Origin of the sequence: Aquitalea aquatilis, from assembly GCF_005155025.1 — a bacterium.
Classification (GTDB): Bacteria; Pseudomonadota; Gammaproteobacteria; order Burkholderiales; family Chromobacteriaceae; genus Aquitalea; species Aquitalea aquatilis.
The window spans coordinates 400,010-630,695 of sequence record NZ_CP039731.1; the positions used below are offsets into that span (position 1 = coordinate 400,010).

A 230,686-nucleotide genomic window follows, 5' to 3' on the forward strand; every position below is an offset into this window, starting at 1 on the left:
ATGATGCCCACCCGGTTCATCTCGGCAATCACTTCGCGGCCAAAGCCGGACAGCCCGCCATCGCGCTCGTAGCAGCCGGTGCCCACCAGGTTTTGCGTGTTGTAGCACAGCTGCACCACGCGCACGCCCATGTCGGCAAAGGCTTCGATATAACCCAGATTGTCTTCAAAGGCGTGGGCGTTCTGGAAGCCCAGGATGATGCCGGTCTTGCCCTCGGCCTTGGCACGGCGCACGTCGTCGGTGGTTCGTACCAGAGTGAGGATGTCGCTGTAATCGCGAATCTGCTTTTTCATCTCGGCGATATTGCCCACCGTGTCCTGGAAACCTTCCCAGACCGACACGGTACAGTTGGCCGCCGACAGGCCGCCACGGCGCATGTCGTCGAATACCTCGCGGCTCCATTTGGCAATGATCAGCCCGTCAATCACCAGCGCGTCCTGATGTAGCGTTGTCATACACATACTCCCCAACAGCAATGGTTGAACCAGTTGCGGTGCCGGACCACCCGGCGCGCCGCCAGTAAAGGGTGACCAGCAGCCGTCAGCAAGGACGACCGCTGGCCTGGGCTCAGGCCAGAATCAGGCTGGGCCGGGGCGTGGCCAACTGGGCAAACAGCGGATGCTCGCCACGGGCTTCCAGCTGGCACACGGCAAAGCCGTAGGGCTGGGCGGCACGGCGCAGCAGCCGCCACACGTAGTCGGCAAAGCTGCGGCGGAACAGCACAAACACGCCGTCGTCATCCAGCCGCAGTATCTGCACGGTGGCCTTGCCCAGCACGGTGCTGACCATATGCCCCAGCGGGATGGATTCGAAGTCATACACCCCCAGGTGGCGCAGCACGGTGATGTGCTCGCCCCCCCCCAGCCAGGCCAGGGTCAGGCCGCCGCTGGAGTCCACCGTCTGGGCAAACAGCTGTTGCGCGGCAAAGCCGGCATCCAGCTGCGCAGTCCAGTCGGCCAGGCGCTGACGGTGGCTGACCAGCAGCCATTCGTCCGGCGAGGTCCACAGCAGCACGCCTTGCGGGCCCTGGCTGATGGCACCGGCCCGCAAGGGCAGCGCCAGGCCGGTGACTTGCTGCACCAGTTGGGCAAAGCCGGCCTCGGCGGTATCGCCACGCAGCACGGCATAGCCCAGGTGCGGCAGTTCGTTACACCAGATGCGGCCATCGGCACGGCGCGGTTGCGCCTCGGCAGCCAGCTTGAAGTGTTGGAGCGGCGACTCCATGAATGGTTGGAAACCTTGCTCAGGCATGTTGACGCACCCCTTCCTTGTCCACGAACACCGACGACACCACCTGCGCCGGCACACTCTTGCCATGCGCCCAGACGAACACGGTGTCGCCCTCGCGCTTGCTGCCATCCTTCAGTACGGCCATGGCAATGGAGCGGCCGAGGAAGGCACTGTGATAACTGGAAGTGACATGGCCCTGCATGGCTGCCGGCACCGTGTCATCGGTATTGCTGAGAATCTGTGCGCCTTCGGCCAGCACCACTTGCGGGTCCAGCGGCAGCAGGCCCACCAGCTGCTTGCGGCCATCACCGGCGGTGTGCGAGCGCAGCAGCGAACGCTTGCCGAGGAAGCTGAACGGCTTTTTCATGCCCACCGCCCAGCTCATGGCCAGATCGTTCGGGCTCATCGAACCGTCGGTGTCCTGACCGACGATGATGAAGCCCTTCTCCGCCCGCAGTACGTGCATGGTTTCGGTGCCGTAGGGGGTGATGTCGAACTCGGCACCCGCCTTCATCACCTCTTCCCACATGTAGCGGCCATAGTTGGCATCGACGTTGATTTCATAAGCCAGCTCACCGGAGAAGCTGATGCGGAACACCCGTGCCGGCAGGCCGGCCACGGTGCCAGTGCGGCCATCCATGAACTTGAAAGCGTCCTTGGCGAAGTCGATGTCGCTACACAGCTTTTGCAGCACCTGGCGGCTGTTCGGCCCCACCACGGCCACGGTGGCCCAGTGGTCGGTGGTGGTGGTGAAGCGCACTTTCAGCTCCGGCCATTCGGTCTGGTGCCAGCGCTCCAGCCAGCTGTAGACACGTGCCGCGCCGCCAGTGGTGGTGGTCATGTGGAAGTGGTCGTCGGCCAGGCAGGCAGTCACGCCGTCGTCCATCACCATGCCGTTTTCGTCCAGCATCAGGCCGTAGCGGCACTTGCCGGGATCGAGCTTGCTCCAGGCATTGCTGTAGATACGGTTGAGGAATTCACGTGCGTCCGGGCCCTTGACGTCGATCTTGCCCAGGGTGGAGGCATCCATCACGCCGACACTATTACGGGTGGCCAGGCATTCGCGGTTCACTGCGGCGTGCAGGTCCTCGCCCGGCTTGGGGAAGTACCAGGGGCGCAGCCACTGGCCCACCACTTCGTACTCGGCCTTGCGCGCATCATGGCTGGCATGCATGGCGGTATAGCGGCGCACATCGAAGGTTTCGCCCACATGCGGGCCGGCCAGTGCGCCAAAGGTCACCGGGGTGTAGGACGGCCGATAGGTGGTGGTGCCCACTTCGGCGATGGGTTTGCCCAGCGCTTCGGCGGCAATGGCAAAGCCGTTGATATTGGACAGCTTGCCCTGATCCGTACCAAAGCCCAGCGCGGTATAGCGCTTGACGTGTTCGATGGAGCGGTAGTTTTCACGAATGGCCGTGTGGATGTCGGCAGCCGCCACATCATTCTGGTAATCGACAAAAGCCTTGGCACCGTGGCCTTCCGGCTTACCATCCGGCAGGCGGAAGATGGCACGCGGCGCGGCCACTTCTTCATTGGCCACCGCCGGGGCATTGCCGCTGCTGCCACGGCCCTTGCCCAGCAATAGTGCAGCCACGGCGGCGTGGGTCTGGCCCAGTGCCTCGGACAATTCCCAGCGGCCGGTAATGGCACCGACGCAGGCGATATTGTCGCGACCTTCATCCGGGCAGACAAAAGACAGCTGCTGCTGATTCCACACCGGTCGGCCACCGTTGTGGCAGAACAGATGCACGGTGGAGGTGAGGCCGCCGGAGGACAGCACGGTATCCACATTCAGGCGCGGGCCGGAGCCAATCACCTGATTGTTGCGGCCATCCAGCTTCACCAGCTGCGCGCCGCTGACGCTCTTGTCGCCCAGCACCTTGGCAATGCCATGGCCCAGCAGCAGCTCGACACCAGCACTCTTCAGTGCCTGCTGCCGCCATGCTGCTGCGCCGCTGTGACGGGCATCGGCCAGCGTCACCTTGACGCCGGACAGCGCCAGGTCCAGCGCGGCTTCGTAGGCGGCATCGTTCTGGGTTTGCACCAGCACTTCGCGCCCCACCGCCACACCGTAGCGATTCAGATAGCTATGACCTGCCGCTACCGTCATCACGCCGGGTACATCGTTGTAACCAAACACCAGCGGGCGTTCGATGGCGCCACTGGCCAGAATCACCTGATGGGCGCGGATCTTGTGCAGACGCTGGCGCGGCAGCGCGGCATTGCGCTCGGTCAGCGGCAGGTGGTCTTGCAACAGCTCCACCGCCTGCACCAGATTCAGATCATGCAGGGCAAAGGCGGTGGTGCGCGGCAGCACGCTGACATTGGGCAGGCTGGCCAGCTCGGCCAGACGCTGGCCCACCCAGTCCATGCCGGACAGGCCATCGATGCGGCTGCGGCGTTCGGTGAGCAGCCAGCCGCCCATTTCCGCCTGCTCGTCCACCAGCAGGGTTTTCAGCCCGGCACGGCCCGCCAGCGTGGCGGCCCACAGACCGGCAGCACCGCCGCCCACCACCAGCACATCAATATGATGGTGCAGGTGGTCGTAGCTTTCCGGATCGGGCAAGACCGGGGCATGGCCGTAACCTGCCGCCTTGCGGATGTATTTTTCGTAGATGGGCCAGGCTTTCACCGGCTCCATGAAGGTCTTGTAGTAGAAGCCCGGCGGCATGAAGCGGCCAAACTTGCCCAGCAGGCCCTTGAGATCGAAATCCAGCGAGGGGTAGCCGGTGGTGCTGCCCGCCAGCAGGCCCTGGTATAGCTCAACCTGGGTAGCCTTGAGGTCGGGCACGGTGTGCGCGCCGGTTTCCAGCTGGATCAGCGCATTGGGTTCTTCGGCACCAAAGCCGACAATGCCGCGCGGCCGGCCGTATTTGAAGCTGCGGCCGATCAGGCGCACGCCATTGGCCAGCAGCGCCGAGGCCAGGGTATCGCCGGAAAATGCCCGGTACTGCACATTGTCAAACTGGAAGCTGACCGGTTTCTGGCGATTGATACGCTCGCCCGGGCGGTGGATGCGGTAGCCGCTCATGCTTGCTCCTTCAGATACAGTGCCTTGCCGTCGGCCAGTGTCCAGGAACCGGCAATTTCATACGTGACGGTATGACGCTTGACCGCGAACACCTTGCGACAGCCGGCGACATGCTGCCATTGCTCCCAGTGCCAGCCACGCGGGTTCTTGCGGTGGAACACATAGTCACCCCAGGTGGCATCGTCGGCCTCTTCCGGCACTGCCGGGCGGGCGATATAGGCTTCACCGGCGTAGCTGAACTCTTCTTCTTCCCTTGCCTCTTGGCAGTACGGGCAGGTAATCACCAACATAAGCCTCTCCCTAGTGAGCCACGGCGGCTGCGCCGTGCTCGTCGATCAGATGTCCGGTGGCAAAACGGTCCAGCGAGAAGGCCCGGTTCAGCGGGTGCGGATCGTCATGGGCGATGGTGTGGGCAAACACATTGCCCGAACCCGGCGTGGCCTTGAAGCCGCCGGTACCCCAGCCACAGTTGAAATACAGGCCCTGGATGCGGGTTTTGCTGATGATGGGGCAGGCATCCGGCGACACATCCACAATGCCGCCCCACTGGCGGTTCATGCGCACGCGAGAGAAGGACGGGAACATCTCGATGATGGCAGCGGCGGTGTGCTCGATCACATGCGGGCTGCCGCGCTGGCCGTAGCCCAGATAGCTGTCGATACCGGCACCGATCACCAGCTCGCCCTTGTCGGACTGGCTGACATAGCCGTGCACGGCATTGGACATCACCACGGTGTCGATGCAGGGCTTCATCGATTCCGACACAAAAGCCTGCAGCGGGTGGCTTTCCAGCGGCAGGCGCAGCCCGGCCATCTTGGCCAGCACCGAAGAATTACCCGCAGCCACACAGCCGACACGGTCGGCCATGATGTCGCCACGGCTGGTATTTACGCCCTTGATGCGCCCACCTTCGATGATCAGGCCGGTGACTTCGCACTGCTCGATGATGTCCACGCCCAGTTCGGACGCGCCACGGGCAAAGCCCCAGGCCACAGCGTCATGGCGCGCGACACCGCCACGCGGCTGGAAGCTGGCCCCCATGATGGGGTAGCGCGCACGGTTGCTGATGTCGATCAGCGGCACCATGTCCTTGATTTCCTGCGGCGTCATCACCACCGCATCCACGCCATTGAGCAGGTTGGCATTGGCGCGGCGTTCGATGTCGCGCATGTCCTGCAGGGTGTGGCCCACGTTCATCACGCCGCGCTGGCTGAACATCACGTTGAAGTTGAGGTCCTGCGACAGGCCCTCCCACAATTTCAGGCCGTGTTCATACAAGTGCGCCGCCTCGTCCCACAGATAATTGGAACGGATGATGGTGGTATTGCGTGCGGTATTGCCGCCGCCCAGATAGCCTTTTTCCAGCACGGCCACATTCTTGATGCCATGCTCCTTGGCCAGATAGTAGGCCGTGGCCAGGCCATGGCCACCACCGCCGACGATGATCACGTCGTACTGCTTCTTTGGCTGCGGGCTTTTCCAGGCCGGCTGCCAGCTTTCATGATGCTTGAGCCCGTTCTTGATCAGGCTCCACAAGGAGTATCGGTTTGCCATCTGCGGCTCCAGCGGGGTGGATGTATTCGGACAAGGCCCATTCTCCCGGCGCAGCCCACGCCCCGTTTGGCTGAAAAGGACAAGCACTTGCCCACAGCCGACACCGCGCACCATGTCTGAAATCGACGCAAATCCGGCGCTTGCAAGCCAGCACCGTGGCAAGACAGGCCTTAGGGTTAGCGCACACACCGCAGGCAACACGCCTGTACTACAAGGGAAGACCAGCCATGATTGCCACCACCCCGTCTTATGTCTTGAGCTTTACCTGCCACAGCGCCTCCGGTCAGGTGGCCCGCTTCTCCGCCCTGCTGGAGACACAGGGCTGTTATATCGACGAGCTGGCGGTATTCGACGACCCCAGCAGCCAGCGCTTTTTCGTGCGCTGCGTATTCCACCCGCAAGCGGAAAGTTTCGACCAGTCGCGGTTGGCGGCGGGCATGGCCGAAATGAACCAGCACTATCAGGATTTGCGCTGGCAGCTGCACGACCGCCGCGAGCGGGCGCGGGTGATGATCATGGTGTCCAAGCTGGACCACTGCCTGAACGACCTGCTGTACCGGCAGAAAATGGGCGATCTGGAGATGACCGTTACCGCCATTGTTTCCAACCACCGCGAGCTGGCCCCGATTGCCGAGGCCTACGGCCTGCCCTTTCACCACCTGCCGGTCAGCCCGGCCAACAAGGCCGAGCAGGAAGCCGCCGTGCTGGCACTGATCAAGGAAACCGGCTCCGAGCTGGTGATTCTGGCGCGCTACATGCAAGTGCTATCCAGCGAAACCAGCGCCCTGCTGGCGGGGCGCGCCATCAACATCCACCACTCCTTCCTGCCCGGTTTCAAGGGCGCGCGGCCCTATTGGCAGGCCCACGAACGCGGGGTCAAGCTGATTGGCGCCACCGCGCATTACATTACCGACGATCTGGATGAAGGCCCCATCATCGAGCAGGTGGTAGACCGGGTAGACCATGCCTGCACCGCGGAAGACCTGCAGGCCACCGGCCGCGACATGGAATGCCAGGCGCTGGCCCGCGCCGTACGCTACCACCTGGAACGGCGGGTGTTTCTGAATGACAACCGCACGGTGGTGTTGCGCTAGGTGCAGCCGTGGCAAGACATGGGCCGGTGTCACAGGCAGGGCTGCACCGGCATGCTTGCCGGCAAGTTGACACCCAGGCGCTGAACTGCCAACCTTCCCGGCCCAATTTATGAGCCATTGCCCACCATGAAAATCACCGAAAACAGCGCCGTCACCCTGCGCATGAAAGTGACCGACAGCCAAGGCCAGGTTTACGACGATGGCAAGCACCCCGTCTCCTACCTGCACGGCGATTACGACAATCTGTTCGCCAAGCTGGAAGCCGCACTGGAAGGCCAGGAAGCCGGCTTTCAAACCGCACTGGAACTGGCCACCGAAGACACCTTCGGCGAGCGCGACGAAGCCCTGGTCACCACCATGCCCAAGGCCGACTTCCCGCCCGGCATCAAGGTAGGCGGCCAGATCCAGCGCATCGGCCCGGATGGCGAGCCGCGCTACTACTTTGTCACCAAGATCAAAGGCCCCACCGTGTTGCTGGACGGCAACCACCCGCTGTGCGGCAAGACCCTGCGCTTTGCCATCACCGTGCTGAATGTACGGGCGGCCACTGCCGAGGAAATTGCTCACCAGCATGTACATGGCGAGCACGGGCATCAGCACTGATTTTTCCCTTGCCTGACTGTCAAAGCCCTCCCGCTACGGGAGGGCTTTGTTTATGCCACGCCGCGGCAGACAGGATAGTGCGCTGACTGAACACGATGCCGCATAGTCGGCCACCATGCGGCAATCCGTCGACTTCCCACCACACCGCCCCCCTCCTTGCCATACGCCGCAGCGGCAAGGCGCATCATCATCCGCGAGCGCGGACTCCCTCCAGCGCCAATCCTTCGAACACCGCATAAAAATCAAAGACAAAGACAACTCTCGGGACTTGCCCCGCCGTCGATGAGGTTTCCCTTGCTGCGCGGGTATGAGCGGAGAGATAGCTGGACGACGTGCAAGGACACGGACAACACATCCACCGCGGCTTGCGCTGACGGGAATGGGTTTCGCCAGGGCGATGCTTGCGGTAGCGAATAGTGATGAGGCGGGGTGCCGGACTCAGGCCAAGGAATTATGTCAACGTGTTAGCATGACTGCTGTCGGCCAGAAGCGGTCATTCCACTTGCGGCTTACTTGGTGTAATCTTCTATTCAGCATATAATTTTATTTGTTTTTATTCCATCCGTAAAATGTAAACTCTGCCTTGTAAATACAGGTTTCTGTCTGATTTTGGCGTCCTGCTTCTGGGCACTTAACGACAGTTGACGTTTTAAAATTTCATGGTACTAGTGGTGCCTGCTTTACGTTATGTAAACATCAATAAAGGAGTGTCGCCGTGGCATCAATGGGCACAAAAGAAAGAGCGCAGCAATACTTTGAGCGATTGGTAAAATCGCCAAACCCAAAAGCTGAACTTGAAAAAATATACTCTGATCTTAATAAGTTGGTATTTTCAAGTTCTAGAAATCCAATAGATCGCAACACCAAGATAAAGATACTAGATGAGCTTGAGAGGCTTGTTAGGCGCACGCCCGGCTTAGAAAGTATCAATGAGTCTTTAACATATGACTCAATTAGAAAAAGCACCACGGCATCAGACAATAGCGACATACTCGATGTTATTAGTGCCATGAAAAAGCGAGTTGGGTAATGCAAATTAGCACTAGTGATGTAATAGCGACTCTGAGCCTGCTTGTCTCTATTGGGGCTGTGATTTTTGCGAAATCCTCTAGCCAGAAAACCAACCAGATTGCGCAAGAAAACCTGAATCTGCAGCATGGCATTGTTGAGTTGGAAATAAGTCAGTCTATAGAAAATGCCAAAACAAAAATTAATGATATATCAATGACAATGGCTCCTTTTGTCTCAAAGGAAAAGCTCAATAAAATATCCGAAGAGGAATCTGAATTGCTTGGACTTTATCGAAAAAGTCTCAATGCTGCTACACAGACCTTAATTAACTATTATGACTCTGCCTGTTCAAAATATGCCGACGGAAAAGTTGACAAGGTGCGATTCAAAAAGACTTACAAAGTCGAAATCCGCCAATTGGTTGAAAGTGATGATTTGAAAGAATATTTTGACCCGCTCACATCTTCATATAAGCCAGTTTTGAACGTATATTCTGAGTGGGAGCATTTGGAGTGAGTCCTTAAAGGCTTGCTTCTGTTATATAGCCTCACGCCCTTTGCGTTAATGTCCGCAAAGGGTCGAAACCAGCCACTCACCAAGACGTTATACATTGGGTGGCGCATCCAGTTTATTTATTCACCGGCCTAAAATCCACTCATAATTGCCAGTATGAATGGAATGAACTCATAAACAGGTAAGGCAAGAGGTACGCCAAAAATGAAGAAAAATCTATAACTTGAATGACTTACGATCGCTGACAACAAAGACACAACAATCGTGCTACGCCACAAAACAGAAAAGAAATGATATTTGTCATTATTGATAAAATATCCAGCCACCTGCTGGCAGTCATTACTCTTGGGTGCGCAATAAAGTTGAGCTTTACCACAATAATAGGCTGCAAAGATAGAAAACCCAACTTGAGCTGCTGCCAAACATAGCAACAATTTCAATGATTGATCTTCTGTCAGCCGCATCTTAACCACCTTTAGTAGTGGTTATGCGAGTAGTGGGTCGCATAACAATTAGTATTGCCGTTAGACATTTCACACCTCATTTTCATATTTTACAAGTAATTCCCACGCTAACGTCCGTATGGCAATCTGCTGGATCCCCACGCAGGTACTGAACGGTCTTTTGTGGTTTTGGGAAGGGGTTAAAGATTACAAAGCCACAAAGGGCAAGTGGCAGCTCTGGGTCGAAACCAGAAATTCCATTTCCCATATTGGCTTTGCCATACGAAGTCACCACATCCCACGGCCTTTCCTGCCGAACCGATGCCACCCATGGGCCCCGTCAAGCATACTGACGGGTGACCGGGGCGAGGTCTTAAGCGCCTGCCCTGTCTGAGCGATTTGACGTTAGCAAATCGCGAGTTCAGGCGCGCCTCGCACCGGTCGGGTCCCGGAGGGCAGCCACAGGCCATGCTTGCCGGGGTGGCCTTGGAGGTGAAGGAGGGATTGGCCAGGCAATCCCTCCTTCCCGTTTGCCGCGCGGAAGCGGCATGTAAATCATCATCCGCGCAGCGATTCACACCCGATGCACACCAGCTTAAAACCAACTGCAAAATCAACTTCGCGGGTCTCGCCCCGCCCGCGAGGCCCTTTCTTTTGCTTCGTCACTTCGTCAAAAGCAAGGACCCAAAGAAAAGGCGACCCGCAGCGCGTCGAATTCCCGCCACAGCCATGCCGCCCAGGGCGCGGCCGGAACTTGCGGCGCGCTAACGTCGCGCCGCTGCGGACAGCCGACCGCTTAACACCCTGTGCGGCACGTCTGGGGCGGCTCGCGCAGACGGGACCGGTTACTGTCCGTAAAGGTTTTAATAAGAAAAATCAGAGAAATTAGCGGGAAATATTGGATAAACCAGATGACACCAGTGACCATGAAAGAAACCACCGCACCGATGCCACCCATGGGCCCCATCAAGCATGCCGACAGGTGGCCGGGGCGAGGTCTTAAGCGCCTGCCCTGTTTGAGCGATTTGACGTTAGCAAATCGCGAGTTCAGGCGCGCCTCGCTCCGGTCGGTATCTGGCGGGCAGCCGCAGGCCATGCTTGCCGGGGTGGCCTGGGAGGTGAAGGAGGGATTGGCCAGGCAATCCCTCCTTCCCGGCCGCCGCGCGGAAGCGGCACCCAAAACCATCACCCGCGCAGCGGATCTCTACCCACCAGCATCAAGCAACCAGCAGCAGGCCACCACCCTCCCCCATGTCGCCACAATCCGCCCCCGTGTCGGCTTTTGACACGCAGCCAGCACTGCTTGATGGCTAAATCAATGCCATCATCGGCAATCGCCTACCCAGAACACAAGGAAGACACCGTGCAAGATGGCATCCTGAAAAGCTATATCGGCGGCCGCTACCTGGATAATCCAGCGCTGCCGCTCGCCGACAACTTCAACCCGGCCACCGGCACCCTGCTGTGCCAGGTACAGCAGGCTGGCGCGGCCGAGGCCGAACAGGCGGTCAAGAGCGCCGAAGCCGGCTTTGCCGTGTGGAGCGAAATGACCGGGGCCGAGCGTGGCCGCATCATGAACAAGGCCGTGGGCATTTTGCGTGCGCGCAACCGTGAGCTGGCCGAGCTGGAAGTACGCGATAACGGCAAGCCGATTCAGGAGGCCGAAGCCGTCGATGTGCTGTCCGGTGCGGACTGCATCGAATACTTCGCCGGCATGGCTGCTGGTATTCACGGTGAGCATTTCCAGCTCAAGGGGGCATTTGCCTACACCCGGCGCGAGCCGCTGGGCGTGTGCCTGGGCATTGGTGCGTGGAACTATCCCATCCAGATCGCCTGCTGGAAATCCGCCCCGGCGCTGGCCTGTGGCAATGCCATGATCTACAAGCCGTCGGGCATGACGCCGATGAGCGCTGCCTTGCTGGCGGAAATCTACAGCGAAGCCGGCGTGCCGGATGGCGTGTTCAACGTGATCCAGGGCAGCTCGGCGGTAGCGCGGCAGCTGATTGCCGACGAGCGGGTGGCCAAGGTGTCGATCACCGGCTCGGTGGATACCGGCAAGGCCATCATGAAAGACGCGGCCAGCACGCTCAAGCGCGTCACCATGGAGCTGGGTGGCAAGTCGCCGCTGATCATCTTTGACGATGCCGACATCGAACAGGCAGTGTCCGCCGCCATGCTGGCCAACTTCTACACCCAGGGCGAAATCTGCACCAACGGCACTCGCGTGTTCGTGGCGCGCAGCATCCACGCCGCCTTCATGCAGCGGCTGAAGGAGCGCACCGCGCTGTTGAAGATTGGCGACCCGATGCACCCGGACACCCAAGTCGGCGCGCAGGTATCGCCCAGCCATGCACAAAGCGTGCTCAAGTACATCGACATCGGCCAGTCTGAAGGCGCGGTGCTGGCCGCCGGTGGCCAGCGCGTGATCGTGCCGGGTTGTGAAGCCGGCTGGTTCATCGCCCCGACGATTTTCGACCAGTGCCGCGACGATATGCGTATTGTCAGCGAGGAAATCTTTGGCCCGGTGATGTCGGTACTGGTATTCGACGACGAGGCCGAAGTCATCCAGCGGGCCAATGCCACCCGGCTGGGGCTGGCGGCGGGGGTGTTCACCCGCGACCTGGCGCGCGCCCACCGCGTGGTGGCCAAGCTGCAGGCCGGGGTGTGCTGGATCAACAACTACAACATCACGCCGATTGAAATGCCCTTCGGTGGCTACAAGGAATCGGGCCTGGGCTATGAAAACAGCCTCACCGCCATCGACTGCTACACCCAGCGCAAGAGCGTGTATGTGGAGCTGACCGGGGTGGCCAGTCCTTACGCCTGAGCGCTGCCAACAGAACCCCTGTTGCAGCGTTGCGCCGCCTTGCCGTACTGCTTGTACTGTCTGCGTCGGCGCGCCTTGCACCAGGGGCTCTGCCTTATTTTGTCAGCCGCGCCAAGCGGCTCACCCTGTCATCCACACGATAACGGCAGACCTCACGGCCTGCCCTTGTCTTGTCTGAACCATCCGTCGCAAGGAGCACCCATGTCGCAACAGTTCGATTACATCATCGTCGGGGCCGGTTCTGCCGGTTGTGTGCTGGCTGCCCGCCTCACCGAAGATGCCGATGTCAGCGTGCTGCTGCTGGAAGCCGGCGGCCCGGACTGGCGGCTGGACTGGCGCACCCAGATGCCGGCGGCGCTGGCCTATCCGCTGCAGGGCACCACCTATAACTGGGCCTACACCACATTGCCGGAACCGCATATGGGCAATCGCATCATGACCCAGGGCCGGGGCATGGGGCTGGGCGGCTCGTCCTTGATCAACGGCATGGTGTACATCCGTGGCAATGCGCTGGACTTCGACGGCTGGGCGGAAAACAGCGGGCTGGAAAACTGGAGCTATCTGGACTGCCTGCCCTATTTTCGCAAGGCAGAAAGCTACGACAAGGGGGCGAACGATTTCCATGGTGATGACGGCCCGCTGCATGTCACCACCCCGCGCGCGGACAACAATCCGCTGTACCACGCCTTTATCGCGGCTGGCGAGCAGGCCGGCTACCCGCGCACCGATGACCTCAACGGCTACCGTCAGGAAGGTTTCGGGCCGATGGACCGTACCACCACCCCCTCCGGTCGCCGCTGCAGCACCTCGCTGGCCTATCTGGATCAGGCGCGCACGCGCGCCAATCTCACGGTGAAAACCCGTGCGCTGGCCGACCAGATCCAGTTTGCCGGCAACCGCGCGGTGGGCGTGAGTTATCTGCAGGGCGGCAGCCTGCAACAGGCCGAAGCACGGCGCGAAGTCATCGTCTGCAACGGCGCGATTGCCAGCCCGCAGCTGTTGCAGCGCTCCGGTGTGGGCCATGCCGATCAGCTCAAGCAGCACGGCATCAGCAGCGTGGTACACCTGCCCGGCGTGGGCGAAAACCTGCAAGACCATCTGGAAATGTATCTGCAATACCACTGCACCAAGCCGGTTTCCATTTACCCGGCGCTGCAGTGGTGGAACAAGCCGCCCATCGGCCTGGAGTGGTATCTGAACGGTACCGGCCTGGGCGCAACCAACCATTTCGAAGCCGGTGGCTTCATCCGCAGCAGTACCGAGTTTGCCTGGCCCAACCTGCAATACCATTTCATTCCGCTGGCGATGAATTACGACGGCAGCAATCCGGTGAAGGCACACGGCTTCCAGTGCCATGTCGGCTCCATGCGCTCGCCCAGCACCGGTTTCGTGCGGCTGGCCAGCCGCGACCCGCGCGTCAAACCGCTGCTGCAGTTCAACTACATGGCGCATGCGGTGGACTGGCAGGAATTCCGCGCCGGTGTGCGGCTGACACGCGAGATCATCGCCCAGCAGGCCTTTGATGAATTCCGTGGCGAAGAAATCAAACCCGGCATGAAGATACAAAGCGATGCCGAAATCGACGCCTTCATCCGTGAACATGCCGAAACCGCACTGCACCCCTCCTGCACCTGCAAGATGGGCTATGACGACATGGCAGTGGTGGACCGGGACGGGCTGGTGCACGGCGTGGACGGCTTGCGCGTGGTGGATGCCTCCATCATGCCGCGTGTCACCACCGGCAATCTCAATGCACCGGTGATCATGATGGCGGAAAAGCTGGCCGATGCCATTCGTGGCCGCAGGCCTTTGCTGCGCTCGCAAGCCGCCTATTTCACTGCGGGCAAACAGCCGGTGCGGCTGATGGGGACGGCGGATTTCCCCTGGCCCAGCACAGCCGCCACACCGGCGCACTGAGCCAGGGTCGCAGGCAGGGCAAGCGCGTGGTTTGCCCAGACCATCCCACACGCCACAGTCGCTGCAGCTTGACTGTGGCGCTGCGCTTTCTACAATGCCTTGCAGCAGCTGCGCCGCAGCCGCATGCATGGAGAAGAAAATGCACACCGTGAAGCCGCGTAATCCCTACGCCTGCTCACCCTTGCTGAAAAAGGGGGGAGCCCACCGCAACAGCCGTTCCGGCCTGCGCCAGAACGCCCGTCAGGCCATGCTGGCCGAACTGGATGAGCTGGACTGGACCAAACAACACACCGCCCTGCAAACGGCAGAATCCCGCCGGGAAGACGATGAACCCGGCAGTTTTTCTTGCCACCTCCCCATGAAAAAGGCCGCTTTCCAGCGGCCTTTGCCTTGTTGCACTGCCGCCTGATTACACGGTAAAGCGTCCCGCCAGCGCACTAAGCTGTTCCGACAAACTTTGCAACTGCCCCACCGTCTCAGCCGTCCCCTTCATCGCCCGGCTGTTTTCTTCCGACATCTGCGCCACCTGCTCCACATTTTTTGCCAGCACCTGACTGGTATTGCTCTGTTCGCTCAAGGCCATCTGGATATCGGCCACCACCAGTTGCACCTGGTCGACCTGCTGCTGGATGGTGATGATGGCCGAGCCGGCATCGCTGGCATGTTGCTGGCCGCTTTGCACGGTTTGCATGCCGGCATGCATGCTGCCGGCGGCATGCCGTGCCGTACCCTGAATCTGCTGCACGATGCCGGCAATTTCCCTGGTGGACTGCGCGGTACGCTCGGCCAGCTTGCGCACTTCATCAGCCACCACGGCAAAGCCACGCCCTTGCTCACCGGCACGCGCCGCCTCGATGGCCGCATTGAGCGCCAGCAGATTGGTCTGATCGGCCACGTCGCGAATCACATCGACAATGCTGACAATGGACTCGGACTGCTTGCTCAGGCTCTGGATGGTGTCGGACACGGTGGAGATTTCGCGCACGATGCTATCCATGCTGCGCCCCGCGCCCTGGATCACCGAGGCACCGGAGCCAGACTCCTGCACCGCGCTACGCGACAGCTCATGCGCCTCAACCGAACGCTCGGCACTCACCGCCAGGCTGGTGCTCAACTCCTCCACTGCCGCGGCCATGCTGGAAGCCGCTTCGGACTGACGGTCGCTGCTATGGGCGACCTGACTGGCACCATCCGCCACGTGGCGAGCCGCGCCATCCAGTTGCAAGGAAGTCTGCACCAATTGCTGCACCGTCTCGCGCAGCTGGTTGCGCATTTGCCGGATGGCGGCCAGCAAGCTGGAATCGTCCTTGCCTTGCAGGTCGATACGCGTATCCAGCCGACCGGTGGCAATCTGCTCCACCACACTCTGCACATAAAACGGCTCGCCCCCCAGTTGGGCGGTAATTGACAGATACAGTGCGATAAACAGATAAGTAGACAGCAAGAAGGCAAAAGCGGCGCAAGCCAGATAAACATCGCGCTGCCATTGTATGCGCTGGATACGGGCGTCCAGCAGGCTGCCCAGTTGCTGCAAGGCGGCCTGCTGAAAGTGATTGGCGGCATCCAGCGAGGCCGCCTGCAAGGCAGTGCCGGCCTGGGCCTGGCCGGCAATCGCCTTGTCCAGTGCGGCGGCATTGAGGGCCGACTGGGCCGCCAGCTTCTCATCTGCACCGGCAAAGCCGGTTTTGACCCCGGCGTTATAGGCCACGGCCTTGGACAGGTCGTGTTGCAGGTTTTGCAGGCTGTCGCGAATCAGAGGTGACAGGCCGACCGCCTGATCCCGCGCAGTAGCCGTCAGCGGCTGCCCCCTGGCTGCCAGTAACAGGGCGTTAGCCTGGGTGCTGCGGTTCAGCCAGTTGGGCCATTGCACCGTTACCGCATCCATCAGATAAAAAGTATCGATATCCGGGTCCAGTGTCAGATTGGACTGATCGCTGGCCATGCTGATCAGCTCCAGCAAGCTGCCCGCTGCCGCCTGGTAATTGGCCAGTTCCGGCGCACCTTTCAGTTTTTGCCACGCGCCCTCCAGCGCAGCCCAGCTCTTATCCAGTCCCAGTTGGCCATTGAGCGCCTGATGCGTCTGCTGCAGCGTGCTCCATTGTGTCTCCAGTCCGGCAGAAAGCGCGGCCTTGTCGCCAGCAGCGGCCCGCTGTGCCTGTTCCTGCTGCAAAGCCAGCAGCAGGTTCATCGCCGGCTTCAGGTACTGCACGCCGATCACTTCCTTGCTGGAGAAATCGACATTGTCCTGATTGCTGCGGTACAGGCCATAGGTGAGATAAACCAGTGCGATGGCAAAGACAGCCCCGATCACGGCAAAGCGCGTGGGGTAACTCAAACGCTGCATCCAGCGCGCGACAAGACGGAACATGGACAACTCCTCTGGAATATTGGCCTTGCCCTGTGTCTTTTATCTGCTGGGCAAGCCCTTCATTTATAGGCAGAAAATTTCTGTCCCACCCTGTCTAGGGCCTGTTAACACGATGTTTTCTGCGGCGCAGGCCCTGAAAGCTTGTCAATGCAAGGCGGAGGATGCAGCGCTTGGTGGCCCCAAGCGCAAATCCGACAACGCAGCAGTGGCAAGCTGGTCGGGCCTGCCCTGCGGGGCGGATGTTGAGCGGCGCACTGCCTTGTCAAACCGCGCTGGCAGGGAATGCCCTGCGGCGCGCAGTTTTTCGCGCATTGCATCCCCTCAACATCCGCCGCCGTGAAAAAAATAGCGTTAACAGGCCCTAGCCCATGGTTTCGCCGAGCTTCTTCACAGAGTGATGCTCTTGATGTCGATGATGACAATCCTTGATTAAAGATGTATTATTTTTACATCTTTAATGAGTTGCAATATTTGCCCGGCAAATCACTGCGCGCCAATAAAGATGTATTTTAAAAACATCATAAGGAACTGCCATGCTCGACGCATCCACCCGCCAGCAAGTCAAAGCCACTGCCCCCATCCTGAAACAACACGGCGTGCTGCTGACCAGCCACTTTTACCAACGCATGTTTCAGCACAACCCGGAACTGAAAAACATCTTCAACCAGGGCCATCAACATGCTGGCCAGCAGCAACAGGCCCTCGCCATGGCCGTGGCGGCCTATGCCGAGCACATCGATGCCCCCGAGGTACTACTGCCGGTACTGGAGCGCGTGGCACACAAGCACACCAGCCTGGGGATACGCGCCGAGCACTACCCGATTGTCGGCAAGCACCTGCTGGCGTCCATCCGCGAGGTACTGGGCGAGGAAGCCGCCCCGGACAGCCTGCTGGACGCCTGGGGAGCGGCCTACCAGCAACTGGCCGAGCTATTGATCAATCTGGAAAACAGCCTGTACCAGCGTGCAGCTACCCAGGCCGGTGGCTGGAGCGGCTGGCGGCCATTCCGGGTGGTGAACAAACAGGTGGAAAGTGCGGAAATCACCTCTTTCTATCTGCAGCCAGCCGATGGCGGTGCCTTGCCGGACTTCCAGCCCGGTCAGTATGTATCGGTCCAGCGCTATATCCCGGAATGGGGGCTGTGCCAGCCACGCCAGTACAGCCTGTCCGATGCCCCGGGCAAAGGCTGGCTGCGCATTTCGGTCAAGCGTGAAGAAGCACAGGGTGATGCACCTGCAGGCAAGGTGTCCGGCCAGTTGCATGCAGCGCTGGCGGAAGGAGACATCCTGCAGGTTTCACCGCCGTTCGGTGACTTCGTGCTGCATCAGGATCGCGCGACCCCGGTGGTGCTGATCAGTGCCGGTGTCGGCCAGACCCCGCTGCTGTCCATGCTCAGGCATCTGCTGGAAAGCGGCAGCCAGCGCCCCATTCGCTACCTGCACGCCGCCCGTCACGGCCAGGTCCATGCCATGAAACAGGAAGTGGGCCAACTGGCGGCCCAGCATCCGGTACTGGCCAGCACGGTGTTTTATGAATGCCCGCAAGACACCGACCAGTTGGGCCAGGACTACCAGCGCGCCGGCCGCATCGATGCCGAGGCCATCCGTGAGCATGCCCTGCTGGCGGATGCCGACTACTACCTGTGCGGCCCGCAGGCCTTCATGCAACAGCAGCGCTCACAGCTGCGCGCCAGCGGTGTGGCAGCAACCCGCATCCACATGGAGGTATTCGGCTCCAACGCCATGGCCAGCGACTGATTGCCTGCTGCACGTGGTTTGCCGCAGCGCATTGTGAGGGTGGGCCGTGCGGAGTATCCTGCGCGGCACCGCCTTTACCCTTCTAGCCCATGCAACTGAACCGTTTTACCGATCTGGCATTGCGCGTGTTGATGTACCTGACACATCGCGATCGCGAACAGGCCGTTACCATCAGCGAAATCGCCGAGCGCTTTGCAATATCGCGCAACCATCTGGTCAAGGTGGTGCATTTCATGGGACAGCAAGGCTGGCTGCTGACCAGTCGTGGCAAGGGCGGAGGCCTGGCACTGGCCCAGCCACCGGAGCATTACCAGCTGGGTGGCATCATCCGCATTCTGGAGGGCAATACCGCCCTGATCGACTGTGCCACGCCCCCTTGCGCATTGCGCCAGGATTGCCGTCTCAAGTCGGCGCTGGATGTCGGCCTACAAGCCTTTTTCACCGTGCTGGATGGTTATACCCTGCGCGATATCGTCGCCAGCCCCACCGGCGAGGCGATTATCCGGCTGCATCGGCAGCAAAAACCCTTCCCCTTGCCGGACAACGCCACGGAAGGTTGATCCAAGCACGGCAAACTGTTGTAAAAAACCATCACTTTTCAAACAAAAAGCCCGCAGCAAGCGGGCTTTTTTTCGCGGTTTTTTTCAGGGTTTTCCCTTGGAAAAAACAGCACTGCGGGTGTCAAATCGTCTTGGAATAACGCGCCTTGGTTTCACGCTCGCGCAAGTGGCGGTCGAACAGCATGGCGATATTGCGGATCAGGAAGCGGCCTTTCGGCTCCACCATCAGGAAATCACCGTCAAAAGTCAGCAAGCCCAGCTTGTGATATTCGCGGATGGCCGGCAGTTCCTCAGCAAAATATTCAGCGAAATTGATGCCATGCACCTGCTCGATGGCCTCCACCGACAGCGAGAAGCGGCACATCAGCGCCTGGATGATGCCACGGCGCAGGATGTCGTCCTGATCCAGCACCATGCCGCGCATCACCGGCAAACGGCCCTCATCCAGCGCGGCGTAATAGCTGTCCAGGTCCTTCTCATTCTGGCTGTAACAGGGGCCGACCTTGCCGATGGACGAGACACCAAGACCGATCATGTCGCAGTCGGCATGGGTGGAATAGCCCTGGAAATTGCGCTGCAGGCGGGCCTGGCGCAAGGCGATGGCCAGGTCGTCTTCCGGCTTGGCAAAGTGGTCCATACCGATAAATACATAGCCGGCATCCGCCAGGCTTTTTACCGCATCCTGCAGGATATCCAGCTTGGTGCTGGCCGTCGGCAGATCCGCTTCGTTGATGCGCCGCTGCGGCATGAACACCGTGGGCAAATGAGCATAGTTGTACAGCGCCAGCCGGTCCGGACTGATGGCAATCACCTTGTCCAGCGTGGCTTTCAGCGATGCGCGCGTCTGCAGCGGCAGGCCGTAGATCAGGTCGACACTGACCGACTTGAAACCCGCTTCGCGGGCGGCATCGATCACTTCCAGCGTCTCGGCTTCGCTCTGCACGCGATTAACCGCCTGCTGCACCTGCGGGTCGAAATCCTGGATGCCCACGCTCATGCGGTTAAAGCCCAGACCTGCCAGATGGTGCACGGTCTCGCGACCCACCTTGCGCGGATCGATCTCGATGGAATATTCTCCCTCCGGCAAAAATTCGAAGTGAGTGCGCAGCATGCCCATCAGCCGGTCCAGCTGTTCATCGGACAGGAAGGTGGGCGTACCACCACCAAAATGCAGCTGGATCAGCTTTTCGCGACAGCCCAGTGAGGCGGCCACCAGCTTGATCTCTTTTTCCAGATAGTCGAGGTAGCGATCAGCGCGGCTTTTGTCTTTGGTGATGATCTTGTTGCAGCCGCAGTAGTAACATACCGTGTTGCAGAACGGTATATGAACGTACAATGATATTGCGTTCTGATGCATGCCAAGGTGGCGTTGCTTCAGCCAGTGTTTATAGTCCTTCTCGCCAAACGCCGGCGTAAAGCGGTCGGCCGTCGGGTAAGAAGTGTATCTTGGGCCAGAGCCATCAAGACGTTCGATCAACGCTCGGTCGAACTCACAGTGGGTGGGCGAAAACGGATGGGTGGTGTGCATGTCGTCGGGTATTGATAGTCAAACGTCAGGTGGACTGGTAAATTTGCGGAAAACGTGTGAATTCCGCTTTGACAAGGGTCAAGCTTCTTTACAGGGTTGTACAAAACACTCGATGTCTGACCAAAACCAACACACTATTCACGCACTGAAGGTGTCCTGCTCCAACTGCAGCCTGCGCGAACTCTGCCTGCCCATCGGGTTGAACCGCGACGAAATGACGCAGCTGGACGCCGTGATCCGTCAGAGCCGCCGCCTCAAGCGCGGCGAGTACCTGTTCCGCAGCGGCGAGGGCTTCAAGTCCCTGTTCGCAGTGCGTACTGGTTTCTTCAAAACCAGCGTCGCCAGCCAGGACGGTCGCGAACAGGTCACCGGCTTTTTGATGTCCGGCGAACTGATGGGCCTCGATGGCATTTCTTCCAATGTGCATGGCTGCGACGCCATCGCCCTGGAAGACAGCGAAGTCTGCGAGCTGCCCTTCAATCGCATGGAAAGCCTGGGGCGCGATATTCCCAGCCTGCAGCACCACTTTTTCCGGCTGATGAGCCGCGAAATCGTGCGCGATCAGAACGTCATGCTGCTCCTGGGCAATATGAAAGCGGAAGAACGCCTGGCGGCCTTCCTGCTCAACCTGTCGCAGCGTCTGTCCACACGCGGCTTTGCTGCCAATGACTTCATCCTACGCATGAGCCGTGAGGAAATCGGCAGCTTCCTCGGCCTGAAACTGGAAACGGTCAGCCGTACGCTGTCCAAGTTCCAGCAGCAGGGCTGGCTGAGTGTCGATCACAAGCACATCCAGCTGATCAAGGCCGACGCACTGAAAGACCTGATTGCCGGCTGCACCCACGCCAACGGCGTCTGAAGCAGCAGCCAACCAGAAACACCGCAGCCCTGCTTGCCGGCAGCCTGCGGTGTTTTTGCATCTTGCGCATTACTGGCACGGCCGACCATTCGTCTGAAGACCTAGTCCGGTCGGCTAAGCCGCCCGCCCTGCCCTACCAGCGCCCCACCAGCATGCCTGCGGCCAGCATCTCGCCCCGCTCCATGGCCTGCTCCCGATGCTGCGGCAATATCTCGCCCTGCGCCAGCAAGGGCGGCAAGACTTCCTTCCAGCCATAACCGCAGGCAATGCGGCGCATGGCCTGGATCGCTCCCAGACCATCCGTACCTGCCGACACCAGCATCAGATAGGGCAGACCCTCGGTCTTCCCCTGTGCCGGGTAATAGGTGCGATCAAAAAAATCCTTCACTTTACCCGCCATATAGCCAAAGTTCTCCGGCGTTGCCAGCACGATGGCATCAGCAGCCAGCAAATCATCCAGTCCTGCCTCCGCGGCTGGCAGGCGGCTGATGTGGAGTTCTGCGCACAGCGGCAACAGCGGCTGACAGAAGGCATCGATCAATTGCAAGGTGTGGCCAGTCTGGCTGGCGTAGATAATCAACAACCGTTTCATGGAGCGGGCCTGCCATCAATAGTGGCCAGCAAGGCCTGTAATCGGTCCTGCTGCGGCCAGCCCGGCGGCACCACAAAGCCGCGAGCCACTTCCTCCCAGTAACCATCCCCCACCGGCAGCAATTCGGCCACCAGCTGTGGTACCGCCGCCTGCAACAGCTCTTGGCGCAGGCTATCCTGCTCACGCACCATGCCCTGCTCTACCCGCGCCGGGGCCAGCCAGCCCAGCCGCGATAGCCATATCCAGCGCCCTCCGCTGGAAAAGCTTGGCCAGGGCTGCTGCAAAGGACTGATCCAGCCTTGCAGTTGCTCCGGCGCCAATGGCGCAGCCGGGACAGCTGGCGTACCGGCATAGAAGAACCAGCCGGCCAGCCGCGCGGCACTGGCACAGCCGGCAAAACCGGGCGGCAAGACACGGGCCGCCGCAGGATGACGGGCCAGTTGCAGTTGTTCCTGTAATTTGGCGGCCTTGAGCGGCCAGGCGTCGCGCAGGCTGGGACCGACCAGAGTGTCCGCGCCATGTCCCAGCTGCAGATAGAATTTGCTGGCGGTTTCCACGTGCAGTGGCACACCATCCAGCCGGATCAGGAAATCGAATTCGCCGATGGTGCGGCCACCGGCCTCACGCACCGGCACATTGGCCGCCACCAGTTCGATATGCGGAGCCAGCTGGAACCAGAAAGCCAGCAGGCGTTCGGCATAGTGGCCAAGCCGCTGGCAAGGCTGTTGCGCCAGCCAGTGTGAGAGCGGTGCCGGATTTTCCTCCAGCTCCGCCAGCAAGGCATGGCCCTGTGGGCCCAGCAACTGCGCGGGCGACAGATTGCGGCCACTATCCCAGGGCGCAGGAGAGGTCAGCAGAAAAGCCAGATCACGCAGCGCCGGCTGCGTGTAAGGGAGATGAAAGCCGCGCTCAGGCCTCGCCGTCGTGCTCATGGCCATCTGCCACGCGCTGGATCTGTTTCATCAGGCCACGCAGGATATCGACCTCGTCACGCAACATGCCGGAGCGATTGAATAGCGCACGCATGCGGCGCATCAGGCGTTCGCTGTTGCGGCGACGGTAATAGCCGATGGCACCCATGGTCTGGTCCAGATGCTGGCAGAAGCCTTCCACCTCGCCGAGGCTGGCGGTTTCGCTCTCCGGCCGCAGGTACTCCACATCGACCTCGGTATGGCTGAACAGCTCGTAGGTCATCACCTGCACTGCCATCGCCAGATTGAGCGAGAAGTAATCCGGATTACCCGGAATGGTCACCAGGCGGTTGCACTGTTCAACTTCCTCGATAGACAGACCGAAGGTTTCATTACCGAACACCAGCGCCACCTGTTCGCCGTCACGCGCCCGTGCCACCAGCTCCGGCGTGGTTTCACGCGGGGTGGACAGCGGGGTGGTCAGCTCGCGGCGGCGGCTGGTCAGTGCACAGGCCACGGTGACATCGCTCAGGGCCTCGGCCAGGCTGGACACCACGGTTGCACTCTCCAGCACATCCACCGCACCGGAAGCCAGGGCATTGGCTTCATCACTGGGAAACACCTTGGGCTCCACCAGATACAGCCGGGTCAGGCCCATGGTTTTCATGGCCCGGGCAGCCGAGCCGATATTGCCCGGATGGTTGGGCCGGGCCAACACCACACGAATGTTTTTCAGAAAATCAGGTACTTGGGGTTTATTCATCAGCGGTTTCACATTAAAATAGCGGGCATATCAAAAAGCCCGCGCACTCGCGTCGGCTTTTTTTGTTCCTTAACCCAGATTGTTACCGTCAGATGTCGAGCCGTGTTGGCTGACATCTGCTATCCGTTCTAGAGGCCGTCAATGCATCCGATGCTCAATATCGCGGTTAAAGCCGCTCGCCGTGCTGGCAGTGTTGTCCAGCGCGCGTCGCTTAACCTCGATACCATTCGCGTAGAAAAGAAAAAGCACAATGACTTTGTGACCGATGTGGACCGCGCTGCCGAGCAGGCCATCGTCGACATGATTCTTGAGGCGTACCCCAAGCACGCCATTCTAGCAGAAGAGTCCGGCGCGAAAGGCGTGGGCTCCTCCGAATTCGAGTGGATCATCGACCCCATCGACGGCACCACCAACTTCCTGCACGGCCATCAGCAATACGCCATTTCCATCGCCCTGGCACACAAGGGTCAGATACAGCAGGCCGTGGTGTACGACCCCAGCCGTAACGACCTGTTCACCGCCAGCCGTGGCGTGGGTGCCTTCCTGAATGACCGCCGTATCCGTGTGTCCAAGCGCTTCATGATGAATGAATGCGTGATCGCCACCGGCTTCCCGGTTTCCGACCAAAGCTATATCGACCAGTACCTGGGCATGCTCAAGGATGTGCTGGGCAAGACTGCCGGCGTCCGTCGCGAAGGCGCAGCCTCGCTCGACCTGTGTAATGTAGCCTGCGGCCGTGTTGATGGTTTCTGGGAACTGAACCTGAAGCCGTGGGACATCGCTGCCGGCAGCCTGATCGTGCAAGAGGCAGGTGGCATTGTGACCGACCTGACCGGCGAACAGGAATGGCTGGAATCCGGCGACATCGTGGCCGCCAACCCCAAGGTGCTGGCCCAGTTGCTGGCCACCATTGCGCCGCACCTGAACAAGTAATCAGGCAGTTGCACAGCATGACAACGGCAGCCCGCGGGCTGCCGTTTTTTATTGTCCGCTCGCCGGTCGCTATTCGTGCATCACCACCTCGACGGCTGGAGCAGCGGCAGCAGCCTGGCGCGGCTTGAGCAGCAGCAACAAGGGCAGCATGGCCAGAAAGCTGTAAGTAATCAGCCAGTACACATCGACAATCGACACCATCAGCGCCTGACGCTGCAACTCGGCCGCCAACTGCACGGCGGCAGTGCTGTCCAAGCTGGTTTTGCCCATGCGCGCCAGATAGTCGCTCAGCCACGGGTTATACAGATTGAACTGCCCCACCATGGCATTCCAGGCCGACTGCTCACCGCGCGAATAGGCCGTGCTGACAATGGCAATGCCCACCGAGGAACCCATGGTGCGCAACAGGCTGAACAGCCCCGCAGCCTCGGCCGACAAGCGTGCCGGCAAGGTGGACATGGCCATGGCCGATAGCGGCACATAGATCATGCCCAGGCCAAAGCCTTGCAGCAGCACCGGCCAGGCAAACCAGAATGGGCTGGTATCCAGATTGTAGTGAGTACAGACCCAGGTGCCGCAGGCACCGATCAGCAAACCGCTGCCAATCAGATAGCGTGAATCCACCCTGCCGATCAGCCGGCCCACGATCATCATGCTGACCAGACTGGCGATGCCGCGCGGCGCCATGATCAGGCCGGTATCCATGGTGGGATAGTGAAACAGCCCTTCCAGCATGATGGGCTGGATCACCATGGCCCCGTACATGGACAGGCCCAGCGCGGCGATGACGATGCTGGCCGCGACAAAGTTGCGGTCCTTGAACATGTGCAGGTCGAATAGCGGGTGCGCCTCGCTGGACAGCCCACGCCAGATGAAGCCCACCGCGCCCACTATCGCCAGCAAGGCTGCGGTGACAATACCGCCACTGGAGAACCAGTCATCGCCGTTACCCCGGTCCAGCACATACTGGATGCCGCCAATGGCCAGCGAAATCATCATCAGGCCCAGCCAGTCTATGCCACGCTCACGCCGTGGCGTATCCGGCACCTGCCGCGCCAGCAACAAGGACAGCAGCCCCACCGGCAGATTGATGAAGAAGGTCCAGCGCCAGTCGAACATATCGGTCAGCCAGCCGCCCAGCGTTGGCCCGGCAATCGGCCCCACCATCACCCCCATACCCCAGATCGCCATGGCCTTGCCGCGCTGTTCGCGCGGGTAATTGTCTACCATGATCGCTTGCGACAAGGGCACCAGTGCTGCACCAAACACCCCTTGCAGCAGGCGAAAGGCCACCAGTTGCCCCAGGTTCAGCGCCACGCCACACAGCATGGAGGCCAGCACAAAACCGCTGATCGACAATAGCAAATAGCGCCGCCGGCCCAGCCGGTCGGTCAGAAAGCCGGTAAGCGGCATGCAGATGGCGGAAGCCACCAGATAGCTGGTCAGCACCCAGCTGATCTGGTCCGATGTCGCCCCCAGCTCGCCCTGCATCTGCGGCAGGGCGACGTTGACGATGGTGGTATCCAGCACCTGCATCACCGTGGCGGCCATCACCGCCACCGTCACCAAGAGCCGCTTGCTCACGCAGCCGTTTCCTGTGCCTGTTCGGCAGCATGGCGGATTTGTGCCAGCACCTTGATGCAGGTTTGCAATTCCTGCGGGTCCAGCCCATCCAGCAATTCGGCCTTGAGCGCATCAGCCACCTGCAGCAGCTCACCGGACAGCTGCTGCGCCTTGGGCGTCAGGCAAATCCGCTTGGCGCGACGGTCCTGCTCATCCTGCTGGCGGACAATCCAGCCATCGGCCTGCAACACGTCAAGCAATCGCACCAGCGAGGCCGGTTCGATGCCAACACGGGCCGCCAGCTCGTTCTGCAGCAAGGGCTCGCCCGCCCGCCCCAGCTTGAGCAGTACCTGCCAGGTGGCCTGGGAAAAACCATAAGGCCGCAGCCGCTGGTCCAGCAGCGCCCGCCAGGCCTTGGGTACCGCACCCAGCAACTCGGCCACTTCCTGATGCGACTGACTCATGCTCTGCTCCATCAAATAATTAGTCAGCTAATTATATTGACGCAAATAATAAGCAGCAATCGACTTTCCCAGGCCAACCCGCAGGCGGACAAAGCGGCATGCGGCCTTGGCAAGATGACAGGCATCATTGTCCATCTGCTATCCTGACAGTTGAATCAGCTCGCGGAGCCCTGCATGTCCTCTCATTTCCTGCGCATGGCCCTTGGCCTCCTGCTCTGCCTGCCGCCACTGGTGCAGGCCGCAGGCCCGGATTGCAGCCGCAGTTACACCCTGGCACTGCACGAGCACGGCTTGCTGTATAACGCCAGCAGCCGCAGCGGCATCGACAAGGACGTGGCCGACGAACTGATACGCCGCAGCGGCTGCCACGTGGAGATCAGCCTGCTGCCACGCTCACGCATCTGGAAACTGCTGGAAACCGGCAACCTGGACTTCAGCCTGTCCGGCATCACCAACGATGAACGAGAAAAGTTTGCAGCTTTTGCCTGGTATTTCGCCGACAAATACAGCCTGATCGTGCGCAAGGATGCCGCCGTGCAGAATCTGGCCGATTTTCAAACCCGCAACGACCTCAAACTGGGGGGGATTCTCAGCTTTCGCTACAGTGACACCATCAACCAGCTGGTAGACTCGCTCGATCATGAGGGGCGGCTGATCGGCAGCTACGACTACGATGCCCTGTACCAGAACCTGCGGCAGGGACGCACGCAGGCCATCATCATCGAGCCGTTTGATTATTCTGATCTGGACAAATACCAGGTGAGCAAGCTGGTGCGCATCATGGAAACCAACGACCAGCCCACCCCGCACGGGCTGATCATGTCGCGCAAGACCATTTCGCCGGAACAACAGGAACGCTGGCGCGAAATCATCAACAGCATGCGCCGCGATGGCAGCATGCTGAAGATATTCCGCAAGTATTTCAGCCGCGACGAAGCGCAGCAGATGATGAATTTCTGATCAGCCAGCGGGCTTCACTTGGTGGCCGCCAGCAGGTCCAGCCGGTCGGTACAGACGCTGTCCACGCCCCAGGCCATGATTTCACGCGCACGGGCCACCTCGTTCACCGTGTAGCACAGCAACTGGTAACCGGCAGCCTTGATGGCGATGGCCTGCTCCCGTGTCAGGGTGCTGTGATCGCAATGCAGGGCGATGCAGTCCATCTCCTGCAACATGGCCTGCCAGTTGGCCGGCACCTCCTCCACCAGCCAGGCGCGTGGCAGAGCCGGTACCGCATGCTGCGCAGCGCGCAAGGCATCAGCGCTGAACGATGACAATAGCGGCGGCACCGCTGCACCAGCCCACAAGCGTGCGGCCTCCTGCGCAACCAGCCGGCCGGTTTCTTCCTCGCGCCCGGGGCAGGGTTTGATTTCCACGTTCAGCAACATGCCCTGCGCCTGACAATACGCTGCCACATTGGCGAACGTGGGCAGTGCCTCTCCGGCAAAAGCCGCACCTTTCCATGCACCGGCATCAAGCTGCGCCAGGCTGGCCATGTCCAGCTCGGCAGCCAGGCCATGACCATTGCTGGTGCGGTCGACCGTATCGTCATGCAACAGGAAGCAGACATTGTCCGCCGACAGCTTCACATCGCATTCGGCAGCACGGTAGCCATAGGCAATGCCAGCACGAAAACCGGCCAGGGTATTTTCCGGGGCCATGGCCCCACCTCCCCGGTGTGCCACCACGGCAGGATAAGGCCAGGGGCTTGGCAGCTGCAGCTGGGACATCGATTCTCTCCATCAAGACGCTTGTAATAGTTGGACAGGCAGCGTTGGCCCGCGCCGATATGGCCTGACATAAACACGGCAGGCAGCAGATCACACCACCGCAGCATGCGCCATCTTGCATTAAAGCGGCAAAAAGCGCGCATTATCCGTCGCCGATGTGACGCATGCATGACAAAATCCGACCTGCACGGCAAGTCGGGTCTTAACACATGAGTCGGTGCCCATACAGGCGCTTACTGGTAGCTCAGGCTATCAGCCTTGCCCCAGAACACCCGGTAGGCAAAGGCGGTATAAGCGATGATGCAAGGCAGCACCAGCAAGGCACCCCACAGGATGATCCACAAGGCCTCCGGATCGCTGGCGGCCTGCCAGATATCCATGCGCCCGATCACCACCTGCGGAAACACACTATAGGCCAGCCCCCAGAACGCCAGCAGCACAATGCCCACCGTGGCCGCAAAGGGCAGCCAGCAGTAGCGATCATTGCCAACAGCCTGGCGGCGCGCCAGCCGTGGCAGGATGATCAGCTGCAGGGCAAACAAGGCGACGGTTCCCAGCGGCAAGGGCAGCAGCAGGAATAACTGCGGCAGGGCAAACCATTTGGCGGCAATCGCCGGATTCACCAGCGGCGTCACCCCCGACACCAGCAACACCGCCAGGGCAGCGCCCGCCACACTATGGCGCGCCCAGCCTATGGCCTGAGCCTGCAAGCGGCCATCGGTTTTCATGATCAGCCAGCATGCCCCCAGCAAGGCGTAGGCCGCGGTCAGCCCGGCACCCACCAGCAAGGCAAACAGCCAGGGCAGCACGCCCTCGGCAAAACCGGTCAGGTAACGCCCCAGCATTACCCCCTGCGCCAGCGCCGCCAGCAGCGAGCCCAAGGCAAAGATGGCATTCCACCATGGGCGGTGCGGGTCACGCGCCTTGACGCGAAAGTCGAAAGCCACCCCACGCAGGATCAAGCCCACCAGCATCAGCAGTACCGGCACATACAGCGCACCAAACACCACGCCATGCGCCATGGGGAAGGCCACCAGCAACAGGCCCGCTCCCAGCACCAGCCAGGTTTCGTTGGCATCCCAGAACGGTCCGATGCTAGCCACCATACGGTCCTTGCCGGCATCGTCCGCCAGCGGCAGCAGCAGCCCCACGCCCAGGTCAAAGCCATCCAGCACCACATAAACCAGCATGGCCAAGCCCATCAGTCCGGCGAAGATCACCGGCAGCCAGTACGCAGCGTTCATGCCTGCACCTCCTTCAGCGTCACCGCCACATGGCCGGCCGCTTTCTTTGCCAGATGGAACAGCACCGAGACATAAGCCAGCAGCAGGCCGGCATACAGTGCGAGATAAGTCAGCAGCGAGCCGGCCACCATGCCGGTAGTGGCCTGCCCCGCCGCCTGCGCCGTGGTCAGCACACCGGTCACCAACCAGGGCTGGCGGCCAATCTCGGTGACATACCAGCCTGCCAGCGTGGCCACCCAGCCGGCAAAGGTCATGCCCACCAGCCAGCATAGCAGGCGCCGGTCCAGCTGCGCCGTGGCCTTGTTCCGCCGCAGCTGCCAGGCGCTAAACCAGGCAGTCAGCAGCATCAGCCCACCCACGCCCACCATCACGCGAAAACTCCAGAACACCTTGGCCACCGGCGGGTGCTGGGCAAATTCGTTCAGCCCGCGGATTTCGCCGTCCGGATCATGCTTGATGATCAGGCTGGCCAAACGCGGAATACCCAGCGCGTAGTCATTGCTCTGCGTTGCGGCATTGGGCAGGGCAAACAGCAGCAAGGGCGCGCCGCGCTCGGTATGCCACACCCCTTCGATGGCAGCCAGCTTGGCCGGCTGGTGCTCCATGGTATTCAGGCCGTGCGCGTCCCCCGCCAGGATTTGCAGCGGAATCAATAGCGCCGCCAGCCAGACACCGGTCTTCAGTGCCACAGCATTACCCGCGCTGCGGTCGGCCTTCAGTTGGCGATACGCCGACAGCCCGGCCACCAGAAAGGCCACGGTCAGGCCGGAGGCCAGCAGCATGTGGCTCAGCCGGTAAGGCATGGACGGATTGAAGATCACCTGCAGCCAGTCGGTCACATGAGCGCGGCCATCCTTCATCACGAAACCGGCCGGGGTTTGCATCCAGGAATTGAGCGCGATGATCCAGAAGGCCGACAGGCTGTTACCAAACGCCACCAGCAGCGTGGCAAAGGTATGCACCCGTTCCGACACCCGTGGCCGGCCAAACAGCATGATGCCGAGAAAGCCCGCCTCCAGGAAAAACGCGGTCAGGATTTCATAAGCCAGCAGCGGGCCGGCGATATTGCCCACCGTCTGCATATAGCCCGGCCAGTTGGTGCCGAACTGAAAGCTCATGGTGACGCCGCTGACCACGCCCAGCGCGAAGGACAGCGCGAAGATCTTCACCCAGAAGCCGTAGGCATCCATCCACGCCTGACGCCCCGTGCGCAGATAGCGCAGCTTGAAGAACAACAACACCCAGGCCAGCGCGATATTGATGCTGGGAAACAGAATGTGAAAGCTGATATTGGCGGCAAACTGGCTACGCGCCAGCGCCAGGGCATCCAGTTCCATGATTACTCCCGCTCCGTGTCGCGGCTGGTCAGCTTGCTCAGCGACTGGGTAAACTGCAGCACTTTCTGTACCTGCGAGCCCAGTTTCATCAGCCGCTGCAGGGTTTCCACATCCATGTGCTGGATGTCGGAAAACCAGGTGGTGACCAGCTCGATCAACTGGTACATCTCGCCCATGCGCGCCTGGGCATGGCGGTCGGCCTCGCTGCCGGCAGTCTCCATCATTGCCCCGCGCAACATGGTGAGGGTGGGTTCCACTTCGCGCTTCTTGCGCTCCTCGGCCAGGGTTTTGAAGATGGCCCACACATCATCCGGCGTGGAGAAGTATTCGCGCCGGTCACCCGGATAGTGCTGCAGCTTCACCAGCCGCCACGACTCCAACTCTTTCAGACCCATGCTGACATTGGAACGGGAAAAACTCAGGCGCTCGGCGATCTCGTCGGCATTGAGCGGCTTTTCGGAAACAAACAACAGGGCATAAATCTGACCGACGGTGCGATTGATGCCCCAGCGGCTGCCCATCTCGCCGAAATGCGAGACAAAGGACTGGACTAAAGGGGTGGCATTCATGGCTTCCTTAATTTTCAGTAATTTCTGAAACTTTGATAAAGATCATACTTTCGCCACTTGATACGCGTCAATGCACAGTTTGCTTGATTAAAAGACTTGCCAATCAGCACAGACCAAAGCAGCAACAGCACACTACCAGCACCACTGCCGACGACTGCCGCCTGACACCCGGCCCCTGCTACGGTAAAATCGCCCTTTCATGTCAGCGCCCCGCCATCGCGGGGCGTTGTCATCTGCACCCGATACCGACAAGAGCACCACGCCCATGAGCACGCCCCAGCACACTCCGATGATGGTCCAGTATTTTTCCCTGAAAAGTCAGCATGCCGACAAGCTGCTGTTCTACCGCATGGGCGATTTTTACGAGCTGTTCTACGAGGATGCAGAAAAGGCGGCGCGCCTGCTGGACATCACGCTGACCACACGCGGGGCCAGCGGCGGCAACCCGATCAAGATGGCCGGAGTGCCTTACCATGCGGCCGAAGGCTACCTGGCGCGGCTGGTGAAAATGGGCGAGTCGGTAGCCATTGCCGAGCAGATCGGCGACCCGGCGCTGGCCAAGGGTCCGGTGGAACGCAAGGTGGTACGCATCGTCACCCCCGGCACCCTCACCGACGCTGCCCTGCTGGACGACAAGCGCGACAATCTGGTGCTGGCGGTAAACATGTACAAGGGCACGCTGGGCCTGGCCTGGCTGTCGATGGCCAGTGGTGAATTCAAGATCATGCAAACCAGCGTGGAAGAATTCGCCAGCGAACTGGAACGGTTGAAACCAGCCGAGCTGGTGCTGCCGGACGACAGCGGCCTCAATATCTTCGAGCAGGTCAATTGCCCACGCAAAAAGCTGCCGCCCTGGCAGTTCGACACCGAATCCGCCCAACTGGCGCTGACCCGCCACTTTGGCACGCACGATCTGGCCGGTTTCGGCGCGGACACCCTGCCAGTGGCGGTGGGTGCAGCCGGTGCGCTGCTGGAATACGTCAAATCCACCCAGAGCGTGAATCCGGCACATATTTCCCAGTTGGCGGTGGAAGATGCCGGCGAGCTGATCCGCATGGATGCCGCCACCCGCCGCAATCTGGAACTCACCGAAACCATACGCGGCGAACCCTCGCCCACGCTGGCCTCCTTGCTCGACACCTGCGCCACCAGCATGGGTAGCCGTCTGCTGCGTCACTGGCTGCACCACCCCATCCGCCAGCATGCCAAGCTGCAACGGCGGTTGGAATCGGTGCGCGCCCTGCTGCCGCTGCATCAGGATGTGCACGGCCAGCTGCGCGAAGTAGCCGACATCGAACGCATCACCGCCCGCATCGCCCTGCGCAGCGCCCGCCCGCGCGATCTGGCGGCGCTGCGCGATTCGCTCAAGGCCCTGGTGGGTGCCAAGCAGCTGGCTAGCAGCCTGGATGCCCCGCTACTGGGCGAACTGGCGCGGCTGCTGCCGGATAATTCGCCGGTGGAAAGCCTGCTGGCAACCAGCATCCTGCCAGAACCGGCCACCTTTCTGCGCGATGGCGGGGTCATCAATCATGGCCTGAATGCGGATCTGGACGAACTGCGTGCCATCCAGACCGACTGCGGCGATTTCCTGCTGGCACTGGAAGCCCGCGAAAAGGAACGCACCGGCATCACCACCCTCAAGGTGGAATTCAACCGCGTGCACGGCTTCTATATCGAAGTCTCGCGAGCACAAGGCGACAAGGTGCCGGACGACTACCGCCGCCGCCAGACCCTGAAAAATGCCGAACGCTACATCACGCCGGAACTGAAAGAATTCGAAGACAAGGCCCTGTCGGCACAGGACCGCTCGCTGGCACTGGAAAAACAGCTGTACGAACAATTGCTGGACCAGCTGGCACCGCATATTCCCGACCTCAAGCTGATCGCCCAGGCCGTTGCCGGGCTGGACGTGCTGGCCGCCTTTGCCGAGCGCGCCAGCAGCAATAACTATGTCGAGCCGCAATTTGTCAGCGACACCCGACTGGAAATCATCGCGGGACGTCACCCTGTGGTGGAAGCCGAAGTGGAACGCTTCATCGCCAACGACACCCGCCTCAGCGACGAGCGCAAGCTGTTGCTGATCACCGGCCCGAACATGGGTGGTAAATCCACCTATATGCGCCAGAACGCGCTGATCACCCTGCTGGCCCACATCGGCAGCTTCGTGCCGGCAGAGCGCGCCATCATCGGCCAGATCGACCGCATCTTCACCCGCATCGGCGCCTCGGATGACCTGGCTGGCGGCCGCTCCACCTTCATGGTGGAGATGACCGAAACGGCGAATATCTTAAACAATGCCAGCGCGCAGTCGCTGGTGCTGATGGATGAAGTCGGCCGGGGTACTTCCACCTTCGACGGCCTGGCCCTGGCCTGGGCCATCGCCAAGGCACTGATCGAGAAAAGCCGCGCCTACACCCTGTTCGCCACCCACTATTTCGAGCTCACCACCCTGGCTGATCAATACCCGGCCGTCGCCAATGTGCACCTGTCTGCCGTCGAGCACAAAGACCGCATCGTCTTCATGCATCATGTGGACGAAGGCCCGGCCAGCCAGAGTTACGGCCTGGCGGTGGCCCAGTTGGCCGGGGTGCCGCCCAAGGTCATCCGCGAGGCCAGACGCTATCTGGTCGAGCTGGAAAACCAGTCGGCAGCCCGGGTCCAGCCCGACCTGTTCAGCGCACCACCGGCCCTGGCAGACACCGTGGAAAGCGAGCCGAATCCGGCGCTGGACATGCTGCAAGACATCAACCCGGACGAGCTGACCCCGCGCCAGGCACTCGACTTTCTCTATCAAGTGAAAAAAGTGCTGAATTGATACAGCAAAATGACAAGCATCATCTATGATGAAAAAATCATGACACGCAGAGAACAGGAGTAAGCACTATGTCGTCGCAGAGCACTGCCAGCAACCCGGGGTTTGTTCGCCTGTTTGGACACACTGGAGATGATGGCAGCATCACCCTTCAAGCCATCCGCGAGCGCGCCAGCAAGCAACTGGCCAGATTTGCCAGCCTGGCGGAAGAACAACTGGTGGAACGTCAGATCAGCATGCCACCAGCCATCAGTCTGGTAAGTTGCCCGGCGTGCAGCCTTACCCTGGAAAACAACCATCCCCAATCCGATGAAATCCTTAGCTGGCTGACTGACAACGCCAAGCTGTCCAGTCAGTTCAAAGAAGTAGAAGTGCTGTTCGAACTTGTACGTGCCGCTGAAGCCGCAGGTGAAATCTTCCCCGAGACATCCTGCTTTCATATTGGCCTGACCAGTGCCGGTCCCATTGCGTACTTCGAGGACCATTCGTGCAGTCCTTACCAGCAATAGTTTTGGCTTTCCGCCTTAGCCGTTCAGGGGAGACATCCGTCTCCCCTGGCTGCTTTTCAGCTCCACACCGGCCCTAGCCGGCCACAGAATTTACAGCGCATCAAAGAGAAAATTCGCTAGTAATCATCAGACTCTCCATCCGGCCTGCCCTTCTACCATCAAGGTATCTCACACCTTTGGAGCAAGAACATGCCGCTGACCGAATCCCCCCTCCAGCCTGCACAGGCCCTGCCGGCCCCCACCCTGAGCGACAATTTGCGCCTGCAAGCCAAAACCCTGCTGGGCAGCCTGGGACGGCAAGCCCGCCTCGAACTACTCACCCGCGGCATACACATCCCGCCCGCCATCTGCCTGGGCAGTGACTCGCACGGACAAGTGCAGCTACTCAGCCCACATCCGCAGGCTCGACAAATTCGCCTGTGGCTGAAAAACAGCCATTACCTGGGCGAACTGTTCCTGGAGCTAAGCAGCCTGTTCGAACTGTTGCAGGCCTGTAGCACAGAGCGTCCCGCCGCCGCACAGCGCCGCTTCTGCCTCGGTCTGACTTCGGCCGGCCCGCTGGCCTACTTCGAGGACTACCCTCAGCCGGCCACCGCCTCACACCCTCATTGAGCCCGGCCACACACATGAGAAAGGGAAGCATCGGCTTCCCTTTCTCAGTTTTGCCCGGCAGCCCGCCGGGGAGGTCGCGCCTGCCGCCGTGCCAGCGCGTGGACAAAGCGCATTTCTTCCGGGTAGGGATAGAAATCCTCCATATAACCATCGCGGATGCGCTGCTGGCGTTGCTGCCAGAATGCCGGCGTCAGCAAGTCGCGGTGATAATGCAGAAAGGTCTTGCGCACCAGCGGGTCGCCCAGCAGAAAGGTGGCGAACTCCTCGGGGAAGACATCGTTGCGCGCCACCGGGTACCAGACCTCGCCGGACATCTCCATTTCCGGGTTGGGCGCTTCCGGTATCTGGCGAAAATGGCAATCGGTCAGGTATTCGATTTCATCGTAGTCATAGAAGATTACCCGGCCGTAACGGGTGACACCGAAGTTCTTGAACAACATGTCTCCGGGGAAGATATTGGCGGCAGCCAGCTCCTTGATGGCCAGGCCGTAATCACGGATCACCCGCTCTTTTTCCTGCTCATCGCAGTTCATCAGATAGATGTTCAGCGGCTTCATGCGCCGCTCGATATACAGGTGGCGGATGATAATGCTGTCCTCCCCCTCCTCCATCATCGACGGCGCCAGGCTGCGCAGCTCTTCGAGCAGTTCGGCGGTAAAGCGCTGGCGTGGAAAGGCGACATTGGAGAACTCCAGCGTGTCCGACATGCGCCCTACCCGGTCGTGCCGCTTCACCAGCCGGTATTTCTGCTTCACCGTGTCGCGGTCTATTTCCTTGGGGCCGCCAAACACGTCCTTGATCAGCTTGAACACATAGGGATAGGACGGCAGCGTGAACACCAGCATCACCAGCCCGCGGATACCGGGGGCAATGATGAACTGGTCATTGGAATGCTGCAGATGCTGCATGAAATCGCGGTAGAAGGTGTTCTTGCCCTGCTTCTGCAAACCCAGCATGGTGTAAAGCTCGGCCTTGGTCTTGCCCGGCAGCATGCCGCGCAGAAACTGCACATAGCCGGAGGGGACTTCCATATCCACCAGAAAGTAGGCGCGGCTGAAGGAAAACAGCACGCCGATACGCCATGGCTCCAGCAATACGGTATCCAGATACAGGCCGCCGCCCGCGTCGTGCAATATCGGGATGGCAAAGGGATAGCTCAGCCCGCCATTGATCACCTTGCCAAAAATATAGGCGGTCTTGTTGCGATAAAAGGGTGAGGACAACACCTGTATCTGCAGATTGGCCTCGGCATGTGGCCAGGCTCCGGCAAAGAAGTCATTGGCATACTGCAAGACCAGCGCCAGATCGCGGCGCAGACGGACAAAGGGGCGGTTCCAGCCCATGTCGGCAATGATCTGCCGCATCACCCGGCGCAAGCTGCTGCTGGCCGGATAGTAACTGCGATAGGACGGCGGGTCGGACTCGATATATTCAGTGGAAATGGCCGGGCGGATGAAGATGAAATCGTTGTTGAAATAATCCCGGTGCAGCATGCGGGTGAACACCGAGTTGAAAAAGGTCTCCGCCAGTTCCGGCTGCTTGTGATTGGTCAGCAGGCCGATGAAATACAGCTTGGCCTGCTGCCATATTTCATCGTCCAGCAGATCGGCATGAAACTCCCCGTGCAGGCGCGCGACTGTTTCCACCACCCGCTCATCGTAAAACTGGATGCGATCACGAATGGCCTGCTGCACACCCTGCCAGTCGCCGCGCTCGAACAAGGCCTTGGCCTGGCGGTTGCAGTCGCGAAACAGGCGGTAGTGCTTGTCAAAACCATCGATCAGAGCCTGAGCGATATCACGCGCTACCGGATTGTAATACTCGGGAATCTGCATGCTCTGGCCTCGGTGTTGCCACGCCACCCATCACGGCAAACGACAGGCAGTCATGGCTTGTTTCTGCGGGCAAAGCGGAATGAGGGCTGCGGCCCCGCCTTGCTGCCTGCGGCTGTGCTCTTGCGGGCGGGGGCAGCGCTGCCCTGCCCCAGACGTTCAGCATGCGACAGCGCCGGCAAATCTTCAAGATTCACACTGATGCTGCGCAGCTCCCCCGGTTGCAGCCCATCCAGCTGCCAGGGGCCAATCGCCGCCCGCACCAGGCGCAACGTGGGCAGCCCCACCTTGGCCGTCATGCGGCGCACCTGGCGATTCTTGCCTTCACTGATGATGATTTCCAGCCAGCAGTCCGGCACCGTCTTGCGAAAACGTACCGGCGGCTTGCGTTCCCACAGCGCCGGCGGCTCGATCTGCCGCGCCTGTGCCGGCCGGGTGACAAAATCGCCCAGATCAACCCCCGCGCGCAATGCCTCCAGCTGTGCCTCGCTCACCTGTCCCTCCACTTGCACCCAATAGGTCTTGGGCAGTTTCCAGCGCGGGTCGCTGATACGGTGCTGCAAGGCGCCTTCGCCGGTCAGCAGCAGCAAACCTTCGCTATCGGTATCCAGCCGGCCAGCCGGGTAGACACCGGGAAGCGCGATATGGTCTTTCAGCGTGGGATGCCGCTCGTGCTGGGAAAACTGGCAGATAACACCATAAGGCTTGTTGAACAGGATGAGCTGGGACATTTTCTGGCAAACCGTAGAACGAGTGATGCGCCGGATGATAGCAAGGACTGTGTACTGCGGTCATGCCAGAACAAGTCGGGCAGGCCACTGCAACAAACTATTCGCATCGCTGTCTGTTGCAGTGGCTATGCTGTGGAGTGCAGCTCACAGCACCCGTGCGGAAAATTCACATTCGAACAGTTGTTTATCTTGTCGAAATGGCAAAGTTCGGATACTTACAAACAGTGCGCAGATTTGAGGGGTATAATTCACTTCCGAAAAGTCACCCGCAAGTCCAGGGGCCACGCTGCCACGCACAGGCTGCCTGGCGCAGTCCGGCAAAACGCCCGCCTGATGCAGTGCCTTTCCACGCGCCTAGCGGAACATCCCCCAGTATGCGAAAGCCGCCTTGCGTAGTTGTTCTGACGTCAAAATAATCATTGGAGATAGAGTATGCCCACAAAGCAGCCGACCATCATCTACACCCTGACCGACGAAGCACCGGCGCTGGCCACCAGCGCCTTCCTGCCGGTCGTTCGTACCTTTACCGGCGCTGCCGGCATCAACATCGAAACGGCAGATATCTCGGTTGCTGCCCGCGTACTGGCCGAATTCCCCGAATACCTGACTGAAGAACAAAAAGTACCGGATACGCTGAGTACCCTGGGCAAGCTGACCCAGGACCCGGACACCAACATTATCAAGTTGCCGAACATCAGTGCTTCGGTTTCGCAGCTGATCTCCTGCATCAAGGAACTGCAATCCAAGGGCTATGCCCTGCCCGACTACCCGGAACTGCCCAGCAGCGACGCCGACCATGCCCTCAAGACCCGCTACGCCAAGTGTCTGGGCTCGGCTGTCAACCCGGTACTGCGCGAAGGCAACTCCGACCGCCGCGCCCCGCTGGCCGTGAAAAACTACGCCAAGAAGCACCCGCACTCCATGGGCGAATGGAAGCAATGGTCGCAAACCCATGTTTCCCACATGCACCATGGCGACTTCTACCATGGCGAAAAGTCCATGACGCTGGACAAGGCGCGTGACGTGAAGATGGAGCTGACCACCAACAGTGGCAAGACCATCGCCCTCAAGCCCAAGCTGGCCCTGCAGGCTGGCGAAATCATCGATTCCATGTTCATGAGCAAGAAGGCGCTGTGCGACTTCTACGAACAGGAAATGGAAGACTGCCGCGAATCCGGCATCCTGTTCTCGCTGCACGTGAAAGCCACCATGATGAAGGTGTCCCACCCCATCGTGTTTGGCCACTGCGTCAAGATCTACTACAAGGATGCTTTCGAAAAACACGGCAAGCTGTTCGAAGAGCTGGGCGTCAACGTCAACAACGGCATGGCCAACCTCTACGAAAAGATCGAGACCCTGCCGGCCACCAAGCGCGAAGAAATCATCCGCGACCTGCACGCCTGCCAGGAACACCGTCCGCGTCTGGCCATGGTGGACTCCGCCAAGGGCATTACCAACTTCCACTCGCCCAACGACGTGATTGTCGATGCCTCCATGCCGGCCATGATCCGTGGCGGTGGCAAGATGTGGGGTGCCGATGGCAAGCCGGCTGACTGCAAGGCCGTGATGCCGGAATCCACCTTTGCCCGCATTTATCAGGAGATGATCAACTTCTGCAAATGGCACGGCAACTTCGACCCGCGCACCATGGGCACCGTGCCTAACGTTGGCCTGATGGCGCAGAAGGCCGAAGAGTACGGTTCGCACGACAAGACCTTCGAAATCGCCGAAGACGGCGTAGCCAACATCGTCGACCTGGCGACCGGCGAAATCCTGCTGAGCCAGAACGTGGAAGCTGGCGACATCTGGCGCATGTGCCAGGTGAAGGATGCCCCGATCTGCGACTGGGTGAAGCTGGCCGTTACCCGCGCCCGCAACTCCGGCATGCCGGCAGTGTTCTGGCTCGACCCGTACCGCCCGCACGAAAACGAGCTGATCAAGAAAGTGGAAACCTATCTGCAGGACTACGACACCAGCGACCTGGAAATCCACATCATGTCCCAGGTCCGCGCCATGCGCTTCACCCTGGAACGTGTCGCCCGTGGCCTGGACACCATCTCGGTGACCGGCAACATCCTGCGCGACTACCTGACCGACCTGTTCCCCATCATGGAACTGGGCACCTCGGCCAAGATGCTGTCCATCGTGCCGCTGATGGCCGGTGGCGGCATGTACGAAACCGGTGCCGGCGGTTCGGCACCGAAGCATGTACAACAGCTGCTGGAAGAAAACCACCTGCGCTGGGACTCGCTGGGTGAATTCCTGGCGCTGGCGGTATCGCTGGAAGAACTGGGCATCAAGACCGGCAACAACAAGGCCAAGATCCTGGCCAAGACGCTGGACGCCGCCACCGGCAAGCTGCTGGACAACGACAAGTCGCCGTCGCGCCGCACCGGTGAGCTGGACAACCGTGGCAGCCAGTTCTACCTGGCCAGCTACTGGGCCGAAGCACTGGCCGAGCAAACCGAAGATGCCGAACTGCAAGCCCAGTTCGCCCCGCTGGCCAAGCAGCTGGCAGGCAGCGAGCAGCAAATCATCGACGAGCTGAAAGCCGTACAGGGCCAGCCGGCCGACATCGGCGGCTACTACCTGCCGGATACTGCCAAGTGCCAGGCCGTGATGTGCCCGAGCGCCACTTTCAATAGCGCACTGCAAGCCGTACAGGCCTAAGCCTTGCCCGGCCCATGCCGGCCGGCAGCAAACCACCAAGCGCCAGGATCCGTCCTGGCGCTTTTTTTATCCGCCCCTCCCCCGCCAACGATTTTCCAAAAAATTTGTCTGAATAATCCTCTGCAACAGCCCCGCCACAGTCTAGGCTGAGTGAGTGGAGAAACACTGCGGTCAGTCGCAGCCCGTTACCCAGTTACCAGGAGAGAACAACAATGAGTGAATCCCATATCAAGGTTCCCGCAGCAGGACAGAAAATCATCCCGGGGCAAGCCATCCCCGACCACCCCATCATTCCCTTCATCGAAGGCGATGGTATCGGCATCGACATCACCCCGGTCATGATCAAGGTGATCGATGCTGCGGTGGCAAAAGCCTATGGCGGAGCCAAGAAAATCCACTGGATGGAAGTGTATGCCGGCGAGAAATCGACTCGCCTGTATGGGCCGGATGAATGGCTGCCCAAAGAAACCTTCGACGCGCTGAAAGAATACGCGGTGTCGATCAAGGGCCCGATGACCACCCCGGTAGGTGGTGGCATCCGCTCGCTCAATGTAGCCCTGCGCCAGGAGCTTGACCTCTACCAGTGCGTACGCCCGGTGCAGTACTTCCAGGGCGTGCCCTCACCGCTCAAGCAACCCGAGCTGGTCAATATGGTGATCTTCCGCGAGAACACCGAAGACATCTATGCCGGCATCGAATGGCAAGCCGGCTCCGATGCCGTCAAGAAAGTGATCGCCTTCCTGCAAAACGAAATGGGCGTGAAGAAAATCCGCTTCCCGGACAGCTCCGGCATCGGCATCAAGCCGATCTCGGTCGAGGGAACGGAGCGCCTGGTGCGCGCGGCCCTCAAATACACCATAGACAATGACCGCAGCAGCCTGACCATCGTCCACAAGGGCAATATCATGAAGTTCACCGAAGGCAACTTCCGTGATACCGCCTATGCGCTGGCTCGCCGCGAATTCGGAGCCGAACTGATCGCCGGCGGCCCGTGGTGCAAGTTCAACAATCCCCAGACCGGCCGCGAGATCATCGTCAAGGACGCCATTGCCGATGCCTTCCTGCAGCAAATCCTGCTGCGCCCGGCAGAATACGACGTAATCGCCACTACCAATCTCAACGGCGACTACATCTCCGATGCACTGGCCGCGCAGGTCGGCGGCATCGGCATCGCACCGGGCGCCAATATCTCGGACAAGTACGCCTGCTTCGAGGCCACCCACGGCACGGCGCCCAAATACGCCGGTCTGGACAAGGTCAACCCTGGCTCGCTCATCCTGTCGGCCGAAATGATGCTGCGCCACCTAGGCTGGACCGCCGCCGCCGACTTGGTGATCAAATCCATGGAAGCCGCCATTGCCGACAAACAGGTTACTTACGACTTCGCCCGGCTGATGGAAGGTGCCACCGAGGTCTCCTGCTCCGGCTTTGGCGACGCCATGATCGCCCGCATGTAAGCCATCGACAGGTTTAGCCCGCCACCAGGCCCGCTCATCGCGGGCCTTGCGTGTTTCAGCCATCCACCAGGGCGCGCGCCGCGTCCAGAACCAGCGTTTTTGCCGCATCCACCCGCTTGCCTGCACGCCAGGCCATCATCACCTCCCAATGCCACGCGGGCAGCTCCGGCAGACACAGCCTGACCAGGGTGCCGTCCTGCAGATCAGCCTTGATCGACAGTTCCGGCATGAAAGAGACAAAACGATGGCGCAATACCAGCTCACGCGCCGCCGATGCCGGCTGTACCGCATGAATCGGGCTGGGCAGCTGCCGCACCATGCGGATTTGCTGGATCAGGCTCTCGCACTCATCCCCCCAGAACTGCGGGGCAATGCGATGGCGGGCAATATCAGCCAGCGCCAAGGGCGTGCGGCAGTCCGCCAGCGGGTGATGGGCAGCCACAACCGCGACAATCGGCGAACGCCACAGCAGCTCCATCTGAATGCCGGCCATCGCCGGACATTTCAGTACAAAGCCCACCTCCACCTGCCCGGTCAGCAGGTCTTGCATGATCTGCTGCGAGTGGTCGGTACCGCAGCGTATCTCCATCGGCGCATCCGCCAGCTTCATCAGCAAAGGTCCGAAAACCGGTGAGGTCAGCGATGGCAGGCAGGATAGCCGGATACGCGGCACGCTCGGTGTGCCCTGCATGGTTTCCAGCCCTTGCCGGTAGGCCGCAACCGACTGGCGTGCAGCAACAAGGAAAGCCTGGCAGGCATTGGTGGCCACCGCACCACGCCGATGCCGGGTAAACAGGCGGACATCCCACTGCTGCTCCAGCAGGCTGATACGCTGGCTGACCTGTGGCTGCGACCAGCCACGCTTGGCTGCTGCCTGGCTGAAACTGCCCAGCTCAGCCACATCCAGCAATAACTCCAGATCAGACAAAGCGACAGACATAAAAAGATTGCATATGAAATATTAGTAGAAGTCGACTTACATAATAGCAGGCCGCCTCCCTAAAATGCTGTACGGATGAGGAGAACACATGGCTTCGGCACAACGGGCACGCAAACTGGGCAAGGCATTTATCCTGCTGGACAACCTGCTGGTGATATTCGGTTTCTTCATGGTTTTCCCGCTGATCAGCCTGCATTTTGTTGACCAGTTAGGCTGGAGCGCCACGATCGTCGGCCTGGCACTGGCACTGCGCCAGTTCATGCAGCAGGGGCTGGGCCTGTTTGGTGGCTCGCTGGCCGACCGCTACGGTGCCAAGCCCTTGATTGTCTGCGGCATGCTGATGCGCGCCGCCGGCTTTGCCTGCATGGCACTGGCGCATGCTCCGTGGCTGCTGTTTGTCTCCTGCCTGCTCTCCGGGCTGGGTGGGACCCTGTTCGATCCACCGCGCACGGCGCTGGTGGCCAAACTGGTACGTCCCAGAGAGCGGCCACATTTTTATGCCATCCTGATGATGCAGGACAGCGCTGGTGCGGTGGCTGCGGCCCTGCTGGGCTCCTGGCTGCTGCAATTCGACTTCCGCTGGGTTGGCCTGGCAGGAACCGGCATGTTCGTGCTGGCCGCCGTGGTCAACGCCCTGCTGCTACCGCCGTACCGGGTCGCTACGGGCAAGACGTCCCCCTGGCACTCCATGCGTATCGTCTTGCACGATCGCAGCTATATGCGCTTTGTACTGACCTTGAGCGGCTATTACATGCTCGCGGTACAAGTCATGCTGCTGGTCCCGGTGACCATCAAACAGCTGACCGGCAATTATCAGGCCGTAGGCTGGATGTATATGCTGGAAACCTGCTTGTCACTCAGCCTGCTTTATCCGCTGGCACGCTGGGGAGAACGCTATCTGCGCCGCGAACAGCGCATGCTGATCGGCCTGGGACTGATGAGCCTTAGTCTGGCCATCATGAGCAGCGTGCAACATCCGCTGGCAGCCTTTGTCATTCTGGCCGTGTTTTTTCTGGGGTCCATCATCATGGAGCCGGCACGGGAAACCTATATCGCCGGGCTGGCCAAGGCACAGGCTCGAGCCAGCTATCTGGGCTGCAGCCGACTCGGGCTGGCTTTGGGTGGGGCAGTGGGCTATGTTGGAGGAGGGTGGCTGCTGGACATGTCTCGCCAATGGCAGCTGCCGGCGCTGCCTTGGCTGTGCCTGGCGATGATTGGTGCCATCACCTTGCTGGCACTATGGGGGCAGTTGCTGCGCACCCCTGCCAGCACGCGCTATGCCAGCAATACCATTTGATCAAAAAACAAAACCCGCCGGTTGGCGGGGTTTTGTTTGAAGCTGTCGGGACGTTGACCGGTTAGATCAGCGTACCTGGCAATCCTGGCGCATCCTCTGCCTGATCAGGCAGCCTGGATGTTCGACGCTTGCTTGCCTTTCGGGCCGCTAACGATGTCAAAGCTTACACGTTGACCCTCTTTCAGAGTCTTGAAGCCTTGCATATTGATGGCGGAGAAATGGGCAAACAGGTCTTCACCACCCTCATCCGGGGTAATAAAGCCAAAGCCTTTAGCGTCGTTGAACCACTTAACGGTACCAATTGACATGTTACTTCCTTGATTGACTATGGCTGGTGAGGCCGACCAACTTAAAGCCTGCTGCCCATTCCGGCTTATCCGGGAATGCCAAACAGCTAAGCCAAGCACCTGAACAGCATTTCTACGCAACCATCGTGATAGCGTCAAGTCCAAAAGGAATTCGCACTCGCCCCTTGAAAAAAAGTCAGGGGGAACCAAAATTGAAGTAAACCGCGGTTTAACTGAAAGTCGACATGTCCACGCAGTTCAGCAACGACGCCGTCAAAGAGGTGTCACGGGTGAGGACCACCCCTCCCCCAATGTATAAGGTATTGTTATTGAACGATGATTTCACCCCAATGGAATTTGTGGTGGAAGTGTTGCAGCAGTTGTTCCACATGAACAGGGAAAAGGCTACCCAGGTCATGTTGCAAGTCCATACGCAAGGTCACGGCGTGTGTGGCGTTTATACCAAAGACGTGGCTGCCACCAAGGTTGAACAGGTGTCGCAATTTGCCAAAGCACACCAGCATCCGCTTCAGTGCGTAATGGAGGAAAACTGATGATTGCCCAGGAGCTTGAAGTAAGCCTGCATATGGCGTTCATGGACGCCAGGCGCAAGCGCCACGAGTTCATCAGCGTGGAGCATTTGCTGCTTGCCATGATCGACAATCCCTCCGCCGCCGATGTTTTGCGCGCCTGCGGGGCCAATCTCGACCAGCTGAAAAAACAGCTGGGCGACTTCATCGACGAACACACCCCCACCGTTCCCGGGGAAACCGAGGTCGAAACCCAACCCACGCTGGGCTTCCAGCGGGTGATTCAACGCGCCATCCTGCATGTGCAATCTTCCGGCAAGAAGGAAGTGACTGGCGCCAACATTCTGGTGGCCATCTTCGGCGAAAAAGACTCGCATGCCGTTTATTACCTGCATCAGCAGGGAATTTCGCGCCTAGATGTGGTCAATTTCATCTCGCACGGCATTACCAAACAGCGCTCGCCGCAACACCCGCCCGAGCCACGTGAGCAGCACAACGAATCCGAGGGCGAAGAGCAATCTACCGGCCCGGGCGGCGCGCTGGAAAACTACACGCTCAACCTTAACCAGCAGGCACGCGATGGCAAGATCGATCCACTGATCGGCCGTGAGCTGGAACTGGAACGTACCGTGCAAATCCTCTGCCGCCGCCGCAAGAACAACCCCTTGCTGGTGGGTGAAGCTGGCGTGGGCAAGACGGCGATTGCCGAAGGGCTGGCACGGCGCATCGTCAACAACGAAGTGCCGGATGTACTGTCCAAGGCCACCGTGTATGCGCTGGACATGGGTGCGCTGCTGGCTGGCACCAAATACCGTGGCGATTTCGAGCAACGCCTCAAGGCCGTCATCAAGCAGCTGACCGAAGACGAACACGCCATTCTGTTCATCGACGAGATTCACACCCTGATCGGTGCCGGCGCAGCTTCCGGCGGGACTCTGGATGCCTCCAACCTGCTGAAGCCGGCGCTATCCAATGGCAGCCTGCGCTGCATTGGTGCCACGACCTATAACGAATACCGTGGCATTTTCGAAAAGGACAACGCCCTGTCGCGACGCTTCCAGAAGATTGACGTGGCTGAACCGACAGTGGAACAGACCGTGGAAATCCTCAAGGGGCTGAAATCGCGCTTCGAGGCCCATCATGGCGTGAAGTACACCCAGGCAGCGCTGTCCACCGCGGCCGAACTGTCCGCGCGCTATATCAACGACCGTCACCTGCCGGACAAGGCCATTGACGTGATCGACGAAGCAGGTGCTGCACAAAAAATCCTGCCCAAGTCGCGGCAGAAAAAGGTGATCAACAAGTCCGAGATCGAAGAGATCGTGGCCAAGATCGCCCGTATTCCGCCCAAGACCGTCTCTAGCGATGACCGGAATGTGCTGAAAAACCTGGAGCGCGATTTGCGCAACGTGGTGTTCGGCCAGGACAAGGCCATTGAAAGCCTGGCTACCGCCATCAAGATGACCCGCTCTGGCCTGGGTAATCCGCAAAAGCCCATCGGTTCCTTCCTGTTCTCCGGCCCGACCGGGGTGGGCAAGACCGAGGTCGCCAAGCAGCTGGCCTATGTGCTGGGCGTAGAGCTGATCCGCTTCGACATGTCCGAGTATATGGAGCGACATGCGGTCAGCCGCCTGATTGGCGCACCTCCCGGCTATGTCGGCTTCGAACAGGGCGGTCAGTTGACCGAAGCCATCAGCAAACACCCGTATGCCGTACTGCTGCTGGATGAGATCGAAAAAGCGCATCCCGACATCTACAACGTGCTGTTGCAGGTGATGGACCATGGCACCCTGACCGATAACAACGGTCGCAAGGCAGACTTCCGCAATGTGGTGATCATCATGACCACCAATGCCGGTGCCGAAGCCATGTCCAAGCCGACACTGGGCTTTACCCAGTCCAAGGAAGCCGGTGATGAAATGGCCGACATCAAGCGCCTGTTCAGCCCGGAATTCCGCAACCGGCTGGACGCCACGATCTCCTTCAAGACGCTGGATGAGCAGATCATCATGCAGGTGGTGGACAAGTTCCTGATGCAGCTGGAGCACCAGCTCAGCGACAAGAAGGTGGAAATCCACTTTACCGACGCGCTGCGCGCCTTCCTGGCCAAACGTGGCTTTGACCCGCTGATGGGCGCTCGCCCGATGGCACGGCTGATTCAGGACACCATCCGCAAGGCACTGGCCGACGAGCTGCTGTTTGGCCGCCTGGCCAATGGCGGAGAAGTGACAGTGACGGTCAATGAGCAGGATGTGGTTGAGCTGCAATTCGACCCAGAAACACTGGCCGCCGAACCAGCCTGAGCCATCCCGCCATCACCACAACGCCCGCATCGTCTGCGGGCGTTTTTTTTGCTGACGACCTCCCGGCTCAGCCACGCGGATGGTGCTGGGCATGCAGCTGCTTTAGCCGTTCGCGCGCCACATGGGTATAAATCTGCGTGGTGGAAATATCAGAATGACCCAGCAGCAGCTGCACCACACGCAGATCGGCACCATGATTGACCAGATGGGTGGCGAAGGCATGCCGCAACATATGCGGACCGATGGGTGGCAAGCCCTGCTGTCGGGCATAGCCGGCAATCAGATGCCAGGCCATCTGCCGCGTCATGCCGGCCTTGCGCTGGGTGACAAACACCGCATCGCACTGCGCGCCCGCCAGTAACAATGGCCGCGCCTCGCGAAAATAACGCTCCAGCCACTCCAGCGCCACCTCACCCAAGGGCACCATGCGCTCCTTGTTACCCTTGCCACGGGTAATGATCAGCCCGGTAATCATGTCCAGCTGCTGCAGGGTCAGCCCAACCAGCTCGGATACCCGCAGACCGGTGGCATACAGCACCTCCAGCATGGCCCGATCACGCAAACCCAGTGGCACATCCACATCAGCAGCTTGTAGCAGCTGCTCCACCTGCCCCTCGGACAAGGCCTTGGGCAAGCGCTGCCCCAGCTTGGGACTGCCCAGATGCGTGGTCGGATCGTCAGCACGATGGCCACTGGCCAGCAGAAACTGGTAGTAGCGCCGCAGACAGGACAGCTGGCGGGCACGGGTGGCCGGCTTTTCGGTATCAACAGCCATCAGCAAGGCACGCTGGATGAGCGCCTGGTCCGCCATGTCCAGCTCCGCACCCAGCGCCTGCAACTGCCTCTGCAGCTTGAGCAGGTCGCGGCGGTAAGCCGCCAGCGTATTGGCTGACAGTCCGTCGGTCAGCCACAGGTGATCCAGAAACCGGTCTATGCTTTCGCTACTCATGCCCTTCCCTCACCTTGTCCTGGCGGCAGACGCAAAAAAGCGCAAGGCAGCTGCCTTGCGCTTTTATCATACCTGACGGTATCAGGATCAGCCTTGCTTGCGAGCCGGCAGTTTTTCCTTGATACGTGCAGACTTGCCGGTACGGCCGCGCAGGTAGTACAGCTTGGCGCGACGTACATCACCACGGCGCTTCACTTCTACGGAAGCCACCAGCGGGGAGTAGGACTGGAAAGTACGCTCAACACCTTCACCGGCGGACATCTTGCGCACGATGAAAGAGCTGTTCAGACCACGGTTACGCTTGGCGATAACAACACCTTCGTAAGCCTGCAGACGTTCGCGGTTACCTTCCTTTACCTTGACATGAACCACAACGGTATCGCCAGGAGCGAATTCCGGGATGGTTTTGCCCAGGCGGGCGATTTCTTCTTGCTCGAGTTTCTGGATCAGATCCATGTTTTACTCCGGTTTTTTGAGGATATCTTGTTCCTGCTGGTACTCTGCCAGCAGCCGAGATTCCTGTTTTGTCAAAGAGCGGCCTTGCAACAGATCCGGGCGACGTTTCCACGTCCTTCCCAGCGCCTGCTTCAACCGCCATTTAGCAATCAGTGCATGATTTCCGGACATAAGCACATCCGGCACCCGCATGCCCTGATAGTCTTCGGGTCGGGTATAGTGCGGACAATCAAGGAGTCCGTTCACAAATGAATCTTCATAAGCAGACTGGGCATCGTTGAGCACGCCAGGAAGCAGTCGAATGACCGCATCCATCAGCACCATGGCTGGCAGTTCACCACCGGACAACACGTAGTCGCCAATGGAAACCTCCTCATCCACCTGGCGCTCGATCAAGCGCTCATCCACCCCTTCGTAACGGCCACACAATACAATGAGACCAGGACGCTGGGATAGCTCCACCGCCTTCTCGTGCGATAAGGCACGACCCTGCGGTGACAGGTAAATGACATGACTCTCTTCGACACCTGCTGCCTGCTGCCGCGCCTTGGCTGCCGTAATGGCAGCTTCCAGCGGTTCGATCAGCATCAGCATGCCAGGCCCACCACCATAGGGACGGTCGTCCACACGGCGATAGTTGTCATGGGTGAAATCGCGTGGATTCCATTTCTGGAAATCCCAAATGCCCAAATCAAGCGCCCGCTGGCTTACGCCAAAGCGGGCGATGGCATCGAACATTTCCGGAAACAGCGTGATGGCATCGATATGCATCAGTAGTCGAGGCCCCAGTCCACTGAAATACTGGCCTCAGCCAGATTTACATTCAGCACAAACTGGCCGACAAAGGGAATCAGCCGCTGGCCGTGTTCACCTTCAACTACCAATACATCGTTGGCACCGGTTTCCATCAATTCGGTTACCTTGCCAAGCACCACGCCTTGCCGGTTGACGACAGACAGGCCGATCAGATCGGACCAGTAATATTCGCCTTCACCGGCTTCCGGCAATTCACTACGGGGAACAGCAACTTGCAGGCCGCGTAGGGCTTCCGCCCCGTCACGATCGTCAACGCCTTGCAGCTTGGCGGATAAACCCTTGGGTTGCACTGCCCCGTTTTCAAATGTGTACGGCTTCCAGCTGTCATCCTTGCCCAGCCACCAGACCGGGTAGTCAAACAGACCGTCAGCGTATTCGGTATCGGCCTGGACTTTCACCCAGCCCTTGATACCGAAGGCGCCACGCACAAACCCCATCAAGACGAGATCTTCTTTGCGCATGCGCCTTAGTCCGTTAGTTGAGTCAACGAACGATTAGGCAGCAACCTTCTGCTCTTTCAGCAGCTTGGCTACGGCGTCGGTAACCTGAGCGCCAACGCCGATCCAGTAGTTCAGACGATCGGAAGTCAGGCGCACGCGCTCTTCCTTCTCGTTAGCTACCGGGTTGTAGAAGCCAACGCGCTCGATGAAGCGACCGTCACGACGGTTACGGGAATCGGTCACCACGATGTTGTAGAACGGACGGTTCTTGGCGCCGCCACGTGCCAGACGAATCACTACCATTGTCGATTGTCCTTAGATAAAAACGGTATCGTAGAAAAGCCCACGATTCTATGGCACTTTTCCCTTATCTTGCAAGCGCTTAATACGCTTGCGGCCCGGCGTGGCCCATATCAGCAGGCAGGACGCCCCTGTTTGACGGATAAAAACCACACACCAGGGCGGTATGGGCGACCATCGGCCGCCCAAGCTGGGTTACAGGATTTTGGTGACGATGGTCAGCGCCCGGTCTTCCGGGTGGGTTTCCACGGTAAAGCCCAGCTTGTGCATCAGCTTGAGCATGCCCTTGTTGCCGGCCAGCACTTCGCCGCGCATGACCTTCAGCCCCTGCTCGCGGGCAGCATCAAACAAGGCATTCATCAGAATGTAGCCAATACCCTTGCCCTGCCACTTGTCGGCCACTTCCAGTGCGAACTCGCAGCCTTCGTTGTCCGGGTCGGTAATGAAACGCGCCACCGCCTGCTGCTCCTCGCCCTTTTCCGTCTCGCAAGTCATGGCCAGTGCCATCTCACGGTCGTAATCCAGCTGAGTGAAGCGCACCAGCATGGTCTGCGACAGCTGCTTGATACTGGACATATAGCGGTTGTAACGGCTTTCGTCGGACAGGGTCCGCACGAACTCCTGCTGCATTTCGGCATCTTCCGGCCGTACCGGGCGGATGGTGACCGGCATGCCATCGTTCAGCGTGGCACTGCGTACCATGTGCATGGGGTAAGGCATGATGGCCATGTGGCCGTAGCGCTTCACATCAGGCTTGAGCGGCTCGACGATAATGCGGGCATCCAGGGCAATGACGCCCTTCTCATCGGCCACCAGCGGATTGATATCCATCTCGCGCAGCTCGGGTAGCTCGCACACCATTTCTGACACATGCAGCAGTACGTCCACCAGTTCGTCCATGTCCACGGCCGGCAGGTTCTTGAAGGTGCCCAGCAACTGGCCGATGCGGGTCTTGCGTATCATGCTGCCCACCAGATACTGGTTGAGCGGCGGCAGCGACAAGGCGCGGTCATGCATGACTTCTACCGCGATACCGCCGGCACCAAAAGTAATCACCGGGCCAAACGAACTGTCATGCGTCACCCCGACCATCACCTCGCGGGCAAAGCGCCGCTTGCGCATGGGCTGTACCGAGATCCCATCGATACGTGCCTGCGGCATGGCCTGACGCGCGCGCTCCAGAATGCCCTGAAACGCTGCGCGCAAGGTGGCTTCGTTGCTGATGTTCAGCTCCACGCCGCCCACATCGGACTTGTAGATGATGTCCGGCGAGTCGATCTTCAGCACCACCGGATAGTGGATCTGTTCGGCCAATGCCACCGCTTCATCTTCGGTACGCGCCAGCAAGGTCGGGTTAACCGGGATGCGGAAGGCCGCCAGCACTTCCTTGGATTCCCGCTCGGAGAGCACGGTGCGCCCTTCTGCCATGGCACCGGCGATGGCGGCGCGGGCGCGACTGAGATCCGGAGCCTCGCGTTTGCCCTCCAGCGGGCTGGGGGTCTGCAGCAGCAACTGTTGGTTGTGATGGTAGGAGGCGAGGTTGCGGAACACCTCGATACCATATTCCGGCGCGCGGAAATGGGCACATTTGGCTTTGGAGAACAGGTCGCGGCTTTCTGACACCTTGGCATCGCCCAGCCAGGACAGGAACATCGGCTTGCTGGATTCGCGCTGCAGGCCAATCATCAGCTGCGCCGTGGTCAGGTGGTCCGTACCTGCCTGCGGGGTGAAGATCACCAGCACCCCGTCGACATTGGGGTCATCGATACAGGCTTTCACCGCCGTGCGAAAACGCACCGGGCTGGCATCGCCGATCAAATCAATAGGGTTGCCATGCGACCAGTTGCGCGGCAAGGCATTGTTGAGCAGCTCCATGGTGGTGTCGCTCAGCTTGGCCAGCTCCACCCCGTTGGTATAAGCACTGTCGGCTGCCAGCACACCGGGGCCAATGCCGTTGGTCACGATGGCCAAGCGCTTGCCGCCAACACGGAAATTGGCCGCCAGCACCTTGGCAGCGGTAAACAATTGGGCAATGGACGACACCCGCAGCACACCGGCACGCGACAGCGCCGCGTCGAATACATCGCCACTCTCGATCAGATTGCTCGAATGTGTCACCCCGGTGACATCATCCTGATAGCGGCCAGACTTGATCACCACCACCGGCTTGGTACGGGCGGCCGCACGCAGCGCGCTCATGAAGCGGCGTGCATGATGAATGTGGTGAACATGCAACAGAATGCCCTGGGTGAAGTTATCCGCCACCAGGTAATCCAGAATCTCACCAAAATCGACATCCAGCGCCTCGCCCACCGAAATCACGCTGGAAAAACCGATGCCTTTGCTATCAGCCCAGTCCAGCATGGCGGTACACAAGGCAGACGACTGCGACACCAGCGCCATATTGCCCGGGCGCACCTTGCTGGTGTAGTTGGTGGCATTGAAACCAGCCACCGGTCGCATCAAGCCCAGCACATTCGGCCCCAGCACCCGGATGCCGTAATGGCGGGCAATGGAGACCGATTCATTGAGAATCTCCCGCTCCAGCTGTTCGCTGTCGGAAAACTCCTTGGCCAGCAACACCGCCTTGATGCCCTTCTTGCCACAATCCTTGATGATGGCCGGCAGGGTGCGGATAGCCGTACATATCACGGCCATGTCGATGGCCGGTTCGATCAGTCGCACCGAAGGAACGGCCGGAATGCCACCGACTACTTTGTGATTGAGGTTGACCGGAAACAGCTTGCCTTGAAAATTGCCTGCCAACAGGTTGGCAAACACGGCCTGACCGATGGACCCCGGGGTATCGCTGGCACCGACAACCGCGACATTACGCGGCGAAAAGAGCGAAGTAAGGTAGTGAGGCCTCATGGCAGCGGTTCCAGTTCTGTTGAATCAAGCAATAAAGCATCGTCAAGCGGCCTTGCCGGGTAGGGTGGCAGCCAGCGGGCGAAATACCGTTGTGGCACAGCAGCTTGCGTTAACAAGGCAGCCATTATTTTCCAATCATGTTGCGACAGTATTGTGCAATGCACAATAAGGAGTAACGATAATACAAACCCCCGTCGCAAACTGCTGCACAGGGCAGCCCCTATTCAGGAACTGGCTAGCCACGCTCAGCAGCCACTCATCCTGCCGCAAACATCACTATGTCATGTTGACTTCAGGCAAGCAGGCTACAAATGAATTTTATAGCAAAGACCAACAGCAACTGACGGACACAAGGCGGCTTTACTGGTGGTAATCGCACTGCAATATTGCTAACCTTGCCTGCTTGGCAACCCACAGGCGTTGCATCGCAACATATTCATTCAGCCCACCTGCTGCACGCTGGCGGGCAGGAGTCAGCTCATCATGACGAAGCGCGTCGTCACCCTTGCCCACTACTACACTCAGCCAGAAATCCAGCAGATGGCTGACAAGGTGGGAGACAGCCTGGAGCTGTCCTTGTATGCCAAAGAAGCCAATGCCGACATTATCGTATTTGCCGGCGTCCGCTTCATGGCTGAAACCGCCAAAATCCTCAATCCGCAGGCCGAAGTCATCCTGCCCGATGCCGGCTCGACCTGTTCGCTGGTGACCCAGACCGATGTCACGGCACTCAAGGCCTGGCGCGAAAGCCATCCCGATCACGTCCATGTGTCGTACATCAACTCCAGTGCCGAACACAAAGCCTTGTCGGACTGGATTGTTACCAGCCGCAATGTGGACGACATCATTGCCCACCTGTATGCCGAAGGCAAAAAGGTTATCTTTTCGCCGGATCGCAATATGGGCGGTTATCTGAACGACCAGTACGGCTACGACATGCCGCTGTGGTCTGCCGTGTGCGAAGTGCACGACAAGTTCAACGAAGCCGCACTGGACGAAGCCTTTGCCGCCGCCAGCGGTGAAAAATACCTGATCGCCCACCCGGAAAGCCCGCTGCCTGTACTGAAGAAGGCCGATTATGTCGGCTCCACCTCGGGCATGCTGAACTGGGTGAAAGCCTTCAAGGGTGATAGCAAGGCCGTCATTTTCGTCGCCACCGAAGACGGCATTCTGTACAACATGGGGCTGGCGCGTCCCGATCTCGATCTGCGCCAGGCGCCGATCTACGCTGGCTGCCAGTGCAACTCCTGTCCCTACATGAAGATGAATACCATTGAGGCAGTCAAACGCGCCCAACAAGGCGAGGGCCTGCGCATCGACTATCTGACAAGCGCACAGATGGATGCCGCCCGCATCCCCATCGAGCGCATGCTGGATTTCAGCCAGCGCTACTACGCCTGATCATGCAAACCCGCTACGGCGGGTTTTTCTTTGTCTGTCATGCCGCTACGGTTTTCCACAGCGCCACGGCAGCGATACAATCAGGCGTCCAACCTGGAAGCACAGCATGAAGTTCCTGATCAGCAATGATGACGGCTATTTTTCCCCAGGGATCCGTACCCTGGCTGAAACCCTGTCCCGTCATGGAGAGGTTGTCGTCGTGGCCCCCGAGCGAGACCGCAGCGGGGCCAGCAATTCGCTGACACTGGACAGACCGCTCACCGTACGCCAGGCCGCCAACGGCTTTCACTATGTCAATGGCACACCCACCGACTGTGTGCATCTGGCGGTAACCGGCCTGCTGGACTTCCGCCCCGACATGATTTTCAGTGGCATCAACCACGGCCCCAATATGGGCGACGACACTATCTATTCCGGCACAGTCGCCGCAGCCACCGAAGGCTTCCTGCTCGGCATTCCCTCGGTTGCCATCTCCTTGGCCGGCTACAGCGGCCAGCACTTTGCCAGCGCCGCCCTGGTGGTCGACCAACTGGTAAGGCGCTGTAAAGAGCAAGCTTTTGCCCAGCCGGTGCTACTCAATGTCAATGTCCCGGATGTACCACCAGAGGAGCTGCAAACCATGCAGGTCACCCGGCTGGGACGCCGCCATCATGCCGAACCGGTAATCAAAGCAAAGAATCCGCGCGGAGAGACGATATACTGGGTGGGACCTGTCGGCAGCGCACAAGATGCCGGCCCAGGCACCGACTTCGCCGCCATCGCGGGCAAACACGTGTCTCTTACCCCGCTGATGCTCGACCTAACCGCTTTCGGCCAACTGGACGGAATCAACACATGGCTTCATCCGTGACACAAGACAGTCAGGCTTATGGCATGCTGTCCGATCGAACCCGCAAGCGCATGGTAGAACGCTTGCGCCAGGCTGGCGTACAGGACGAGCGCGTGCTCAATGCCATGTCCGAAGTCCCACGCCACCTGTTCGTCGATCAGGCTCTGGCCACCCGCGCCTATGACGATGTGTCCCTCCCCATCGGCCACGGCCAGACCATCTCGCAGCCACATACCGTGGCCCGGATGACCGAAATCCTGCTGGCCGGGCGCAAGCCGGGGAAAATACTGGAAATCGGTACCGGCTGCGGCTATCAGACCGCAGTACTGTTGAAGACCGGAGCCGAGGTCTATTCCATTGAACGACTTGGCGTCCTGCTGGACAAAGCAAGACGCAATCTGCGGGCAGCCAAGCTGGTGCACGCCCGGCTGGTGCACGGTGATGGCCATTTCGGACTGGCAGAAGCGGCTCCGTTCGAAGGCATCATCATGACCGCCGCTGCACGCAACATTCCGGAAGCACTGGTAGAACAAATGGCGGAAGGCGGGCGTCTGATCATGCCCGTTGGCGAAACTGAACAGCATTTGTGGTTGCTGGAGAAGACTGCGCAAGGCTTGCAAAAGACCCGGCTAGACCCGGTGAAGTTTGTCCCATTATTGCCCGGCCGTAACTAACTCTTGCAAAAACGCCACATATAACCCATCAAATGGTTTACAAAACCCAACTAACTGACATATAAAATCTCCAGGCATGCATAAACAGCATTCAAAGCGTTGGCTTGCGGCGTCATTGACAGCCGCCGTTCTTACCGGTTGCAGCAGCATGGCGCAACAAGCAGCGCCGGTAGAATCCGCCCGCCCGACCCAGGTCGCCGCAGGTACAACCATCAGCAAATCTGCTCCCGCGCCGGTCGCGGAAGTAGCGGTAGCCAGCCCCTATCAGAGCAGTGGCAGCCTGGCTGCCAAACCGATGCTGTCTGGCGCTGGCGAAAAGACCCACGTGGTACAACCAGGTGAAAACCTGTTCCGTATCTCGCTGAACAACGGACTGAAATTCAAGGATGTCGCTGCATGGAATAATCTGCAGGACACCAATATCAAGGTCGGTCAGGTTTTGCGGCTGACGCCACCGGACTCAGCCGGCAGTGTGGCACCGCAAACTGCGGTCAAAACACCGGAAACTGTAGTGCAGCAAAGTTCGCGTAATACAGCTGTAGTAGAAAATGGCAATCCGGCAGCAGGTGGCAAGAACTATCCCAAAGCACTCAAACTGCCCTACTCGGAAGACGCAGCGCGTAGCCTGGCACAACAGAGCGAAGGCAGTTCCGGCAAAAAAAATGCCATCAGCAAGAACAACAGCACTTCAGCTCCGGTAGCACAAGCCGATAAAAAGGACAGTAGCTCCCCAGCGGCAGTATCGGAAAATAAGAACAAAATAGAAGAAAAATCCCAGGCCGCAGTAGGCGAAGACGCAGTCGCCTGGATCTGGCCGACTGAAGGCAAGGTCATCCGCACCTACTCGGACAGCAATAAAGGGCTGGATATCAGTGGCCGCACAGGTCAGGCCGTCATCGCAGCCGGCGATGGCAAAGTGGTATACAGCGGAAATGGCTTGAGGGGCTACGGCAAGCTCATCATCATCAAACACAACAAAACATTCTTGTCGGCTTACGCACATAACAGCCAGTTACTGGTGAAGGAGGGGCAAAGTGTCAAGAAAGGGCAGAAGATTGCCGAAATGGGCAATACCGATGCCGACCAGGTAAAACTGCATTTCGAGATCCGCCGTTTCGGGAAACCGGTAGATCCGATGCAGTACCTAGACAACAAATCCTGAGCAGGGGTATTTCCCCCTGCAAGGAACCACCGTAGCGGGGGGAATGATGAGTCAAGACAGCGATATCCTTGAAGAAGAGGAAGTTCTTGAAGAAGAGGCCGCAGAAGAAGCAGCTGCCGAAGCAGATGCCGAAGAAGCGGCTGAGCGTCAAAGTGTTACCGAAGAGGTAGCAGATGTCACCCAGATCTATCTGAACGACATCGGCAACAATGCCTTGCTGACACCGGCCCAGGAGCTGGCGCTGGCTCGACGTGTAGTGGCTGGCGAGTTTGAAGCCCGGCAGAAGATGATCGAGCACAATCTGCGCCTGGTGGTAAACATCGCCAAGCACTACATCAACCGCGGCCTTGCCCTGCTCGATCTGATCGAAGAAGGCAATATCGGTCTGATGCACGCACTGGAAAAGTTCGACCCGGAACGCGGTTTCCGCTTCTCCACCTACGCAACCTGGTGGATCCGGCAGAGCATCGAGCGCGCCATCATGAACCAGTCGCGCACCATCCGCCTGCCGGTGCATGTCATCAAGGAGCTCAACGTCTATCTGCGCGCTTCGCGCCATCTGGAAAGCCAGATCGGCCGGGAACCGACGCTGGACGAAATCGCCCACTTGGTCGGCAAACCGGTTGAAGATGTGCGCAAGGTGATGAACCTGAATGAGCGCATGGCCTCGCTGGATGCACCGCTGGATATCGATCCCATGCTGTCGATTGGCGAATCGATCCCGGACGAGCAGCATGAAGAGCCGGAAATCCAGTTGCATAACAGCCAGCTGGAAATGTTTGTCAAAGACTGGCTGTCTCAGTTGAACGAGAAACAGTGCATGGTGATTGAACGCCGCTATGGCCTGAATGGCCATGAGATCTGCACGCTGGAAGAACTGGCCGCCGCCTTGAACCTGACCCGTGAGCGTGTGCGGCAGATTCAGATCGAAGGGCTGGAGCAATTGCGCCGCATCCTGCGCCGCAAGGGCATTTCCCGCGACTTCCTGCTGTAAGTCCGCCACGCGGCACATCAGCATGCTTCAGCCCCGCCCCCAGGCGGGGCTGTTTCATTGGCGCCCCGGCCGGAAGGCTTTGACCCGTCGTAGCCACTGCTTGGCCTGTTGCTGCCGCGCGGGCTGCCGATAACGCATGGCAGCATATTCTTTCAGCAAGGCCTTGAGCTGGCGGTAATCAGGCTCAGACAAGCGGCGAGCCTTGTTCAATATATCCAGCGGACCATCACTGTCCACCACCACGATCTTCATGCTGGCAAGAGCCTGTACCAACCGCTGCCGTCCCTGCTGCAAGGGTGAACCCGAGCGCTGCCGACGCCACAGTAGCAACAAGGGCAGACAGGCCAGTCCGCCGCCTATCAGCACCGCCCGCAATACTGCGCCACTGTCGACCTGCTCACCCAGCCCTAGCCAGCGATACAGATTAAGCTGCTTGCCGGCATCATAGCCCACTACCCATTGCTGCCAGGCAAAGCCGGCAGCCTGCCAGTTTTGCTGCACGCGCAGCAACCAGGAGGGCATGCTGCGCCCCAGCCCGGGCAGCTGCGGCTGCATGGCGGGGATGCTCTGGCTGACGCCCTGTACCACCCGGTCAGGCGCTACCGCCGCCGTTGGGTCTACCCGCAGCCATTCGCCAGTCTCTGCCAGCCAGACTTCCACCCAGGCATGCGCATCGGATGACTTGACCTGCCAGAACTGCCCCACCGGATTGAACTGTCCCCCTTGGTAGCCCGTGACAATGCGTGCGGGCATCCCGGCTGAGCGCGCCATGAAAGCCAGTGCCGAAGCATAGTGCTCACAGAACCCCTTTCGACTGGAGAACATGAATTGATCAATCCCGTCCTCGCTGTTGAGCAACGGCGGCTGCAAAGTGTAGGAAAAGCCGCCCAAGCGGAAATATTGCAAGGCGGCGCGGACAAAGCCGGCTCCGTCTCCGCCCTGTGCACGCCACTGCAAGGCCAGTTGGCGGCTGGCTGGATTACCCGGTGGCAGATGGCGGTAGAAATCCTGATCAGCCGGGCTGAGCACGGTACGGTAATGGGCGGCCAGCAGGCTTTGTGCCTGAAAGCGGAATAGCTCGTCGCCATCACGCGCCAGCTTGAAGAGATTACCCGGCTCCAGCGTACCGCCAGCAGGAGCCGCCACCGTGTACTCCAGCAGCGGCAGGCGCGATTTGGCGGGCTTGCCCGTCAGGCTGTAAGACACGTAGTGGCCACCCTGCCACTGCACGGTCTCACTGCCCAGGCCACGGACATTCTGCCAGCGCCGCCCATCAAAATCATCAAAGATCATGATGCGCCAATACATTTCGCTGACAGCGGGAGCCGGCCCGGCAAACACCACTGAAAATGCCGGCTCCTGCTGCTGCACCAACTGGCTGATACTACCCGGCTCCATGCTGTCGGACAGTCCGGTGCTGGCGACATGCTGGTCGTGTGGCATGCTCCACAACGGCCCGGGCAAACGCGGCATCACCACAAACAGAACCAGCATCAATGGCAGTGCTAATGCCAGCGCCTGCATGGCACTGCGCAGGCTGCCTTTCACCATTTCCCCGGACAGGATCAGCATGGCCCAGGTCAGCGCCAGCAGGCTGATGGCCAGCCATACCGCAGCAAGCGGCGACTGATCAAACAACAAGGGCATGGCAGCCAGGAAGAAGCCCAGTGCCAGCAGCACCTGCCAGTCGCGCTGCTGACGCGACTCGAAACTCTTGAAGCCCAGCAGCAAGATCAGCAAGGCGGCACCACCTTCGCGTCCCACCAGCGTGTTCAGGCTCAGCCATAGCCCGCCCACCGCCAGCAGCAGCAAAGGTAGCAGCAGATAGAGCGAGGGCATGGCCGCCTGCCGGCGCAGCAATACAGCCCGCAAAGCCAGCATGCACAGCACCAGCAGGGGCAACCACACAGGCAAGAACAGCAGCAGTGGCAAGATGACCAGTGCTAGGGCCAGCAATACGGCCATTTCACCTTGTCGCAAGAGTGATTTGATCATGAGGGCCGCTTGAACTCCGCCAATGCTGCCAGCGCCAGCTCACGCTGCTGTGGCTGCGGTTCGATCACCACTCCCGGCAAATGCAGACGGTAATGCTGGCCGGCTTTTTCACATTGCTGCACCCGCCAGCACAAACGGGACAGCCGGCTCTCCATATCAACGGCTGCCGGATAATCCTGCCAGGCCAGCTGGCGTATCGACTGGCCTCTGGGTTGGCTGGCAAAGCGTTTGCTCACCAGCACATCACGCCGTGCCAGCACGCTCCAGGCAATCTGCCGCGGCGTATCTCCCTGCCGGTATTCGGCCAGGTGCGAAAAATCTTCTTCATCATCCCCGCTCTGCCGGCCACTGCCTTGCTCACTATGCAGATCATTACGCTCCCGATCCGGCATAGGTAGAGGATAGGCCAGTACATGGCCATCCGGTCGCAGCCAGGCAAACGCCCGCATCAGACCGAATGGTGCAGTGCTCCACAACTGCAAAGCCGGGTAGCCATGACGCCCACGGCGAGCCAGCAACAAGGGCAGCGCCAGCGACTGGCTGCTGCTGGCAGCCAGCAGACAGGACAAGGGTTCGCCGCCCTGCCCGGCGCGCAATTGCAAGCGGCGAGCCAGCGCAGAATCATTGTCCAGCTGTATCCGGCAATCAGCACTCTGCCCGACAAATACCCCCTCGCCGGGCAGCACTGTCCAATTCAGCCCGGACAACTGCCGGTAAGCCATCAGCACGGCAACCAGCATCAGGCCGATGATCCAGAACGCCAGGGCATAGGCCAGACTGACCGCATAATTGAGCGCCCCCACCCATACCGCCAGCGCCACCACCAACAGCAGCAAGCCAAAGCGCGTAGGCAGCAGATAGATACGCCTCTGCCCCAGCCGTCCACCATGCTCCAATGGCAGGCGGCTCAGCAGCCAGCGCTGCAGCGCCTTACGGAATGGCAACATGATCCAGCAGCTTGTTCAGGCTACCCAGCGCATCACCGCTCAAACCCAGCCGGTGGCCGGCCACATGGGGAAAGATTGCCTTCACATCTTCCGGCAATACATGATCGCGCCCTTCCAGCAAAGCCCAGGCCCTGGCCGCAGCCAGCAGCGCCAGACCAGCGCGCGGGCTAAGCCCGGTCAGATAGCTGCGCTCCTGCCGGGTCGCCTGCAACAAGGCCAGCACGTAATCGGCCAGATCGGGAGTCACGGTCAGCGCGGCCGCCTTTTTTTGCAACAACAGCAAGTCTGTTGCCGTCAGGCCGGCACTGATATCGGCCAGCAAGCTACGCCGGTCCTGCCCCAGCAACAGGGCACGTTCGGCCTCTGGCGGTGGATAACCCAGCGAAATGCGCATCAGAAAGCGGTCCAGTTGCGACTCGGGCAGGGGGAAAGTGCCCAGCTGTTCGGACGGGTTCTGCGTGGCGATGACGAAAAACGGCGTGGGCAGCGGATGGCTTTCGCCATCGATGGAAACCTGGTGTTCCTCCATGGCTTCCAGCAAGGCGGACTGCACCTTGGGCGAGGCACGGTTGATTTCATCCGCCAGCAGCAACTGACTGAACACCGGCCCCTGATGGAAGCGGAAGCTGCCGGTTTCACGCTGATAGATGTTGACGCCGAGGATGTCGGCCGGCAGCAGGTCACTGGTGAACTGCACCCGCTGGTAATGCAGGCCCAGCACGGCGGCCAGCCCATGCGCCAGCGTGGTTTTACCCACCCCGGGCAAATCTTCGATAAGCAGGTGACCACGGGCGATCAGGCAGGCCAGCGCCAGCCGGATGGCACGTGGCTTGCCCAGAATTAGTGTGTTCAGTTGACGATAGGCAAGGCTGAGTGATTGCATTTGGACCCGGTTGCGCGCAGTATTTATCGAAAAGACATAAAGATAAAACTCGCGTCCATTGTACGCAAACAATCGTACGCAACAAGGAAACGCTCGTGTTCACTTGGCTAAAAAACCGTCTACAGAGAAATGGACTCACTGCCTACATCACCCATCCCGTCTGCCTGCAGCACAATATGGGGGTAGGCCACCCGGAATGCCCGGAGCGGCTGATTGCCATCAGGGATCAACTGATGGCCGCGCAAATCTACGACAGCCTGCATGAAGTCGAAGCACCGGCAGTGACCGAGCAGCAACTGGCCCGTGTCCATCCGCCACGCTACGTGGAATATATCGAAGCTTGTTCACCAAGCGTCGGCACCTTCCGCATGGACCCGGACACCGCCATGGCACCCGGCACCCTATCGGCAGCGCGCCACGCTGCCGGCGCGGTGATCAAGGCCGTGGAACTGGTGTGCGAAGACAAGGCACCCAATGCCTTCTGCGCCATTCGTCCGCCGGGCCACCATGCCGAGCACGACAAGGCCATGGGCTTCTGCTTTTTCAACAATATTGCCGTCGGCATCGCCCATGCGCTGTCCACCTACAAGTTTGAACGGGTGGCGGTGATCGACTTCGACGTGCATCACGGCAATGGCACCGAAGACATCTTCCGCGACGACCCGCGGGTGATGATGGTGTCCATCTTCCAGCACCCCTTCTACCCCTACTGTGGCGACAATCCGGTGGGAGCGAACATGGTGAACGTGCCGCTCAAGGCCGGCAGTACCGGTCGCGAGTTCCGCGAAGTGGTGGAAAACGTCTGGCTGCCCAGTCTGCACGACTTCAAGCCGCAGATGATCTTCATCTCTGCCGGTTTTGATGCCCACCGCGAGGACGACATGGGCTCGCTTGGTCTGGTGGAAGCCGACTACGAGTGGGTAACCCGCCATCTGATGCAGATTGCCGACCAGTACGCCGATGGCCGCATCGTATCGGTGCTGGAAGGCGGCTACGACCTGTCCTCGCTGGCGCGCAGCGTGACAGCCCACGTCAAGGTGCTGTCGGACGGTTAACCCCCATCTGGCAGAAAAAAGAAAAAGCCACCAATACGGTGGCTTTTTGTTTGGCTGGATAACACATTAACTGCCGTTCTTCTCCGTCTTGCCTGCTTTCTCGCCGATCCTGCCTTCCTGACCGGTCAGCAGCTTGATCAGATTGGACTTGTGACGATGAATCACCAGGATGGCAATGATGATGCAAGTACCGAAATACGGCGAAGCCGGGCCGGTGATGAAATAGGCATACACCGGCACCATCACGCAGGCGACAATGGCGGATAGCGAAGAAATCTTCACCACAAAGGCCATGAACAGCCAGGTGGCGATGGCCGCCAGCGCCAGCCAGACATTGAAACCGAACAAGACCCCCACGGCAGTGGCGACGCCCTTGCCGCCCTTGAAGCCGAAGAATACCGGCCACATATGGCCGATCAGCACGGCCAGCGCCGACATGGCAATGGCTTGCTCGCCCAGGCCGTAGCGTGGACCAAACCAGGCCGTCAGTGCCACGGCCACCCAGCCCTTGGCCCCGTCACCCAGCAGGGTGAGTACGGCGGCAATCTTCTTGCCGGAACGCAGGACATTGGTGGCGCCGGGGTTGCCGGAACCATAGCTGCGCGGGTCTGCCATGCCCATGGCTTTGCTTACGATGACGGCAAAGGACAGGGAGCCCAGCAGGTAGGCCGCAACAACGAAGGCAAAAGCTGTCGTGGTCATGGTGTATCCATTAGAATAGAAGGCTTCGGATTTTACGGTATCGGGCGACAAAGCCCAACTCCCGGCATACAGATGGATATCATTTTCCTGCGCGAAGTGCGCGCTGACACCATTATCGGTGTTTATGAGTGGGAGCGGAAAAATCCGCAGACCATCGAAATCGACCTGGAAATCGGCATTCCCAGCGAGGTGCCCTGTCACAGCGACAATATCGGCGACACCATCCACTACGGCGTGGTGGTGGAGCGCTTGCGCAAAGCCCTGTCCGAGCAGCACTTCCTGCTGCTGGAAGCGCTGGCCGAATACATCGCCAAGGTGATCCGCGAAGACTTTGGTGCACCCTGGGTACAGGTGTCGGTGACCAAGCTGGGCATTCTGCCCGGCGTGCGCCGCGTAGGCGTATTGATCGAGCGCGGCCACCGCCCGCGCTGAGGCTGGCTCGCCCCGGTATGGGGTGTTGCAACAGATTGACGTTAACGTAACTGTCATGCACCATGCAAGGACCATTTCCGAGGTCCGTCGCATGAGCCAGATCAGCGTTGCAGAATTCCAGTCCTTGATCGACAGCGAGCTGCCGCTGGTCAAGCTGTTCGGCATGCGTACTGAAGCCATCGGCCATGGCCGCGCCCGCCTGCGCATGCACTTCAACCCCGACTTGATCCGCCCCGGCGGCACAATTGCCGGCCCGGCGCTGATGGCTCTGGCCGATGCCACCCTCTACGCCGTGGTGCTGGGCATGATAGGCAAGGTGGAGCTGGCAGTCACCACCAGCCTGAATATCAACTTCCTGCGCAAACCACCGCAGGCAGATGTGATTGCCGAAGGCCGCATCCTCAAGCTGGGCAAACGGCTGGCAGTAGGCGAAGTACTGTTGTACTCGGAGGGCAATGACGAGCCAGTTGCCCATGTCACCGGCACCTACTCCATCCCGCCCCACCCTGCGATCAAATAAAACAGCCCCCTGCCGACGACTGTCATGCAGGGGGCTGATACAACTGGCCACCAAGGCCTGTTGGCTATTCTTCCTGATTGCGCATGAAATCCGCCGTGTTGTAGAAGGCTTCCAGCAGCTTGGCCTTGAGCCAGTCTTCCACCAGCAGTTCATTCACTGCCTGAGTCATGCACTGCATCCACTGGTCACGCATGGGACCATCCACCGCAAACGGCATGTGGCGCATACGCAGGCGCGGATGGCCAAATTTTTCCATGTACAGCCCCGGGCCACCCAGCCAGCCGGACAGGAACATGAACAGCTTCTCGCGTGAGCCGGCCAGATCAGCCGGATGCATATCGCGCAATACCTTGACCGAAGGGTCGCTATCCATGATGTCGTAGAAGCGATTGGTGAGCCAGCGCACCACACCTTCGCCCCCCATCAGCTGATAAGGCGTCATATCCTGCATGCTCACCCCTTCACCGGCAGTACCAGCGACGCGGCCAGACGGGCGCGTTCGCGGGCGGTTTCCACATGATCGGCCTGAGCCACGGCCACACCCATGCGGCGGCGGATAAAGCTTTCCGGCTTGCCAAACAGGCGCAGATCCGCCCCCGGCACGGCCAGCGCATCGGCCACGCCCTCGAAGGCAATACCCTGCTCTTCCATGCCACCATAGATCACGGCCGAAGCACCGGTGCTGCGCAGCGTGGCATCCACCGGCAGGCCCAGAATGGCACGGGCATGCAGTTCGAACTCGGAGAAACGTTGGGTCGCCAGCGTTACCAGCCCGGTATCGTGCGGGCGCGGGCTGACTTCGGAGAACCACACCTGATCGCCCTTGACGAACAATTCCACACCAAACAGGCCACGGCCACCCAGCGCATCGGTCACGGCCTTGGCCATTTCACGGGCGCGCAGCAAGGCCAGCTCATTCATCGGCTGCGGCTGCCAGCTTTCCACATAATCACCGTTTCTTTGCAGATGGCCGATGGGCTCACAGAAATGGGTCGCGATGCCACCAGCTCCATCGCTGGCACGTACCGTCAGCAAGGTGATTTCGTAATCGAAATCGATGAAGCCTTCCACAATGACCCGCCCCTTGTCGACGCGACCGGCACTGACGGCATATTCCCATGCCTTGGCCACATCATCCGGGCCACGCAGCAGCGATTGGCCCTTGCCACTGGACGACATCACCGGCTTCACCAGGCAGGGGTAGCCGATACCGGCATCAATGGCCTGTTGCAACTCATCCAGCGAGGAGGCAAAGGCAAACGGCGAAGTGGGCAGGCCCAGCTCGTCTGCCGCCAGGCAGCGGATACCCTCACGGTTCATGGTGAGGTTGGTGGCACGGGCGGTGGGGATCACCTCGGCCAGACCATCCGCCTCGATGCGCAGCAGCTCTTCGGTGGCGATGGCTTCGATTTCCGGCACGATCAGATGCGGGCGCCGCTGCTCCACCAGGGCACGCAGCGCGGCGGCATCCGCCATGTCGATCACATGACTGCTGTGCGCCACCTGCATGGCCGGCGCGTCCGCATAGCGGTCCACCGCGATGGTTTCCACGCCCAGGCGCTGCAGCGCGATGACAACTTCCTTGCCCAGTTCGCCACTGCCCAGCAGCATGACACGCAGCGCGCTGGCGCTGAGCGGGGTTCCGATACGCATGGTCCGTCTCCAGAATGTATAGTCCAGGCGCGCATTTTATCATCTGTCGCCCGGCTACCGCTGTTCTGGATCAATCCCCCTGAAAACGGAAGGCAATGGCCGGCGTACGACCGCTGATGATTTCCGCCAGCGCCCGGCCGCTACCCGCGCCTTCCGTCCAGCCCAGCGTGCCATGCCCGGTATTGAGATAGAGATTGGCATAGCGGCTGCGGCCAATCAGCGGCACATTGCCCGGCGTGGCCGGCCGCAGGCCGCTCCAGAACTCAGCCGCGTCCCAGTCGGCCACATCCGGCATCAGCGCCTGTCCACGCTTGAGCAGGGCCTGACAGCGCACCGCATTCAGGCTGCTGGAATAACCCGCCAGCTCGGCCGTGCCGGCAATGCGCAGACGCGAGCCCAGCCGGGAGATCACCACCTTGTAGGCTTCGTCGGTAATGCTGGTGGTTGGCGCGCTGGCCGGGTCGCGCAGCGGCAAGGTGGCGGAATAGCCTTTCCATGGGTAGATCGGCAGGCGGATGCCCAGAGGTGCCGCCAGCAGCGGTGAATAGCTGCCCAGCGCCAGCACGTAGGCATCGGCAGTCACCCGGCTGTAGTTGCCTGCCGGCAGGTTGACGGAGACGCCGCTGATGCGCCCGCCGGCGGTTTCCAGCGCGTTGATGCGGGTATTGAAGCGAAACTCCACCCCGGCACGCGCGGCATGTTCGGCCATGGCACAGCTATACAGATGCACATCGCCCGATTCGTCCGATGGGCAGTAGCTGGCCCCGGCCAGCGCTGGGGCGATGCCAGCCAGCGCCGGTTCGATGCGCGCCAGTTGTTCGCGACTGATGATGTGCTTGTCCATGCCCAGCGCCTGCATCTGGCTGGCGACATGGGCCGCTTCATCCAGCTGCTGCTGGGTATGAAACAAGGACACGATGCCACGGGTCTGCTGCTGGTAGTCCAGCCCCAGTTCGGCGCGCAGCAGCTGCAGAGTCTCGCGACTATAGCGCCCCAGGGCCAGCATCTGCCGCATATTGTGCTCGGCCCGGCTGCCACGGCACTCCAGCAGAAATTGCCAGCACCAGCGCCATTGCGTCGGGTCCAGCCGCATGCGAAACAACAGCGGCGCATCATCCCGCAACAGCCACTTGATGATTTGCCACGGTGCCGACGGATTGGCCCAGGGTTCGGACTGGCTGACCGAAATCTGCCCGCCATTGGCAAAGCTGGTTTCCCGCGCCGGCCCGCACGCGCGATCCAGCACCACCACCTCATGCCCTGCCCGGGCCAGAAACCAGGCGGTGGACACCCCCACCACGCCAGACCCCAGCACTGCTACCTTCATGTCGACTCCAGCAGACGTGACAACGGGCAAGACGCGCCTGCCCGTTTGGCTAACTCGATTGAGACCCCGGATACTACGCCGCAGCGTAGGCCGGCTCAATGGGATGGCTGCTACTTTTTTGCCGCGTGCTGGTAAACGGTTTTGCCCTTGAGGTGAAAATAATCCGAGGCAAAATAGAAATTTTCCGAATGGCCGACAAACAGCAGGCCGTCCGGCTTCAGCAATGGGGCAAATTTTTTCAGCACCGCAAACTGGGTGTCGCGATCAAAGTAGATCATCACATTGCGGCAGAAAATGGCGTCGAACTGCTTGCGCAGCGCCCAGTTGTTCTCGATCAGGTTCAGCCGCTGGAAAGTGATCATATTGCGTAATACTGGCTTGGCCTGATAGTTGCCATCCGGCAGTTTGTCGAAATACTTCTGCGCATGGCCGGGCGGCAGACGGGCGATCTTGTCGTCGGAATAAATGCCCTTGCGACCGGTTTCCAGCACGCTGGTGTCCAGGTCGGTCGCCACAATGCTGATGCTGGGCTTGTTGGCCAGCGGAAAGGCTTCCAGCGCGGTGATGGCCAGCGAATAAGGCTCCTCGCCGGTAGACGAGGCGGCACACCAGATGGACAGCTCGCTGGCGCCTGCTGCGCCCCGCTGTTTCAGATGCTCGGCCAGAATGGGGAAATGATGTTCTTCGCGGAAGAAGAAGGTCAGATTGGTGGTAAGCGCGTTGACGAACTGCTCAAACTCGCGCTTGCCGGACACCGACTCCAGAAAATCCACATAGGCAGCAAAACTGGCCAGCTTCAACTCGCGAATACGCCGCACCAGCCGCCCGTACACCATGTCTTTCTTGGACGGATTGAGCGAAATGCCGGCTTCCTTGTAGATCAGTTTGCGGATGCGTTCGAAATCGGCATCGCTGAAACTGAACTCGCGATTGAATTCCACCTTGGGCAATACCAGCGGCGGCAATTTATTCATCTTGATTTTCCCCGATACAAAAAAACCCGGAACAGAGTCCGGGTTTTCATTCTACTCCTGTTTGCATTCGCTCCGGTTTACACCGAGAAGGACGAACCGCAACCACAAGTCGTGGTGGCGTTCGGATTGCGAATGACAAACTGGGAGCCTTCCAGGCTTTCCTGATAATCGATCTCGGCACCCACCAGATACTGGTAGCTCATCGGGTCGACCAGGAAAGTGACACCGTCTCTCTCTATAGCGGTATCGTCCTCATTGGCGATTTCGTCAAATGTAAAACCGTACTGAAAACCGGAGCAGCCACCACCGGTCACGAATACGCGCAGTTTCAGATCAGGATTGCCCTCTTCCGCGATCAGGTCCAGCACCTTGTTGCAAGCGCTGTCGGTAAAGTTGATCGGGCACGGCATTTCGGTAGTAGCAGACATGGTTCACCTCGCAAATCGATTTCGGCCTTGCGGCCATTCACCTACTATTTTAGTCGGATATCGGGGCGAATGGCCAACATTCAATGGCCGAGTGCATCAAGGCAGCAACGGCACGATGTCCAGACCGGCATTTTCCGGCTGGCCGAACATCAGGTTCATGGTCTGCACCGCCTGGCCGGATGCGCCTTTCACCAGATTGTCCTCCACCACCAGGATGATCAGCAGATCACCATTACCCGGCCGATGTACCGCGAGGCGCGCGGTATTGGAGCCCCGTACGCTGCGCGTTTCCGGGTGGCTGCCGGCCGGCAGCACATCGACAAAGGGTTCGCCGGCATAGCGCTGCTCGAACAGCGCCTGGAAATCAGTCGCCATGGCTTCCGGCTTGATGCGGGCATAGATGGTGGAATGGATGCCACGAATCATCGGCGTCAGGTGCGGCACGAAAGTCAGCTTGACCGGCGCACCATGAATGGCAGACAGACCCTGCTCGATCTCCGGCGAATGACGATGGCCCTTCACCGCATAGGCCTTGAAATTGTCACCGGCTTCAGCCAGCAGCGCGCCAACTTCGGCCTTGCGCCCGGCACCGGACACGCCGGACTTGCAGTCGGCAATCAGGGTCTGGGTATCGATCAGTTGCTTGCCGCCCTCCAGCAGCGGCAGCAGGCCGAGCTGGACCGAGGTGGGATAGCAGCCGGCCATGCCCACCAGACGTGCCTGGCGGATGGCTTCGCGGTTGACTTCCGGCAGGCCGTAAACGGCTTCGGCCAGCAGGTCGGTACAGCTGTGCTCCATGGCATACCATTGCTGGAATACCGCCGGGTCTTTCAGGCGGAAATCAGCCGCCAGGTCGATGACCTTGACGCCGGCCGCCAGCAACTCGCGCGCCTGAGCCATGGCCACACCGTGCGGGGTGGCGAAAAACACCACATCGCACTGTGCCAGCGGGGTGTCGTCCGGAGTGGAAAACGCCACGTCCACGCGACCACGCAGGCTGGGGAACATCTCGGCCACTTTCATGCCCGCTTCCTTGCGCGAGGTAACGGCCACGACTTCGGCACCGGGATGACCGGCCAGAAGACGCAACAGTTCGACACCGGTATACCCCGTGCCGCCGACGATGCCCACCTTGATCATGCTGTACTTCCTTGTATAAATAAACGTCGCAAAAGCGACAGTCTAAGGACTAGCCTTGCGCGATGCAACATCGTTCTGGCGCATACATCAGCCGGGCGCACTCACAAGCGGAACTGCGCCACCATGGCTTGCAGATCGGATGACAACCGGTGCAGCTGGGCGACGGTCTGCATCGCGCCCTGTACCGCCTGATCGGTTTCCATGGTGGCACGGTTGGCCTGCTCCGCTGCCCGTGCCATTTCGGTGGTGGCCACCGACTGTTCGCGGGTGGAATCGGCAATATCGTGAATCGAACCCACTACCTGGGCAATCTGGCCCTGAATGCCCGACATATCCTGTGCCACGCTGCGCGAAGCCTCGACGCCGCTAGCAACAGAGCGCTGCGTCTCGCTCATGTCGTTCAGTGCGGTACGGATGTCACCATGGGTGGCGTCGATCAACTGGCCGATTTCCACCGTCGCCTTGGCCGTGCGCTCGGCCAGCTTGCGCACCTCATCCGCCACCACGGCAAAGCCACGACCAGCCTCACCGGCACGTGCCGCTTCGATGGCGGCATTCAGTGCCAGCAGATTGGTCTGATCGGCAATATCGCGAATCACGCCGATGATGGTATTCATCTGGCCGGAGCGATCACCCAGCGCATTCAGTGCACCGCCCAGACGGCCCACTTCCTGGGCGATATGGGCAATATCATCCGCCAGTTGGCCAACGGCCTGGGCCGAGTGCTGCGAGGTGGCACCAGTCTGGCTCGCCACTTGCTCGGCCATGCTGGCATTGTCGGCAATGTGATTGATGCTGACGGTAATCTGTTCGATGGTGGCGGCGGCGGCGCTGGACACCTCGGACTGCCGCTCCGACTGCTGGCCTACGGTGTGCGTCACCTGTTTCAGGCTGTCCAGCTCGCTATTGAGCGACAAGGCATGTTCGCGCACATCGATGAACATGCGCCGCAAGCTGGCGACAAAACGGTTGAAGGCTTCGGCAGTCTGGCCAATCTCATCCTGCTGTTCAACATGCAGCTGATGCGTCAGATCGGCATGACCACTGGAAATCTCCAGCAAGGCATCACGCAAACGCACCAGACCACGCAGCAGCCGGGTCAGTACCAGTTGGGCCAGCACAATGGCAAGCACGCTGCACAACAAGCCCGCCACGACCAGCGTGATCAGCAAGCCCTGTAAAGGTGCCAGGATGGCAGCCTTGTCGACCACGCTGCCCAGCACCCAGTCCGAGCCGGGCACCGGTGTCAGCTGCAGGAATACCGCACGGCCACCGATCTCGATTTCTTCGCTCTTGCTGCTATCCGTCGCCTGCTGCAGCAAGGCAGCATCCAGCCCTGGCATCACCTCGGCCACCGGTTTGAGCGTGCTGTCCGCAGCCGGGTGCGCCACAATCCTGCCGCCCCTGGTCGCCAGGAAAGCATAGCCGTCACCACGCAGCCTGATGCCCTGCACCAGGCTGATGATCCCTTCCAGCGAAATATCCCCGCCCACCACGCCCTGTAGCTGCTGATTGCGCAGCAAGGGATAAGCCACGGTCACACCGAGCTTCTTGGTGCTGGCAAAGACATACGGCTCGGTGACGATACCACCACCGGCGGCGGCGGCCTGCTTATACCAGGGGCGCGCTGTCGGGTCATAACCGTCCGGCGCTTTCTTGTCCGCCTGCTGGTAAACCATGCGCTTGTCGGCATAGCCGGCAAACAGCTGGTCGAACCGCCCTGCCGTCTTGCCCTGCTGCAATTGCGGCAGCACATCGCCCGTGCTCACCAGCAAGCTGGCCGTTGCCTCCACCGCATCCTTGCGCTGGGCCAGCCAGTTGCCCAGTGCACTGCGATTACCGAGCATGGCCGCGTCCAGTTCGTGACGCACCCCTTCAATGATTTCCGTGCGCATGCGCTGATAGGACAGCACCGACAATACCGTTACCACGACCACCAGCAAGCTGGCGACAAAGGTCAGCAAGCGTTGTTTCAAAGACATCTGGTTTTCCTGTTGATCAACTTGTTGGCAGGTAACATGGGGCCCCTGCCAACTTGGCCGGCAGCAACAGCCAGGCCATGAAAAGGCGGCCACCTTACACCGAGACACGGTAAGGGTAAACCTGTTAAACCCTGCGGCATTTTCTTTGTAAACTAATTAATTTAAATGACACTTTAAAGACATTAATATGAATATGGTCTTATCTGTCAGGAAAAACAGTGGGAAACAGGAGTAGAGCAACAGGAGAACAGCCGACGGGAGAGGCCACTAGCCCCAAGCGGGAAGATGGGGACGGTGAAAATAGAAAAAGCCGCCCGAGGGCGGCTTTTCTGAAAACAGTAAACCTTGCGATTAACGCTTGGAGAACTGCTTGGCACGGCGAGCTTTACGCAGGCCGACCTTCTTACGTTCAACTTCACGAGCATCGCGGGTAACATAACCTGCAGCCGACAGAGCCGGTTTCAGGATAGTGTCGAAGTCGATCAGAGCGCGGGTGATACCGTGACGGATCGCACCTGCCTGGCCGGTTTCACCACCACCAACAACATTAACTTTAATGTCGAAGGATTCGAGGTTTTCGGTCAGAACCAGCGGCTGGCGGATAACCATGCGACCGGTTTCGCGGGCAAAGTATTCGTCAACCGGCTTGCCGTTAACGATGATCTGACCGCTACCCTTTTGCATGAACACGCGAGCAACGGAGCTCTTGCGACGGCCGGTGCCGTAGTAGTATTTACCGTTCATTCTCTATGCCTTAAAAACGAAATTCCAGCACTTTGGGCTGCTGGGCAGTGTGCGGATGTTCGGTACCAGCGTACACCTTGAGCTTCTTGATCATGGCGTAACCCAGCGGACCCTTCGGCAGCATGCCTTTTACGGCTTTTTCCAGAACGCGCTCCGGGAACTGGTTTTGCAGTTCGGTGAAGTTGCGTTCGTAGATACCACCAGGATAGCCGGAGTGACGGTAGTACTTCTTGTCCAGCGCTTTGTTACCAGTAACACGCAGTTTGTCAACGTTGACTACGACAATGTAGTCACCAGTATCAACGTGCGGAGTGTATTCCGGCTTGTGCTTGCCACGCAGGCGGTGAGCGATTTCGGCGGCGAGGCGACCCAGCACCTTGTCTTCGGCGTCGACCACGAACCACTCGCGCTTAACCTCATGCGGCTTGGCAGAAAAGGTCTTCATGGAACTCTTCCATCGTAATTCTTGAAAGTTACGGATTCTAATGCAGCGCCCTTCCCACTGTCAAACCATTGTGCGACAAAGAAAATGACGAGGACTAAACCAGGGCAAAAACCGCTCGTTTTTGCCACAGTTGTTGCGAAAACAGGCAAACGGGCGATTTTCCACTATCCAGGGCTGGACAGCGATCATAAAGCAAAAAAAAAGGCGCAATCCATTCTGATTGCGCCAAGTTCCACCTAAAAGAAGGAGGATGGAGGAGACAACACCAAAACGCACACATTGCATGCCACGTCCTGATGCAGCTTTCATTATCTGCACCGTCTCCCGGTTTGGCAAGACTTTTTTGTGCACCGCACTAAAATATGCTGCGCATTGTGCAACAGCAAGGCAATCCATTGTTATCAAAAGGAAAAAGCCCACTGCAAGCGGGCTTTACACTTGTGAAGCACAACAGAAAAGCTGCTTTTCAGTGCATATTTCTCTGAAAATGAACTGCAAAACCAGTGCTGATGCTGCATTGCAATATGCAGCATGTCCCAGCCGTTTTACAGCCGGATCGCCGTTGCCAGCGCCAGCTCCATCATCTCGCGGAAGGTGGTTTGCCGCTCTTCGGCGCTGGCTGCTTCACCCGTGGGGATGATGTCGGAAACGGTGAGAATACCCAGCGCACGGGCACCATACTGGGCCGCCACACTATAAATGCCAGCCAGCTCCATCTCGATGACCTGCACATTCATTTTTTCCAGCACCTCCAGCATATTGGGCTCGACGCCGTAGAACAGATCGGCCGAAAACACATTGCCCACGGTGACCTTGCGCCCCTGCTCGGCAGCCACGTCCATGGCGGTGCGCAGCAGTTCGTAGTCGGCGATGGCGGCAAAGTCGTGCTGGTTGAAGCGCATGCGGTTGACCTTGCTGTCGGTACTGGCCCCCATGGCGATGTACAGCTCGCGCAGCTGGGTACGGGCGGTAACGGCACCGCAGGAGCCAATACGGATGATGTTTTTCACCCCGTAGTGCTGGATCAGCTCGGTGGTGTAGATGCTGGCGGAGGGAATGCCCATGCCATGCGCCATGACCGACAGCCGCTTGCCCTGGTAGCTGCCGGTATAGCCCAGCATATTGCGCACGCTGGTGACCTCGCGGACGTCCTGCAGAAAGGTTTCGGCAATCATCTTGGCGCGCAGCGGGTCGCCCGGCATCAGCACGGTTTCGGCGAAATCACCCGGCTGGGCGTTGATATGCGGTGTGGTCATGATGGTTTTCCTTATGGGATAGGTTCAGTTCAGAAATGAGGTGCCGTAGTCCATGGCGGGCAGGCCCAGATGCGCAGCCACGCTCTGACCGATATCGGCAAAGCTGCCACGCTCGCCGATGGAGCCGGGCTTGACGCCATGGCCGTAGCACAACACCGGGATATGCTCGCGGGTGTGATCCGAGCCGGGCCAGGTAGGGTCGCAGCCGTGGTCGGCCGACAGGATCAGGATATCGCCCGGTTGCAAGGCGGCCATGACCTCCGGCAGACGGTGGTCGAACTGCTCCAGTGCAGCGGCGTAGCCGGCCACATCGCGACGATGGCCGTAGCTGGAATCAAAATCGACGAAGTTGGCCATGATGATGGCGCGCTCCTGCGTGTCACGCATGGCGGCCAGCGTGGCATCCCAGATCTGGTCGAAGCCGGTAGCCTTGTGCTGTTCGGTGATGCCTACATGGGCGTAGATGTCAGCAATCTTGCCGATGGACACCACCTGGCCGCCAGCATCGGCCAGCTTTTGCAGCACGGTGGCGGCTGGCGGCGGCACAGCCAGGTCCTTGCGGTTGCCGGTGCGGGCAAACTGGCCGCGCCCTTCCCCCAGAAACGGCCGCGCAATCACCCGGCCGATATTGTAGGGCTCCAGTGCTTCCCGCGTAATCCGGCACAGCTGATAGAGCCGCTCCAGGCCAAAGCTTTCTTCGTGGCAGGCGATCTGGAATACCGAATCGGCCGAGGTATAGAAGATAGGCTTGCCGCTGCGCATGTGTTCTTCACCCAGACGATCGAGAATTTCCGTGCCGGAGGCGTGGCAATTGCCCAGATAGCCCGGCAGGCCGGCCTTGGCCACGATGTCGTCCAGCAGGGCCTGCGGGAAGCTGTTGTCCTTGTCGTGGAAATAGCCCCAGTCGAACAGCACCGGCACCCCGGCGATCTCCCAGTGACCGGACGGCGTATCCTTGCCGCTGGACAGTTCGCGGGCATAGCCATAAGCGGCAACAGGTGCGGCCTGCTCCATGCCGGCAGGGAAATAGCCAGAGGACAGCTGACAGGCATGGCCCAGCCCCATTTTCGACAGGTTGGGCAGGCACAGCGGGCCGCTGCGGCCCTTGTCGGCACGGCCAGCAGCAGCTTCCATGGCGATATGGCCCAGGGTATTGCTGCCGGCATCGCCGAATTGCGGTGCATCGGCAGCAGCACCGATGCCGAGTGAATCAAGTATCAGGATGATGGCGCGTTGCATGATGTGGTCTCCTGCGCTCAGCGGCGGTGGATGGTCTGATAGACCAGCGGCAAGGCCGCTGGTGCTGCCTCGCTCAGGCTAATGGCACTGCTGATGCGGCGGGCGGCTTCGTCGGCTCCGCGCTCATCAGCAGCATGAATCAACAACAAGGGCTGATCGGCGGCCACCCACTGCCCCAGTTCGACAAACTGCGTCAGGCCGACCCGGTAGTCCAACTGGTCGCTGGCCAGGCGGCGGCCGCCACCCAGCGCACACACCGCCATGCCCAGGGCCCGGGTGTCCATGGCGGCGACAAAGCCGCTGCGCTCAGCATAGACCGGGCGCAGCACCGGTGCTGCCGGCAGATAACGCTGATGGTGCTCGACAAAATCTGCCGGCCCACCCAACTCGGCCACCATGCGCGCAAAGATCTCTGCAGCGCGGCCAGAGTCCAGCGCCTGCTCCAGTCGCTGGCGCGCATCATCTTCGCTGGTGGCCAGCCCACCGGCCAACAGCATTTCACTGCACAAGGCCATGGTGATGGCGTGCAGCCGCGGATTACGCTGCTCGCCCTTCAGATAGCCTACCGCCTCGGCGGTTTCCAGACTGTTACCTGCCGCTGAGGCCAGCGGCTGACTCATGTCGGTAATCAGTGCACTGGTGCGCACTCCCGCGCCATTGCCCACCTGCACGATGCGTTCGGCCAGCGCGATGGAGGCTTCCATGCTGGGCATGAAAGCGCCGCTACCGGCCTTGACGTCCATCACCAGCACATCCAGCCCGGCGGCCAGCTTTTTCGACAGGATGGAGGCGGTAATCAGCGCGATGGATTCCACCGTGGCGGTGATGTCGCGCGTGGCATAGAAACGGCGGTCGGCCGGGGCCAGATCGCCGGTCTGGCCGATGATGGCCACGCCGACCTCACGCACCACCTGACGCAGACGCTCTGGTGTGGGAAAGGGGTTGTAGCCTGGAATGGCCGACAGCTTGTCCAGCGTGCCGCCGGTATGGCCCAGGCCGCGGCCGGAAATCATCGGCACAAAACCGCCACAGGCGGCAATCAGCGGGCCCAGCATCAACGACACCACGTCGCCGACACCGCCGGTGGAATGCTTGTCCAGCACCGGGCCGGGCAAGTTCAGGTCGGCCCAGTGCAGGCAGCGGCCCGAGTCGCGCATGGCCAGTGCCAGCGCGACGTTTTCTTCCAGCTCCATGCCGCGGAAATACACGGCCATGGCCAAGGCGGCTATTTGGCTGTCGGCCACGCTGTCATCGGTAATGCCAGCCACAAACTGCTGAATTTCCTCGGCCGACAGCGTCTGGCCATCGCGTTTCCTGCGAATGACTTCTTGTGGCAAAAACATGCTGTTCTCCTGCGGCGACGCTGCTGCATCTGCGGCAGCGGCCGCAAAAAATGATGGCCGAAGACAGGCTTCGGCCCTGGTATGGCAAGCGATATGCCGCTAGCCCTGCCGCTTGCTTCAATAGCCGCTGGCAGGCGCGCTGCGCATACCGGCGATTTCCGCCTGCAAGCTGGCCAGCAGGCTGGACGCACCAAAACGGAAGTGCTCTGCCGTCACCCACGACTCGCCCAGCAGGTGTTCGGCCAGGTCGATGTATTCAGCTGCATCGGCGGCACTGCGCACGCCACCCGCCGCCTTGAAGCCACAATGGCCGCCAGTGGCGCGGATGGCTGCCAGCATGATGCCGGCGGCTTCCAGTGTGGCATTGACGGCCACTTTGCCGGTGGAGGTCTTGATGAAGTCGGCCCCGGCTTCGATGGCGATCAGGCTGGCCTGACGGATCAGTGCCGATTCGTGCAGCACGCCGCTTTCGATGATGACTTTCAGCACTTTGTCACCACAGGCGTCCTTGCAGGCTGCCACCAGCTCGGCCCCGACTGCGGCATTGCCGGCCATCAGGGCACGGTAGGGAAACACCACGTCCACTTCATCGGCCCCGGCAGCAATGGCGGCTTCAGTTTCGGCAACGGCGGCCGCGATATCAGCGCCGCCGGCGGGAAAGTTGGTCACCGTGGCCACTTTGACCTGCGACAGGCCCAGCTCATCCAGCGTGCGACGCGTCAGCGCGACAAAGCGCGGAAACACGCACAGCGCCGCCACAGTACCGGCACTGCTGCGAGCCTGCTGGCACAGGGCGATCACCTTGGCATCGGTATCGTCATCGTTCAGGGTGGTAAGGTCCATCATGGACAGGGCGCGACGCGCGGCAGTAATGAGTTCTGACATGGGATTCCTGCTGGGTTGTCATCTGCATGCCAGGCAATGGCCAGCGGCCATGCCCGCAGATTCAAGGGACAGATTATGGAAATATCTTTAGCTGAAAGCAATCAGGAATAACAGGAAGTGCCCAGCCCGGACAATGGGCTCAATGATCAGTCACGCAGCAGAGAACAACCACGCCTAGTCGCCCATGTGCTGCAGATAGTGTTGCAGACGTTGCTGCAGATAGGGGACGGCGGCGCGGTGGCCAAGGTACTCGGCAGGCGTCATCCAGCGCCAACACTGGCCTTCGTCACCAAAGCGGATGGCCGCGACCTGCTCCGCACGGAGCTGGCCCACCATGAAAAAGCTGACGACACCGGACTGGTGCCAGCTGGGGTAGCTACGCTGCCAGAGCAGTTGCTCCGGCTGTAGCAGGATGCCGAATTCTTCTGCGGTTTCACGCTGCAGACAGGCAAACGGACTTTCCTGCCCTTCGCGGCCGCCACCGGGGAAATCCCAACAGGCGGCAAACGGCAGGCCGGGTTTGTCGTCACGCAGATACACCAGCAGGCTGTCCTGATAAAACAGCGCCGCCTTGGCTCCGCAAAACGGCTCACTCATGGCCAGCCCTTACACGCGCCGCGCGTCGGTGACGCCGGGCAGCTCCATCATGCGCGCCAGTACCCGGCTGATGTCCTGTACCTGGCGTACTTCCACGGTAAAGCGCATTTTGGCGCGCATATCGCGCGACAGGGTGTGCACGGCAATCAGGTTGAGCTTTTCCCGTGACAGCACATCGGAAATGTCGCGCAGCAGACCACCGCGATCCAGCGATACCACTTCGATATCAATCGGGAACACGCTGCTTTTCTGCTCGCCCCACCCCGCTGAAATCAGCCGTTCCGGCACATCGGCCGACAGGCGCTTGAGCGTGAGGCAGTTGGTGCGGTGAATGGAGATGCCCCGGCCCTTGGTGACAAAGCCAACCACGGCATCCGGCGGTGCCGGCTTGCAGCACTTGGCCAGCACCGTCATCAGGTTGTCCACCCCTTCGATCAGGATGCCGCCTGCGTCATGGCCGCCCCGACTGGCGCGGATGATGCTTTCCGGCTCCACATCGGCCGGCGGCGGCGGGGCAAAGCTGAGAATGGCATTGGCCACGGAGCGCACGGTAAGCTCGCCATGCCCCATGGCACCGTACAGCTCGTCCATCTTGGCATAGCCCAGTTTCTCCGCCAGCGCGCCCAGATTGGGCTGGAGATGCGGATGGCGCGCCAGTTCGCGCTCGAACAATTGCTTGCCGGTTTCGCGCACGGTATCGGCATTCTGCATGCGGATGTACTGGCGGATCTTGGAAATGGCACGGTGGCTCTTGACCCAGCCGTCGTGCAGCCAGTTGACCGACGGCCCGCCTTCCTTGGCCGTGAGGACTTCCACTCGCTGGCCGTTTTGCAAGGGTGTGGACAGGGGCACGATCTGCCCTTCCACCTTGGCACCACGGCAGCGGTTGCCCAGGCCGGAGTGAATGGCATAGGCGAAATCGATGGGAGTGGCACCGTGCGGCAGCGCCAGCACCCGGCCTTGCGGGGTCAGCACATAAATGGTGTCGGAGAACAGCTCGGTCTTGAAGGCTTCGGCCAGCCCTTCGCGGTCCGACATTTCCTCGCGCCAGTCCAGCAGTTGGCGCAGCCAGGAGATTTTTTCCTCGTACTGCGCATCGCCCTTGCCGCCTTCCTTGTAGCGCCAGTGCGCGGCCACGCCGAACTCGGCATGTTCGTGCATTTCGAAGGTGCGGATCTGCACTTCCAGCGCCTTGTCTTCCGGGCCGATCACCGCGGTGTGCAGGCTGCGGTAATTATTGGCCTTGGGGTGGGAGATGTAGTCGTCGAACTCGCCGGGAATGGGCTGCCACATGCCGTGGATGATGCCCAGCGCGGTATAGCAGTCCGGCAGCTTGTCCACCAGGATGCGCACGGCACGGATGTCGTACAGCTCGGAAAAGTCGAGCTTTTTCTTCTTCATCTTTTTCCAGATAGAGAAGATATGCTTGGGCCGCCCCGCCACCTCGGCCTTGACTCCAGCCGCTTTCAGCTCGCCACGCAGGGTATCCAGCACGCGGCCGATATAGTCGATACGCTCCAGCCGGCGCTCGTCCAGCAGCTTGGCGATTTTCTTGTAGCTGTCGGGCTCGGTATGGCGAAAGCCCAGGTCTTCCAGTTCCCACTTGATCTGCCACACCCCCAGGCGGTTGGCCAGTGGGGCAAACAGGTCGAGTGTTTCGGTAGCGATGGCGCGCCGTACTGCCTCGTCATGCACATGGGGCAGGTAGTGCATGGTCTGGGTGCGCCAGGCCAGCTTGATCAGCACTACGCGAATATCCGCCACCATGGCCAGCAGCATCTTGCGCATGGTTTCCGCCTGGCGGGCGCGCTCTTCCGGGGTTTCCAGCTTGTCGATGCGCGCCAGTTCGGTAATGCGACGCACGCCGCCCACGCCATCCACCAGCACGGTCACGGTCTGGCCGAAGTTTTCCGTCATCCATTCCTGCCATTCAGCGCGCTGGTCCGGCACGGCAAACAGCAGGGTGGCGACGATGGCATCGGTCAGCAGATTGAGGTCCGCCACAATGGCTGCGGCGGATACGGCATGGCTGAACAGGTCTTCACCGGTACTGGCCAGCGCCTTGCCACGGTAGAGCTCGCGGGCGGCCGCGAAGGCGCGGCTCAACAGGGCGGACTCAGCCTCGGGCAGGCTGGCGGACAACAGTTCCAGCCACCGCGTCGGGTCGGCAGCATCGGCCAGGGTATCGGCCATCGAACGTACTACGGAAACCATATTTCACACCTGGGCAGCAATGCTGCACAAAAAATGGATGCCAACTTCCGTCGGTCAGGCCAGCAGACGTTGCAACAGTCGCTTCACCGGTGCGGGCAAGCCCGCCTCCAGCGCCTGCTGCAAGGGTATCCACTGTCCGGCGGATTCCTGCACTCCGGTGGCAGCCAGCGTATCCAGCCGCGCCGGCACCGGGGTAATGATCAAGCGGTAATGGGTAAATACATGCTCCAGCTCGGGCCAGGAGGGCAGCACATCACCACTGCCCTGCTGGGCAAACCAGGCCTCCAGCGCCATGCTGTCGGCAAACTCCGGCAGCGACAACAGCCCGCCCCAGATGCCGGAAGGCGGCCGCCGCTCCAGCCAGATACGGTCTCCATGCTGCGCCAGCAACATGACGGTGTGGCGGGTGGGCACCGCCTTTTTCGGGCGCGGCGTCGGCAGCTCGTGGGTGCGGCCCTGGCGGGCAGCCACACAGCCATCCACCATCGGGCAAACCGTACAGGCCGGCTTGCGGCCGCATACGGTGGCGCCCAGGTCCATCAGGCCCTGGGTATAGGCTGTCATCTGGTCGCTGTCGGCAGGCAGCAGGGATTCGGCCAAGGCCCACAGCTGCTTTTCAACCGCTTTTTCGCCGGGGAAACCGGCAATGCCGAAGCAGCGCGCAAGCACTCTTTTGACATTGCCGTCCAGAATGGTTTCGCGCTGACCGAAAGCGAAGGACGCAATGGCTGCGGCGGTGGAGCGCCCCACACCTGGCAGGTGCTGCAAGGCCTCGCGCTGCGCCGGAAAATGGCCGCCAAATTCATCCATCACCATCACGGCCGCCTTATGCAAATTGCGCGCCCGGCTGTAATAGCCAAGCCCGCTCCACAAGGCCAGCACCTCGTCCACCGAAGCGGCCGCCAGCGACGCCACATCGGGGAAGCGCTGCAGAAAGCGAGCGTAGTACTCCAGCACCGCCGTGACCTGCGTCTGCTGCAACATGATTTCCGACAGCCACACCCGATAGGGGTCGCTCACCTGCCAGGGCAGATCGTGACGGCCATGCTGTTTCTGCCAGGCCACCAGGCGGGTGGCAAATGAATCCTGCAACATGCGGACCCGCGTTTATGCAAAAGGGAACCGGACATGCTACCTCAAAGGCGAGGAGGCACCAAGCAGTGTCGCGGCAAATAAGGTAAAATGAAAGATTGCTTATTAAGGATGTACCCATGGCCACTTTCCGTTCACGCCAGCGCGCCAGTCTGCGCCGCGATATCAGCAGCAGCGAAACCAACTCCGCTCAGCCTGCCGCTGGCAACGCCGCAGCATCAGCCGACGGCGCGGCCAAGGGGCCCATCATCCAGAAAAAAGCGCCATCTGCCGACGGCCCGCGCGATCCTTATTCTGCGCGCCGTCCGGCCGGCGGCCAGCCGCCACGCCAGGGCGAACGCCAGTTCCAGCAACGCGATGGTGACCGCAAGCCATACAACCGCGACGACCGCGAGCGCAAGCCCTACCCGCCGCGTGACGGCGAAAAGCGTTTCGAACCGCGTGATGGCGAACGCAAGCCGTACAGCCGCGACGACCGTGAGCGCAAACCCTACCCGCCGCGTGACGGCGAAAAGCGTTTCGAACCGCGTGATGGCGAACGCAAGCCGTTCAACCGCGATGACCGTGAGCGCAAGCCCTACCCGCCGCGTGACGGCGAAAAGCGTTTTGAACCGCGCGATGGCGAACGCAAGCCGTACAACCGTGACGACCGTGAGCGCAAGCCCTACCCGCCGCGTGACGGCGAAAAGCGCTTCGAACCGCGCGATGGCGAACGCAAGCCGTACAACTGCGATGACCGCGAGCGCAAGCCCTATCCGCCGCGTGATGGAGAAAAGCGTTTTGAACCGCGCGATGGTGAACGCAAGCCGTTCAACCGTGATGACCGTGAGCGCAAGCCCTACCCGCCGCGTGACGGTGAAAAGCGCTTCGAACCGCGTGATGGCGAACGCAAGCCGTACAACCGTGACGACCGAGAGCGCAAGCCCTATCCACCGCGTGAACGCGATGCTTCGGCACCGCGCAGCCTGCACCCGACCGACAGCCGTGGCGATCTGCACGAATCGCGCCGCCCGGAAGGCGAGCGCAGCTATCAGCGTGATCGCGGCCCGTCCGGCCGCAAACCGCTGAACAGCCAGCCGGATCGCCAGATCGAACACAAGCCCCATGCACCGCGTCATGTGGAACGCGATGTGCCTGCAGCGACCACGCCGACTATTCCGGCAGCGGTAGAGCAAGGCCCACGCAAGCTGTTTTCCAAACCGGCCGAGCGCAATCCGCAGCCAGCCGCACGTGATGACAGCTTCCGCCGTGAAGAAGCCCCGCGCCGTTTTGAACGCGCAGAGCAACACAGTCCGCGCAGCTACGACAAGGCACCCGTCGAGCGGGAAAACCGTTTCCGCAGCGACGATGCGGCCCCGCAGGAACAGGCACCGCGCAAGCTGTTCTCCAAACCGGCCGCACAGCACCAGGACAGCCCGCTCGAACAGGCCGCGCGCCCGAGCGAGCGCAATGATGCCGCCAGCTACTACGACCCGGAAATCCTGCCGGCACCGAGCGCCGAGCGGGAAAACCGCTTCCGTCGTGATGACACCGCACCAGCCGCCGCACCGCGCCGCTTCGAACGCGAAGACAAGCCGCGTGCCGAAGGCAGCCAGCGCAAACTGTTCAGCAAGCCATCCGACAGCCCGCGTGACAACAGCTTCCGCCGTGAAGACAGCCGCGAGCAGGCCCCGCGCCGTGATGCACGCGACGAACGTGGCAGCTGGAGTGATCGACCGAGCAGCCTGAAGCCATTCGACAATAATCGCCGCATGGAGCGCGACCCGCGCGCACCGCGCCAGCACGACAGCCGCCAGCATGGCGACAGCGCCAAACCGGCCTGGAGCGGCAAGCCCGCAGAGCAGTCGGTCTACGCTCTGTCCGGCCTGCGTCACAATCAGCTGGCCTTGTTCTCGCCCTGCCCGCGCGGCCTGGAAATGACCCTGGTCGCCGAGCTCAATGCGCTGGGCGCCAGCAATGTCAGCAAGGTAGACGGCGGCGTAGCATTCAATGGCGACGCCGACATCATGATGAAGGCCAACCTGCACAGCCGTACCGCCAGCCGCGTACTGCTGAAACTGGCCGAAGGCGGCTACCAGCAGGAAAGCGACATCTACCAGCTGGCCATGCAGATCGACTGGCCGCGCTGGTTCGACGTATCGCGCAGCATCAAGGTGAAAACCGACGCCATCGGCGCACAATTGCGCAGCCTGGATTTTGTTTCGCTCAAGGTGAAAGATGCCGTGTGCGACCGCTTCCGTCAGGCCAATGCCGGCCGTCCCAATGTGGACACCCGCGAACCTGACATGCGCATCCACACCTTCCTTACCCGCGACCATGCCACCATCTATCTGGACACCAGCGGCGAGCCGCTGTTCAAGCGCGGCTGGCGCGAGGAAACCGGCGAAGCACCGCTGCGGGAAAACCTGGCCGCCGGCATCTTGCTGATTGCCGGTTACGATGGCAGCCAGCCCTTGCTGGACCCGATGTGTGGCAGCGGCACCTTCCTGGTGGAAGCCGCCGACATCGCCCTCAAGCGTGCGCCGGGCCGCAAACGCCGCTTCGGCTTCCAGCGCCTGCGCGAATTCGATGCCCTGTCCTGGGAAGCCCTGCTGAGCGAAGCCCGCGCGGCCGAGCTGCCGGTGCGCGATCTGGCCATCAAGGGCAGCGACCGCGCCCGCAACATGCTACCCATTGCCCGTGCCAACCTGCAACGCGCCGGCCTGGTCGATGCCATCGAACTGCAGGCACAGGACATTCTGGAAGCACGCCCGTTTGCCGACAGCGGCTTTATCGTCACCAACCCGCCCTATGGCGTGCGCATGGATGAGCAGGACGCGCTGGCCGAGCTATACCCGCAGCTGGGCGACTGGCTGAAAGCGTATTTTGCCGGCTGGACCGCCCACTTCTTCAGCGGCGACCTGCGCCTGTCCGACATGATTCACCTGTCGGTCAAACGCCGCACTCCGCTGTTCAACGGCTCGCTGCCCTGCCGCCTGTTTGCCATTCCCATGGTGGCCGGCAGCGCCCGCCGCGAAAAACCGGCGGCAGATGCAGATAACGCTGCCGATGAAGGGAACGCTGCCGAGTAATCCCCTGCGGCATGCGTGATAAACAAGGCCCGGCATTGCCGGGCCTTGTTTATCTTCCTGTATTTACCGTGTAACCGGTTTTACAGCGCCAGATCACGCATCCTGGCGTGCTGCTTCGGCATGCCACTGGACAAGATACCCGCCAAACACAATAAGACAGATACCTAGCAGCTCGAATGCGCGAGGCATGTGCGCATCAAGCGCATAACCGTAGGCCAGAGCAAAAATGGTCTCCAGACAAAGCACTCTCCCGGCCACGATGCTGGAAATATGGCGTGACGACACATTCCACAGCCACATTGCCAGATAAGACACAAAGACACCCAAAAACACGACACCAAGCGTGAAGGCGATTAATCTGTCGGCAGAATAGGCTTTGAACACCGATATATCATACCCAGCAAATACCAGAGCACATAGCGAAAACAGAATGCTTTGCCATAATGCGCAAATACCCAACAACCCAGCCCAGCGCAATGAAGAAATACCAATATTCGACTTAAGAAAGCTGGCATTGGCAATGCAATATATTGTAAGCAACGACAAAGCAATCAACGAAAAACCGATACCGCGAACATGGTCGCCATCAAGCGACAGGCCTGATGAATTATTCACATTCAAATAATTAATCAATATAATTCCAAAAACAATCAATCCCATACCAGGCAGCAAACCGAGCAGCGACTGTCTCTTGTCTTGAAACGCAGCAAGCAGGATAACAGATACGGGTAACAATCCAATAATCAGCGCAGGATAGACGAAGCCACTATATTTGATACCCAAGGTCAAAAAAAGATAATAGCCCACATTGCCACAGAATGAGATTGCATTTCCCGCCATGAAAATGGGCAAGGAGATTTTTACATTACCCAAACCCAATAGCAGTAAAATAACAATCGAAGTAATGCCATATATTGCATAACGAAAAACGGTGATCAACTCCGAGGGAAAATCATGCAGGGCATACGGAACAATAAAAGCCGCTCCCCACAAGGCATTTGCGCCAACACCTAGCGCCACATAAAAATTCGCATTCATATCACGGGCCATGGCACAAACTCCAAAAATAGAATGGCAGAATACCCATCTCAAAATTAATAAAAACGCAACTTTGAAATATTACGATCACCACCCCATTCCAATTATCCCAACGACCACTTAATTGCAATAGCATTTTTCCCAAAAACAAACTATCAAGAAAATAGCTGTCACTACAGACAGAACACCACTACCACCAACACCTCGACACCACCATGCAAACATCTTTCATTTCCGCCACGGTCTTGCTGATTCTGATTACCGATCCGCTGGGGAATATCCCGCTGTTCATCAGCGCGCTCAAACAAGTCAAACCGGAACGGCGTAAAAAGGTGGTCTATCGCGAATGCCTGATCGCTTTTCTGGTCTTGCTGACCTTCATGTTCTTTGGCCGCAATTTTCTGGACGTGATGCACCTGACTGATCAGTCGATGCAGGTAGCTGGCGGGGTGATCCTGTTTCTGATTGCGCTGAAGATGATTTTCCCCAGCGAGGGCGGTAGCGTGTTCGGCAGCGACAAGATGCATGGCGAGCCCTTCATCGTGCCGATTGCCATTCCGCTGATTGCCGGCCCCTCGGCCATGGCCACGGTGTTGCTGATGTCCACCCGCGAGCCGGCGCGCATGCTGGAGTGGATAGGCGCACTCACCATCTGCATGCTGGTTACTACCGTGGTGTTCCTGTTTTCCGGGCGGCTGCAAAAACTGCTGGGCGAGCAAGCGATTACCGCGCTGGAACGGTTGATGGGCCTGGTGCTGACGGCCATTTCCATTGAGATGCTGCTCAGCGGCGTCGCTTCCTATATCCGCCAGTTCCACTGAGCCTGAGCGGCTAGCGGGCCTTCCATATTTGATCCGCCTGCTCCGCATCGGCAGACGACAGCTGGCCGGGCAGGCTGGGACTGAAGGCCACCGTTTTCAGGCGCTCCAGACGCTCCGCCTGCTCTTCCGGTGTCGCCAGCTGTATCTGCTTGAGTTGCTGCAGTTGCTGGCGCAAATTAGCCACCGCACGATAGGCGCTTTCCTTGTCCGAACGCAGCGTGCGCAGCTCTTCCTGCATTTGCTCCAGCTTGTGCTGCAGCTCGTCCACTGTTTCCTGGGCTTGCCGGTGCAGCTGTTGCGCCTGAGCGGCCTCTTGCTCCGACTGCGTCAGTCGGCTGCGCAAGGCATCCACTTCCTGTTGCAATGCCGGCACCCGCTCATCCTGCAACGCTAGCAGCGGGAGCGGCGTTGCAGCGCTCTGCGCTTGCTCGCGCATCTGGTGCAAAGCCTGCTCAGCCTCCGCCCAACCTTGGCGCGCGTCATCCAGCTGTTGCTGCAGCTGCAGTACCCGCTCATCCTGCAGCACGTCGCGCACGCCCCCCGTAAGCGGACTCACGTTGGGCTGCTGTTGCTGTGCATTGAGCCCCAGCACCTTGCTCAAATGCTGCCGCAGCGCATCCAGCTCCTGTGCCTGTTGCTCACATAACAAGGCCAGATCGTGTTGCTCGGCCAGCCATTCTTGCCGGTCATTCTCCCAGGCTGCCTGTGCCGACTGCAGATACTGATTGGCCAACTGTCGCGCCTGTTGCCAGGTGCGGTCGAGGACAAGCCCGGCAATCTCCTTGAATTCGGCAGGCAGATCCTGCGGCAGCGGGGCCATATGGGCGCGCTGGCTCATCCGCCATTCCATGAACACCTGGCTGGTAACATTCATATCCACCCCTGCCAGCCTGCTGACTTCATCCAGTAGCGGAAAGCATTGCTGGTCGTTTTGCTGGTACAGCAGAGAAGCAAGGCTCTGGATACGTTCACGTACATCCGCAGGAATGCATGCTGCCTGACTCATGAAATTTTCCTTTTTTTTGACAACACATCTGGCTCACCTGCAGTGGCGCACGCTGCGGCATGTAAAGCACACTCGTCGGCCACGGCCCGGTGAACATCGCCAGTTCATCGCCTGGATGAATACTGGACGCTGGGGTGTTCATCTTGCCATTTGAATAAACAATTGAGAATAACAGCAATAAATATCCGTAGCGAACAACCGCAACTGCCAAGTAGTGCTGCACCCGGCCGGAATCTGCCGCTCACTTAGAACAGCCAGCAAAAACCCTGCTGCTGCGTTGCAACCTCCTAGCCCTACCCTTGTGCTGTCTGCGTCGGTGGGCCTTGTATCAGGGACGCGATGCTATGTTGTTAGCCGCTCCTGGCACACCAGCTTAGGGATATCAGCAATTAGCCTATAACCAATCGCTTGCTAGGATTCGACCTATAACAGGACCCCATAGAGTCCGACACAATGCTCGATATCCGACTATCTGCGAACAAGAGACCAGACATGCAAGCCAGAACACCGCTTTACTCACGCCTGTACTTTCAGGTGTTGGTTGCCATTACCATCGGCGTCTTGATGGGTGCCTTCTATCCGGAGGCCGCCGCCAAGATGAAACCGCTGGGCGACGCCTTCATCAAGCTGATCAAGATGATGATTGCGCCCATCATTTTCTCTACCGTGGTGGTGGGGATTGCCAAGATGGGCGACATGAAGGAAGTGGGCCGTGTCGGCATCAAGGCACTGCTGTACTTTGAAGTGGTCACCACGCTGGCGCTGGTGATCGGCCTGGTGGTGGTGAACCTGCTGCAGCCGGGTGCCGGCCTGAACGTGGACCCGCACACGCTGGACGCCAAATCGGTAGCCAAGTTTGCCGCTGGTGCCAAGGACATGAACACCGTGGACTTCATGCTGCACATCATCCCGGATACCGTGGTGGGCGCATTTGCGACTGGTGAAATCCTGCAGGTGCTGCTGTTCTCGGTATTGCTGGGCCTGGCGCTGACCCGCATGGGCAGCAGCGGCAAAACCGTGATTGCCATGCTGGACGAGTTTTCCCACGCCCTGTTCGGCGTGATCAACATGCTGATGAAGCTGGCCCCTATCGGTGCTTTTGGTGCCATGGCCTTTACCATCGGCAAGTATGGCGTGGGCTCGCTCAAGCAGCTGGGCTTTTTGATGGCCTGTGTCTACCTGACCTGCTTTGCCTTCGTCTTCATCGTGCTGGGTGCCATTGCCCGCTTCAACGGCTTCAGCATTTTCAAATTCCTCGCCTTCATCAAGGAAGAAATCGTGCTGGTGCTGGGTACTTCGTCTTCCGAATCCGCCCTGCCGGGCATGATGAAGAAGATGGAACACCTGGGCTGCGCCAAACCGGTAGTGGGCATGGTGATTCCCACCGGCTATTCCTTCAACCTGGACGGTACTTCCATCTACCTGACCATGGCCGCCATCTTCATTGCCCAGGCCACCAATGTGCAGCTGAGCCTGGGTGAAGAGCTGGGCATCATCGGCGTATTGCTGCTCACCTCCAAGGGCGCGGCGGCAGTAACCGGCGGCGGCTTCATCACCCTGGCCGCCACCCTGGCCACCCTGGGCGGCAAGCTGCCGGTGGAAGGCCTGGCACTGCTGATCGGCGTGGACCGCTTCATGTCCGAAGCCCGCGCCATCACCAACCTGATCGGCAACGGCGTGGCCACTGTGGTAGTGGCCAAGTGGGAAAAAGCACTGGATACCGAGCGCATGCAGCGTGTGCTGAACGGTGAAGTGCTGCCCGAGGTGGAAGCCGTACCGGCCAAGCACTAAGACCCTCTAAGCCAACCCCCTTTCAGTCAGTCTTACAGCCCGTCACCTGACGGGCTATTTTTTTGCTCTGCAAAAAATTCCACCAGATGATCGACGAATACCCGCACCTTGCCCGGCACATGCCGGCGTACCGGATACACCGCCGACACATCCAGACACACCCATTGGTAGTCCGGCAGGATGACTTGCAGCCGCCCATCGGCCAGCGCCTGCTGCAACAGGAATTCCGGCTGACGGATGATGCCCATGCCCTGAATGGCGGCATTGGTGAGGATGTCGCCATTATTGGCGCGCAAACCGCCCTTCACCTTGACCCGGCCGCTGCTGCCATCCGGCGCTTGGTACTCCCACAGCGTGGGCTGGCTGGTCAGGGTGTACAGCAGGCAATCGTGCCCGGCCAGCTCGTCCGGGTGCTGCGGCACCCCGCGCCGCAATAGATAGTCGGGCGCTGCGCACAGCCGGTCGCGCACTTTGGCCAGCGGCCGCGCAATCAGCGAGGAATCCGCCAGATTGGACACACGAATGGCCAGGTCAAAGCCCTCTTCCACCAGGTCGACCTTGCGGTCGTTCAGCGACAGCTCCACTTCCACCTGCGGATGCTGGCGCTGGAAACCGGCAATGGCACTACCCAGAAAGCGCATGCCGAACGACACCGGTGCGGTTACCCGTAACCGGCCGCTGGCCTTGCTGGCCCCTTGCGACAGCAGTGCATCCAGATCCTCCAGCTCGGCCAGCAGCGCCCCGCCCTGTGCCAGATAGGTTTCGCCCGCTTCGGTCAGTGACAGCCGGCGCGTGGTGCGATGCATCAGCCGCACGCCCAGCCGTGTTTCCAGTGCCGACACCAGCTTGGTCACCATGGCGCGCGACAGGTCGAGCCGGTCTGCCGCAGCGGCAAAGCTGCCTTGTTCGGCGACGGTGACAAAGGCGCGGATTTCAGAAAACCTGTCCATATAATTTCTCACCAGTAAACAATATCTTCATTTATAGCATATTTATTCAATCGAACGCCCATGGTCAAATACTCCCACAGCACACGCCCAGCCAATGATGGCCAGCGGCGCACCCTTACAGGAGCCTTACCATGCATACCACCTCTCCCGCTTTGTCCGCCCTCATCCTGCGCGTTTCGCTGGGCCTGATGTATCTGGCACATGGTGCCACCAAGCTGTTCGTGTTCGGCCCGGCCGGCACCGCCCAGTTTTTCTCCAGCCTGGGCCTGCCCGGCTTCGTTGGCTACCTGTCGATGGCGGCTGAACTGGCAGGCGGCCTGCTGCTGATTGTCGGCTTCAAGGCTCGCTGGATCGCACTGGCACTGGTGCCGCTGCTGGCCGGTACCATCGTTTTGGTACACGGTGCCAATGGCTGGATGTTCACCAACCAGGGCGGCGGCTGGGAATACTCTGCTTTCCTGATCACCAGCTCGCTGGCCCTGTTCCTGCTGGGCGACAAACCGGCCGGCCAGCAACAAGCCTGATCCATCCGCCAACAAACAGGGGGCGATGCGCCAGACACGGCGCATCGCCCCTTTTTACTTGTCCTTATCCCAGACCATGAAGCCTTGCCGCCACTCCGCATCCGGCTATGCTGGAGTGGCTGTGCTCTGGGCGAACAGCACTCCCCCGCCTGCCCGCCACACTGTGGCAAAGCTGCAGCAACAGCAGATGATTTTGTTGACGGCCATCAAGCCACTTTCACATTAAGACTGTAGCTAAATTACAATATTGGCATGATAACAACGTTGCAATCTACCTACACAACACTGCGAAAAAACAGGTTTATTCCTGCAATAACAATATTCTTGCGTACTACGGGCTGAATAGGCACTTGCCTTTGACGCTAAGTTGCGGCTTAATCCTGCCCCAACAATCGCTCGTAATAAAATAACTGTTGCAATCAACTCCTGAGGAGTTTCACATGGGCTCTCCCGCGCCACGACTGGACATTCTGGCCCCCCTTTCCGGGTGGCTGGTTGCCCTGGACACCGTCCCCGATCCGGTATTCGCCGGAAAAATGGTGGGTGACGGCATTTCCCTGGACCCGACTTCCTGCTCGCTGCTGGCCCCGGTCAGCGGCACTGTCAGCAATATCCACTCCGCTCACCACGCCCTGACCATTACCTCGGACAACGGCGTCGAGGTGCTGGTCCATATCGGCATCGACACGGTCATGCTCAAGGGAGAAGGCTTTGTACCGCTGGTGGAACAAGGCCAGCAGGTCAAGGCGGGACAGCCGCTGATTGATTTCAATCTGGACCTGGTTGCCCGCCGCGCGCAAAGCCTGCTCACCCAGATCATCATCACCAATGGCGAAGTGGTAGAAAAACTCACCTGTGCCAGCGGTCTGGTCGAGGCCGGCAAAAGCATCATCATGACGCTGGAGCTGCAAGGCGCAGCCGAAGCAGCCCAGCAGGCCGAAGGTGAAACCCTCAGTTCCGACAGCATTACCATCAGCAACCCGGCCGGCCTGCATGCCCGCCCGGCTGCGGTATTCGCCAGCGCGGCCAAGCGCTTTGCCGCAGACATCCAGCTGCAACTGGGCGACAAGCGAGCCAATGCCAAATCGGTGGTCGGCATCATGGGCCTGGCTACGGTAAACGGTGATCAGGTACAGGTCGTGGCCACCGGCAGCGATGCCGCCGCCGCCATTGCCGAACTGTCGCAGCTGCTGCTGGACCGTTGCGGCGAAAGCCTGGACGAAGCCCCGGCAGCCAGCGCCACGGTAGCCACCCAGCCGGTGCAGCAGGACAGCGCCGGCGTGCTGGCTGGCGTGGGTGCCTCGCCCGGCATCGCCATTGGCCGCATCTTCCACCATCGCCTGCAGGAATTCGACGTGGTCGAAGCCGGTGCCGCCGGCGTGGTGGAACAGCAAAACTTCACCCGCGCCACCGAAGAGGCCGCCGAGCAGATCGAGGCCATCAAGTCGCAGCTGCAAGACCAGGCCAAGCGCGCCATCCTGTCCATGCACCAGGAGCTGCTGCAAGACCCGGACCTGCTGGCCCTGACCTACACCAGCCTGGCCGATGGCAAGTCCGCCGCCTGGGCCTGGCGCGCGGCATTCAGCGCCTATTCCGCCCGTCTGGAAGCACAGGACAATGCCCTGCTGCGTGAACGCGCCAACGACATCCGCGACGTGGGCCGCCGCGTGCTGGCCTTGCTGGCCGGCGTGAAACAGAGCGAGCTGGATGTTCCCGCTGGCTCCATCCTGATTGCCGAAGACCTGGCCCCGTCCGACACCGCCGCGCTGGACCCAAGCAAAGTACTGGGCTTCTGCACCCGTACTGGCGGAGCAACCAGCCATGTGGCCATTCTGGCCCGTTCGCTGGGCATTCCTGCCATCTGCGGTATTTCCCAGGCCGCGCTGGCACTGCAAGATGGCCGTGAGGTGATTCTGGACGGCAGCGCCGGCACTCTGAATATTGCCCCTACGGCAGCCGAAAAAGCGGAAGCCGAAGCCGCCATCGCCCGTCTGGCCGAGCGTCGCGCCGCCGAACAGGCCATGTCGCAGCAACCGGGTCAAACCAGCGATGGCAGCCGTATCGAAGTCGTCGCCAATATCCGCAACGCCGCTGATGCGCGCGAAGCCGTCAAGGCCGGTGCCGAAGGCGTCGGCCTGCTGCGCTCGGAATTCCTGTTCGACAACCGCGACACCGCACCATCGGAAGCTGAGCAGGCTGCCGAGTACTGCGCGGTGGCGCGCGAACTGGGCAGTGAGCGCCCGCTGGTGGTGCGCACGCTGGACGTGGGTGGCGACAAGCCGCTGTCCTATCTGCCACTGCCCAAGGAAGACAACCCCTTCCTCGGCCTGCGCGGCATCCGTGTCAGCCTGGATCGCCCCGATCTGCTGCGCACCCAGCTGCGTGCCATTCTGCAAGCCGCGCCGCTGACCCGCCTGCACATCATGTTCCCCATGGTGGCGTCGCTGGACGAGCTGCGCGCCGCCAAGGCGATTCTGGCGGAAGAACAAGCCGCCAGCGGTCACACCAACGTCAAGGTGGGCATCATGGTGGAAGTACCGTCTGCCGCCATTCTGGCTGGGCGCTTTGCGCCGGAAGTGGACTTCTTCTCCATCGGCACCAACGACCTCACCCAGTACGTACTGGCGATGGACCGTGGCCACCCGCAACTGGCCAAACAGGCCGACGCGCTGCATCCGGGCGTGCTGGCCATGATTGCCATGACTTGCGACGGCGCGCGCGCCCACGGCAAGTGGGTGGGCGTCTGCGGTGGCCTGGCCTCGGATGAACGTGCCGCACCGGTACTGGTAGGCCTCGGCGTGTCTGAGCTGTCGGTCAGCACGCCGTCAGTGGCGACGGTCAAGGCCACGCTGGCGCGCTGGAGCATGGACGAATGCCGTGCACTGGCACAACAGGTGCTGGCGCTCTCCACCGTGGCAGAAGTGCGCAGCCATCTGGTGCAACAGGCGCGTTAAGCGCAATGAAACCTGCCGTCCGGCTTGTCCGGACGGTGCTGGCTCCCGCCGCCCGGCGGCTGGGGGCATTACGCAGGAATCACTATCATGTTTGATCAATCCTTTGCTTTTCTGCAGAAAATCGGCAAAGCGCTGATGCTACCGGTAGCCGTATTGCCGGTGGCAGGCCTGCTGCTGGGTATTGGCGCCACCGATTTCCACACCCAGAGCACCGTGCTGCTGGCCATCCTGTCGCTGATGAAAAACGCCGGCGACGTCATCTTCGGTAATCTGCCACTGATCTTTGCCGTGGGTGTGGCACTGGGCTTTACCGAAAATGACGGCGTGGCCGCCATTGCTGCCACCATCGGCTTCCTGGTGATGACCACCACGCTGGGGGTAATGGCCGGGCTGATGGGCGTGAAACCCGACACCATCATGGGCATGCCCTCCATCCAGACCGGCGTGTTCGGCGGCATTCTGGCCGGTGGTCTGGCTGCCTATATGTTCAACAAGTACTACCGGATCAATCTGCCACAGTATCTGGGCTTTTTTGCCGGCAAGCGCTTTGTGCCCATCGTCACTGCCGTGGCGGCCATCGTGCTGGGTGCGGCGCTGTCCTTTGTCTGGCCTCCCATTGGCGGCGCGATCAAGAGCTTCTCGCAGTGGGCCGCCGTCAGCGATCCGCGCACGGCTGCCACCGTCTATGGTTTCGTCGAGCGTCTGCTGATTCCGTTTGGCCTGCACCACATCTGGAACGTGCCCTTCTTCTTTGAAATGGGCGACTTCGTCGATGCCAGCGGCAAGCACATCCACGGCGACATCAACCGCTTCTTTGCCGGTGACCCGACCGCAGGCGTGCTGTCTGGCGCCTTCCTGTTCAAGATGTTCGGCCTGCCGGCTGCTGCCATTGCCATCTGGCACACGGCCAAGCCGGAAAACCGGGTAAAAGTAGGCGGCATCATGGTTTCCGCCGCCCTCACCTCTTTCCTGACCGGTATTACCGAACCCATCGAATTTGCCTTCCTGTTCGTGGCTCCGGTGCTGTATTTCATCCATGCCTGCCTGGCGGCATCGGCGCAGTTCGTCGCCAATACGCTGGACATGCACATGGGCTTTACCTTCTCGCAAGGTGGCATCGACTTCCTGATGTTCAACCTGATCGGCAACAAGTCGCATCACGCCTGGTATGTGTTCATCCTCGGCCCGATCTACGCCGTCATCTATTACAGCGTGTTCCGCTTCGTCATCCTCAAGTTCAACCTGAAAACCCCAGGTCGCGAAGATGAGAGCGGCGAAGCACAGGCCGCCGTCAGCGAAGACCAGCGTGCACGCGCACTGGTGCTGGCCTTTGGGGGGCGCAGCAACATCACCAATCTGGACGCCTGCATCACCCGTCTGCGCATTGCAGTGAAGAACCCGGCGCAGGTGGACCAGGCCAAACTCAAGTCCATGGGCGCATCCGGTGTGGTGCAGGTGGGTAGCGGCATTCAGGCCATTTTCGGACCGCAATCGGAAAACCTGAAAACCGATATGGAGATTTACCTGAAAACCGCTGGTGACGATGCCGAACTGCCGGCCGCCACAACCAGTGCCAGCCCTGCCGCAGCTGTCAGCGCAGCTGCTGCGCCGGCCACCGTGGCCGCCGATCCGCAAGTGGCCGCCACTGCGGCAGCCGTGCTGGCCGCACTGGGTGGCCGTGGCAATGTGCAAAAGGTGGAAGCCATCGCCCACACCCGCCTGCGTGTCGAGCTGAAACAGGCTGCAGCCTTTGATCAGGCAGCGGCACAGCAAGCCGGCGTGGTGGCCTGCGTGCAGACCCAGCCGGGCGTATGGCATCTGGTGGTTGGCGACCAGGCCACCGTACTGGCGCAGGCGCTGCAAGGCTGATTCGCTTATCTGCAACACAAAAGGGCTGCCAGTGGCAGCCCTTTTTCATGCTGCGCCGATGGCGCAGAAAGTGAACGCTTACAAGGCGAACAGCTGGCGCAGATGCAGCGCAACGCCGGATTCGACATTGCTGGCCACCGTGGCCGCCTGCGGCAGCTGCGAGGCCAGCCGCGGGTGGGCATTGGCCATCACCCGTGGATGACCGGCCGTCTGCAGCAGCTCGATATCGTTCTGCCCATCGCCAAACGCCAGACAGTCGGCCGGGCTGATACCCAGTTCGTCCAGCACCAGCCGCAAGGCATGGCCTTTGGACACGCCCGGGGCCATCACTTCCAGACAGTTGTCGGCCGAGAAGGTGATGTAGGCCGAATCCCCCAGCGCAGCATGCAACTTGGCCTCCACCGTCAGCAAATGGGCGTGGTCGGCGATATACAGCACCTTGCCGACACCGGCCCCATCATGCTGATGCAGCACCTCGATCTGGTAATGCAGGCCGGAATCGGCATGCAGGTCGAGCAGATACTGGTAGGGCTGATCAATCAGCCAGGCATCGTCCAGATAGAAATTGAGTATGGTGCCGGCGGCAAATTCCGGCTGAGCAATGCGACGGACGATGGCGGGGTCGAGGTTGGCGCTGTGGATCAGCCGGTTTTGCGCATCATGCACGCGGGCACCGTTGGAGCTGATCAGATAGGCGGAAATCCCCAGCGCATCGCGTATGCCCTTCACATCCAGATAATGGCGGCCAGTGGCCAGGGCAAAACGCAGGCCTTGTGCCTCCAGCTGTTGCAGGGTTTGCGCGGTGAGCACGTTGACGGCGTGGTGTTCATCCAGCAGGGTGCCGTCCAGGTCGGAGGCGATGAAACGGTACACGGCAAAACTCCGCTTGTAGTGGGAGCTCGCCATTTTACACCTGCCACCATGTAGCCGCAGGACTACACCAAGCGCGCCGTACCAATGCAAAAAAGCCAAGCGGTAAGCTTGGCTTTTTTTGTATTCTGGTGGCCAGTCGCGGAATCGAACCACGGACACGCGGATTTTCAATCCGCTGCTCTACCAACTGAGCTAACTGGCCGTCTGACAGCTGCGGTGATGTTGGTGGCCAGTCGCGGAATCGAACCACGGACACGCGGATTTTCAATCCGCTGCTCTACCAACTGAGCTAACTGGCCATCACTGCTACGCTTTCGCGTCATCAGAGCCACGCATTTAATCAGATCCGGCTGGTTGCGTCAAGATTTTTTTCAAAAACAGCACAAATAGCGCCGATTTTACCTTGCCTGCCCTGTACGCAAAAAAGCCGGCTCAGGGCCGGCCGGATCACGCTCACTACACTGCATCCGCCTGCTGCGCCGGATGAGCCACAGCAAAGGCAGGCAAGGCAGCCAGGGCGGCATCCACCCGCACGATATGCGGGAAAACTGCCAGATCCACACCGAAACGCCGTGCGGCAAACACCTGTGGCACCAGGCAGACATCCAGCAGGCCGGGCTGCTCAGCGCAGGCATAGCTGGCCGGCCGTGCGGCTAGTTGCTGCTCCAGTGCAGTAAAACCAGTGGCAATCCAGTGGCGTATCCATTGGTTTTTCTGCGCCTCGTCCTGGCCCAGTTCGGCCTCCAGATACTTGAGGACGCGGGCATTGTGCAGCGGGTGGATATCGGCGCAGATGCTGAGCGCCAGTGCACGCACGCGGGCACGCTCCATCAGCCCGGCAGGTAGCAGCGCCAGAGTATCCGGATAGGCTTCGTCCAGATATTCGCAGATGGCCAGCGACTGGGTCAGCAGCTGGCCATTATCCAGCAGCGCCGGCACCAGGCCTTGCGGGTTAAGCGCCAGATAGGCCGGATCGCGCTGCTCGCCTTTGAGCAGATTGACCGGCTGCTGGCGATAGGCCAGGTCCTTCAGGTTAAGCGCAATACGTACCCGATAGGCCGCGCTGGAGCGGTAGTAGCCATACAGCACACGCTCAGTCATGCGCGATCACTTTCTGATCGATACGGCCGAAAATGGATTGGCCTGCGGCATCCAGCATTTCGATACGCACATGGTCCCCCACCTGCATGAAGGGCGTGCGCGCCCCGCCCGCTTCGATGATCTCGATCATGCGCTGCTCGGCCAGGCAGCAGCTGCCCGTGGTGCGGTCGTGATTGGAAATGGTGCCGGAACCGACAATGGAGCCTGCCACCAGCTCACGCGTCTTAGCGACGTGCGCCACCAGCTGGGCAAAGCTGAACTGCATTTCCACGCCACACTGCGGCTGGCCGTACAGCGCGCCGTTGTATTCCACCCGTAGTGGCAGATGCACCTTGCTGTCCTGCCAGGCCGCGCCCAGCTCGTCCGGCGTCACCGCCACCGGCGAGAAAGCCGTGGCCGGCTTGCTCTGGAAGAAGCCAAAGCCCTTGGCCAGTTCAGCCGGAATCAGGTTGCGCAGGGTGACATCGTTCACCAGCATCAGCAGGCGGATATGGCTGGCACACTGTGCGGCAGTCGCGCCCAGCGGCACGTCATCGGTAATCACCGCCACTTCGCCCTCGAAATCCAGCCCCCAGCTGACATCGGCCAGCGGAATAGCCGCCTGCGGCGGCAGGAAGGCATCCGAGCCGCCCTGATACATCAGCGGGTCGTGGTAAAAACTGGCCGGCACTTCGGCGCCACGCGCCTTGCGCACCAGCTCCACGTGATTGAGATAGGCGCTGCCATCGGCCCACTGGTAGGCACGGGGCAAGGGGCTGTGGCAGGCGGCCTGGTCAAAGGCGACCGCACCGTTGACCGGCCCCTGGTTCAGTGCGGCATAGACTTCCTGCAAGGCCGGCTCACAGCGCTTCCAGTCATCCAGCGCAGCCTGCAGGCTGGCGGCGATATGCGGTACGGCGATGGCGCGGGCGAGGTCGCGACTGACGACCATCAGCTGGCCATCGCGGGTGTGATTGCGGTAGGTGGCAAGTTTCATTGGTGTGTGCTTTCTGTTGTCAGGCCGCCTAACAGCGGCCTGTCATCGCATGAAGGGGCTCAGACTTTGGGCTTCCAGCTATCGACATAGCCGGCCCACTCTACCGCTGGCAGGCCGGGGGCCTGCTCCAGCGCGCTGCGGGTGTCTATCATCACCGCCACTTCGTCGGTGAATTTCTTGGGCTCGCTCATGGCCTTGGCAAAAGCCTTGGGATGCGGGCCATGGGTAAAGCCGGCCGGGTGGAAGGTGAGCATGCCGGGCTTGATATTGTCGCGGCTGAAAAAGTCGCCGGCGTGATAGAAGATGACTTCGTCGTAGTCGTCGTTGTTGTGATAGAACGGCACTTTCAACGCGCCAGGATCGGACTCGATGGGACGCGGCACAAAGGTGCAGACCACAAAACCATCCGCCACAAAAGTGCTGTGCGCCGACGGCGGCAGATGATAGCGATGGCTCATCAGCGGCCGGATGTCGCGCCAGTTGATGCGGGCCACGGCAATATTGCCGTGCCAGCCGATGGCATCCAGCGGGTTGAACGGGTAGGTCACCGTGGATAGCGCATTCAGGCGCTTGATCACCACCTGCCATTCATCCTCGGTCTGCTGCGCCTTGAAGGCATCGTCAATGGCCGGCACATCCAGCATGGCCTCATCGAAAATGGCATGCGGCCCCACCAGCCCCTTGTCCGGCAACTGGTAAGCACCATTGCTGGCTTCGATCAGCAGCATGGTGGTGGTGTCGGCCGGCTCGATGCGCCAGCTGGTGGAACGCGGAATCAGGATGTAATCGCCATCGCGATAGCTCAGATGGCCGTAGTCGCAAAACAGCTCGCCGCTGCCAGCATGGATAAACAGCAGGTCGTCACCATCGCCATTGCGAAACAACTGGGTCATCGCCTGGCTGCAAGTCCAGATACGGAACTGGCACTGGCTGTTATGCAAGACCAGCGGCGCGCTCCACGGGGCGGCCGTTTCTTTGGGCAGTTCGTTCAGGTCAAAGGCGCGTGGCTTGAGCGGCCCTTCCCAGGCCGACCAGCCGGTGGGCGGGTGCTTGTGATGCAGATGGGTAGCCGGGCCGAAAAAGCCGCTACGCCCGACTTCACGTTCATAAATGCCCTCGGCCGGCAGATCGGCATGAGCCTGACGGGAAATTGTCCCTTCCCGGTGCGGGAAACTTATCCATTTGCGCATGGGCCATTCCTTGGCCTGTGGCGCAACAAGCGCCGCAGGCTATCGATTTAGCGGGGCGGCGCGCAGTACAAGGCTGTGCGCCGCACAGTCACTGTCCGGTTCAGTCGGCCTTCAGCACGCCACGGCGGATCTGGTCTTCCTCGATGGATTCAAACAGAGCGCGGAAGTTGCCCTCGCCAAACCCTTCATTGCCCTTGCGCTGGATGATTTCGAAGAAAATCGGCCCGATGACGGTTTCGGTAAAGATCTGCAGCAGGATGCCCGCCCCCTCTACCGGTGCGCCATCGATCAGGATGCTGTTCTTGCGCAGGCGGGCCAGGTCTTCACCATGGCCGGCGACACGGCTATCCACCTTGTCGTAATAGGTGTCCGGCGTATCCAGGAAGCGAGTGCCGGCAGCTTTCAGCGTTTCCACCGTCTGGTAGATGTCACGGGTGGTCAGCGCGATGTGCTGGATGCCTTCGCCATGGTATTCGCGCAGGAATTCCTCGATCTGGCTCTTGTCGTCGGACGATTCGTTGATGGGAATGCGGATCTTGCCGCAGGGGCTGGTCATGGCCTTGGACACCAGGCCGGTCAGCTTGCCTTCGATATCGAAGTAGCGGATTTCGCGGAAATTACCGATGCCTTCGTAGAAACCAGCCCATTTCGCCATATTGCCGCGGAAAACATTGTGGGTGAGGTGGTCGATTTCATACAGGCCGACACCAGCCGGGTGCTGCTCCACACTGTCCAGCGGCAGGAAATCGACATCATAAATATTGTGCGACGGGCCATAGCGGTCGACAAAGTACAGGGCCGAACCACCAATCCCCTCCACCGCCGGAATATTCAGCTCCATCATGCCGATGGGCCGCACATAGGGCTTGGCACCGTGGGCCAGCGCATATTCATAGGCTTTGGCGGCGTCCTTGACACGCCAGGCCATGGCACAGGCCGATGGGCCGTGCACCTTGCCAAACTCATTGGCCGGCTGGGACGGTTCGCCATTCAGGATGAAATTGATGTCGCCCTGACGGTACAGGCTGACATTCTTGCTGCGATGGCGGGCGACTTCGATAAAGCCCAGCGACAGGAACAGCTGGCGCAGCTCGGCAATGCCTTGCGCAGTGGGGGCGGTGTACTCGACAAACTCGAAACCGTCGGTCGCCAGCGGGTTTTGCAGCAGTGCTTCCATTTTCATCATTTCTCCTCTTTATCCATTGGCAGCGCAGACCTGGATCGCAAGCCGGGCGCCATGACTGATGTGCAATACGGCAAGGGTCACAACCGGCCAGGCACGGCAGCATGAGTCAATGCGGGGGACAATGGACAAAGCGGAGGGGTGGACAGCGTATTGGCAGGTCAGCAGGCAGCCACCGCAGGGCGGCGACGCACGCAACAGACCAGCCGCAACAGGCCAGATGTGGCAGAGGGTACCGGTGGGATGGACCATGCCGTGCGACAGCCAGCGCGGTCGCCTTTCCCCGGCGGCACGATTGTGTGTGTCTCACCGAGGCTCTCCTCTATCTTTGCCGACATTATCCAGTGATCTCGCGCCACCGTGTAAAATGTCAGGGTTAGGCTATTTATTCTAGGGAAAATGCCTGGCAATTTTCTTGCAAACATTCCCCAGACAAACAATAACTAGAAATATAATTTCAAAAAATTCAAATCAGAGGAGTTTACATGCCAAGTCTTACGCTAGATAAGACAGACTTGCGCATCCTGTCGGAGCTGCAGCTCAATGGCAGGTTGACCAATGTGGAGCTTGCGGAAAGAGTCGCCCTCTCTCCCTCACCTTGCCTGAGACGTCTCAAGCAACTGGAGGAGTCCGGCGTCATCCGCCAATATGTCGCCTTGCTCGATCCGGCCAAAATCGGCCTGGGTTTGCAAGCCTACGTCCGTGTCGTGCTGGAGAAGCGTGGCAATACTCATGTGCAAAGTTTCATTGATGCTGTCCAGCGTTGGCCGGAAGTCATCAATTGCTTTGCAATGACCGGGGAAATGGACTATCTGCTGCAAGTTTATTTTGAAGATCTGGAACATTTCTCGCGCTTTGTCATGGATGAGCTGCTACAACAGCAAGGCGTGGAAGATGTGAAATCCAGCTTTGTCCTGAAAGAGATCAAGCGCACGACTTCGCTACCGCTCAGCCAGCTCAGAAGTCTGTGAGCCGGAATGCCTGCCTGAGTCGCTGCGCCATCCGATATATCCTGGAGGAATAAGCAAAGGCCCCGGTATGACCGTGATCAAACGACTGCACCGCCTGCTCCTTGCTGTTGCAATAATGTTGCACAGCACGGCATGGGCGTTTTCAGTCACTTTCATTTCGCCGGGGCACCATGACGAAGCGTATTGGCTCAGTGCAACGCGCGCCATGCAGGCGGCTGCACAGCAACTGGATATTCAGCTGGAGGTGCTATACGCCGAACGCGATCCATTGCAGATGGTCAACTTGACCCGCGCTGTCACCCAGCGCCGGCACAAACCGGACTACCTGCTGCTGGTCAACGAAAAACTGACCGGCCCGGCCATGCTCTCGCTGGCTGATCAGGCCGGCATCCCCTGCTTTCTCAGCTTCAACCAACTCACGCCGACCCAGTTACAAAACAGCGGTCAGCCACGGCAAAGACTGAAGCACTGGCTGGGCTCGCTGGCTCCGGACAATGCCAAGGCCGGTGCGCTCACCATGCAAGAGCTGCTGGCACAGGGCCGCCGGCACTTTCCCGCCGGGACACCACTGCATGTGCTGATGATGGCCGGCGATCACGCTACCCCGGCCTCGACCGAGCGCGTCGCCGCTGCCCAGCGCGTACTGGCGGCACATCCGGAAGCCAGGCTGACGCAGCTGGTCTATGGCGAATGGGAGCGCCAGCGTGCCATGCAGCAGGGACTATGGCTGCTGCAGCGCTATCCGCAGATCAATCTGGTGTGGGCCGCCAATGACGAAATGGCCTTTGGCCTGGAAGAAGCCATCCGTCGCGGCGGCAAGCAGGCCGGCCGCGAAGTGCTGCTCAGCGCCATCAACAACTCGCAGCAAGCCATGCACGAACGCCAGCAAGGCCGGCTCAGCGCGCTGGCAGCCGGCCACTTCATGACCGGAGCCTGGAGTCTGGTGCTACTGTACGACTATCAGCACGGCCACGACTTTGCCGACGAAGGCCTGCTGCTACAAGCTGCCGTGTTCAGCGCCATTTCCGCCACACAGGCCCTGCGCTTTCAGCAGCGCTTTGCCGATAATGATTTCAGCAGCATCCGTTTCAAGCAGTTCAGCAAAGTGGCCAACCCGGCCCTGCGGCACTACAACTTTCGCTTCAGCACGGTGCTGGACTAGGGTCTGTTCATGTTCGGTATTCGGTGATGCAGACCCAGGAAGCTGGGCAATGCCAGCTTGCGCTGCACACGGCTTTGCCAAACCCTGCTGGCAGGGATTACCCTGCGGCCTGCGGTGTTCCGCGCATCACCTCCCCTCAACCACCGCCGCCGTGAAAAAATAGCGTTAACAGGCCTTAGGAGCTGGCACATGCCGACCCGCAGACTCACCCGCCAGCTGATCTGGCAGCTGCTGCTGTATACCTTGCTGTTCGGAGCGGTGGTGACCGGCCTGAAAGCTGCGCTGGTATGGCACAACGGCCAGCAGCAGATGGATGCCATACCGGCCACGGTATCGCGCCTCTACCTGCCGCTGTTGAGCCAGAGCGCCTGGGATGTGGACATCCCGGCCATCCAGCTGCAGTTACGGCTGATCGCCCAGATCCCCGGCGTACAGAGCGTGGCGCTGCGCACCGAGCTGGGCCAGTCCTTGCGCTATGACAACCCAGAACAGCAGGGGCAGGACAATAGCGGCCAGTACCAGTTGCCCCTGCGCTCGCCACACAGCACGGAGGCGATTGGCAACCTGCAGCTGACGGTATCCCGCCAGCACATCTACAGCGCCATGCGCCAGGAAGTGGCCAGCGCGACCCTGGCTTTCCTGCTGGGCTCCTTCGGCCTGGCCCTGCTGCTGTGGCTGCTGTTCAACCGCCGCCTGGTACGCCCGCTACAAGGCATGGCAGAAATCGTGCGCAACTATCAACCAGGCATGCAGCTGCCACCGCTACTTCCCGGCCAGCAGCATGGCCAGATCGACAATGAACTGAGCGAACTGGCCCAGGCTTTCCGCAGCATGAGCAACAATATCAGCCACCACCTGCAGGCACGCCAGCGCATCGAAAACGAACTGGCCAGCCATCGCGATCAGTTGGCCGGCCTGGTGACAGAGCGCACAGGCGAACTGAATCAGCTGCTCAATTTTCAGCAGCTGATTGCCGGCATTTCCACCCGCTTCATCAATATCCCGCTGCATGACATCGATCAGGCTACCCGGATGGCGCTGGGCGAGATCGGTCACTTCATGCAGGTGGAGCGCTGTTATCTGATCAGCTTTGCCGATGACTGGCTGGTCAATACCGTGCACGAATGGTGTGCCTCCGGCATCCAGCCCACCACCCACTTGCTGCAAGGCCAGAGCATGCTGCGCCGCCGCTGGGCCTGCCAGCAATTGCAAGACCATGGCCTGCTGTCGCTGGACACCCTGGACGCACTGCCGGACAACGCCATGCTGGAACGCCAGGAACTGGAAGAACACCGGATACAAAGCCTGTTCATGCTGCGCATCGATCACATGGGCCGCCCGGTAGGCCTGTTCGGCTGCGACATGGTCAGCAGCCCGCGTCACTGGCAGGGCAAGGAGCAGCAACAGGCCCGCCTGCTGGGCGAAACACTGGCCAATACCATCATCCGCCGCCAGCAGTTGCAAGCACTCAGCCAGACCCAACAGCAGCTGCGCGCCGCCAATGCCGATCTGGCCCGCATGGCCTTTAGCGACGGGCTGACCGGCATCGCCAACCGACGCTATTTCGACGAACAGCTCGGCCTGTGCTTCAATGCGGCCCGCAGCGAAGGCCAGGCGCTGAGCGTATTACAGATCGATATCGATTATTTCAAGCAATTCAATGACAGCTACGGGCATCTGGCGGGCGATCAGTGTCTGCGCCAGGTGGCGCAATGCATACAGCTACACCTGCCCGCAGCGGCCAATCTGGCAGCCCGGGTCGGGGGAGAGGAATTCGCGGTCCTGCTGCCGGGCTACCTGGCCACGGCAGCTGTCGCACTGGCAGAAGCCATTCGCCTGGCGGTCTGGCAACTGGCCATTGCCCATCGTCAGAGCAGTGCCGGCGACCGGGTCACCATCAGTATCGGCGTGGCCAGTCTGGAGGTGCCGCCACAGTCGGAACACCAGCTGATGCGCAACGCTGACCAAGCGCTCTACCTGGCCAAACACCGTGGTCGCAACCGGGTGGAAATGGCCAATACCAAAAACTGAGCGCAGCACCCAAGCGCACCTACCACGACTTGCAACCATGAAAAAAGCCCGGCGATGCCGGGCTTGTTCATGACAGGGCTGCGCGCTTTACAAACCCAGCCGTTGCCATACGGTGGACACCAGGCCAGCCTGGTTCAAGGTATAGAAATGCAGGCCGGGCGCGCCATTGGCCAGCAGGCGGTCGCACAATTCGGTCACCACATCCAGGCCCAGGGCGCGGATGGAGGCCGTGTCGTCATAGTAGGACTGCATGCGCTGACGCAGCCAGCGCGGCACTTCGGCCCCGCACATATCGGAAAAACGGCACAGCTGGCCAAAATTGGCGATCGGCATGATGCCCGGCACGATGGGAATATCCACCCCGCGTGCCTGCGCTTCGTCGACGAAGCGGAAGTAGGCATCGGCATTGAAGAAGTACTGGGTCATGGCCGAATTGGCACCGGCCTTGACCTTGCGCACGAAATTGTTCAGGTCATCCTCGGCCGACTTAGACTGGGGATGGAATTCCGGGTAGGCCGCCACTTCGATATGGAAATGGTCGCCGTGCTCGCTGCGAATGAACTCCACCAGCTCGTTGGCATAGCGGAATTCGCCAGCAGCTACCATGCCGGAAGGCATGTCACCGCGCAGCGCCACAATGTGGCGGATACCGTGGTTACGGTATTCGTTGAGAATCGCGCTGATGTTTTCCCGGGTCGAACCAATACACGACAGGTGTGGCGCGGCAGCATGGCCTTCGCTGCGGATTTCCAGCACGGTGGACAGGGTGCCATCGCGGGTGGTGCCGCCAGCACCAAAGGTCACCGAGAAGAATTGCGGCTTGAACTGCGCCAGTTGCTGGCGGGTGGTACGCAGCTTGGCCACGCCTTCTGGGGTCTTGGGCGGGAAAAACTCAAAGCTGAAGGTTTTTTTCTGTTCACTCATGATCGTCTCTGTCCCTGCTCGTGGCGGCAGGCTTGTCTGCTGCGGCTACACCGGCGCACTGACGCCAGCGGATAAAAAAACGGACAGGTGCATTCTACCCTGCCCTGTCCGTTCGCCTTACTTGCCCGTATCAATAACGATAGTGCGCCGGCTTATAAGGGCCCTGCTTGGGCACGCTGATGTAGGCGGCCTGCTCATCCGACAGCTCGGTCAGATTGGCACCGATGCGTTTCAGATGCAGGCGGGCCACTTTTTCGTCCAGATGCTTGGGCAGCACATACACTTCCTTGCCGTACTTTTCACCGTGCTGGAAGATTTCCATCTGCGCCAGCACCTGGTTGGTGAAGGAGTTGGACATCACGAAGCTGGGGTGACCGGTGGCGCAGCCCAGGTTCACCAGACGGCCTTCGGCCAGCAGGATGATGCGCTTGGCCGGTTCATTGCCTTGGGCCGGGAAGATGATGTGGTCTACCTGCGGCTTGATATTGTCCCACTGGTATTGGCGCAGGCTGGCGACTTCGATTTCGCTGTCGAAGTGGCCGATATTGCACACGATGGCGTTGTTGCGCATGCGAACCATGTGCTCGTGGGTAATGACCGACACATTACCGGTGGTGGTGACAAAGATGTCGCCCTGGTCGGCCACATCATCCATGCGTACCACGCGGTAGCCTTCCATGGCAGCTTGCAGCGCGCAGATCGGGTCCACTTCGGTTACCCATACCGTGGCACCCAGGCCACGCAGGCTCTGGGCGCAGCCCTTGCCCACATCGCCATAACCCAGCACCACGGCGACCTTGCCGGCGATCATCACGTCGGTGGCACGCTTGATGCCATCCACCAGCGATTCGCGGCAGCCATACAGATTGTCGAACTTGGACTTGGTGACCGAGTCGTTCACATTGAATGCCGGGAAAGGCAGACGGCCTTCCTTTTGCATCTGGTACAGGCGATGCACACCGGTGGTGGTTTCTTCGGTCACGCCCTGGATGTGCGGCAGACGCTTGGAGTACCAGTGCGGATCCACTTCCAGATAACGGGCAATGGCGGCAAACAACGCGGTTTCTTCTTCATTGGCCGGGTGGCTGATCACGCTGCGATCCTGTTCGGCCTTGCTGCCCAGCATCAGCAACAAGGTGGCGTCGCCGCCATCGTCCAGAATCATGTTGGCTTCCTGACCGGCCGGCCATTCGAAGATCTTGTGCGAGAACTCCCAGTACTCGTCCAGGCTCTCGCCCTTGAAGGCAAACACCGGGATATTGGCAGCGGCAATGGCGGCGGCGGCGTGGTCCTGGGTGGAGAAGATATTGCAGGAAGCCCAGCGTACATCGGCACCCAGTTCAACCAGGGTTTCGATCAGCACGCCAGTCTGGATGGTCATGTGCAGCGAACCGGCAATGCGCGCGCCACGCAGCGGCTTCTGGTGCGCGAACTCTTCGCGCAGCGCCATCAGTCCGGGCATTTCGGTTTCGGCAATCGCCAGTTCCTTGCGCCCCCAGGCGGCAAGGTTGATGTCGGCTACATGGAAATCGGTGAATTCAGCCATCGTGCAAAGTCCTTTTACACGCCGGCCAGAACGCGGCTCACCCGCTATTCCGGCTTCGGCACGGAGTTTAGTCAGGTGAGCGCCGTTTGCAAGAAGCCCGAGCCTGGGGATTGACCTCGCAGCGCTCCTCGGGAGTGCCGTAATTATACCTAGAGACGTAAAAATGTGAATGAAACTTCTCTGACAAGGGTTACACTGGAATATTGCCGACGGCATAGTCACATTGCATAGAGAAGCACATGTCTTTTGTTTTCACTACCATTTCAGCGACTGCCGGCCTGGCTGCACTGAGTGCGGCCACCATCGGCATCCTGGCTTGGGAACGACGCCAGGTCACAGGGGCCAGCTGGCTGGCCTGGCTGATGCTGGCGGTGACGGTATGGGCTGGCGGTGCCATGCTGGAATTGTCATCATCCTTGCTGCGCGAGAAAATTTTCTGGTCCAAGGTGGAATACCTGGGCACGCTCACGGCGCCAGCGCTGTTTTTCCTGCTGGCGGCAGATTACAACCAGCTGGACAAGGCACTCCGCCTGCGCAGCATCGCCATGCTATTCGTCATCCCCTTGCTCAGTTTTGGCCTGGCAATCAGCAATGAGCAGCACGGCTTGATCTGGAGCAGTTTTCAGGTCTCACCATCGGGTCACAACCTGCTTATCTTCAATCATGGCCCGCTGTTCTGGCTGCTGGTTGCCGGCTTTTCCTACCTGATGATGCTACTGGGCTCCTTGCTATTACTGCGGACCCTGCACTTTTACCCACCCCACTACCGCGGCCAGTCGCTGATCCTGATGCTGGGGGCCATCATCCCCTGGGTCGGCAATCTGCTCTATCTGTCGGGCAACATCCCGCTACGTGGGCTGGACCCTACACCCTTGTGCTTTGCCATCACCGGTATGGTGTTTGCCTTTGACCTGCTCTATCTGCGCATGCTGTATGTCGTACCCATTGCTCGCGGCAATGCCTTCAACGCCATGGGTGACGGCATCCTGGTGATTGACCCCAACAAGACGATTCTCGACATCAACCCGGCGGCCGCCAATCTGTTTGGCAAGCCGGCGGCGGTGCTATGTGGTCAGCCGCTGCAGCTTGCCGCACTGGTCGCGGTCGCCGATCAGGATGGTGCCCATCAAGTGGAACTGAACGGCCCCGGTTCACGCTCCATTCTGGAAGTCCGGGCATTTCCCATCAGAGAGTCGGGTGTCACCCTCGGTGGCCGCCTGCTGGTACTGCGCGATATCTCACGCCAGCGTCTGGCCGAGGAGGCCTTGCATCAGGCCTATATGCAGCTGAAAACGCGTATCGACGAAATCGAGACCCTGCAAGACACCCTGCGCGAACAGGCCCTGCACGACCCGCTGACCGGCCTCTACAACAGACGCTATCTTGAGGAAACGCTAGGCCGGGAAATCAGCCGGGCCGAGCGGGAACAACAGCCACTGACTTTTGCCCTGATTGACCTGGACAATTTCAAAGGCGTCAACGACCGCTTCGGCCACATGGCCGGCGACCAGGTACTGTGCGCACTAGCCGACCTGCTGCGCCGCCATTGCCGTCAGGCTGATATCGTTTGCCGGCTGGGCGGCGAGGAATTTATCGTGGTATTGCCCGCGGCCGACCAGCGTAATGGCTGGATGCGCCTTGAACTGCTGCGCCGCCGTTTTTCCGATTTACGCTACAAGGTGGAAGGAGTGGAATTTTCTTCTACCTTCTCTTGTGGCATTGCCTGCTACCCCAGTGATGGCAATAGTTTTTCCAAGCTTTACCAGCTGGCCGACATGGCCTTGTACGATGCCAAGGCACAGGGCAAGAACCAAGTCAGGCTGCATGGCAATCCCCTGCAGGAAACCACGGGCATTCCGCTGCTACAGGCACAGATGGTGAGCAAGTAGCAATAAAAAAACCGGGAACGCGTCCCGGTTTTTCATGGTACATCTGCGGCCTTACTTGACGATACGCAAGCTGGGCCTGCCGCTGGGGCGGGGCACTGCCGGCTCATCCGTCTTGCCGTCTTCCGGCTCGGACTCACTGGCCACCACAGGAGCCAGCGCCGGCGCCTCGGGCGTACTACCCAACTCAACCTCGAAGCCCATGCCTTCGCCGGTTTCCCGGGCAAAAATCGACATCACATTGCCGACAGGCACCCAGATATCCCGTGATACTCCGGCAAAACGTGCGGAAAAAGACACCCATTCATTGTCGATGCGCAGATTCTGGGTGGCCCCAGCTGCAATATTCAACACGATTTCGTTGTTCTTCACGTACTCGCGCGGGACATCGGCGTGCTCGTCCACCCACACCACCAGAAACGGCGTATGGCCATTATCCGTACACCATTCATACAGGGCACGGATCATGTAAGGCTTGGTGCTGGCGCTCATGGTCATCCCTTACTTGCGCATGGCCTTTTCGGACGGGGTCAGCGAGTCAATGAAAGACTGGCGCTGGAAAATGCGTTCCGCGTACTTGAGGATGGGCGCAGCATGTTTGCCCAGGTCGATGTTGTAATGCTCCAGACGCCACATCAGCGGGGCAATGGCCACATCGATCATGGAGAAGTCATCACCCAGCATGAACTTTTGCTTGGCAAAAACCGGGGCGATGGTGGTCAGGCCGTCACGGATGGCTTCACGCGCCTTGGTCGCTTCCTTGCCGGTAGCGCCGGCTTCCAGCACTTTCACATTGCAGAACAGCTCGTTCTCGAAACGGTGCAGGAACAGACGGGCACGAGCGCGCATGACCGGATCAGCCGGCATCAGCTGCGGATGCGGGAAACGCTCGTCGATGTATTCGTTGATGATATTGGATTCGTGCAGGATCAGGTCGCGCTCTACCAGTACCGGCACTTCGTTGTAGGGATTCATCACAGCCAGGTCTTCCGGCTTGTTGTGAATGTCCACATCGATGATCTCGAAATCCATTCCCTTTTCATACAACACGATACGGCAACGTTGGCTGAAGGGGCAGGTAATTCCAGAATAAAGAGTCATCATGGCTAGCGGATATCCTTGACAGAGGCAATCATTTTCGATCGAAGCCGTGATTTTACCATTTTCAGGCAGGCAATTTCCACAACTACATCGCAAAGCCATGATTACAAAAGAAAAAAGGCGGAAAATTCCGCCTTTTTCATCATGCTACAGCAGTGCTTAATGCACGTCTTTCCAGTATTCCTTCTTCAGGAAGTAGGTCAGCGGCAATAGCAGCAGGCCGAGGAACATCAGCACGACATAACCAATCTGGTGACGCTTGACTTGTGTCGGCTCGCCGATGAAGACCAGGTAGTTGGTCAGGTCAGCCATACGCTTGTCAAACTCCACGGTATTGGCCTTGCCGTTTTCCAGCTTGGTCAGGCTACCTGCCTTGACCAGTTCGAGCTTGCGCTCTTCATGGCCAGCGGCGTTCTTCTCGGTCTTCAGCACCTGCTCGCCCTGCATTTCCCATAGCACGTGCGGCATGCCCACCTTGTCAAACATCAGGTTGTTCCAACCAGTAGGACGAGTCGGATCGCGATAGAAGCCGCGCAGATAGGCGTACAGGTAGTCGGCACCACGCGAACGCGCAATCAGCGACAGGTCCGGCGGAGCAGCACCCAGCCATACCTTGGCATCTTTCTTGTCCATGTTGACATTCATCTGGTCGCCGATCTTGGCACCATCCGGCAGCAAGTTGGCCTTGATCTGCTCTTCGGACAGGCCGATATCTTCCAGACGCTTGTAACGCATGGCACTGGCCGAGTGGCAGGACAGGCAGTAGTTGCTGAACAACTGTGCACCGCGCTGCAGACTTTCGGTGTCCTGAATGTCGATCGGGGCCTTTTCCAGCGTCGGGCCTTCATTGGCCAGAACGGTGCCGCTTACCGGCAACACCAGCGCCATGGCAGCGATCAGGTGGCGGATTTTGCTTTTCATATGTCCTTTCCCCTTGCTTACACGTTGGTGCCGAACAGATAGGCCGCGATGATCGTCACAGCCACCAGCACCAGGAACTGCAACTGGCGCTTGCCATTGGTCTCCGTCACGCGGGTCGGTACCGGTACCGAGCCGACATCGTTCTTGGTATAGAACGGCATACCCAGGAAGAAGGCAAAGTAGACGAAGGACAGAATTTGCGAAATCAGGGTACGACCAGCCGTCGGCGGCATGGCGCCCAGCATGCCCAGACCGATAAAGGCGATGATGAACAAGACCAGCATGAACTTGAACTTCGGACCGCGATAACGGATGGACTTGATCGGCGAACGATCCAGCCACGGCAGGAAGGCAATCACCACCACCGCAGCGCCCATGCCGATCACACCCCAAACCTGGGTACCCAGGAAGGACGGAATGGCACGCAGAATGGCGTAGAACGGGGTGAAGTACCATACCGGGGCGATATGCGGCGGGGTCTTCAGCGGGTCAGCCTGATCGAAGTTCGGATGCTCAAGGAAGTAGCCACCCATTTCCGGCAGGAAGAACACGATGGCGGAGAACACAATCAGGAACACAGCCACACCGAATACATCTTTCACGGTGTAGTAGGGATGGAAAGGAATGCCATCCAGCGGGATGCCCTTTTCGTCCTTCAGTTTCTTGATTTCAACGCCGTCAGGGTTGTTGGAACCCACTTCGTGCAGGGCAATCAGGTGAGCCACGACCAGTGCCAGCAGGACCAGCGGCACAGCGATCACGTGCAGGGCGAAGAAGCGGTTCAGCGTGGCATCAGATACCACGAAGTCACCACGAATCCACACCGACAGATCCGGGCCGATGACCGGAATGGAGCCGAACAGGTTCACAATCACCTGCGCACCCCAGAAGGACATCTGGCCCCAAGGCAGCAGATAACCCATGAAGGCCTCAGCCATCAGGCACAGGAAGATCAGGCAACCAAACACCCACACCAGTTCGCGCGGCTGCTTGTAGGAGCCGTAGATCAGGCCACGGAACATGTGCAGGTAAACCACCACGAAGAACATGGAGGCACCGGTGGAGTGCATGTAGCGGATGATCCAGCCACCTGCCACATCACGCATGATGTATTCCACCGAAGCGAACGCCACCGGAATGCCAGCACCGTTGAGGGTGCCATCCGGCTTGTAGTTCATGGTGAGGAAGATACCGGTCACGATCTGGATAACCAGCACCAGCATGGCCAGCGAGCCGAAGAAATACCAGAAATTGAAGTTCTTCGGTGCGTAGTACTCAGTAACGTGCTCTTTCAGCATCGACGACAGCGGGAAGCGGTCGTCAATCCAGTTCAGCAGCTTTTGTCCTTTGCTCATTTTTCCCCCTAAGCTTATTTGTCGTCGCCAATCAGCAGGCGGGTATCGGACAGATACTTATGCGGCGGGATTTCCAGGTTCTTTGGAGCCGGAACACCCTTGAATACGCGGGCAGCCAGGTCGAACTTGGAACCATGACACGGGCAGTAGAAGCCACCCAGCCATTCCGGGCCAAGATCGGCAGGTGCCAGATCAGGACGGAAGGTCGGCGAACAGCCCAGATGGGTACAGATACCCACGGCCACCAGCAGCTCAGGCTTGATGGAGCGGCCTTCGTTCTGGCAGTACTTGGGTTGTTGCTCTACTTCGGACTTGGGGTCCGCCAGCTTGGGGTCGTTCTTGGGCAGGTCAGCAATCTGCTGCTTGGTACGGGACAACAGCCATACCGGTTTGCCGCGCCACTCGACGTTGATCTTCTGGCCCGGCTCCAGCTTGCTGATATCCACCTCAACCGGTGCACCAGCCGCCTTTGCCCGTTCAGACGGGAAGAAACTCATCAGAAACGGCGTTGCCACCCCGGCAACGGCCACACCCCCAACAGCGCTGGTTGCTACCGTCAGAAACCGACGGCGCCCCGTATCGACTTGTTGTTCACTCATTACAGTCATCCTCAAACGTGGAAACCGAGCTCAAACTTCAAACCAGACGATTTTACCTGATTACCAGTAGGGACATGAAGCGCCTATGCAAATAAATTGAGCCCGGTTGGGTAGATTTGTCTAAACCGGATTGAAAAGATCGACAAATTCAACAGTTATGCCGGGTAAATGAGAAACCTTCTCGCCCAGTGCCTGTACGCCGTAGCGCTCTGTTACATGATGTCCGGCGGCGATGAAAGCCACGCCATACTCCTCGGCCAGATGGAAACATTGCTCCGAGACCTCGCCCGTGACAAAGGCATCAACCCCGAGCCGGATGGCCTCTTGAAAGAAGGACTGCGCCCCACCGGTACACCAGGCCAGCCGGCGTACTGGCCGCTCAGCCGGGCCCAGCAGCATCGCTTGCCGGCCCAGGCTAACGGAAATTTCCTCAGCCAGTTGCGCTGCAGTCGCGGCAGCCGGCCACCGGCCATGCCATAGCAAGCCCTGCTCACCGGCCTGGCCCTCGGCCTGCCAACCCAGCCGTCTGGCCAGGGTGGCGTTATTGCCCAACTCCAGATGCCCGTCCAGCGGTAAGTGATAAGCAATCAGGCTGATGTCATGCTGCAACAGTTTGGCCACTCGCGCACGCTTCATGCCAATCAGCCGGGCGTCTTCGCCCTTCCAGAAATAACCATGATGCACCAGAATGGCATCCGCCCGGCGGGCAATCGCCACATCAATCAGTGCTTGTGAGGCGGTCACACCCGTGATGATGTGCCGCACCTCTGCCCTGCCCTCGATTTGTAAACCATTGGGCGCGTAGTCCTGGTAGCGCCATGGCTCCAGCCATTCATCCATGCTGGCAAGCAGCTGCTGTAATTGCATCATGCATCCTTGCGAAATAGGCTGCTGCCTATTGTGCCAGAGAAGTCGGTCGCTCCCACCCTCGCACAGAAAAACAAAAAACCCCGCACAAGTGCGGGGTTTTTAGATTCAGCGAGGGCTGAAGCAGCTTACATCATGCCACCCATGCCACCCATGCCACCCATATCCGGCATGCCGCCAGCAGCCGGCTTGTCTTCCGGCAGTTCTGCGATCATGCAATCGGTAGTCAGCATCAGGCCAGCAACGGAAGCAGCGTGTTGCAGAGCAGAGCGGGTTACCTTGGCCGGATCCAGCACGCCCATTTCCAGCATGTCGCCGTATTCGCCGGTAGCTGCGTTGTAACCGAAGTTACCCTTGCCTTCCAGCACCTTGTTCACCACAACAGACGGCTCGTCGCCAGCGTTCTTGACGATCTGACGCAGCGGGGCTTCGATGGCCTTCAGTACGATCTTCACACCAGCGTCCTGATCGACGTTGTCGGTCTTCAGGCTGTCCAGAGTGGAGCGGGCACGCAGCAGAGCTACGCCACCACCAGCCACAACGCCTTCTTCTACAGCGGCGCGGGTAGCGTGCAGCGCGTCTTCAACGCGGGCCTTCTTCTCTTTCATTTCCACTTCAGTAGCGGCACCAACCTTGATCACGGCAACACCGCCGGCCAGTTTGGCCACGCGCTCTTGCAGTTTTTCGCGGTCGTAATCAGAAGAAGCTTCTTCGATCTGGCGACGGATCTCACCAACGCGAGCCTGGATGGCCTCAGCCTGACCAGCGCCGTCGATGATGATGGTGTTTTCCTTGCCCACTTCGATACGCTTGGCTTGGCCCAGCATGTCCAGAGTAGCCTTTTCCAGGGTCAGACCCAGCTCTTCGGCAATCACGGTACCGCCGGTCAGGATGGCGATATCCTGCAGCATGGCCTTGCGACGGTCGCCAAAGCCCGGAGCCTTGACTGCAACCACCTTCAGGATGCCACGAATGGTGTTGACCACCAGGGTAGCCAGCGCTTCGCCTTCAACATCTTCAGCGATGATCAGCAGCGGACGGCCGGACTTGGCTACTTGCTCCAGTACCGGCAGCAGGTCGCGTATATTGGAAACCTTCTTGTCGAACAGCAGAACAAACGGATTGTCCAGAGCGGCAATCTGCTTTTCCTGGTTGTTGATGAAGTACGGGGACAGGTAGCCGCGGTCAAACTGCATGCCTTCCACCACGTCCAGCTCGTTGTTCAGGCTCTTGCCGTCTTCAACGGTGATCACGCCTTCCTTGCCCACTTTTTCCATGGCGGTAGCGATGATTTCACCGATATCGGAATCGGAGTTGGCGGAGATGGAGCCAACCTGAGCGATTTCCTTGGTGGTGGCACACGGCTTGGCGATCTTGGCGATTTCACCAACCAGGGAGATCACAGCCTTGTCGATACCACGCTTCAGATCCATCGGGTTCATGCCGGCAGCAACGTACTTCATGCCTTCCTGCACGATAGCCTGAGCCAGTACGGTCGCAGTGGTGGTACCGTCGCCGGCCACGTCGGAAGTCTTGGAAGCCACTTCCTTCACCATCTGTGCGCCCATGTTTTCGAACTTGTCTTTCAGTTCGATTTCCTTGGCAACGGAAACGCCGTCCTTGGTGATGGTCGGCGCGCCAAAGGAGCGGTCCAGCACCACGTTGCGGCCTTTCGGGCCCAGAGTCACCTTGACAGCGTCAGCCAGAATATTGACGCCAATTACCATCTTGGCACGAGCGGAATCACCAAACTTTACGTCTTTTGCAGCCATTCTCAAATCTCCAGAATTCTATAGGGTCGTTTGAAGTCGGTATGGGTCGGAATTACTCGACGATGCCCATTACATCTTCCTCGCGCATCACGAGGACTTCATCACCGTCAACCTTGACGGACTGACCGGAGTACTTGCCGAAAATCACTTTATCGCCAACTTTCAGCTCCAGCGGACGGCGCTCGCCATTGTCCAGAACCTTGCCGTTACCGACAGCCAGCACCTCACCCATGTCGGGCTTTTCAGCGGCGGCCCCCGGCAGAACGATGCCGGAAGCAGTCTTTTCTTCAGCCTCAAGGCGCTTGATAACAACACGATCGTGCAGCGGACGAATTGCCATTGATCTCTCCTAAATACAAAGTGGCTGTTGAATGCAATGTGTACTGCCAGGATGGCAGCGCGGGGCAGGCTTTAGCACTCACCCCTGACGAGTGCTAATAATAGGGACGGGGTCGGGATGTTTCAAGAGGGGGACCGGCAAAAACTTGCCAGCCCCCCTGCTAACATCAGCTGAAAGTTCAGCGAGAGGAGTCGTCGCGCCGCAACACCATCCAGCGCGGAGTCTGGAAGCGGACGATCATGCGGTACAGACGAAGATAGGCCAGCACAAACAGCAAGGTCAGCAGCATCAGTAACCAGGTGCGATTCCAGAACAGCATGGCCGGCACCACCGAAAAAGAAGCGAGCACCCACAGATACGGTGAAGTCATGCTGTTGCGCTGGGTCAGATGACGGGCCTCTTTCGAGCCTACCATCCACAGCACCATGCGCTTATATATCATTTGATGCAGGTGCAAGGCATCTGGATAGCCCACCGCCCGGCCCTGCAAAAACTTGCGTCGATAAATAGAGAAAACCGTCTCGAATACCGGGTAAATCACACACAACAAGGGAAACCACGGCGACACGGCTGGATTACGCGCCACCAGCAGTACAGAAAGTTCAGCGATCATGAAGCCAATCAGATAAGCACCACCATCCCCGGCAAAAATCAACCCACGTGGAAAATTCCAGAATAAAAAGCCCAGAATGGCTCCCACCATGGCAAAACACACGCTCATCAACACAATGTCTTGCACCTTGAAGCAGACATAGGCGATGGCAAGAAAAATGAACACTGCCACCATACCCGATAGCCCGTTATAGCCGTCGATGATGTTAACGGCATGAGCCACTCCGCCCACGGCCACCATGGTCAATAGCAAGGATAGCCACCAGTAAGAAGCCAACAAATGATCCACACCCGGAATGGATAAGCGGGCCAGCCCGGCACCCAGCAGAAAATAGCCCAGCGCGGCCGCGACAAAAGTCGCCAGCAGACGTGGCAAGGGGCCGATTTTCTTGGTGAGGTCCTCAATGAAACCGGCCGCAAATGCCGGGAAAGCCGACAGCAACAACAGCAATACCCATACCGATGTATTCAGATAGCCTGACAGTGCGCAGCCAGCAATCAGGCCCAGCATGATGGGCAGGCCACCAATGCGCGGCACCGGCATGGCATGAAATTTCTGTACACCAGTGATATCTCCATCAGTGGAAAATCGAGCGTGCAGGTGAGCATAGCGGATCAACAGCAACGCCGAAAAAAATGAGACGAGCAACGCAAGCAAGAAAATCTGCAACATGGGGCATCAAGGCCTGAATGGAGATAAAAGCGGAATATACGGCTCAATGCAGTAAAGTCTCAAGGCTACGCGACGAGCAGATAACGATTCTGTCATATACTGTGGGCCTTGCCAGTGCAAAGTTGGCATGTACCAATTGTAAGCGACTTTACCATGGCCCTGTGCCAAGCAATAAACACTTAACTTTACTTGGAATTATCTTAACCTTACTTGGAATTATTACATGATATTGGTTACTGGCGGTGCCGGCTTCATCGGAGCCAACTTTGTTCTCGACTGGCTCAGCCAGCAAGACGAACCAGTCATCAACATTGACAAGCTGACTTACGCTGGCAATCTGCAAACCCTGTCCAGCCTGGAAAACGACCCGCGCCACCTGTTTGTACAGGGCGATATTGGCGACCGAGAGCTGGTCTGCCGACTGCTACAGCAGCACCAAGTTCGTGCAGTGATCAATTTCGCAGCGGAAAGCCATGTCGACCGTTCCATCCACGGCCCAGGTGACTTCATCCAGACCAATGTAGTGGGTACCTTCAACCTACTGGAGGCAGTGCGAGCTTACTGGAACACACTGGAAGGCGAAGCCAAGGCGACTTTCCGCTTCCTGCACGTATCCACTGACGAGGTGTACGGTACGCTGTCAGATAGCGATGCCCCCTTCAGCGAAACCAACCGCTACGAACCCAACAGCCCCTACTCGGCCAGCAAGGCTGCATCGGACCACCTGGTACGCGCCTGGCACCACACTTACGGCCTGCCAGTACTCACCACCAACTGCAGCAACAACTACGGCCCTTATCACTTCCCGGAAAAACTGATTCCGCTGGTCATCCTGAATGCGCTGGCCGGTAAGCCCTTGCCCATTTACGGTGATGGCCAGCAAATCCGCGACTGGCTGTATGTGAAAGACCATTGCAGCGCCATCCGCACCGTGCTGGCGCAAGGTCGCCTGGGTGAAACCTATAATGTTGGCGGCTGGAATGAAAAAGCCAATCTGGATGTAGTCAACAGCATCTGCAGCATTCTGGATGAACTGCGGCCCAAAACAGATGGCCGTGGCTACGCCGCGCAAATCACCTACGTCCAGGATCGTCCCGGCCATGATCGTCGCTACGCTATCGACGCGCGTAAGCTGCAACAGGAACTGGGCTGGAAACCGGCGGAAACGTTTGAAAGCGGCATCCGCAAAACCGTGCAGTGGTATCTGGACAATCAGGACTGGGTCGGCAATGTCACCAGCGGCAATTATCGCCAATGGCTGGAACAACATTACGGGAACAAGGCATGAGCCGCATCCTGATTACCGGCAGCAACGGCCAAGTCGGCTTCGAGCTACAACGCTCTCTGGCCATGCTGGGCGAGTGCATCTGCCTGAACCGCCAGCAGCTGGATCTGGCTAATACTGCACAGATTGCCAGCGTGCTGGATCACTACCAACCAGACATCATCGTCAATCCTGCCGCCTATACCGCGGTGGACAAGGCCGAAAGTGAAGCAGAACTGGCGCACCGCATCAATACCGCAGCGCCAGCAGCCATGGCAGAGTGGGCTGCTCGACACCATGTCCTGCTGCTGCACTATTCCACCGACTATGTATTTGATGGCAACAAGGTCGATAGCTATAAGGAAGACGATGCGACCAACCCACAGTCAGTCTATGGTTTGAGCAAATGGCAGGGCGAACAGGCCATCCGTGCCTGTGGTGCAAACCACATCATCCTGCGCACCAGTTGGGTGGTCGGTGCACATGGCAACAATTTCCTCAAAACCATCATGCGCCTGGCGCGCGAACGCGACAGCCTGAATGTGGTGGCCGACCAGATTGGCGCGCCCACACCCGCTGCGTTGATTGCCGACGTCAGCGCGCATATCATCAAACAGTGGCAAGCCAGCCAGGACAAGAAGCTGCTCGGCACCTATCACCTGGCCAGCAGCGGCAATACCAGCTGGCATGGTTATTCCGAACTCCTGCTTGCACTGGCGGAACGTTACGGTGTCGCACTGCAACTGAAGCCGGAAAACCTGCATGACATTCCGTCTTCAGCCTACCCCACGCCCGCAAAGCGCCCCAGCAACTCCAGACTGAATTGCAGTAAAATCGAACAAAATTTTGGCTTAACAATGCCAACATGGCAGTCCGGTGTGGAACAGGTGTTCCAGCAAATCTTCAATTCCTGATGCAGGACACATGCAGATGAAACGTAAAGGCATCATCCTGGCGGGGGGGAGTGGCACCCGCCTGTACCCCGCCACGCTGGCAGTTAGCAAACAACTGCTCCCCATCTACGACAAGCCGATGATCTACTACCCGCTCAGCACACTGATGCTGGCCGGGATTCGCGACATCCTGATCATCTCCACCCCGCAGGACACCCCGCGCTTTGAGCAGTTGCTGGGTGATGGTAGCCAGTGGGGCATCAGCCTGCAGTACGCGGTACAACCCAGTCCGGATGGCCTCGCACAGGCCTTCATCATTGGCGAAGACTTCCTGGCAGGCGCACCTTCGGCACTGGTACTGGGTGACAATATCTTCCACGGCCATGACTTCCGCAAACTGCTGAAAGCAGCCAACGCCAAAGAGCAAGGTGCCAGCGTGTTTGCCTACCATGTGCAAGACCCGGAACGCTACGGCGTGGTGGAATTCGACACCGAAGGCAAAGCCCTCTCCATCGAGGAAAAGCCGGCACAGCCCAAATCCAACTACGCCGTTACCGGCCTGTACTTCTACGACAATCAGGTCATCAACATTGCCAAATCCATTCGCCCCTCACCGCGCGGCGAGCTAGAGATCACCGATGTCAACAACCACTACCTGCAACAAGGGCAACTGGACGTGCAAACAATGGGGCGCGGCTACGCTTGGCTGGACACCGGCACCCACGAATCCATGCTGGAAGCCAGCCAGTTCATTGCCACAGTGGAAAACCGTCAGGGCCTGAAAGTGGCCTGCCTGGAGGAAATTGCCTACGTGCAGCACTGGATTGATGCAACTCAGCTGGAAATGCTAGCACAGCCGCTGAAAAAGAATGCCTACGGACAATATTTGCTGCAGCTGCTGAAGTAAGAAAGCTACCTATTTCATGAACATCATTGATACCGCTATCCCGGACGTCAAAATCATTGAGCCTGCCGTATTTGGTGACGACCGTGGATTTTTCTTCGAAAGTTTCAACCAGAAGCGCTTTGAAGAAGCCATTGGCCACAAAGTTGAATTTGTCCAGGACAACCACAGCCGCTCCAGCAAGGGCGTGCTGCGCGGATTGCACTACCAGATGCCACCGTTTGCACAAGGCAAGCTGGTGCGCTGCACGCTGGGCGAGGTTTACGATGTTGCAGTGGATATCCGCCGCAGCTCGCCCACCTTTGGCCAATGGGTAGGCGTAGTGCTGTCGGCAGATAACAAGCGCCAGCTGTGGATTCCCGAAGGCTTTGCCCATGGATTTTTAACACTATCTGAACATTCCGAATTTCAATATAAAACAACAAATTATTATTCGCCAAATCATGAAAAATCAATTACCTGGAATGACAATATTTTAAATATAATCTGGCCCACTTTTAAAGTAAAAAGACTATTCCTATCAGAGAAAGATCAGAACGCTTACCCATTTTCAACCTTATTAAACCAAGCCAATCTATAAATACAAAAAACAATGGCATTAATTACAGACAACACAGAATCAATAACAAACGCCAAGGCAATAAAGATATATGAAAAAAAAAATTCCAAGTCATATCTACTATGCAATAAGTGCCTGGGCATCAAAAATCATTACCGCATCAACACAGCTACTTTGTATCCGGCACATTACCAGCACCCTAGGATTTGAACAATACTCAACCTTTGCATTACTATCTGCCCTATTACCCTGGGCATTATTATCTGACTTTGGAACATCCAGCAGTTTACAAAACACCATTTCCGAACGAAAAGCCAAAAACAAAAAGAACAATAAATTGATTTTTTTCTCACTCGCATCAACACCACTACTTAGTATCATTACTATTGTTATTGCATTTACAATAAGCAGAGAGATAGGATCAATTTATTTAAGATCTGTAACAACAATTAATTTAACCGAAAAAAATACTTTATTCTTTACTACATGTCTGATTTATATCCTATCTAATCTTAGCACTATTTCATACCGAGTATGGCTAGCAAATGATAGAGGTTGGATTTCCAATATTATCCCAGCCATATCCTCGGCGCTTGGGCTCATGCTTCTAATGAGCATCGACATCGGAAAACGGGAAAATCCAATTCTAATTGTAACATTACTATTAAATGGACCAAGCACCTTCTTAACACTATGCTTTTTTGCATATACCGCAAAAATAAATAAAATAAACAAATTTAAAATACTTGACTTTCGAAATTTAATTTACATTAAATTTTTACTGAAGCATGGATGGAGTTTTTGGATATTCTCTATCATAGCTACGCTAACAGCTCAATCTGACTACCTAGTCATTTCACAAAAATTATCACAAGAGAGTATCTCTACATATTCCATATTTCAAAAATTGTTCACCTTTATTTTTTTTATATATGCAGCAGTTATGCAAGGACTATGGCCAACATGTACAGAGCTTTACACCCAAAAAAAATATCTACAAATGCATACCATTGCAAGAAGGTACATAAAAATTGGAGTTACTCTCCTAACAGCATACACATTAATACTGATCATACTTGAAAAAGAAATAACAGCTATTTTCTCTATAAAAAATTCGCCCCAAACAATAACAATAATTCTATTTGGAATGTGCTTTTTAATTAAAATCTGTTCAGATACTTATGCAATGCTACTCCAAAGCATGAATAATGCAAAACTACTGTGGTACACCCTATCTTCTCAAGCAATAATAAGCATTATTTTGCAATGGACTCTTTCCCAGCACTATCAAATAAATGGAGTATTAGTTGCAATCATTATATCCAGCATGCTAACAACTTTTCTCGGAAATAAATTAATGTTCGACTCCGCCTTAAAAATCACTCACAGAAATAATGAAAAAAGGAATTGAAAAATGAAAGTTCTTCACTTCTACAAAACGTATTACCCTGATACATTTGGCGGTGTTGAGCAATTTATATACCAACTCGCTGAAGGAATGAAATCACTCGGAGTCGAATCAGAAGTATTAGCGCTTAGTCCAAAAGGGGGATCAAGAGGTAATAAATACGCCAATCATGTTTACCACAATTCAAAGCAAGATTTATTTATAGCATCAACTGGTTTTTCACTATCAGCCTTTTCTGACTTCAAAGAATTGGCCGCGAAAGCTGACATAATTAACTATCACTTCCCTTGGCCATTTATGGATATAGTTCACTTCGCAAGCCAAACAAAAAAACCAACCGTCCTTACTTATCACTCTGACATTGTAAAGCAAAAATTTCTTTATCCAATCTATAAACCACTAATGTATAAATTCTTATCCAACATAGACCGCATTGTTGCCTCATCGCAAAACTACCTTAATAGCAGTCAAGTTTTAAATGAATTTAATAATAAGACAACCATCATTCCAATTGGAATAAATAAGGAAAACTACTTAAAGGCAAGTGACATCAAAAGAAAATATTGGAAAGATAAAGTTGGTGAAAATTTTTTCTTATTCACAGGAGCACTCCGCTATTACAAAGGATTACACACTCTACTAGAGGCACTAAAGGATCTTGACTTTCCGCTTGTTATAGTTGGTTCAGGACCATTAGAAAAAGAACTAAAATACATTGCCTCCATGAACAATTTAAAAAACACCTACTTCGCAGGTGCAGTGGCTGATGAAGACAAAATAGCACTATTAGAATTATCAGGCTATTTTGTTTTTCCATCTCATTTACGCTCAGAGGCATTTGGCATATCTCTACTTGAAGCAGCAATGTACGGGAAACCACTAATTTCTTGTGAGATACAAACTGGAACTACATTTATCAATATTGATAAAGAAACAGGCATTACCATCCCACCTGACTCGCCACAAGCGCTTCGAAATGCAATGATCACACTAAAGGAAGACAAGAAGCTCGCTATGTGCTATGGGAATGCAGCTAAAAAAAGATACAATTCACTTTTTACATCCCAAAAAATGGCCGCTTCATATTTTGATTTATATAATCAATTATTGGTGTGAATCGCCCCGGCTTCTCTAGATACTCTTGAGCCGTTGGAAATATTGCTTCTCAAACTCTACCGGCGATAGCCCGTTTGCGGAACCATGCCAGCGTTTCGGGTTGTAGAACATCTCGATGTAATCGAAGATGTCCCGCCGGGCTTCCTCCCTGTCGTGATAGGTTTTTCGCTTGATACGCTCACGCTTCAACAGCTGGAAGAAGCTCTCCGCCACAGCATTGTCGTGGCAGTTCCCGCGCCGACTCATGCTGGGTACCAAGCGATGGGCCTTCAAAAAATCCTGCCAGTCGTAACTACTGAACTGGCTCCCCTGGTCGGAATGCACCAGCACTTCCTGCTTGGGCTGACGTCGCCATACCGCCATCAACAGGGCATTCAGCACCAGCTCTCTATCGATACGTGACTGCATCGACCAGCCAATCACCTGCCGTGAGAACAGGTCCAGCACCACCGCTAGGTACAACCACCCCTCATGCGTGCGGATATAAGTGATGTCGGTCACCCAAGCTTTATTCGGTTCATTCACGGTGAACTGGCGTTGCAGGTGGTTAGGTGCCACCACTGCCGGGCGGCCACTGTAATGCCCAGGACGTCGATGGTAGCCAGTCTGCGAACGTAAGCCCTCCTGCGACGTTCCCCCAGTATTGAGTAGCACGTGACTTTAGAGTCCAATCAACCCCACATGGAGATTGGACATGAAGAAACGATTCACCGAAGAACAGATCATCGGCTTCCTGCGCGAAGCGGAAGCCGGCATGCCCGTTGCACAGTTGTGTCGCAAATACGCTTTCTCGGAAGCCAGCTATTACCTCTGGCGCAACAAATTCGGCGGAATGAATGTCTCCGAGGCCAAGCGCCTCAAGGAGCTGGAAACCGAGAATGCGCGCCTGAAGAAACTCCTGGCCGAGACCATGCTCGAGAGCGAGATTGCCAAAGAGGCCCTGCGAAAAAAGTGGTAAGCGCACCGTCACGGCGGGAGCTGGTGCGCCATCTGGTGGGCAAAGGACTCAGCGAGCGCAAATCGCTGCGCCTGGCCGGCATGAGCCCCAGTTCATTCCGCTACCAGCCCGCCACCGACCGTAATGTCGCCTTGAAAGCGCAGATCATCGCGCTCGCGCAACGGCACCGTCGCTACGGTGCTGGCATGATCTATTTGAAGCTGCGGCAAAGCGGCATGGTGGTCAATCACAAGCGGGTAGACCAGCTTTATGCTGAGGCAGGTCTGCAAATTCGCCGGCGTAAGCGCAAGAAAATTCCCGTGGCCGACCGTCACCCACTGGCTCGCCCTTTGGCGGCCAATCAGGTTTGGTCGATGGACTTTGTGTTCGACCGGACGGCGGAGGGGCGTGTCATCAAGAATCTGACGGTGGTCGATGATGCCACGCATGAGGCAGTCGCCATTGTTCCGGAACGGGCGATGGGAGGTCTGCATCTGACGCGCGTCCTCGACCAACTAGCGAAGACACGTGGCTTGCCCAAAGCCATCCGGACCGATAACGGCAAGGAATTCTGCAGCCGAGCAATGTTGACCTGGGCACACACCCGTGGGGTTCAGCTCTTTCTCATCGAGCCGGGCAAGCCCAATCAGAACGCTTACATCGAGTCCTTTAACGGGCGTTTCCGGGATGAGTGCCTGAACGAATACTGGTTCACCAGCCTGCGCCATGCTCAGGTCGTCATCGAAGCCTGGCGTAGGGAATACAACAACGAAAGGCCCAAGAAAGCGCTTGGCGGTTTGACGCCGGCTGCCTATGCCGAATCACTTGCAGAGAAATCAGGTAAATTAAGCCCGGACTCTAAAGCCCTCTGCTACTGAAAGTGGGGGGACGTCGGCCACTTGCTAGATAGAGTCAGGAAATGTACATATCGTCTTATTCGTAAATACCGTATCTAAGTAGTGATTAACCATCATAAATTAGTATCTACGGAATACAGAAAAGACAATACCAATCCAAGGAAGCTTGAATCCCTTCATCATATTCTTCACCATGGCCATGCAGGTGACCTGATGAAGGGAACAATACTCATATAGACAATTACAAATTCCGATTAGATAGAATCATGACATCTCACATACAACTTAGCTTGAGATTCACAAGTATATTTCCTTGAATGCGCTGCAAAGCGGTCAACACTATTCAAAGCCATTTTTGTCTTTGTCGCCAATTCGAGAACATTACCGATATCAAATCTCAACACATTGTTGTATTTCTCCAATTTGAAAAGTTCGTCAAATGCGAAAGAAGAAGAACAAAGCACTCGTGGAGAAACGTCCAAACAAATAGAGGCTATACCTGAGCCATCTTGCCCATTCTCTACATAAGGAAGCCAGACAGCATCCACACTAGCAGCTAAATTAATAAAATCTTCTGTCGAATACTCGCCCATAAAATAAACACGATTCTGCAATTTTTTTTCGACAATTAATTCCTGCAAATCATTTAAATATCCATCCACTGGGCAGTTATGCATAATAGTCTGAGGATGTTGACGCCCAAATATTAATAACTTAAAATTATCCGGCAAATGTATTAATGTATTTATTGCCATCGTATGGCCTTTATATTCATTAATAAAACCAAACATACCAATAACAACATCAGCCTTATCTAGTTCAAGATTTTTTTTAATTAATCTCAAACAATTTTCATCTTGAACAAAATTATCAGAAATAATTTTCAATGGATGTACATCTACATTTGAATAACCAAATATACTTGAAATTTGCTCTTTAGCTCGCATTGTATGTACAATTAACTTGACCCCTCTCTTTATAGCAAGCTTAATTAAATCATTATTCATTTGTATATGTAAATTCGACGCTTTATACGTTAAATATTTTTTTAGCGCCACTTTAAAATTGAGGCGAGTCAATGCTTTAATAGCTTGCCGCTGCTGAGTGACGTCAGCAATAAGCCTAGGGCTATGCAATGTAACACTAACAGAACTATTCGCAGAGATTAATCGACTAAATCTAGAGCGTATATCCATTGGTGTACTACCATACAATCCAGGCTCCAATTGGATGTTAACTCCATCCAACTCCTTAATTCTACTGCACAACTTATCAATGCACTCATTTGCAATCTTTCTTACACTTGGCGTTACTGATTGTAGTAACTTTAAATCCAACTCTAATGGCACCACTTCATACCCGAGATTAGAAATTGAATCAACAAGAATTTTTGAAAAATATGCGTTTCCACAGCTATCAGAAAAACTAGACACAATTCCTATTTTTTTCATGACCTTGCACTTTCATAGTTTTCCATAAACCAATTAACTGTACTAGAAATCCCGTCCGTTAGATTTTTTGAAGATTGAAAGCCTAAAGATGAGAGCAAATTGACATCGACAGTACGGCATTTTATTCCTACAGGAGCACTTGAATTCCAATTAATCCTTAGGCCGCAACCATAAGCATCAACAATAGCATCAGCAACATCACCCATGTTCGAAGCAACGCCAGAAGCAATATTAATATGTCCTGAATAACTTTTCATACAATGAACAGCTGCAGTTGCCGCATCTTCACTGTACAAATAATCTCGAACCGTAGAAGGACTTCCCCAAACATCAAGTACTTTAGTTCCATCCTTTATTGCTGAAAATCCTTTCATAATAAGTGATGGAATGACGTGGCCATTTTGTATGTCAAATTTATCATTCTCACCATATAAGTTGGTGAATATTCCATAACAATAATCAATCCCATAGCTCTCTTTCAAGAACTGTAGGTACACTAATGCGTGCCGTTTAGCAAACGCATAGCCATACTCTCCTGGGTGTGGTTCCCCCCTCATAAATACATCCTCCTTAAGAGGTAGTTCTGCAAAAGGATAGGGATATGCGGCCACTGTTCCTGCATAAAATATTTTCTTGATCAAATATTTTTGACAGGAAGAAAATACATTCATTGCAATTAATGTATTGTTATGCAACGACATTAGCTGATTATTTAAATTTCCTTGCAATCCAAAAACCAAAGATGCAAGATGAAATACATAATCTGGCTTGTTAACTTTAAACCATGCATCAACAGATGCACAATTCAAACAATCCATTTCAAATCTGCTTGGAGTGAATATATTACAATATCCATTCCTTTCTAAAACTTTTTTCAGAGCAGTGCCAAGTACACCACCAGCGCCAATCACTACAATTCTATCATTTAAGTTCATCATTTTTCCTAAAATGAAAACCCATTCTCATTACGCTTTAAATCTTCATTTACCATAATTCGACAAAGATCCTCTAAAGTTGTACGAGGACTCCATCCAAATTTGTTATTTGCTTTTTCGTATGAGCCAATCAAAATATCCACTTCTGCTGGACGATGAAATTTCTTATTTACCCTCACAAGAACCTTTTTACTAATAGTATCGAATCCAACTTCATCTTCACCGAATCCGTTATACTCAATATTTATTCCAACAGCTTTAAAAGCCATAGTGACAAAATCTCGAACTGTTTCTGTTCTATTCGTAGCCAAAATAAAGGTATCTGCTGTATCTTGTTGCATCATTAACCACATTCCTTCAACATACTCTTTGGCATATCCCCAATCGCGCTTAGCATCTAAATTTCCAAGCTCAAGAACATCTAAGAGTCCTAATTTTATTTTTGCAACTGTATCTGTAATTTTTCTGGTAACAAACTCTCTACCACGCAAAGGGGACTCATGGTTAAATAATATTCCACTACATGCAAAAATATTATAACTCTCACGATAATTTACAGTAATCCAATGCGCATAAAGCTTGGCAACACCGTAAGGACTTCTAGGATAGAATGGTGTAGTCTCTCTCTGTGGAATCTCTTGGACAAGACCAAACAATTCAGATGTTGATGCCTGATAGAACTTTATTTTTGGATTTACTATTCGTATCGCCTCCAGAATATTTGTAACTCCAATTGCAGTAATTTCTGCAGTGGTAACTGGCTGATCAAAAGACACTCCTACAAAACTTTGCGCTGCAAGATTATATATCTCGTTAGGTTTTGATTTCTGCAAAAGTCTAATTATTGATGATAGATCAGTCAAATCGAACTCAACAAGATTCAAATTAATATGATTTGTTATGTTCAATTCATCTAAACGCCAAAAATTAACTGAACTAGTTCTCCGGTATGTGCCATAAACTATGTAACCTTTATCCAAGAGCAACTCAGCCAAATATGCACCATCCTGCCCGGTCACGCCCGTAACTACAGCAACTTTCATATCATATCCTTTCAAATATTGGTAATTTCAATTAATTGACCATGTTCAATTCTAAATATTCTGTTGCAGATACTGGATACTAAATCCTTATCATGGGATGCCAAAACTAACAATGCAGAGTTTCCCACCATATCATTTAAACGTTCTGACGCTTTTTTATTAAAACCCTCATCACCAACAGATAACCATTCATCCATTAGAATTATTTCTGGCTGCAAAATGGAAAAAATTGAAAATGCAAGCCTAAGTAACATTCCACTAGAATATGCTCGGATAGGAATATTTAGAAACTCTCCGAGTTCACTGAATTCAGAAATTTCATCAATTTTCATTTTCAAATCTCGAGGTTTAATTCCGAATAGAACGCCTCTGATATAAATATTTTCTACTCCCGTTGCTTCACTATCTAATCCCAGTGCTAAATCGAGGAGAGAGGCGACAGAGCCAAAGACAGAAAGAGACCCATGAGTAGGCGCATACACACCAGCAAGGCACCGCAGTAAAGTTGACTTACCGGCACCATTATGTCCAATCAACCCAACCTTATCACCCGAATAAAATGTAAATGAAGCATTTTTAATCGCAGAGACGATTGTGCGTCCAGAGTGACTATTTTTGACCCCCCCACCAATGGTCGACGTAATCACTTTTCGGATCGACCTATTACTTGAGCTGTATATAGGAAAATCAATACATAAATTATTTGCAACAACAATTTTCTTCTTCATTTTCACATCCAGTATGCAATACTATTTGCATTTTTCCTCAAAACAACAGATGAAACGAGAAAGAGAACAATAGTAAACGCTGAAGCAAATATGTATGTATACAATGGCGGCACCGAACCCAAAATGGGGTCCCTTATAATAGATATATAAGCCGCCAACGGATTGAAATCAGAAACCCACTGATGATTGCTACCAAGCATATTAGGCTTCCACATTATAGGAGTTACATAAAATGCTGCAAACAAAAAATTTTGCACCAACATTGTAACGTCTCTAAATCTCGCGCAAACAATGGCCAATAACAAAGATAATGAGAACAACCCAACAAGAAGAATGACAAGGCCAAGCAATGTACGGAAAAACAAGACACCACTCCAGCGATCAAAAACGACCAATACAATAAAAACAATTATTATATTATGCAATAAGACAATAAAATTTCTAAATAAAACACGTAAAATGTATACTGTAAATGGCAATTTTATCTGCTTGATAATATATTCAAACTGAGAAAATGCAGTACATGCTTCAGATATTTGCGATGAAATAAATATCCAAAATACATGAGCAATTGAAAAAAAAGGCAAATACTCAGCTGTATTAAGTTTAAATATTGTCGACCATAACAAACCTAGGACGAGAACAGTAAAACCAGTGCTCAATGTCAGCCAAAGCGGGCCAATTGCTGTTCTTCTATATCGCTGACGGATATCATTCCACCCCAAAAATAACCAAAAATCTCTATTTTTGAATGAATGCATCAATTCATTAATCATTAACAAGCCTTATAAATTACATTTCCGCACTTTCAAGAATGAAATTCTGCTTTACAAATCAAATATGAACACTCAACATCTTCCATATATATCATCATAACGTACAATATCATCCTCACCTAAATACTCACCACTTTGCACTTCAATAAGAACTAAATCAATTACTCCGGGATTAGTCAGGCGGTGCTTGTGCCCTGCAGGTATATAAGTAGATTCATTGGTTGAAACAAACAACTCCAGCTCACCATTTATAATCTGTGCAGCACCACGCACAACAATCCAATGTTCACTGCGATGGTGATGCATTTGTAGACTCAAGCTTTGACCAGGCTTGACGATGATCCGTTTAATTTTAAACCGATCTCCATCTTCCAACACAGTATAGGTTCCCCATGGTCGATGAACCGTTCTATGGATTTTATATGCTTGGTGGTTGCGCTTCTTGAGATTGTTGTAAAGTTGCTTCACACCCTGTACATGGTTTTTATCGGCAACTAGAACTGCATCAGGGGTGTCAACAATGACCAAATCATGTACTCCTACAGCCCCCACCAACCTGTCTTCACTGCGTATATAGCAACCGCTGACATCATGCAGAACGGTCTCACCCTCGATGGTATTACCGGAGGCATCCTGCTCTCCCAACTCGCCCATGGCAGTCCAAGAACCGATATCGCTCCAGCCAATATCGCATGGTACAACGGCAACGGATGCAGACTTTTCCATCACGGCGTAATCGATTGAGATGTCTGGCACGGTGGCAAAGGTATTTTTATCAAGATCCAATTGCGTATAGCCTGCGCCTTCAATCTCTCGAGACTGTAATAGACAAGCTTCTACTGCAGACATCACATCCGGGCAGTGTGCTTTCATCTCTTGGATCAAAGTGCCCGCACTGAAGCAGAACATTCCAGAATTCCATAAGTATTTTCCGGATGAAACATACTCCTGTGCACATTCGATTGATGGTTTCTCGACAAATCGCAATACAGTATTTCCTTGTGCTTCGATATAGCCATAACCGGTTTCAGGTTGCCTTGGCTGTATACCAAAAGTGACAAGCTTGCCTTGCAAAGCTAACTCCGCTGCTGTTTTTACGGCGGTGGCAAATGCAGACGGTTTGCTGATGAGATGATCCGCAGCCAAGACCAACATCAAGGCATCATTTCCATGGCGCTTCTGAACATACAAAGCGGCAGAGGCGGCAGCAGCAGCGGTATTGCGCCCAAATGGTTCTAGAATAAAGCTCAGACCTTTATTTTCAGCATTGACCTCAGCGTAGTTGTCTTCCGTTTTAAATAGTAGCTCTCGATTGGTCACGGTCAATACTTCCGCAACCTCGGCAATACTGGCTCCTCTCAAAAACGCCTTTTGCAACAGCGTCTGACCATCAGCCAAGGCGATAAATGGCTTTGGATGTTGCTCACGGGACACTGGCCACAAGCGTGATCCTGCACCACCACACAGAATTGTAGGAATCAATACAAACGACATTTTTGACCTTAATATTGAATTCAATTAAAGAATTAACATTGCACACAAAAGCAACGATTAAATTATGGATTTATATCTGCCATAAATAAATTTTGCTGAAATTAACTCTCAGTCAAAATTAGTATTCACGCATAGCGATTTAAGCGAGCTTCATATTTATTTAAAAACCATTAAGATAAATTAGATACAATTGTAATGATATTACTGTTTAACTAATATTCAGCCAACACACTTAACTCTTACACCAACCACTTTACGCATTGACGGTGGTGCAGATCAAGAGGCCTCAAGTGACCTGTTTTTCTAAAAGTACATCTTACACGACCTATATATTTGGGAAGCTGAACACATAGGGCGACATGAATAGTATCCATGTTCGCACATTGTAACAGCTGCGCTGCTACCCGCCACCAACGATACACATGTAAAGAAGCCCGCCAATCGGCGGGCTTCTTTACACAAAGCAACGGCTGGTCCGTGCCTACCACACCTGCAGGTAGCTCAGCATGCCTTCCGCTGCCTGACGGCCTTCGAACACGGCACGGACTACCAAGTCGGCACCGCGTACCTGGTCACCACCGGCGAAGATCTTGGCGTGGCTGGTCTGGTACTTGAACTTGGACTTTTCCGAGGCGATGGTGCGGCCGTTGGGCTGGCTGCTGATGCCGGCGCGTTCAAACCAGCTGGCGGCTTCTACCTGGAAGCCGAAGGCGATGATGACGTGGTCGCACTCGATGCGCTCTTCGCTGCCGGGTACGATTTCGGCATTGCGGCGGCCACGGGCATCCGGCTCACCCAGGCGGGTTTCGGCCAGAATCACCGCCAGCGCGCCATTGGGCAGTTGTTCGATGCCCACTGGCTGGCTGTTCCAGCGGAATTCCACACCCTCTTCCTTGGCATTGGCCACTTCGCGCTTGGAGCCCGGCATATTGGCTTCGTCACGGCGGTAGGCGCAGGTCACGCGCTTGGCACCCTGACGGATGGCGGTGCGGTTGCAGTCCATGGCGGTGTCGCCACCACCCAGTACCACCACACGCTTGCCGGCCATGGAAACGGCGGCTTCGCCTGCCGGCAGGCTTTCCATGCACTGGCGCACGTTGTTGACCAGGTAGGGCAGCGCTTCCAGCACACCCGGCAGATCTTCACCGGCAAAGCCACCCTTCATGTACTTGTAGGCTCCCATGCCCATGAACACGGCGTCGTACTGTTCCAGCAGGGCTTCGATTTCGATGTCCTTGCCGATTTCGGTATTCAGCACGAATTCTACGCCCATGCCTTGCATGATTTCGCGACGGCGCTGAACAACGGCTTTTTCCAGCTTGAATTCGGGAATGCCAAAGGTGAGCAGGCCGCCGATTTCTTCGTAGCGGTCGTACACCACCGGCTTCACGCCGTTGCGTACCAATACGTCGGCACAGGCGAGGCCAGCCGGGCCGGCACCGATCACGGCGACTTTCTTGTCGCTCCAGATCACCTTGGACATGTCTGGACGCCAGCCGGCTTTATAGGCTTCGTCAGTGATGTATTTTTCGATGCTGCCGATGGTAACCGCACCAAAGCCGCCCTGATTCAGGGTACACGCACCTTCGCACAGACGGTCTTGCGGGCAGACGCGGCCACAGATTTCCGGCAGGCTGTTGGTCTTGTGCGACATTTCGGCCGCTTCAAACAGCTTGCCTTCGTCCACCAGCTTCAGCCAGTTGGGAATGTAGTTGTGTACCGGGCATTCCCATTCGCAATAGGGGTTGCCACAGGACAGACAGCGCCCGGCCTGTTCGGCTGCATCCACCTGGTGCAGCGGCTGGTAGATTTCCTTGAACTCAATCTTGCGCACCGCAGCTTCGACTTTTTCGCCGGGGTTGCGGGAGAGCTTCATGAACTGAAAAACATCACCTGACATCGTTTTCTCCCTGTTGGGGAGTGGGGAGTCAGGAGTAGGGAGTAACCCCGGCCCGACCAGCCCACTTAATCTTTCAATTTGTTTCGCAAACTGCTGATCAATGCAGAAAGCAGCTTTCCGGTTTTGTTGAGTGCCGGGATTCCTGAATGTTGCTGTGGGAGATAGCCAAGGCGGACTGCCAATTCCAGCTGTGTATCCATCTCACTGAGTGAGCCACGCGCCACAACCAGAAAATGGACATAGTCTCTGGTGGTACTGCGTGCGGCCCCTTCAGCAATATTGGAGGGAATAGACACTGCTGCGCGCCTAAGCTGGGCTGTCAGGCCGAACTTTTCTTCGGCAGGAAAGCTGGCGGTCAATTGATAAATCAACTGTGCCAAATTCATGCTTTCCTGCCAGGCGTGTAGCTGCTTGTGCGGCTTGTCCACTCCCTACTCCCTATTCACTACTCCCGGCTCACCTCAATCCTTGAGCAGGCTGTCCAGCGTGGCGGCCTTCGGCTTCACCAGCCAGAAGTAGTCCACGTAGTCGTCGAAGTTCTGCAGCATGGCGCGGCCGGTTTCGGAGCCGGTCAGCTCGACATGCTTGGCAATCTTCTCCAGCAGGAAGGCACGGTACATGCCCATTGCTTCGCCGTTGATCAGGTGAATGTCGACCAGTTCATTGTTGTAGCGGTAGGCAAAGCGCTCGCCCGGGTCGTAGACGAAGGCGAAGCCACCGGTCATGCCGGCACCGAAGTTGTAGCCGGTTTCGCCCAGTACGATGACAGTACCGCCAGTCATGTATTCGCAGCAGTGGTCGCCAGCGCCTTCGATGACGGCCAGCGCGCCGGAGTTACGCACCCCGAAACGCTCGCCGGCCACACCAGCGGCAAACAGCTGGCCACCGGTGGCGCCGTACAGGCAGGTGTTACCGATGATGATGGCTTCGCCGCTTTCATACACCGCATTCTTCGGCGGGTAGATGGTAACGCGACCACCCGCCATGCCCTTGCCGACGTAGTCGTTGGCATCGCCTTCCAGCTCCAGGTGCAAGCCCGAGGCGTTCCACACGCCAAAGCTCTGACCAGCGCTGCCGTTGAACTTGACCTTGAGGCAGCCAAACGGCAGGCCTGCCGCACCATGTACGCGGGCAATTTCGCCGGACAGGCGGGCACCGATGGAGCGATGGATGTTCTCGATCGGGTAGGACAGTTCCAGCATCTGCTTGTTATGGATGGCAGGCAGGGCGTCAACCAGGATCTGTTCAGCCAGCTCGCCCTTGTCAAAGGACGGGTTGCTGTCGCTGATGCAGAAGCGCGGCACATCGTCCGGCACTGTGCCTTGCGACAACAGCGGCGACAGATCGAGCTTGTTCTGCTTGGCGGTTTCGCCTTCCAGCAGCTCCATCAGGTCCATGCGGCCGATCAGCTCTTCCATGCTGCGCACGCCCAGCTTGGCCATCCATTCGCGGGTTTCTCGGGCAATGAACAGGAAGTAGTTCATCACCATTTCCGGCAGGCCAAGGAAGTACTTGGAGCGCAGCTTGATTTCCTGGGTGGCTACGCCGGTGGCGCAGTTGTTCAGGTGGCAGATACGCAGGTATTTGCAGCCCAGTGCCACCATCGGGCCGGTACCGAAGCCGAAGCTTTCTGCACCAAGGATGGCGGCCTTGATCACGTCCAGGCCGGTTTTCAGGCCACCGTCGGTCTGTACCCGTACCCGGCCACGCAAGCCGTTGGCACGCAGCACTTGCTGGGCTTCAGACAGGCCCAGCTCCCACGGCGAGCCGGCGTATTTCACCGAAGTCAGCGGCGAGGCACCAGTACCACCGTCGTAACCGGAGATGGTGATCAGGTCGGCATAGGCCTTGGCCACGCCGGCAGCAATGGTGCCCACGCCCGGCTCGGCCACCAGCTTCACCGACACCAGCGCGGTCGGGTTGACCTGCTTCAGGTCGAAGATCAGCTGTGCCAGGTCTTCGATGGAGTAGATGTCGTGATGCGGCGGCGGCGAAATCAGGCTGATGCCTTCCTTGGCGTGACGCAGGCGGGCAATCAGGCCGGTGACCTTGTCGCCCGGCAGCTGGCCGCCTTCGCCCGGCTTGGCGCCCTGGGCTACCTTGATCTGCAGCACTTCGGCATTCACCAGGTAATGCGGGGTGACGCCAAAGCGGCCAGAGGCCACTTGCTTGATCTTGGACATGCGCTCGGTGCCATAGCGCGAAGCATCTTCGCCACCCTCACCGGAGTTGGAGCGGCCACCCAGACGGTTCATCGCAGTCGCCAGTGCCTCGTGGGCTTCCGGCGATAGCGCGCCGAGCGACATGCCGGCAGAGTCGAAACGCTTGAGAATGGCTTCGATCGGCTCGACTTCGTCGACGGAGATCGGCTGCTCGGCCAGCTTCACCTTCATCAGGTCGCGCAGCATGGACACCGGACGGGTGTTCACCGTGTCGGCGTATTGCTGGTAGGTCTGGTAGTCGTCGTTTTGTACCGCTTTTTGCAGCAGCTGCACCACGTCCGGGTTGTAAGCGTGGTACTCCTCGCCGTGCACATACTTGAGCAAGCCACCCTGCGAAATCTGGCGCATCGGGTTGAAGGCGAAGCGCAGCAGCTGTTGCTGGTCGTCTTCGAAGTCCTCGAAGCTGGCACCGGACACGCGCGATACCGTGCCCTTCAGGCAGAGATCCACCACATCCTTGTGAATGCCGACGGCTTCAAACAGCTGGGCGCCACGGTAGGAGGCGATGGTGGAAATACCCATCTTGGACAACACTTTCAGCAGGCCCTTGTTGATGCCCTTGCGGTAGTGCTGCAGCGCTTCGTTGATCTTGCAGTTGACCACGCCGCTGTTCACCAGATCGATAATGCTCTGGTAAGCCAGGTAAGGATAAACCGCAGTGGCACCATAACCGATGACACAGGCCATCTGGTGCGCGTCACGCACGGTACCGGTTTCCAGCAGGATGTTGGTCTTGCAGCGCAGGCCGCTTTCGATCAGCGCATGGTGTACCGCACCGGTGGCAAACAAGGCATGAATCGGCAGGCGGCCCTGGGTGATGATGCGGTCGGACAGCACCACGATCACCGTGCCTTCGTTGACGGCTTCGATCACGTACTGGCACAGCTTTTCGATGGCTTGCTGCAGCGAGCCTTCGCTCGGGTCGTAGCACAGATCGAACGTGGTGGCCTTCAGATAGGTTTCCGGCCGGGTGGTCACGCGCACGAATTTTTCATGCGACAGCACCGGCGAGCGCACTTCCAGCCGCTTGGCGTGTTCGGCACTCTCTTCAAACATATTGCGCTCGGGGCCAAACACGCTGTTGAGCGACATCACCACGGCTTCACGGATGGGGTCGATCGGCGGGTTGGTCACCTGGGCAAACTGCTGACGCAGGTAGTCGAAGGGCGAACGGACTTTCTGGCTCAATACCGCCATCGGGGTATCGTCGCCCATGGAGCCCACGGCTTCCTGGCCGTCTTCGGCCAGCACGCGCAGGATCTGGTCGCGCTCTTCATAGCTGAAGTTGTACAGCTTCTGCAGGCGGGTCAGCTCTTCCTTGCCCATGGCTTCGATGCCGGCATCGTCTTCGATCGACAGTTCCAGATACTTGGCGCTGTCCTTGATCCATTGACGATAGGGCTTGGCGCTCTTGAGCATGGCGTCGATATCTTCCGGCATCAGCAGCTCGCCGGTGGCCAGGTCGGCGGCAAACAGCTGGCCCGGCTTTACCCGGCCCTTGCGCACCACGTCTTCCGGCTTGTAGTCCCACACGCCCACTTCCGAGGCGATGGTCAGGATATTGTCGCGGGTCAGTACCCAGCGTGCCGGGCGCAGGCCATTGCGGTCCAGCATACAGGCGGCGTAGCGGCCATCGGTCAGCACGATGCCAGCCGGGCCATCCCATGGCTCCATGTGCATGGAGTTGTATTCGTAGAAGGCGCGCAGATCCTTGTCGGTGGAATCCACGTTCTGCCAGGCCGGCGGCACCAAGAGGCGCAACGCGCGGAACAGCGGAATGCCGCCCATCAGCAGGCCTTCCAGCATATTGTCCAGGCTCATCGAGTCCGAACCGTCGGTCTGGACTATCGGGCGCACGGCGTCCATGTCCAGGTGCGGCGAGGCCATGATGCGCTCGCGGGCCCGCGCCCAGTAGCGGTTGCCCTGCACGGTGTTGATTTCACCGTTGTGCGCCAGGAAACGGAAGGGCTGCGCCAGCTTCCATTGCGGCCAGGTATTGGTAGAGAAGCGCTGGTGGAATACCGCCAGGCTGGACTCGAAACGCGGGTCGTTCAGGTCCAGGAAGAACTTAGGCAGGTTTTCCGGTGTCACCAGACCCTTATAGGACAGGGTGTGCGGCGACAGCGTGGGCAGGTAAAAGGCCGGGTCGTCCACCTTGTTGGCTTTTTCAGCCTGGCGACGGCCCATGTACAGGCGGCGCTGGAAGGTGAGTTCGTCCATCCCGAAGGGACAGTTGACGAATACCTGCGAAATAGCCGGCAGGCTGGCCAGTGCGGCTTCGCCACAGGCGCTGACATCGGTGGGAACCACACGGAAACCGGCCACTTCCAGTTGCTGGGCTTCCAAGAACTCCTTCAGCCGGCGCAGGCTGCGCGCGCCGATTTCACTGTCAGGGTGGTGGAATACCAGACCGGCGGCGTACACTGCCTTGAGCGCGATATCGGCCTCGGCGGCCACTTCGCGCAAAAAGCCATCCGGTTTGCGGAACAACAGGCCACAGCCATCACCCGATTTGCCGTCTGCCGCCACCGCTCCACGGTGGGTCAGTTTGGCCAGCGAGGAGATGGCGGTTTCCACCAGCCAGTGACTGGGTTTGTCGTCCAGCTGGGTGATGAGGCCGAAGCCACAGCTGTCCTGCTCGAAATCCGGGTGGTACAGGGTACCCTGCAACCAGCGCTGTCTGTCCATTGCTTTGTCCTGCTTATAATTGTGAATCGAATGAATTGATTCTAAGGGCAACTTGCTTGACCTTGCAACCAGTTATTGCCGCATTTTCCGCAGCGCAATAACTGTTTTAATTCAATGACTTGATAGAAATTTTCTGAAAAAAAATCAGGGAAAACCCGCAAAACTGGCATATTTTTCTTCCATTTTTGTGACGCCCATATTCATATTTACGACTTTCCCCGTCGTGCGCAGCCCTTATCCAAAACCGGGGGAAATACCTTGTTTTGAATATTGTCTGACAACATTCACGAGGCAATATGCGTAGCGATGCCACTACACCGGCAACACAGGATTTCGTCCGCAAGCTGGCCGACCAGGCCTTCTCGCGTTCGGCTGGCGCGCCGCTGATTGCCGGCAATAGTGTGCAACTGCTGTATGACAGCAGCGATAACTTTCCGGCCTGGAAACAGGCGATTGCCGCTGCGGAAGATTCGGTATTCATTGAAATGTACATCGTGGCCAACGACCGTTTTGGCCGCGAGATTCGCCAGTTGCTGATGGACAAGGCCACGGCCGGCATCAAGGTATGTCTGCTATACGACTGGCTGGGCTGCTGGAAACCCAGCCTGGGCGGTTTTTTCCGGCCACTGCTCGCGGCCGGTGCCGCCGTGCGCGCCTATAACCCCCCTACTCTGACCGGTGGGCTCAGCCTGCTGGGACGCAATCATCGCAAGCTGATCGTGGTAGACCGCCACACCGCGTTTATCTCCGGCCTGTGCATCAGTTCCAGCTGGGAAGGCCAGCCGGATGCCGGCATCGCCCCCTGGCGTGATACCGGACTGGCGCTGCGCGGCCCGCTGGTGGCCGAGGCGCTGGCCGCGTTTGCCGATAGCTGGGCCAGTTGCGGCACCGCGCTGCCTGATGTCTGGCAACAGCCACCCGGCCCGCAAGCAGAGGCCGGTGCGATTGCCGCCCGGCTGATTGCCACCACTCCGTCCACGGCCCACATGATGCGGCTGGACATGCTGATTGCCAGCTTTGCCCGCCGCACGCTGTGGCTGACCGATGCCTACTTCATGGGCACCAGCACTTATCTGTCAGCCCTGAAGCAAGCGGCACTGGATGGTGTTGACGTGCGCCTGCTGGTGCCACGCTCCAGTGACATCCGCTGGATCGCCACCGTCTCGCGCACCATGTACCGGCCGCTGCTGGAATCTGGCGTCAGGGTGTTCGAGTGGAACGGCTCGATGATTCACGCCAAGACCGCAGTCGCCGACGGCCGCTGGGCGCGTATCGGCTCCACCAATCTGAATATCTCCAGCTGGCTGGCCAACCGGGAAATCGACGTCGCCATCGAAGATGAAACGGTAGCCGGCGAACTGGCCGCACGCTTTCTGCAGGATCTGGAGCAGTCCACCGAAGTGGTACTCAGCGGCCACAAGCGCACGCCGGTACTGACCCACCCGCGCCAGCGCCAGCCGCCATCTTTCCTGTTTCCGGCGGCCAGCCATGCCGCCCGCAGCAGTGCCAGCGCCGCCGCGCGCCAGGCAGCACGGATTGGCGATGCGCTGGGTGCGGTGGTGCGTGGCACCCGCAGCATCGACACCAGCGAGGCTGCCGCATTTCTCACCATTGGCCTGGCCTTGCTGGCGCTGGCGCTGCTGGTGGTGCTGTTCCCCTGGATGGTGGCCGGGCCGCTGGCCTTCCTGCTGCTGGTCAGCGGCGCGGCCATCGTTCTCAAGGCGCTGGGGCTGTACCGCCGCCGTAATGAAAAAAAACAACAGTTGGCCGCGACAAAAAATAATCTCAAACCGCCAGCCCCACCTACTGGCTAATGTGCCTTAAAACAACCCTTTAACTGCCGAAAATCCAACGCAAAGCCTTGTCCGACAAGGCTTTGCGCTGGATATTTGATCAAACTTGCAGAATATTTTCATCCACTGATATTGCCTTGCAACACAAGCACGGTAAAAGGTCTACAATGCGCGCTTTCTTGGGATGTTCTCCAAGCCGGCCGACGTGAAGGACGCATGATCATCGTGCTCCCTAAGGAAGCCGGGGATCTGCGGCCACTCCACGTCAGCCTGCAGGACTCACCCCGGACTTCCGTGCGCACCGCGGCGCAAAGCGCCCCGTTTTTACGCGCCTCAAGGCCAGCCTTGACCTGCCGTCAGTCAGACGGCGACAAGGCCTGCGCCCCAACGCGCACCGAGTGACACTGCAGCAAGCTGCGGGCCGACAGGCGTTACAGGTGCACGGTATTGTCTTTGCCCACGGCAAAGGCTGCCTTCCTGAACGGCCATCCCCGGCTGTGGTGTCCGAGTTTTGACCGACAAGGACTCAGGTATGCGTTTTCACTTTCCCATCGTCATCATCGACGAGGACTTCCGCTCGGAAAACACCAGCGGCTCCGGCATCCGCGAACTGGCAGCAGCCATGGAGGCCGAAGGCATGAGCGTGATCGGTTACACCAGCTATGGTGACCTCACCTCTTTCGCCCAACAGCAAAGCCGGGCAGCCGGTTTCATCCTGTCCATCGACGACGAAGAATTCCAGACCGACGACGCCTCGGAAAACGCCCTGGGACAGCTGTACAGCTTCGTGGCGGAAATCCGCCGGCGCAACCCGGACATTCCGGTGTACCTGTACGGCGAAACCCGCACGGCGCGCCACATTCCCAACGACATCCTGCGTGAACTGCATGGCTTCATCCACATGCACGAGGACACGCCGGAATTCGTGGCCCGCCACATCATCCGCGAATCCAAGAGCTATCTGGACAGCCTGGCCCCGCCGTTTTTCCGCGCGCTGGTGGACTACGCCCACGATGGCTCCTACTCCTGGCACTGCCCCGGCCACTCCGGCGGCGTCGCCTTCCTGAAGAGCCCGGTGGGCCAGATGTTCCACCAGTTCTTTGGCGAAAACATGCTGCGCGCCGATGTGTGCAATGCCGTGGACGAGCTGGGCCAGCTGCTGGACCACACCGGCCCGATTGCCGCCTCCGAACGCAATGCGGCACGCATCTTCAATGCCGACCATCTGTTCTTTGTCACCAACGGCACCTCGACTTCCAACAAGATCGTCTGGCACAGCTGCGTGGCCGCCGGCGACATCGTGCTGGTGGACCGCAACTGCCACAAGTCCAACCTGCACGCCATCATGATGACCGGTGCCATTCCGGTCTTCCTGATGCCCACGCGCAACCACTACGGCATCATCGGCCCGATTCCGAAGTCGGAATTCCAGCTGGACAACATCAAGAAAAAGATTCTGGCCAACCCCTTCGCCCGCGAAGCGCTGGAAAAGAATCCCAAGCTCAAGCCGCGCATCCTCACCATCACCCAATCCACCTACGATGGCATTCTGTACAACGTGGAAGAGATCAAGGGCATTCTGGATGGCGAAGTGGACACGCTGCACTTTGACGAAGCCTGGCTGCCGCACGCCAGCTTCCACGACTTCTATGGCGATTTCCACGCCATTGGCGAAGGCCGTCCGCGTTGCAAGGACAGTCTGATCTTCTCCACCCAGTCCACCCACAAGTTGCTGGCCGGCATCAGCCAGGCCTCGCAGATTCTGGTGCAGGACCCGCAAAACCGTCAGCTGGATACCGCCTGGTTCAACGAGGCTTATCTGATGCACACCTCCACCAGCCCGCAATATTCCATTATTGCCAGCTGCGACGTGGCGGCCGCCATGATGGAACAGCCGGGCGGCCAGGCACTGGTGGAAGAGTCGCTGGTAGAAGCACTGGATTTCCGCCGCGCCATGCGCAAGGTGGACGAGGAATACGGCAACGACTGGTGGTTCAGCGTATGGGGCCCGGACGAGCTGTCCGACGACGGCATCTGCGACCCGGTGGACTGGGAACTGAAACCGGGCGCGCACTGGCACGGTTTTGCCGGCATCGAAGAAGGCTTCAACCTGCTGGACCCGATCAAGGCCACCGTATTGACGCCGGGCCTGGATGTGGACGGCAGCTTCGAAGAGATGGGCATTCCGGCCGCCATCGTCACCAAGTACCTGACCGAACACGGCGTGGTGGTGGAAAAGACCGGCCTGTACAGCTTCTTCATCATGTTCACCATCGGCATCACCAAGGGCCGCTGGAACACGCTGATTTCGCTGCTGCAGCAGTTCAAGGACGATTTCGACAAGAACCAGCCGCTGTGGCGCGCCATGCCGGACTTTGTCGCCCGCTACCCGCAGTACGAACGCGTGGGTCTGCAGGACCTGTGCCAGCGCATTCACGCGCTGTACACCAAGCACGACATCGCCCGCCTGACCACCGAGATCTATCTGTCCGAGATGGAACCGGCCATGCGCCCGGCCGATGCCTTTGCCAAGATGGCCCACCGCGAGATCGAACGCGTGCCGGTAGACCAGCTGGAAGGCCGCGTCACCGCCGTGCTGCTGACGCCATATCCGCCGGGCATCCCGCTGCTGATTCCGGGCGAGCGCTTCAACAAGACCATTGTTGACTATCTGCGCTTTGCCCAGGCCTTCAACCGCGAACTGCCGGGCTTCGAAACCGACGTGCACGGTCTGGTGGCCACCGAAGTGGAAGGCCGCAAGGTCTACTGCGTGGACTGCGTCAAGTAAGCCGCACGCAGCGCTCCATGCCAACAGCCGCAGGCTCTGTCCTGCGGCTTTTTTTGCGTGCTACGGCCAGTTGCTGGCCAAGCCTCGCACTGGAAGTACAAGGAGTACGGCAAGGCAGCGCAACGCTGGAATGGGGGGCGTGGGTCTAGTGGTGGCACAAGCTGTTGCGCCCGGTCGCCTTAGCCTGATACAGCGCAACATCGGCACGCGAATAGATCTGGGCCAGGTCATCACCGGGCCGCCACATGGTGAGTCCGGCCGAGCAGGTATAAGCAAAGCCCGGTTGCTCGGCCAGCGGCCGCGACACCTCCACCGCAGCCAGCATGGCGCGCAAGGACAGCTCGGCCTCGGACTGGCGGTAGCCAGGCAACAGCAACAGAAACTCCTCGCCGCCCAGCCGGCCAAAGCCGTCGTGCGGCCGCAGCATCGGCTGGATGCGCTGCACAAAGTCGATGATGACGCGGTCCCCTGCCGGATGGCCCAGCCGGTCGTTGATCTGCTTGAAATGGTCGAGATCGACAATCGCCACCGCCAGCTGCGAGCCAGTCGCCTCGGCCCTGCTCAGCAACTGGGCAAACTGCTGCATGATGAAGGAGCGGTTGCAAATGCTGGTCAGCGAATCGGTCTGCGCCGCCCGCTGTGCCAAATCACGCGCCTGGCGCAACTCGCGCTCTGACACTTTCAGTTCGCTCATGTCGGTGGCCACGCACATCATGCTGCCATCCGGCTGCATCGCCTCGGTCATCCAGATCCAGCGGCCATCGGTCAGGTCGGCCTCGAAGGCGCGATACGGCTGCTTGCCACGGCGCGAGCGCGCCGACACCAGCCAGGCTTCGAAATCATGGGTATAGATCAGTGCACCGATGCAGCGCTGATAATTGCGCCGCATCAGCTCCGACCAGCTAAGCGTTTCGTCCGGTGCCACATCATAAGCCTGACAAAACGCCGCATTGGCGTAACACAATCGGTCATGGCGATCAAACAGCGCCAACAGCACCGGCGAATCATGCAGCGCCGCCTGTAGCCTGCCGGCCATGGAGTCTTGTTCTTGTAAGGACATCCGCTGGTTTCCCGCCTGTTTTGTCATTGGCCGTCAGCGTGCTCTCACCTTCACGCTGGCGTACCGGTCGGCAATGCCGACACTCTGTTTAAAGATATTTAAAGATAGTGGCCAACTCTTAATACAGCTAATGATTTCTCCCTGAGCCTCTGCATTCTGCCGAGCGCTGGCAAGCCCAGTCAAAGCCCACGGCCATGGCAGTCAACTTGCCTTTTCCCCAGCCCGTAAGCTGAAGTCCCGCCCGGTACGGGCGCAGGAGAACAAGGAGAAGGCAATGCAACAATATGACTATATCGTGGTGGGCGGCGGCTCGGCGGGCTGCACCATCACCTGCCGGCTGGTCGAAGCCGGCAAGCGGGTTCTACTGCTGGAGGATGGCCCGCCCGACAACAGCCCCTTCATCCACATGCCGGCCACCTTCATCAAGGTCATCGGCAGCGAGCGCAGCGTGATCTACCACAGCGAGCCGCAGGCCAGCGCCGCCGGCCGCCGCATGCATGTGCCACAAGGCCGCACCCTGGGCGGCGGCAGCTCGATCAATGCCATGGTGTATATCCGTGGCAGCGCCGCTGACTACGACGACTGGGTCGCCCAAGGCTGCAGCGGCTGGGGGTGGGAGCAGGTACTCCCAGCGTTCAAGAAAGCCGAAAACCATATGCGTCTGTCCGGCCCCTATCATGGCACTGACGGGCCGCTGCACGTCAGCGATACCCGCTACCGCCACCCGCTGAGCCTGGCCTTTGTCAAGGCGGCACAGGAGTGCGGCCTGCCTTATAACGATGATTTCAACGGGCCGCACCAGCAAGGCAGCGGCTTTTTCCATACCACCACCTTCAATGGCCAGCGTGGCAGCACGGCGGCGACCTATCTGGCCGCCGTGCGGCAGCGCGACAATCTGCAAGTGCGTACCGGCTGCTATGTGGAAAAACTGCTATGGCAAGACAAGCGCGCCAGCGGCGTGCAATGGCGTACTGCCGATGGCCAACGCCACGAGGCCCACGCCCAGGCCGAAGTCATCCTGTGCGCCGGAGCGCTGTCCACCCCCAAGATTCTGCTGCTGTCCGGCATTGGCCCGGCCGCGCAGCTGCGTGAACAAGGCATAGCCGTGCTACATGACGCGCCGGAAGTCGGCCAGAATTATCAGGATCACCTGGAGGTATCGGTGTATGGCCGCTGCCGCGAACCGATCAGCCTGCTGGGGCAGGAACGCGGTTTCAAGGCCTTGCGCAATGGCTTGCAGTGGCAGCTGCTGCGCAGCGGGCTGCTCACCTCCAATGTGGTGGAAAGCGGCGGTTTTGCCTGCACCGACGGCGGCAGCCGGCCAGACATCCAGTTTCACGTATTGCCGGTGCTGGTGGGCGATGTGGAACGCGAACCGCTGCCCGGCCACGGCATCTCGATCAACCCCTGCCTGCTGCGGCCCAAATCACGCGGCGCAGTCAGCCTGAGCAGCGCCGATGCCCGTGCCCCGCTGCGCTTTGTCAGCGGGGCACTCAGCCACGAAGACGATGTGGCCGGCCTGCTGCGCGGGGTCAAGCTGGCGCGACGCATCCTGCGGGCACCCTCGCTGCAGCAGGTCATCAGCGAGGAGCTGCTGCCCTCGCCCGCCGCACAGACCAGTGATGCACTGCTGATCGAGCACATCCGCAGCCATGCCAAGACCGTCTACCACCCGGTGGGTACTTGCCGCATGGGCGGCGATGCCGCTGCCGTGGTCAACCCGCGGCTACAGGTCAATGGCGTGGAGGGCCTGCGCATCTGCGACGCGTCCATCATGCCCAGCATCATTTCCGGCAATACCAATGCGCCGGTCATCATGATTGCCGAGCGCTGCGCCGACTTCATCCTGCAAGCCTGAGCCCGCTGCCGCAAGGCAACGGGCTGCAGATTATTGACAAACCCCTCTCGCTTTTCGAAAGGAAAGCGAGGCTCCCTTCTTCAATAGTTAGGGCAAGGGCGGGGGGATTGGGAGTAAATTGGAAGGCTGCGGAATCAATAAGTTAGCAGAAAGGCCCGGCTTCGCCGGGTCCAGTGAAATCGCACCAGTTTACTTTGTCAGCAGCCTGAAGCCCGCTGCCGCAAGGCAACGGGCTTGTGCTTTTTAACCCGAAGCAATCAGAAGGGCAGCACCAGCTTGGCCCACAGCGAACTGCCCTCTGGCCGGTTGCGCACGGCAAACTCCTTGAGCAGCCTCACTTCCAGCCCCGCCTTGCCCAATTGCACCCGCGCGGCCGGGCCGATGGCAAAAGCTTGGCCACGGAAACCATCGCCATTCACCACCTGGCCATGCTGGGTGTCGTCGGTAGTCTGCTTGACGAAATAGCCATTCAGCCCCAGCCGCCAGTCCGGGCTGACGGCATAGCTGAGTGCATAGTCAAAGTGAAACAGCTGGCCTGACTGATAGTCAGTGGCGCGGTTTTTGCTGTTGAAGGTGTAGGTGATCTTGGCCGAAGCCTCCCAGCCACTGGCCGGCAGCCAGGACAAGGCCAGCACCGGGCGCAGCGAATAATAGTTATTGCCCAGATTGAGCATGCTGTGCTGGTCGTAGCTGCCGGTGGGCAGCGAGATATCCAGTGCCAGCACGCTATGCAATGGCCCCTCATCCCCCCACGCCAGCAGCGGCCCAACCACACTGTCCCCCAGCCCGCTGCGGCTGGCATGTTGCCCACCGGCATCCAGACTGAGCGTGGGCAGGGCGGTGAGTACAAAGCCACCCAGTCGCCCACCCCATAGCTGGCTATCCGACATATACAGCAGCCGGGGCACCAGCACATCGGCAGTCAGGCCGAAACCCGGTACTGAAGACTCTCCCGCCCCATTATTGAACTGGCTGGCGTGATAGTGGTTGTAGTAGAACACGCCATACCAGCCGGCCGGCGGCAAGGCTCCGGCCAGAAAGCCTTCGGCCCCGACGCCGATGGTATCGGCACCAGACTGGGTGGCCTGCGCCGGAGAGGACAGCAGTACGCCAGCCAGCAGGGTAACTGCCAGCAGCGGCATGGATTGTTTGATTCGCATGATGATTGACCTCGATGGCCGCAGCAGGGGCCTGCCCTGCCCGGCGAAATGGGAAGGTACAGCAGGGTTTAGCGGGTAGCGGCATCGCTGCTGCACAAGGCGGCAGCGGACAGCACACGACGCGGCGCGGTTTCACGCAGGCCCAGCGACAGCAAGGCCGGTAGCAGCGCGGCCACCATGGCAATCCACATCACCACGGGCAGGCCGTAGCGGTCGGCGGCCATGCCGGCTGCAGTCGGGGCGACAAAACCGCCCACCAGTTCCCCCACGCCCATGATCATGCCCAGCGCCGTGGCAATGACGGTGGGTGACACGGTTTCGGCCGGAATGGTGGCCATGAACAGGGTGAAACAGCCCAGCCCGGTATAGGTGAGAAACACCAGCAGCAGCAGGGTGGTGAAGTCGTTTACCTGTAACAACACCAGCGGGCAGCAGGCGGCGATCAGCGAAAACAGCACCATGGCTGGCTTGCGGCCGATACGGTCGGAAATGGCCGGCACCAGCGCGCCCCACACCACCCAGGCCACGCCCAGGCTGCTCATCACCGCGCCCATGCTGGCAGGGGTCAGCCCCTTTACCTGCACCAGGAAGGTGGGCGTAAAGGAGATCAGGATGATGAACCAGGTGATATAGCTGCAGGCAATCAGCACGCACAGCAGGATATTGCGATGGCCCAATAGCTGCGCCATGCCCTGTACTGGCAAGCTGTGGCGCACGGTCAGCGCGGCGGACGAGGCATGCGGAGCCCGCTCGCTGACATGACGCCAGATCAGCCAGGCAATCAGCAGACCGGGGATGCAGGACAGGTAAAACGCCGTGCGCCAGCCATAAGCCGTGGCCAACGCAATCAATAGCGGCGGTCCGATCACCGCACCGAGCAAGCCGGGGGCCGAGCCATTGACGATGCCCATATTGAAGCCACGGCGCGCCGGGGTAGAGGCCTCGGCCAACATGGACTGGGCAATCGGCAGCACCGGCCCTTCAGCCACGCCCATCAGCGCCCGGAACAACAGCAGGCTGACAAAGCCGCCAACCAGCCCGGAGGCCGCCGAAAACAGCGAAAACGCCAGCACCGCCAGCAGCAGCATGGGTTTGCGTGCCTGCAAGCGGTCGGACAAGGCCCCCAGTCCCACGCCGGACAAGGACCAGGTCAGCGCCAGGGCCGAGGCCAGCATGCCCAGCTGGGCATTGTCCAGATGCAGTTCGGCGGCGATGAAGGGGAACAGGAAGGATAGCGCCAGCCGGTCGAAAAACACGAAACCGAAACTGAGCGCCAGAATGCCCAGCAGCTTGTTTTCATAGGAGAGTCGCATGCTGGTGCCCTCCCCTGGTGACTGGCTGGCGGATACGCGCCAGCAAAATGGCGAATGGCATGACTAAGTCTCCTCTTTATTGTGATGAACACGACGGCCTGTTGCGACCGTGAGGACACTGTAGCCACTGCCCGAACGCCATCCTTGCCTGAGCCGGACGCCGCCGTTATCCGCAGCAGACATGGCGCGGGCAGGCGGCCATCAGGCTGCGGGTATGGTCGGGTCTAGCGCGGGCCGGACTGGGCGCGGCCTTGCAGGCGGGTATGGCTGGGCGTTTCGCCAAAACGCTGTTTGTAGCTGCGGCAGAAATGGGCGATGTGATTGAAGCCCCAGCGGAAGGCCAGCTCGCTCACTGACAAGTGGCGCAGCGCCGGGTCTTGCAGATCGATGCGGCAACGCTCCAGTCGCCGCCCCCACAGATAGCGGCTGACCGACAGGCCTTCCTGCTCGAAAATGCGTGCCAGCTGGCGGGCAGACAGCCCCAGCGCGCGGCTGATGCGCTCACCGTCCAGCTCGTCTTCGGTCAGGTGCTGCTCGATATAGGCCTTGGCGCGCCACAGGCTGCACAGGGTGGATTTGCCGGCCAGCGCCTGGCCGCACTGCACGGCCCACAAGGAATGCAGCCATTCCAGTAGCTGGCTGGCCTGATGCTCGCGTGCAGCCGCCTGTGCCTGTACTCCTTCAGCCAGCAACTGGCGTACCGCCTGCGGCCCCCAGCCGGCAATACCGACACTGTGATCTATCTTGACCAGCCCCTTCCCCTGCCAGCTGCCCACCTGCTGCTCGAACAGCTGGCGCGGGATATCCAGCACCGCCATTTCCATCTGGTCGGGAAAGCCATGGCCATAGGGCTGGGCGGTGTCATACAACACCACATCACCCGGCACATGCAGCGCGCAGTCCACCCCCTGATGGCTGAAACCACGCCCCTGCAGCATCAGGCAGGCAAAGATGCTGTCGCGGCCATCATGGCGGATGCTGTGGCCGCTGCGGGCCACGGCATGGGCATTGGCCTGAATGGTGGCCATGCGGAACAGGCCGAAGTCCTGATAGCGCAGGCTGGCGTCCAGCTCCTGTTCTGGCTGACGCTGGCACTCCACATCAATCAGCAGCTGCCCTACTTGTTCGCGCCAGAAATCCACCCGTTCGCTGCGGCTGACTGCACGGGTGGAAATGCTGACATCCGTCAGCGCGCGGGCCGTCATCGGCAGCTCCCGGCAGACAGCGAACAAGGTGCAGGACAGCACATGGCAGGCGGCCACGCAGGCCGGCCAGCGCGGCGGGTAATGGTGTTCATGGTTTCTCCTCCGGGTGGCCCTCTTGCGCGGGGCCGTACAGCCGGCGGTGTCATCACCACTCGGCCTGGCCAGACACGGAAATGGCCCGTGCCTGACATTGCTCCATATTATTAACATGTTAAGCAAAGTCAAGACCGGCCATCAGCCAGCCACAGGCTTACCAGCCGTTTTCCAGCACCAGATGCCCCGGAGCGCTCAGCCGGCTCAGGCGAAAGCCCATTTTCATCAGTTGGCGGTGGGTATCCTCCACCATGGCTGGATTACCACAGATCATGAAACGTGAGCGTTCCACCGTCAGTGGCAGGCCGGCGGCCTCCGCCAGTTCGCCACTAGCCAGCAAGGCCGGAATGCGCTGCTGCAACATGCCGGGCTCAGCCTGACGCGTCACCACCGGCAGATACTGCAGCCGCTCGCCCCACTCCGCCCACAAGGGATGCTGGCGCAAGGCGGCGATTTCTTCGCGATAGGCCAGCTCGCCGGCATCGCGCACGCAATGCACCAGCACGATATGGGCAAAGCGCTGCCACACTTCCGGCTGCTGCAGAATGGACAGATAGGGAGCCAGGCCGGTGCCGGTGGCCAGCAGCCACAGGTCTTCGCCGTCCGGCAGGCGGTCTACCGTGAAAAAGCCATTTGCCTTGTTGTCCAGCAGCACTTCATCGCCGGGCTGCAAGCGGGCCAGGCGTGAGGTGAACAGTCCATCCGGCACCACGATGGAGAAGAATTCCAGATGCTCGTCCCAGTTGGCCGAGCACATGGAATAAGCACGCCACACCATGCCGCCGTTTTCCAGCGGCAGGCCGAGCCGGGCAAACTGGCCGGGCGCAAAGCGCCAGGATTCCGGGCGACTCAGGCGGAAGCTAAGCAGCTTGTCGTGCCAGTGCTTGATCGAAAGGATGGGCTGACGGGTGAATTTCTCTGCGGCAGGGGCGCTCATGGCAAATACCTGATTAATTTACTCGGGTAATTTAGCGCAAAGGGCTGGCAGCGGCAAGCCGCACACGGCTTGCCGCCATAAGCGGTTTATCCTGCCAGCCGCTTAATCGGCCAAGGCCTGGGCCAGATCCGCCAGAATGTCTTCGATGTCTTCCACGCCGATGGACAGGCGCAGCCCGCCCTCGCGGATACCCAGTGCGGCCTTCTGCTCTGGTGGCATGCCGCCGTGCGACATGGTGTAGCTGTGATTGACCAGTGACTCCACCCCGCCCAGCGATTCGGCCAGGGCAAACAGCTGCAGCTTGCTGGCGACACGGCTGGCTTCGGCGCGGCTGTCTTCCTTCAGCCAGATGGTGATGATGCCGCCAAAACGGCGCATCTGCTGCTTGGCAATCGCATGGCCGGGATGGTCGGCAAAGCCGGGGAAGAACACCTTTTCCACCTTGGGATGGCCCTGCAAGAAAGCCGCCACTTGCTCGGCATTGTCGCAGTGGCGATCCATGCGCAGATGCAGGGTCTTGATGCCGCGCAGGGTGAGGAAGCAATCCTGTGGCCCCGGCACGCCGCCGGCCGAGTTCTGGATGAACTTGATGTCGGTAAACAGCTGCTCGTCATTAACCGCCACCAGCCCCAGCAGCACATCAGAATGGCCGCCCAGATATTTGGTGGCCGAATGCACCACGATGTCGGCCCCCAGATCGAGCGGGTTTTGCAGATAAGGGGTGGCAAAGGTGCTGTCCACTGCCACCTTGGTGCCATGCTGATGGGCAATGGCCGACAGCGCGCTGATATCCACCAGATTCAGCAAGGGGTTGGTGGGCGATTCCAGCCACAGCAGCTTGGTGCGTTCGCTGATGATGCCGGCCAGATTGGCGGCGTCAGTCAGGTCGGCAAAGGTCACGGTGATGCCGGCCGGCTCCATCACCTTGGTCAGCAGACGGTAGGCACCGCCGTACAGGTCGGCCACGGCAATGACTTCATCACCCGGCTTCAGCGTGGCACGCAGCACGGCATCAACGGCGGCCATGCCGCTGGCAAAGGCCAGACCATGCTTGGCGTTTTCCAGGCTGGCCAGGCAGCTTTCCAGCGCGGCGCGGGTGGGGGTGCCGGTACGGGCATAGGCAAAGGGCAGTTGCTCGCCGATTTCGGCAAACTCGAACACCGAGGTCTGGTAGATCGGCGGCATTACCGCGCGGCTGTGCTGGCTGCTGTCATGGCCGGAGTGGATGGTCTTGGTGGCAAATTTCATGATGTATTCCTGATTTTTCGCTGCTGCAGCCCACCGCCAGCGAGTTGAATAGCCCCGGAGGGCACACCATACCGCTGGCATGAGCAAAAGCACGATCACTGCAAAACCCGGCAGCTTGCCGGCATTTTCTTGATTATTCCCAATAATCCGCCGCAATTTTCTTTACAGCGCCATCGATTGGGGCTATTTTTCGCCGTTTCAGATTCAAACGGCTGTACGAATGAAGCTAGAACGCGCTTTTGACATTCTCTTTCACCAACTGGAAACCCTGCCGCGCGCAGATTGCCTGTCTGCCAAAACCGGCAAGCAATGGCAGTCGCTCAGCAGCGCCGACGTGATGGAGGCGGTCAATGCCGTCAGCCTGGGCCTGCTGCAACTGGGCATGGTACGCGGCGACAAGGTCGCCATCGCCGCCGACAACTGCCCGGCCTGGACCATCGTCGATCTCGCCCTGCAACAGATCGGGGCCATCAGTGTACCGCTCTACCCCACCTGCACGCTGGATGATGCACGCTATATCCTGGCTCATGCCGAGGTCAAGCTGGCCTTCGTCGGCAGCGCTGCCCTGCACAAAAAACTGTCGCAGGCGCTGGATGGACGCAGCTGCCCGCTATACGCACTGAGTCCGCTGGCCGGGCTACCCACCTGGACCGAGCTGCGCGAGGCCGGCCGCCATGGCGACCTGCGCCAGCTGGCTGCACTGCGCAACAGCATCCAGGCCGATGAGGTGTTCACCATCATCTACACCTCGGGCACCACCGGCCGCGCCAAGGGTGTGATGCTGTCGCACCGCAATGTGGTCAGCACCGTCATTGCCACCGCCGAGCACACCCGCCTGCCGCCTGGTCAATGCCGGGCGCTGAGTTTTCTGCCGCTGTCGCACATCTTCGAGCGCGCCGGCGTGTTGTACTACCTGCTCACCGGCACCGGCGTGTATTTTGCCAGCGTCGACAGCCTGTCCACCAGCCTGAGCGAAGTGCGCCCGCATACTTTCAGCGCGGTGCCGCGCGTGCTGGAAAAAGTGCATGAAAAACTGGTGGGCAAAGCCAAGGAACTGTCTGGCTGGCGTCGCCGCCTCTACCTGTGGGCGATTAGCCGTGCCGAAGCCTATCAGCCGGATCAGCCGCCACGCGGCTTGGCTGCACTGCAACACGCGATTGCCGACCGGCTGGTCTACCGCAAGTGGCGTGCCGCCATGGGTGGCGAGCTGCGCTGGGTGAATGTCGGCTCGGCGGCGCTGCAGCCACGGCTGGCGCGCCTGCTGTGGGCCAGCGGCATCGCGGTGGCCGAAGGCTATGGCATGAGCGAAACCGCGCCGGTGATCAGCGCCAATCCCTTTGCTGCAAAAGATGTGCGCATCGGCAGCGTGGGCATCCCGCTCCAGGGCGTGGAGCTGAAACTGGCCACCGATGGTGAAATCCTGGTGCGCGGGCCAAATGTCATGGTGGGCTATTACAAGGAGCCGGCACTCACCGCCGAAACCTTGCAAGACGGCTGGCTGCATACCGGTGATATCGGCGTGCTGGAGCAGGGTTATCTGCGCATTACCGACCGCAAGAAGGAAATGTTCAAGACCAGCAACGGCAAATACATCGCCCCACAATTGCTGGAAAACAAGCTGAAGGAATCCGCCTTCATCGATCAGATCATGGTGGTGGGCGACGGACAGAAATTCGCTGCGGCGCTGATCGTGCCACTGTATGAACGGCTGCAGGAATGGTGCCAGGAACATGGCATCGCTTACACTACCAATAGCGAGATGCGCCTGCATCCGCGCATCGTCGAGCTGATCGAGCGCGAAGTGAAACGCTTCAACCGTCACTTTGGCAGTTGGGAGCACATCAAGAAGTTTTCCCTGCTGGACAAGCCCTGGTGCGTGGACGCCGGTGAACTGGCCCCCACACTCAAGCTGCGGCGCAAGGTGATCAGCGAACGCTGCCGCGCCCTGATCGACAATATGTACCGCCACGCCTGAGCGCCGCGCCTGCTAGCGCGCCGGCCCCGGCTGGCGCCCAACACGCAGGAGCTTTCATGATTGCCGCGATTGACCACATTGTGCTGACCACCGCCCACCTGGATGAGTGCATCGCTTTTTATTGCGATGCGCTGGGCATGACGCTGGAGCGCTTCATCGGTGGTACGCCGCCAGTAGAACGGCTGGCACTGCGCTTTGGCCGGCAAAAGATCAATATCCACGTGCGGGGCAAGGAGTTCGAGCCCAAGGCTCACCTGCCCACGCCCGGCTCGCTTGATCTGTGCTTTGTTGCCGAGCTGCCGCTGACCGAGGTCATCCAGCAGCTGCAAGCTAGGCAGATTGCCATTGTCGAAGGCCCGGTGCAGCGTACCGGTGCCACGGGCAAGATCAACTCGGTCTATGTTCGCGACCCCGATCACAATCTGATCGAAATTTCCGAATACCTGTCCTAGCTCGGCCCTTACGGGCAGTGGCTCAACGCTGGTGCGCCAGCTCCAGCTTGCGCTCCACCCGCTTCTGCAGGCGCTCGAAGCTGGCACTCATCATCCAGTACAACGCAGCCGCGCCCAGGTAGAGCGGCAAGGGCTGGAAAGTCTGGGCAATCACTTCCTTGGTGGCCAGCATCAGCTCGGTGACGGTAATCACCGATACCAGCGAGGTGTCCTTGATCAGGCTGATCAGGGAGTTGGACAGGCTGGGCACCGACAGGCGCAGCGCTTGCGGCGCCACGATGTAGCGCATGGTCTGCCACCAGCTCAGGCCCAGCGACAGGCCGGCATCCCACTGGCCACGCTCCACCCCGGCAATACCGCCGCGCAGGCTTTCCGACAAATAAGCCGCCACATTCAGCGTCAGCGCCAGCACGCCGGCAGGCACCGGCTCCAGTTCGATGCCGATGCCAGGCAAGCCATAATAAATCACGAAAATCTGCACCAGCAGCGGCGTGCCGCGCATGGCGCTGACGTAAAAAGCCACCAGCTGCGACAGCACCGGCACCTTGCCCACCCGCAGCAAGGCCACGACAAAGCCCAGCAGCAAACCCAGCACCATGGCCACCACCGCAAACATCAGCGTATACAGCGCGCCCTTGAGCATCACCGGCAAGGCGGCCTCGATCAGTCCTGCCCATTCCATGCATTCATCCCCGTTCAGAAACACCTGCGCCCCTGACCGGCAGGGGCGCAGCAATCAGCACATTCTAATGGTACTGACGGTAAAACACGATGCCCGCAAAGGGCCAGACCAGCTTACTTGGCAGCGGTCGGTGCCTTGGACACGTCGATACCAAACCACTTGGCCGAAATCTTCTTGAAGCTGCCGTCGGCCTTCATGTCATTCAGCGCCTTGTCCACCGCCTGCTTGAACTTGGGGTTGTTCTTGGCAAACGGAATGCCCATGGTGGTGATGTCACCCACCGGATGGCCTGCCTTCAAGGGCAGCTTGGCTTGCTTGATGGCAAAAGGAATCAGCAGGCTGTCGTTGAGTGCAGCGTCGATACGGCCGGTAGCCAGGTCCTGCAGGTTTTCCGGAGCCGACGGATACACCTTCACCTCGATGCCATTCACCGCCTTGACCATGTCGGCATAGTTGCTGCCCTGGCCCACGCCTACCTTCTTGCCTTTCAGATCATCCAGCGACTTGAACACGCGGCTCTCGTTCTTGCGCACGATCAGCTGGGCGCTGGAATAGGTATAAGGCTGGGAAAAATCGAAGGTTTCCTTGCGCTTGTCGGTAATGCCCACCTGGTTTACCACCACGTCAAACTTGCCAGCTTGCAGGCCGGCCAAGAGGCCACTCCACTCGCCCGTGGTGAACTCCGGCTTTACCTTCAGGCGCTTGGCCACTTCGGCAGCCACTTCCACGTCAAAGCCGGTGAGCTGTTGATTGGCATCCTTGAAGGTGAAGGGCGGATAAGTCCCTTCCACGGCGATTTTCAGCGTACCGCGCTGTTTGACGGTGTCGAGCAGGTCAGCAGCCATGGCGTGGCCAGCACAGGCGGCGATAAGGGTAGCCAGCAGAATCTTTTTCATATCAAAATAACCCTGAGTTATTTTAAACAAACAATTTAATCAAAGACGGAATATATCAATACTCGCGCCGGCAAGCCAGCAACTTCTGCATCAGCATACTCCAGCCTCAGCGCACAAACAGCCACACGGTCAGCAAGCTGCCCACCACCACCACAAAACCGCGCAACTGACGCTCCGGCAGGCGGTGCATCAGCCAGCCGCCGACCACCCCACCGGCAATACCACCTGCGCCCAGCGCCAGCACCGCCGACCAGTTGATCAGCGGCGAAAAGGCAAAGATCGCCACGGCCGAGGCATTCATGGTCATGGCCAATGCATTCTTGGTGGCCGTGGCCATCCGCACCTGCTGGCCGGCAATGGTCAGCGCTGCCAGCATCAGAAAACCAATGCCACCACCAAAATACCCCCCATACACGGCAATCGCCCCCTGAATCAGCAACAGCAAGGGCGTAGGCAGATGACGTGGCGCGGCATCCGCCCCCGCCACCGGTTTGCGGCGAAAGCTGCCCCAGGCAAACACCAAGGTGGCAAACAATACCAGCCAGGGCACCAGCCGGGTAAAGATGCTCACCGGCGTCGACAGCAATAGCATCGCGCCCAGCACGCCGCCAATCAGGCTAACCACAAACAGCTGCCGAAACGGCACCGGCCCGACTCCGCCCACCAGCTTGCGCCCGGCCAGCGCCGAGGTGATCTGGCTGGGAAACAGCGCGATGGTGCTGCTCATATTGGCCGCCAGCGGATTCAGCCCGGCCAGCAGCAAGGCGGGAAAGGTAATGAAAGAACCGCCACCAGCCAGTGCATTCTGAATACCTGCATACAAGCCTGCAGCGGCAATCAGCGCCAGCAGGGGGAGTGGCAGGGACAAGGTAGACATAAACAGCTCCGCAGGAAATCGGCGACACGCCAGCCGCCATTCTGCCTTGGATACCAAAGAAAAACACTCGGGTTTCCCCGCGCGGGCAACCACTGGGAGCGCAGCATACCAAAAGCAGCTAACAACATAGCGTGGCATCCCTGGGGCGAGGCGCGCCGACGCAGACAGTAGCAGTAGTACGGCAAGCAGGCGCAACGCAACAGCAGGTTTTTTGTTAGCGGCCCCGAGCAGACTGGCCGCCAGCCAGCGGCCCTGTTAGGCTGTCGGCATAAGCCGACAAGGCCGCCAGCATCCACTGCTGCAGGGAGACAACATGAAGCTGATCAAAGGAGCCGCCGCCATCCTGGCGCTGGCCGTAGCAGGATGGTGCGGCATTGCCCCGGGCATTGTCGGCATGCGTACCGAAGACAAGATGCGCAGCGACTTTGCCGCGCTGGGCAACAGCAGCGCCGGGTCATTGCTCAGCCTGCAGCAGTTTGACCGCGGCTGGTTCAGTTCCAGTGCCCGCGCCCAGCTGAAATTGCCGCTGGGCGGCCAGCAGCAAGTGTTCCAGCTCGACTACCACATCAACCAGTTTCCCCTGCCCTTCGTGCGCTGGTCGCGCACCGATACCACCATCACCCCGCTGGATGCCCAGGGCCAGGCCGGCCAGCCACTGCCGCTGCAGCTTTACACCATCCGCGCCACCGATGGCAGCAGCACCAGCCACCTTTCCGGGCAGGACATCACCCTGGGCGGCCCGGCCGGCTCGCTGACCTTCAGCATCAACGGCACCACCCGCACCCAACAGGGCCAGCCCATCAGCTACGACCTGACCCTGCCCAGCATCAACTACCGTGCCGCCGCCTCGACGGCTGGCGGCATCACCCTGAGCATGGCCAATCTCAAGCTCAATGGCAGCCTGGCTGCATTCAGCACACTGGATGAGCCATGGGCCTCGCAACTGACACAGCAATTCGACAGCACCAGCCTGCAGAGCGACAGCATGCCACTGGCCCAGCTTGGCCCCGCCCATCTGGATATTGCCGTACAGGACAAGGCCGGCAATGTCGATGTCAGCTATCGCACCCACCTGTCCAGCCTCAAGCTGACACCGCCTGGACTACCGCCCATCCAGCAGGACAATATCGATGCCGATTTCAGCTACAACAATCTGCACAAACAGACGCTGACCGCCTGGCAAACCGAAGCGCTGGCATTGAACAACCGCGCCGACCTGCGCGCCAACCCGGCCGCCATGCATCAGGCATCAATGGCACTGGTCTACAAATACATGGGCGGCTTCCTGGCCCAATCACCCAATTTCAAGCTGGACCGCCTGTCCTTCCACATGCCGCAGGGCAGCTTCAAGGCCAATTTCGCCATCAGTTTCGATGGCTCGGGGGTCAAACCGGCCGACATCACCCAGGCGTGGCTGGCAACACAAGGGCCGCGTCGTAGCACCCTGCAAGCCGGCATGACTGTAGAACGCAGCCTGCTCGACGGTCTGCTACCCCGTAGCGGTGGCCCGGGACAAACCGCCCAGGCACGGGCCAGTGCCGATGCCATGCTTGCGCAATGGCAAGCACAGGGGCTGATCAAGGACGATGGCAAATTCATCAGCAGCAGCCTGCAGATCGACAGCAGCGGCATCAAGGCCAATGGCCAGCCACTGAGCCTGCCTGCAGCCATGGCCGGCATGAGCGGAGCGCCGGCCCAAGCCGCTCCCGCCACGCCCATCACACAGGCCCCAGCAGCCACACCCGCCCCGGCAGCCGCTCCAACCATTGCGCCGGCCCCGCCGCTGGCACCGCCTCCCGGCCAAACCGTCCACACCGCTCCGGCAGGCGCCAACATCAACCCTGCACCAGCCGAAGCCGCCGCACCAGCAACCACCAGCCAGGCCGCACCGGCCAAACCGGCCCCAGTCCACCATGCCCTGCCCGGCCCGCAGCGCGACCTCAGACACTGCCTGAGCCTGCCCAGCGACCGCGCCATCATGCGCTGCGCCGAGGGTTAAGCCAGCCTCACTCCGCACCAAGCAAAACGCCCCTGGGATTGACTATCCAGGGGCGTTTCACATGCGGCAGCGGCAAAACCTGCAGCCTAGCTGCCTGGCACGCTAACGTACCTCATGGCAGGCCACAAATATGCACGCTTGGCTGCACTCATTTCTCAAGACGACACCGCAACTCAGCCTGAAGTGTCGGCCACAGCTCACGTACCAAGCCAATCAGCAGCGCCAGAATCAGCCCGGCAAACACACTCATGATCAAATACTGTGACTTCTTGCCACTGGTGGCCGGCGAAGCCGCTTTGGCCAATGCAGCAATCTGTACGTCGTGCTCGACCTGAGGACGAATCAGCATGATGCGCTTTTGCAGCACATCGATAAGAACTGTATCAAAGTAATAATTGCGTAGCAGCTTCCATTGCTCGGGACTGAAATGCTTGGCCGACGTGGTTTGACCATTGTCATTCGGCAGGGATGGCAACTCGACAGTGGAGGCCTGGGCACCATCGCCTTGTGCATAGACAAACTGTACATCGTGCCAAGCCATCGCTTGCAACTGTCGCCGTGTTGATTCATCCAGAGTAGCCAAGCCTCCCGGGATCAACTGTGCTAGCTGCACCTGATTACGCTCCTGCTCAGCCTGAACCATTGCCAACTGCCCGCGCATTTGCGACCACTGCCGGGAGAATGGCGTCAGTCCCTGCTCCAGCACCAACTCCTTGCCAACACGTACGGCAGTATTAGCCAAGCGCACAGCCTTAGCCGCATCGGGAGATTCCGCCTTGATTTCGAGGCTGCCATCCTTACCCACGGTAGCATTAACCGTACCGATATCTTTTGCTGGCTCTAGCTGCTTTGCAACACGCTTCATCACCTCATCTCCTTGCAGAGTAGATGCAATTAATGCGGTAGACGTTGGCCCATTATTAGCTACCCCACTCGGAGTAATCAGCATGATTGCAGAGGCTTGAAAGCGCTCAGGCAAGCGCGACATGACAAGTATTACCAGCAAAGCACCACACAAGGGGAGCGCTACCAGGATTTTCCAATATTTTCGGCAAAACAATATGACATCAACTAACCCAATTTCTACTTCATCTTGATTTGATTTCAAAGAAAACCCCTCAAATATGATTAAATAATTCAACGCCGATAATGCACAATAATGCCGAAATCTTTTACATTTTCCAGCAGAAATAATACGTCAAACAACGTGAGTAGCACTAAATTATTCGTCGGCAATATCTATCTAGCAAACATCGCAGACTACTCTCTGTACCACAAAATTAATTCACCCAAATTATTCATTAAGCATGAGCCGACATATCCAGTACCTGTAATGAATTTAAAACAGCCCGTAGACACAAAGTCCACGGGCTGCTAGTCGAACTGAATAAAATCAGATGGCCGCTTTTGCTGGTCAGACGTTGAACAGGAAGTTCATCACGTCACCATCCTGCACCACGTACTCCTTGCCTTCCGAGCGCATCTTGCCAGCTTCCTTGGCCTTGGCTTCGCCACCCAAGGTGATGAAGTCGTTGTAGGCAATGGTCTGGGCGCGGATGAAGCCACGTTCGAAGTCGGTGTGGATCACACCGGCGGCCTGCGGGGCGGTGTCGCCCACGTGGATGGTCCAGGCGCGTACTTCCTTCACCCCGGCGGTAAAGTAGGTTTGCAGGCCCAGCAGCGTGTAGCCGGCACGGATCAGGCGGTCCAGACCTGGCTCTTCCAGGCCCATTTCGGCCAGGAATTCAGCTTTGTCAGCGTCTTCCAGATCGGCAATTTCGCTTTCGATGGCGGCACACAGTGCCACCACCGGCGCGCCTTCGCGCTCGCCCAGTGCCTGCAGCTTGTCCAGGTAGGCATTGTTCTTGAAGCCGTCTTCAGACACGTTGGCTACATACATAGCCGGCTTGATGGTGAGCAGGCACAAGGGTTTGATGATGGTGACTTCTTCATCGGACAGCTTGAGCGAGCGCACCGGCAGGCCCTGGTCCAGATGCGGCATCAGTTTTTCCAGCACGGCGATCAGCGCGCGCGCGTCCTTGTCGCCGGACTTGGCTTTCTTGCCTTCGCGCTGCATGGCTTTTTCGACCGAGGACAGGTCGGCCAGGGCCAGTTCGGTGCCGATGGTTTCGATGTCGGCAATCGGATCGACCTTGCCGGCCACGTGCACGATATTGTCGTCGTCAAAACAGCGCACTACGTTGACGATGGCGTCGGTTTCGCGGATGTTGGCCAGGAACTGGTTGCCCAGGCCTTCGCCCTTGGACGCGCCCGCTACCAGGCCGGCGATGTCGACGAATTCGACGATGGCCGGCTGGATTTTTTGCGGGTTGATGATCTTGGCCAGTTCAGCCAGACGCGGATCCGGCACTTCCACGATGCCCACGTTCGGCTCGATGGTGCAGAAGGGATAGTTGGCGGCTTCGATGCCGGCCTTGGTCAGCGCATTAAACAGGGTGGACTTGCCAACATTGGGCAGGCCAACAATACCGCACTTCAGACTCATGTCAGCATTCCTTGAAATCGGTTCACAATCAGGCGGGCCGTTTGCGCCGGCCCGGTTCATTACTTGGCTGCAGTATGCAGCTCTTTCATGGCCATCGCCATATTGCCGGCAATGGCCAGCGGCAGATAATTCAGTGATTTGAGCACAGCGTCATCAATGGCGCCTTGCTCTTCTGCGCGCGGCTTTTTCAGCACGAAATTGGCTACTTCATTGCGGTCGCCCGGATGGCCGATGCCCAGGCGCAGGCGCCAGAAAGCCGGCGAACTCAACCGTGCGGCGATGTCTTTCAGGCCGTTGTGGCCGCCATGGCCGCCGCCCTGCTTGAGACGGGCCGTGCCCGGTGGCAAGTCCAGCTCGTCATGCACCACCAGGATCTGGTCGGGCAGAATCTTGTAAAAATGTGCCAGCGCCAGCACGGCCTGACCGGACAGGTTCATGAAGGTCAGCGGCTTGAGCAGCCAGATATCCTGGCCTTCGATCTGGACGCGGGCAATATCACCGTGGAACTTGCCCTCGGTACGCCAGTTGCCCTTGTATTTCCAGCACAGCTCGTCCAACAGCCAGAAGCCGGCATTGTGACGGGTCTTTTCGTAATCCGGGCCGGGATTGCCCAGACCGACAATCATGCGAATGGCAGACATGATCGAGAATTCCAATAAAAAGGCTCGCTGCGGGCGGGTAGCCTCACAACGAGCCCTTGTCAAACAAGCACTAATGCTTAGGCGTTGGCCAGAGCAATGGCTGCGTCTTCGCCACGAACCAGGGCGGCGATTTCAACACCGGCCGGCAGTTTCAGGTCGGACAGGTGTACAGCTTCGCCTACCTTGATGGCAGACAGGTCAACGTCAATGAACTTCGGCAGGTCGCCCGGCAGTGCGCGAACTTCCACTTCATTGATGATGTGGCTGATCTTGGCGCCTTGCAGCTTAACGGCGTCCGACTGGTCGGCGTTAATGAAGTGCAGTTGAATCTTTACGTGTACTTTTTGGCTCAGGTCAACACGTTGGAAATCAATGTGCATCACTTGCTGTTTGTACGGGTGGTTCTGGAAGTCACGCAGGATGACAGCTTGCTTCTGGCCGTCGATAACCAGATCCAGAATCGCAGAGTGGAAAGCTTCTTCCTTCAGTGCGTAGAATACGGTGTTGTGGTCCAGAACGATGGACTCAGCAGCACCATTGCCGTATACCACGGCCGGCAGTTTGCCAGCGTGACGCAGGCGGCGGCTCGCACCAGTACCCATCTCTTCGCGCTTGGCGGCGATCAATTCATAAGCCATGTAAAGCTCCAGTATTTCAAGTTAAAGGCACCAGCCCCGCCGCGACCAGCGGGCCTGATGTTACGGCAGGCAGGCGCCCGACGAAACCAGTTCCTCATTGAAGAGGTAGGACACCGATTCCTCGTTGTTGATGCGTCGCAGCGTCTCGGCCAGCAGGCCGGCGATGCTGGCAACCCGGATGTTCGGGCAGGCCAGGGCCTGTGCAGTCAACGGAATGGTGTCAGTGACAACGACCATGTCGATGTCGGAATTCTTGATGCGATCCACGGCCTGGCCGGAGAAAATCGCATGGGTCGCATAAGCCAGTACACGCTGGGCACCGCGCTCTTTCAGAGCGGAAGCGGCCTTGCACAGGGTATTGGCGGTGTCGATCATGTCATCCACGATCAGACAGGTACGGCCGGATACATCACCGATGATGTTCATCACCTCGGCCACATTGGCCTTGGGACGACGCTTGTCGATGATGGCGAGGTCAGTATTCAGTGCCTTGGCCATGGCACGGGCACGTACCACACCACCCACGTCCGGGCTGACCACGATCAGATCGTCAATGCGCTGGGCACGGATGTCTTTCAGCAGCACCGGGGTAGCGTAGACGTTGTCCACCGGGATGTCGAAGAAACCCTGGATCTGGTCCGCGTGCAGATCGACGGTGAGTACACGGTCGATACCGGCGCTGGTCAGCATGTTGGCGACCAGCTTGGCGGAGATCGGTACGCGCGCCGAGCGCGGACGACGGTCCTGACGGGCGTAGCCAAAATAAGGAATGGCTGCGGTAATCCGGCCGGCAGAAGCACGCTTCAGCGCGTCAGCCATGGTCAGGATTTCCATCAGATTGTCATTGGTGGGGGCACAGGTGGACTGCAGGATGAACACGTCGCGACCACGGACATTCTCCAGCAGTTCAACGGCGACTTCGCCATCGCTGAACTTGCCGACATCGGCGCGGCCGAGGGAGATATCCAGATGCTTGACCACGTTTTGAGCGAGTTCCGGGTTAGCGGTCCCGGTAAATACCATCAAACTGTCGTATGACGCCATGATTCCATTTGCCTTAGCAGGATAAAGAAAAAGCGTGTAAGGGATTCTTACACGCTTTTTTCATGCTCTCTCTATTGAGAGAAAGTCTTGGCTGGGGAGGTAGGGATCGAACCTACGAATGCCGGAATCAAAATCCGGTGCCTTACCACTTGGCGACTCCCCAATAAACTTTCATTCAATGTCCAGCAAGGGGTGGCTATTCAGCCCTTTTGCAACAAATCCCTTATATTTTACGGACATTGCCTGATAAACTTTATCGGCTTCTTCCTCTGACTGGCACTCCAGAAACACACATGCTCCTGAACCAGTCATCAGCGGCGAACCATATTTTTTCAACTCGCTCAGTACTTCATTCACCGCCGGGTACATCTCTGAAACAACTTGCTGCAGCGCGTTTCGTCGTTGCTGCGTTGTTTCGAGGATTCGCATTATGCTGATGGTGCCTTCCTCTGTCAACACCCTTCCGGCAAAATTCTGAAAGATTTTTGCTGTCGGCACATGAACACCGGGGTGAATGACCACGTACCACGCGGGTTTCAGATTGATTTCATTCAGTTTTTCGCCAATCCCGGTCGCCAGCGCATTTTTGCCAAAAATGAACACAGGAACGTCCGCTCCCAGCGACAAACCCAGCTCCATTAATTTTTCACGTGAAAAATTTGTTTGCCACAGCCAGTTCAACGCCAATAAAACCGTAGCGGCGTCGGAACTGCCACCGCCCAAACCACCGCCCATGGGGATGCGCTTGGTCAAACGGATGGTAGCGCCAAGGCTGCAGCCGCTTGCTTGCTGCAACAAACGGGCCGCTCGTACCGTCAGGTCCTGCTCCGGTGCCACGCCATCAATCGGGTTGAGCAAGACAATCTGGCCATCGTCGCGCACGGCCAGCTCCACCGTGTCGCTGTAGTCGATGAAGCGGAATACCGTTTCCAGCAAATGATAACCATCGGCGCGTTTGCCGACGATGTGCAGCAGCAGGTTGAGTTTGGCCGGCGCGGGATAACTGTGAAATTGTGGGGACATGCGGGAATTCATCCGGAAATAAAACGGAAAAGACGATTAACAGCTAGCGCCAGTTTTGCGGCAACAAACGCAAGGTAAGTTTGTCGCGCTGCATTTCTACCCGTTTGGGATAGAGGCCGGGGGCATCGGCATCACTGACGAAGCGTATGGTCCAGCCCTGCTGGTCGAGGCTGCCATCGCTGGCAAACTGATAGGGAGCATCCGGTGCTGGCAGACCGCGTATCCACCACACCAGATTGCCCAGCGGCAAGGTCCAGCCCAGCACATCGTGGGTCAGGTCCTCGACATTGGAGGCCTGCCAGCTTTTGCCATCGACCAGCAAGGTGACACCGGTGCCATCACGCCGCAATTGCGCCACCGTGCTGCCCAGCGGGCTGTTTACCGATAACTGGTCGGCTTCCAGCTGGTGCGCCCAGTCAAACTGGCCGACCGAACCCTTGCCATCCATATTGATGGAAATGCGGCCGCTTACGGTAAAGGGGCGGTCCTGCGTGGCGGCACTGGCCGTACCAGCCGGGCGGAATACCGTTTCCGTGGCACAGCCCGCCAACAGCAGGCTGCCGGCCAGCAGGGCCAGAGCGAGCCGACTCTTCATGGCAGGCGGAAACGCTTGAGCGCATCCTGCAGCGCCTCATTGCCCGGATCGCGCACCAGGGCACGGTTCCACACTTTCAGGGCTTCCTGCTTGCGCCCCAGTTTCCACATCACCTCTCCCATATGGGCGGCGACTTCGCTGTCCTGCATCGCCGCGTAGGAGCGTTCCAGGTATTTCAGTGCGGCTTCGCTGCGGCCCAGCTTGAACAATACCCAGCCCATGCTGTCCAGGATCATTGGATTGTCCGGGTCGGCCTTGAGTGCTTTCTCGATATAGCCGAGTGCCTCTTGATGGCGGCTGCTGCGATTGGCCAGGGTATAGCCCAGGGCATTGAGCGCCTGCGGATCGTCCGGTTTTTCCTTGAGCAGGGCTTTGAGGTCGCGCTCGGCATCCCCCAGATTGCCCAACTGGTCGGCAACCAGTGCCCGGTCGTATAGCAGCTCGGGTGAGCGCGGCCAGCTTTCCAGCGCCTGAGTCAGAATGCGGTAGGACAGATCGTAACGCTTGGCATTGCGTGCCATTTCGGCCTGCTGCATGGCCACCTGCACTTTTTCCTGCTCGCCCTCACCCAGCGGTGCCAGCCGCTGCAGCGCTTGGTCCAGCTTGCCATCGGCAGCATCCAGTGCGGCCAGCCGGCCTTGTGCGGGCAGGTATTGCTGCCCCTTGCCCACGCTTTCATACCAGCGATATGCAGCGCTCTTGTCCTGGCGGTCTTCGGCAACCTGACCCAGGGTGAAGCGAATGAAGTCGGTTTCCGGGTGTTTCTGCTGCAGGGCGGCACTCAGGCGCTGGTCGGCAGCATCAAGGTCGCGCAATTGATAAGCCAGCAGACCGGTGGCGTAGAGCAGCTCCGGATTGTCAGGGTTTTGCTTGAGCAGGGCTTCGAAAGCGCTGCGTGCTTCGGCAAAGCGCTTGGCCCCCACCAGCAGGCGCGGATACGCCGTGCGCAGCTCCAGCCCGGCATCGGGGCGGCGCTGCAGCTCGTGCTGCAGGAAGTCGATGGCCTGGTCCAGCCTGATGCGGCGCAGCCGGTCGGTCTGCCAGGCTACGGGCAGGTCCCATTTGGGGGCGATCTGCGCCAGCCGGTCGAACTCGCGCTGGATGGTGGCATCATCATTGATCTCGGCCGCCACGGCGATGACGGCGAAACGGGCTTCCGGCAGGTCGGGATAGCGACTGGCCAGACGATTGACCATCGCTGATGCCGCCTGCTTGTCAGACTGGCGGGCCGTCAACCGCGCCAGTTGCACGAAGATGTCCGGTGCCCGCTGCGGCTCACGCTTGAGCAGGTCTTCGACCAGCGGCTCGCTTTCGGCCAGCTTGCCGGAACGCAACATGGTGATGAACAGCTGCTCGCGCGGGACTTGCGAACTGGGGTCCAGCTCCATCCACAAGGCTAGCGAATCGGATGCTTCTTTCAATTGACCGGCGAACAGGGAGAACTCGGCAGCGCGCTGAGCCAGCCGTGGGTCTTTGGTCTGGCGGGCCAGATCGAGATAGGTCACCGCAGACGAGCCGGCCGCGCCGCGCTGGGCGGCAATTTCGCTGGCCAGTACGCCATAGACGATTTGCGGGGTCAGTTCCTGCTTGGGCAGCTTGGCATTGTCATCGGCGCTGGCTGCCGGTTCGTCGTCAGCCGCTTCTGCATTGCTTTGGGCCGGCGCACTGGAGTGCAAGGGGGATTTCAAGGTGGTGCAGGCTGACAACAGCAGCACCAGCAACAAGGAAATAGGTCGATTCAGCGGTTTCATTCGCATGGAGTCTGTGCCGGTTGAACGCGTAGAATAGCACGCTCGGTTATTTGATCTAGTCAATCTTGTCCTGAAAGCAAAAGCAGCATGCCTGAATTGCCTGAAGTCGAAACGACCCGCCGTGGTGTGGCACCCTATCTTGACGGTGCCACGCTGCAAGGTGCCATCGTACGTGACGGTCGCCTGCGCTGGCCGGTGCCGCCACAACTGGATGCCATTCTTTCCGGTTTGACAGTACGCGCAGTCACGCGTCGTGCCAAGTACCTGATCATCCATTTCGATAGTGGTTCCCTGCTGATCCATCTGGGCATGTCCGGCAGCCTGCGCTATGTTCCGGCCACCACCCCGGTACAGAAGCATGATCATATCGACCTGAAGCTGGGCAGCCATGTGCTGCGCTATCGCGACCCGCGCCGCTTCGGCGCCATGCTGTGGCATGTGGGACCGCTGGAGTTTCATCCCCTGTTACAGGCACTGGGACCCGAGCCGCTGACAGACGACTTCAACGGTGATGTGCTGCACGCCACCATCAGCAAGCGCAGCGCGGCCATCAAGCTGGTCATCATGGATAATCACGTGGTGGTTGGCGTGGGCAATATCTACGCCAACGAGTCGCTGTTCCATGCCGGCATCCATCCCACCCGGGCCGCATGCGAGCTGAGCCGGGCCGACTGTCAGGCCCTGGCAACGGAAATCAAGCGGGTACTGGCGCTGGCAATCGAGGCCGGCGGCAGCACGCTGCGCGACTTCGTCAACACCGAGGGCAAGTCTGGCTACTTCCAGCAGGACTACTATGTTTACGACCGGCAGGAGCAAGCTTGTCGCATCTGCAGCAGCCCGATTCGTCAGATACGGCAAGGTCAAAGGAGTTCCTACTATTGTCCGCTGTGCCAGCCATGCTAGAGTGGCTGGTCATTCAACCCCGCACATGAAGCGCCGCGCACCTTGAAGTCTACCGCCACTACGTCTTACCTCACCCGTGCCAGCCGTTTGCTGCGCCTGGTCTGTCACATTGCCTTGGGCATTTTCATCGTTGCCACCCGCTATCCGCGCCTGGCCCAGGCCGAGCGCGCCGTCGTCACGCGCCGCTGGTCGGGTCATCTGCTGAAAATACTCGGTATCAGTGTGCGCGTTGAAGGTGTGAATCCGGGCTTTTACCCACCCAATACCCTGCTGGTGGCCAACCATGTGTCCTGGCTGGATATCTTCGTGCTGAGTAGCTGCACAGTGTCGCGCTTTGTCGCCAAGCGTGAAATCCGCTCTTGGCCGTTGATAGGCTGGGTGGTGAATGCTGGCGGTACGCTGTTTATCGACCGCAGCAATCGCCGCGATGCCAGCCGCGTCAACCAGTTGCTGGCCGATGCGCTGGGCAAGGGTAGTTGCATGGCGGTGTTTCCGGAGGCCACCACCTCGGAAGGCACCGGCATCCTGCCGTTCAAGGCCTCGCTGTTCGAAGCCGCCCTGCCCTCGCGCAGTACCGTGCAGCCGGTGTCGATGCGCTACCAGCTGCCCGATGGCAGCCTGACCACCGCCCCGGCCTACGCCGGTGATACCACCTTCTGGCAAAGCATCAAGCGGATACTGGCGCAGCCGGCCATGGAAGTTGCGCTGACTTACGGCCAGCCGCTGAAAGCGGGCGAAGGCGAGCTGACCACCCGCTTCGCCCTGTCGGAGCGCGCTTTCCGTGAAGTCAGCCTGGGCCTCAAGCTGCCACTTCCCGATATGCCGGACACGGCAGCGAAAAAGTCTGTCGATCCTCAAGCCGAAGTGCAGTAAGGCTGCCGCCCCACAAGCAGCCGCTGTCGATGGACAGGATGTCTTCGGTCACATGCAGGCCCAGTGCCGACCAGTGGCCGCAAATGATGGGCGTGTGGCTGCTGCGCCGGCCCTTGGCCTCGAACCAGGGAATCAGGTTGGCCGGCGCACCGTCCCGCTCGCCCTTGTAGGCCAGATCGATTTCCCCTTCCCGGGTGATGAAACGCATGCGCGTCATGGCATTGACGATGACGCGCAGCCGCTCGGCGCCTTTCAGGTCGTCAGCCCAGCGGGTGGGCTTGTTGCCATACAGCCGTGACAGGAAGTCGCGGTAGTAAGGGCCAGACAAGCCGTCCTCCACTTCTTCAGCCAAGCGCAATGCCTTGTCTATGCTCCACTCTGGCAACAGGCCGGCATGCACCATGGCATAGCCTTGCTCGGCAATCATCAGTGGCTGACAGCGCAGCCAGTCCAGCAATACCTTGCCGTCAGCCGCATTCAGGATGTCATCCACCGTATCACTGCGGTGCAGCTTGCCAAAGCCTTCGGACACCGCCAGCAGATGCAGGTCGTGATTACCCAGCACGATCTGCACCCGGTCTTGCTGCTGGAATACCCAGCGAAGCACCTGCAAGGATTCCGGACCTCGGTTGACCAGGTCACCAGTCAGCCACAGCGTATCCTTGCCGGGGTTGAATTCGATTTGTCGCAGCAGTTGCTGAAAGGGGCCGAAACAGCCCTGGATATCGCCAATTGCGTATGTCGCCATCTTCACCTCTGACAATGCGGCAGCTCGTGCCGGCCCGACCGCGGATAGTCTCATGATACCCCATGCTACAATGCACGGCCTTGGTTACCACGATGCTACGCCGCCCGGAAGCCGCTCTGGCTTTCTCGCGTCCAGCTTCACCGCCGGAACTCCGTCCATGTCCGCACCTCAGCTCAATCCGCCGCAGCGCGAAGCCATTCATCACCTTGACGGCCCCTTGCTGGTGCTGGCGGGGGCTGGGTCGGGCAAGACGCGCGTGATTACCTACAAGATCACCCACCTGATCCGTCACGGCAACATCCCCGCCCGCCATATCGCCGCCATCACCTTTACCAACAAGGCGGCACGCGAAATGCTGGAACGGGTGGGCAAGCTGCTCTCCACACAGGAAATCCGTGGCATTACCGTGTCCACTTTCCATTCGCTGGGCATGCAGATCCTGCGCCAGGAAGCGCCGCATCTCGGCTACAAACCGCAGTTTTCCATTCTGGATGCCTTCGATTCCGGCAAGATCATCGCCGACATCCTGAAAACCACGCACAAGGACGAAGTGCGCAAGGTACAAAGCCAGATTTCACTATGGAAGAACGACCTGAAAGGCCCGGACCAGATGCTGGTAGAAGCACAGGGCGAATGGGAAAGCATCTGCGCCCGCACTTATCTGGCCTATCAGGACACGCTGACTGCCTACCAGGCGGTGGATTTTGACGACCTCATCCGCCTGCCGGTGCAGCTGTTCAAGACCCACCCAGATGTCCTGCTCAAATGGCAGGGCAAGCTGCGCTATCTGCTGATCGACGAATATCAGGACACCAATACCTGCCAGTACCTGATGGTGAAGCTGCTGGCCGGGGTGCGCGGCCAATTCACTGCCGTGGGTGACGACGACCAGTCCATCTACGCCTGGCGCGGAGCCAATATGGAAAACCTGCGTCTGCTGCAGCAGGATTTCCCGCAGCTGAAAATCATCAAGCTGGAACAGAATTACCGCTCCACTGCCCGGATTCTACGTGCCGCCAACTCAGTCATTTCCAATAACCCCAAGCTGTTTGAAAAACAGCTGTGGAGCGAACTGGGCCTGGGCGAGCCGATTCATGTGGTGCAATGCAAGGACGAGGAGCACGAAGCGGAAATCGTGGTGCAGCGCCTGCTGGCCCACAAATTCGAATACCGCACCGAATTCAAGGACTACGCCATCCTGTACCGGGGCAACTATCAGGCGCGCATTTTCGAACAGGCCTTGCGTAACCAGCGCATCCCCTACCAGATGGCGGGTGGTCAGAGCTTTTTCGACAAGCCGGAAATCAAGGATGTGTTGTCCTATCTGCGCCTGATCACCAATCCGGACGACGACCCGGCCTTTATCCGCGCCGTGACCACTCCCAAACGCGGCGTAGGCACCGGCACTCTGGAGAAGCTGGGCGGCTGGGCCGGCCAGTGCAGCAAGAGCCTGTTTGCCAGCGCCTTCGAACCCGGCTTTCGCGTGCAGGTACAAACCGCGCAGCTGGAACCGCTCAGTCAGTTCTGCGACTTCATCAATCGTCTGCAATACCGTGCCACCCGCGAGCCGGCCGGCGAGCTGGCCATGGAACTGGTCAAGGCCATCAACTACGAAGCCTGGCTGTACGACAGCGAAGACAGCCCGCGCATTGCCGAAACCAAATGGAAAAACGTGCTGGAACTGGTTGCCTGGCTGGCACGCAAGGGGGAGGCCGACGGCAAGAACCTGATCGAACTGTCGCAGACCATTGCCCTCATCACCATGCTGGAAGGGCGTGACGAAGGAGAGGTCGACGCCATCAAGATGTCCACCCTGCACGCCTCCAAGGGCCTGGAATACCCGTATGTGTTCCTGGTAGGTACCGAGGAAGGCATTCTGCCGCATAGTGAATCAGTGGATAACGGCATGGTGGAAGAGGAAAGGCGGCTGATGTACGTGGGCATTACCCGTGCCCAGCGCATGCTCACCCTCACCTATTGCGTAAAGCGCCGCCGCGCCGGCGAGTGGCAGTTTGTCGAGCCATCGCGCTTTATTGCCGAGATCGATGGCGGCGATCTGCGCCACTTTGGCCGCCCAGGTGCCGAACCCATCGTCAGCAAAAGCGAAGGCAAGTCCAAGCTAGCCAGCCTCTCCGCCATGCTGGCCGAAAAAACCAAGCCAGCCGATAGCTGATTCCCCGGAGAAAGGCATAAAAAAACGCGCTGCAAGCAGCGCGTTTTTCGTTGGCAGAGACTTCTGCTTACTTGGCGTTATTCACCATGTATTCGACGGCAGCGCGGAATTCCGCATCGCTGCCACCAAAACCACCCTTGGGCGGCATGGCGTTCAGGCCCTTGGTGGCAATCTTCACCACTTCGTCCATACCTACTTTGGTACGCTCAGCCCAGGCAGCCTTGTCGCCAAACTTCGGCGCACCGGCCACGCCAGCAGCGTGACAGTTGGTGCAGACGGTTTCATAGATTTTCTTGCCCACCACAGCCGGATCAGCCGGTGCACCTGCGCCACCAACCGGCGGTTCGGTGAACTTGGCACCACCCGCATTGCCCATATAGGCCACGGCACGCTTCACTTCGTCGTCGGTCAGGTCAGCAGCGCCACCCTTGGCCGGCATGGCATTGAAGCCTTGCAGTGCATGTTGCGTCAGCGTATCCCAGCCCTTGGCAATACGCGCACCCCAGGCACCAGCATCACCAAACTTGGGCGAACCAGCCAGGCCCTGGCCGTGACAGGAAATGCAAATCGCCTTGAATACCTGCTCGCCATTACGCATGCCCGGAGGGGCGTCGCTGGCTTTCGATTCGCCAACCGGCTTCAGGCGAGCGGCAACAGCCTCCTTGGTCATGACCTCGGCATCAACGTTGTAACCACCAGTCGCCAGCTTGGCCAGCAACCAGATCGCCACTACCAAACCCACAACGACGCCAATCAGGACCTTGATGATCTGACCGGGAGCCATTCCGTTCTCATTACTCATTCGAGCCTCGCCTGAAAAAAATGACAATTAAGATGGGAGGGATTATACGGTAAGCCGTGAAGCAAGGCAAAAACCATACACTGGACTCGGACATGCCCTTTGCGCTATGATCCGCCCTGCTTTATAGCAATATCACAGCGCACCCGTAGCTCAGTTGGATAGAGTGTCAGTTTCCGAAGCTGAAGGTCACAGGTTCGATCCCTGTCGGGTGCGCCAACAAATTCAATCACTTAGAGTGATCAAACTCTAAGTCATCACACTAAAAATACCTCAGGGAGACTTCCTGGGGGACGCCTAGCATTTCCCGACCAGCCGTCCATACCTCATCCCCCCAAAGTGACCCTGCTCCTTCATTGACATCGGCACGCCCAAATTCTTCTCATTTTCTTTCGGAATGTGTTGTGGCGATAACAACCTGATGCAATACCTGCACCGCTCTCAACGCACAGCTCACTTTCCGCAAAAGCGTGAATATCAGGTGCTGACAACGATTTCAGAGTAGATACTTTCTGAAAATCTCCCACTCACTCTTTCTCGGGACGACTTCGGGACGGCTTTTCAACACACTGTGCTGCGACCTTGGGCAGTCATGTCCCTACTGATTTAAATCAGTCTCTGTTTTTTTCAGCTAGCCTGACTTGAATCGCCCCCTGCGCCCTAGACACCTCATGGGCCTCGCACAGCGTACTCCCAAGCCGCTTAGCAGACAGAACGATTAGATTAAGAGGTTAAGGTAAAAATCATGTCCATATGCATTGGACAGCGCGGGATCGTAGAGCTGCATCAGCAACTTCAGTACCGCAGGATAATAAAGGGCGATTGGCTCCTGACACCTCAAGAGCCAAATCGGGTCAATCAGATTACTCGCCGATCTGGCTTTGCAGATAGTTGGCCAGGCTGACATCGCGGATCAGGCTGAGCTGGGTTTCCAGCCAGTCTATGGTTTCTTCGCAGTGTTCCAGCAGCTCTTGCAGCAGTTCACGGCTGACATAATCCTGCCTCTCTTCACAATGGGCGATGCCGGCTAGCAGTTGCGGGCGCTGTACGTCGGTTTCATAGCGCAGGTCGCTACGCAGACATTCCTCGACGGTTTCACCGATGTGCAGTTTGCCCAGATCCTGCAGATTGGGCAGGCCTTCCAGAAACAGGATGCGCTCGATCAGCTCGTCAGCCTCTTTCATCACCCGAATCGATTGCTTGTACTGGTAGTCGTTGAGGCGTTGCAGCCCCCAGTTGCGGAACATGCGTGCGTGCAGGAAATACTGGTTGATGGCGGTCAGTTCGTTGCGCAGCAGCTGGTTGAGCAGTTTGATAACGGTTTTGTCGGCTTTCATGATGCGTCCTTATGCCATCTGGCTTTGCAGGTAGTTGGCCAGGCCGGTCAGCTCGATCAGGCGCAGCTGCTTTTCCAGGAAGTAGGCGTGGTCCATTTCCGTGTCGTCCAGCTGCACCACCAGCATTTCGCGACTGACATAGTCAGCTTCCTGTTCGCACAGGGCAATCGCCTTTTTCAGCTCACGCGTGACCTTGTATTCCACGGCCAGATCGGACTTGAGCATTTCCGGCACCGTGCTGCCGATTTGCAGTGCTTCGCGCTTGCTGAGGTCGGGCTTGCCTTCCAGAAACAGGATGCGCTGGATGATGGCCTGGGCGTGTTCGCGCTCATGGGCCGATTCGTGCAGGGCCTTTTCTGCCAGCTTTTGCAAGCCCATGTCGGCATACATTTCGCCATGCAGCAGGTATTGGTCGACAGCGGTGAGTTCTCCCGCCAGCAGTGTGTTGAGCAGATCGATGATGTTTTGTTTGCCTTGCATGGGGAAGGTCCTTCCAGCAGTTGAACGGGCAGGCCACTCGGGCCATGAGCAGTGCCGGCAGCAGCGTAGCCATCAGCATGGATGCCGGCAGCGGGAGAAACGGCGTGTGCTTGCAGTTTAAATGACAATATTTATCAATACTACCAATAACAGCCGGGGACGCTGCCACCGGCTGTGGTCATGGAGTGACTGATGCCAGGCAACTCAGGCCAGCTGCCCCCGCTCTTGGCTCAACACGGCCAGCAAATCGGGGATGGCAGCATACAGTGCCTGCACTTCTTCTTGCTGCTCGCCAATCTCCTCATGCTGGCGGCAATACTCTTCCAGGGCCTGGCAGCAAGCGATAACCTGGCTGGCATTGATGATGCGGGCGGCACCCTTGATCTGGTGGGCAATGCGCCCGACGCCAGCGGCATTGCCCAGCAAGACCAGGGAACACAGCGAGTCCATGTCGTCTTGCAGGCCCTGTTGCAGATGCCCCAGCAATTGCTGCAATTGTTCGGCCTCCATGAAGGAGAGTTCGTCCAGGCTGTAGCCCGCGTCCTGCCCGGCATCGGCCTCACTGATGCGGCCATGCATGTGCTGCTGCAGACAGCTGCGCAGGCCGGCCAGGCTGATGGGTTTGAACAGGCAGTCATCCATGCCGGCGGCACGGCAGCGTTCGCGTTCGTCCGGCAGCGCATTGGCGGTAAAGCCCAGCAGCAGCACGGGGGAGAGTTGCTCTTGCTCCTCTTGCTGGCGAATGGCCTGGGCCAGCTGGTAGCCATTCATTTCCGGCATATTGCAGTCGGTAAAGACCACGTTGAATCGTCCCTGCTGCCACATGATCAGGCCTTCGCGCCCGTGGGCGGCGACATCGGTCTGATGGCCGAGATAACGCAGCTGCTGTGAGAGCAGCAGCCGGTTTGCCACATTGTCGTCCACCACCAGAATACGCAGCCTGAGCTTGTCAGCTTGCCCGGCCTGCAGGCTGGCGGCCGGTGTCGCATCCACTTCGACGTAGGCTTGTTCGGACAAGGGCAAGCGCAATTCGATATCCAGCCGGGTGCCATCATACGGGCGGCTGCTGAGGGTGAGCGAGCCTTGCATCATTTCGCACAGAGTGCGGCTGATGACCAGCCCCAGCCCGGTGCCGCTCTGGACATTACGCTGCGAAGCAACAGCCTGCCCGAACGGCAGGAACAGCCGCTGCTGGTCTTCGGCGGAGATGCCGATGCCGGTATCGGTGACCCGTATCTGGACCAGCAATTGCTGATCCGGCAGCACGCTCTGGCGTACGCGCACGGTGACACTGCCCTGCTGGGTGAATTTGATGGCATTGCTGAGCAGATTGGACAGGATCTGCTTGAAACGCAGCGGATCGAGCATGACCTGCCATTGTACCGGCGTGGCCGGATCGACATCCAGAAACAGCCCCAGCTGCTTCTCTCTGGCCAGTCCGTCGAAAATGCGCATCACCGAACGCGTTTGCTCCAGCAGATTACAGGGTTCTGGATTCAGGCTGAGATGGCCGGATTCGATACGCACGATGTCGAGAATATCGCCGATCAGGCCCAGCAGACCTTGTGCCGAATCATAGGCCACTTGCAGCGAAGGCTGATCTACCACGCCATGGTCGGCCTGGCGCAAGGCCAGCTCCAGCATGCCGATGACTGCGCTCATCGGCGTACGGATTTCATGGCTCATGGTGGCCAGGAAGGTGGTTTTGGCCTGGCTGGCCTTGTCTGCCTGCTCCTTGGCGGCTTGTAGCTCCTCGATCAGCCGGCGGCGTTCGCTGATGTCTATCCAGCCGCAGATGACACCGCGGATCACGCCCTCGGTATCGCGGAAGGGCTGGATCCAGTGAAAGGCCGAAATATGCTGGCGGTTGAGCATGACTTCACGGTCGCGCTGGATGGGCACGCCGTATTCGATGGCCAGCTGGTAATCCTGCGCCAGGGTGGAGCGGGAGGTGTCGTCGATGTCGATAATCCCGCCGATATTGTCGCGATGGCTCATGGCCTCTTCGCGGGTCAGGGTCAGCGCCTGCAGATAATGCTCGTTGCAACTGAGCAACTGGCCTTTGCGATCCAGCACATAGACCGGATAGGGAGTGACATCGATCAGCGTGGTCATGAAGTTGAGCTGGTCGCTCAGTGCCTTCTCTGCGGTCTGGCGCTTGGCGATCTGCTTGCGCAAGCGGCTGTTCCACATCAGCGAAACCAGCAGCAGCAGGCTGGCGACGGCAATCACCAGATAGATCAGGCCCAGGCTGTAGTCATACCAGCTCTGGTTGCTGGCCCCCACATTGGTGCGCCAGCGTTCATTGAACAGGTTGTCGAGGCTCTCCGGCCCGATGCTGAACAGCGCCTTGTTGAGGATGGACAGCAGGATGCGATGATCGGTCGGCACCGCCAGCGACAGCACATTACCGGGAAGACCGGTAATGTTCGCCTCGCGCAACTTGCCGTTGAACAACAACGGCAGGTAGTAGCGGCTGTTCATGGTGGCGACCAGCGCCATGTCGGCCTTGCCGTTTTCCACCATGTCGAATGCGGAAACCGGATTGTTGACCTCTTTGAAAATGGCTCCAGGGAAGATCTTTTCCCATTGCATGGCCTTGACCAGCCCGCGATTGACCACCACCACCTTGTTGCGCATGTCGGCCACGGCCTGCGGCGGGTCGGTGTTGGTCCGTACCACCAGATTGTAGGAAAGCGGGGTCAGCGGCTCGGAAAACAGCAGATTGTCGGCGCTGCCGACATTGCGGATAGGCAGCGTGGTCAGATCAGCCTCACCACGACGCATGATCTCGAGAATGTTTTCCAGCGAATGCGCTTTGCGGATTTCCAGCCTGACACCCAGACGCTGGGCGATCAGCTCCAGCAGCTCGGCGCTGGCGCCCCGCCACACCCCCTGATCATCGAAAAAGGAAATGGGGGCAAAGCTATGGCCGGCGGCCACCCTGAGCACCGGATGCTGCTTCAGCCACTGCTTTTCTTCTGGGGTGAAATCGATGGGAAAGACATGCGGTTGCAACAGCAGCGTCCCACCACTCCAACGCTGAATCAACTGCTGATGCTGCGGTTCGTGGATCAGACCCAGCGCCTTGTCCAGCGCCTGGCGCAATAAGGTCTGGCGGGCCTGCATGGCAAAGGCCAGGCTGTTGTGCTTGCTGAAACGCTGGATGACTTTCAGATCGTCAACAAGGTTCTGATTGGCAACATAATTGATGGCGGTGGCATCGCCGAAGAACAGATCGATCTGATGCGCCGCCAGCGCCGACAAGCCCTCCGCCACCGAGGTATAGTCGCTCACTTCGGCTTCCGGATAGCGCTCGCGCAGCAAGCTGGGCGAATGATAAAGGTGCTGCATGCCAATGCGCAGCTTATGCGGATTGGGCTCGCCATAGCCAACCAGGATGGGCAGGTCTTCCAGATACGGCTGGCTCAGGCTCACCCCTGCGGTTTCCAGGCCGGGCAGAACGCTGCTGCTGAGCAGGTCGATATCACCGCGCTGCAGTGCCTGCAGCGCCAGCTGCGGGCTGGGATAACGGTAGACCTCGGGCTGCAGGCCCAGCCTGCTGCTGACAAAGCCGAAGACATCGGCGTTCAGCCCCTGAAAGCTGCCGCCGGCATTACTGATATCAAGAGGAGGAAAATCATCGGCAACCCCCAAGCGCAAGCGCTTCTTGTGCTGCAGCCATTCGGCCTCGCTTGCAGCTAGCTCCAGCGTCTGCACGCTGTACACATTTTGCGCACGCAGTTGCAAAGCCACCGCCCCACCGGCTGGCGGCGCGGCCGCACTGGCGATAGGACTGGCCATCAGGCACAGCCAGACGAACAACAGCCAAAATGAGCGCATGACTTTCCCACTGCCAAGGATTGAAGACGACCGTCCAATCTGCTGCTTGCTAGTCATGTCAGCCACTATGTGGTGGGCATGCGACAAGCAGGATGGAACAAGTCATGTCACCAGCTAGAGCTTCCCGCGAAGATACGTGGAAATTCGCATTTTTCTAGCAAGCATCGTCTTAACAGTATTGGTGAAGATTCCGAAATATGGAAAGTCGCCCTTTCAGGCAGTTGAATTTTGAAAATTATTTTCATCAACTGGCTGGCGGCTAATATGGAAAACAGCAGAAACTCCGGAAAACAGAGGGTTATGACGGGGACAAGCAGGGCAGGCCTGCAAAAAACTTGCAGTGGCTGCTTTATTGCAGCTCTTCCACTTTTTCCATTTTACGGCTGCGCAAATCCACCACCCGATGTATCTCTACGCGGATTTCTCGCTTGTACAGCAGATACATCAGCTTGGCAGCCTTGCGCGCCTGGTCGTGCGTCGAGTGCCATGGACCACTGTCATCGACACCAAAATCGCGCGAAATCAGGCGCAGGCGGTACATTTCCCTCTCTCCTCATGATGCTGGACACTATATCTATAGATTTTCGCACCATCATGCCAGAAACTGCCCCGCCTCAAAAAGAGATTGTCTGAAAATGCCGCCGGGCCTCAATCAAACGCCGGCATGAATGGCAAAGTCCAAGGGGTGGCACACGCCAGCCATGGCGGCAGCAATGTCAGCACTGTGCTGCTGCCAGTAGCCCAGGCGCAGCAAGCAGTCGGTCGCCACCAGTGCGGCATCGATCATGAACCGTTCGGCCACCAGCAGCTCTTCCACCTCTCGCAGCGACAGACAGACATGCTCGGCTACTTCACCATCCTGATTACAGGGCAGCTCGCTGGGCTTCAGCCATAAATCGTAGACATGCAGCCATTCGCGATGCAGGCCACGCTGGACGGGGCGCTCGGCCAGCAGCAGGCCGGTCTGTGGCAACAGCTCCAGCCGGTCAGCCGGAATGCCGGCTTCTTCCCAGCCTTCGCGCTCCAGCGCCAGCTCGATGGATTCGCCGGCAGCAATGCCGCCACCCATCAGATTGTCCATGCGATTGGGGTCGACCGCCTTGTCCGGGCTGCGCCGTCCCACCCACATGCGTACCTCGCCCTCCGGCGTGCGGGTCAGGCCATTCAGATGCACGGCACGGCTGGTCAGCCCCAGCGGACGGAAGGCTGCGCGCTCCAGTTCGAACAGCGGCGAGCCATCGGCGAGAAAAGCGGTGAAGTTTTCATTGCGCCAGCCATTGAGCCAGCCGGCCTCGTGCCAGCGACGCGCTGCCGCCTGCAGCTGGGTGCTGATGGCGGCGTAATCGCCCTCCACCATGCAGACCAAGCCTGCTGGCTGGCGGCGGAACAAGGATGCCTCGCTCAGTAGCAGGCGCTCCAACCAAACCTGGTTGACGCAGCCCAGCTGGTGCGGGCCGATGAAGAGCGGGGTGAATGCACTGCGATCGAAACGGGTGATCTTGGCCAGATACCCCAGAACTCCATCCACTTGCATGATGACTCCGAACAGATTGCCTATTGCGGGAAGGCGCCATCATAGGATGCAACAAGGATTTTGCCCAATTTTTTCAGCGTCTTGCGTGCGAAAAACAAATATTCCATGTGGAAGTGTTGCAGAATTCACACGCGCGCTTGGCGCAGCAAATCGGCCAGCCCGGAGTAGCGCGCCGGAGCCAGCCGCACCGCCTGCTGCCACACTTCGTCGCTACCTGCCACGGCGAAGCGCTGGCGGGCACGGGTAATGGCGGTGTAGATCAGGGCGCGGTTGAGCACCGGCCCTGGTGTGCTAGGCAATTGCAGCCAGACTTCGTCGAATTCCGAGCCCTGGCTTTTGTGTACGGTCATGGCAAACACGGTTTCGTGCTGCGGCAGACGGCCCGGGGCAAACTCGCGCCAGCTGCCGTCTGCGGCGGGGAAAGCCACCCGCAGACCTTGCGGCCGCTCCACGGTGAAGCCGATATCGCCATTGAACAAGCCGACACCGTAATCGTTGGCACTGATCATCACCGGACGGCCGGCATACCAGTCGCGCCCGGCCTGTTTGCAGCCGCTTTGTTCCAGCAAGGCCTCCATACGCTGGTTGGCCTGTTCGACCTGGCGCCGCTCGGCCGCCAGCAACATGAACTGCGAAAATGCAGCCTGGACCTGCTCCAGCGGCTGCTGCTGCTGGATGGCGTCCAGATAGGGCTGACGACGTGCCGACAACTCCGCATCGTCCAGCAGTGCTGCCTGCCGGATATCGTCGTGCTGCCCGGCCTGCAATAGCTGCAAGGCGGCAGTGGCATCGCCCAGATTGACCAGCCGGGCCAGCTCGCCGATGCCGGAATCGGCGCGGAAACGATGGCTGTGGGTCAACAGCACCACGCTGTCGGCCAGCGCACCGGCCCTGCCCTCGTCCGCCGGCAAGGGGCCTGCGCCGGCCTGTGCCAGCCAGTCGCGGGTAGCCGGCAGATACGCCACCTGTCCGCACAAATCGCCGAGTACCGCACCGGCATCCACCGATGCCAGCTGATCGCGGTCGCCCAGCAGAATCAGCCGGGCCTGTGCCGGCAGGGCCTCCACCAGACGTGCCATCAGCGCCAGATCAATCATCGAGGCTTCATCCACCACCAGCACATCCAGTGGCAGCGGCTGGCCGGCGTGATAGCGTGGCTGGGCCGCTCCCGGCCGCAAACCCAGCAGCCGGTGCAGGGTTTGTGCCTGTTGCGGCAGCTGGGCGCGCACGCTGTCGGATACCGGCAGGCTGTCGCGGGCATTGCGTACCGATTCGCTCAGGCGGGCAGCGGCCTTGCCGGTTGGTGCTGCCATCGCCATGACCTGTGGCCGCTCCGCCAACATGGCCAGCATGGCCAGCAAACGCACCACCGTGGTGGTTTTGCCGGTGCCCGGTCCACCAGACACCACCAGCAGGCGCTGGCGGGCGGCCAAGGCAGCGGCGAGCTTTTGCCGGTCGGGCTGCCCGGCCTGCACCGCAGGAAACAACTGGCGCAACACCGGCTCCAGCGCGGCAGCGGGCAGTGGCCGGTGATCGGCCGCCAGCTGCGCAAGCTTGCGCGCCAGGCTCTGTTCGTCAAACCAGTGACGGGCGAAATACAGCCGCCCGGCATCATCCAGAATCAGCGGGGCATAGCTGCCCGGTTTGCCCAGCACCGGCGAAGCCTGCAGCAGGCGGCGCTCCGCCCGGTGGGCAATGGGCAGGCAGACATGGCCGGCCTGATTGGCGGCAGCCAGTTCGCAGACCAGCGCCAGCGTGCTGTCATCCAGCGTCGGGTCCAGCCGCAACAGCAGTTGGGATAGCTGCTGCGGCAACAGGGGGGCAGTGACTGCCTGGGAGGAAGGGCTCATCCGCGGGATTTCTGGAAAATGGCCTTGAGTTTGCCATTGGCCTGCAACTGGCTGATGGCGCGATTGAGGGCCGGCAGCCATTGGCGAAATTGCGGATGCAGCCGCAGCATCACCGGCTGTGAGCTGATCTGGCTGCCCGGTTCGCAGCGCAGCTCTTCCGGCAACAGCGTCAGGCGTTCGATCTGGCGGCGCTCCAGCACCACGGCATGCAGACGGCCCAGCCGCAGCTTGCTCAGCACCTCGTTTTCGCTCTGCGACATCTCATAGTGCACGCCGTGACGGACAAACTCGGACTCGAAGGCGCTCAGCGGCTGTCCTTGCAGCAGGCCGATGGTCTGCCCGCGCAACTCCTCCAGCCCGCGACCGGCCCTGGCATTGCCAGACCGGCTGCACAGCTGGTAATCCAGCGTACCGATGGGCAGGGTATAAAAGCCGCCCACCGGCGACAGGCTGCGCCAGGCCGGATTGACGCCGACCTCTACGTCGAGCCGGGCCACTTCGAACAGCTGCTGGATACGCAGGGCCGGGTAGTACTCGATATCGAAACGCACCCCGCTGAGCTTGCCGATCTGCTCCAGCGCCTCGCGATAGATGCCGGCCATCGGGCTGTCCGGGGTGAAGTTATAAGGGCCGGCATTATCCACCACCACGCCTGCACGCAGGGTGAGATCGGCTGCCTGCGCCGGCAACAGCCACAGACAGCAGCACAACAACAGAAAACTACGCACCCAACCTTGCCTCCAGCGCCGCGCAAATGGTGCTGAGCACCTTGATGCGCGCATAGTATTTGTTATTGGCCTCCACCAGCGTCCACGGCACCTTGCTGGTGCTGGTGCGGTCGACCATATCGCTGACTGCCAGCTTGTAGGCATTCCACTTTTCGCGATTACGCCAGTCTTCCTCGGTAATCTTGAAGCGCTTGAAGCCGGTTTCCTCACGCAGCTTGAAACGCGCCATCTGTTCTTCATTGCTGATGGCCAGCCAGAACTTGAGCACGATGGCACCGTTTTCGGTGAGCTGGTGCTCGAAGTCGTTGATTTCATAGTAAGCGCGCATCCAGTCGCGCTCCTGGGCAAAGCCTTCCACCCGCTCCACCAGCACGCGGCCATACCAGGTGCGGTCGAAGATGGTCATGCCGCCCTTGCCCGGCACCTGGCGCCAGAAACGCCACAGCCAGGGTTTGACGCGCTCTTCCTCGGTAGGTGCGGCCACCGGCACCACGCGGTAGCTGCGTGCATCCAGCGCCTGGGTGATGCGGCGGATGGTGCCGCCCTTGCCGGCGGCGTCGTTGCCTTCAAAAGCCAGTACCAGCGAATGGTTCTTGAAGCGCTCGTCACGGGTCAGGCTGTTCAGCCGGCCCTGCAACTCGGCCAGCCGTTTCTTGTATTCAGCCTTGTCCATTTGCTGGTCCAGCTGCAAGGTATCCAGGATGACCTTGTCGTCGATGGGGGCCAGCAACGGCGGTGCTTCCGAAGCATCGACCACCGCACCAGCCTGGCTGATGCGGTTGCGGATAGCCTTGAGAATGGTCTGGCCAACCGTCAGGCTGCGGAAATTGGCATCTTCGCCATCCACCACAATCCACGGCGCGTAGGCGGTATTGGTCAGGCGGATCATGTGCTCGCCGTATTTGCGGATGGTGTCGTAGCGCTCCATATTGGCCTTGTCATCCGCCGTCACGCGCCAGCGGGTGGCCGGATCCTTTTCCAGCTCTTTCAGCCGCTTGCGCTGCTTGTCCTTGGTCAGATGGAACCAGAACTTGAGAATCAGCGCGCCATCCTGGCTGATCATGCGTTCCAGCCGCATGATGTCGAAGATTTCGCGGTCGTAAGCGTCATGGTCGATCACGTCGTACACACGGTCGAACAGCGCGTCGGAATAATAGGAGCCAAAGAAAATGCCGATGCGGCCTTTGGCCGGCAGCTTTTGCCAGTAGCGCCACATCCAGGGCCGGGCGCGAGCTTCGTCATTGGCCGAGGCAAAAGCCACGGTGTCGATCAGCCGCGGGTCCAGCCACTCGTTGATCAGGTTCATGGTTTCGCCACGGCCGGCACCGTCAAAACCGTGAATCAGGATCAGTACCGGGAAATCGGCCTTTTCCTTCAGGTCGTACTGCACGTCCAGCAAGGCTTCACGCAGCAGCGGTACTTGCTCGCGATAGCTCTCTTTGCTGATGCTGTGGCCGATTTCTGCCGATTCAAACATTCCCGTCTCCCGTGATGAACGACCTGTTATTGCTGCTGGCCATGCGGCCTGCTGGCGCTTTTTTACGCAGTACAGCCTTATTAATGGAAGGAATTCACAAAAACCGCCTACGAGAGGGCCGCGCCTGCCTGCGCTGACCATACAGTGTGCCGCACACATCCCGCCGCACAGGCGCAGTGCACCAGTCTACTCCATGCCATTGGCAAGGCAATGATAGTTGCTGTCAACACAACAAGCCATCCAGCTCGGCAAGTAAAGCCTGTGCTGGCTGATCATTCCAGATGCCCATGCCGGCCATCCCCATGCCACGCAGGTAGAGGTAGCGCACGCCACCAAAGCAGGTGAAAAAATCACGCCCGCGTGCACTGAAATAGCGTCGCAGCGCCACGCAGTAAATCAGGTATTGCAGATAGTAGTGCTCGCGCGCCACCGACTGCAGCAAGCACTCGGGAGCATAGTCCATGGCCTGCTCACCCAAGTGGTTGGATTTGTAGTCCACCAGATACACCAGGCCGTTGGCCTCGAACACCAGATCGACAAAGCCCTTGAGATAACCGCGCACCGTGCGGAAATCCAGCCCGGCAGCAGCTGTGCGCAGTGGCTGGGCCAGGCCGTTGGCCGGATCGCTCAGTACGCGGCGCAAGGCGGCCACATCCAGCTGGCGCACTGGCAGGGTGAATTCCATTTCCACCAGCTTACGCCCGGCCGGCACGCCGGCCAGCCTCACACCGGGGGCCAGCTCGGCATCCAGCGTCTGGCGCAGTAGCTGCATGGCCCCCGGCTGCCAGCTATCGGCAAAACCGTGGCGACGCAGCTGCTGTGCCACCACCGGCTGCAACTGGGCATCGCTCATGCCGAAATCGATGTTTTCAAACATGGCATGCAGGCAGGTACCGGCACGCGCGCCACGAGGAAAGGCAAACGGGCTGTCGATTGCCAGCAGCTCGCCGCCCTCTGCCGGCAATACCGGCAGGCCGCCGTCGTGGTCTGGCCGTTCGTTGGCCTTGCTGCTGCGGCCATGGGTAAGCGAGGTAAAGCTGGCTACCCGCCATGGGCTGTAAACCGGCCGCTGGAACAGGCGCGCACTATAGTCCTGCCGCGCGTCCTGCGCCAGAGGCAAGGGATTCAGCCCGCACTCCAGCTGGCGCAGATGCAAGGCCGCCGGCAAACGGCTGGCCAGCCCGGCCAGTTGCTGCTCCAGCATGGCCGGGCTGAATTCCAGCTCGCGCAGGCTGGCCAGATCCGGGCAGTCCACAGCATGCAGCAGCCAGGACAGCGCCGCCGTCTGCATGTCCTTGACCCAACCCCAGGCCAGATACTGGCGGTGCTGGGCGCGGGTCAGTGCCACGTACAGCAGGCGCAGCTTTTCGGCCAGCATTTCGCTGCCAGCCTGCTGGCGCACGGCGGCATCGGCCAGCACGTCCGGGCTGAGCATGGCCTGCCCGGCTTCGCGGTAGCGCCAGAAGCTGGTATTGCGCCGCTCCAGTGCGCCATCCCACAGATAGGGACAGAACACGATGGGGTATTGCAGCCCCTTGGAGGTATGGATGGTGACGATCTTCACCAGCGCGGCATCGCTTTCCAGCCGCAGCATGGCTTCCTCACCGCCAGACGGGCTGGCCACCCTGCCCTCCAGCCAGGCCAATAAGGGGGCCATGCCGTGACGGCTGTCGCTTTCGCTTTCGCTTTGCAATAGCTCGGCCAGATGCGACAGATTGGTCAGCCGCCGCTCGCCATCGGGCAGGGGCAACAGGCGCAGCGGCAGTTGCTCGCGTGCCAGGAAATGCCGCCAGGCGCTCATGAAGCCCTGCTCCAGCCAGCGCTGGTGGTCGGCGGCATTGGCCAGCAGCCGCGCTTCCCACTGTGTCTCATCTTCCACTTCGGCCAGCAGGCGGGCGGCATCCAGCCCGTACAGCTCGGTCACTAGCGCAGCACGCAGCCGGCTTTCGCTGGCCGGTTCGGCCCAGGCGCGCAACAGGGCCAGCAGCTCGGCTGCCTCATGGCTGGCAAACACGCTTTCCTGGGTGAGCGCCACGCTGGCCACGCCACGCTCGGCCAGGGCCTGGCGCATCTGTTCGCCCTGACGGTGGGTGGACACCAGCACGGCAATGTCGCCACCACGCAGGGGCCGGCGCTGGCCGCCCTTATTGATGGCAGCCTGGTCCTGCCCGGCCAGCGTCAGCAAGCGGGCGATTTCATGGGCGCAGCCCTGTGCGCTGGCGCGGGCGGCGCTGTCCTTGTTCTGCGGCTTGTCGCCCTCGGGCGGCTGCCACAGCACGGTAAAGGCCGCGTCCTCGTCCGCCACTTCCAGCACGGCACCGGAGCTGGGCGCGGCGTGCACCGGCTGATAGCTGATGGCATCCAGCAAAAACGGCCGGGCGCGGCCAAACAGCTGGTTGACCACCTCGACCAGCGGCACATCCGAGCGACGGTTGGTATCCAGCGAGTATTGCTGGGCGGCGGGCGCATCCTGCCGCGCATCCAGATAGGCAAAGATATCGGCACCGCGAAAGCTGTAAATCGCCTGTTTGGGGTCGCCCACCAGAAATAGCGGCCGGCCCTGCAGGGCAAAACAACTGCGGAAGATGTCGTACTGGATGGGGTCGGTATCCTGGAATTCGTCGATCAGCGCCACGCGGAAACTGCGCGCCACGGCGGCGGCCAGTTGCGCACCGCCATCGGCAGCGGCGAGGGCTGCGCCCAGTTCGGTGAGCAAATCGTCAAAACTGCGCACCCGCTCCTGGCTGCGGCGGCGAGCCAGTTCCTCGTTCACCCAGGCAATCAGTTCCAGCTTGAGCCCCGCCAGCGATAGCTGCAGCTGGGCCAGATAGCCATCCCAGGCGGCCAGCCAGTCGCCAATACGCTGGAACAGCAGATGCTCGGGCGCGACAAAGCCCTTTTTCATGGCCTTGACCAGCGCCTCCGGCCTGAGCTTGTCCAGCCGTTTCAGCGCATCGCGGCCCAGGATGGGCAGGCTGTCCGGCTCGGCCAGCCATTGCTGCAGCTCGGCCATGCTGCTTTCCAGCTGTGCCCGGCTGTGGCTGGTGGCCTTGAAACCTTCGGTGGCCAGCAACAGATCAAAACCGCTCTGCAGCGTGACCGCATCCGCCGCCAGTTGCTGCCAGCACCGCTCCAACTGTTGCAAAGCCTGCTGCAGATCGCGCTGCGCCGGCATCACCATCTGCAGATAGGGCTTGGCCAGCCAGGGGCGGATTTCCGCCAGCCAGCCATCCGGGGTTTCCCCCGCTTCGGCCAACACCTGTGACAGCAAGGGGCTGGTGACCACCCGCCGCCGCCAGAAATCATCCACCACCTCCACCAGCAGGCGGTCGTCGTCGCTGACCAGCTCGGCGGCAAAGGTCTGACCGCTTTCGAAAGCGGCATCGGTCAGCACACGCTGGCAGAAACCATGAATGGTATAGATGGCCGCACCGTCAAAACCGGTAATGGCGGCCAGCAGGCGCTGTTCGGCCAGATCCCGCACTGCACCGGGGGCAAAACGCTGCGCCAGAGCCTGCAGGAAATCATTGCCCTCCTGCTTGCCCTGCAATACCTCGAGAAAATCGGTGAGCTGCTGGCGCAGGCGCTCGCGCAATTCAGCGGTGGCGGCCTTGGTGTAGGTCACCACCAGCAGGCTGTCGATGCCGGGCGGGGCTTCGCCGTTGACCTCTTCCAGCAACAGCCGCAGATACAGTGCAGCAATGGTCCAGGTCTTGCCGGTGCCGGCCGAGGCCTCGATCAGGTTGACCCCGGCCAGCGGGCATTCGAGTGCATTCAGTACCTGCAGGCTCATGCCTGGCCCCCCAGCCGCGCCAGTAGCGGCAATAACAGTGTTTCGGCCAATTGGGCAAACAGCGGGTCGGCCAGCGGGTCGAGGTGGCGGAACACCAGCTGGTTGACCGGCTCCTCGCATTGCGCAGCGGCAAAATCGCCGACAAAGCTGGGGTCCCATTTGTCCAGCGCCTTGGCCAGCGCCAGTTGCGGTGCGCTGTCCAGCTTGTACAGCTGCTCGGCATAGGCCCAGCTGGTGCGGCCAAAAAACGGCAAGGGCTGTTGCTGGCCCTGCTGCCAGCGCACCACCCAGGCCGAGAGCAGGGCCAGTGCGTCCGGCTCATCCTCCAGCCGCAGGTGGCCGCTGTCGTCATACAGCACTGACTGGCAGGCAATGCCGGCAGGACGCATGGCGCATAGCAAGAGGTGGGTCAGCCACCATTCCAGCCGCTCGGCGGCATTCATCTTGCCGATCACCAGCCGGATCTGCCCTTCGGCCCGTAGCCCGCCCAGTTCACCAGCCAGGGTCAGGCCATGCAGCTGGATATTCACCGGCTGCGGCGGCAGCGTGGCTTCGCTCAGTACTGCGGGCAGGCGGTATGCCAGCCGGGCGGCACTGGCACTTTCACTGCCAAGCCAGGCCTGGCCAAGCGCGGCAGGCGGCAGCAGGCCGGCCCCCGCCAGCCGCTGCTTGACCGGTGCCACCGGCTTGCCAGCCAGCATGCGCTCCACCAGCTGGCTGCGCAGGGTGCGGCTGGCGTCGCGATCCACGCTGAATGGCTCGCGCACTGGCAGCGCATCCTGCTGGCCTTGCAGACGAATGGCCAGACGCTCGGCCAACCAGGCCCGCGGCGGGTTTTTCCAGAAGCGGATGAAGTCATTGACATGCAGCACGCTGCTGCCCGGCAAGGGCGGCAGCTCGCTAGCAAAAGGCCGGGGCTGACTGGGCGGGGCCGCCAGCGCCTGGGCAAAGCTGGGCTCGAAACTGGCCAGCCGTGGTTCAACCCCGTCGTAGCAGCGCGGCGAAAACGGCTGCAGCGGGTGACGTAACAGCAGCTGCGCCGTGGCCGCATCACCACACATGGCTTTGAAGCAGTCCTGCAATTCGGCAAGCAGTGGCGAAGGCGGCAGCGATTCGTTATTGCGTGCCGACAAGCCGACATAAGACAGATACAGGCGCTGGCGTGCCGACAGAATGGCTTCCAGAAACAGGTAGCGGTCGTCAAAGCGGCGCGAACGGTCACCCCGGCGCGGATGGCGTGCCACCAGATCAAAGCTGACCGGGCGCTCATCGCGCGGATAGGCACCGTCGTTCATGCCGATCAGGCACAGCACGCGAAAGGGAATGGAGCGCATCGGCACCATGGCGCAGAAGGTGATGCCGCCGGACAGAAAACCCAGCGGCGAGGCCACGGTGAGCTTGCGCTGCAGCCAGTCGCGCAGCACGGCCAGGCTGAAGGGCTGGGCAAAGTCGGCCATCGCCGCATCGTCCACCAATTCTTGCAGGGCATCGCGCAATACTTCCAGCGCCAGTTCGCCGTCTTCGTCCACCGCGAACAGGCGGTCGGTGGCCAGCAACAGCCGTTCGGCCCAGTCGGCCGCAGCGACAGGCGTGGCCCAATCGCGGGCCAGTTCGTCCAACACGGCATAACAGCTGGCAAAGCGCGCCAGGGCTTCGCTCAGTTGGCCACTGGCACCGGCCTGCGGCAACAGCCCGCCGAACAGGCCGCTGTCATCACCAGCCATGGCTGGTGGCAGGATGCTGCCTAACAGCAGGCGGTCCAGCCCCCAGCGCCAGGTAAACAGCGGATCGGCCGGCAGGCCCAGCGCCGCCTTGTGCGCGGCATCGCGCCCCCAGCGGATACCACTGGCCCGCACCCAGTCCTGGATGAAGGGCAGGTCTTCCGCGGTCAGGCCAAAGCGCTGCAATAGCGCCGGGCTGTCGAGCAAGGCCAGTACCTGGTCGGCAGCAAAACGCGAATCCAGCAAGTGCAGCAGATTGCCGATGGCGGCCAGCAGCGGTTCTTCGCGCTCCACGCGGCGGTCGGCAATGGCATAAGGCAGATTGGGCGCATCATCGCGCTGGCCGAATACCGCATCAATATAAGGAGCGTAACTGTTGATGTCCGGCGTCAGCACCACGATGTCGGCCGCGCTGAGCGTGGGATCGTCCGCCAGCATGGCCAGCAGCCGGTCTTTCAGCACCTCCAGTTCGCGCATGGCACCGTGGGTGGCATGCAGCTCGATGGAGGCATCGTCGGGGCTCAGCCACTGGCCATCATGGCCGGGCATGTCCAGTTGCAGGATATCGCGCTGCAGGCGAGCCAGCAGGCTGTCGCCCGTGGCCTCGGCAAACAGCGGGCGGGCATCCAGCTCGGCATCGGCGGCAATCAGTTCGAAAAAGTCACGTCCCTGCTTGCCCAGCGAGGCCAGCAGCGGGTGGCCTTCGGTGGCGAACAGGTCGCCCTTTTCCCGCAGCTTGAGCTTGCGGCGGGTATCGACGATATCGCCCCAGTAGGCCTCACAGGGATTGAGGGTGAACAGGCAGACATCGGTCAGCTCGGACAGGCGCTTGATCAGCGCCAGATACATCGGTGCCAGGCTGGCAATGCCAAACAGGGTAATGCGCTCCGGCAGATGCTCCGGTCGCAGCTCGGCAAAGAATTCGTCCAGCATGCGCACGCGGTGGCGGCCGGGGTCCTGCACGGCCAGCTGCTGCCACAGTGCAGCCTGCCATGCCTCGTCCTCGCCCAGATCCAGCCGCTCGCCGCGCTCCCAGGCACGAATCCAGTCCGGGCGGAATACCAGGTATTGGTCAAAGATGTCGGCTACTTTGCCGGCCAGCTCGAAAGCAGCCGTCTCGCCACCAGCGGCATAGCGCTGCAAGGGCGCAAATACTTCGCCTTCCAGCACGGGCAACAGCTGCAGCAAGCGCCAGCTGAGCACCTCGGGAGTAAACGAGGATTTGCGCGGCAACTCCGGCATGACTTTCTGCATCAGCCGCCAGGCAAAGGCTGCCGGCAGCACAAAATCGATATTGGCGGCAATGCCACACTGCTGCGCCAGATCCAGCGTCATCCAGCGCCCCATGCCTCGGCTCTGTACGATCACCGTTTCGGCGGCAAAGGGGTTGGACAGCGGCTGCGCCTGCAACATGGCGGCATACAGCTGACCCAATTGCTCCAGACGATTGGACTGATAGAGAAAAAGCATGGCGGGAACACGGCTAAAAGCAAGGATGTCAGTGTACCATCAGCCTTTGGCCGCCATCACGCGATGCCCAAGGCATAACATTCAGGAATCCGCATGTATCCCTATCTGATCATCAAGCATGCCCACATGGGCCTGGCCTATCTCACCATTTTGCTGTTTGCCGTGCGCGGCGGGCTGATGCTGGCGGATCGACAGCGCATTCTGGCGCTCAAACCCTTGCGCATCCTGCCGCATGTCATCGACACCTTGCTGCTGGCGCTGGGGGTGACACTGGTGGTGATGGGTGGCTGGCCAGTGCTGCAAAGCCCGTGGCTGCTAGCCAAAATCGGCGGCCTGCTGGCCTATGTGCTGCTGGGCACCATCGCCCTCAAGCGTGGCCGCACCAAGCAGATACGCAGCATGGCCCTGCTGGCCGCCCTGCTGGTGGTGGGTTATATCGTGCTGGTAGCCAAAACCAAGCTGGTACTGCCGCTGTAAGAGCAGCGAACAAAAACCCTGTTGCGGCCTTGCGCCTGCTTGCCGTGCTGCTTGTATTGTCTGCGCTGGCGCACCTTGCCTTAGGGGCGCTACGCTATTTTGTTCGCCGCTGCTGGCAGCTGGCCAATATTGGGGGATGGCCTGCGCCATCCAGGCCACTCCCTTTCCCCCACACCACTCCCCACCCCTTGACCCAGAACAAGTCCCGCGCCACAGCGCTCTGCTACTGTCTGGCGGTTTCAATCGCTGACACCAAGCCATCATGCCTGCCACACGACCTCTGCCGGAGCTGGTTTGCCCGGCGGGCAGTCTGCCCGCCCTCAAGGCCGCCGTGGACAACGGTGCCGACACCGTCTACCTCGGCCTGAAAAACGACACCAATGCCCGCAACTTTGCCGGGCTGAACTTTGACGACCGCACCGCGCGCGAGGGCATACGCTATGCCCATCAGCATGAGCGCAAGGTCTTGCTGGCCATCAACACCTATGCCCAGGGCGGCGATATCAGCCGCTGGCATCGTGCCATCGACGAAGGTGCTGATCTGGGCGTGGACGCCATCATCCTGGCCGATATCGGCCTGATGGAATATGCCCGCCGCCGCTACCCCCAGCTGCGCCTGCACATGTCGGTGCAAAGCTCGGCCACCAATTACGAAGCCATCAATCTGGCGCAAGAGCTGTTCGATATCCGCCGCGCCGTGCTGCCACGGGTGCTGACGCTGGATCAGGTGAAACAGGTCATCGACCACACCCAGGTGGAAATCGAAGTATTTGGCTTCGGCAGCCTGTGCGTGATGGTGGAAGGCCGCTGCCTGCTGTCCAGCTATGCCACCGGCGAATCGCCCAATAGCCACGGCGTCTGCTCCCCGGCCAAATTCGTGCGCTGGGAACACGGCAGCCAGGCGCTGGGGGCCCGGCTGAACGGCATCCTGATCGACGAATACCAGCAGGGCGAACCGGCAGGCTACCCTACGCTGTGCAAGGGGCGCTTCGAAGTGGAAGGCGATACCTATTACGCGCTGGAAGAACCCACCAGCCTCAACGTGATGGCCATGCTGCCGCAAATCATCGATATCGGCGTGGCCGCCATCAAGGTGGAAGGCCGCCAGCGCAGCCCGGCCTATGTGGCACAAGTCACCCGCACCCTGCGCGAAGCACTGGATGCGGCCGGACGCGAGCCGCAGCGTTTCTCGGTGAAACCGGGCTGGACCCAGGCATTGTCCAAGCTGGCAGAAGGCCAGCAACAGACCCTGGGTGCCTATAACCGGCCATGGAAATGAATGACAGCGTGCCGGCAGGCTCGCACGCCATGCCGGCCCAACAAGCAGGGCTGATATGAATACATTGCAACTGACGCTGGGGCCGGTACTGTTTTACTGGTCGCGCGACGATATCCTGCGGTTTTACAGCGAAGCCGCCGACTGGCCGCTGGAAACCATCTATCTGGGCGAAGCCGTCTGCTCGCGCCGCCAGCAACTGCGCGGCCAGGACTGGATCGCCCTGGGTAAGGAACTGGCCGAAAGCGGCCGCCAGGTGGTGTTGTCCAGCCTGGCACTGATCGAGAGCGAATCCGACCTGCGCCGCCTGCGCAAGCTGGTGGAAAACGGCGACTTGCAGCTGGAAGCCAACGACCTGGGCGCGGCCCGGCTGGCGCAGCAGCAAGGCCGACCCTTTGTGGCGGGTCATCACCTGAATATCTACAACGCCGACACCCTGGCCCTGCTGCAGTCGCTGGGCGCACGGCGCTGGATTCCGCCAGTGGAAATGGACCGTGACACGCTGGCCGCCGTGCTGCAGCAGGTTTCCAGCAAAGGCTTGAATATCGAAACCGAGCTGTTCGCCTGGGGCCGCCTGCCACTGGCGCTATCTGCCCGCTGCTTTACCGCACGTCACTACAATCTGTCCAAGGACGATTGCCAGTTCCGCTGCCTGGAACATCCGGACGGGCTGCGGCTGAATACCCGCGAGCAGCAGGCCTTCCTCACCATCAACGGCATCCAGACCATGTCGGACGGCTGCCACTCCTTGCTGCCGCACCTGGCCGACATTGCCGCCATGGGCGTGAAAGCGGTACGCATCAGCCCGCAGTGGCAGCACACCGAGCACGTGGTCGCCGGCTACCAGCAAGCCATCCAGGCCCTGAACAGCCCGCTGCGCCCCGACATCGACCTAGCGCCCTACGCCGACAGCCGCCTGGTGGATGGCTACTGGCGTGGCGAAGCCGGCATTGCCGCCATTGGAGAAGCCCATGCGCATTCCTGAACTGACCCTGCCCGCCACCATGGCCAGCCTGCTGGGCCGGCTGCCCGCCACCCCGCCCTGCTGGGCGCTGGTCACCACGCTGAATCAATTGAAAAAACGCGACATCCTGCCGGCCGACATGAGTTTGCTGGCCGGACACAGCTTTGAAGTACACGTGCAGGATGCCGGCATGCGGCTGGGATTTTCTGCCGACGAGGAAAAGTTCAAGGTAGCCAGCGTCGGCGATACGCCAGACCTGCGGCTGTCGGCCAATCTGGCGGACTTTGCCCGCATGATGCTGCGCGAGGAAGACCCGGACACCCTGTTTTTTAATCGCAAGCTGATCATCGAAGGCGATACCGAACTGGGCCTGATCGTGAAAAACCTGCTGGACAGCGTGGACTGGAGCAGCACCCCGCTGCAGCGTTTCATGGCCGTATAAACCAGCAGCAAGCCAGCACGCAAAAAGCCCGGCATTGCCGGGCTTTTGACTGTACTGCAAAGCGGAATCAGGAAACCAGCTGTGCTGCCGCCTTGCGCTTGGCCGACAAATCCAGGCCAGGCAAATCAGCCATCACATCCGGATGATCCGCCAGTTTTTCCACCACAAAGTCGACAAACACGCGGGTACGCGGGGCGATATGGTCGCGATGCGGGAAGCAGATGTAGATGGAACGCTCCAGCGATACCACATCAGTCAGCACCGCCTCCAGCTCGCCATTGCGGATCAGGTGCACCACTTCGTGCCCCGGCAGCTGCGCCACCCCCATGCCCAGACGTGCCAGCTCGCATACCGCTTCCATCTCGTTCAGGGTGTAGGTACCGGTTACTTCCAGCGGAATACGCTCGCCCTTGCGGTCGAATTCCCACTTGTACAGGCGGCCCGAGGTCGGAAACTGGAAGTTGATGCAATCGTGATTGCTCAATTCTTCGGTCGTCTCCGGACGGCCGTGCTTGTCCCAGTATTCGGGAGAAGCCACCACGTATTGCGGAATCTGTGCCAGATTACGTGCCACCATGCGGCTGTCCGGCATCATGCCGATGCGCACACCGACATCGTAGCCATCTTCGATCAGGTCGCTGAAATGGTCGTCCAGGCCAAAGAACACCCGGATCTTGGGATAGCGTTCGCAGAATTCGCCCATGATGGGCAAAATGAAGCGGCGACCAAAAGAGTTGGGCATGCTGACGCGCAGATGACCGGCCGGTTCATCCCGGCTGGCTTTCAGCTGATTGATGGCCGAATCGAGATTGTTCACCGGTCCGCGGCATTGCGCATAGAAACGGCGTCCATCCTCCGTCAGGGTCAGTTGGCGGGTAGTCCGGTTGAACAGGCGAACCTCCAGCTCCTGCTCCAGTCGCGCAATGCTTTGACTGATAGCCGCTGGCGATACCCCCAGTTTTCTTGCAGCATCCGAGAAACTGCCATTCTCGGCAGTGGTCATGAAGACCATCAAGGCTTTTAAAGTATCCATAGCTGAAACGTTCCCTGAGCGGCATTGAACTCATGCGACCGGTTAATGCACGGCATTCCCCGCCGCGGCTGCATGATTTGCCAACTTCATTATTAAGTAGTTCTTCTTTAAAAAGCGTACACCAGATCCAGTGAATAATGAAGTTTGACTTACGTTTACGGCCTGAAATGCCAGTAATCTGTTTCAAATTTCACAATTTGGTGGTGTCTTTTGCCACAGGTGAGTAAAAATCAGTCTGATTTCAAAACACCAAGGCCATCTTGCCATTGGCATTTAATATCAATAACGACAAGTCCTTCCTTGCGCCAGGCGAGTCCCATCCCGCTGGCTATCCAATGGGCAGCACACGCCCACCCATCAATATTGTTCAAGACTGCAGCAAAATAAAGTTCAAGATTAAACAAAGCTGATACAGCGCAGTTTTGCAGCTAATGCCCGCCCTTTAGGGCAGGTGTGGACCTTCGCCTGCATTTTTCCGCAATCGCAGCAAAGCTGCCCTGTGCGACATCAAGCCTCCTGGCAATAGCCGACATCATCCTGCTTTTTTCATGACAAACACGTTCACTCAGCCACAGCTTAAACGCTGGTCGGCTATCGCTCTGGTCCTTGTACAGATGTTGACCCGCCGTCCTGCCGGAACATCCCGGAAAAAGCATCCCACGCCCCGGAAAATTCCGCGCGATCTTACTGAACATAGAGAAATTACTTATTCAGCATAGCGATCGCTCTACTTGGGCCTTTAGCTACTGGTTTCGTCTGCTAGCTGCTTAATAAACTCCAGACCAGCCAGCAAGCATCGCTAGTGGGGTCCGGCGCTCAAACTGCCACGCCTTCCTGATGAACGCTGGAACATTGCAAGCGGACCACCGTCTTGGCCACCCGACAATGAAGGTCACGTCATCATGCATAGCAAGCTTCCCTTTGCTCACCCCATACCGGGCAATCTGTCCCCGGCCAGTCAAAAGACCCTGCTGGACTGGATCCATACCGTCGGCCAGATCGAGACCGAAAGCGAACTCAAGCTCTATCTGGACCATCTGCAATCGCAGCTTCCTACCAAGCACATGGTGATTACCCTGGGACGCATCAACCAGCACCAGCAACTGCACCGGGTGGAAAAAGTGGTGAATGTCAGCTTTCCGGAAGACTGGGTAGAGCACTATATGAGCCACAATTACATCAGCTGTGACCCGGTGCTGCGCTCGGTCATGGGCCAAGGCCCCATCCACTGGGCCGACAAGTTTTCCCGCGCCAAGGGACAACAGGAGAAACAGTTCATCCAGGAGATGACCTCCATCGGCATGGGCAACGGCATCAGCTTCAGCGCCCTGTCCGAGCGCCAGAACCTGGTCTGCGTACTGTCGGTTTCCGGCAGTGAAATCGGCAAGGACAGCCAGCTCACCGAAATGCTCAACAGTCTGCTGCTGCATCTGCGCCAGGCCGCTGGCCGGGTGGCCAATCTGGCTCCGGCCGCCCCCGCCGCCATGCCGCTATCGCAACGCGAGTTCGACATTTTCCACTGGATGAGCCATGGCAAGACCAACTGGGAAATTGCCACCATTCTGGGTATTAGTGAACGGACGGTGAAATTCCACGTCGCCAACATCATCCGCAAACTGAATGCCAACAACCGTACCCACGCCATCGTCATCGGCCTGCAACTGGGGCTGACCACTGTGGCCGGCACAATGTAGCTGCTGGCAAGGCCACAGGGCCGGCACTACAGCCAGTAACGACTCTGCCAGCTTGCCGCTAAAATCGGCGCTCCAATGGCAACCGCGCCGCATTGATACGACGCGGTGCTGCCGGCGGAGTTTCAATCTGCAAGTCTCTTCTTGATTGACCCATGCACTCACCTGAAACATTCGGCCCCGGTTTAGCGGGGCCTTTTTTTGGCTGTCCTGCATGGTCAGCCACCGCATATAGTGTGGCCATTCCGGGGTGATCTCCCGCATCTTCCGGTCAAGACCCTGTCGCAAGGCGGGGCGATTTGTTACAGTCGCTGCTCCTGCTGATTCCTTTGCCGACCGGCCATGAATGCCTTTACCAGTTGCAACCCAGCCACCGCCGAGGTGGTGTTTACCCGTCCTGGCTGGAGCCAGGCCCAGCTTGACGATGCACTACAGCGGCTGAAACGCGCCCAGTCCGCCTGGGCGGCCCTGAGCGTGTCACAACGCGCCGAGCGCATGCTGCAATTGGCAGTGCAACTGGAAACCCATCGCGAACAACTGGCTGCGCTGGTGACGCTGGAGGTGGGCAAGCGCACCGCGGAGTGCCTGGCCGAAATCGACAAGTCGGCGCAGCTGATACGCTATTACGCCGAGCTGGCCCCGTCCCTGCTGGCGCCGCAATCGATTCCCACCCAGGCCAGCCAGAGTGGTGTAGCGTTCGAGGCACTGGGCTGTGTGCTGGCGGTGATGCCGTGGAACTACCCCATCTGGCAGTTGCTGCGGTTTGCCGTTCCGGCACTGATGGCGGGCAATACCTGCCTGGTCAAACCCGCGCCCTCGGTACCGCAATGCACCCAGTTGCTGCTGGAACTGGTGCACGCCGCCGGGCTGGATTGCCTGGACATCGCCTGGATCGATCACGAACTGGTAGAAGAAGCCATCCGCCGCAGCGACGCCGTGGCCTTTACCGGCTCCACCCATACCGGACGCATCATCGCCAGCCTGGCTGGCAAACACCTGAAAAAGACCGTGCTGGAACTGGGCGGCAGCAATCCCTTTATCGTGCTGGCTGATGCCGATGTCGAGGCAGCCGCGCAGGATGCAGTCAACTCGCGTTTTCGCGATGCCGGCCAAAGCTGCAATGCGGCCAAGCGCATGATCGTGGTGCCGGAAATCGCCGAGCAATTTGTTGCCGCCTTTGTCGCCGCCGCCAGTGCATTACGCCCCGGCGACCCGCGCGATCCAGCCACCACACTGTCACCACTGACCCGCGCCGACCTGCGTGAGGCACTGCATGCGCAAGTACTGGATGCCTGTCATCAGGGCGCGCGTCTGTTGCTGGGCGGCCAATTGCCACCTGCTCCCGGTTTCTTCTATCCGGCCACGGTGCTGGATCACGTCACCGCCGGCTGTCGTGTCTATCACGAAGAAGTGTTCGGCCCGGTGGCCAGCATCCTGCGTGCCCGTGACGAGGCCGATGCCATCCGGCTGGCCAATGACACGCCGTTTGGCCTGGGCGCCTCCATCTATACCGCGAACACCACCCATGGCTGGGAACTGGCGCGGCAGCTGGAAGTGGGCAGCGTCTTTCTCAACCGCCACACCAGCTCGGATTTGCGTCTGCCCTTTGGCGGCGTAAAAGCCTCTGGCTATGGGCGCGAGCTGTCAGAATTCGGCCTGTATGAATTCGTCAACGTCAAAACCTATTGGCAGAAATAAGCAGCACGGCGGCCAGTACGGTGATGCGCTACACTGGCCTGCTGTTCCGCACTCTGCCGCCCTGCACTCTTTGTCATGATGTTTCGTCGCTCATCCACCGCCCTTCTCGCCTGGCTGGTCTTGCTGGCCTGCCTGGGTTATTTCGGCCTGATTGCTACCGCCCCAGCCTTGTTACAGGGTAATGTCGCCGGCTGGCCACGCTCCATCCTGCTGGCCTTGCTGCTGTTTCTGCTGTTTTTCGCGGTCACACTGTGGCATATCCGGGCGCAAGACCGAAAGCCAGCCGCATGAGCCCGGCCACGGTATTTTTCCTGTTGTTCATTGCCGCCAGCCTGCTGTTGACCCGCCGGGCGGCACGCCTTACCCGTTCTGCCGATGACTTCTATACCGCAGGCGGACAATTACCGGCTTGGCAAAATGGCTTGGCGCTGGCGGGCGACTTTCTGTCGGCTGCGGCTTTTCTCGGCTCCATCGGCATGTATCTGGGGCAGGGCTACGATTCCCTGGTGTATGCGGTAGGCACGCTGGCTGGCTGGCCGCTATTGATGCTGCTATTGGCCGACAAACTGCGGGCGCTGGGGCGCTACAGTGTGGCCGAGGTATTGGCCAGCCGTTTTGACGCGCGCTCGGTACGCTTGATGAGCATCATCAGCTCGCTCACCATCACGCTGTTTTATCTGATCGTACAACTGGTCGGGGCCGGCAAGCTGTTGCAGCTGCTGTTCGGCCTGCCCTATCTGGCCGCCATCGGGCTGGTGGTGGGGCTGATGGTGCTGCAAGTGGGGCTGGGTGGCATGCTGGCCACCAGCTGGATACAAATGACCAAGGCCGCGCTGATGCTGCTCTGCGCACTGCTGCTGGCCGGCGGGGTGCTGCAACGCTTCGGCTACAGCGCGCCGGCCCTGTTTGCCCAGGTAGACCAGCTCAGCCACGGCCAGGCGCTATTGCCGGGCAAGTCGCTATCCGACCCGCTGGATGCGCTGTCGCTGGGCCTGGGGCTCAGCCTGGGCCTGCTGGGCTTGCCGCATATCCTGCTACGCTTTTTCACTGTGGCGGATGGCCGTGCCGCCCGCCGCTCGGTGGGCTGGGCCACCGGCATCGTCGGCCTGTTTTTCCTGCTGAACATCATCATCGGCTATGGCGCGCTGGTGCTGGTCGGGCCTGCCGCCCCATTTCACGACGCCGCCGGCAAGCTGCTGGGCGGCGGCAATATGGCGGCGCTGCATCTGGCCTCGCTACTGGGCGGGCCATGGCTGCAGGCACTGATTGCCGGCGTGGCTTTTGCCACCATTCTGGCGGTGCTGGCCGGGCTGGCCATGGCGGGTGCCAGTGCCATCAGCCACGATCTGTATGCCTTGTGGCTGTGCCGTGGTCAGGCCGATCCGCAGCGGGAATGGCAGCTGTCGCGGCTGGCCACCCTGCTGCTGGGCGTGGCCGCCGTGCTGCTGTCCACTCTGTTCCAGAATCTGAATATCGCCTTTCTGGTGGGTCTGGCCTTTGCCATCGCCGCCTCCAGCAATTTCCCGGTACTGCTGCTGACCCTGCACTGGCGCGGCCTGAGTGCGCGCGGGGCACTGGCCGGTGGCTGCTGCGGCATGCTGGCAGCGCTGGGGCTGATCATCACCGGCCCTACCGTATGGGTGGGCATGCTCGGCCATGCCCGGCCGCTGTTTCCCTATGCCAACCCGGCGCTGTTTTCCGTGCCGCTGGCCTTTGCCGCCGCCTGGCTGGCCTCGGTCCTCGACAAGACGCCGGGACGCAGCATTGACGCGGCACTGCCACGCGCCGACACTGCCAAGCAACGCCCATCATCATCCGGGCCAGCCTCGCAACAGACAGACTGGCCGCCAGCACAACACCGCAATAGAAAAACGACATGACCACACTGACTCTGTACGGCAACTGTTTCTCCGGCCATAGCTACAAGGTGCGCCTGGCACTGATGCTGGCCGATGTATCCCATGATTACGTTCATGTCGACCTGGCGCTGCCGCGCGCTGAACGCGCCGAGGATTTCCGCGCCGTCAGCCGCTTTGGCGAAGTACCGGTCCTGGTGGCCGATGGCACGGCGCTGTGCCAGTCCAATGCCATCCTGCAATGGCTGGCCGACAATTACGGCCGGCTGGATGGTGCGCCAGGCGAACGCCAGCTGGTGCGCGAATGGCTGTGCTGGGAAAGCAATCGCATTGGTTTCTCACTGCCAAACCTGCGCCTGGCACGCAAATTTTTCCCGCAGCCGGCCGAGGTTACCGCCTGGCTGGAAGCCCGCGTGCGCGATGATCTGGCCGTGCTGGACAGCACCCTGAGCGCGCACAATTATCTGATCGGAGCCACACCGACCATCGCCGACTTTTCCGCCAGTGCCTATCTGTGGTGGCTGGCCGATGCCGGGCTGGATATCGCCGGCTGGCCGCATGTGGCCGCCTGGCTGCAGCGCATCAGTCAATTGCCCGGCTGGCAGCATCCGGACGAACTGATGGCGGCGGACATTCCGGACTGAAGCAAACACGGGGAAGCGCGATGGAACGGCCATCCTGCATCAAACACTGGCGCGAACTGCAAGAGCCGGACAACGCCAGTTATCCGGACAGCAGCGAGTTGCTGTCCATCGGCTCGCCGCTGGGACGTTTTTTTGGCCTGCAGCGCATCGGCATTCATCACGAACTGCTGCCGCCTGGCCGACGCACCTCCTGGCCCCATGCGGAAAAGACCGAAGACGAATTCGTCTACGTGCTGGAAGGCGAACCGGATGTCTGGCTGGATGGTGTGCTGCACCGCCTGCGGCCCGGCGACACGGTGGGTTTTCCCGCCGGCAGCGGCATTGCCCACAGCTTCCTCAACAATACCGCTCATGATGTGCGGCTGCTGTGCGTAGGTGACCGCGACCGCGACGACAACCAGCTGCACTACCCGCTGCATCCGGCCCGCAATCGCGCGCTTGGCCCCCGCCACTGGGATCATTGCCCCGGCCAGTTGCAAGGCGCACACGACGGCCTGCCGGATGCCTTGCACACGCAACAGGACCATGACTGACATGCCCCAGTTTCTCGCCGCTGTCGCCGCCATCATCGGGGCAGAACACCTGCTGACCCAGGCGCAGGATACCGCCCCCTACGCGCAGGACTACCGCCGCCGCTATCAGGGCCTGCCGCTGGCGGTAGCCCTGCCCGCCAGCACGGCCGAAGTGGCCGCGCTGCTGCAGCTGTGCCAGGCGTATCAGGTCGCCGTGGTACCGCAAGGCGGCAACACCTCCACTTGTGGCGCGGCCACGCCGGATGCCTCCGGCCGCCAGCTGGTGATCGGCCTCGGCCGGCTTAATCGTCTGCGCGCCATCGATACCGCCAACGACAGCATCACGGTGGAAGCCGGCATGACGCTGGCCCAGGTACAGCAACTGGCTGCGACAGCCGGCCGGCTGTTTCCGCTCTCGCTGGCCAGCGAGGGCAGTTGCCAGATCGGCGGCAATCTTTCCACCAATGCTGGCGGGCTGGCCGTGCTGCGCTACGGCACCATGCGCGAACTGACGCTGGGACTGGAAGTGGTGTTGCCGGACGGCCAGGTACTACATCAGCTATCCGCCCTGCGCAAGGACACCAGCGGGCTGGATGTGAAGCAGCTGTTCATCGGCGCGGAAGGCCAGCTGGGGCTGATTACCGCCGCCACGCTCAAGCTGTTCCCGCTCCCCACAGCGCACGCCACTGCGCTGCTGGGAGTAAGCAGCAGTCAGGCGGCCATCGACCTGCTGTCGGCCTTGCGCCAGGCCTTTGGCGACCGGCTGACCACCTTTGAAATCATGTCGGAAACCTGTCAGCAGCTGCTGGACAAATACCACCCCGGCCAGTTGCCCTTCATCCAGCCGTGGGCGGTGCTGGTGGAGCTGTCCGACAGCGGCGACAGCCACGCGCTGCAACAGAAACTGGTGGAATGGCTGGCGACCCAGAATATTGCCGACGGCGTGCTGGCGCACAGCGAGGCCGAACGCCAGCGCCTGTGGCGGCTGCGTGAAGACATGTCGGAAACGCAAAAACGCGACGGTGCCAGCATCAAGCACGATATCGGCGTACCCAGTTCGGCGATTCCAGACTTTCTGCAGCAATGTGACAGCGCACTGCGCCAGGCCTTTCCCGGCGTGCGCATCATTGCCTTCGGTCATGCCGGCGATGGCAATCTGCATTACAACATCAGCTACACCCGGCCGGACAATGCCCATCTGTTCGCGGATGAAGACAGTGTCAACGCCATCGTCTACGACCAGGTTTATCGCCATCAGGGCACGCTGGCGGCAGAGCATGGCGTGGGCCAGCTCAAGGGGCAGTGGCTGCAGCGCTACAAGGACCCGGTTGCCCTGCAGCTGATGCGCAGCATCAAGCAGGTGCTGGACCCGCACGGGCTGATGAACCCCGGCAAGTGGTTGTCCACGCTCGGCGATTAAGAGCCGCTAACAAAACCCTAGTGCGGCGTTGCGCCTGCTGGCCGCACGCTTTCTGTCTGGGTCGGCACGCCTTGCCCCAGGAACGCTACGCCCTTGTCAGCCACGCTAAGCCAGCGCCGCCAGATCGGCAGCCAGCCGGGCCAGCAGGCCCGGCCAGTCGCCCGCCTGCTGCTGGCGGTACAAGCGCAGCGCCGGATACCACGGTGTGCTCTCCCCTTCCCAGCCCCAGCGCCAGTCGGTATGGCTGGCCGACAGCAACAGCCAGCACGGCAGGCCCAGGCAACCGGCCAGATGCGCCAGCGCAGTGTCCACCGTCACCAGCCCGTCCAGTTGCGCCAGTACGCCCGCCGTATCCGCCAGATCAGCCAGCCCGTCCTCGCCAGCCAGCAGCTGCGGCCATTGGCCCAGCCATGTCTGTTCGGTGGCGTTCACCGGCAGTTGCAGGCTGAGCCACTCGATATGCGGCAGTTGCAATAGCGGTGTCAGCAGGCGGAGAGCCGGCAGCGAACGGTGATGATCGAAGGGATGACGGGCATGGCCACGCCATACCAGCCCCAGCCGCAGCTTGCGCTGTCTGGCTGGCAGCCTGGGTGATGGCGGCAGGGTAAAGCCTGCTGGCGGCGTGGCGGCCGGATCAGGCTGCAACAACCCGGGCAGGCTCATGGAAAAAACGTGGCAGTCGTGCGCGGGCAAGGCCATGTCCAGACTGGTGAGCGACAGAAATAGCGCCGGACAGCCCAGCGCCATGCTGTGCAACAGGCGGATCAGCTCTGGCCGGCACACCACGGTCAGACGCTCGGCCTGCAACTGGGGCAGATAGCGGCAAAACTGCAGCGCATCGCCCAGCCCCTGCTCCAGCCACACCAGCAAATGCTTCCCGGCCAGCGGCTCGCCCTGCCAGCGTGGCGAGGCAAGACTTGGCAGGCCAAGCTCGACCGGCGGGCGCAGCAAGCGCGCTTCGTGTGCCTGCCAGCCCTCATGCCAGCGCCGCTGCACCAGCAGCAGATAGCCCAGGTTCTGCACATGCCGTGGCTGTTGCGGCTGGCTGGCCACCGCCTGACGCCAGGCGGCTTCGGCCCGGCCTGCCTGACGCAGCTCGCTACAGGCCAGCGCCCAGATCGCCGCCTGGCTGGCATCCGCCTGCTCAAGCGGCACATTGTGCTGTAGCAAGCGCATGGCTGCGCTGGCCATGCCCTGCTGCAGACAGGCCGCCGCCAGTGCCGCCGCCTCGGCGCTCGTCAACTGCGGCAAACGCAATGCCCGCTGCAACAAGCGCGCCGCTACCCGCCAGCGCCGCTGCCGCTGGCACAACAACAGCAGATCGTGCAGCGCCACCACATGATCGGGCTGCACACGCAACAAACGGCGCCAGCAAGCTTCCTCCTGCGCAACGCGGCCATCTTGCTGATAGCGCAGCGCCAGCCGGTACAGGCTGTCCTGGTGTTGCGGGTCAGCGGCCAGTTCGGCCAGGAAATACTGCTCGGCCAGGGCGGCTTCGCCACGCTCGTCGTGCAGGCAGCCCAGGTTGTAATGGACATCCGCCGCGGCAGCATCCAGCCGCAGCGCCTGCTGCCAGCATTGCAGCGCGAGATCGCCCTGCCCCAGCCTGGCCGCACAGACGCCCAGCAGATTCCACATCGGCGCATTGCCCGGCTCTGCCTGCAAACAACGCTGCGCCGCCTGCAAGGCAGCGGGCAGATTCTGCTCGGCCAGCAAGGTAGCCGCCTGCATGGCCAGTGCCGACAAGCCCATCACCGTGTCCTCCCAAGTAAAAAATCCCATGAAAAAGCCGCCCGCAGGCGGCCTTGGTCCAGCATCTTATCGTCTTACAGGTGGAACTTGGCAAACTCGCCATTCATCTGCCCAGCCCGGCCTGCCAGGCTCTGCAAGGTGGTGCTGGCCTGTTGCAGCATTTCGTCATTCTCCAGCACCCGGCTGTTGATCTGCTCCGAGCTTTGCGCAATCAGCGTGCTGGCATTGTGCTGCTCCTGGGTGGAGTGGGAAATCTCCGACATTTTGCTGACCACTTCCAGCATGGAGTGACGAATGGACTGAATGGTGGCCACCGCCTGCTGGGTCAGCACCACGCCATCGTTCACCACGGTCACCGTCTGCTGCACATCGCCCACGGCCTTGCCGGTTTCGCTGCGAATGGCACTGACCATGCCGGCAATCTGCACCGTGGCCTGGGCCGTGCGCTCGGCCAGTTTGCGCACCTCGTCGGCCACCACGGCAAAGCCGCGCCCCTGCTCACCAGCGCGTGCAGCCTCGATGGCAGCGTTGAGGGCCAGCAGATTGGTCTGGTCGGCGATGTCGCGTATCACCTCGGTGATGCCGGAGATCTGCTGCGAGCGCTGCTCCAGCGCGGCCAGCATGGTTTCCAGCGATCTGACCGACTGCACCGTACTTTCCATGCCATCGGCCAGACACAGCAGGCCTTGCGCGCCAGACTCCAGCCCGGTGCCAGTGGCGGTGGCCAGCTGATCGGCCTCACGCGCATTGTCTGCAATATGGGCAATGCTGACGGTGATCTGCTCCAGCGTCGCCGCATTGGACGAAGACATGTCCGAAATACGGCGCGCGCTGTCTGCTACATCCAGCACCTGGCCAGACACCTGGCCGACGCCGTCCACCACGCCGCCAGCGTTGTCGCGCAGACCACGGAACAGCGTTGCCAGCTGCGTGACGAACTGATTGAAAGCGCGCGCGGTGGCGGCGATTTCATCCTGCCCTTCGTCCTTCAGCCGCAGGGTAAGATCGCCATCACCATGCGCAATGTCTTCCATGGCGGCTTTCAGTGCCACCAGCCCGCCCAGCATGCGCCGCAGCAAGAATCCGGCCAGCGGAATCAGCAGGGCAAACACCAGCGCGCTCAAGCCAGCCACGGTCAGCAGCAGGGTATTGAGCGGCGCCAGGATGTCATCCTTGTGCGTGGCCAACCCGATCAGCCAGTCACTGTCCGGAATGCGCTGCACGGAGAGCAGCATGTCCTGCTCGCCCATGCGCATCTGCTGCAGGCTGGCCGAACCGGCCAGCTCGGCCAGCTTGTCTGCCGTCAGCTCCGGTGCCAGCTGGCTGATGGGCTTGAGCGTGAGCGCCGCCTGCGGATGCGCCAGCAGCTTGCCCTTGCTGTCCACGATGAAGGCATAGCCATTGCCACGAATCTGCAGCGACAGCACCGATTTGACCAGGCTATCGACAAAGACATCGCCACCCACCACGCCGACCTGGCTGCCGCCATGGCTGATGGGAGCGGCCACGGTAATGGTGAGTTTCTTGCTGGCTTCATCGACATAGGGCTCGGTCACAATCGGCTTGCCGGCGGCCATGGCCTGCTTATACCAGTCGCGCTCGGCCACCTTGTAGTCGGCCGGTGCGCTCCAGTCGTCGGAAAACAGCGAATGGCCATCGGCAAAACCGGCGTAGTTCACATTGAAACCGGCCTTGGCACCGACCTTGAGAAAACGCAGGGCATCCGCCTCACTCGCCACGCTGGCCTGGGCGGCAATTTCCTGCTTTTTCTCATCCAGCCAGGTTTTCACCACACTGCTCTGCCCCTTGAGCGCAGAGTCAAACTCGTGATTCAGTCCGCTGAGAATTTCGCCGCGCATCTGGATGAACACAATCAACACCAGCACCAGGCCAAACAGCGCCATCAGCAAGGCGTTGAAGGCAATCAGCTTGCTTCGCAAAGATTTCATGTCTCCCCCTTATTTCCTTCAGGGTTGAATTGTTTGAACTTGCCTTGGTGAATCATCGCTACCACCTGACATATCCCGGCAGGCAAGCACCTATGCCATACATTAAATTATTAAAATCTAATATATATCTTGATCCAACACAGCAAAGGCTTGTTGACCGTACTAGCAAGTACAAAACCCAGGTCTGCGCGCCATAGGCTGTGGTGAAAACAGCAAGGCCAAGCATGAGGATAGCGCGCCGCAGCTGACGTTACAGGGCAGGAGACAAGCAGGCAAAAAAAATCCCCTGAGGGTTCTCAGGGGCCAACACGAGGAAGAAACATCTGGCTGGGGTTACCAGCTGATGCTTCGAGGGGCTAACACCACAAAAGGCCTTGCGGCCTTCAGTGCGATGCACAATTTAGCGCAAATGCTCTATTCTGTCCATTCAATTCAGCGGCTTAGACCCGCTAACAAAACCCCCGCTCCTGCGTTGCGCCTCCTTGCCGTACTAGCTGTACTGTCTGCGTCGGCGCGCCTTGGCCCGGGTTCTCTACGCGCTTTTGTTAGCAGCTCTTAGCGCTCATGCCCACTGGTAATCCTTGAACATTTCACGCAGTTTCATCTTCTGCAGTTTGCCGGTGGCGGTGTGCGGCAGCTCGTCCAGAAACACCACCTCGTCCGGGGTCCACCACTTGGCGATCTTACCTTCGTAAAAGCCGATCAGCTCTTCGCGCGTGGCGCTGGCACCGGGCTTGAGCACCACCACCATCAGTGGGCGCTCGTCCCACTTGGGGTGCAGCACACCGATGGCGGCCGCCTCGGCCACCGCCGGGTGACCCACCAGAATGTTTTCCAGCTCAATGGAGCTGATCCACTCACCGCCGGACTTGATCACGTCCTTGGTGCGGTCGGTAATCTTCATGTAGCCATCGCGGTCGATGGTGACCACGTCGCCGGTATTGAACCAGCCATCCTCGGTATGCGAATCGTCCTGCTCGCGCTTGAAGTAGCGCGACAGCACCCAGGAACCCTTGACCTGCAGATTGCCAAAGGCCACGCCATCGTTGGGCAGCGGCTTGCCTTCGTCGTCGACAATGCGGATGGCCACACCGTAAATCGGCCGCCCCTGCTTGGTTTGCAGGCCGCGCAGCGTTGGCGTGTCACAGCCGTTGTGCTTGAACTTGGGCGTGCTGGTGGTGCCGCAGGGCGACAGCTCGGTCATGCCCCACAACTGGCGCAGCTCGGCACCATGCTCGGCCAGTTGATCGACCATGCTTTCCGGCGCAGCCGAGCCGCCGACGATGACGCGCTTGAGGCTGTGAATCTTCAGATGGTTCTTCTGACAGTGCTGCAGCAGCATCATCCAGATGGTGGGCACGCCGGCCGCCATGGTGACGCCTTCGCTCTCGATCAGCTCGTACAGATTGACGCCGTCCATCTTGGGGCCGGGCAACACCAGCTTGGCACCGTTCATGGTGCAGCTGTAGGGCAGGCCCCAGCCATTGACATGGAACATCGGCACCACCGGCATGATGGCGCCCTGCGCCGAGATATCCAGGCTGTCCGGCAGCGAACTGGCAAAGGCATGCAGCACGGTGGAGCGGTGCGAATACAGCACGCCCTTGGGGTTACCAGTCGTGCCCGAGGTGTAACACAGGCTGGAGGCGGTGTTTTCGTCGAAATCCGGCCACTGATATTGGTCGCTGTGGCTGTTGACCAGGTCTTCGTAGCACAGCAGGTTGTCCAGCGTGGACTCGCGCGGCATGTGGGCGCGGTCGGTCAATAGCACGAAGTGCTGCACGGTAGTCAGTTCGGCGGCAACCTGCTCCACCACAGGCAGGAAGCTGAGGTCAAACATCAGTACCTTGTCTTCGCCGTGATTGATGATGTAGCTGATCTGTTCGGCAAACAGGCGCGGGTTGACGGTATGGCAGATGGCCCCGGAACCGGAGGTGGCAAAGTAGATTTCGTAGTGGCGGTAGCCGTTCCAGGCCAGGGTGCCCACGGTATCGCCATGCTGCACGCCCAGGCCAGCCAGGGCATTGGCCAGCTGCCGGCTGCGGCGTGCTGCTTCGCGGTAGGTATAGCGGTGAATCGGGCCTTCCACGGTGCGCGACACGATCTCGCTATCGCCATGGTAGGTTTCGGCATGCTGCAGCAGGGCGGAGATCAGCAGCGGCTGCTCCATCATTTGTCCACGCATCTTGTTTCCCCTTTATTGTCGTGGTTTGGAATCTATCAAAAGACCATAGGCATTTTGGGGCATTTGCTCCAATCACATTTTCTGATGCAAACAGGAAAGACCTGCTGATGAAAACAGAGGTTTACAGGGGAAAAGACAAGAAGTTTCCTAGCGCTTGCTTGGCAATAAAGATGACAAAGCACTGCTGTAGCAGGGCTGACAAGGGCAAACCGGCACCACGCTGTGCGCAAGCGGCCACCGCACTGCAAAGCCGGACGACAAGCAGCTTGCCAGTTGGCCACCCACGACACTGTGCTGGCAATACAACAGCTGATGCGTTTTAGCTTTTTACCGGACGCTTGGCCAGCATGCGTTGCAGGGTGCGGCGGTGCATGCCCATGGAGCGGGCCGTGGCCGAGATATTGCCATCGTGCTCGTTCAGCACCCGTTGCAGGTGCTCCCAGGTAACCCGACGCAAGGACATCGGCTGCGGTGACAGCGGCAGCTCCGGATTGGCCATTACCTGCTGGAAAGCCGCCAGGATGTCATCCACCCCTGCTGGTTTGGCCAGATACTGCACCGCCCCCAGCTTGGTCGCCTCCACGGCGGTAGCGATGCTGGCATAGCCGGTGAGCACCACCACGGCAGCCTGTGGATAAAGCTGGCGCAGGTCGGGCAGCAGGCGCAAGCCGCTTTCGCCTTCCAGGTTCAGGTCCAGCAGGATGCGCAGCGGTGGCTCATTGCGCGCTTGCAGCGCGGCTTGGCCATCGGCGGCACACTCGACGCGAAAGCCGCGCCGCGTCAGCGAACGCGCCAGCACCGAGGAAAAAGCCTGGTCATCATCGACCAGCAGGAAATCCAGCGCCATTTCACTCCTCCTGTTGCAAGGGCAGCCGCACGCAGGCGTGAACGCCGCCCTCGGCACGGTTATCCAGGGTCAGAACGCCACCCAGCCGCGCCAGTGTGGCATGGCTGAGCATCACCCCCAGCCCCATCCCGGCCGGCTTGTCCGAATCCAGCGGTGCCAGGCCGGCACGCTGCAATTGCTGGGTACTGAGGCAGCCTTCGCGATTGATGATGTCCAGTTGCAACTGCCCATCCCGCACGGAGGCGGTCACGGTCAGCTCGCCGCCACCAGCCTCGGCCGCATTGTTGATCAGATTGAAAAAGGCTGGCCAGAATGCGGCATCCAGCCGCACCAGCGGGTCTGCCCCTGCCGGAGCCTGCCATTCCAGCCGCACATCCGGCCGCAGGCTGCGCCAGCCGGATAGCTGATGCGCCAGCGTGGCAAACAGCGGAATGGCGGCACCCTGTGGCTGAATGCCCTGCTTGAGCCGCGCCAGCGCCTGGGCACAACTGCCCAGCTGGGCTTGCATCAGTTGCAAGTCCTCGCGCAGCGGCTGATCGGCCGCATGCTGCAACAGCATATCTTCCACCAGCAGGGTCAGGGTATTGATGGGGGTGGACAGCGAATGCGCCGCGCCGGCCGCCTGCATGCCCACCGCCAGCAGTTGTTCGTCGCGCAGCTGGGTTTCCCGCGCCGCTGCCAGTGCGGCCTCGCGCGCCGCCAGTTGACGGGCCAGCCAGGACACAAAGCTGGTGATCAGCAGCGCCGACAGGGCAAAGGTCAGCCACATGCCGACCAGGTGCAGGGAAAAGGCATACGCGGCATCGTTGCCCTGCAAGGGCCAGGGCAGGTGCCAGCCAAACAGCGCCGCATAGGCCAGCATGCTGAGCAAGGACAGCCCCCAGGCAAACAGGCCGGGCGACAGCAAGGCGGCAAACAACACCGGCGGCAGATATAGCGAGGCCAGCGGATTGGCCGCACCGCCGCTGAAAGCCATGCACTCGGTCAAGGCCAGCAGGTCGGCCAGCAAACCCAGCCGCAATAAGGGCAAGGCCGCACGGCCCTGCTGCAGCCGCTGACTCAGCACACCATTGAACAAGGCCAGCGTGGCCAGCGCCTGCAGCAGCAATAGCCAGGGCAGCGCCAGTCCGCTCAGTCGGCACAGCAATAGCAACAGGCCTCCAGCAGCCAGCATCAGCCAGCGCAGACGGGTAATCAGGCGCACCGCATCCGGCAGATCGGCTACCAGGCGGGAAGAAGAGGAAAACAGTTGGGGCAGCATGGCCGACACTTTAGCATCCCGCAGCACCAGTAGTGGCTGCGACATAATGCCGCACATCCCCGGCAGGCATGGATCGCGCTGCAGCCCAGCCCCCGACTGCAGCGGCTTGTGACAACGGCACTTACCCGGCTCGTCGCCGCACGGCCAGTCTGCTAGTCTTGCAAGACTTTTTGTCGAACTGAGCCGGATGAAACATTTGAAACTCGCAGGCTGCGGCCTGATCCTGTTTATCGCGTTGGGGCCGCTGGTGGGCTTGCTGGCCAGCGGTGTGCTGCCCTTGCTGGCCTATATGATCGGTGCCTTGCCGGCCGCGCTGGCCGGCACGCTGCTGGTGCTGCTGCGCCTGTCGCTGGATAGCGGCATCAGCCGCTGGCAACAAAGCTGGCCGCGCTGGCGACTGCTGGCACTGGCCGCCCTGCCCGGCGCACTGACCGGCGGCGTCATCACCCTGTATTACAGCCGCTGGCTGCAGCCGGCTTTATACGACCCCTTGTTCAACTATTATGTCGGTGCCGTGGCGGGAGGGGTGTGCAACGCCTTGTTCTGGCTGTTGCGCAGCCCGCCCGAGCCAGGCCGCTGATCCGACGAGCCCGGCTACGAGCCGCAGCAAAAAAGAAAGCCCGCCTGGTCGGGGCGGGCAATAACACCTTGGAGTGTGTCCCGGCAGGCTTGGACCTGCCGGCGTGTCTGGCACCAACAATACGCTGTTGCAAATGCCAGGCCAATGCGACAGATTGCCGCAGCATCTCAAACGGCCTTGCGCACGCTCACCTGCAAGCCACCGCTGTCGCGGTTTGCCAGCGTCAGGCTCAGACCATGCAAGCTGGCAATACGCTCGACAATGGACAAGCCCAGCCCACTGCCCGGTACATCCTGCCCGGGTGGACGGAAAAAGCGCTCATGTACCCGGTCCAGCCATTCCGGCGCAATACCCGGCCCGTTATCCTGCACCACAATGCCAGTCGTCCCCGCCTGCAACGCGATGCACGCGCCAGCCGGGCAATAGCGCACCGCATTGTCCAGCACATTACGCAGCATCAGCGTGAGCAAGGTGGCATCACCCGTCAGCGGCAAGACCTGTGCCGGGCTATCCTGCCATTGCAGCTGCAGTTGCATGTTCTTGCCGGCGGCCGCAGCGGCCACATCGGCCATGGCATCGCCACACACCGTGGCCCAATCCACTGGCTGCGCCGCGGGCAAGCCCTGCAGCGGATCAAGCCGGGACAAGGCCAGCAATTGCTCCACCAGCCGGGTGGCGCGGCCAATGCCCTGCTGCAACTGTCGCAGCGCATGCTGGCGGCCTGCTTCGTCCGGCATCAGTGCCATGACCTCGGCCTGCACCTGCAAGGCGGCCAGCGGCGTGCGCAACTCATGCGCAGCATCGGCCGTGAAACGCCGTTCGTGCTCCACCGTGTCGGCAATGCGGGCAAACAGCGCATTCAAGGCACGCACCATGGGCAGTACCTCGCCCGGCACATCTTCAGCCAGCGGGCTACTGTCCAGCGCACTGCGGCGGCCAAGATCGGCGGCCACCTGCTGCAAGGGCCGCAAACCCTTGCGCACCGCCCATAGAATCAGCAACAGCAAAACCGGCAAACCCAGCAACCACGGCAGCAACTGGCCCTGTATCACCTTGAGTACTACTTCGTGCCGCAGCTTCTGCCGCTGACCGACGGCAACCAGGCGCGAACCGTCCGGTGCCGGCAGATAGAACAAGCGCCATTCATCCTTGTCATCGTGGCCGCTAACCGTATAAAACCCCCGCCGTCCGGCCTCGAAACTGAAATGGCGGCCCTTGCCGTCACTCAGCAGCAAATCCCCGGCTTCGTTCCATACCGCCACGCCGATGTCGTCGTCTTCCATCTCGCCACGGTCGCCGCCGCGAATCAGCTTCTTGGTCTTGGGCAATACCGGCAGTGGATCGTCGCCATGCTCGCCCATGTTGACGCTGAGCAATTGCCGGGCAAACAGGGTGAGTTGGGTGTCGTACAGTTCGTCCACCTCATGGTGGGCGACATAGGCGGCCACACCCGTGGACACCAGCCAGATCAGCGGCACGGTAATCAGCAGCAGCACCGCCAGGCGGCGCTGCAAAGTGGGCTGGCGCTTCATTGCAGCTCGCCCAGCGCATAGCCAATGCCGCGCTGGGTGCGGATAAAGCCAGCTCCCAGTTTTTTGCGCAGGTGATGGACATACACCTCCACCGCATTGCTTTCCAGCTCCTGCCCCCAGCCGTAAAGCTTTTCTTCGATCAACTCACGCGACAACACCCGGCCCTTGCTGGACAGCAGCAGCTCCAGCAAGGCCAGTTCGCGCGCGGTCAGCTCCAGCGGCTTGTCATCCAGCCAGGCGGTGCGGGCCACCGGATCAAAGCTGACCGCACCATGGCTCAGGCGATTGGCGGACTGGCCATGACGGCGGCGGATCAGCGCCCGCAAGCGCGCCGCCACTTCGCTCAATGCAAACGGCTTGACCAGATAGTCATCCGCACCGGCATCCAGCCCCTGCAGACGCTCATCCAGCGTATCGCGCGCGGTCAGTACCAGTACCGGCACATCCTGCCCGGCCTGACGCCAGGCGGCGAGGATATCCATGCCATCCATGCCCGGCAGGCCCAGATCCAGCACCACGGCATCAAACGGCGCGGCCGACAACGCGGCCAGCCCTTCCCGGCCCTGGCGAAACCAGTCGACCACAAAGCCCAACTGGCCCAGGCCCATCTTCAGGCCATCACCAATCAGCGGATCATCCTCCAGCACCAATATGCGCATGTTTATTTCCTTGCTTCAAACTCCGGCACGGCCTGCTCGTCGCCCTGCTGCGGCATGGGCTTGACGCCGGTGACCATGGCCCTGATCAGATTGATGCCGCCCAACCGACTCATCACCAAGGCCGCCAGCACATGCAGGCCGACACTGCCGATGAGGATATTGGCCAGCGCGCCGTGTAGTTCCTGCATGCCGTCATCGCCCCAGAAGGCATCGGTGCCCAGCAGATAACCGCTCACACCCAATCCCAGCACCAGCGCCATCAGCCACAGCATCATCAGCGCGCCCAACGGGTTGTGCCCGGCATGGGCATCCAGCCGGCCCTGACGCATGTCCTGCCAGTGTGCCCGCAAGCGGCGCGGCGTAGGAAAGAAATCGGCAAAACGGGCATGCCTGCTACCAACAAAGCCCCACACCACCCGCGACAGCACCAGCACAGCGGCCAGATAGCCAGCCCAGCGATGCGGACCTTCGCCATCTTCCAGCACAAAATAATTGCCCAGCACACAGGCCGCCAGCGTCCAGTGAAACACTCGGACAAAACGGTCCCACACCTTGATTACCTGTGTATTGTCAGCCATCAATCCATTTCCTTTCAGCAAAAGAATAGGCCGGCGCCCGATGGCAGCCGGCCCTCCCGCCCCGGGAGCGCGCCCGGCATGCAACAGGCTTATTGCTGTACTTCGCTCTTCACCGGCTTGCCAGTCTTGGTGTCGAAGTAGATTTCCACCTTCTTGTCGTCCTTGTTCTTGCCGTAGATCTCATAGCACTGGCCGCTCACCTTGAATTTGTCGATCTTGTAGCCCTGGCCTTCCAGCTGTTTCTTGAAATCTTCCTGCTTGATCCACTCGCTCTTGGGGTGGGTTTCACACTTGGCACCAGCAAAAACGGCAGGGGCGGCAAAGGCAGCGAACAGGGCGGTCAGCAACAGTTTTTTCATTTCTCGAATCTCCAGGATTAAACCGGTTCATTCCGGTGGCAGGGCTATTTAAACGCAGCAGTCTTAAACCCAACTTAAAACCGCGCTACGTCATCCGCGCGTCACCAAAGCCACATCGCGCTGTCATCTGTTGCATGCAGCATGACGCGGTACACCACGGCAGAACGGACCCGACATGCAGCCCGACACCGCCTCCACCAGCAGCCGCCACTACCGCGCCATCTGGATTTCCGATGTACACCTGGGCACCTCCGGCTGCCGCGCCGACCATTTGCTCGACTTCCTCAAGCACAACGAATCCGACCACCTCTATCTGGTGGGCGATATCGTTGACGGCTGGCAACTGAAAAAATCCTGGTACTGGAAGCAAAGCCACAACGATGTGGTGCAAAAAGTACTGCGCAAGGCGCGCAAGGGTTGTCAGGTGGTGTATGTGCCGGGCAATCACGATGAGGCCGCCCGCCACTACGTGGGACTGGACTTCGGCGGCATCGCCATCCGGCGCGAGGCCGAACACACCACAGCGGATGGCAAGCGCCTGCTGATCATCCACGGCGACGAATTCGATGGCGTCATCCAGCACATCAAGTGGCTGGCCTATGTCGGCGACTCGCTCTACACCGTCATCCTGGAGCTGAACCGTGGCTTCAACTGGCTGCGCAAGCAACTGGGCATGCCGTACTGGTCGCTGTCGCAATACCTCAAGCACAAGGTCAAAAACGCGGTCAACTTCATCAGCGACTTCGAAAAAATCCTCGCCGGCGAAGCCCGCCGCCGCGACTACGACGGCGTGATTTGTGGCCACATCCACAAGGCCGAAGTGCGGGATATCGACGGCATCATCTATGGCAACAGCGGCGACTGGGTAGAAAGCCTGTCAGCCCTGGTGGAACACGCCGATGGCCGGCTGGAAGTGGTGTACTGGACCGAACTGCAATCCGCAGCAGAACCCGTCCGCCGCAAAAACAAGCAAACCGGCGCTGCGACACAGCCCGCCACCGGCCAAGCAGAAGCCGCCCAACCAGCGTGGCTACCGCAGCCGGCAGCGCCAACCTTGCTTACGCGGGCAGACACCACTGCCCAGCTGTCCGACCCCACCCAGGAGACACCATGCGCATCCTGATCGTCACCGACGCCTGGAAACCGCAAGTCAACGGCGTAGTCCGCACCCTCACCGAAACCAGCCGTGAGCTGACCCAGTTCGGCCATCAGGTGGACATGATCACGCCACTGGAATTCAACACCCTGCCCTGCCCCACCTATCCCGACATCCGCCTGTCCATCCTGCCCTACCGCCAGGTAGCGCGGCGGATTGCCGAACTGGCACCACACGCCATCCACATTGCTACCGAAGGCCCACTGGGGTTGGCGGCACGCCGCTATTGCCTGCGCCACAAACTGGCCTTCACCACCGCCTATCACACCCGTTTTCCGGAATACATCGCCGCCCGCACCCGCCTGCCGCTGTCCATCAGCTATGCCTGGATGCGCCATTTCCACAATGCCGGCGCCGCCACCATGGTGCCCACCCAGTCCATAGCCGACGACCTGCGCGCCCGTGGTTTTACCAAGGTGGTGTTATGGAGCCGTGGCGTGGATACCAGCCTGTTCACGCCCGGTACACGGGAGCGTCTGGATGAAAGCACTGCCCCGCGCTTTGTCTATATCGGGCGGATCGCCGTGGAAAAGAACATCGAAGCCTTCCTCAAACTCGATCTACCCGGCAGCAAATGGGTGGTGGGCGATGGCCCGCTGATGGCCCGTCTGCAGCGCGAATATCCCGAAGTCCACTTTGCCGGTGTCTTTCCGCAAAACGAGCTGGCCCGCTTCTACCGTGCGGCGGATGTTTTTGTCTTTCCCAGCCTGACCGACACCTTTGGCCTGGTGCTGCTGGAAGCCATGGCCTGCGGCACACCGGTAGCCTCCTATCCAGTGGCCGGGCCACTGGATGTGATAGGTAATAGCGGGGCGGGCATACTCGCCGAGGACCTGCGCCAGGCCTGTCTGGATGCGATGAAGATCGACCGCAGCCATGTACGCCGGATTGCCGAAGGTTTTTCCTGGACCGCCGCCGCACGCCAGTTCGAGCAGCACCTGCATCCCAATCCAGCGGAACGCGTCGCCACCCTGAAGCCGCAGGCAGGTTGATAGCGCCAAAACAGCCGGCGTTGCAAAACAGGTCGCGCCGCCCATGGCTGTGGGGACAAGGCTTCAGCACATTGCCATGGCCGTGGCCGGCACCGCGCTACAAAAAAAACTTGAGTCCGCCAATCACAGGCCTATACTGAAATCATTCAGTAACAGGGAGGGTTTGGGATGAGTCATTGGCCGGATTCCGACAACCTTGTTCAACTTTGTGTTCAGAACCCATCACCTTCTCAGGTTTGATGGCGGCTGCTTCAGCGTAGCCGGGAGCACTACCAGCGTCCATCACGGATGCATCAACGACAGGTCGTCGGTAAGCCAGACACGAAACAACAGACTTTGCTTGAGCTTGATGAGTTAGCCGGGGCTTGAAAGCCCTTATCCGCCACCCTAACAGGCAGCGATCATGATGTTACCGCCCGATCAACCAAGGGCATTTTAGATGTAATATCAGTGCTTTACGACTTATCTGGTGCTGTGCATACAGCCTGTTCTTTGGTAATGACCTGTTCGCGGTTTTGCAGAATATCGTTGGCAAACATGTTCGCCGCGACGCGGGTTGCAGTCTTGTATGTGATGTTTGCGTTATCCCGCAAATCCTTCTGAAACATGCAGTGACACACCTCGGAGGGCGGCCAGTCAAGCCGCCCTCTTTCACATTCTAGTCCTGCTGCTGCCTGATCCGCTCAATCACCACCCGTGCCAGATGCTGGGTACTGACCCCAGGTGACATCACGTCCGGGGTGGCAATGCCATCCAGCAAGGTGGCCCGTACTGCCTGCTCGATGCGCAGTGCCAGCTTCGGACGCTGCCACCATACCCGCAGCAGCATGGCCGCGCTGAGAATGGCAGCCAAAGGATTGGCAATACCCTGGCCAGCAATATCCGGGGCCGAACCATGTACTGGCTCGGCAATTGCCGCGGCCACACCCAGATTCAGCGAAGGTGCCAGGCCCAGACCGCCACCAAATGCTGCCGCCAGATCCGACAAAATATCGCCATACAGATTGGGTGCCAGCAGCATGTCGAAGCTTTCCGGTGCCTGCGCCAGGCGCAAAGCTGCCGTATCCACCAGCATTTCATCTACCGTAATGTCGGGAAAGTCACGAGCAACCTCACGCGCGCAGTCGCGGAACAGGCCATCGGTGCGCGGCAGGATATTGGCCTTGTGAATGATGGTGATGCGCTGACGGCCAGCATTGCGCGCCAGTTCGAATGCGCTGCGCGCCACCCGCAATGAGGCCTTGCGCGTAATGCGCTTGATGGCCACTGCGACTTCACCGTCAGACTGCTCATCACCCACATACAGGTCTTCGGTATTTTCGCGCACGATGATCAGATCAATACCACCACGGCTGCTAGCCAGGGGCAAACTGAGCGTGGGACGAATATTGGCATGACAGCCCAGTTCACGGCGCAATTGCACAATGGGCGAGCGATAGCCCTCCACCAGCTGCATCGGTGAGCTGACAGCCCCAAAAAACACCGCCCCGCATTCGCGGGCAGCAGCCAGCGTACGCTCTGGCAGCGCCTGGCCATTGCGACAGAACTCTTCCCAGCCGGCATCCGCAAACACCAGTTGCAAGCCGGGCAGTACCGCCTGCAACACGCCCACGGCCACCGGTACCACTTCATGACCGATCCCGTCGCCAGCTATCACGCACAGTTTCATCTTCACCCTCTCATCATCGCAGCCAGGAGTGGCAATTCTACTCGCTGCACGGCCGATACCGCACAATTAATGACATTCGGATTGGCGATGACAGCCAGGGCGCACACTGTCCGACAAGCATGGCGCTATGCCTGCCCTTTATGCACTAGCGCAGCACGCAATACAATTTGCTGATCTAAATCAATCACCCATTAAGAACAATCAGGAATAAACACAGCGGAAAGAAATCGTTAGGGCTACCTCATTCTTTAAGGTAACATCCTGTTCCAGTTGACTTTCCCGCCAGGCCCCATGCCCTGCAAGCCATAGGTAGCGGCCAGGCCTGGTATCGCAGCGATTTGATCATTATGCACAATGACATAGTGAGAACGGCTAGCAATGTTTAGTCAAGCGGACCCGAAAAGGGTAAAATCGCGGCAACCACTCATTCCTTGATTTCTTTTGGATAGCGAGCAGCAATTTATATGTCCTCCCCCAATCTGACCGCTGAAAAGGTCCTGTCGGTTCACCACTGGAACGACACCCTGTTCACCTTCACCTGCACCCGCGATGCCGGTCTGCGCTTCATCAACGGCCAATTCGTCATGATCGGCCTGGAAGTGAACGGCAAGCCGCTGATGCGCGCCTACTCCATTGTCAGCTCCAATTACGAAGAGCATCTGGAGTTTTACAGCATCAAGGTACAAGACGGCCCGCTGACTTCGCGCCTGCAGCACTTGCAGGTCGGCGATACCGTGATGATCAGCAAAAAGCCCACCGGCACCCTGGTACAAGACAATCTGCTACCGGGCAAAAACCTGTACCTGCTGTCTACCGGTACTGGCCTGGCACCGTTCATGTCCATCATCAAGGACCCGGAAGTTTACGAACGCTACGACAAGGTCATCCTGACCCACGGCGTACGCTGGGTAAGCGAACTGGGTTATCACGACTACATCACCAATGAACTGCCGGAAAACGAGTTCTTTGGCGATATCGTGAAAGAAAAGCTGATCTACTATCCGACCGTGACCCGCGAGCCTTTCCGCAACCAGGGCCGCCTGACCGATCTGATCACCAATGGCAAGATGTGCGCCGATATCGGCCTGCCGCAGCTGAGTCCGGAAAACGACCGCGTACTGATCTGCGGTAGCCCGTCCATGCTGCACGACCTGTGCGAAATCCTGAATGGCCTCGGCTTCAAGGAATCTCCGCGCATGGGCGAGCCGGGCGACTACGCCATCGAACGCGCCTTCGTCGAAAAGTAAGAGCAGCCCAGCTGCAAATACCAAACGCCATCCAGCAGGATGGCGTTTTTGTTTGTCCTGACCAGCACTCAACTAGCGCTGACGGAGTGAGGAACGCAAAAAAGGGAGGCAGAAGCCTCCCTTTTCTTATGCGAGCCAGACGCTGACGTCTTGATTAGTTTGCTGCGGAAGCCGGAGCGGCTTTCTTGGCAGCGTGCTTTTTAGCGTGATGCTTTTTAGCAGCGTGCTTCTTGGCCGGAGCGGAAGCGTCAGCAGCTTGGGCTTTCTGAGCGGAAGCTTCTACTTTCTTGGCAGCGTGCTTTTTAGCGTGGTGCTTTTTGGCAGCGTGCTTTTTAGCCGGAGCGGAAGCGTCAGCAGCTTGGGCTTTTTGAGCGGAAGCTTCTACTTTCTTGGCAGCATGCTTTTTAGCGTGGTGCTTTTTGGCAGCCTTTTTAGCCGGTGCGGAAGCGTCAGCAGCTTGAGCTTTTTGAGCGGAAGCGTCTACTTTCTTGGCAGCGTGCTTTTTAGCGTGGTGCTTTTTGGCAGCCTTTTTAGCCGGAGCGGAAGCGTCAGCAGCTTGAGCTTTTTGAGCGGAAGCGTCTACTTTCTTGGCAGCGTGCTTTTTAGCGTGGTGCTTTTTGGCAGCCTTTTTAGCCGGAGCGGAAGCGTCAGCAGCTTGGGCTTTCTGAGCAGAAGCGTCTACTTTCTTGGCAGCGTGCTTTTTGGCGTGGTGCTTTTTGGCAGCTTTTTTAGCCGGAGCGGAAGCGTCAGCAGCTTGGGCTTTCTGAGCGGAAGCGTCTACTTTCTTGGCAGCGTGCTTTTTAGCGTGGTGCTTTTTGGCAGCCTTTTTAGCCGGTGCGGAAGCGTCAGCAGCTTGGGCTTTCTGAGCGGAAGCGTCTACTTTCTTGGCAGCGTGCTTTTTAGCGTGGTGCTTTTTGGCAGCCTTTTTAGCCGGGGCGGAAGCGTCAGCAGCTTGGGCTTTCTGAGCAGAAGCTTCTACTTTCTTTTCGCCCTTCTTGGCGTGATGAATCTTGGCAGCTTTGGCTTTCGGTGCGGAAGCAGCCGGAGCAGAAGCGTTGGTGGCGGCGAAACCAGCAGCGGAGCTCAGACCGAAGGCGGCAGACAAAACGAGCAGGGTCAGTTTTTTCATGTTGCGTTCTCCAATATCAAGTGGGGAGTGTTCTTTCCGAGACACCGCAGCGGTGTTTCCATGAGTCGTATCCTAGCCCTGCCCGTCAAGCCCGTCTGTGAGTGCTATGTAAGCCCGTGTAACGCTAAGTACAAAACTAGCGGTGCGTCACGGTGACGACCTGATAAACCCCGCCAAACAAGGTCTCCTTATGCCAGTCGAAGGCATCGGCTTCACTGGCGTAAGCAGAAATCTCGTTTTTCCACAGTGCTTCGGCAAAAGGCTCCAGCACGCGGTTGACCCATTTGAGCAACCAGCCGATCGGTTGCCAGGCTGCCGGCTTGTGATAATCGACAAACACCGCCTTGCCACCCTGGGGGACCTGCGACAGCATGTTGTCGACAATGCGATGCTTCAAATCATCCGGCACTTCATGCAGCAGGAAGAAACTGCAGATCAGGTCTGCCGGCTGCTCCAGCTGATAGCTGGCCGCATCGGCCCGCACCACGCGCGCCTGCGGGTAGGCCGCCAGCTTGCGCGCACCATGTTCGACCTGGACCGGGGTGATGTCGGTCAGCACAAACTGACCGTGTTTTCTGACCTTGGCGGCAGCCTTTTCCACCAGATCGCCATAGACATGGGCGACCTGCCATACCCGCATGCCGGGCCGGATTTGCTGCAGATAGCGGCGCATCAGCCGCTGGTCATTCAAAAACAACAGCGTGCTGACCACCAGATTGCGGTCCAGCAGCGCGGCGCGGCGCGGGTTGACGTAGGCCCAGTCGTAGACTTCGGTCATGTAGTCCGGCACCCCTTCGTAATAGGGGTTGTACGGCAGCGGTGGGTGGTTGCGGCTCATGGTGGCACCTTGGTATTAGCTATTCATCAACAAAGTTTAGCAAATGCTAATATGCAAACTATTGAGCTAGGCCAAGCTTTACCCTGATCCGGCAACATGCTGTTTACCAATGCAAAACGGCCCATATGGGCCGCTGTTGCGAGTCAAAACCATTCAATCCGCCAGGGTCAGCACCACAGGGGTGTGATCGGAGGGCCGCTCCCACTTGCGTGGTGTCTTGTCGATGATGCAGCCGCTGGCGCGCGCCTGCAGGGGCGGGGTAATCAGGATGTGGTCGATACGCACGCCCTTGTTGCGACGGAACATCATGGCACGGTAATCCCACCAGCTGTACTGCTTGTCCTCCTGGTTGAACAGGCGGAAGCTGTCGACCAGCCCCAACGCAATCAGCCCGCGAAAGGCCTCGCGCTCCGGCGTGCTGCACAGCACTTGCTCTTGCCAGCTTTCCGGGTCGTACACATCACGGTCTTCCGGCGCGATATTGTAGTCGCCCAGCAAGGCCAGCTGTGGATGGCGGCTTAATTCATCGGCCACATAAGCATGCAGCTTGCCCAGCCATTCCAGCTTGTAGGGGTATTTGGGTGAATCGACGGCCTCGCCATTGACGAAGTAGCCACAGATCACGCGCACGCCATTGACCGTGGCGGCAATCACCCGCCGCTGCGGGTCGTCGTAACCGGGAATACCCTGCACCACGTCTTCCAGTTGCAAGGGCTGTCGTACCAGAATGGCCACGCCGTTATAGGTTTTCTGGCCAAACCAGGCTGCGCGGTAGCCGGCAGCCTCGATCTCGGCCAGCGGAAACACATCCTGATCCATCTTCAATTCCTGCAGACAAAGCACGTCCACCGGACTATCCGCCAGCCATTGCAGTACCTGTGGCAGGCGGACCTTGAGTGAATTGACGTTCCAGGTGGCTAGTTGCATATCTTCAGTTCTCGTTTACAGATGAAAGTGGCTGCACGGCGGCAGCCACTACATTACATATAAGGTATCAGCCCGGCTGACGGCAGGAGGCAAACATGTCCAGCTGCTTGTCATAGACGCTGGTATGCACCCCGAGCAAGCCCAGCATCGAGTGGAACAGATTGTCGTGCGAGTACGGCTCGGCCTTGCGCCCTTCCAGGCAGCGCTGGTTCAGCCCGACTTCCTGCTGGAAGCTGTCAGAGAACCACATCATCGCCCCGATATGCTTTTGCGCTTCCGGGGCAAACAGATAGGGCGTGCCATGCAGGTACATGCCGTTTTCACCCAGTGATTCGCCATGGTCGGACATATACAGCATGCCGGTGTTATAGCGCTGCTGGTTGGCACGCAGGAAGTCGATGATGCCGGACAGTACGGTATCGGTATACAGGATGGTGTTGTCGAAGCCGTTAACGATCTGCTCACGCGGGCAGCGTGATAGCTCGCTGGTCTGGCATACCGGCTTGAACTGCTCCAGCGCTGGCGGATAGCGCTTGTAATAGGCCGGCCCGTGGCTACCCATCTGGTGCAATACCAGCACGACGTCGCGGTCGGACTGGTCGATCAGCTGCTGGGCATTTTTCAGCAGGATTTCATCCCAGCATTCGCCAGTGGTACACAGCTTGTCATCCTTGCTGTTGCTGACATCTTCCAGCGTCACGCGGTTGCACACATCCTTGCAGCCCGACTGGTTGTCGCGCCAGATCACGTTGTAGCCAGCCCGCTTGAGCACATCCAGCACGTTTTGCTGCCGTGCCGCCTTGTCGCCGCTGTAATTGTCGCGGCCGATATTGGAGAACATGCAGGGCACCGAGACCGCTGTTTCCGTGCCGCAGGAGTGCACATTGGGCAGATTAATCAAACCGCTCTGTGTCGCCAGTTTGGGATTGGTATTACGTGGGTAGCCGTTGAGCGAAAAGTGATCGGCACGTGCGGTTTCACCCACCACCAGCACAAATACCGTCTTGCGCTTGTGCTGCTTCCAGCTGGCATCGCGTGTGGCGTCCTCACCCAGCGGGCTGATCGTTACCGGACCGCTATTGTAATGGTCCTGCACATAACCATTGGTGGCCTGGATATAGTTGAAAGGCGTCAGGTAATGGCGCAGCTGGCGGTTGTTGCGGAACAGCGAGGCGAAATCCTGATAGGCCGCAAAGGCGATGCCCAGCAGCACCGCCGCCGAAACCAGCAGCGTCAGTACCCGCACACCCCCCTCTTTCAAGGGTGAGCGCCATTGTATCTGCCGCCGGCAGATCCACCAGGCGGGCAGTATGCCCAGCACGATGACAAACAGCGCCATCTTGCCGGTCAGCAAGTCGCGCACTTCCTTGTTGTCGGTCTGGACTGCGTTCTGCACCATATGTACATCAATCATCACCCCGTACTGGTTCATAAAGTAGGTAATGAAAGAGGTGGTCAGCAGCAATAAGGCCATCACGGGCTTGCCGATATACGGCCAGTTGAACAGCGACAACACCAGATTGTAGAAGGCAGTGACCAGCAGGAAGGACTCCAGCAGCAGCTTGATGCCGTGGCCATCCAGTGGCCCGACAATACGCAACATCTCCTGCCAGAATGGCAGGTTGTAGAACAATACCAGCGCGAGCGACACCAGCAGGGTGAGTCGCTCGGGTCGAATGGAGCGGTTGAAAACCATCTTGCCCTCGTCAACAAGGGGCCGCCGCACATCAGCGCGGTACAGCTGGCCCGGCAATGGAACAGACCGGCCACGGTGGCGGCAGCCTGACTTGATTGTTAGGTAGCCATGACCGAGCCCGCTAAGCTGGCCGGCATGGCAGAAAATCGACGCCATCTTACCCGATTAGTCGAGTGGCAATATGGCATTTCTGTAGCGATTGTTTTAACAGATATGCGCCCCCGCGCAGCCTGATGCGCGGATGACTCCACGCGACGCGGCAGCCTGCATGGCTGCGGCTGGCTTGAACAAATAAACAACAGTAAATTTGATCAAATTTGCCGAGCTGCGGTATTGCTGGCTAGAATGGACTCATGTTCATCACCGGTAGAACCAAATTGTCCAGACAAACCAAACCCCTGCAGTCCCAGCAACATCCCCTCTGCCCTACCAAAAACCCCAACCGTTCCACGCTGCGCCCCTTTAGCGACGCCTTTACCCTGCGCACGCCTAGCTTTGCCCATCATCAGCGCCCGCATCGTCCCGACAAGGCAGACAACGAACCTTCCAGCTGATTTTAGTGAAATGGCGATTCAGCCCTGCACCCGGTCATGCACCGCGGCAGCACCAGGCAGTTTCACCGAGGCGTCATCTCACTGAAAGTACGACCCGACACCGCCTTATGGCGGTTTTTTCATGTCTGCGGTGGATCAGCAGGCAAAAAAATACCCCCAAGGGGGATTGGGGGTAGGGAAAAGACACAATATCGATGTCCTTTGAGGGGCAGAGATAAGCGTCTGGCTCGCTTGCTGCTCTTGGAGATAACCCGTTGAGCAAAGATTAGAGCCAGGGCTAATCAGGGGAGTTCCCTCCCCCGTGTAAATAATTGTCGCGGTTCAGGCTGCCTGTTCCACCATGCCGGAATGGCGCAGCAAGGCGTCGATCTGCGGGTCACGGCCACGGAAGGCGCGGAAGGATTCCAGTGCCGAGCGGCTGCCGCCGACAGCCAGTACCTCATCCCAGAAACGCTTGCCGGTGGCGGCATTGGCACCGCCCGCCTCTTCAAAAGCGGCATAGGCATCGGCCGACAACACCTCTGCCCACTTGTAGCTGTAGTAGCCCGCCGAATAACCGCCGGCAAAGATATGGCTGAAGCTATTGGGGAAGCGGTTGTAAGCAGGCGGGAAGTTGACTGCCACTTCCTGGCGGACCTCGTCCAGCAAGGCCATCCAGTCGCCGGTGCTGGCGTCGAAATCGGTATACAGCAGCATGTCGAACAAGGAAAACTCCAGCTGACGCACCGTCATCATGCCGCTCTGGAAGTTCTTGGCCGCCAGCATCTTGTCGAACAACGCGCGCGGCAAGGTTTCGCCAGTGTCGGCATGGGCGGTCATGCCTTGCAGCACATCCCATTCCCAGCAGAAGTTTTCCATGAACTGGCTGGGCAACTCCACCGCATCCCATTCCACGCCATTGATGCCGGACACACCCAGCTCCTCCACCTGAGTCAGCATATGGTGCAGGCCATGGCCGAATTCGTGGAACAGGGTGATCACTTCGTCGTGGGTAAACAGCGCCGGCTTGTCACCCAGCGGGCGGGTGAAGTTGCAGGTGAGGTAGGCCACCGGGGTTTGCAGCGTATCGCCCTTCTTGCGGCGGCCACGGGCATCGTCCATCCAGGCACCGGGGCGCTTGCCCTCGCGCGAGTACAGATCAAAATAGAAACTGCCCACCAGCTGCCCATCCTTGAGGATGTCGTAGAAACGGACATCGGGATGCCATACCGGCGCGCTGCTGTCGCGCACTTCCACGCCGTACAGGGTGTTGACCACACCGAACAAGCCAGGCAGCACCTTGCTTTCCGGGAAGTACTGCTTCACTTCCTGCTCGGAGAAGGCATAGCGCGCCACGCGCAGCTTTTCTGCGGCATAGGCGATGTCCCAGGCTTGCAGGTCGGCCAGGCCCAGCTCCTTGCTGGCAAAGGCTTCCAGCTCGGCGCGGTCCTTGGCGGCAAAGGGTTTGGCACGGGCAGCCAGATCACGCAGGAAGGCAATCACCTGCTGCGGGCTTTCCGCCATTTTGGTGTAGAGCGACAGCTCGGCAAAATTGGCAAAACCCAGCAGCTGGGCTTCTTCGCGCGTCAGCTGCAGCTTTTCGCGGATGATTTCGGTGTTGTCGTGTTCCGGCAGGCCAAACTCCGAGGCGCGCTTCACATAGGCGTCGTACAGCTTCTGGCGCAGCGCACGGCTGTGGGCGTACTGCATCACCGGGAAGTAAAACGGGAACTGCAGGGTGATCTTGTAGCCGGTTTTCTCATCAGCCTGGGCGGCGGCGGCAAACAGCGCCAGCGCATCTTCCGGCACGCCGTCCAGCTCGCTGGCATCGTCCAGATACAGGCTGAAGGCGTCGGTGGCGTCCATCACATTCTGTTCGAAGCGGGCGGACAGCTCGGCCAGCTTGCTCTGAATGGCGGCATAGCGCTGGCGCTGTGCTTCCGGCAGCTCGGCACCGGACAGGCGGAAATCGCGTAGATCGTTCTGGATGATTTTCTGGCGGGCGGCATTGTAGCCAGCATAGGCCGGGCTGGCCTCGATGGCCTTGAATTGGCCGAGCAGGTCCAGGTTCTGCCCCAGTTCGGTCCAGAATGCAGAAATGGGGGCGATGTTGGCGTTATAGGCATCGCGCAATTCCGGGGTGTTCACCACCGCGTTCAGGTGTCCTACCACGCCCCAGGCGCGCGACAGCCGCTCGGTGGCATCGGTGAGCGGATCGACCACATTTTCCCAGCTCGGGCTGTCCGCATGCGCGGTCAGCTGTGCCACGGTGTGGCGCGCCTCGGCCAGCAATTGTTCGATGGCCGGGCTGACATGTTCGGGACGAATCTCGGCAAAGCGTGGCAGTCCGGTAAAGTCGAGGAGCGGGTTCTGGCTCATTGTTCACTTCCTGTGGGCAATTGGCAGTGGCTGGCACAGCACTGCGCCGGTATCGAAATCAGGCAGCACACCAGCGAACCGGCGGCAACCATTGCTATATGATAGGGAATCCTGAACCTGTTAGATGAGGACGTTCTGATGAATCGCAATATCCGCCCCTACGATGGCAGCGCACCGCAGATTGCCGACTCCTGCTATATCGACCCGGCCGCCGTGGTGATTGGCGACGTGACGCTGGCGGACGATGCCTCGGTGTGGCCGTTTGCCGTGATCCGGGGCGATGTCAACGCCATTCATATTGGCGAAGGCAGCAATATCCAGGACTTTGCCATGCTGCACGTCACCCACAAGCGCGACAGCGACCCGGTGGGCGCACCGCTGCACATCGGCAAGCATGTCACCATCGGCCATCATGTCACCCTGCATGGTTGCACCATCGGTGACGAAGTGCTGGTGGGCATTGGCAGCATCATTCTGGACCGTGCCATCATCGAAGACCGGGTGCTGATTGGCGCCGGCAGCCTGGTACCGCCGGGCAAGCGGCTGGAGTCCGGCTATCTGTATCTGGGCAACCCGGTGAAACAGGCACGCAAGCTGACCGAGCAGGAACTGGCCTATTTCAAGTATTCCGCCGAGCACTATATCCGCGTGGCCAACAAGCACAAACCGAATCTGGCCTGATCTCCCCGGCCCTGCCTGCCGCTACGTGGCTGCGGGCAGGCGGCTCCGGCCGCGGCAAAATACGACGCGCCAGCATGACTGTTAAAAAACTGTTTAAACAACAGCTTGAATACGCAAGTACATCCCCGCCAATTTAAATCACTTGGCATTAAGTCAGGTAACGGGAATGTCATATCCCGGGTCTACACTGCGCAGCATTATCCGTTCTGAAGCCGCATGACATGTCCCTGATCAAGCGTTTATGGCTGACCATTCTGTTTACCGTGGCCAGCCTGCTTATCGTGCTGGCCGTCACCAGCCAGCAGTTGTTCTCGCTTACCCAGCATGTGGATGACTACAGCCAGCATCAGCAGCTGTCGGCCAATCTCTACCAGTTCAAGGCCGGTGTGCTGAGCCTGGCGCGGGCCGACCCCTTGCAGCCGGATACCGCCCGGCACCTGCAGCAAATCAAGCAGCAAGTCGCACGGCTGAGCGTGAATATCGCAGCCAGCCTGCCCGATGCCCAGGCCAAGGCCTTCAAGGAGCAGACCGGCCAGCTGTGGCAGGAATACGCCCGTAATCTGGAAAGTGCGCTCACCATTGCCCAGAGCGCGCCGCAGGATGCGCTGTCGATTCCGGAGCAAGCCTATCAGCAAAGCCTGGTGCCACTAGTGGCCCTGCTCGACAAACAACTGGAACAAGCCAGCCGCCAGCAGAGCAGCGAAGAAGCCGCCATGCACGGCATGCTGAGCCGTCTGGCCGTTTTCATTCTGGGGCCGCTGGCACTGGCCAGCCTGGCCGTGGTGCTGATCCAGCTGGCACTGGCGCGCCGCCTGAAAGGGCAGATCGCCGCCATGGGCCGGGCCGTCGATGCGCTGAGCGAGGGTAATCTGGCCTCACGCCTGCCGGAAACCGGCAAGGACGAGCTGGCGCAGATGTCGGCCCGCATCAACCGTTTTCTCGAACGCCTGAACGAGCTGCTGACCAATGTGCACCAGCACGCCAGCCGCAACCAGCGCGACAGCCAGCATCTGCAATTACTCACCAGCCAGGCGGCGGATGCCAGCCGTCTGCAAACCGGCAAGGCCAATCTGAGCAATGAGGCCGCCGAGCAGATTGCCAGCCAGGCCGACAGCGTGGCGCAATTCATCGAACAGGCCGAAGCCGGTTCGCGTCAGGCATTGCAGCGCACGGAACAGGCACGCCAGCTGGGCAATGCCAATGCCAGCGCCATGCAGCATCTGGCCGCCCGCATCGGCATTGCCATGCAGGAAATGCAGCAGCTGAACCAGTCGATTGGCGACATTGCCCAGATCAGCACGCTGATCCGCGATGTGGCCGACCAGACCAATCTGCTGGCGCTGAATGCCGCCATCGAGGCCGCCCGTGCCGGCGAACAGGGCCGCGGCTTTGCCGTGGTGGCCGACGAAGTGCGCAAGCTGTCCGAGCGCACGGCCAGCGCCACCTCGCGCATTTTCGACAGCCTGACCAAGGTGGAAACCGTCAAGCAGTCGCTGGGCGATGCCATCGATACCGCCGGCAAGGCCAGCCACGACAACCAGCATGCCCAGCAATCGCTGGATGCCGCCCTCTCCAGCGTGGATGAAACCCTGGCACGGCTGGACGAGCTGATGGGCAATATCAGCCATTCGCGCCAGCAACAGAGCGAGGCCGGCAACAGCATCCGCCAGCACGGCTTCGAACTGGCGCACCTGGCCAGCACCATCGACGAGCAGATGCGCGACGCCAGCCCGGTCATGCGCCAGCTGGCAGAATCGGCCAGCGTGCTGAACCAGGCACTCAGCTGGTTCCGTCTGCACGCAGCCTAGATTGCAAGCTGGGCGAGGCATGACATAAATCCGTCACACCTGCGTCATGATCTTGCCGTAGCGTGTTGGCTTTCATTGTGGACAGCCTGCCATGTCGCTCGTCAAACGCCTCTGGCTTACCATTGCCTTCACCCTGCTCAGCCTGGTGCTGGCGCTGTCGCTGACCGGTGTGCAGCTGTATTCACTGACCCAGCAGTTCGAACAATACCGCCAGCGCCAGGCGCTGTCGGCCCACCTGAATGAAC

At 59.2% G+C, this 230,686-nt stretch carries 194 protein-coding genes, 4 tRNA genes, 1 pseudogene and 1 riboswitch (2 of these 200 cut by a window edge); of the genes and pseudogenes, 74 read left to right on the forward strand and 125 right to left on the reverse strand.

The features are described 5' to 3' along the window. The 5 genes from FAZ30_RS01900 to FAZ30_RS01920 form a co-directional block, all read right to left on the reverse strand. Nucleotides 1–455: the beginning of a dipeptidase gene (locus FAZ30_RS01900; protein ID WP_137008543.1), read on the reverse strand. It extends 517 nt beyond the left edge of the window; only the first 455 of its 972 coding nucleotides appear in the window; the start codon lies at nucleotides 453–455; the stop codon falls past the left edge of the window. Between the two features lie 112 nt (nucleotides 456–567). After that, nucleotides 568–1,224, reverse strand: a complete 657-nt coding sequence (locus FAZ30_RS01905) for a sarcosine oxidase subunit gamma (RefSeq protein WP_233578360.1) — start codon at nucleotides 1,222–1,224, stop codon at nucleotides 568–570. Nucleotides 1,225–1,243: 19 nt separating this feature from the next. Beyond that, on the reverse strand, nucleotides 1,244–4,261 hold the full coding sequence (locus tag FAZ30_RS01910) for a sarcosine oxidase subunit alpha family protein (protein ID WP_137008545.1): 3,018 nt from the start codon (nucleotides 4,259–4,261) through the stop codon (nucleotides 1,244–1,246). After that, nucleotides 4,258–4,551 carry a sarcosine oxidase subunit delta gene (locus FAZ30_RS01915; RefSeq protein ID WP_103525425.1) on the reverse strand — a complete coding sequence of 98 codons (294 nt, stop codon included), beginning with the start codon at nucleotides 4,549–4,551 and terminating at the stop codon, nucleotides 4,258–4,260. The genes FAZ30_RS01910 and FAZ30_RS01915 overlap by 4 nt, the downstream gene beginning before the upstream one ends. 10 nt (nucleotides 4,552–4,561) lie before the next feature. Continuing rightward, entirely contained in the window at nucleotides 4,562–5,815 is a 1,254-nt protein-coding gene (locus FAZ30_RS01920; protein WP_103525426.1) for a sarcosine oxidase subunit beta family protein, read from the reverse strand. Between the two features lie 227 nt (nucleotides 5,816–6,042). Here FAZ30_RS01920 and purU point away from each other — a divergent pair, with 227 nt between their 5' ends. The 4 genes from purU to FAZ30_RS01940 all read left to right on the forward strand — a co-directional run bounded on the left by purU (nucleotide 6,043) and on the right by FAZ30_RS01940 (nucleotide 9,039). After that, a complete protein-coding gene (gene purU / locus FAZ30_RS01925) occupies nucleotides 6,043–6,909 on the forward strand; it encodes a formyltetrahydrofolate deformylase (RefSeq protein ID WP_124642440.1) in 867 nt (288 codons plus the stop codon). Between the two features lie 126 nt (nucleotides 6,910–7,035). Continuing rightward, the gene (locus FAZ30_RS01930) at nucleotides 7,036–7,512 is read left to right on the forward strand and encodes an FKBP-type peptidyl-prolyl cis-trans isomerase (protein ID WP_137008547.1); all 477 of its coding nucleotides are present in this window, start codon (nucleotides 7,036–7,038) and stop codon (nucleotides 7,510–7,512) included. A gap of 715 nt (nucleotides 7,513–8,227) precedes the next feature. Beyond that, nucleotides 8,228–8,542 (forward strand): hypothetical protein, encoded by a 315-nt coding sequence (locus FAZ30_RS01935; protein WP_124642436.1) that lies wholly within the window; start codon nucleotides 8,228–8,230, stop codon nucleotides 8,540–8,542. Further along, complete coding sequence (locus FAZ30_RS01940) at nucleotides 8,542–9,039, forward strand: hypothetical protein (RefSeq protein ID WP_124642434.1); 498 nt, start codon at nucleotides 8,542–8,544, stop codon at nucleotides 9,037–9,039. The genes FAZ30_RS01935 and FAZ30_RS01940 overlap by 1 nt, the downstream gene beginning before the upstream one ends. A 128-nt stretch (nucleotides 9,040–9,167) precedes the next feature. On the opposite strand, the gene FAZ30_RS01945 is transcribed toward FAZ30_RS01940, so the two are convergent. Beyond that, nucleotides 9,168–9,500: a hypothetical protein gene (locus tag FAZ30_RS01945; protein WP_124642432.1), complete on the reverse strand. Its 333-nt coding sequence runs from the start codon at nucleotides 9,498–9,500 to the stop codon at nucleotides 9,168–9,170. Between the two features lie 905 nt (nucleotides 9,501–10,405). On the opposite strand from FAZ30_RS01945, the gene FAZ30_RS01950 reads away from it, so the two are divergent. The 4 genes from FAZ30_RS01950 (at nucleotide 10,406) to FAZ30_RS01965 (ending at nucleotide 14,632) form a co-directional block, all read left to right on the forward strand. Then, entirely contained in the window at nucleotides 10,406–10,765 is a 360-nt protein-coding gene (locus FAZ30_RS01950) for a hypothetical protein (protein WP_124642430.1), read from the forward strand. 32 nt (nucleotides 10,766–10,797) lie between these two features. Next, nucleotides 10,798–12,306, forward strand: a complete 1,509-nt coding sequence (gene betB, locus FAZ30_RS01955; protein ID WP_233578358.1) for a betaine-aldehyde dehydrogenase — start codon at nucleotides 10,798–10,800, stop codon at nucleotides 12,304–12,306. A gap of 201 nt (nucleotides 12,307–12,507) precedes the next feature. Continuing rightward, nucleotides 12,508–14,223, forward strand: a complete 1,716-nt coding sequence (betA, locus tag FAZ30_RS01960; RefSeq protein ID WP_124642428.1) for a choline dehydrogenase — start codon at nucleotides 12,508–12,510, stop codon at nucleotides 14,221–14,223. A 139-nt stretch (nucleotides 14,224–14,362) separates the two neighbouring features. Beyond that, a complete protein-coding gene (locus FAZ30_RS01965; RefSeq protein WP_124642426.1) occupies nucleotides 14,363–14,632 on the forward strand; it encodes a hypothetical protein in 270 nt (89 codons plus the stop codon). On the opposite strand, the gene FAZ30_RS01970 is transcribed toward FAZ30_RS01965, so the two are convergent. After that, the gene (locus FAZ30_RS01970) at nucleotides 14,633–16,591 is read right to left on the reverse strand and encodes a methyl-accepting chemotaxis protein (protein WP_124642423.1); all 1,959 of its coding nucleotides are present in this window, start codon (nucleotides 16,589–16,591) and stop codon (nucleotides 14,633–14,635) included. A 533-nt stretch (nucleotides 16,592–17,124) separates the two neighbouring features. On the opposite strand from FAZ30_RS01970, the gene hmpA reads away from it, so the two are divergent. Together hmpA and FAZ30_RS01980 are read left to right on the forward strand one after the other, a co-directional pair. Next, the gene (hmpA, locus tag FAZ30_RS01975; protein WP_137008549.1) at nucleotides 17,125–18,348 is read left to right on the forward strand and encodes an NO-inducible flavohemoprotein; all 1,224 of its coding nucleotides are present in this window, start codon (nucleotides 17,125–17,127) and stop codon (nucleotides 18,346–18,348) included. Between the two features lie 89 nt (nucleotides 18,349–18,437). Then, nucleotides 18,438–18,908 (forward strand): RrF2 family transcriptional regulator, encoded by a 471-nt coding sequence (locus tag FAZ30_RS01980; RefSeq protein WP_137008551.1) that lies wholly within the window; start codon nucleotides 18,438–18,440, stop codon nucleotides 18,906–18,908. Between the two features lie 121 nt (nucleotides 18,909–19,029). On the opposite strand, the gene hemN is transcribed toward FAZ30_RS01980, so the two are convergent. Continuing rightward, nucleotides 19,030–20,436, reverse strand: coding sequence for an oxygen-independent coproporphyrinogen III oxidase (hemN, locus tag FAZ30_RS01985; RefSeq protein WP_137008553.1), 1,407 nt, complete (start codon nucleotides 20,434–20,436; stop codon nucleotides 19,030–19,032). A 112-nt stretch (nucleotides 20,437–20,548) separates the two neighbouring features. Here hemN and fnr point away from each other — a divergent pair, with 112 nt between their 5' ends. Continuing rightward, complete coding sequence (gene fnr, locus FAZ30_RS01990; RefSeq protein WP_059285224.1) at nucleotides 20,549–21,295, forward strand: fumarate/nitrate reduction transcriptional regulator Fnr; 747 nt, start codon at nucleotides 20,549–20,551, stop codon at nucleotides 21,293–21,295. A gap of 133 nt (nucleotides 21,296–21,428) precedes the next feature. Here fnr and FAZ30_RS01995 read toward each other — a convergent pair whose 3' ends face one another. From FAZ30_RS01995 to FAZ30_RS02005, 3 genes are read right to left on the reverse strand one after another with little or no spacing between them, the layout of a single operon-like run. Then, a complete protein-coding gene (locus FAZ30_RS01995) occupies nucleotides 21,429–21,887 on the reverse strand; it encodes a flavodoxin family protein (RefSeq protein ID WP_124642415.1) in 459 nt (152 codons plus the stop codon). Further along, nucleotides 21,884–22,819, reverse strand: a complete 936-nt coding sequence (locus FAZ30_RS02000) for a DUF1853 family protein (RefSeq protein ID WP_124642413.1) — start codon at nucleotides 22,817–22,819, stop codon at nucleotides 21,884–21,886. Before FAZ30_RS02000 ends, FAZ30_RS01995 begins: the two co-directional genes overlap by 4 nt. Then, the gene (locus FAZ30_RS02005) at nucleotides 22,797–23,561 is read right to left on the reverse strand and encodes an RNA methyltransferase (protein WP_124642411.1); all 765 of its coding nucleotides are present in this window, start codon (nucleotides 23,559–23,561) and stop codon (nucleotides 22,797–22,799) included. Before FAZ30_RS02005 ends, FAZ30_RS02000 begins: the two co-directional genes overlap by 23 nt. Before the next feature lie 141 nt (nucleotides 23,562–23,702). Here FAZ30_RS02005 and FAZ30_RS02010 point away from each other — a divergent pair, with 141 nt between their 5' ends. Beyond that, nucleotides 23,703–24,494 (forward strand): inositol monophosphatase family protein, encoded by a 792-nt coding sequence (locus FAZ30_RS02010; RefSeq protein ID WP_124642410.1) that lies wholly within the window; start codon nucleotides 23,703–23,705, stop codon nucleotides 24,492–24,494. Nucleotides 24,495–24,563: 69 nt separating this feature from the next. On the opposite strand, the gene FAZ30_RS02015 is transcribed toward FAZ30_RS02010, so the two are convergent. Next, nucleotides 24,564–26,078, reverse strand: a complete 1,515-nt coding sequence (locus tag FAZ30_RS02015) for a DHA2 family efflux MFS transporter permease subunit (RefSeq protein ID WP_199730969.1) — start codon at nucleotides 26,076–26,078, stop codon at nucleotides 24,564–24,566. Then, entirely contained in the window at nucleotides 26,075–26,521 is a 447-nt protein-coding gene (locus tag FAZ30_RS02020) for a MarR family winged helix-turn-helix transcriptional regulator (RefSeq protein ID WP_124642408.1), read from the reverse strand. Before FAZ30_RS02020 ends, FAZ30_RS02015 begins: the two co-directional genes overlap by 4 nt. 174 nt (nucleotides 26,522–26,695) lie before the next feature. Here FAZ30_RS02020 and FAZ30_RS02025 point away from each other — a divergent pair, with 174 nt between their 5' ends. After that, nucleotides 26,696–27,481, forward strand: a complete 786-nt coding sequence (locus FAZ30_RS02025) for a substrate-binding periplasmic protein (RefSeq protein ID WP_199730968.1) — start codon at nucleotides 26,696–26,698, stop codon at nucleotides 27,479–27,481. A 14-nt stretch (nucleotides 27,482–27,495) separates the two neighbouring features. On the opposite strand, the gene ugpQ is transcribed toward FAZ30_RS02025, so the two are convergent. The 4 genes from ugpQ to FAZ30_RS02045 form a co-directional block, all read right to left on the reverse strand. Further along, a complete protein-coding gene (ugpQ, locus tag FAZ30_RS02030; protein WP_199730967.1) occupies nucleotides 27,496–28,251 on the reverse strand; it encodes a glycerophosphodiester phosphodiesterase in 756 nt (251 codons plus the stop codon). Nucleotides 28,252–28,484: 233 nt separating this feature from the next. Next, on the reverse strand, nucleotides 28,485–29,495 hold the full coding sequence (locus FAZ30_RS02035) for a cytochrome d ubiquinol oxidase subunit II (protein WP_124642406.1): 1,011 nt from the start codon (nucleotides 29,493–29,495) through the stop codon (nucleotides 28,485–28,487). Further along, the gene (locus FAZ30_RS02040; RefSeq protein WP_124642404.1) at nucleotides 29,492–30,832 is read right to left on the reverse strand and encodes a cytochrome ubiquinol oxidase subunit I; all 1,341 of its coding nucleotides are present in this window, start codon (nucleotides 30,830–30,832) and stop codon (nucleotides 29,492–29,494) included. The genes FAZ30_RS02035 and FAZ30_RS02040 overlap by 4 nt, the downstream gene beginning before the upstream one ends. 2 nt (nucleotides 30,833–30,834) lie before the next feature. Continuing rightward, the gene (locus tag FAZ30_RS02045) at nucleotides 30,835–31,401 is read right to left on the reverse strand and encodes a GbsR/MarR family transcriptional regulator (protein WP_124642402.1); all 567 of its coding nucleotides are present in this window, start codon (nucleotides 31,399–31,401) and stop codon (nucleotides 30,835–30,837) included. A gap of 265 nt (nucleotides 31,402–31,666) precedes the next feature. Between FAZ30_RS02045 and mutS the strand changes: the two genes are divergently transcribed. The 3 genes from mutS to FAZ30_RS02060 all read left to right on the forward strand — a co-directional run bounded on the left by mutS (nucleotide 31,667) and on the right by FAZ30_RS02060 (nucleotide 35,334). Then, on the forward strand, nucleotides 31,667–34,216 hold the full coding sequence (gene mutS / locus FAZ30_RS02050) for a DNA mismatch repair protein MutS (RefSeq protein ID WP_233578354.1): 2,550 nt from the start codon (nucleotides 31,667–31,669) through the stop codon (nucleotides 34,214–34,216). 68 nt (nucleotides 34,217–34,284) lie between these two features. After that, entirely contained in the window at nucleotides 34,285–34,722 is a 438-nt protein-coding gene (locus FAZ30_RS02055) for a hypothetical protein (RefSeq protein ID WP_124642398.1), read from the forward strand. 189 nt (nucleotides 34,723–34,911) lie between these two features. Beyond that, nucleotides 34,912–35,334: a hypothetical protein gene (locus tag FAZ30_RS02060; RefSeq protein WP_124642396.1), complete on the forward strand. Its 423-nt coding sequence runs from the start codon at nucleotides 34,912–34,914 to the stop codon at nucleotides 35,332–35,334. A gap of 44 nt (nucleotides 35,335–35,378) precedes the next feature. On the opposite strand, the gene aceK is transcribed toward FAZ30_RS02060, so the two are convergent. After that, on the reverse strand, nucleotides 35,379–37,169 hold the full coding sequence (gene aceK, locus FAZ30_RS02065) for a bifunctional isocitrate dehydrogenase kinase/phosphatase (RefSeq protein ID WP_137008555.1): 1,791 nt from the start codon (nucleotides 37,167–37,169) through the stop codon (nucleotides 35,379–35,381). A 50-nt stretch (nucleotides 37,170–37,219) separates the two neighbouring features. After that, nucleotides 37,220–37,897, reverse strand: coding sequence for a pseudouridine synthase (locus FAZ30_RS02070; protein ID WP_137008557.1), 678 nt, complete (start codon nucleotides 37,895–37,897; stop codon nucleotides 37,220–37,222). A 432-nt stretch (nucleotides 37,898–38,329) separates the two neighbouring features. On the opposite strand from FAZ30_RS02070, the gene FAZ30_RS02075 reads away from it, so the two are divergent. Both FAZ30_RS02075 and icd read left to right on the forward strand, forming a co-directional pair. After that, nucleotides 38,330–40,567: an NADP-dependent isocitrate dehydrogenase gene (locus FAZ30_RS02075; RefSeq protein ID WP_137008559.1), complete on the forward strand. Its 2,238-nt coding sequence runs from the start codon at nucleotides 38,330–38,332 to the stop codon at nucleotides 40,565–40,567. 212 nt (nucleotides 40,568–40,779) lie between these two features. After that, nucleotides 40,780–42,024, forward strand: a complete 1,245-nt coding sequence (gene icd / locus FAZ30_RS02080) for an NADP-dependent isocitrate dehydrogenase (protein ID WP_124642388.1) — start codon at nucleotides 40,780–40,782, stop codon at nucleotides 42,022–42,024. A 55-nt stretch (nucleotides 42,025–42,079) separates the two neighbouring features. Here the strand turns inward: icd and FAZ30_RS02085 are convergent, their stop codons facing one another. Beyond that, nucleotides 42,080–42,964: a LysR family transcriptional regulator gene (locus tag FAZ30_RS02085; protein WP_124642387.1), complete on the reverse strand. Its 885-nt coding sequence runs from the start codon at nucleotides 42,962–42,964 to the stop codon at nucleotides 42,080–42,082. An 88-nt stretch (nucleotides 42,965–43,052) separates the two neighbouring features. Here FAZ30_RS02085 and mdtH point away from each other — a divergent pair, with 88 nt between their 5' ends. Beyond that, nucleotides 43,053–44,261 carry a multidrug efflux MFS transporter MdtH gene (gene mdtH, locus FAZ30_RS02090; RefSeq protein ID WP_124642385.1) on the forward strand — a complete coding sequence of 403 codons (1,209 nt, stop codon included), beginning with the start codon at nucleotides 43,053–43,055 and terminating at the stop codon, nucleotides 44,259–44,261. A gap of 104 nt (nucleotides 44,262–44,365) precedes the next feature. Here the strand turns inward: mdtH and FAZ30_RS02095 are convergent, their stop codons facing one another. Next, complete coding sequence (locus tag FAZ30_RS02095; RefSeq protein WP_045846595.1) at nucleotides 44,366–44,569, reverse strand: cold-shock protein; 204 nt, start codon at nucleotides 44,567–44,569, stop codon at nucleotides 44,366–44,368. A gap of 224 nt (nucleotides 44,570–44,793) precedes the next feature. Here FAZ30_RS02095 and clpS point away from each other — a divergent pair, with 224 nt between their 5' ends. Both clpS and clpA read left to right on the forward strand, forming a co-directional pair. Then, the gene (gene clpS, locus FAZ30_RS02100; RefSeq protein WP_059284672.1) at nucleotides 44,794–45,102 is read left to right on the forward strand and encodes an ATP-dependent Clp protease adapter ClpS; all 309 of its coding nucleotides are present in this window, start codon (nucleotides 44,794–44,796) and stop codon (nucleotides 45,100–45,102) included. Beyond that, nucleotides 45,102–47,381, forward strand: a complete 2,280-nt coding sequence (clpA, locus tag FAZ30_RS02105) for an ATP-dependent Clp protease ATP-binding subunit ClpA (protein ID WP_124642383.1) — start codon at nucleotides 45,102–45,104, stop codon at nucleotides 47,379–47,381. The genes clpS and clpA overlap by 1 nt, the downstream gene beginning before the upstream one ends. Nucleotides 47,382–47,448: 67 nt before the next feature. Here clpA and xerD read toward each other — a convergent pair whose 3' ends face one another. The 6 genes from xerD to FAZ30_RS02135 all read right to left on the reverse strand — a co-directional run bounded on the left by xerD (nucleotide 47,449) and on the right by FAZ30_RS02135 (nucleotide 53,213). Then, the gene (gene xerD, locus FAZ30_RS02110) at nucleotides 47,449–48,330 is read right to left on the reverse strand and encodes a site-specific tyrosine recombinase XerD (RefSeq protein WP_124642381.1); all 882 of its coding nucleotides are present in this window, start codon (nucleotides 48,328–48,330) and stop codon (nucleotides 47,449–47,451) included. A gap of 87 nt (nucleotides 48,331–48,417) precedes the next feature. Then, the gene (rplS, locus tag FAZ30_RS02115; RefSeq protein ID WP_059284675.1) at nucleotides 48,418–48,786 is read right to left on the reverse strand and encodes a 50S ribosomal protein L19; all 369 of its coding nucleotides are present in this window, start codon (nucleotides 48,784–48,786) and stop codon (nucleotides 48,418–48,420) included. A gap of 3 nt (nucleotides 48,787–48,789) precedes the next feature. Continuing rightward, the gene (gene trmD / locus FAZ30_RS02120) at nucleotides 48,790–49,557 is read right to left on the reverse strand and encodes a tRNA (guanosine(37)-N1)-methyltransferase TrmD (RefSeq protein WP_124642379.1); all 768 of its coding nucleotides are present in this window, start codon (nucleotides 49,555–49,557) and stop codon (nucleotides 48,790–48,792) included. Continuing rightward, entirely contained in the window at nucleotides 49,557–50,039 is a 483-nt protein-coding gene (gene rimM, locus FAZ30_RS02125) for a ribosome maturation factor RimM (protein WP_233578364.1), read from the reverse strand. The genes trmD and rimM overlap by 1 nt, the downstream gene beginning before the upstream one ends. Before the next feature lie 57 nt (nucleotides 50,040–50,096). Further along, entirely contained in the window at nucleotides 50,097–50,345 is a 249-nt protein-coding gene (gene rpsP, locus FAZ30_RS02130; RefSeq protein ID WP_045846601.1) for a 30S ribosomal protein S16, read from the reverse strand. A 192-nt stretch (nucleotides 50,346–50,537) separates the two neighbouring features. Then, nucleotides 50,538–53,213: a bifunctional acetate--CoA ligase family protein/GNAT family N-acetyltransferase gene (locus FAZ30_RS02135; RefSeq protein ID WP_137008561.1), complete on the reverse strand. Its 2,676-nt coding sequence runs from the start codon at nucleotides 53,211–53,213 to the stop codon at nucleotides 50,538–50,540. Between the two features lie 483 nt (nucleotides 53,214–53,696). Here FAZ30_RS02135 and nadA point away from each other — a divergent pair, with 483 nt between their 5' ends. The 5 genes from nadA (at nucleotide 53,697) to rpoS (ending at nucleotide 58,273) form a co-directional block, all read left to right on the forward strand. Continuing rightward, on the forward strand, nucleotides 53,697–54,614 hold the full coding sequence (gene nadA / locus FAZ30_RS02140; protein WP_124642373.1) for a quinolinate synthase NadA: 918 nt from the start codon (nucleotides 53,697–53,699) through the stop codon (nucleotides 54,612–54,614). 106 nt (nucleotides 54,615–54,720) lie between these two features. Continuing rightward, on the forward strand, nucleotides 54,721–55,464 hold the full coding sequence (gene surE / locus FAZ30_RS02145) for a 5'/3'-nucleotidase SurE (protein ID WP_124642371.1): 744 nt from the start codon (nucleotides 54,721–54,723) through the stop codon (nucleotides 55,462–55,464). Next, the gene (locus tag FAZ30_RS02150) at nucleotides 55,449–56,117 is read left to right on the forward strand and encodes a protein-L-isoaspartate(D-aspartate) O-methyltransferase (protein WP_124642369.1); all 669 of its coding nucleotides are present in this window, start codon (nucleotides 55,449–55,451) and stop codon (nucleotides 56,115–56,117) included. Before surE ends, FAZ30_RS02150 begins: the two co-directional genes overlap by 16 nt. A 76-nt stretch (nucleotides 56,118–56,193) precedes the next feature. Beyond that, nucleotides 56,194–57,279 (forward strand): peptidoglycan DD-metalloendopeptidase family protein, encoded by a 1,086-nt coding sequence (locus FAZ30_RS02155; RefSeq protein ID WP_233578353.1) that lies wholly within the window; start codon nucleotides 56,194–56,196, stop codon nucleotides 57,277–57,279. Between the two features lie 43 nt (nucleotides 57,280–57,322). Further along, the gene (gene rpoS / locus FAZ30_RS02160) at nucleotides 57,323–58,273 is read left to right on the forward strand and encodes an RNA polymerase sigma factor RpoS (protein WP_425456384.1); all 951 of its coding nucleotides are present in this window, start codon (nucleotides 57,323–57,325) and stop codon (nucleotides 58,271–58,273) included. A gap of 54 nt (nucleotides 58,274–58,327) precedes the next feature. On the opposite strand, the gene FAZ30_RS02165 is transcribed toward rpoS, so the two are convergent. Genes FAZ30_RS02165 through FAZ30_RS02175 form a run of 3 tightly spaced genes read right to left on the reverse strand, consistent with a single transcriptional unit; the run spans nucleotide 58,328 to nucleotide 62,098 of the window. Continuing rightward, nucleotides 58,328–60,268 (reverse strand): transglutaminase TgpA family protein, encoded by a 1,941-nt coding sequence (locus FAZ30_RS02165; RefSeq protein ID WP_124642367.1) that lies wholly within the window; start codon nucleotides 60,266–60,268, stop codon nucleotides 58,328–58,330. Next, entirely contained in the window at nucleotides 60,265–61,215 is a 951-nt protein-coding gene (locus FAZ30_RS02170) for a DUF58 domain-containing protein (RefSeq protein WP_124642365.1), read from the reverse strand. The genes FAZ30_RS02165 and FAZ30_RS02170 overlap by 4 nt, the downstream gene beginning before the upstream one ends. Next, nucleotides 61,199–62,098 carry an AAA family ATPase gene (locus FAZ30_RS02175; RefSeq protein WP_124642363.1) on the reverse strand — a complete coding sequence of 300 codons (900 nt, stop codon included), beginning with the start codon at nucleotides 62,096–62,098 and terminating at the stop codon, nucleotides 61,199–61,201. Before FAZ30_RS02175 ends, FAZ30_RS02170 begins: the two co-directional genes overlap by 17 nt. Before the next feature lie 95 nt (nucleotides 62,099–62,193). Between FAZ30_RS02175 and FAZ30_RS02180 the strand changes: the two genes are divergently transcribed. Continuing rightward, on the forward strand, nucleotides 62,194–63,153 hold the full coding sequence (locus FAZ30_RS02180) for a histone deacetylase family protein (protein ID WP_124642361.1): 960 nt from the start codon (nucleotides 62,194–62,196) through the stop codon (nucleotides 63,151–63,153). 66 nt (nucleotides 63,154–63,219) lie between these two features. Here FAZ30_RS02180 and plsY read toward each other — a convergent pair whose 3' ends face one another. Beyond that, entirely contained in the window at nucleotides 63,220–63,855 is a 636-nt protein-coding gene (gene plsY / locus FAZ30_RS02185) for a glycerol-3-phosphate 1-O-acyltransferase PlsY (protein WP_124642359.1), read from the reverse strand. A 72-nt stretch (nucleotides 63,856–63,927) separates the two neighbouring features. On the opposite strand from plsY, the gene FAZ30_RS02190 reads away from it, so the two are divergent. Together FAZ30_RS02190 and FAZ30_RS02195 are read left to right on the forward strand one after the other, a co-directional pair. Further along, nucleotides 63,928–64,287: a dihydroneopterin aldolase gene (locus FAZ30_RS02190; RefSeq protein WP_089085860.1), complete on the forward strand. Its 360-nt coding sequence runs from the start codon at nucleotides 63,928–63,930 to the stop codon at nucleotides 64,285–64,287. A 91-nt stretch (nucleotides 64,288–64,378) separates the two neighbouring features. Continuing rightward, nucleotides 64,379–64,807 carry a PaaI family thioesterase gene (locus tag FAZ30_RS02195; RefSeq protein ID WP_124642357.1) on the forward strand — a complete coding sequence of 143 codons (429 nt, stop codon included), beginning with the start codon at nucleotides 64,379–64,381 and terminating at the stop codon, nucleotides 64,805–64,807. Between the two features lie 64 nt (nucleotides 64,808–64,871). Here the strand turns inward: FAZ30_RS02195 and FAZ30_RS02200 are convergent, their stop codons facing one another. The 16 genes from FAZ30_RS02200 to mutY all read right to left on the reverse strand — a co-directional run bounded on the left by FAZ30_RS02200 (nucleotide 64,872) and on the right by mutY (nucleotide 82,126). Next, nucleotides 64,872–65,258 carry a group II truncated hemoglobin gene (locus FAZ30_RS02200; RefSeq protein ID WP_124642355.1) on the reverse strand — a complete coding sequence of 129 codons (387 nt, stop codon included), beginning with the start codon at nucleotides 65,256–65,258 and terminating at the stop codon, nucleotides 64,872–64,874. A gap of 2 nt (nucleotides 65,259–65,260) precedes the next feature. After that, on the reverse strand, nucleotides 65,261–66,460 hold the full coding sequence (purT, locus tag FAZ30_RS02205; RefSeq protein ID WP_124642353.1) for a formate-dependent phosphoribosylglycinamide formyltransferase: 1,200 nt from the start codon (nucleotides 66,458–66,460) through the stop codon (nucleotides 65,261–65,263). Nucleotides 66,461–66,530: 70 nt separating this feature from the next. Next, nucleotides 66,531–67,787 carry a D-amino acid dehydrogenase gene (locus tag FAZ30_RS02210; protein WP_124642351.1) on the reverse strand — a complete coding sequence of 419 codons (1,257 nt, stop codon included), beginning with the start codon at nucleotides 67,785–67,787 and terminating at the stop codon, nucleotides 66,531–66,533. A 110-nt stretch (nucleotides 67,788–67,897) separates the two neighbouring features. Next, nucleotides 67,898–68,761 carry a CheR family methyltransferase gene (locus tag FAZ30_RS02215; RefSeq protein WP_124642349.1) on the reverse strand — a complete coding sequence of 288 codons (864 nt, stop codon included), beginning with the start codon at nucleotides 68,759–68,761 and terminating at the stop codon, nucleotides 67,898–67,900. Between the two features lie 77 nt (nucleotides 68,762–68,838). Beyond that, on the reverse strand, nucleotides 68,839–69,189 hold the full coding sequence (gene erpA, locus FAZ30_RS02220) for an iron-sulfur cluster insertion protein ErpA (protein ID WP_103525493.1): 351 nt from the start codon (nucleotides 69,187–69,189) through the stop codon (nucleotides 68,839–68,841). 96 nt (nucleotides 69,190–69,285) lie between these two features. Next, the gene (gene argC, locus FAZ30_RS02225; protein WP_124642348.1) at nucleotides 69,286–70,329 is read right to left on the reverse strand and encodes an N-acetyl-gamma-glutamyl-phosphate reductase; all 1,044 of its coding nucleotides are present in this window, start codon (nucleotides 70,327–70,329) and stop codon (nucleotides 69,286–69,288) included. Between the two features lie 101 nt (nucleotides 70,330–70,430). Then, nucleotides 70,431–72,311 (reverse strand): methyl-accepting chemotaxis protein, encoded by a 1,881-nt coding sequence (locus FAZ30_RS02230; RefSeq protein ID WP_168190801.1) that lies wholly within the window; start codon nucleotides 72,309–72,311, stop codon nucleotides 70,431–70,433. Nucleotides 72,312–72,662: 351 nt separating this feature from the next. Then, nucleotides 72,663–73,055: a 30S ribosomal protein S9 gene (rpsI, locus tag FAZ30_RS02235; protein ID WP_103526466.1), complete on the reverse strand. Its 393-nt coding sequence runs from the start codon at nucleotides 73,053–73,055 to the stop codon at nucleotides 72,663–72,665. 10 nt (nucleotides 73,056–73,065) lie between these two features. Continuing rightward, the gene (gene rplM, locus FAZ30_RS02240; protein ID WP_059284599.1) at nucleotides 73,066–73,500 is read right to left on the reverse strand and encodes a 50S ribosomal protein L13; all 435 of its coding nucleotides are present in this window, start codon (nucleotides 73,498–73,500) and stop codon (nucleotides 73,066–73,068) included. 545 nt (nucleotides 73,501–74,045) lie between these two features. Next, complete coding sequence (gene deoD / locus FAZ30_RS02245) at nucleotides 74,046–74,756, reverse strand: purine-nucleoside phosphorylase (protein ID WP_124642346.1); 711 nt, start codon at nucleotides 74,754–74,756, stop codon at nucleotides 74,046–74,048. 24 nt (nucleotides 74,757–74,780) lie between these two features. Beyond that, nucleotides 74,781–75,995, reverse strand: a complete 1,215-nt coding sequence (locus FAZ30_RS02250; RefSeq protein WP_124642344.1) for a phosphopentomutase — start codon at nucleotides 75,993–75,995, stop codon at nucleotides 74,781–74,783. Between the two features lie 17 nt (nucleotides 75,996–76,012). Beyond that, complete coding sequence (gene deoA / locus FAZ30_RS02255) at nucleotides 76,013–77,338, reverse strand: thymidine phosphorylase (RefSeq protein WP_124642342.1); 1,326 nt, start codon at nucleotides 77,336–77,338, stop codon at nucleotides 76,013–76,015. A gap of 117 nt (nucleotides 77,339–77,455) precedes the next feature. Then, nucleotides 77,456–78,223: a deoxyribose-phosphate aldolase gene (gene deoC, locus FAZ30_RS02260; RefSeq protein ID WP_124642340.1), complete on the reverse strand. Its 768-nt coding sequence runs from the start codon at nucleotides 78,221–78,223 to the stop codon at nucleotides 77,456–77,458. 174 nt (nucleotides 78,224–78,397) lie between these two features. Beyond that, nucleotides 78,398–78,820: an NUDIX hydrolase gene (locus FAZ30_RS02265; RefSeq protein WP_124642338.1), complete on the reverse strand. Its 423-nt coding sequence runs from the start codon at nucleotides 78,818–78,820 to the stop codon at nucleotides 78,398–78,400. A gap of 9 nt (nucleotides 78,821–78,829) precedes the next feature. Further along, nucleotides 78,830–81,034 carry a RelA/SpoT family protein gene (locus FAZ30_RS02270; RefSeq protein ID WP_124642336.1) on the reverse strand — a complete coding sequence of 735 codons (2,205 nt, stop codon included), beginning with the start codon at nucleotides 81,032–81,034 and terminating at the stop codon, nucleotides 78,830–78,832. 54 nt (nucleotides 81,035–81,088) lie between these two features. Next, a complete protein-coding gene (mutY, locus tag FAZ30_RS02275) occupies nucleotides 81,089–82,126 on the reverse strand; it encodes an A/G-specific adenine glycosylase (RefSeq protein WP_124642556.1) in 1,038 nt (345 codons plus the stop codon). A 119-nt stretch (nucleotides 82,127–82,245) separates the two neighbouring features. Between mutY and FAZ30_RS20950 the strand changes: the two genes are divergently transcribed. Then, nucleotides 82,246–85,197, forward strand: coding sequence for a THUMP domain-containing protein (locus tag FAZ30_RS20950; protein ID WP_342773770.1), 2,952 nt, complete (start codon nucleotides 82,246–82,248; stop codon nucleotides 85,195–85,197). Nucleotides 85,198–85,290: 93 nt separating this feature from the next. On the opposite strand, the gene FAZ30_RS02285 is transcribed toward FAZ30_RS20950, so the two are convergent. Beyond that, nucleotides 85,291–86,247, reverse strand: a complete 957-nt coding sequence (locus FAZ30_RS02285) for a DMT family transporter (protein WP_124642334.1) — start codon at nucleotides 86,245–86,247, stop codon at nucleotides 85,291–85,293. 203 nt (nucleotides 86,248–86,450) lie between these two features. Between FAZ30_RS02285 and FAZ30_RS02290 the strand changes: the two genes are divergently transcribed. Further along, entirely contained in the window at nucleotides 86,451–87,056 is a 606-nt protein-coding gene (locus FAZ30_RS02290) for a MarC family protein (RefSeq protein WP_103526307.1), read from the forward strand. Between the two features lie 10 nt (nucleotides 87,057–87,066). On the opposite strand, the gene FAZ30_RS02295 is transcribed toward FAZ30_RS02290, so the two are convergent. Then, nucleotides 87,067–88,062 carry a DNA-binding protein gene (locus FAZ30_RS02295; protein WP_137008564.1) on the reverse strand — a complete coding sequence of 332 codons (996 nt, stop codon included), beginning with the start codon at nucleotides 88,060–88,062 and terminating at the stop codon, nucleotides 87,067–87,069. 492 nt (nucleotides 88,063–88,554) lie between these two features. On the opposite strand from FAZ30_RS02295, the gene FAZ30_RS02300 reads away from it, so the two are divergent. Beyond that, the gene (locus tag FAZ30_RS02300; RefSeq protein WP_137008566.1) at nucleotides 88,555–89,853 is read left to right on the forward strand and encodes a dicarboxylate/amino acid:cation symporter; all 1,299 of its coding nucleotides are present in this window, start codon (nucleotides 88,555–88,557) and stop codon (nucleotides 89,851–89,853) included. Between the two features lie 32 nt (nucleotides 89,854–89,885). Here FAZ30_RS02300 and FAZ30_RS02305 read toward each other — a convergent pair whose 3' ends face one another. After that, nucleotides 89,886–90,803: a LysR family transcriptional regulator gene (locus tag FAZ30_RS02305; protein ID WP_137008568.1), complete on the reverse strand. Its 918-nt coding sequence runs from the start codon at nucleotides 90,801–90,803 to the stop codon at nucleotides 89,886–89,888. Nucleotides 90,804–90,934: 131 nt separating this feature from the next. Here FAZ30_RS02305 and FAZ30_RS02310 point away from each other — a divergent pair, with 131 nt between their 5' ends. The 3 genes from FAZ30_RS02310 to ptsG all read left to right on the forward strand — a co-directional run bounded on the left by FAZ30_RS02310 (nucleotide 90,935) and on the right by ptsG (nucleotide 96,150). Further along, nucleotides 90,935–91,327, forward strand: a complete 393-nt coding sequence (locus FAZ30_RS02310) for a DoxX family protein (RefSeq protein WP_137008570.1) — start codon at nucleotides 90,935–90,937, stop codon at nucleotides 91,325–91,327. A gap of 440 nt (nucleotides 91,328–91,767) precedes the next feature. Further along, nucleotides 91,768–94,281, forward strand: coding sequence for a phosphoenolpyruvate--protein phosphotransferase (gene ptsP / locus FAZ30_RS02315; RefSeq protein WP_137008572.1), 2,514 nt, complete (start codon nucleotides 91,768–91,770; stop codon nucleotides 94,279–94,281). Nucleotides 94,282–94,368: 87 nt separating this feature from the next. Then, nucleotides 94,369–96,150 carry a PTS glucose transporter subunit IIBC gene (gene ptsG, locus FAZ30_RS02320; protein ID WP_137008574.1) on the forward strand — a complete coding sequence of 594 codons (1,782 nt, stop codon included), beginning with the start codon at nucleotides 94,369–94,371 and terminating at the stop codon, nucleotides 96,148–96,150. 78 nt (nucleotides 96,151–96,228) lie between these two features. Here ptsG and FAZ30_RS02325 read toward each other — a convergent pair whose 3' ends face one another. The 7 genes from FAZ30_RS02325 to hppD form a co-directional block, all read right to left on the reverse strand. Then, on the reverse strand, nucleotides 96,229–97,023 hold the full coding sequence (locus FAZ30_RS02325) for a Cof-type HAD-IIB family hydrolase (protein WP_137008576.1): 795 nt from the start codon (nucleotides 97,021–97,023) through the stop codon (nucleotides 96,229–96,231). 126 nt (nucleotides 97,024–97,149) lie between these two features. After that, nucleotides 97,150–97,225, reverse strand: a tRNA-Phe gene (locus FAZ30_RS02330). A gap of 21 nt (nucleotides 97,226–97,246) precedes the next feature. Beyond that, nucleotides 97,247–97,322: transfer RNA gene (locus FAZ30_RS02335), tRNA-Phe, on the reverse strand. A gap of 157 nt (nucleotides 97,323–97,479) precedes the next feature. Then, complete coding sequence (gene maiA / locus FAZ30_RS02340; RefSeq protein WP_137008578.1) at nucleotides 97,480–98,124, reverse strand: maleylacetoacetate isomerase; 645 nt, start codon at nucleotides 98,122–98,124, stop codon at nucleotides 97,480–97,482. Beyond that, complete coding sequence (locus tag FAZ30_RS02345) at nucleotides 98,117–99,100, reverse strand: fumarylacetoacetate hydrolase family protein (protein WP_137008580.1); 984 nt, start codon at nucleotides 99,098–99,100, stop codon at nucleotides 98,117–98,119. The genes maiA and FAZ30_RS02345 overlap by 8 nt, the downstream gene beginning before the upstream one ends. Before the next feature lie 59 nt (nucleotides 99,101–99,159). Next, entirely contained in the window at nucleotides 99,160–100,290 is a 1,131-nt protein-coding gene (locus tag FAZ30_RS02350; protein WP_137008582.1) for a homogentisate 1,2-dioxygenase, read from the reverse strand. Nucleotides 100,291–100,390: 100 nt separating this feature from the next. Further along, on the reverse strand, nucleotides 100,391–101,473 hold the full coding sequence (gene hppD / locus FAZ30_RS02355; protein ID WP_137010171.1) for a 4-hydroxyphenylpyruvate dioxygenase: 1,083 nt from the start codon (nucleotides 101,471–101,473) through the stop codon (nucleotides 100,391–100,393). Between the two features lie 485 nt (nucleotides 101,474–101,958). Here hppD and FAZ30_RS02360 point away from each other — a divergent pair, with 485 nt between their 5' ends. The 3 genes from FAZ30_RS02360 (at nucleotide 101,959) to FAZ30_RS02370 (ending at nucleotide 105,637) form a co-directional block, all read left to right on the forward strand. Continuing rightward, on the forward strand, nucleotides 101,959–102,444 hold the full coding sequence (locus FAZ30_RS02360) for an Lrp/AsnC family transcriptional regulator (RefSeq protein WP_089085887.1): 486 nt from the start codon (nucleotides 101,959–101,961) through the stop codon (nucleotides 102,442–102,444). A gap of 115 nt (nucleotides 102,445–102,559) precedes the next feature. Then, the gene (locus FAZ30_RS02365) at nucleotides 102,560–103,606 is read left to right on the forward strand and encodes an ABC transporter substrate-binding protein (protein ID WP_158613555.1); all 1,047 of its coding nucleotides are present in this window, start codon (nucleotides 102,560–102,562) and stop codon (nucleotides 103,604–103,606) included. Between the two features lie 189 nt (nucleotides 103,607–103,795). Then, the gene (locus tag FAZ30_RS02370) at nucleotides 103,796–105,637 is read left to right on the forward strand and encodes a GGDEF domain-containing protein (protein ID WP_124642311.1); all 1,842 of its coding nucleotides are present in this window, start codon (nucleotides 103,796–103,798) and stop codon (nucleotides 105,635–105,637) included. 87 nt (nucleotides 105,638–105,724) lie between these two features. Here the strand turns inward: FAZ30_RS02370 and metF are convergent, their stop codons facing one another. Beyond that, entirely contained in the window at nucleotides 105,725–106,561 is an 837-nt protein-coding gene (metF, locus tag FAZ30_RS02375; protein ID WP_124642309.1) for a methylenetetrahydrofolate reductase [NAD(P)H], read from the reverse strand. 130 nt (nucleotides 106,562–106,691) lie between these two features. Beyond that, nucleotides 106,692–108,107 (reverse strand): adenosylhomocysteinase, encoded by a 1,416-nt coding sequence (gene ahcY, locus FAZ30_RS02380; RefSeq protein WP_124642307.1) that lies wholly within the window; start codon nucleotides 108,105–108,107, stop codon nucleotides 106,692–106,694. Nucleotides 108,108–108,177: 70 nt separating this feature from the next. After that, a riboswitch (S-adenosyl-L-homocysteine riboswitch) is annotated at nucleotides 108,178–108,242 on the reverse strand. Between the two features lie 104 nt (nucleotides 108,243–108,346). Between ahcY and FAZ30_RS02385 the strand changes: the two genes are divergently transcribed. Continuing rightward, nucleotides 108,347–109,996, forward strand: coding sequence for a histidine kinase N-terminal 7TM domain-containing diguanylate cyclase (locus tag FAZ30_RS02385; protein WP_124642305.1), 1,650 nt, complete (start codon nucleotides 108,347–108,349; stop codon nucleotides 109,994–109,996). A gap of 51 nt (nucleotides 109,997–110,047) precedes the next feature. On the opposite strand, the gene FAZ30_RS02390 is transcribed toward FAZ30_RS02385, so the two are convergent. From FAZ30_RS02390 to FAZ30_RS02430, 9 genes are all read right to left on the reverse strand, one after another. Further along, nucleotides 110,048–110,485 (reverse strand): ClpXP protease specificity-enhancing factor, encoded by a 438-nt coding sequence (locus FAZ30_RS02390; protein WP_124642303.1) that lies wholly within the window; start codon nucleotides 110,483–110,485, stop codon nucleotides 110,048–110,050. Nucleotides 110,486–110,494: 9 nt separating this feature from the next. Further along, nucleotides 110,495–111,097, reverse strand: coding sequence for a glutathione S-transferase N-terminal domain-containing protein (locus FAZ30_RS02395; protein ID WP_082693274.1), 603 nt, complete (start codon nucleotides 111,095–111,097; stop codon nucleotides 110,495–110,497). 156 nt (nucleotides 111,098–111,253) lie between these two features. Beyond that, nucleotides 111,254–112,015, reverse strand: a complete 762-nt coding sequence (locus tag FAZ30_RS02400; RefSeq protein ID WP_137008584.1) for a cytochrome c1 — start codon at nucleotides 112,013–112,015, stop codon at nucleotides 111,254–111,256. Nucleotides 112,016–112,032: 17 nt separating this feature from the next. After that, entirely contained in the window at nucleotides 112,033–113,370 is a 1,338-nt protein-coding gene (locus FAZ30_RS02405) for a cytochrome b (RefSeq protein WP_124642299.1), read from the reverse strand. A 14-nt stretch (nucleotides 113,371–113,384) separates the two neighbouring features. Beyond that, on the reverse strand, nucleotides 113,385–113,969 hold the full coding sequence (gene petA, locus FAZ30_RS02410; RefSeq protein ID WP_124642297.1) for a ubiquinol-cytochrome c reductase iron-sulfur subunit: 585 nt from the start codon (nucleotides 113,967–113,969) through the stop codon (nucleotides 113,385–113,387). Nucleotides 113,970–114,089: 120 nt separating this feature from the next. Beyond that, a complete protein-coding gene (locus FAZ30_RS02415; RefSeq protein WP_205676638.1) occupies nucleotides 114,090–114,839 on the reverse strand; it encodes a Nif3-like dinuclear metal center hexameric protein in 750 nt (249 codons plus the stop codon). 125 nt (nucleotides 114,840–114,964) lie between these two features. Further along, nucleotides 114,965–116,608, reverse strand: a complete 1,644-nt coding sequence (gene groL, locus FAZ30_RS02420) for a chaperonin GroEL (RefSeq protein ID WP_124642295.1) — start codon at nucleotides 116,606–116,608, stop codon at nucleotides 114,965–114,967. Between the two features lie 52 nt (nucleotides 116,609–116,660). Further along, nucleotides 116,661–116,948 carry a co-chaperone GroES gene (groES, locus tag FAZ30_RS02425; RefSeq protein WP_124642293.1) on the reverse strand — a complete coding sequence of 96 codons (288 nt, stop codon included), beginning with the start codon at nucleotides 116,946–116,948 and terminating at the stop codon, nucleotides 116,661–116,663. A 178-nt stretch (nucleotides 116,949–117,126) separates the two neighbouring features. Further along, nucleotides 117,127–118,104: an MraY family glycosyltransferase gene (locus tag FAZ30_RS02430; RefSeq protein WP_246043393.1), complete on the reverse strand. Its 978-nt coding sequence runs from the start codon at nucleotides 118,102–118,104 to the stop codon at nucleotides 117,127–117,129. Nucleotides 118,105–118,456: 352 nt separating this feature from the next. Here FAZ30_RS02430 and rfbB point away from each other — a divergent pair, with 352 nt between their 5' ends. From rfbB to FAZ30_RS02460, 6 genes are all read left to right on the forward strand, one after another. After that, nucleotides 118,457–119,521, forward strand: coding sequence for a dTDP-glucose 4,6-dehydratase (rfbB, locus tag FAZ30_RS02435; RefSeq protein ID WP_137008588.1), 1,065 nt, complete (start codon nucleotides 118,457–118,459; stop codon nucleotides 119,519–119,521). Continuing rightward, nucleotides 119,518–120,411 carry a dTDP-4-dehydrorhamnose reductase gene (gene rfbD / locus FAZ30_RS02440; RefSeq protein WP_137008590.1) on the forward strand — a complete coding sequence of 298 codons (894 nt, stop codon included), beginning with the start codon at nucleotides 119,518–119,520 and terminating at the stop codon, nucleotides 120,409–120,411. Before rfbB ends, rfbD begins: the two co-directional genes overlap by 4 nt. A 16-nt stretch (nucleotides 120,412–120,427) precedes the next feature. Next, entirely contained in the window at nucleotides 120,428–121,297 is an 870-nt protein-coding gene (gene rfbA, locus FAZ30_RS02445; RefSeq protein WP_205676639.1) for a glucose-1-phosphate thymidylyltransferase RfbA, read from the forward strand. A gap of 16 nt (nucleotides 121,298–121,313) precedes the next feature. Beyond that, a complete protein-coding gene (rfbC, locus tag FAZ30_RS02450; protein ID WP_137008594.1) occupies nucleotides 121,314–121,874 on the forward strand; it encodes a dTDP-4-dehydrorhamnose 3,5-epimerase in 561 nt (186 codons plus the stop codon). Nucleotides 121,875–121,944: 70 nt separating this feature from the next. After that, nucleotides 121,945–123,264, forward strand: coding sequence for an MATE family efflux transporter (locus FAZ30_RS02455; RefSeq protein WP_137008596.1), 1,320 nt, complete (start codon nucleotides 121,945–121,947; stop codon nucleotides 123,262–123,264). 3 nt (nucleotides 123,265–123,267) lie between these two features. Beyond that, complete coding sequence (locus FAZ30_RS02460) at nucleotides 123,268–124,377, forward strand: glycosyltransferase (RefSeq protein ID WP_137008598.1); 1,110 nt, start codon at nucleotides 123,268–123,270, stop codon at nucleotides 124,375–124,377. A 15-nt stretch (nucleotides 124,378–124,392) separates the two neighbouring features. Here the strand turns inward: FAZ30_RS02460 and FAZ30_RS02465 are convergent. Further along, nucleotides 124,393–125,001 (reverse strand): annotated as a pseudogene (locus FAZ30_RS02465) (IS3 family transposase); the annotation flags it as partial. Nucleotides 125,002–125,071: 70 nt separating this feature from the next. On the opposite strand from FAZ30_RS02465, the gene FAZ30_RS02470 reads away from it, so the two are divergent. Continuing rightward, nucleotides 125,072–126,192 (forward strand): IS3 family transposase gene (locus FAZ30_RS02470; RefSeq protein ID WP_137008600.1). Its coding sequence is split into 2 segments (ribosomal slippage): nucleotides 125,072–125,330 and nucleotides 125,330–126,192, totalling 1,122 coding nucleotides; the frame shifts between segments, so codons are not numbered across the junction. Between the two features lie 233 nt (nucleotides 126,193–126,425). On the opposite strand, the gene FAZ30_RS02475 is transcribed toward FAZ30_RS02470, so the two are convergent. The 9 genes from FAZ30_RS02475 to gltB all read right to left on the reverse strand — a co-directional run bounded on the left by FAZ30_RS02475 (nucleotide 126,426) and on the right by gltB (nucleotide 139,408). Further along, the gene (locus FAZ30_RS02475; protein ID WP_137008602.1) at nucleotides 126,426–127,622 is read right to left on the reverse strand and encodes a glycosyltransferase family protein; all 1,197 of its coding nucleotides are present in this window, start codon (nucleotides 127,620–127,622) and stop codon (nucleotides 126,426–126,428) included. Further along, the gene (locus FAZ30_RS02480) at nucleotides 127,619–128,560 is read right to left on the reverse strand and encodes an NAD-dependent epimerase/dehydratase family protein (protein WP_205676640.1); all 942 of its coding nucleotides are present in this window, start codon (nucleotides 128,558–128,560) and stop codon (nucleotides 127,619–127,621) included. Before FAZ30_RS02480 ends, FAZ30_RS02475 begins: the two co-directional genes overlap by 4 nt. A 5-nt stretch (nucleotides 128,561–128,565) precedes the next feature. Continuing rightward, nucleotides 128,566–129,600 (reverse strand): GDP-mannose 4,6-dehydratase, encoded by a 1,035-nt coding sequence (gmd, locus tag FAZ30_RS02485; RefSeq protein ID WP_137008604.1) that lies wholly within the window; start codon nucleotides 129,598–129,600, stop codon nucleotides 128,566–128,568. 11 nt (nucleotides 129,601–129,611) lie between these two features. Then, nucleotides 129,612–130,328: an ABC transporter ATP-binding protein gene (locus FAZ30_RS02490; protein ID WP_137008605.1), complete on the reverse strand. Its 717-nt coding sequence runs from the start codon at nucleotides 130,326–130,328 to the stop codon at nucleotides 129,612–129,614. A 2-nt stretch (nucleotides 130,329–130,330) separates the two neighbouring features. Continuing rightward, nucleotides 130,331–131,104, reverse strand: a complete 774-nt coding sequence (locus FAZ30_RS02495; RefSeq protein WP_137008606.1) for an ABC transporter permease — start codon at nucleotides 131,102–131,104, stop codon at nucleotides 130,331–130,333. A gap of 72 nt (nucleotides 131,105–131,176) precedes the next feature. Further along, nucleotides 131,177–132,598, reverse strand: coding sequence for a mannose-1-phosphate guanylyltransferase/mannose-6-phosphate isomerase (locus FAZ30_RS02500; protein WP_137008607.1), 1,422 nt, complete (start codon nucleotides 132,596–132,598; stop codon nucleotides 131,177–131,179). 481 nt (nucleotides 132,599–133,079) lie between these two features. After that, on the reverse strand, nucleotides 133,080–134,498 hold the full coding sequence (locus FAZ30_RS02505) for an FAD-dependent oxidoreductase (RefSeq protein WP_137008608.1): 1,419 nt from the start codon (nucleotides 134,496–134,498) through the stop codon (nucleotides 133,080–133,082). Nucleotides 134,499–134,563: 65 nt separating this feature from the next. After that, nucleotides 134,564–134,926, reverse strand: coding sequence for a four helix bundle protein (locus FAZ30_RS02510; RefSeq protein WP_124642246.1), 363 nt, complete (start codon nucleotides 134,924–134,926; stop codon nucleotides 134,564–134,566). A 33-nt stretch (nucleotides 134,927–134,959) separates the two neighbouring features. Continuing rightward, nucleotides 134,960–139,408, reverse strand: coding sequence for a glutamate synthase large subunit (gene gltB, locus FAZ30_RS02515; RefSeq protein WP_137008609.1), 4,449 nt, complete (start codon nucleotides 139,406–139,408; stop codon nucleotides 134,960–134,962). 296 nt (nucleotides 139,409–139,704) lie between these two features. Between gltB and FAZ30_RS02520 the strand changes: the two genes are divergently transcribed. Further along, nucleotides 139,705–141,222: a phospholipase D-like domain-containing protein gene (locus FAZ30_RS02520; RefSeq protein ID WP_124642242.1), complete on the forward strand. Its 1,518-nt coding sequence runs from the start codon at nucleotides 139,705–139,707 to the stop codon at nucleotides 141,220–141,222. Between the two features lie 511 nt (nucleotides 141,223–141,733). After that, on the forward strand, nucleotides 141,734–143,989 hold the full coding sequence (locus FAZ30_RS02525; RefSeq protein ID WP_124642240.1) for an arginine/lysine/ornithine decarboxylase: 2,256 nt from the start codon (nucleotides 141,734–141,736) through the stop codon (nucleotides 143,987–143,989). A gap of 145 nt (nucleotides 143,990–144,134) precedes the next feature. On the opposite strand, the gene FAZ30_RS02530 is transcribed toward FAZ30_RS02525, so the two are convergent. Beyond that, on the reverse strand, nucleotides 144,135–145,049 hold the full coding sequence (locus FAZ30_RS02530; protein WP_199730963.1) for a GGDEF domain-containing protein: 915 nt from the start codon (nucleotides 145,047–145,049) through the stop codon (nucleotides 144,135–144,137). A gap of 274 nt (nucleotides 145,050–145,323) precedes the next feature. Between FAZ30_RS02530 and FAZ30_RS02535 the strand changes: the two genes are divergently transcribed. Continuing rightward, nucleotides 145,324–146,907, forward strand: a complete 1,584-nt coding sequence (locus FAZ30_RS02535) for a GMC family oxidoreductase (protein WP_124642238.1) — start codon at nucleotides 145,324–145,326, stop codon at nucleotides 146,905–146,907. A 257-nt stretch (nucleotides 146,908–147,164) separates the two neighbouring features. Here FAZ30_RS02535 and FAZ30_RS02540 read toward each other — a convergent pair whose 3' ends face one another. From FAZ30_RS02540 to FAZ30_RS02560, 5 genes are all read right to left on the reverse strand, one after another. Continuing rightward, entirely contained in the window at nucleotides 147,165–148,067 is a 903-nt protein-coding gene (locus tag FAZ30_RS02540) for a SphA family protein (protein WP_124642236.1), read from the reverse strand. 68 nt (nucleotides 148,068–148,135) lie between these two features. Next, nucleotides 148,136–149,380: an MFS transporter gene (locus tag FAZ30_RS02545; RefSeq protein ID WP_124642234.1), complete on the reverse strand. Its 1,245-nt coding sequence runs from the start codon at nucleotides 149,378–149,380 to the stop codon at nucleotides 148,136–148,138. 224 nt (nucleotides 149,381–149,604) lie between these two features. Next, entirely contained in the window at nucleotides 149,605–150,585 is a 981-nt protein-coding gene (locus FAZ30_RS02550; protein WP_124642232.1) for a helix-turn-helix domain-containing protein, read from the reverse strand. A gap of 250 nt (nucleotides 150,586–150,835) precedes the next feature. Further along, nucleotides 150,836–151,615, reverse strand: coding sequence for a ferredoxin--NADP reductase (locus tag FAZ30_RS02555; RefSeq protein WP_124642230.1), 780 nt, complete (start codon nucleotides 151,613–151,615; stop codon nucleotides 150,836–150,838). Nucleotides 151,616–151,717: 102 nt separating this feature from the next. Further along, nucleotides 151,718–152,863 carry a trans-sulfuration enzyme family protein gene (locus FAZ30_RS02560; RefSeq protein ID WP_124642228.1) on the reverse strand — a complete coding sequence of 382 codons (1,146 nt, stop codon included), beginning with the start codon at nucleotides 152,861–152,863 and terminating at the stop codon, nucleotides 151,718–151,720. 220 nt (nucleotides 152,864–153,083) lie between these two features. On the opposite strand from FAZ30_RS02560, the gene FAZ30_RS02565 reads away from it, so the two are divergent. After that, nucleotides 153,084–154,838, forward strand: coding sequence for an AMP-dependent synthetase/ligase (locus tag FAZ30_RS02565; RefSeq protein WP_124642226.1), 1,755 nt, complete (start codon nucleotides 153,084–153,086; stop codon nucleotides 154,836–154,838). A 56-nt stretch (nucleotides 154,839–154,894) separates the two neighbouring features. Next, nucleotides 154,895–155,290, forward strand: a complete 396-nt coding sequence (locus tag FAZ30_RS02570; protein ID WP_124642225.1) for a VOC family protein — start codon at nucleotides 154,895–154,897, stop codon at nucleotides 155,288–155,290. A gap of 22 nt (nucleotides 155,291–155,312) precedes the next feature. On the opposite strand, the gene FAZ30_RS02575 is transcribed toward FAZ30_RS02570, so the two are convergent. The 3 genes from FAZ30_RS02575 to FAZ30_RS02585 form a co-directional block, all read right to left on the reverse strand. Next, nucleotides 155,313–155,972 carry an amino acid ABC transporter permease gene (locus FAZ30_RS02575; RefSeq protein ID WP_124642223.1) on the reverse strand — a complete coding sequence of 220 codons (660 nt, stop codon included), beginning with the start codon at nucleotides 155,970–155,972 and terminating at the stop codon, nucleotides 155,313–155,315. Between the two features lie 113 nt (nucleotides 155,973–156,085). Beyond that, nucleotides 156,086–156,868 carry a transporter substrate-binding domain-containing protein gene (locus FAZ30_RS02580; protein WP_124642221.1) on the reverse strand — a complete coding sequence of 261 codons (783 nt, stop codon included), beginning with the start codon at nucleotides 156,866–156,868 and terminating at the stop codon, nucleotides 156,086–156,088. Nucleotides 156,869–156,974: 106 nt separating this feature from the next. Next, a complete protein-coding gene (locus tag FAZ30_RS02585) occupies nucleotides 156,975–157,745 on the reverse strand; it encodes a sulfite exporter TauE/SafE family protein (protein WP_124642219.1) in 771 nt (256 codons plus the stop codon). 313 nt (nucleotides 157,746–158,058) lie between these two features. Between FAZ30_RS02585 and FAZ30_RS02590 the strand changes: the two genes are divergently transcribed. Then, complete coding sequence (locus tag FAZ30_RS02590) at nucleotides 158,059–159,744, forward strand: DUF945 family protein (RefSeq protein ID WP_137008610.1); 1,686 nt, start codon at nucleotides 158,059–158,061, stop codon at nucleotides 159,742–159,744. 148 nt (nucleotides 159,745–159,892) lie between these two features. Here FAZ30_RS02590 and FAZ30_RS02595 read toward each other — a convergent pair whose 3' ends face one another. The 9 genes from FAZ30_RS02595 to FAZ30_RS02635 all read right to left on the reverse strand — a co-directional run bounded on the left by FAZ30_RS02595 (nucleotide 159,893) and on the right by FAZ30_RS02635 (nucleotide 167,942). Next, a complete protein-coding gene (locus FAZ30_RS02595; protein WP_137008611.1) occupies nucleotides 159,893–160,885 on the reverse strand; it encodes a YveK family protein in 993 nt (330 codons plus the stop codon). A 273-nt stretch (nucleotides 160,886–161,158) separates the two neighbouring features. Continuing rightward, on the reverse strand, nucleotides 161,159–162,250 hold the full coding sequence (gene ychF / locus FAZ30_RS02600; protein WP_124642213.1) for a redox-regulated ATPase YchF: 1,092 nt from the start codon (nucleotides 162,248–162,250) through the stop codon (nucleotides 161,159–161,161). Nucleotides 162,251–162,309: 59 nt separating this feature from the next. Next, entirely contained in the window at nucleotides 162,310–162,894 is a 585-nt protein-coding gene (pth, locus tag FAZ30_RS02605) for an aminoacyl-tRNA hydrolase (protein WP_199730975.1), read from the reverse strand. A 74-nt stretch (nucleotides 162,895–162,968) separates the two neighbouring features. Then, nucleotides 162,969–163,529, reverse strand: a complete 561-nt coding sequence (locus FAZ30_RS02610) for a 50S ribosomal protein L25/general stress protein Ctc (protein ID WP_124642209.1) — start codon at nucleotides 163,527–163,529, stop codon at nucleotides 162,969–162,971. Nucleotides 163,530–163,589: 60 nt separating this feature from the next. Then, nucleotides 163,590–164,573, reverse strand: coding sequence for a ribose-phosphate pyrophosphokinase (locus FAZ30_RS02615; RefSeq protein ID WP_124642207.1), 984 nt, complete (start codon nucleotides 164,571–164,573; stop codon nucleotides 163,590–163,592). Nucleotides 164,574–164,661: 88 nt separating this feature from the next. Beyond that, a tRNA-Gln gene (locus tag FAZ30_RS02620) sits at nucleotides 164,662–164,736 on the reverse strand. Nucleotides 164,737–164,744: 8 nt separating this feature from the next. After that, complete coding sequence (gene ispE, locus FAZ30_RS02625) at nucleotides 164,745–165,596, reverse strand: 4-(cytidine 5'-diphospho)-2-C-methyl-D-erythritol kinase (RefSeq protein WP_137008612.1); 852 nt, start codon at nucleotides 165,594–165,596, stop codon at nucleotides 164,745–164,747. 43 nt (nucleotides 165,597–165,639) lie between these two features. Next, nucleotides 165,640–166,191: a lipoprotein insertase outer membrane protein LolB gene (gene lolB / locus FAZ30_RS02630; protein ID WP_137008613.1), complete on the reverse strand. Its 552-nt coding sequence runs from the start codon at nucleotides 166,189–166,191 to the stop codon at nucleotides 165,640–165,642. Next, nucleotides 166,188–167,942, reverse strand: a complete 1,755-nt coding sequence (locus tag FAZ30_RS02635) for a tetratricopeptide repeat protein (protein WP_246043394.1) — start codon at nucleotides 167,940–167,942, stop codon at nucleotides 166,188–166,190. The genes lolB and FAZ30_RS02635 overlap by 4 nt, the downstream gene beginning before the upstream one ends. An 87-nt stretch (nucleotides 167,943–168,029) precedes the next feature. Here FAZ30_RS02635 and mutM point away from each other — a divergent pair, with 87 nt between their 5' ends. Together mutM and FAZ30_RS02645 are read left to right on the forward strand one after the other, a co-directional pair. Continuing rightward, nucleotides 168,030–168,845, forward strand: coding sequence for a bifunctional DNA-formamidopyrimidine glycosylase/DNA-(apurinic or apyrimidinic site) lyase (mutM, locus tag FAZ30_RS02640; protein ID WP_137008618.1), 816 nt, complete (start codon nucleotides 168,030–168,032; stop codon nucleotides 168,843–168,845). A 42-nt stretch (nucleotides 168,846–168,887) separates the two neighbouring features. Continuing rightward, nucleotides 168,888–169,718 (forward strand): lysophospholipid acyltransferase family protein, encoded by an 831-nt coding sequence (locus FAZ30_RS02645; RefSeq protein ID WP_137008620.1) that lies wholly within the window; start codon nucleotides 168,888–168,890, stop codon nucleotides 169,716–169,718. Here the strand turns inward: FAZ30_RS02645 and FAZ30_RS02650 are convergent. Then, a complete protein-coding gene (locus FAZ30_RS02650; protein WP_124642196.1) occupies nucleotides 169,645–170,466 on the reverse strand; it encodes a symmetrical bis(5'-nucleosyl)-tetraphosphatase in 822 nt (273 codons plus the stop codon). The two genes, FAZ30_RS02645 and FAZ30_RS02650, sit on opposite strands and share 74 nt — an antisense overlap. Before the next feature lie 157 nt (nucleotides 170,467–170,623). On the opposite strand from FAZ30_RS02650, the gene FAZ30_RS02655 reads away from it, so the two are divergent. Then, the gene (locus tag FAZ30_RS02655) at nucleotides 170,624–172,639 is read left to right on the forward strand and encodes a UvrD-helicase domain-containing protein (protein ID WP_124642195.1); all 2,016 of its coding nucleotides are present in this window, start codon (nucleotides 170,624–170,626) and stop codon (nucleotides 172,637–172,639) included. A gap of 67 nt (nucleotides 172,640–172,706) precedes the next feature. On the opposite strand, the gene FAZ30_RS02660 is transcribed toward FAZ30_RS02655, so the two are convergent. Next, nucleotides 172,707–173,423, reverse strand: a complete 717-nt coding sequence (locus FAZ30_RS02660) for a c-type cytochrome (RefSeq protein ID WP_233578346.1) — start codon at nucleotides 173,421–173,423, stop codon at nucleotides 172,707–172,709. A gap of 157 nt (nucleotides 173,424–173,580) precedes the next feature. On the opposite strand from FAZ30_RS02660, the gene FAZ30_RS02665 reads away from it, so the two are divergent. Further along, a tRNA-Arg gene (locus FAZ30_RS02665) sits at nucleotides 173,581–173,657 on the forward strand. A gap of 644 nt (nucleotides 173,658–174,301) precedes the next feature. On the opposite strand, the gene bfr (FAZ30_RS02670) is transcribed toward FAZ30_RS02665, so the two are convergent. The 10 genes from bfr (FAZ30_RS02670) to recC form a co-directional block, all read right to left on the reverse strand. Continuing rightward, on the reverse strand, nucleotides 174,302–174,775 hold the full coding sequence (gene bfr, locus FAZ30_RS02670) for a bacterioferritin (RefSeq protein WP_124642191.1): 474 nt from the start codon (nucleotides 174,773–174,775) through the stop codon (nucleotides 174,302–174,304). Nucleotides 174,776–174,784: 9 nt separating this feature from the next. After that, nucleotides 174,785–175,255 carry a bacterioferritin gene (gene bfr, locus FAZ30_RS02675; RefSeq protein ID WP_124642188.1) on the reverse strand — a complete coding sequence of 157 codons (471 nt, stop codon included), beginning with the start codon at nucleotides 175,253–175,255 and terminating at the stop codon, nucleotides 174,785–174,787. 204 nt (nucleotides 175,256–175,459) lie between these two features. After that, nucleotides 175,460–179,098, reverse strand: coding sequence for an ATP-binding protein (locus FAZ30_RS02680; protein ID WP_158613553.1), 3,639 nt, complete (start codon nucleotides 179,096–179,098; stop codon nucleotides 175,460–175,462). A 349-nt stretch (nucleotides 179,099–179,447) separates the two neighbouring features. After that, nucleotides 179,448–179,639, reverse strand: a complete 192-nt coding sequence (locus tag FAZ30_RS02685; protein WP_124642184.1) for a hypothetical protein — start codon at nucleotides 179,637–179,639, stop codon at nucleotides 179,448–179,450. A 111-nt stretch (nucleotides 179,640–179,750) separates the two neighbouring features. After that, a complete protein-coding gene (locus tag FAZ30_RS02690) occupies nucleotides 179,751–180,632 on the reverse strand; it encodes an NUDIX hydrolase (protein ID WP_137008622.1) in 882 nt (293 codons plus the stop codon). Nucleotides 180,633–180,757: 125 nt separating this feature from the next. Then, nucleotides 180,758–182,482 carry an exodeoxyribonuclease V subunit alpha gene (gene recD, locus FAZ30_RS02695; RefSeq protein ID WP_137008624.1) on the reverse strand — a complete coding sequence of 575 codons (1,725 nt, stop codon included), beginning with the start codon at nucleotides 182,480–182,482 and terminating at the stop codon, nucleotides 180,758–180,760. Further along, nucleotides 182,479–183,210, reverse strand: a complete 732-nt coding sequence (locus FAZ30_RS02700) for a substrate-binding periplasmic protein (RefSeq protein ID WP_168190802.1) — start codon at nucleotides 183,208–183,210, stop codon at nucleotides 182,479–182,481. The genes recD and FAZ30_RS02700 overlap by 4 nt, the downstream gene beginning before the upstream one ends. Continuing rightward, nucleotides 183,203–184,687 carry a polyphosphate:AMP phosphotransferase gene (gene pap, locus FAZ30_RS02705; RefSeq protein WP_124642177.1) on the reverse strand — a complete coding sequence of 495 codons (1,485 nt, stop codon included), beginning with the start codon at nucleotides 184,685–184,687 and terminating at the stop codon, nucleotides 183,203–183,205. The genes FAZ30_RS02700 and pap overlap by 8 nt, the downstream gene beginning before the upstream one ends. A 223-nt stretch (nucleotides 184,688–184,910) precedes the next feature. Beyond that, on the reverse strand, nucleotides 184,911–188,480 hold the full coding sequence (gene recB / locus FAZ30_RS02710; RefSeq protein ID WP_124642174.1) for an exodeoxyribonuclease V subunit beta: 3,570 nt from the start codon (nucleotides 188,478–188,480) through the stop codon (nucleotides 184,911–184,913). Beyond that, nucleotides 188,477–191,671, reverse strand: a complete 3,195-nt coding sequence (recC, locus tag FAZ30_RS02715) for an exodeoxyribonuclease V subunit gamma (protein WP_137008628.1) — start codon at nucleotides 191,669–191,671, stop codon at nucleotides 188,477–188,479. Before recC ends, recB begins: the two co-directional genes overlap by 4 nt. Nucleotides 191,672–191,764: 93 nt before the next feature. Here recC and FAZ30_RS02720 point away from each other — a divergent pair, with 93 nt between their 5' ends. From FAZ30_RS02720 to ubiT, 4 genes are all read left to right on the forward strand, one after another. Further along, complete coding sequence (locus tag FAZ30_RS02720) at nucleotides 191,765–192,148, forward strand: SirB2 family protein (protein ID WP_124642170.1); 384 nt, start codon at nucleotides 191,765–191,767, stop codon at nucleotides 192,146–192,148. Nucleotides 192,149–192,410: 262 nt separating this feature from the next. Then, nucleotides 192,411–193,427 (forward strand): ubiquinone anaerobic biosynthesis protein UbiU, encoded by a 1,017-nt coding sequence (gene ubiU / locus FAZ30_RS02725; RefSeq protein ID WP_124642168.1) that lies wholly within the window; start codon nucleotides 192,411–192,413, stop codon nucleotides 193,425–193,427. Between the two features lie 55 nt (nucleotides 193,428–193,482). Next, complete coding sequence (locus tag FAZ30_RS02730) at nucleotides 193,483–194,409, forward strand: U32 family peptidase (protein WP_137008630.1); 927 nt, start codon at nucleotides 193,483–193,485, stop codon at nucleotides 194,407–194,409. After that, entirely contained in the window at nucleotides 194,396–194,830 is a 435-nt protein-coding gene (gene ubiT, locus FAZ30_RS02735) for a ubiquinone anaerobic biosynthesis accessory factor UbiT (RefSeq protein WP_124642164.1), read from the forward strand. Before FAZ30_RS02730 ends, ubiT begins: the two co-directional genes overlap by 14 nt. 67 nt (nucleotides 194,831–194,897) lie before the next feature. Here ubiT and FAZ30_RS02740 read toward each other — a convergent pair whose 3' ends face one another. Further along, complete coding sequence (locus FAZ30_RS02740; protein WP_124642162.1) at nucleotides 194,898–195,863, reverse strand: LysR family transcriptional regulator; 966 nt, start codon at nucleotides 195,861–195,863, stop codon at nucleotides 194,898–194,900. Nucleotides 195,864–196,765: 902 nt separating this feature from the next. Here FAZ30_RS02740 and FAZ30_RS02745 point away from each other — a divergent pair. From FAZ30_RS02745 to FAZ30_RS02775, 7 genes are all read left to right on the forward strand, one after another. Further along, a complete protein-coding gene (locus tag FAZ30_RS02745; RefSeq protein WP_124642160.1) occupies nucleotides 196,766–197,557 on the forward strand; it encodes a helix-turn-helix transcriptional regulator in 792 nt (263 codons plus the stop codon). 339 nt (nucleotides 197,558–197,896) lie between these two features. Further along, the gene (locus tag FAZ30_RS02750; protein WP_124642158.1) at nucleotides 197,897–199,252 is read left to right on the forward strand and encodes an aldehyde dehydrogenase family protein; all 1,356 of its coding nucleotides are present in this window, start codon (nucleotides 197,897–197,899) and stop codon (nucleotides 199,250–199,252) included. 75 nt (nucleotides 199,253–199,327) lie between these two features. Beyond that, nucleotides 199,328–199,543, forward strand: a complete 216-nt coding sequence (locus FAZ30_RS02755; RefSeq protein ID WP_124642156.1) for a DUF485 domain-containing protein — start codon at nucleotides 199,328–199,330, stop codon at nucleotides 199,541–199,543. After that, complete coding sequence (locus FAZ30_RS02760; RefSeq protein ID WP_137008632.1) at nucleotides 199,540–201,132, forward strand: sodium:solute symporter family transporter; 1,593 nt, start codon at nucleotides 199,540–199,542, stop codon at nucleotides 201,130–201,132. The genes FAZ30_RS02755 and FAZ30_RS02760 overlap by 4 nt, the downstream gene beginning before the upstream one ends. Next, entirely contained in the window at nucleotides 201,129–201,752 is a 624-nt protein-coding gene (locus FAZ30_RS02765; protein ID WP_124642152.1) for a glutathione S-transferase family protein, read from the forward strand. Before FAZ30_RS02760 ends, FAZ30_RS02765 begins: the two co-directional genes overlap by 4 nt. Before the next feature lie 20 nt (nucleotides 201,753–201,772). After that, nucleotides 201,773–202,285 (forward strand): cupin domain-containing protein, encoded by a 513-nt coding sequence (locus tag FAZ30_RS02770; protein ID WP_124642150.1) that lies wholly within the window; start codon nucleotides 201,773–201,775, stop codon nucleotides 202,283–202,285. Further along, entirely contained in the window at nucleotides 202,278–203,684 is a 1,407-nt protein-coding gene (locus tag FAZ30_RS02775) for an FAD-binding oxidoreductase (RefSeq protein WP_246043395.1), read from the forward strand. The genes FAZ30_RS02770 and FAZ30_RS02775 overlap by 8 nt, the downstream gene beginning before the upstream one ends. A gap of 105 nt (nucleotides 203,685–203,789) precedes the next feature. Here FAZ30_RS02775 and FAZ30_RS02780 read toward each other — a convergent pair whose 3' ends face one another. From FAZ30_RS02780 to FAZ30_RS02800, 5 genes are all read right to left on the reverse strand, one after another. After that, complete coding sequence (locus FAZ30_RS02780; protein WP_137008634.1) at nucleotides 203,790–205,466, reverse strand: tetratricopeptide repeat protein; 1,677 nt, start codon at nucleotides 205,464–205,466, stop codon at nucleotides 203,790–203,792. A 44-nt stretch (nucleotides 205,467–205,510) separates the two neighbouring features. Beyond that, a complete protein-coding gene (locus FAZ30_RS02785; RefSeq protein ID WP_124642146.1) occupies nucleotides 205,511–207,385 on the reverse strand; it encodes a methyl-accepting chemotaxis protein in 1,875 nt (624 codons plus the stop codon). Nucleotides 207,386–207,947: 562 nt separating this feature from the next. Then, the gene (locus tag FAZ30_RS02790) at nucleotides 207,948–209,570 is read right to left on the reverse strand and encodes a 3-(methylthio)propionyl-CoA ligase (protein WP_137008636.1); all 1,623 of its coding nucleotides are present in this window, start codon (nucleotides 209,568–209,570) and stop codon (nucleotides 207,948–207,950) included. A 319-nt stretch (nucleotides 209,571–209,889) separates the two neighbouring features. Continuing rightward, nucleotides 209,890–210,417: a response regulator transcription factor gene (locus FAZ30_RS02795; protein WP_137008638.1), complete on the reverse strand. Its 528-nt coding sequence runs from the start codon at nucleotides 210,415–210,417 to the stop codon at nucleotides 209,890–209,892. Between the two features lies 1 nt (nucleotide 210,418). After that, entirely contained in the window at nucleotides 210,419–211,723 is a 1,305-nt protein-coding gene (locus FAZ30_RS02800) for a sensor histidine kinase (protein ID WP_246043396.1), read from the reverse strand. Between the two features lie 151 nt (nucleotides 211,724–211,874). Between FAZ30_RS02800 and FAZ30_RS02805 the strand changes: the two genes are divergently transcribed. After that, nucleotides 211,875–212,258, forward strand: coding sequence for a hypothetical protein (locus FAZ30_RS02805; RefSeq protein ID WP_124642140.1), 384 nt, complete (start codon nucleotides 211,875–211,877; stop codon nucleotides 212,256–212,258). Between the two features lie 167 nt (nucleotides 212,259–212,425). Here FAZ30_RS02805 and FAZ30_RS02810 read toward each other — a convergent pair whose 3' ends face one another. The 4 genes from FAZ30_RS02810 to FAZ30_RS02825 all read right to left on the reverse strand — a co-directional run bounded on the left by FAZ30_RS02810 (nucleotide 212,426) and on the right by FAZ30_RS02825 (nucleotide 215,386). Continuing rightward, entirely contained in the window at nucleotides 212,426–213,790 is a 1,365-nt protein-coding gene (locus tag FAZ30_RS02810; protein WP_124642138.1) for an ATP-binding protein, read from the reverse strand. Then, on the reverse strand, nucleotides 213,787–214,449 hold the full coding sequence (locus FAZ30_RS02815) for a response regulator (RefSeq protein WP_137008640.1): 663 nt from the start codon (nucleotides 214,447–214,449) through the stop codon (nucleotides 213,787–213,789). Before FAZ30_RS02815 ends, FAZ30_RS02810 begins: the two co-directional genes overlap by 4 nt. A gap of 2 nt (nucleotides 214,450–214,451) precedes the next feature. Next, on the reverse strand, nucleotides 214,452–215,027 hold the full coding sequence (locus FAZ30_RS02820; protein ID WP_124642134.1) for a cytochrome b/b6 domain-containing protein: 576 nt from the start codon (nucleotides 215,025–215,027) through the stop codon (nucleotides 214,452–214,454). Nucleotides 215,028–215,116: 89 nt separating this feature from the next. Beyond that, nucleotides 215,117–215,386 carry a PepSY domain-containing protein gene (locus FAZ30_RS02825; RefSeq protein ID WP_124642133.1) on the reverse strand — a complete coding sequence of 90 codons (270 nt, stop codon included), beginning with the start codon at nucleotides 215,384–215,386 and terminating at the stop codon, nucleotides 215,117–215,119. A gap of 175 nt (nucleotides 215,387–215,561) precedes the next feature. Between FAZ30_RS02825 and FAZ30_RS02830 the strand changes: the two genes are divergently transcribed. Together FAZ30_RS02830 and FAZ30_RS02835 are read left to right on the forward strand one after the other, a co-directional pair. Further along, entirely contained in the window at nucleotides 215,562–216,509 is a 948-nt protein-coding gene (locus FAZ30_RS02830; RefSeq protein ID WP_124642131.1) for a UDP-2,3-diacylglucosamine diphosphatase, read from the forward strand. After that, the gene (locus tag FAZ30_RS02835; RefSeq protein WP_137008642.1) at nucleotides 216,497–217,534 is read left to right on the forward strand and encodes a glycosyltransferase family 4 protein; all 1,038 of its coding nucleotides are present in this window, start codon (nucleotides 216,497–216,499) and stop codon (nucleotides 217,532–217,534) included. The genes FAZ30_RS02830 and FAZ30_RS02835 overlap by 13 nt, the downstream gene beginning before the upstream one ends. 455 nt (nucleotides 217,535–217,989) lie before the next feature. Here FAZ30_RS02835 and FAZ30_RS20350 read toward each other — a convergent pair whose 3' ends face one another. Continuing rightward, entirely contained in the window at nucleotides 217,990–218,142 is a 153-nt protein-coding gene (locus tag FAZ30_RS20350) for a hypothetical protein (RefSeq protein ID WP_158613551.1), read from the reverse strand. Nucleotides 218,143–218,192: 50 nt separating this feature from the next. Further along, complete coding sequence (locus FAZ30_RS02840) at nucleotides 218,193–219,203, reverse strand: isocitrate/isopropylmalate dehydrogenase family protein (RefSeq protein ID WP_124642127.1); 1,011 nt, start codon at nucleotides 219,201–219,203, stop codon at nucleotides 218,193–218,195. 464 nt (nucleotides 219,204–219,667) lie between these two features. On the opposite strand from FAZ30_RS02840, the gene FAZ30_RS02845 reads away from it, so the two are divergent. Beyond that, nucleotides 219,668–220,450: a ferredoxin--NADP reductase gene (locus FAZ30_RS02845; RefSeq protein WP_124642125.1), complete on the forward strand. Its 783-nt coding sequence runs from the start codon at nucleotides 219,668–219,670 to the stop codon at nucleotides 220,448–220,450. 154 nt (nucleotides 220,451–220,604) lie between these two features. Here FAZ30_RS02845 and FAZ30_RS02850 read toward each other — a convergent pair whose 3' ends face one another. The 5 genes from FAZ30_RS02850 to FAZ30_RS02870 form a co-directional block, all read right to left on the reverse strand. After that, nucleotides 220,605–221,579 carry a hypothetical protein gene (locus FAZ30_RS02850; RefSeq protein WP_137008644.1) on the reverse strand — a complete coding sequence of 325 codons (975 nt, stop codon included), beginning with the start codon at nucleotides 221,577–221,579 and terminating at the stop codon, nucleotides 220,605–220,607. Between the two features lie 136 nt (nucleotides 221,580–221,715). Next, nucleotides 221,716–222,417, reverse strand: coding sequence for a rhodoquinone biosynthesis methyltransferase RquA (rquA, locus tag FAZ30_RS02855; protein ID WP_124644617.1), 702 nt, complete (start codon nucleotides 222,415–222,417; stop codon nucleotides 221,716–221,718). Nucleotides 222,418–222,570: 153 nt separating this feature from the next. Further along, nucleotides 222,571–223,344 carry an exodeoxyribonuclease III gene (xth, locus tag FAZ30_RS02860; protein ID WP_124644616.1) on the reverse strand — a complete coding sequence of 258 codons (774 nt, stop codon included), beginning with the start codon at nucleotides 223,342–223,344 and terminating at the stop codon, nucleotides 222,571–222,573. Nucleotides 223,345–223,411: 67 nt separating this feature from the next. Continuing rightward, a complete protein-coding gene (locus FAZ30_RS02865; protein WP_137008646.1) occupies nucleotides 223,412–225,040 on the reverse strand; it encodes a phosphoethanolamine transferase in 1,629 nt (542 codons plus the stop codon). Between the two features lie 875 nt (nucleotides 225,041–225,915). Then, nucleotides 225,916–227,952: a M3 family metallopeptidase gene (locus tag FAZ30_RS02870; protein ID WP_124644614.1), complete on the reverse strand. Its 2,037-nt coding sequence runs from the start codon at nucleotides 227,950–227,952 to the stop codon at nucleotides 225,916–225,918. Nucleotides 227,953–228,090: 138 nt separating this feature from the next. On the opposite strand from FAZ30_RS02870, the gene FAZ30_RS02875 reads away from it, so the two are divergent. The 3 genes from FAZ30_RS02875 to FAZ30_RS02885 all read left to right on the forward strand — a co-directional run. Next, entirely contained in the window at nucleotides 228,091–228,633 is a 543-nt protein-coding gene (locus tag FAZ30_RS02875) for a gamma carbonic anhydrase family protein (RefSeq protein WP_124644613.1), read from the forward strand. Between the two features lie 221 nt (nucleotides 228,634–228,854). Continuing rightward, nucleotides 228,855–230,441, forward strand: a complete 1,587-nt coding sequence (locus FAZ30_RS02880; protein ID WP_124644612.1) for a methyl-accepting chemotaxis protein — start codon at nucleotides 228,855–228,857, stop codon at nucleotides 230,439–230,441. A gap of 91 nt (nucleotides 230,442–230,532) precedes the next feature. Continuing rightward, nucleotides 230,533–230,686, forward strand: partial view of a HAMP domain-containing protein gene (locus FAZ30_RS02885; protein WP_124644611.1) — the 5' end (the start) only. 1,130 nt of this gene lie beyond the right edge of the window; only the first 154 of its 1,284 coding nucleotides appear in the window; the start codon lies at nucleotides 230,533–230,535; the stop codon falls past the right edge of the window.

Bases quoted from the DNA above. Each gene is read 5' to 3' on its own strand.
- FAZ30_RS01930 (WP_137008547.1), top strand. From the start codon at position 7,036: ATGAAAATCACCGAAAACAGCGCCGTCACCCTGCGCATGAAAGTGACC.
- purT (WP_124642353.1), bottom strand. From the start codon at position 66,460: ATGCGTATCGGAACCCCGCTCAGCGCCAGCGCGCTGCGTGTCATGCTG.
- FAZ30_RS02455 (WP_137008596.1), top strand. From the start codon at position 121,945: ATGAAAAAAAAAATTCCAAGTCATATCTACTATGCAATAAGTGCCTGG.
- FAZ30_RS02760 (WP_137008632.1), top strand. From the start codon at position 199,540: ATGAGCCCGGCCACGGTATTTTTCCTGTTGTTCATTGCCGCCAGCCTG.
- FAZ30_RS02055 (WP_124642398.1), top strand. From the start codon at position 34,285: ATGTCGTCGCAGAGCACTGCCAGCAACCCGGGGTTTGTTCGCCTGTTT.
- purU (WP_124642440.1), top strand. From the start codon at position 6,043: ATGATTGCCACCACCCCGTCTTATGTCTTGAGCTTTACCTGCCACAGC.
- FAZ30_RS02555 (WP_124642230.1), bottom strand. From the start codon at position 151,615: ATGAGCGCCCCTGCCGCAGAGAAATTCACCCGTCAGCCCATCCTTTCG.
- rquA (WP_124644617.1), bottom strand. From the start codon at position 222,417: ATGAGCCGCAACCACCCACCGCTGCCGTACAACCCCTATTACGAAGGG.
- deoC (WP_124642340.1), bottom strand. From the start codon at position 78,223: ATGTCAGAACTCATTACTGCCGCGCGTCGCGCCCTGTCCATGATGGAC.
- FAZ30_RS02035 (WP_124642406.1), bottom strand. From the start codon at position 29,495: ATGAACGCTGCGTACTGGCTGCCGGTGATCTTCGCCGGACTGATGGGC.
- FAZ30_RS01970 (WP_124642423.1), bottom strand. From the start codon at position 16,591: ATGTTCCGTCTTGTCGCGCGCTGGATGCAGCGTTTGAGTTACCCCACG.
- FAZ30_RS02765 (WP_124642152.1), top strand. From the start codon at position 201,129: ATGACCACACTGACTCTGTACGGCAACTGTTTCTCCGGCCATAGCTAC.
- rfbC (WP_137008594.1), top strand. From the start codon at position 121,314: ATGAACATCATTGATACCGCTATCCCGGACGTCAAAATCATTGAGCCT.
- mutM (WP_137008618.1), top strand. From the start codon at position 168,030: ATGCCTGAATTGCCTGAAGTCGAAACGACCCGCCGTGGTGTGGCACCC.
- bfr (WP_124642188.1), bottom strand. From the start codon at position 175,255: ATGCAAGGCAAACAAAACATCATCGATCTGCTCAACACACTGCTGGCG.
- FAZ30_RS02250 (WP_124642344.1), bottom strand. From the start codon at position 75,995: ATGCAACGCGCCATCATCCTGATACTTGATTCACTCGGCATCGGTGCT.
- FAZ30_RS02530 (WP_199730963.1), bottom strand. From the start codon at position 145,049: ATGTCCTTACAAGAACAAGACTCCATGGCCGGCAGGCTACAGGCGGCG.
- fnr (WP_059285224.1), top strand. From the start codon at position 20,549: ATGTCTGACCAAAACCAACACACTATTCACGCACTGAAGGTGTCCTGC.
- clpS (WP_059284672.1), top strand. From the start codon at position 44,794: ATGTCCACGCAGTTCAGCAACGACGCCGTCAAAGAGGTGTCACGGGTG.
- FAZ30_RS02415 (WP_205676638.1), bottom strand. From the start codon at position 114,839: ATGATGCAATTACAGCAGCTGCTTGCCAGCATGGATGAATGGCTGGAG.
- ptsP (WP_137008572.1), top strand. From the start codon at position 91,768: ATGGGCTCTCCCGCGCCACGACTGGACATTCTGGCCCCCCTTTCCGGG.
- FAZ30_RS02285 (WP_124642334.1), bottom strand. From the start codon at position 86,247: ATGGCCCGTGATATGAATGCGAATTTTTATGTGGCGCTAGGTGTTGGC.
- plsY (WP_124642359.1), bottom strand. From the start codon at position 63,855: ATGACCACGACAGCTTTTGCCTTCGTTGTTGCGGCCTACCTGCTGGGC.
- FAZ30_RS02495 (WP_137008606.1), bottom strand. From the start codon at position 131,104: ATGATTAATGAATTGATGCATTCATTCAAAAATAGAGATTTTTGGTTA.
- FAZ30_RS02815 (WP_137008640.1), bottom strand. From the start codon at position 214,449: ATGCGCATATTGGTGCTGGAGGATGATCCGCTGATTGGTGATGGCCTG.
- rfbB (WP_137008588.1), top strand. From the start codon at position 118,457: ATGATATTGGTTACTGGCGGTGCCGGCTTCATCGGAGCCAACTTTGTT.
- deoA (WP_124642342.1), bottom strand. From the start codon at position 77,338: ATGTTTTTGCCACAAGAAGTCATTCGCAGGAAACGCGATGGCCAGACG.
- nadA (WP_124642373.1), top strand. From the start codon at position 53,697: ATGACGAAGCGCGTCGTCACCCTTGCCCACTACTACACTCAGCCAGAA.
- FAZ30_RS02840 (WP_124642127.1), bottom strand. From the start codon at position 219,203: ATGAAACTGTGCGTGATAGCTGGCGACGGGATCGGTCATGAAGTGGTA.
- ugpQ (WP_199730967.1), bottom strand. From the start codon at position 28,251: ATGTCCCAGCTGCAGCTGCCAAGCCCCTGGCCTTATCCTGCCGTGGTG.
- FAZ30_RS02190 (WP_089085860.1), top strand. From the start codon at position 63,928: ATGGATATCATTTTCCTGCGCGAAGTGCGCGCTGACACCATTATCGGT.
- groL (WP_124642295.1), bottom strand. From the start codon at position 116,608: ATGGCTGCAAAAGACGTAAAGTTTGGTGATTCCGCTCGTGCCAAGATG.
- FAZ30_RS02835 (WP_137008642.1), top strand. From the start codon at position 216,497: ATGCGCATCCTGATCGTCACCGACGCCTGGAAACCGCAAGTCAACGGC.
- petA (WP_124642297.1), bottom strand. From the start codon at position 113,969: ATGAGTGAACAACAAGTCGATACGGGGCGCCGTCGGTTTCTGACGGTA.
- FAZ30_RS02310 (WP_137008570.1), top strand. From the start codon at position 90,935: ATGCATACCACCTCTCCCGCTTTGTCCGCCCTCATCCTGCGCGTTTCG.
- FAZ30_RS02150 (WP_124642369.1), top strand. From the start codon at position 55,449: ATGGCTTCATCCGTGACACAAGACAGTCAGGCTTATGGCATGCTGTCC.
- FAZ30_RS02400 (WP_137008584.1), bottom strand. From the start codon at position 112,015: ATGAAAAGCAAAATCCGCCACCTGATCGCTGCCATGGCGCTGGTGTTG.
- ychF (WP_124642213.1), bottom strand. From the start codon at position 162,250: ATGAGTCTGAAGTGCGGTATTGTTGGCCTGCCCAATGTTGGCAAGTCC.
- FAZ30_RS02680 (WP_158613553.1), bottom strand. From the start codon at position 179,098: ATGCGCTCATTTTGGCTGTTGTTCGTCTGGCTGTGCCTGATGGCCAGT.
- FAZ30_RS02385 (WP_124642305.1), top strand. From the start codon at position 108,347: ATGTCTTTTGTTTTCACTACCATTTCAGCGACTGCCGGCCTGGCTGCA.
- FAZ30_RS01905 (WP_233578360.1), bottom strand. From the start codon at position 1,224: ATGGAGTCGCCGCTCCAACACTTCAAGCTGGCTGCCGAGGCGCAACCG.
- maiA (WP_137008578.1), bottom strand. From the start codon at position 98,124: ATGACTGAGCGTGTGCTGTATGGCTACTACCGCTCCAGCGCGGCCTAT.
- FAZ30_RS02560 (WP_124642228.1), bottom strand. From the start codon at position 152,863: ATGAAATTTGCCACCAAGACCATCCACTCCGGCCATGACAGCAGCCAG.
- FAZ30_RS02295 (WP_137008564.1), bottom strand. From the start codon at position 88,062: ATGAGTCAGGCAGCATGCATTCCTGCGGATGTACGTGAACGTATCCAG.
- FAZ30_RS02755 (WP_124642156.1), top strand. From the start codon at position 199,328: ATGATGTTTCGTCGCTCATCCACCGCCCTTCTCGCCTGGCTGGTCTTG.
- FAZ30_RS02830 (WP_124642131.1), top strand. From the start codon at position 215,562: ATGCAGCCCGACACCGCCTCCACCAGCAGCCGCCACTACCGCGCCATC.
- FAZ30_RS02565 (WP_124642226.1), top strand. From the start codon at position 153,084: ATGAAGCTAGAACGCGCTTTTGACATTCTCTTTCACCAACTGGAAACC.
- FAZ30_RS02535 (WP_124642238.1), top strand. From the start codon at position 145,324: ATGCAACAATATGACTATATCGTGGTGGGCGGCGGCTCGGCGGGCTGC.
- FAZ30_RS02085 (WP_124642387.1), bottom strand. From the start codon at position 42,964: ATGTCTGTCGCTTTGTCTGATCTGGAGTTATTGCTGGATGTGGCTGAG.
- FAZ30_RS02660 (WP_233578346.1), bottom strand. From the start codon at position 173,423: ATGGCTCCCGGTCAGATCATCAAGGTCCTGATTGGCGTCGTTGTGGGT.
- FAZ30_RS02615 (WP_124642207.1), bottom strand. From the start codon at position 164,573: ATGGCGTCATACGACAGTTTGATGGTATTTACCGGGACCGCTAACCCG.
- FAZ30_RS02750 (WP_124642158.1), top strand. From the start codon at position 197,897: ATGAATGCCTTTACCAGTTGCAACCCAGCCACCGCCGAGGTGGTGTTT.
- FAZ30_RS01950 (WP_124642430.1), top strand. From the start codon at position 10,406: ATGAAAGAAACCACCGCACCGATGCCACCCATGGGCCCCATCAAGCAT.
- FAZ30_RS02360 (WP_089085887.1), top strand. From the start codon at position 101,959: ATGCCAAGTCTTACGCTAGATAAGACAGACTTGCGCATCCTGTCGGAG.
- FAZ30_RS02025 (WP_199730968.1), top strand. From the start codon at position 26,696: ATGTCCTCTCATTTCCTGCGCATGGCCCTTGGCCTCCTGCTCTGCCTG.
- FAZ30_RS02290 (WP_103526307.1), top strand. From the start codon at position 86,451: ATGCAAACATCTTTCATTTCCGCCACGGTCTTGCTGATTCTGATTACC.
- FAZ30_RS02395 (WP_082693274.1), bottom strand. From the start codon at position 111,097: ATGATGACTCTTTATTCTGGAATTACCTGCCCCTTCAGCCAACGTTGC.
- FAZ30_RS02490 (WP_137008605.1), bottom strand. From the start codon at position 130,328: ATGAAGAAGAAAATTGTTGTTGCAAATAATTTATGTATTGATTTTCCT.
- FAZ30_RS02550 (WP_124642232.1), bottom strand. From the start codon at position 150,585: ATGACGGCCCGCGCGCTGACGGATGTCAGCATTTCCACCCGTGCAGTC.
- rfbA (WP_205676639.1), top strand. From the start codon at position 120,428: ATGAAACGTAAAGGCATCATCCTGGCGGGGGGGAGTGGCACCCGCCTG.
- FAZ30_RS02390 (WP_124642303.1), bottom strand. From the start codon at position 110,485: ATGAGCGCCAGCACCAAGCCTTACATGATCCGTGCCCTGTATGAATGG.
- FAZ30_RS02165 (WP_124642367.1), bottom strand. From the start codon at position 60,268: ATGATCAAATCACTCTTGCGACAAGGTGAAATGGCCGTATTGCTGGCC.
- FAZ30_RS02345 (WP_137008580.1), bottom strand. From the start codon at position 99,100: ATGAAACTTGCCACCTACCGCAATCACACCCGCGATGGCCAGCTGATG.
- FAZ30_RS02775 (WP_246043395.1), top strand. From the start codon at position 202,278: ATGACTGACATGCCCCAGTTTCTCGCCGCTGTCGCCGCCATCATCGGG.
- FAZ30_RS02770 (WP_124642150.1), top strand. From the start codon at position 201,773: ATGGAACGGCCATCCTGCATCAAACACTGGCGCGAACTGCAAGAGCCG.
- ispE (WP_137008612.1), bottom strand. From the start codon at position 165,596: ATGTCCCCACAATTTCACAGTTATCCCGCGCCGGCCAAACTCAACCTG.
- argC (WP_124642348.1), bottom strand. From the start codon at position 70,329: ATGATCAAGGTGGGCATCGTCGGCGGCACGGGGTATACCGGTGTCGAA.
- betB (WP_233578358.1), top strand. From the start codon at position 10,798: ATGCCATCATCGGCAATCGCCTACCCAGAACACAAGGAAGACACCGTG.
- FAZ30_RS01965 (WP_124642426.1), top strand. From the start codon at position 14,363: ATGCACACCGTGAAGCCGCGTAATCCCTACGCCTGCTCACCCTTGCTG.
- rplS (WP_059284675.1), bottom strand. From the start codon at position 48,786: ATGGATCTGATCCAGAAACTCGAGCAAGAAGAAATCGCCCGCCTGGGC.
- FAZ30_RS02850 (WP_137008644.1), bottom strand. From the start codon at position 221,579: ATGAAAAAACTGACCCTGCTCGTTTTGTCTGCCGCCTTCGGTCTGAGC.
- FAZ30_RS02265 (WP_124642338.1), bottom strand. From the start codon at position 78,820: ATGAGTGAGCCGTTTTGCGGAGCCAAGGCGGCGCTGTTTTATCAGGAC.
- FAZ30_RS02010 (WP_124642410.1), top strand. From the start codon at position 23,703: ATGCATCCGATGCTCAATATCGCGGTTAAAGCCGCTCGCCGTGCTGGC.
- ubiU (WP_124642168.1), top strand. From the start codon at position 192,411: ATGCCTGCCACACGACCTCTGCCGGAGCTGGTTTGCCCGGCGGGCAGT.
- FAZ30_RS20950 (WP_342773770.1), top strand. From the start codon at position 82,246: ATGGCCACTTTCCGTTCACGCCAGCGCGCCAGTCTGCGCCGCGATATC.
- FAZ30_RS02210 (WP_124642351.1), bottom strand. From the start codon at position 67,787: ATGAAGGTAGCAGTGCTGGGGTCTGGCGTGGTGGGGGTGTCCACCGCC.
- FAZ30_RS02650 (WP_124642196.1), bottom strand. From the start codon at position 170,466: ATGGCGACATACGCAATTGGCGATATCCAGGGCTGTTTCGGCCCCTTT.
- FAZ30_RS01910 (WP_137008545.1), bottom strand. From the start codon at position 4,261: ATGAGCGGCTACCGCATCCACCGCCCGGGCGAGCGTATCAATCGCCAG.
- rpoS (WP_425456384.1), top strand. From the start codon at position 57,323: ATGATGAGTCAAGACAGCGATATCCTTGAAGAAGAGGAAGTTCTTGAA.
- FAZ30_RS02780 (WP_137008634.1), bottom strand. From the start codon at position 205,466: ATGGGATTTTTTACTTGGGAGGACACGGTGATGGGCTTGTCGGCACTG.
- FAZ30_RS01920 (WP_103525426.1), bottom strand. From the start codon at position 5,815: ATGGCAAACCGATACTCCTTGTGGAGCCTGATCAAGAACGGGCTCAAG.
- metF (WP_124642309.1), bottom strand. From the start codon at position 106,561: ATGAGTGAACAGAAAAAAACCTTCAGCTTTGAGTTTTTCCCGCCCAAG.
- ahcY (WP_124642307.1), bottom strand. From the start codon at position 108,107: ATGGCTGAATTCACCGATTTCCATGTAGCCGACATCAACCTTGCCGCC.
- FAZ30_RS02800 (WP_246043396.1), bottom strand. From the start codon at position 211,723: ATGTCGCAGCCACTACTGGTGCTGCGGGATGCTAAAGTGTCGGCCATG.
- FAZ30_RS02175 (WP_124642363.1), bottom strand. From the start codon at position 62,098: ATGCAATCACTCAGCCTTGCCTATCGTCAACTGAACACACTAATTCTG.
- FAZ30_RS02790 (WP_137008636.1), bottom strand. From the start codon at position 209,570: ATGCGTGGACAAATGATGGAGCAGCCGCTGCTGATCTCCGCCCTGCTG.
- rpsI (WP_103526466.1), bottom strand. From the start codon at position 73,055: ATGAACGGTAAATACTACTACGGCACCGGCCGTCGCAAGAGCTCCGTT.
- FAZ30_RS02730 (WP_137008630.1), top strand. From the start codon at position 193,483: ATGAATACATTGCAACTGACGCTGGGGCCGGTACTGTTTTACTGGTCG.
- FAZ30_RS02095 (WP_045846595.1), bottom strand. From the start codon at position 44,569: ATGTCAATTGGTACCGTTAAGTGGTTCAACGACGCTAAAGGCTTTGGC.
- FAZ30_RS02370 (WP_124642311.1), top strand. From the start codon at position 103,796: ATGCCGACCCGCAGACTCACCCGCCAGCTGATCTGGCAGCTGCTGCTG.
- hmpA (WP_137008549.1), top strand. From the start codon at position 17,125: ATGCTCGACGCATCCACCCGCCAGCAAGTCAAAGCCACTGCCCCCATC.
- bfr (WP_124642191.1), bottom strand. From the start codon at position 174,775: ATGAAAGCCGACAAAACCGTTATCAAACTGCTCAACCAGCTGCTGCGC.
- xth (WP_124644616.1), bottom strand. From the start codon at position 223,344: ATGCAACTAGCCACCTGGAACGTCAATTCACTCAAGGTCCGCCTGCCA.
- FAZ30_RS01915 (WP_103525425.1), bottom strand. From the start codon at position 4,551: ATGTTGGTGATTACCTGCCCGTACTGCCAAGAGGCAAGGGAAGAAGAA.
- gltB (WP_137008609.1), bottom strand. From the start codon at position 139,408: ATGGACAGACAGCGCTGGTTGCAGGGTACCCTGTACCACCCGGATTTC.
- FAZ30_RS02405 (WP_124642299.1), bottom strand. From the start codon at position 113,370: ATGAGCAAAGGACAAAAGCTGCTGAACTGGATTGACGACCGCTTCCCG.
- FAZ30_RS02070 (WP_137008557.1), bottom strand. From the start codon at position 37,897: ATGTCCCAGCTCATCCTGTTCAACAAGCCTTATGGTGTTATCTGCCAG.
- FAZ30_RS02745 (WP_124642160.1), top strand. From the start codon at position 196,766: ATGCATAGCAAGCTTCCCTTTGCTCACCCCATACCGGGCAATCTGTCC.
- FAZ30_RS02585 (WP_124642219.1), bottom strand. From the start codon at position 157,745: ATGTCTACCTTGTCCCTGCCACTCCCCCTGCTGGCGCTGATTGCCGCT.
- FAZ30_RS02475 (WP_137008602.1), bottom strand. From the start codon at position 127,622: ATGAAAAAAATAGGAATTGTGTCTAGTTTTTCTGATAGCTGTGGAAAC.
- gmd (WP_137008604.1), bottom strand. From the start codon at position 129,600: ATGAAAGTTGCTGTAGTTACGGGCGTGACCGGGCAGGATGGTGCATAT.
- FAZ30_RS02060 (WP_124642396.1), top strand. From the start codon at position 34,912: ATGCCGCTGACCGAATCCCCCCTCCAGCCTGCACAGGCCCTGCCGGCC.
- FAZ30_RS02610 (WP_124642209.1), bottom strand. From the start codon at position 163,529: ATGGCTTATGAATTGATCGCCGCCAAGCGCGAAGAGATGGGTACTGGT.
- FAZ30_RS02570 (WP_124642225.1), top strand. From the start codon at position 154,895: ATGATTGCCGCGATTGACCACATTGTGCTGACCACCGCCCACCTGGAT.
- FAZ30_RS02825 (WP_124642133.1), bottom strand. From the start codon at position 215,386: ATGAAAAAACTGTTGCTGACCGCCCTGTTCGCTGCCTTTGCCGCCCCT.
- FAZ30_RS01980 (WP_137008551.1), top strand. From the start codon at position 18,438: ATGCAACTGAACCGTTTTACCGATCTGGCATTGCGCGTGTTGATGTAC.
- FAZ30_RS02430 (WP_246043393.1), bottom strand. From the start codon at position 118,104: ATGCCGGTGCCGCGCATTGGTGGCCTGCCCATCATGCTGGGCCTGATT.
- xerD (WP_124642381.1), bottom strand. From the start codon at position 48,330: ATGAGTAGCGAAAGCATAGACCGGTTTCTGGATCACCTGTGGCTGACC.
- FAZ30_RS02875 (WP_124644613.1), top strand. From the start codon at position 228,091: ATGAATCGCAATATCCGCCCCTACGATGGCAGCGCACCGCAGATTGCC.
- pap (WP_124642177.1), bottom strand. From the start codon at position 184,687: ATGTTTGAATCGGCAGAAATCGGCCACAGCATCAGCAAAGAGAGCTAT.
- FAZ30_RS02655 (WP_124642195.1), top strand. From the start codon at position 170,624: ATGTCCGCACCTCAGCTCAATCCGCCGCAGCGCGAAGCCATTCATCAC.
- clpA (WP_124642383.1), top strand. From the start codon at position 45,102: ATGATTGCCCAGGAGCTTGAAGTAAGCCTGCATATGGCGTTCATGGAC.
- FAZ30_RS02155 (WP_233578353.1), top strand. From the start codon at position 56,194: ATGCATAAACAGCATTCAAAGCGTTGGCTTGCGGCGTCATTGACAGCC.
- FAZ30_RS02590 (WP_137008610.1), top strand. From the start codon at position 158,059: ATGAAGCTGATCAAAGGAGCCGCCGCCATCCTGGCGCTGGCCGTAGCA.
- rfbD (WP_137008590.1), top strand. From the start codon at position 119,518: ATGAGCCGCATCCTGATTACCGGCAGCAACGGCCAAGTCGGCTTCGAG.
- FAZ30_RS02500 (WP_137008607.1), bottom strand. From the start codon at position 132,598: ATGTCGTTTGTATTGATTCCTACAATTCTGTGTGGTGGTGCAGGATCA.
- FAZ30_RS02000 (WP_124642413.1), bottom strand. From the start codon at position 22,819: ATGAGCACGACGGCGAGGCCTGAGCGCGGCTTTCATCTCCCTTACACG.
- FAZ30_RS02300 (WP_137008566.1), top strand. From the start codon at position 88,555: ATGCAAGCCAGAACACCGCTTTACTCACGCCTGTACTTTCAGGTGTTG.
- FAZ30_RS02020 (WP_124642408.1), bottom strand. From the start codon at position 26,521: ATGAGTCAGTCGCATCAGGAAGTGGCCGAGTTGCTGGGTGCGGTACCC.
- FAZ30_RS02480 (WP_205676640.1), bottom strand. From the start codon at position 128,560: ATGATGAACTTAAATGATAGAATTGTAGTGATTGGCGCTGGTGGTGTA.
- FAZ30_RS02075 (WP_137008559.1), top strand. From the start codon at position 38,330: ATGCCCACAAAGCAGCCGACCATCATCTACACCCTGACCGACGAAGCA.
- FAZ30_RS02545 (WP_124642234.1), bottom strand. From the start codon at position 149,380: ATGCGACTCTCCTATGAAAACAAGCTGCTGGGCATTCTGGCGCTCAGT.
- FAZ30_RS02045 (WP_124642402.1), bottom strand. From the start codon at position 31,401: ATGAATGCCACCCCTTTAGTCCAGTCCTTTGTCTCGCATTTCGGCGAG.
- hemN (WP_137008553.1), bottom strand. From the start codon at position 20,436: ATGCACACCACCCATCCGTTTTCGCCCACCCACTGTGAGTTCGACCGA.
- FAZ30_RS02305 (WP_137008568.1), bottom strand. From the start codon at position 90,803: ATGGACAGGTTTTCTGAAATCCGCGCCTTTGTCACCGTCGCCGAACAA.
- FAZ30_RS02740 (WP_124642162.1), bottom strand. From the start codon at position 195,863: ATGGATACTTTAAAAGCCTTGATGGTCTTCATGACCACTGCCGAGAAT.
- FAZ30_RS02460 (WP_137008598.1), top strand. From the start codon at position 123,268: ATGAAAGTTCTTCACTTCTACAAAACGTATTACCCTGATACATTTGGC.
- recD (WP_137008624.1), bottom strand. From the start codon at position 182,482: ATGAGCCCTTCCTCCCAGGCAGTCACTGCCCCCCTGTTGCCGCAGCAG.
- FAZ30_RS02005 (WP_124642411.1), bottom strand. From the start codon at position 23,561: ATGAATAAACCCCAAGTACCTGATTTTCTGAAAAACATTCGTGTGGTG.
- surE (WP_124642371.1), top strand. From the start codon at position 54,721: ATGAAGTTCCTGATCAGCAATGATGACGGCTATTTTTCCCCAGGGATC.
- FAZ30_RS02195 (WP_124642357.1), top strand. From the start codon at position 64,379: ATGAGCCAGATCAGCGTTGCAGAATTCCAGTCCTTGATCGACAGCGAG.
- FAZ30_RS02870 (WP_124644614.1), bottom strand. From the start codon at position 227,952: ATGAGCCAGAACCCGCTCCTCGACTTTACCGGACTGCCACGCTTTGCC.
- trmD (WP_124642379.1), bottom strand. From the start codon at position 49,557: ATGCATATCGATGCCATCACGCTGTTTCCGGAAATGTTCGATGCCATC.
- rplM (WP_059284599.1), bottom strand. From the start codon at position 73,500: ATGAAGACCTTTTCTGCCAAGCCGCATGAGGTTAAGCGCGAGTGGTTC.
- icd (WP_124642388.1), top strand. From the start codon at position 40,780: ATGAGTGAATCCCATATCAAGGTTCCCGCAGCAGGACAGAAAATCATC.
- FAZ30_RS02865 (WP_137008646.1), bottom strand. From the start codon at position 225,040: ATGGTTTTCAACCGCTCCATTCGACCCGAGCGACTCACCCTGCTGGTG.
- FAZ30_RS02505 (WP_137008608.1), bottom strand. From the start codon at position 134,498: ATGTCAGGTGATGTTTTTCAGTTCATGAAGCTCTCCCGCAACCCCGGC.
- FAZ30_RS02215 (WP_124642349.1), bottom strand. From the start codon at position 68,761: ATGAATAAATTGCCGCCGCTGGTATTGCCCAAGGTGGAATTCAATCGC.
- FAZ30_RS02795 (WP_137008638.1), bottom strand. From the start codon at position 210,417: ATGGCGCTGGATTTCCTGCTGGTCGATGATGACCAGGCTTTTTCCTCG.
- groES (WP_124642293.1), bottom strand. From the start codon at position 116,948: ATGGCAATTCGTCCGCTGCACGATCGTGTTGTTATCAAGCGCCTTGAG.
- FAZ30_RS01945 (WP_124642432.1), bottom strand. From the start codon at position 9,500: ATGCGGCTGACAGAAGATCAATCATTGAAATTGTTGCTATGTTTGGCA.
- rpsP (WP_045846601.1), bottom strand. From the start codon at position 50,345: ATGGTAGTGATTCGTCTGGCACGTGGCGGCGCCAAGAACCGTCCGTTC.
- FAZ30_RS02690 (WP_137008622.1), bottom strand. From the start codon at position 180,632: ATGCAAGTGGATGGAGTTCTGGGGTATCTGGCCAAGATCACCCGTTTC.
- ubiT (WP_124642164.1), top strand. From the start codon at position 194,396: ATGCGCATTCCTGAACTGACCCTGCCCGCCACCATGGCCAGCCTGCTG.
- FAZ30_RS02200 (WP_124642355.1), bottom strand. From the start codon at position 65,258: ATGCAGGATATGACGCCTTATCAGCTGATGGGGGGCGAAGGTGTGGTG.
- FAZ30_RS02880 (WP_124644612.1), top strand. From the start codon at position 228,855: ATGTCCCTGATCAAGCGTTTATGGCTGACCATTCTGTTTACCGTGGCC.
- FAZ30_RS02525 (WP_124642240.1), top strand. From the start codon at position 141,734: ATGCGTTTTCACTTTCCCATCGTCATCATCGACGAGGACTTCCGCTCG.
- mdtH (WP_124642385.1), top strand. From the start codon at position 43,053: ATGGCTTCGGCACAACGGGCACGCAAACTGGGCAAGGCATTTATCCTG.
- aceK (WP_137008555.1), bottom strand. From the start codon at position 37,169: ATGCAGATTCCCGAGTATTACAATCCGGTAGCGCGTGATATCGCTCAG.
- FAZ30_RS02540 (WP_124642236.1), bottom strand. From the start codon at position 148,067: ATGCGAATCAAACAATCCATGCCGCTGCTGGCAGTTACCCTGCTGGCT.
- deoD (WP_124642346.1), bottom strand. From the start codon at position 74,756: ATGACCACACCGCATATCAACGCCCAGCCGGGTGATTTCGCCGAAACC.
- recB (WP_124642174.1), bottom strand. From the start codon at position 188,480: ATGAGCCTGCAGGTACTGAATGCACTCGAATGCCCGCTGGCCGGGGTC.
- betA (WP_124642428.1), top strand. From the start codon at position 12,508: ATGTCGCAACAGTTCGATTACATCATCGTCGGGGCCGGTTCTGCCGGT.
- FAZ30_RS02785 (WP_124642146.1), bottom strand. From the start codon at position 207,385: ATGAAATCTTTGCGAAGCAAGCTGATTGCCTTCAACGCCTTGCTGATG.
- FAZ30_RS02365 (WP_158613555.1), top strand. From the start codon at position 102,560: ATGTTGCACAGCACGGCATGGGCGTTTTCAGTCACTTTCATTTCGCCG.
- hppD (WP_137010171.1), bottom strand. From the start codon at position 101,473: ATGAAAATGGAAGCACTGCTGCAAAACCCGCTGGCGACCGACGGTTTC.
- recC (WP_137008628.1), bottom strand. From the start codon at position 191,671: ATGCTTTTTCTCTATCAGTCCAATCGTCTGGAGCAATTGGGTCAGCTG.
- FAZ30_RS02580 (WP_124642221.1), bottom strand. From the start codon at position 156,868: ATGAAAAAGATTCTGCTGGCTACCCTTATCGCCGCCTGTGCTGGCCAC.
- FAZ30_RS01995 (WP_124642415.1), bottom strand. From the start codon at position 21,887: ATGAAACGGTTGTTGATTATCTACGCCAGCCAGACTGGCCACACCTTG.
- FAZ30_RS02810 (WP_124642138.1), bottom strand. From the start codon at position 213,790: ATGAAGCGCCAGCCCACTTTGCAGCGCCGCCTGGCGGTGCTGCTGCTG.
- FAZ30_RS02350 (WP_137008582.1), bottom strand. From the start codon at position 100,290: ATGCGCAAATGGATAAGTTTCCCGCACCGGGAAGGGACAATTTCCCGT.
- FAZ30_RS02685 (WP_124642184.1), bottom strand. From the start codon at position 179,639: ATGTACCGCCTGCGCCTGATTTCGCGCGATTTTGGTGTCGATGACAGT.
- erpA (WP_103525493.1), bottom strand. From the start codon at position 69,189: ATGTCTGCTACTACCGAAATGCCGTGCCCGATCAACTTTACCGACAGC.
- FAZ30_RS02575 (WP_124642223.1), bottom strand. From the start codon at position 155,972: ATGGAATGGGCAGGACTGATCGAGGCCGCCTTGCCGGTGATGCTCAAG.
- FAZ30_RS02520 (WP_124642242.1), top strand. From the start codon at position 139,705: ATGCGTAGCGATGCCACTACACCGGCAACACAGGATTTCGTCCGCAAG.
- FAZ30_RS02720 (WP_124642170.1), top strand. From the start codon at position 191,765: ATGTATCCCTATCTGATCATCAAGCATGCCCACATGGGCCTGGCCTAT.
- FAZ30_RS02270 (WP_124642336.1), bottom strand. From the start codon at position 81,034: ATGGTTTCCGTAGTACGTTCGATGGCCGATACCCTGGCCGATGCTGCC.
- FAZ30_RS02845 (WP_124642125.1), top strand. From the start codon at position 219,668: ATGTCCTCCCCCAATCTGACCGCTGAAAAGGTCCTGTCGGTTCACCAC.
- lolB (WP_137008613.1), bottom strand. From the start codon at position 166,191: ATGAAGAGTCGGCTCGCTCTGGCCCTGCTGGCCGGCAGCCTGCTGTTG.
- FAZ30_RS02135 (WP_137008561.1), bottom strand. From the start codon at position 53,213: ATGAGGCCTCACTACCTTACTTCGCTCTTTTCGCCGCGTAATGTCGCG.
- mutS (WP_233578354.1), top strand. From the start codon at position 31,667: ATGAGCACGCCCCAGCACACTCCGATGATGGTCCAGTATTTTTCCCTG.
- FAZ30_RS02040 (WP_124642404.1), bottom strand. From the start codon at position 30,832: ATGGAACTGGATGCCCTGGCGCTGGCGCGTAGCCAGTTTGCCGCCAAT.
- FAZ30_RS02230 (WP_168190801.1), bottom strand. From the start codon at position 72,311: ATGTCTTTGAAACAACGCTTGCTGACCTTTGTCGCCAGCTTGCTGGTG.
- FAZ30_RS20350 (WP_158613551.1), bottom strand. From the start codon at position 218,142: ATGTTTCAGAAGGATTTGCGGGATAACGCAAACATCACATACAAGACT.
- FAZ30_RS02170 (WP_124642365.1), bottom strand. From the start codon at position 61,215: ATGTTGCCATTCCGTAAGGCGCTGCAGCGCTGGCTGCTGAGCCGCCTG.
- FAZ30_RS02635 (WP_246043394.1), bottom strand. From the start codon at position 167,942: ATGAAACCGCTGAATCGACCTATTTCCTTGTTGCTGGTGCTGCTGTTG.
- ptsG (WP_137008574.1), top strand. From the start codon at position 94,369: ATGTTTGATCAATCCTTTGCTTTTCTGCAGAAAATCGGCAAAGCGCTG.
- FAZ30_RS02820 (WP_124642134.1), bottom strand. From the start codon at position 215,027: ATGGCTGACAATACACAGGTAATCAAGGTGTGGGACCGTTTTGTCCGA.
- rimM (WP_233578364.1), bottom strand. From the start codon at position 50,039: ATGGGGTTTGTGCGTGGCGCCTTCGGTATCAAGGGCTGGGTGAAAGTC.
- FAZ30_RS01940 (WP_124642434.1), top strand. From the start codon at position 8,542: ATGCAAATTAGCACTAGTGATGTAATAGCGACTCTGAGCCTGCTTGTC.